160 protein-coding genes and 2 pseudogenes (1 of these 162 cut by a window edge) are annotated in these 230,686 nt (G+C 71.2%); 79 read left to right on the top strand and 83 right to left on the bottom strand.

What is annotated here, in order from left to right:
- Window positions 1-258 carry the 3' portion of a YceI family protein gene (locus ABZ848_RS26675; protein WP_360835858.1) on the top strand. It extends 255 nt beyond the left edge of the window, so 258 of the gene's 513 nt are visible here — the last part of the coding sequence; its start codon lies off the left edge, out of view; it ends in the stop codon at window positions 256-258.
- Window positions 259-265: 7 nt separating this feature from the next.
- On the opposite strand, the gene ABZ848_RS26670 is transcribed toward ABZ848_RS26675, so the two are convergent.
- Window positions 266-1,966 carry a hypothetical protein gene (locus ABZ848_RS26670; RefSeq protein WP_360835893.1) on the bottom strand — a complete coding sequence of 567 codons (1,701 nt, stop codon included), beginning with the start codon at window positions 1,964-1,966 and terminating at the stop codon, window positions 266-268.
- 256 nt (window positions 1,967-2,222) lie between these two features.
- On the opposite strand from ABZ848_RS26670, the gene ABZ848_RS26665 reads away from it, so the two are divergent.
- The 4 genes from ABZ848_RS26665 (at window position 2,223) to ABZ848_RS26650 (ending at window position 5,008) form a co-directional block, all read left to right on the top strand.
- A complete protein-coding gene (locus ABZ848_RS26665) occupies window positions 2,223-2,612 on the top strand; it encodes a cell division protein SepF (protein ID WP_360835857.1) in 390 nt (129 codons plus the stop codon).
- 194 nt (window positions 2,613-2,806) lie between these two features.
- On the top strand, window positions 2,807-3,991 hold the full coding sequence (locus ABZ848_RS26660) for an ATP-binding protein (protein ID WP_360835856.1): 1,185 nt from the start codon (window positions 2,807-2,809) through the stop codon (window positions 3,989-3,991).
- Window positions 3,988-4,326 carry a nucleotide pyrophosphohydrolase gene (locus ABZ848_RS26655; protein ID WP_360835855.1) on the top strand — a complete coding sequence of 113 codons (339 nt, stop codon included), beginning with the start codon at window positions 3,988-3,990 and terminating at the stop codon, window positions 4,324-4,326. Before ABZ848_RS26660 ends, ABZ848_RS26655 begins: the two co-directional genes overlap by 4 nt.
- Before the next feature lie 211 nt (window positions 4,327-4,537).
- Window positions 4,538-5,008, top strand: coding sequence for a DUF6099 family protein (locus ABZ848_RS26650; protein WP_360835854.1), 471 nt, complete (start codon window positions 4,538-4,540; stop codon window positions 5,006-5,008).
- Between the two features lie 136 nt (window positions 5,009-5,144).
- Here ABZ848_RS26650 and ABZ848_RS26645 read toward each other — a convergent pair whose 3' ends face one another.
- Window positions 5,145-5,306: a hypothetical protein gene (locus tag ABZ848_RS26645; RefSeq protein WP_360835853.1), complete on the bottom strand. Its 162-nt coding sequence runs from the start codon at window positions 5,304-5,306 to the stop codon at window positions 5,145-5,147.
- Between the two features lie 246 nt (window positions 5,307-5,552).
- Between ABZ848_RS26645 and ABZ848_RS26640 the strand changes: the two genes are divergently transcribed.
- The 3 genes from ABZ848_RS26640 to ABZ848_RS26630 all read left to right on the top strand — a co-directional run bounded on the left by ABZ848_RS26640 (window position 5,553) and on the right by ABZ848_RS26630 (window position 10,640).
- Window positions 5,553-6,476, top strand: a complete 924-nt coding sequence (locus tag ABZ848_RS26640; protein WP_360835852.1) for an LLM class F420-dependent oxidoreductase — start codon at window positions 5,553-5,555, stop codon at window positions 6,474-6,476.
- A gap of 145 nt (window positions 6,477-6,621) precedes the next feature.
- Window positions 6,622-8,100, top strand: coding sequence for a 3' terminal RNA ribose 2'-O-methyltransferase Hen1 (locus ABZ848_RS26635; RefSeq protein WP_360835851.1), 1,479 nt, complete (start codon window positions 6,622-6,624; stop codon window positions 8,098-8,100).
- The gene (locus tag ABZ848_RS26630) at window positions 8,097-10,640 is read left to right on the top strand and encodes a polynucleotide kinase-phosphatase (RefSeq protein ID WP_360835850.1); all 2,544 of its coding nucleotides are present in this window, start codon (window positions 8,097-8,099) and stop codon (window positions 10,638-10,640) included. The genes ABZ848_RS26635 and ABZ848_RS26630 overlap by 4 nt, the downstream gene beginning before the upstream one ends.
- A gap of 29 nt (window positions 10,641-10,669) precedes the next feature.
- Here ABZ848_RS26630 and ABZ848_RS26625 read toward each other — a convergent pair whose 3' ends face one another.
- Window positions 10,670-11,560 (bottom strand): hypothetical protein, encoded by an 891-nt coding sequence (locus ABZ848_RS26625; protein WP_360835849.1) that lies wholly within the window; start codon window positions 11,558-11,560, stop codon window positions 10,670-10,672.
- Window positions 11,557-12,594 carry an SPFH domain-containing protein gene (locus ABZ848_RS26620; RefSeq protein WP_360835848.1) on the bottom strand — a complete coding sequence of 346 codons (1,038 nt, stop codon included), beginning with the start codon at window positions 12,592-12,594 and terminating at the stop codon, window positions 11,557-11,559. The genes ABZ848_RS26625 and ABZ848_RS26620 overlap by 4 nt, the downstream gene beginning before the upstream one ends.
- Window positions 12,595-12,724: 130 nt before the next feature.
- Between ABZ848_RS26620 and ABZ848_RS26615 the strand changes: the two genes are divergently transcribed.
- Entirely contained in the window at window positions 12,725-13,948 is a 1,224-nt protein-coding gene (locus ABZ848_RS26615; protein ID WP_360835847.1) for an arginine deiminase, read from the top strand.
- 106 nt (window positions 13,949-14,054) lie between these two features.
- Window positions 14,055-15,062: an ornithine carbamoyltransferase gene (gene argF, locus ABZ848_RS26610; RefSeq protein WP_360835846.1), complete on the top strand. Its 1,008-nt coding sequence runs from the start codon at window positions 14,055-14,057 to the stop codon at window positions 15,060-15,062.
- Between the two features lie 11 nt (window positions 15,063-15,073).
- Here the strand turns inward: argF and ABZ848_RS26605 are convergent, their stop codons facing one another.
- Window positions 15,074-15,526 (bottom strand): ATP-binding protein, encoded by a 453-nt coding sequence (locus ABZ848_RS26605; protein WP_360835845.1) that lies wholly within the window; start codon window positions 15,524-15,526, stop codon window positions 15,074-15,076.
- A gap of 272 nt (window positions 15,527-15,798) precedes the next feature.
- On the opposite strand from ABZ848_RS26605, the gene ABZ848_RS26600 reads away from it, so the two are divergent.
- Window positions 15,799-16,626 (top strand): enoyl-CoA hydratase family protein, encoded by an 828-nt coding sequence (locus tag ABZ848_RS26600; RefSeq protein ID WP_360835844.1) that lies wholly within the window; start codon window positions 15,799-15,801, stop codon window positions 16,624-16,626.
- Window positions 16,627-16,633: 7 nt separating this feature from the next.
- Window positions 16,634-18,901 carry a bifunctional salicylyl-CoA 5-hydroxylase/oxidoreductase gene (locus ABZ848_RS26595; protein ID WP_360835843.1) on the top strand — a complete coding sequence of 756 codons (2,268 nt, stop codon included), beginning with the start codon at window positions 16,634-16,636 and terminating at the stop codon, window positions 18,899-18,901.
- Window positions 18,902-18,924: 23 nt separating this feature from the next.
- On the opposite strand, the gene ABZ848_RS26590 is transcribed toward ABZ848_RS26595, so the two are convergent.
- The 5 genes from ABZ848_RS26590 to ABZ848_RS26570 all read right to left on the bottom strand — a co-directional run bounded on the left by ABZ848_RS26590 (window position 18,925) and on the right by ABZ848_RS26570 (window position 24,131).
- Entirely contained in the window at window positions 18,925-20,139 is a 1,215-nt protein-coding gene (locus ABZ848_RS26590) for a GTP-binding protein (RefSeq protein ID WP_360835842.1), read from the bottom strand.
- A 2-nt stretch (window positions 20,140-20,141) separates the two neighbouring features.
- A complete protein-coding gene (gene cysD / locus ABZ848_RS26585; protein WP_360835841.1) occupies window positions 20,142-21,044 on the bottom strand; it encodes a sulfate adenylyltransferase subunit CysD in 903 nt (300 codons plus the stop codon).
- Window positions 21,041-21,592 carry an adenylyl-sulfate kinase gene (cysC, locus tag ABZ848_RS26580; RefSeq protein ID WP_360835840.1) on the bottom strand — a complete coding sequence of 184 codons (552 nt, stop codon included), beginning with the start codon at window positions 21,590-21,592 and terminating at the stop codon, window positions 21,041-21,043. The genes cysD and cysC overlap by 4 nt, the downstream gene beginning before the upstream one ends.
- A 94-nt stretch (window positions 21,593-21,686) precedes the next feature.
- The gene (locus ABZ848_RS26575; RefSeq protein ID WP_360835839.1) at window positions 21,687-22,523 is read right to left on the bottom strand and encodes a PaaX family transcriptional regulator C-terminal domain-containing protein; all 837 of its coding nucleotides are present in this window, start codon (window positions 22,521-22,523) and stop codon (window positions 21,687-21,689) included.
- 15 nt (window positions 22,524-22,538) lie between these two features.
- A complete protein-coding gene (locus tag ABZ848_RS26570) occupies window positions 22,539-24,131 on the bottom strand; it encodes an AMP-binding protein (protein WP_360835838.1) in 1,593 nt (530 codons plus the stop codon).
- A gap of 124 nt (window positions 24,132-24,255) precedes the next feature.
- On the opposite strand from ABZ848_RS26570, the gene ABZ848_RS26565 reads away from it, so the two are divergent.
- Both ABZ848_RS26565 and ABZ848_RS26560 read left to right on the top strand, forming a co-directional pair.
- Complete coding sequence (locus tag ABZ848_RS26565) at window positions 24,256-25,386, top strand: acyl-CoA dehydrogenase family protein (RefSeq protein WP_360835837.1); 1,131 nt, start codon at window positions 24,256-24,258, stop codon at window positions 25,384-25,386.
- Window positions 25,383-25,781: a RidA family protein gene (locus ABZ848_RS26560; RefSeq protein WP_360835836.1), complete on the top strand. Its 399-nt coding sequence runs from the start codon at window positions 25,383-25,385 to the stop codon at window positions 25,779-25,781. Before ABZ848_RS26565 ends, ABZ848_RS26560 begins: the two co-directional genes overlap by 4 nt.
- A 15-nt stretch (window positions 25,782-25,796) precedes the next feature.
- On the opposite strand, the gene ABZ848_RS26555 is transcribed toward ABZ848_RS26560, so the two are convergent.
- Window positions 25,797-25,991: a DUF5999 family protein gene (locus ABZ848_RS26555; protein WP_360835835.1), complete on the bottom strand. Its 195-nt coding sequence runs from the start codon at window positions 25,989-25,991 to the stop codon at window positions 25,797-25,799.
- Between the two features lie 229 nt (window positions 25,992-26,220).
- Here ABZ848_RS26555 and ABZ848_RS26550 point away from each other — a divergent pair, with 229 nt between their 5' ends.
- Both ABZ848_RS26550 and ABZ848_RS26545 read left to right on the top strand, forming a co-directional pair.
- On the top strand, window positions 26,221-26,649 hold the full coding sequence (locus tag ABZ848_RS26550) for a DUF6299 family protein (RefSeq protein ID WP_360835834.1): 429 nt from the start codon (window positions 26,221-26,223) through the stop codon (window positions 26,647-26,649).
- A 127-nt stretch (window positions 26,650-26,776) separates the two neighbouring features.
- On the top strand, window positions 26,777-27,664 hold the full coding sequence (locus ABZ848_RS26545) for a PaaX family transcriptional regulator C-terminal domain-containing protein (RefSeq protein ID WP_360835833.1): 888 nt from the start codon (window positions 26,777-26,779) through the stop codon (window positions 27,662-27,664).
- Here the strand turns inward: ABZ848_RS26545 and ABZ848_RS26540 are convergent.
- Genes ABZ848_RS26540 through boxC form a run of 4 tightly spaced genes read right to left on the bottom strand, consistent with a single transcriptional unit; the run spans window position 27,661 to window position 33,100 of the window.
- Entirely contained in the window at window positions 27,661-28,518 is an 858-nt protein-coding gene (locus ABZ848_RS26540) for an amidohydrolase family protein (protein WP_360835832.1), read from the bottom strand. The genes ABZ848_RS26545 and ABZ848_RS26540 overlap by 4 nt on opposite strands.
- On the bottom strand, window positions 28,515-30,038 hold the full coding sequence (locus tag ABZ848_RS26535) for a benzoate-CoA ligase family protein (protein ID WP_360835831.1): 1,524 nt from the start codon (window positions 30,036-30,038) through the stop codon (window positions 28,515-28,517). The genes ABZ848_RS26540 and ABZ848_RS26535 overlap by 4 nt, the downstream gene beginning before the upstream one ends.
- Before the next feature lie 10 nt (window positions 30,039-30,048).
- Window positions 30,049-31,470 carry a benzoyl-CoA 2,3-epoxidase subunit BoxB gene (gene boxB, locus ABZ848_RS26530; protein ID WP_360835830.1) on the bottom strand — a complete coding sequence of 474 codons (1,422 nt, stop codon included), beginning with the start codon at window positions 31,468-31,470 and terminating at the stop codon, window positions 30,049-30,051.
- Between the two features lie 4 nt (window positions 31,471-31,474).
- Window positions 31,475-33,100 (bottom strand): 2,3-epoxybenzoyl-CoA dihydrolase, encoded by a 1,626-nt coding sequence (boxC, locus tag ABZ848_RS26525; protein WP_360835829.1) that lies wholly within the window; start codon window positions 33,098-33,100, stop codon window positions 31,475-31,477.
- Between the two features lie 194 nt (window positions 33,101-33,294).
- Between boxC and ABZ848_RS26520 the strand changes: the two genes are divergently transcribed.
- Both ABZ848_RS26520 and ABZ848_RS26515 read left to right on the top strand, forming a co-directional pair.
- The gene (locus tag ABZ848_RS26520; RefSeq protein WP_360835828.1) at window positions 33,295-34,356 is read left to right on the top strand and encodes an NAD(+)/NADH kinase; all 1,062 of its coding nucleotides are present in this window, start codon (window positions 33,295-33,297) and stop codon (window positions 34,354-34,356) included.
- Window positions 34,357-34,433: 77 nt separating this feature from the next.
- Window positions 34,434-35,333 (top strand): alpha/beta hydrolase, encoded by a 900-nt coding sequence (locus tag ABZ848_RS26515; RefSeq protein ID WP_360835891.1) that lies wholly within the window; start codon window positions 34,434-34,436, stop codon window positions 35,331-35,333.
- Between the two features lie 70 nt (window positions 35,334-35,403).
- Here the strand turns inward: ABZ848_RS26515 and ABZ848_RS26510 are convergent, their stop codons facing one another.
- Window positions 35,404-36,675 carry a hypothetical protein gene (locus ABZ848_RS26510; protein ID WP_360835827.1) on the bottom strand — a complete coding sequence of 424 codons (1,272 nt, stop codon included), beginning with the start codon at window positions 36,673-36,675 and terminating at the stop codon, window positions 35,404-35,406.
- 229 nt (window positions 36,676-36,904) lie between these two features.
- Here ABZ848_RS26510 and ABZ848_RS26505 point away from each other — a divergent pair, with 229 nt between their 5' ends.
- Both ABZ848_RS26505 and ABZ848_RS26500 read left to right on the top strand, forming a co-directional pair.
- Window positions 36,905-40,249 (top strand): right-handed parallel beta-helix repeat-containing protein, encoded by a 3,345-nt coding sequence (locus ABZ848_RS26505; protein ID WP_360835826.1) that lies wholly within the window; start codon window positions 36,905-36,907, stop codon window positions 40,247-40,249.
- On the top strand, window positions 40,246-41,532 hold the full coding sequence (locus ABZ848_RS26500; protein ID WP_360835825.1) for a S8 family serine peptidase: 1,287 nt from the start codon (window positions 40,246-40,248) through the stop codon (window positions 41,530-41,532). Before ABZ848_RS26505 ends, ABZ848_RS26500 begins: the two co-directional genes overlap by 4 nt.
- Window positions 41,533-41,610: 78 nt before the next feature.
- Here ABZ848_RS26500 and eccCa read toward each other — a convergent pair whose 3' ends face one another.
- Entirely contained in the window at window positions 41,611-45,543 is a 3,933-nt protein-coding gene (gene eccCa, locus ABZ848_RS26495; protein WP_360835824.1) for a type VII secretion protein EccCa, read from the bottom strand.
- A gap of 318 nt (window positions 45,544-45,861) precedes the next feature.
- Here eccCa and eccD point away from each other — a divergent pair, with 318 nt between their 5' ends.
- The 10 genes from eccD to ABZ848_RS26445 all read left to right on the top strand — a co-directional run bounded on the left by eccD (window position 45,862) and on the right by ABZ848_RS26445 (window position 82,765).
- The gene (eccD, locus tag ABZ848_RS26490) at window positions 45,862-47,262 is read left to right on the top strand and encodes a type VII secretion integral membrane protein EccD (protein WP_360835823.1); all 1,401 of its coding nucleotides are present in this window, start codon (window positions 45,862-45,864) and stop codon (window positions 47,260-47,262) included.
- A gap of 53 nt (window positions 47,263-47,315) precedes the next feature.
- On the top strand, window positions 47,316-48,899 hold the full coding sequence (gene eccB / locus ABZ848_RS26485) for a type VII secretion protein EccB (RefSeq protein ID WP_360835822.1): 1,584 nt from the start codon (window positions 47,316-47,318) through the stop codon (window positions 48,897-48,899).
- Window positions 48,900-49,121: 222 nt separating this feature from the next.
- On the top strand, window positions 49,122-49,460 hold the full coding sequence (locus tag ABZ848_RS26480) for a hypothetical protein (RefSeq protein WP_360835821.1): 339 nt from the start codon (window positions 49,122-49,124) through the stop codon (window positions 49,458-49,460).
- Between the two features lie 46 nt (window positions 49,461-49,506).
- Window positions 49,507-49,830, top strand: a complete 324-nt coding sequence (locus tag ABZ848_RS26475) for a WXG100 family type VII secretion target (protein WP_360835820.1) — start codon at window positions 49,507-49,509, stop codon at window positions 49,828-49,830.
- Window positions 49,831-49,946: 116 nt separating this feature from the next.
- Entirely contained in the window at window positions 49,947-50,396 is a 450-nt protein-coding gene (locus ABZ848_RS26470) for a type VII secretion system-associated protein (RefSeq protein ID WP_360835819.1), read from the top strand.
- Window positions 50,397-50,488: 92 nt separating this feature from the next.
- A complete protein-coding gene (locus ABZ848_RS26465) occupies window positions 50,489-53,560 on the top strand; it encodes an AAWKG family protein (protein ID WP_360835818.1) in 3,072 nt (1,023 codons plus the stop codon).
- Window positions 53,557-54,006 carry a YbaB/EbfC family nucleoid-associated protein gene (locus tag ABZ848_RS26460; protein ID WP_360835817.1) on the top strand — a complete coding sequence of 150 codons (450 nt, stop codon included), beginning with the start codon at window positions 53,557-53,559 and terminating at the stop codon, window positions 54,004-54,006. Before ABZ848_RS26465 ends, ABZ848_RS26460 begins: the two co-directional genes overlap by 4 nt.
- Before the next feature lie 7 nt (window positions 54,007-54,013).
- Entirely contained in the window at window positions 54,014-54,379 is a 366-nt protein-coding gene (locus tag ABZ848_RS26455) for a hypothetical protein (RefSeq protein ID WP_360835816.1), read from the top strand.
- An 18-nt stretch (window positions 54,380-54,397) separates the two neighbouring features.
- Complete coding sequence (locus tag ABZ848_RS26450) at window positions 54,398-81,601, top strand: hypothetical protein (protein ID WP_360835815.1); 27,204 nt, start codon at window positions 54,398-54,400, stop codon at window positions 81,599-81,601.
- Window positions 81,602-81,640: 39 nt separating this feature from the next.
- A complete protein-coding gene (locus ABZ848_RS26445) occupies window positions 81,641-82,765 on the top strand; it encodes an RICIN domain-containing protein (RefSeq protein ID WP_360835814.1) in 1,125 nt (374 codons plus the stop codon).
- A gap of 40 nt (window positions 82,766-82,805) precedes the next feature.
- Here ABZ848_RS26445 and ABZ848_RS26440 read toward each other — a convergent pair whose 3' ends face one another.
- Together ABZ848_RS26440 and ABZ848_RS26435 are read right to left on the bottom strand one after the other, a co-directional pair.
- The gene (locus ABZ848_RS26440; protein WP_360835813.1) at window positions 82,806-84,335 is read right to left on the bottom strand and encodes a UDP-N-acetylglucosamine 1-carboxyvinyltransferase; all 1,530 of its coding nucleotides are present in this window, start codon (window positions 84,333-84,335) and stop codon (window positions 82,806-82,808) included.
- 64 nt (window positions 84,336-84,399) lie between these two features.
- Complete coding sequence (locus ABZ848_RS26435; protein WP_242764632.1) at window positions 84,400-84,597, bottom strand: DUF4236 domain-containing protein; 198 nt, start codon at window positions 84,595-84,597, stop codon at window positions 84,400-84,402.
- Between the two features lie 253 nt (window positions 84,598-84,850).
- On the opposite strand from ABZ848_RS26435, the gene acnA reads away from it, so the two are divergent.
- A complete protein-coding gene (gene acnA, locus ABZ848_RS26430) occupies window positions 84,851-87,568 on the top strand; it encodes an aconitate hydratase AcnA (protein WP_360835812.1) in 2,718 nt (905 codons plus the stop codon).
- Between the two features lie 67 nt (window positions 87,569-87,635).
- Here acnA and ABZ848_RS26425 read toward each other — a convergent pair whose 3' ends face one another.
- Together ABZ848_RS26425 and ABZ848_RS26420 are read right to left on the bottom strand one after the other, a co-directional pair.
- Entirely contained in the window at window positions 87,636-88,637 is a 1,002-nt protein-coding gene (locus ABZ848_RS26425; RefSeq protein ID WP_360835811.1) for a helix-turn-helix transcriptional regulator, read from the bottom strand.
- 58 nt (window positions 88,638-88,695) lie between these two features.
- Complete coding sequence (locus ABZ848_RS26420; RefSeq protein ID WP_360835810.1) at window positions 88,696-92,403, bottom strand: S8 family serine peptidase; 3,708 nt, start codon at window positions 92,401-92,403, stop codon at window positions 88,696-88,698.
- Between the two features lie 258 nt (window positions 92,404-92,661).
- Here ABZ848_RS26420 and ABZ848_RS26415 point away from each other — a divergent pair, with 258 nt between their 5' ends.
- Together ABZ848_RS26415 and ABZ848_RS26410 are read left to right on the top strand one after the other, a co-directional pair.
- Window positions 92,662-93,387 carry a response regulator transcription factor gene (locus ABZ848_RS26415; RefSeq protein ID WP_360835809.1) on the top strand — a complete coding sequence of 242 codons (726 nt, stop codon included), beginning with the start codon at window positions 92,662-92,664 and terminating at the stop codon, window positions 93,385-93,387.
- The gene (locus ABZ848_RS26410) at window positions 93,384-94,922 is read left to right on the top strand and encodes an ATP-binding protein (RefSeq protein WP_360835808.1); all 1,539 of its coding nucleotides are present in this window, start codon (window positions 93,384-93,386) and stop codon (window positions 94,920-94,922) included. Before ABZ848_RS26415 ends, ABZ848_RS26410 begins: the two co-directional genes overlap by 4 nt.
- A 52-nt stretch (window positions 94,923-94,974) precedes the next feature.
- On the opposite strand, the gene ABZ848_RS26405 is transcribed toward ABZ848_RS26410, so the two are convergent.
- Window positions 94,975-96,513, bottom strand: a complete 1,539-nt coding sequence (locus ABZ848_RS26405) for a serine hydrolase domain-containing protein (protein WP_360835807.1) — start codon at window positions 96,511-96,513, stop codon at window positions 94,975-94,977.
- Window positions 96,514-96,701: 188 nt separating this feature from the next.
- Here ABZ848_RS26405 and ABZ848_RS26400 point away from each other — a divergent pair, with 188 nt between their 5' ends.
- From ABZ848_RS26400 to ABZ848_RS26390, 3 genes are all read left to right on the top strand, one after another.
- Window positions 96,702-97,310: an HD domain-containing protein gene (locus tag ABZ848_RS26400; RefSeq protein WP_360835806.1), complete on the top strand. Its 609-nt coding sequence runs from the start codon at window positions 96,702-96,704 to the stop codon at window positions 97,308-97,310.
- Between the two features lie 196 nt (window positions 97,311-97,506).
- A complete protein-coding gene (locus tag ABZ848_RS26395) occupies window positions 97,507-98,580 on the top strand; it encodes a lytic polysaccharide monooxygenase (protein WP_360835805.1) in 1,074 nt (357 codons plus the stop codon).
- Between the two features lie 368 nt (window positions 98,581-98,948).
- A complete protein-coding gene (locus tag ABZ848_RS26390; RefSeq protein WP_360835804.1) occupies window positions 98,949-102,221 on the top strand; it encodes a GH92 family glycosyl hydrolase in 3,273 nt (1,090 codons plus the stop codon).
- Here the strand turns inward: ABZ848_RS26390 and ABZ848_RS26385 are convergent.
- On the bottom strand, window positions 102,202-103,206 hold the full coding sequence (locus tag ABZ848_RS26385; protein WP_360835803.1) for an acetylxylan esterase: 1,005 nt from the start codon (window positions 103,204-103,206) through the stop codon (window positions 102,202-102,204). The two genes, ABZ848_RS26390 and ABZ848_RS26385, sit on opposite strands and share 20 nt — an antisense overlap.
- 204 nt (window positions 103,207-103,410) lie before the next feature.
- Here ABZ848_RS26385 and ABZ848_RS26380 point away from each other — a divergent pair, with 204 nt between their 5' ends.
- The 6 genes from ABZ848_RS26380 to ABZ848_RS26355 all read left to right on the top strand — a co-directional run bounded on the left by ABZ848_RS26380 (window position 103,411) and on the right by ABZ848_RS26355 (window position 111,272).
- Window positions 103,411-104,388: an ABC transporter permease subunit gene (locus ABZ848_RS26380; protein WP_360835802.1), complete on the top strand. Its 978-nt coding sequence runs from the start codon at window positions 103,411-103,413 to the stop codon at window positions 104,386-104,388.
- Complete coding sequence (locus ABZ848_RS26375; RefSeq protein WP_360835801.1) at window positions 104,382-105,254, top strand: carbohydrate ABC transporter permease; 873 nt, start codon at window positions 104,382-104,384, stop codon at window positions 105,252-105,254. Before ABZ848_RS26380 ends, ABZ848_RS26375 begins: the two co-directional genes overlap by 7 nt.
- 46 nt (window positions 105,255-105,300) lie before the next feature.
- A complete protein-coding gene (locus ABZ848_RS26370; RefSeq protein ID WP_360835800.1) occupies window positions 105,301-106,956 on the top strand; it encodes an extracellular solute-binding protein in 1,656 nt (551 codons plus the stop codon).
- Window positions 106,953-108,452 (top strand): xylan 1,4-beta-xylosidase, encoded by a 1,500-nt coding sequence (locus ABZ848_RS26365; protein ID WP_360835799.1) that lies wholly within the window; start codon window positions 106,953-106,955, stop codon window positions 108,450-108,452. The genes ABZ848_RS26370 and ABZ848_RS26365 overlap by 4 nt, the downstream gene beginning before the upstream one ends.
- A 109-nt stretch (window positions 108,453-108,561) precedes the next feature.
- Window positions 108,562-109,248: a hypothetical protein gene (locus ABZ848_RS26360; protein WP_360835798.1), complete on the top strand. Its 687-nt coding sequence runs from the start codon at window positions 108,562-108,564 to the stop codon at window positions 109,246-109,248.
- The gene (locus ABZ848_RS26355) at window positions 109,245-111,272 is read left to right on the top strand and encodes a beta-galactosidase (RefSeq protein ID WP_360835797.1); all 2,028 of its coding nucleotides are present in this window, start codon (window positions 109,245-109,247) and stop codon (window positions 111,270-111,272) included. The genes ABZ848_RS26360 and ABZ848_RS26355 overlap by 4 nt, the downstream gene beginning before the upstream one ends.
- On the opposite strand, the gene ABZ848_RS26350 is transcribed toward ABZ848_RS26355, so the two are convergent.
- Window positions 111,266-113,221, bottom strand: a complete 1,956-nt coding sequence (locus tag ABZ848_RS26350) for an alpha-glucuronidase (RefSeq protein WP_360835796.1) — start codon at window positions 113,219-113,221, stop codon at window positions 111,266-111,268. The two genes, ABZ848_RS26355 and ABZ848_RS26350, sit on opposite strands and share 7 nt — an antisense overlap.
- Window positions 113,222-113,241: 20 nt before the next feature.
- Window positions 113,242-117,045, bottom strand: a complete 3,804-nt coding sequence (locus tag ABZ848_RS26345; protein WP_360835795.1) for a GH92 family glycosyl hydrolase — start codon at window positions 117,043-117,045, stop codon at window positions 113,242-113,244.
- Window positions 117,046-117,415: 370 nt separating this feature from the next.
- Between ABZ848_RS26345 and ngcE the strand changes: the two genes are divergently transcribed.
- The 9 genes from ngcE (at window position 117,416) to ABZ848_RS26300 (ending at window position 129,496) form a co-directional block, all read left to right on the top strand.
- Entirely contained in the window at window positions 117,416-118,861 is a 1,446-nt protein-coding gene (ngcE, locus tag ABZ848_RS26340; RefSeq protein WP_360835794.1) for an N-acetylglucosamine/diacetylchitobiose ABC transporter substrate-binding protein, read from the top strand.
- A 67-nt stretch (window positions 118,862-118,928) separates the two neighbouring features.
- Entirely contained in the window at window positions 118,929-119,864 is a 936-nt protein-coding gene (locus ABZ848_RS26335) for a sugar ABC transporter permease (protein ID WP_360835793.1), read from the top strand.
- A 15-nt stretch (window positions 119,865-119,879) separates the two neighbouring features.
- Entirely contained in the window at window positions 119,880-120,815 is a 936-nt protein-coding gene (locus ABZ848_RS26330; protein WP_360835792.1) for a carbohydrate ABC transporter permease, read from the top strand.
- Between the two features lie 196 nt (window positions 120,816-121,011).
- The gene (locus ABZ848_RS26325; RefSeq protein ID WP_360835791.1) at window positions 121,012-122,211 is read left to right on the top strand and encodes an ROK family transcriptional regulator; all 1,200 of its coding nucleotides are present in this window, start codon (window positions 121,012-121,014) and stop codon (window positions 122,209-122,211) included.
- Window positions 122,212-122,344: 133 nt separating this feature from the next.
- Complete coding sequence (locus tag ABZ848_RS26320) at window positions 122,345-123,445, top strand: substrate-binding domain-containing protein (RefSeq protein WP_360835889.1); 1,101 nt, start codon at window positions 122,345-122,347, stop codon at window positions 123,443-123,445.
- Between the two features lie 186 nt (window positions 123,446-123,631).
- Complete coding sequence (locus ABZ848_RS26315; protein ID WP_242764582.1) at window positions 123,632-124,432, top strand: ATP-binding cassette domain-containing protein; 801 nt, start codon at window positions 123,632-123,634, stop codon at window positions 124,430-124,432.
- On the top strand, window positions 124,429-125,724 hold the full coding sequence (locus ABZ848_RS26310) for a sugar ABC transporter permease (protein ID WP_360835790.1): 1,296 nt from the start codon (window positions 124,429-124,431) through the stop codon (window positions 125,722-125,724). The genes ABZ848_RS26315 and ABZ848_RS26310 overlap by 4 nt, the downstream gene beginning before the upstream one ends.
- A 190-nt stretch (window positions 125,725-125,914) precedes the next feature.
- The gene (gene dxs / locus ABZ848_RS26305; protein ID WP_360835789.1) at window positions 125,915-127,834 is read left to right on the top strand and encodes a 1-deoxy-D-xylulose-5-phosphate synthase; all 1,920 of its coding nucleotides are present in this window, start codon (window positions 125,915-125,917) and stop codon (window positions 127,832-127,834) included.
- 138 nt (window positions 127,835-127,972) lie between these two features.
- Window positions 127,973-129,496 (top strand): amino acid permease, encoded by a 1,524-nt coding sequence (locus ABZ848_RS26300; protein ID WP_360835788.1) that lies wholly within the window; start codon window positions 127,973-127,975, stop codon window positions 129,494-129,496.
- Window positions 129,497-129,536: 40 nt separating this feature from the next.
- On the opposite strand, the gene ABZ848_RS26295 is transcribed toward ABZ848_RS26300, so the two are convergent.
- On the bottom strand, window positions 129,537-129,911 hold the full coding sequence (locus ABZ848_RS26295; RefSeq protein ID WP_360835787.1) for an NTP pyrophosphohydrolase: 375 nt from the start codon (window positions 129,909-129,911) through the stop codon (window positions 129,537-129,539).
- A gap of 44 nt (window positions 129,912-129,955) precedes the next feature.
- Entirely contained in the window at window positions 129,956-130,846 is an 891-nt protein-coding gene (locus tag ABZ848_RS26290) for an NAD(P)-dependent oxidoreductase (RefSeq protein ID WP_360835786.1), read from the bottom strand.
- A 142-nt stretch (window positions 130,847-130,988) separates the two neighbouring features.
- Here ABZ848_RS26290 and ABZ848_RS26285 point away from each other — a divergent pair, with 142 nt between their 5' ends.
- Entirely contained in the window at window positions 130,989-132,005 is a 1,017-nt protein-coding gene (locus tag ABZ848_RS26285) for a hypothetical protein (protein ID WP_360835785.1), read from the top strand.
- 116 nt (window positions 132,006-132,121) lie between these two features.
- On the opposite strand, the gene ABZ848_RS26280 is transcribed toward ABZ848_RS26285, so the two are convergent.
- The 4 genes from ABZ848_RS26280 to ABZ848_RS26265 all read right to left on the bottom strand — a co-directional run bounded on the left by ABZ848_RS26280 (window position 132,122) and on the right by ABZ848_RS26265 (window position 139,140).
- A complete protein-coding gene (locus tag ABZ848_RS26280) occupies window positions 132,122-134,248 on the bottom strand; it encodes a 3-hydroxyacyl-CoA dehydrogenase NAD-binding domain-containing protein (protein ID WP_360835784.1) in 2,127 nt (708 codons plus the stop codon).
- A complete protein-coding gene (locus ABZ848_RS26275; protein ID WP_360835783.1) occupies window positions 134,245-135,465 on the bottom strand; it encodes an acetyl-CoA C-acyltransferase in 1,221 nt (406 codons plus the stop codon). Before ABZ848_RS26275 ends, ABZ848_RS26280 begins: the two co-directional genes overlap by 4 nt.
- 118 nt (window positions 135,466-135,583) lie before the next feature.
- A complete protein-coding gene (locus tag ABZ848_RS26270) occupies window positions 135,584-136,612 on the bottom strand; it encodes a LacI family DNA-binding transcriptional regulator (protein ID WP_360835782.1) in 1,029 nt (342 codons plus the stop codon).
- Window positions 136,609-139,140, bottom strand: a complete 2,532-nt coding sequence (locus ABZ848_RS26265) for a glycoside hydrolase family 2 protein (RefSeq protein WP_360835781.1) — start codon at window positions 139,138-139,140, stop codon at window positions 136,609-136,611. The genes ABZ848_RS26270 and ABZ848_RS26265 overlap by 4 nt, the downstream gene beginning before the upstream one ends.
- Window positions 139,141-139,318: 178 nt before the next feature.
- On the opposite strand from ABZ848_RS26265, the gene ABZ848_RS26260 reads away from it, so the two are divergent.
- The 3 genes from ABZ848_RS26260 to ABZ848_RS26250 are packed head-to-tail and all read left to right on the top strand — an operon-like array spanning window position 139,319 to window position 142,424.
- Window positions 139,319-140,644, top strand: coding sequence for an extracellular solute-binding protein (locus tag ABZ848_RS26260; protein WP_360835780.1), 1,326 nt, complete (start codon window positions 139,319-139,321; stop codon window positions 140,642-140,644).
- On the top strand, window positions 140,644-141,597 hold the full coding sequence (locus ABZ848_RS26255) for a sugar ABC transporter permease (RefSeq protein WP_360835779.1): 954 nt from the start codon (window positions 140,644-140,646) through the stop codon (window positions 141,595-141,597). Before ABZ848_RS26260 ends, ABZ848_RS26255 begins: the two co-directional genes overlap by 1 nt.
- Window positions 141,594-142,424, top strand: a complete 831-nt coding sequence (locus ABZ848_RS26250) for a carbohydrate ABC transporter permease (RefSeq protein ID WP_360835778.1) — start codon at window positions 141,594-141,596, stop codon at window positions 142,422-142,424. The genes ABZ848_RS26255 and ABZ848_RS26250 overlap by 4 nt, the downstream gene beginning before the upstream one ends.
- A gap of 84 nt (window positions 142,425-142,508) precedes the next feature.
- Here the strand turns inward: ABZ848_RS26250 and ABZ848_RS26245 are convergent, their stop codons facing one another.
- The 3 genes from ABZ848_RS26245 to ABZ848_RS26235 form a co-directional block, all read right to left on the bottom strand.
- Window positions 142,509-143,813: a ribonuclease D gene (locus tag ABZ848_RS26245; protein WP_360835777.1), complete on the bottom strand. Its 1,305-nt coding sequence runs from the start codon at window positions 143,811-143,813 to the stop codon at window positions 142,509-142,511.
- A gap of 235 nt (window positions 143,814-144,048) precedes the next feature.
- Complete coding sequence (locus ABZ848_RS26240) at window positions 144,049-144,711, bottom strand: response regulator transcription factor (RefSeq protein ID WP_242764552.1); 663 nt, start codon at window positions 144,709-144,711, stop codon at window positions 144,049-144,051.
- A gap of 206 nt (window positions 144,712-144,917) precedes the next feature.
- On the bottom strand, window positions 144,918-145,586 hold the full coding sequence (locus tag ABZ848_RS26235) for a DUF3000 domain-containing protein (RefSeq protein ID WP_360835776.1): 669 nt from the start codon (window positions 145,584-145,586) through the stop codon (window positions 144,918-144,920).
- Window positions 145,587-145,695: 109 nt separating this feature from the next.
- Between ABZ848_RS26235 and hemE the strand changes: the two genes are divergently transcribed.
- Window positions 145,696-146,754 (top strand): uroporphyrinogen decarboxylase, encoded by a 1,059-nt coding sequence (gene hemE, locus ABZ848_RS26230; protein WP_360835775.1) that lies wholly within the window; start codon window positions 145,696-145,698, stop codon window positions 146,752-146,754.
- Window position 146,755: 1 nt separating this feature from the next.
- Here hemE and ABZ848_RS26225 read toward each other — a convergent pair whose 3' ends face one another.
- Window positions 146,756-147,583, bottom strand: a complete 828-nt coding sequence (locus ABZ848_RS26225) for a rhomboid family intramembrane serine protease (protein ID WP_360835774.1) — start codon at window positions 147,581-147,583, stop codon at window positions 146,756-146,758.
- A gap of 127 nt (window positions 147,584-147,710) precedes the next feature.
- Between ABZ848_RS26225 and ABZ848_RS26220 the strand changes: the two genes are divergently transcribed.
- Window positions 147,711-148,040: a hypothetical protein gene (locus ABZ848_RS26220; protein WP_360835773.1), complete on the top strand. Its 330-nt coding sequence runs from the start codon at window positions 147,711-147,713 to the stop codon at window positions 148,038-148,040.
- Window positions 148,041-148,052: 12 nt separating this feature from the next.
- Here the strand turns inward: ABZ848_RS26220 and ABZ848_RS26215 are convergent, their stop codons facing one another.
- Entirely contained in the window at window positions 148,053-149,438 is a 1,386-nt protein-coding gene (locus ABZ848_RS26215; protein ID WP_360835772.1) for an FAD-dependent oxidoreductase, read from the bottom strand.
- Window positions 149,439-149,465: 27 nt separating this feature from the next.
- Window positions 149,466-150,380 carry a DUF4349 domain-containing protein gene (locus ABZ848_RS26210; protein WP_360835771.1) on the bottom strand — a complete coding sequence of 305 codons (915 nt, stop codon included), beginning with the start codon at window positions 150,378-150,380 and terminating at the stop codon, window positions 149,466-149,468.
- Between the two features lie 160 nt (window positions 150,381-150,540).
- Between ABZ848_RS26210 and hemG the strand changes: the two genes are divergently transcribed.
- Both hemG and hemQ read left to right on the top strand, forming a co-directional pair.
- Complete coding sequence (gene hemG / locus ABZ848_RS26205; RefSeq protein ID WP_360835770.1) at window positions 150,541-152,001, top strand: protoporphyrinogen oxidase; 1,461 nt, start codon at window positions 150,541-150,543, stop codon at window positions 151,999-152,001.
- A gap of 5 nt (window positions 152,002-152,006) precedes the next feature.
- The gene (gene hemQ, locus ABZ848_RS26200; RefSeq protein ID WP_360835769.1) at window positions 152,007-152,738 is read left to right on the top strand and encodes a hydrogen peroxide-dependent heme synthase; all 732 of its coding nucleotides are present in this window, start codon (window positions 152,007-152,009) and stop codon (window positions 152,736-152,738) included.
- On the opposite strand, the gene ABZ848_RS26195 is transcribed toward hemQ, so the two are convergent.
- The 9 genes from ABZ848_RS26195 to ABZ848_RS26155 all read right to left on the bottom strand — a co-directional run bounded on the left by ABZ848_RS26195 (window position 152,739) and on the right by ABZ848_RS26155 (window position 161,442).
- Window positions 152,739-154,349, bottom strand: coding sequence for an alpha/beta hydrolase (locus tag ABZ848_RS26195; protein ID WP_360835768.1), 1,611 nt, complete (start codon window positions 154,347-154,349; stop codon window positions 152,739-152,741). It lies immediately after the preceding gene.
- A 143-nt stretch (window positions 154,350-154,492) separates the two neighbouring features.
- Entirely contained in the window at window positions 154,493-155,251 is a 759-nt protein-coding gene (locus ABZ848_RS26190; RefSeq protein WP_360835767.1) for a TIGR04222 domain-containing membrane protein, read from the bottom strand.
- Between the two features lie 111 nt (window positions 155,252-155,362).
- Window positions 155,363-156,142 carry a DUF4142 domain-containing protein gene (locus tag ABZ848_RS26185; RefSeq protein WP_360835766.1) on the bottom strand — a complete coding sequence of 260 codons (780 nt, stop codon included), beginning with the start codon at window positions 156,140-156,142 and terminating at the stop codon, window positions 155,363-155,365.
- Between the two features lie 143 nt (window positions 156,143-156,285).
- Complete coding sequence (locus ABZ848_RS26180; RefSeq protein ID WP_360835765.1) at window positions 156,286-157,593, bottom strand: DUF692 domain-containing protein; 1,308 nt, start codon at window positions 157,591-157,593, stop codon at window positions 156,286-156,288.
- Between the two features lie 160 nt (window positions 157,594-157,753).
- Entirely contained in the window at window positions 157,754-158,548 is a 795-nt protein-coding gene (locus tag ABZ848_RS26175) for a DUF4142 domain-containing protein (protein WP_360835764.1), read from the bottom strand.
- Between the two features lie 115 nt (window positions 158,549-158,663).
- A complete protein-coding gene (locus tag ABZ848_RS26170; RefSeq protein ID WP_360835763.1) occupies window positions 158,664-159,272 on the bottom strand; it encodes a TIGR03086 family metal-binding protein in 609 nt (202 codons plus the stop codon).
- Between the two features lie 32 nt (window positions 159,273-159,304).
- Window positions 159,305-159,922, bottom strand: coding sequence for a TetR/AcrR family transcriptional regulator (locus ABZ848_RS26165; protein ID WP_360835762.1), 618 nt, complete (start codon window positions 159,920-159,922; stop codon window positions 159,305-159,307).
- Window positions 159,923-160,072: 150 nt separating this feature from the next.
- The gene (locus tag ABZ848_RS26160) at window positions 160,073-160,426 is read right to left on the bottom strand and encodes a nuclear transport factor 2 family protein (RefSeq protein ID WP_360835761.1); all 354 of its coding nucleotides are present in this window, start codon (window positions 160,424-160,426) and stop codon (window positions 160,073-160,075) included.
- Between the two features lie 20 nt (window positions 160,427-160,446).
- Window positions 160,447-161,442 carry a hypothetical protein gene (locus ABZ848_RS26155; protein ID WP_360835760.1) on the bottom strand — a complete coding sequence of 332 codons (996 nt, stop codon included), beginning with the start codon at window positions 161,440-161,442 and terminating at the stop codon, window positions 160,447-160,449.
- A gap of 266 nt (window positions 161,443-161,708) precedes the next feature.
- On the opposite strand from ABZ848_RS26155, the gene ABZ848_RS26150 reads away from it, so the two are divergent.
- On the top strand, window positions 161,709-162,770 hold the full coding sequence (locus tag ABZ848_RS26150; protein ID WP_360835759.1) for a helix-turn-helix transcriptional regulator: 1,062 nt from the start codon (window positions 161,709-161,711) through the stop codon (window positions 162,768-162,770).
- A gap of 39 nt (window positions 162,771-162,809) precedes the next feature.
- On the opposite strand, the gene ABZ848_RS26145 is transcribed toward ABZ848_RS26150, so the two are convergent.
- From ABZ848_RS26145 to zapE, 10 genes are all read right to left on the bottom strand, one after another.
- On the bottom strand, window positions 162,810-163,520 hold the full coding sequence (locus tag ABZ848_RS26145; protein WP_360835758.1) for a peptidyl-tRNA hydrolase: 711 nt from the start codon (window positions 163,518-163,520) through the stop codon (window positions 162,810-162,812).
- 52 nt (window positions 163,521-163,572) lie between these two features.
- Window positions 163,573-163,755 carry a hypothetical protein gene (locus ABZ848_RS26140; protein ID WP_360835757.1) on the bottom strand — a complete coding sequence of 61 codons (183 nt, stop codon included), beginning with the start codon at window positions 163,753-163,755 and terminating at the stop codon, window positions 163,573-163,575.
- 18 nt (window positions 163,756-163,773) lie between these two features.
- Window positions 163,774-164,616 (bottom strand): polysaccharide deacetylase family protein, encoded by an 843-nt coding sequence (locus tag ABZ848_RS26135; RefSeq protein WP_360835756.1) that lies wholly within the window; start codon window positions 164,614-164,616, stop codon window positions 163,774-163,776.
- 48 nt (window positions 164,617-164,664) lie between these two features.
- Window positions 164,665-165,522, bottom strand: a complete 858-nt coding sequence (locus ABZ848_RS26130) for a PPK2 family polyphosphate kinase (RefSeq protein WP_360835755.1) — start codon at window positions 165,520-165,522, stop codon at window positions 164,665-164,667.
- Between the two features lie 69 nt (window positions 165,523-165,591).
- Window positions 165,592-166,152, bottom strand: coding sequence for a YbhB/YbcL family Raf kinase inhibitor-like protein (locus ABZ848_RS26125; protein ID WP_360835754.1), 561 nt, complete (start codon window positions 166,150-166,152; stop codon window positions 165,592-165,594).
- Between the two features lie 15 nt (window positions 166,153-166,167).
- Window positions 166,168-166,950: a slipin family protein gene (locus ABZ848_RS26120; RefSeq protein WP_360835753.1), complete on the bottom strand. Its 783-nt coding sequence runs from the start codon at window positions 166,948-166,950 to the stop codon at window positions 166,168-166,170.
- A 113-nt stretch (window positions 166,951-167,063) separates the two neighbouring features.
- A complete protein-coding gene (locus ABZ848_RS26115; protein WP_360835752.1) occupies window positions 167,064-168,530 on the bottom strand; it encodes a SulP family inorganic anion transporter in 1,467 nt (488 codons plus the stop codon).
- A 5-nt stretch (window positions 168,531-168,535) separates the two neighbouring features.
- Entirely contained in the window at window positions 168,536-169,114 is a 579-nt protein-coding gene (locus ABZ848_RS26110) for a carbonic anhydrase (RefSeq protein ID WP_360835751.1), read from the bottom strand.
- Between the two features lie 88 nt (window positions 169,115-169,202).
- Window positions 169,203-169,595, bottom strand: a complete 393-nt coding sequence (locus ABZ848_RS26105; protein ID WP_360835750.1) for a hypothetical protein — start codon at window positions 169,593-169,595, stop codon at window positions 169,203-169,205.
- A gap of 178 nt (window positions 169,596-169,773) precedes the next feature.
- The gene (gene zapE, locus ABZ848_RS26100) at window positions 169,774-170,880 is read right to left on the bottom strand and encodes a cell division protein ZapE (RefSeq protein WP_360835749.1); all 1,107 of its coding nucleotides are present in this window, start codon (window positions 170,878-170,880) and stop codon (window positions 169,774-169,776) included.
- A gap of 37 nt (window positions 170,881-170,917) precedes the next feature.
- Here zapE and ABZ848_RS26095 point away from each other — a divergent pair, with 37 nt between their 5' ends.
- From ABZ848_RS26095 to msrB, 4 genes are all read left to right on the top strand, one after another.
- Window positions 170,918-171,766 carry a pyrimidine reductase family protein gene (locus ABZ848_RS26095; RefSeq protein ID WP_360835748.1) on the top strand — a complete coding sequence of 283 codons (849 nt, stop codon included), beginning with the start codon at window positions 170,918-170,920 and terminating at the stop codon, window positions 171,764-171,766.
- Window positions 171,767-171,899: 133 nt separating this feature from the next.
- Window positions 171,900-172,373 (top strand): indole-3-glycerol phosphate synthase, encoded by a 474-nt coding sequence (locus ABZ848_RS26090; RefSeq protein WP_360835747.1) that lies wholly within the window; start codon window positions 171,900-171,902, stop codon window positions 172,371-172,373.
- 159 nt (window positions 172,374-172,532) lie between these two features.
- On the top strand, window positions 172,533-173,921 hold the full coding sequence (gene murC / locus ABZ848_RS26085) for a UDP-N-acetylmuramate--L-alanine ligase (protein WP_360835745.1): 1,389 nt from the start codon (window positions 172,533-172,535) through the stop codon (window positions 173,919-173,921).
- Window positions 173,922-173,934: 13 nt separating this feature from the next.
- Entirely contained in the window at window positions 173,935-174,342 is a 408-nt protein-coding gene (gene msrB / locus ABZ848_RS26080) for a peptide-methionine (R)-S-oxide reductase MsrB (RefSeq protein ID WP_360835743.1), read from the top strand.
- Window positions 174,343-174,355: 13 nt separating this feature from the next.
- On the opposite strand, the gene ABZ848_RS26075 is transcribed toward msrB, so the two are convergent.
- Both ABZ848_RS26075 and ABZ848_RS26070 read right to left on the bottom strand, forming a co-directional pair.
- Window positions 174,356-175,030, bottom strand: a complete 675-nt coding sequence (locus tag ABZ848_RS26075) for a transglycosylase SLT domain-containing protein (RefSeq protein WP_360835741.1) — start codon at window positions 175,028-175,030, stop codon at window positions 174,356-174,358.
- A 205-nt stretch (window positions 175,031-175,235) separates the two neighbouring features.
- The gene (locus ABZ848_RS26070; protein ID WP_360835887.1) at window positions 175,236-175,724 is read right to left on the bottom strand and encodes a helix-turn-helix domain-containing protein; all 489 of its coding nucleotides are present in this window, start codon (window positions 175,722-175,724) and stop codon (window positions 175,236-175,238) included.
- 272 nt (window positions 175,725-175,996) lie between these two features.
- Here ABZ848_RS26070 and msrA point away from each other — a divergent pair, with 272 nt between their 5' ends.
- Together msrA and ABZ848_RS26060 are read left to right on the top strand one after the other, a co-directional pair.
- Window positions 175,997-176,512 (top strand): peptide-methionine (S)-S-oxide reductase MsrA, encoded by a 516-nt coding sequence (gene msrA / locus ABZ848_RS26065; RefSeq protein WP_360835739.1) that lies wholly within the window; start codon window positions 175,997-175,999, stop codon window positions 176,510-176,512.
- 279 nt (window positions 176,513-176,791) lie between these two features.
- Window positions 176,792-178,234, top strand: coding sequence for an aldehyde dehydrogenase (locus ABZ848_RS26060; RefSeq protein ID WP_360835737.1), 1,443 nt, complete (start codon window positions 176,792-176,794; stop codon window positions 178,232-178,234).
- Window positions 178,235-178,350: 116 nt separating this feature from the next.
- Here the strand turns inward: ABZ848_RS26060 and ABZ848_RS26055 are convergent, their stop codons facing one another.
- From ABZ848_RS26055 to ABZ848_RS26040, 4 genes are all read right to left on the bottom strand, one after another.
- Window positions 178,351-178,908: a CGNR zinc finger domain-containing protein gene (locus ABZ848_RS26055; RefSeq protein WP_360835735.1), complete on the bottom strand. Its 558-nt coding sequence runs from the start codon at window positions 178,906-178,908 to the stop codon at window positions 178,351-178,353.
- A gap of 263 nt (window positions 178,909-179,171) precedes the next feature.
- Entirely contained in the window at window positions 179,172-179,603 is a 432-nt protein-coding gene (locus ABZ848_RS26050) for a hypothetical protein (protein ID WP_360835733.1), read from the bottom strand.
- A gap of 103 nt (window positions 179,604-179,706) precedes the next feature.
- Entirely contained in the window at window positions 179,707-180,477 is a 771-nt protein-coding gene (locus ABZ848_RS26045; RefSeq protein ID WP_360835731.1) for a substrate-binding domain-containing protein, read from the bottom strand.
- A gap of 156 nt (window positions 180,478-180,633) precedes the next feature.
- Entirely contained in the window at window positions 180,634-181,752 is a 1,119-nt protein-coding gene (locus tag ABZ848_RS26040) for a lysylphosphatidylglycerol synthase transmembrane domain-containing protein (RefSeq protein ID WP_360835729.1), read from the bottom strand.
- 256 nt (window positions 181,753-182,008) lie between these two features.
- On the opposite strand from ABZ848_RS26040, the gene nagZ reads away from it, so the two are divergent.
- The gene (nagZ, locus tag ABZ848_RS26035) at window positions 182,009-183,496 is read left to right on the top strand and encodes a beta-N-acetylhexosaminidase (protein WP_360835885.1); all 1,488 of its coding nucleotides are present in this window, start codon (window positions 182,009-182,011) and stop codon (window positions 183,494-183,496) included.
- Between the two features lie 8 nt (window positions 183,497-183,504).
- Here nagZ and ABZ848_RS26030 read toward each other — a convergent pair.
- Window positions 183,505-184,796, bottom strand: a pseudogene (locus tag ABZ848_RS26030) (glycosyl hydrolase).
- A gap of 50 nt (window positions 184,797-184,846) precedes the next feature.
- On the opposite strand from ABZ848_RS26030, the gene ABZ848_RS26025 reads away from it, so the two are divergent.
- Complete coding sequence (locus tag ABZ848_RS26025) at window positions 184,847-186,058, top strand: BadF/BadG/BcrA/BcrD ATPase family protein (protein WP_360835884.1); 1,212 nt, start codon at window positions 184,847-184,849, stop codon at window positions 186,056-186,058.
- A 26-nt stretch (window positions 186,059-186,084) separates the two neighbouring features.
- The gene (locus tag ABZ848_RS26020) at window positions 186,085-188,358 is read left to right on the top strand and encodes a glycoside hydrolase family 3 N-terminal domain-containing protein (protein WP_360835727.1); all 2,274 of its coding nucleotides are present in this window, start codon (window positions 186,085-186,087) and stop codon (window positions 188,356-188,358) included.
- Here the strand turns inward: ABZ848_RS26020 and ABZ848_RS26015 are convergent.
- The 6 genes from ABZ848_RS26015 to ABZ848_RS25990 all read right to left on the bottom strand — a co-directional run bounded on the left by ABZ848_RS26015 (window position 188,348) and on the right by ABZ848_RS25990 (window position 197,713).
- The gene (locus tag ABZ848_RS26015) at window positions 188,348-189,226 is read right to left on the bottom strand and encodes a carbohydrate ABC transporter permease (protein WP_360835725.1); all 879 of its coding nucleotides are present in this window, start codon (window positions 189,224-189,226) and stop codon (window positions 188,348-188,350) included. The two genes, ABZ848_RS26020 and ABZ848_RS26015, sit on opposite strands and share 11 nt — an antisense overlap.
- The gene (locus ABZ848_RS26010) at window positions 189,223-190,245 is read right to left on the bottom strand and encodes a sugar ABC transporter permease (RefSeq protein ID WP_360835723.1); all 1,023 of its coding nucleotides are present in this window, start codon (window positions 190,243-190,245) and stop codon (window positions 189,223-189,225) included. Before ABZ848_RS26010 ends, ABZ848_RS26015 begins: the two co-directional genes overlap by 4 nt.
- Window positions 190,245-191,618, bottom strand: coding sequence for an extracellular solute-binding protein (locus ABZ848_RS26005; RefSeq protein WP_360835721.1), 1,374 nt, complete (start codon window positions 191,616-191,618; stop codon window positions 190,245-190,247). Before ABZ848_RS26005 ends, ABZ848_RS26010 begins: the two co-directional genes overlap by 1 nt.
- Window positions 191,619-191,790: 172 nt before the next feature.
- The gene (locus ABZ848_RS26000; RefSeq protein ID WP_360835719.1) at window positions 191,791-192,504 is read right to left on the bottom strand and encodes a peptidyl-prolyl cis-trans isomerase; all 714 of its coding nucleotides are present in this window, start codon (window positions 192,502-192,504) and stop codon (window positions 191,791-191,793) included.
- Window positions 192,501-196,718 carry an NEW3 domain-containing protein gene (locus ABZ848_RS25995; protein ID WP_360835717.1) on the bottom strand — a complete coding sequence of 1,406 codons (4,218 nt, stop codon included), beginning with the start codon at window positions 196,716-196,718 and terminating at the stop codon, window positions 192,501-192,503. Before ABZ848_RS25995 ends, ABZ848_RS26000 begins: the two co-directional genes overlap by 4 nt.
- A gap of 110 nt (window positions 196,719-196,828) precedes the next feature.
- Window positions 196,829-197,713 (bottom strand): MurR/RpiR family transcriptional regulator, encoded by an 885-nt coding sequence (locus ABZ848_RS25990; RefSeq protein WP_360835715.1) that lies wholly within the window; start codon window positions 197,711-197,713, stop codon window positions 196,829-196,831.
- 158 nt (window positions 197,714-197,871) lie between these two features.
- Here ABZ848_RS25990 and ABZ848_RS25985 point away from each other — a divergent pair, with 158 nt between their 5' ends.
- Window positions 197,872-198,636 carry an SIS domain-containing protein gene (locus tag ABZ848_RS25985; protein WP_360835713.1) on the top strand — a complete coding sequence of 255 codons (765 nt, stop codon included), beginning with the start codon at window positions 197,872-197,874 and terminating at the stop codon, window positions 198,634-198,636.
- Window positions 198,637-198,655: 19 nt separating this feature from the next.
- Here ABZ848_RS25985 and ABZ848_RS25980 read toward each other — a convergent pair.
- The 4 genes and pseudogenes from ABZ848_RS25980 to ABZ848_RS25965 all read right to left on the bottom strand — a co-directional run.
- Window positions 198,656-198,934 (bottom strand): annotated as a pseudogene (locus tag ABZ848_RS25980) (ATP-dependent endonuclease); the annotation flags it as partial.
- Window positions 198,935-199,010: 76 nt separating this feature from the next.
- Window positions 199,011-202,097: a beta-N-acetylglucosaminidase domain-containing protein gene (locus ABZ848_RS25975; protein WP_360835711.1), complete on the bottom strand. Its 3,087-nt coding sequence runs from the start codon at window positions 202,095-202,097 to the stop codon at window positions 199,011-199,013.
- A gap of 107 nt (window positions 202,098-202,204) precedes the next feature.
- Window positions 202,205-203,191 carry a LacI family DNA-binding transcriptional regulator gene (locus ABZ848_RS25970; RefSeq protein ID WP_360835709.1) on the bottom strand — a complete coding sequence of 329 codons (987 nt, stop codon included), beginning with the start codon at window positions 203,189-203,191 and terminating at the stop codon, window positions 202,205-202,207.
- Between the two features lie 250 nt (window positions 203,192-203,441).
- Window positions 203,442-205,799: a beta-galactosidase gene (locus ABZ848_RS25965; protein WP_360835707.1), complete on the bottom strand. Its 2,358-nt coding sequence runs from the start codon at window positions 205,797-205,799 to the stop codon at window positions 203,442-203,444.
- A 239-nt stretch (window positions 205,800-206,038) separates the two neighbouring features.
- On the opposite strand from ABZ848_RS25965, the gene ABZ848_RS25960 reads away from it, so the two are divergent.
- Window positions 206,039-208,879, top strand: a complete 2,841-nt coding sequence (locus ABZ848_RS25960) for a SpoIIE family protein phosphatase (RefSeq protein WP_360835705.1) — start codon at window positions 206,039-206,041, stop codon at window positions 208,877-208,879.
- Window positions 208,880-208,895: 16 nt separating this feature from the next.
- Here ABZ848_RS25960 and ABZ848_RS25955 read toward each other — a convergent pair whose 3' ends face one another.
- A complete protein-coding gene (locus ABZ848_RS25955; RefSeq protein WP_360835703.1) occupies window positions 208,896-210,341 on the bottom strand; it encodes a HAMP domain-containing sensor histidine kinase in 1,446 nt (481 codons plus the stop codon).
- Window positions 210,338-211,027, bottom strand: coding sequence for a response regulator transcription factor (locus tag ABZ848_RS25950; protein ID WP_360835701.1), 690 nt, complete (start codon window positions 211,025-211,027; stop codon window positions 210,338-210,340). The genes ABZ848_RS25955 and ABZ848_RS25950 overlap by 4 nt, the downstream gene beginning before the upstream one ends.
- Window positions 211,028-211,179: 152 nt before the next feature.
- Here ABZ848_RS25950 and ABZ848_RS25945 point away from each other — a divergent pair, with 152 nt between their 5' ends.
- Genes ABZ848_RS25945 through ABZ848_RS25930 form a run of 4 tightly spaced genes read left to right on the top strand, consistent with a single transcriptional unit; the run spans window position 211,180 to window position 217,160 of the window.
- The gene (locus ABZ848_RS25945; protein WP_360835699.1) at window positions 211,180-212,520 is read left to right on the top strand and encodes a ferredoxin reductase family protein; all 1,341 of its coding nucleotides are present in this window, start codon (window positions 211,180-211,182) and stop codon (window positions 212,518-212,520) included.
- Between the two features lie 19 nt (window positions 212,521-212,539).
- Window positions 212,540-213,247 (top strand): FMN-binding protein, encoded by a 708-nt coding sequence (locus ABZ848_RS25940; protein ID WP_360835697.1) that lies wholly within the window; start codon window positions 212,540-212,542, stop codon window positions 213,245-213,247.
- A gap of 10 nt (window positions 213,248-213,257) precedes the next feature.
- The gene (locus ABZ848_RS25935) at window positions 213,258-214,001 is read left to right on the top strand and encodes an FAD:protein FMN transferase (protein WP_360835695.1); all 744 of its coding nucleotides are present in this window, start codon (window positions 213,258-213,260) and stop codon (window positions 213,999-214,001) included.
- Between the two features lie 42 nt (window positions 214,002-214,043).
- Window positions 214,044-217,160, top strand: coding sequence for a BTAD domain-containing putative transcriptional regulator (locus ABZ848_RS25930; protein WP_360835693.1), 3,117 nt, complete (start codon window positions 214,044-214,046; stop codon window positions 217,158-217,160).
- Between the two features lie 136 nt (window positions 217,161-217,296).
- Here ABZ848_RS25930 and ABZ848_RS25925 read toward each other — a convergent pair whose 3' ends face one another.
- The 4 genes from ABZ848_RS25925 to ABZ848_RS25910 all read right to left on the bottom strand — a co-directional run bounded on the left by ABZ848_RS25925 (window position 217,297) and on the right by ABZ848_RS25910 (window position 222,154).
- On the bottom strand, window positions 217,297-218,121 hold the full coding sequence (locus ABZ848_RS25925; RefSeq protein WP_360835691.1) for an ABC transporter permease: 825 nt from the start codon (window positions 218,119-218,121) through the stop codon (window positions 217,297-217,299).
- Window positions 218,118-219,080: an ATP-binding cassette domain-containing protein gene (locus tag ABZ848_RS25920; protein WP_360835689.1), complete on the bottom strand. Its 963-nt coding sequence runs from the start codon at window positions 219,078-219,080 to the stop codon at window positions 218,118-218,120. Before ABZ848_RS25920 ends, ABZ848_RS25925 begins: the two co-directional genes overlap by 4 nt.
- 141 nt (window positions 219,081-219,221) lie before the next feature.
- Window positions 219,222-221,300, bottom strand: coding sequence for a glycosyltransferase family 39 protein (locus ABZ848_RS25915; protein ID WP_360835687.1), 2,079 nt, complete (start codon window positions 221,298-221,300; stop codon window positions 219,222-219,224).
- Window positions 221,297-222,154, bottom strand: coding sequence for a glycosyltransferase (locus tag ABZ848_RS25910; protein WP_360835685.1), 858 nt, complete (start codon window positions 222,152-222,154; stop codon window positions 221,297-221,299). Before ABZ848_RS25910 ends, ABZ848_RS25915 begins: the two co-directional genes overlap by 4 nt.
- 236 nt (window positions 222,155-222,390) lie before the next feature.
- On the opposite strand from ABZ848_RS25910, the gene ABZ848_RS25905 reads away from it, so the two are divergent.
- From ABZ848_RS25905 to ABZ848_RS25895, 3 genes are read left to right on the top strand one after another with little or no spacing between them, the layout of a single operon-like run.
- Window positions 222,391-223,521: an ABC transporter ATP-binding protein gene (locus ABZ848_RS25905; protein ID WP_360835683.1), complete on the top strand. Its 1,131-nt coding sequence runs from the start codon at window positions 222,391-222,393 to the stop codon at window positions 223,519-223,521.
- Entirely contained in the window at window positions 223,518-224,225 is a 708-nt protein-coding gene (locus ABZ848_RS25900) for an ABC transporter permease subunit (protein WP_360835680.1), read from the top strand. The genes ABZ848_RS25905 and ABZ848_RS25900 overlap by 4 nt, the downstream gene beginning before the upstream one ends.
- On the top strand, window positions 224,222-224,893 hold the full coding sequence (locus tag ABZ848_RS25895) for an ABC transporter permease (protein ID WP_360835678.1): 672 nt from the start codon (window positions 224,222-224,224) through the stop codon (window positions 224,891-224,893). The genes ABZ848_RS25900 and ABZ848_RS25895 overlap by 4 nt, the downstream gene beginning before the upstream one ends.
- A gap of 106 nt (window positions 224,894-224,999) precedes the next feature.
- Here the strand turns inward: ABZ848_RS25895 and ABZ848_RS25890 are convergent, their stop codons facing one another.
- Genes ABZ848_RS25890 through ABZ848_RS25875 form a run of 4 tightly spaced genes read right to left on the bottom strand, consistent with a single transcriptional unit; the run spans window position 225,000 to window position 229,236 of the window.
- On the bottom strand, window positions 225,000-225,602 hold the full coding sequence (locus ABZ848_RS25890; protein ID WP_360835676.1) for an ATP/GTP-binding protein: 603 nt from the start codon (window positions 225,600-225,602) through the stop codon (window positions 225,000-225,002).
- A complete protein-coding gene (locus ABZ848_RS25885) occupies window positions 225,589-226,005 on the bottom strand; it encodes a DUF742 domain-containing protein (RefSeq protein ID WP_360835674.1) in 417 nt (138 codons plus the stop codon). The genes ABZ848_RS25890 and ABZ848_RS25885 overlap by 14 nt, the downstream gene beginning before the upstream one ends.
- A 43-nt stretch (window positions 226,006-226,048) precedes the next feature.
- Window positions 226,049-226,528 carry a roadblock/LC7 domain-containing protein gene (locus ABZ848_RS25880; protein WP_242764400.1) on the bottom strand — a complete coding sequence of 160 codons (480 nt, stop codon included), beginning with the start codon at window positions 226,526-226,528 and terminating at the stop codon, window positions 226,049-226,051.
- Complete coding sequence (locus ABZ848_RS25875; RefSeq protein ID WP_360835672.1) at window positions 226,525-229,236, bottom strand: ATP-binding protein; 2,712 nt, start codon at window positions 229,234-229,236, stop codon at window positions 226,525-226,527. Before ABZ848_RS25875 ends, ABZ848_RS25880 begins: the two co-directional genes overlap by 4 nt.
- A gap of 369 nt (window positions 229,237-229,605) precedes the next feature.
- On the opposite strand from ABZ848_RS25875, the gene ABZ848_RS25870 reads away from it, so the two are divergent.
- Window positions 229,606-230,568, top strand: a complete 963-nt coding sequence (locus tag ABZ848_RS25870) for an ABC transporter substrate-binding protein (RefSeq protein ID WP_360835670.1) — start codon at window positions 229,606-229,608, stop codon at window positions 230,566-230,568.
- Window positions 230,569-230,686 lie beyond the last annotated feature (118 nt).

The raw sequence follows: 230,686 nt of genomic DNA, 5'->3' as shown, positions 1-230,686 counted from the left end.
GAGATCACCTTCGCCGTGCGCTCCGCCGAACTGCGCGGCGACACCGTGCAGGTGAGCGGTCAGCTGACCGTCCACGGCATCAGCCGCCCGCAGTCCCTCAGCGCCCGCCTGACCGGCGCGGACGCGGACGCGCTCACCCTGGACACCGAGTTCACCGTGGACCGCGCAGAGTTCGGCCTGGCCTGGAACCAGATGGGCATGATCCGCGGCCTCACCACGGTCGCCGCCACCCTCCGCTTCGTACGCTCGGCGGCCTGACGCGCCCTCAGCCGGCCGGCTCCGCCCGCACGCCGGTGTCCGGCGTGATGTGCACATAAGCGCTGGACAGCGTCTGCGGCGCCGCCGTGAAGGCCCGCAGCCGCAGCCGGGTGCTCGGCTTGGTCGGCAGGGCGATCCTCCCGTGGGCCGGCCTGATCTCGATCCGCACGGTGCTGTGCGCGGGGATCGTGGCCGGGCCCCGGACCAGCGACCAGTACTTGCTGGAGCCCTGGTTCGAGGTGAGCATGAAGTGCGGGGTCAGGGCCGTACCGTCGACGTTGGTGACCTCCAGGGTCAGCCGCGAGACGACGTACGCGGAGACCCGTCGTAGCGCCGTCACCCGCATCCTGAGCGGCGGCGAACCGGTCGCCGCCACCGCCGCGCTCACCAGCGCCGGCGTCACCAGCAGCGCCGACGCCACGACCAGTGCGGTACGGCGGTGCGGGCCGGCCAGCGGACGCGGGCGCGGCTGCCAGGCGCCGGCGAACTCCGCCGCGGGAGCGGTGATCGCGGCCGCCAGCCACAGCGGCGTCATCATCAGGTAGTAGCCGTCCTGGGACCGGGTCGCCAGATAGAAGGCGCACCACGGCAGGACGGTCGCCGCGGGACCCAGCCGCCGCACGAACAGCACCAGCAGCGCGAGCAGGCCCGCGGCCAGCAGCAGGCTCGCGTGCGAGTACCAGTCGAGCCGGTCGCTGCCGTTGGTGAAGTACAGCGAGATGTCGCCGAGGCCCTGCCCGTGCAGCGTCGCGCCCTGCGTCAGCGGCAGCGCGATGCCGGTGACCCAGGTGCCCGGCTCGCTCACGATGAAGTACGTGTTGATCAGCAGCCACACGGTCGCGGCGACGCCGACGATCCGCGCCACCACCAGCGCCGCCGCCCGCCCGCCGAGTTCGCCCCGGCGTACCGCGTAGATCCCGGCCAGCAGGAACGGCGCCAGGAACCACGGCAGTTGCTGCGCCGCGCAGGCCGCCCCCAGACACGCGGCGCGCGCCAGCCCGGCCACGCCGAGCCGGCCGCCCCGCCCGATCCGCGGCCAGCGCACCACCACCGGGATCAGCAGGGCCAGCGCGGTGATCGCGGGGTAGCCGAGGCGGCCGTACGTGGGCAGGAAGCCGAAGCCGAGGCAGACCATGGTCGCCGCCGAGCGCCACTGCACGGGCAGCATCCGCCACAGCAGCAGCGTGCCGACGACCAGCGCGCCCGTGCTCACCGCCGTCGCCGGGGCGCCGCCGTGGCCCAGCCACAGCAGCGGCGCGGTCAGCAGCGGGGCGAGCGGGGGATAGCCGTACGTGAGGTCGTAGCCGCCGGTGACCGTCGGGGTGAGGGCGACGCCCTTGGTGAACAGCCAGGGCCAGGGGTGTCCGTAGACGGCGTGGCCCGCGACCAGCTCCCGGGCGGCCTGGGTGGTCAGCAGCGCCTCGTCGGAGCCGCCGTGGTTCATGACCCAGGTGCACAGCGCGAGCGTCACGGCGGTGACCAGGACGACGAGGTCGAGCCGCGCGAGGGACCTGGCCCGGCGGACGACCAGCGCGAGCACGCCGGACACCAGGATCGAGGCGTAGCAGAGCGAGATCACGCCGGCCACGACGAGGCGGTGGCTGGCGGCCTGCGTCCACACCGAGCGGGTGCCGATGAAGAGGCTGATGTCGGCCAGCAGCGTGAGCACGCGGTGCCACTGAGCGGGGGGTTCCGGAGCGGCGGACACCGCCGACTGTGTCCGCCGGGCGGGTGTCACCAGCGGGGTTTCTGCCAAGTGCACGTCAGGGACGCTAATCGGGTCCGGTGAGGCGGGTGCCGACGGAGGTGAAGAGTCCGGTGTGAGCCCGGTAAGACCTGGAATGTGCGGCTCGAAGTGCTCCCCGTGGCGGTGGCTGACCGTGTCGCTGTTGGGCCGAACGGGTGACTTGGCGTAAGAATTGACCGGTGCAGGTATTGATGGCGAGTCAGGTCGGGGGGAGCCGGTGAACAGCTACGACGTCACCGATGAACAGTGGGAGGGGCTCGCCCAGGTCGTGCCGCTGCGGGGCCGGGACGCCTGGCCGTCCGCGGTGGACCATCGCGCACATCCCGACGCGGAGACGGAGACCCGGCGCCGCTTCGTCGTCCTGCGGGTCAATGTGTTCGCCGACGCCCGCGAGGTCGCCGAGACCCTGATGGCCGGCATACCCGTGCTGCTCGACCTCAGCGGCGCGGAGACCGAGGTCGCCAAGCGGGTCCTCGACTTCAGCACGGGCGTCGTCTTCGGCCTGGCGAGCGGCATGCACCGCGTCGACCGCAACGTCTTCCTGCTCACCCCGGCCGACACGGAGGTCACGGACGCCCTGGAGACCACGGGCGTCTCCGGCGGCTGACCCGCGCCCCCGTCCCCCGATCGTAGGAAGCGGAACCTGCCGGAACGGTTCACCTCCCCACCCGGGCTTACGGTCCGGACATGGTCGCGTCATTCAAGTCCCGGGAACCGGAGACGCACGGGTCGTCGGACCGGAGTCCGAGTGCCTCGTGCGAGCCGGGCGCCGATGTGCCGCCCGGGCCCACCATCACCCACATGCCGCCTCCGTCCGATCCCCGTGTGCCCTTCGCAAGGGCGGACGCGGAGTCCGTTCGCGACCGCACCCACCCCAGCCGCCCCCACATCACCGAGTTACGGCTCTCCGCCTTCGCCGGGCACCGGGGTGCCGGGTTCGCGCTCGGGCCCGTGACGCTGTTCGCCGGGCGCAGTGGGAGTGGGAAGACGACCGCCCTGCGGGCCTATGAGGCGCTGGCCCGGCTTGGTGGAGGGGCCGCCGTGGGGGAGGTGTTCCTCGATCCCGGTGCCTGTGTGCCTGATCGGGCCCGGCCCGACGGGCAGCGGCGTCGCGGGTTTCGGATCGGGTGTACGACCGACGGGCCCGAGGGACCGGTCCGGCTCGATGTCGCCGTGCAGGCCGAGCCCGAACTCCGTATCGTCGGCGAGCGGTTGACGTCGGGTGGGCTGGTGCTCCTCGAGACCGCGCTGCGCGACCCCTCCCGCCGAACCGTCCAGGCCGCCTGGCACACCGCGGGCTCCGCGGCCGTCACCCGCGCCCCGCTCCCCGACGACCGCCTCGGCACCGCCCTGCTCCCCCTGCGCGTGGCCGGCAAGACCGACGGACAGCGCCAGGTGCTCGCCGCCGCCGAACAGACCGTCGTCGCCCTGCGCTCCGTCTTCGCCTGCGACCCGCGCCCCGGCTGGATGCGCACCCCTGTGCCCACGGCCTCCGGCCGACTCCTCCCCGGCTGCGACAACCTCGCCGACGTCCTGTGGCGCACCCGCGCCGAATGCGGCCGCCGGCACGCCCAGTTGGTCGCCGCGGTCCGCGCCGGCTGCTTCGGCCCGGTGACCGACGTACGCGCCGAACCGCTCGGCGACGGCACCGTCCAGGGGCTGCTCGACCGGGGCGAGGGTCTGCGGACGGCCTTCGGGCGGCTGGGCGACGGCGAGTTGCGTTACGTCGCCCTCGCCCTGGTCCTGCTGACCGGCCCCGGCGTGCTGGACGTGGACGCGGCCGGCGAGGTCCCCGAGGCGATGCAGACGCTCACCGTCCTCGCCGACGCCTTCGACCGCTCGCTCGACCCGGACCAGCGCCGCGGGCTGCTGCGGCTGGCCGCGCGGATGGGCGCCCGCGGCCACATCCGCTTCGTCGGCGCGGTGAGCGACGCCTCCTGGGCCGCCGGGGCCGACGGGATCACAGTGGTACACCTGGACCCGTGACCGATCCCCAGCACCAGCCCCTCGACGTGCCGAAACTGCAGCGCAGGCTGGCCGACTTCGCCGCCGCCCGCAACTGGCAGCCGTACCACACCCCGAAGAACCTGGTCGCCGCGCTCAGCGTGGAGGCCTCCGAACTGGTCGAGATCTTCCAGTGGCTGACGCCCGAGGAGTCGGCCCGCGTGATGGACGACCCCGGCACGGCCCACCGCGTGACCGACGAAGTGGCCGACGTGCTCGCCTACTTGCTCCAGCTGTGCGAGGTGCTGGACATCGACCCGCTCGCCGCGCTGGACGCGAAGATCGACCGGAACGAGCGGCGGTTCCCCGCGCCGTAAGGAGCCGCGAGGAGCCCGCAAGGAGCCTGCGAGGAGTCCCACGATCCGTTTTCACTCTCCGGAGTTGAAATCCCGTCTGAAATCGATTCGTTGTCCACAGATTTCCGTCTTCCTCTGGCTTTTCGTCCCGCAGGCACTCACTCTGGGTAGTGGACAACGGAGCTTGTCGGGCGGACGCGTGGGCAGCGCGTCGGGAAGACGGGGGCAGCGCATGGACGCGGTGCGGCTCATCGTGACGAGCAGGCGTGCCCTCGCGGGTGGCGGCGGGGCGCGGGAGATCATGACGGAGGTGTGGCAGGCGCAGGCCCTGGCCCAGGCGATAGGCAGCCGCCTCGCGGTCGCCGGACCGCCCGAACTGCGGGGCGAGGCACTGGGGTTGACGGAGCTGGCGGGCCGCGGCTGCGGTGTCCTGGACACCCCGCGCCTCGCCCCGGAGGACCTGCGCGCGGCCCAGCTCACCGACCTGGGCGACGCCCGCCAGGCCCTCCTCGGCCTCGGCGGCCTGCTCGGCGAGGTCGGCATAGCCCTGGTGGGCCTCGCCTGCGCGGCGGACGACGAGGGCACGTACTGGCAGTGCATGGAGGCCATCGACGCGGCGGACGAGTCCAGAGACCGCGTCCGCGACATGCTCCGCAAACTGGCGGACCGGGAGGAGGTCCTGCCGGAACGGGAAGCGGGCTAGGCAGGTCGGGCCGCGGTCCGGCAGCCCTGAAGGGGAGCGGGCGGTATCGACATGCCGCTTCCGCCGCGCGAGCGCGACCAGCCACGACGGCGCCGCAGCCGAATGCCGGCCCGTCGCCGTCCCTGCAGCGGAGCGTTTACGCCTCGCTCTCCTCCGCCGTGCGGCCCGCCGACTGGAGGTCCGCGTCCAGGGCGGAGAGGTCCGCGTTCAGGGCCGCCATCAGCTCCTCCATCTGCTGCAGCAAACCCTTCGGCTGGCCGCCCCCGCCCTGCTGCGGCACGGTGGATTCTTCGGTCATGACGGCCTCCTCGGCCCCCGGCCCCGACGACTGTGAGGCCGCTCTGGGTGACGCCCCGGCGACGAAACGGCCGGTGACGGGCGCCGGGCGGTCCGGCTCCGCCCGAGCCAACGATCACCGGAGACCTCGGTCACTCAGGCGAAGCGCCCCCCACACCCGCGTTGACGCAATTTCACCCGACCGGGGACGGGAGTGCCCGGGGGGACCGGTGGGGTTGACCGGCACCGGGCCGTGCAGGATGGACGCATGGATCTTCGCATCTTCACCGAGCCCCAGCAGGGGGCCTCCTACGACACCTTGCTCGCCGTGGCGAAGGCCACCGAAGACCTCGGCTTCGACGCCTTCTTCCGCTCCGACCACTATCTCCGCATGGGCTCCGGCGACGGCCTCCCCGGCCCCACCGACGCCTGGATCACCCTCGCCGGCCTGGCCCGCGAGACCAAGCGCATCCGCCTCGGCACCCTCATGACCGCCGGCACCTTCCGCCTCCCCGGAGTCCTCGCCATCCAGGTCGCCCAGGTCGACGCCATGTCCGGCGGCCGGGTCGAACTCGGCCTCGGCGCGGGCTGGTTCGAGGAGGAGCACACCGCGTACGGCATCCCCTTCCCGAAGGAGAAGTTCGCCCGCCTGGAGGAGCAGCTGGCGATCGTCACCGGCCTGTGGGAGACCAAGACCGGCGACACCTTCGACTTCCACGGCACGTACTACGACCTCACCGACTCACCCGCGCTGCCCAAGCCGGCCCAGGCCAGGATCCCCGTCCTCATCGGCGGCCACGGCGCGACCCGCACCCCGCGGCTCGCCGCCCGCTACGCCGACGAGTTCAACATCCCCTTCGCCTCGATCGAGGACAGCGAGCGCCAGTTCGCCCGCGTCCGCGCCGCCGCCGAGGAGGCCGACCGCGGCGCCGACAGCCTCACCTACTCCAACGCCCTCGTCGTCTGCGTCGGCAAGGACGACCAGGAGGTCGCCCGCCGCGCCGCCGCGATCGGCCGCGAGCCCGCCGAGCTCAGGGCCAACGGCCTGGCCGGCACCCCGGCCGAGGTCGTCGACAAGATCGGCCGCTACGCCGGGATCGGCTCCCAGCGCCTCTACCTCCAGGTCCTGGACCTCGCCGACCTGGACCACCTGGAGCTGATCTCCACGCAGGTCCAGTCGCAGCTGTCGTAACCCGGCGGGCGGGGTGGTCGTCAGGGGCGGCGGGCGAAAATCCCCGAGTGATTTCGGGACGCCCGCTGTAGGTTGAACGGACGCGCCCAAACGGCGCTCCCTGCGAATCATCGCAGCTCAGCATGCGTTTCGAGGTTGGCCCACCGTGTTCCTGACGATCACCACCACCGGCACCCCCGAACGCCCCGCGACCGACCTCGGCTACCTGCTGCACAAGCACCCCGACAAGGCGCAGGCGTTCTCCACCTCCTACGGCAAGGCGCACGTCCTCTACCCCGAGGCGGACGACCGGCGCTGCACGGCGGCCCTGCTGCTGGAGGTGGACGCGGTGGCGCTGGTCCGGCGGGGCAAGGGCAAGGGCCGCGGCGGAGCGCCCGACGCGGCCCTCGCCCAGTACGTCAACGACCGCCCGTACGCGGCCTCCTCGCTGCTCGCCGTGGCGCTCAGCGGCGTGTTCTCCAGTGCGATGCGAGGCGTGTGCAACGCCCGCCCGGAGCGCGCCGCCGAGCCGCTGCCGCTGCGCATCGAGGTCCCCTCACTGCCCGCACGCGGCGGCCCCGACCTCGTACGACGGCTCTTCGAACCGCTCGGCTGGGCGGTCACCGTGGAGCCGGTGCCGCTGGACACCGAGTTCCCGGCGTGGGGCGACTCGCGCTATGTGCGGCTCGTCCTGGAGGCCGAGCGGCTCACCCTCGCCGAGGCCCTGCGCCATCTGTACGTCCTGCTCCCGGTCCTCGACGACGCCAAGCACTACTGGGTGGCCTCGGACGAGGTGGACAAGCTGCTGCGCGCCGGCGAGGGCTGGCTGCCCGGGCACCCCGAGCAGAAGCTGATCGCCGGCCGCTACCTCTCCCGCCGCTGGTCGCTGACCCGGCAGGCGATGGAGGCCCTGGAACTGGTGCGGCTCGCCGAGGCCGACGACAGCGAGGTCGAGGACATCGACAACGCCGTCGAGGCGGAGACCGAGACGGAGGAGAAGCCGACCCCGCTCGCCGTGCAGCGCCGGGACGCGATCCTCGCCGCGCTCCAGGCGTCCGGCGCCGCCCGCGTCCTCGATCTGGGCTGCGGACAGGGCCAGTTGGTGCAGGCACTGCTCAAGGACGTGCGCTACACCGAGATCGTCGGCGTCGACGTCTCGATGCGCGCCCTCACCATCGCCTCCCGGCGCCTGAAGCTGGACCGCATGGGCGAGCGCCAGGCCTCCCGCGTCAAGCTCTTCCAGAGCTCGCTCGCGTACACCGACAACCGCCTCAAGGGGTACGACGCGGCAGTGCTCAGCGAGGTCATCGAGCACCTCGACCTGCCCCGGCTGCCCGCCCTGGAGTACGCGGTGTTCGGCGCCGCCCGCCCGAGGACGGTCGTCGTGACGACCCCGAACGTCGAGTACAACGTCCGCTGGGAGTCCCTCCCGGCCGGCCATGTCCGGCACGGCGACCACCGCTTCGAGTGGACCCGCGAGGAGTTCCGGGACTGGGCCGGCAAGGTGGCCGAACGGCACGGCTACGACGTGGAGTTCGTGCCGGTGGGACCCGACGACCCGGAGGTGGGTCCGCCCACCCAGATGGCTATTTTTGAGATGAGCACAGCCGTGATCAGGACCGAGAAGGAGGCGAAGGCGGCATGACCGAGACACAGAAGCAGGAACGGGTCCTCCCCGTCACCGACCTCTCCCTCGTCGTCCTCGTCGGTGCCTCCGGCTCGGGCAAGTCCACCTTTGCCCGGCGCCATTTCAAGCCGACCGAGGTGATCTCCTCCGACTTCTGCCGCGGCCTGGTCTCGGACGACGAGAACGACCAGAGCGCGACCAAGGACGCCTTCGACGTCCTGCACTACATCGCGGGCAAGCGCCTGGCCGCGGGCCGCCGCACGGTCGTCGACGCGACCAGCGTGCAGCCGGAGGCCCGGCGCCAGCTGATCGACCTGGCCAAGCAGTACGACGTGCTGCCCATCGCCATCGTCCTGGACGTGCCGGAGGAGGTGTGCGCCGAGCGCAACGCGACTCGCGTCGACCGGGCCGACATGCCGCGCCGGGTCATCCAGCGCCACACCCGCGAACTCCGGCGCTCCCTGCGCCACTTGGAACGCGAGGGCTTCCGCAAGGTGCACGTGCTGCGCGGTGTCGAGGACGTGGAGAGCGCCACGGTCGTCACCGAGAGGCGCTTCAACGACCTGACCCACCTCACCGGCCCCTTCGACATCGTCGGCGACATCCACGGCTGCGCCTCCGAACTGGAGTCGCTGCTCGGCAAGTTGGGATACGTGGACGGTGTGCACGCCGAAGGCCGTACGGCCGTCTTCGTCGGCGACCTGGTCGACCGCGGCCCGGACAGCCCCGGCGTGCTGCGCCGCGTGATGTCGATGGTCAAGTCGGGCAACGCGCTGTGCGTGCCGGGCAACCACGAGAACAAGTACGGCCGTTACCTCAAGGGCCGCAAGGTCCAGCACACCCACGGGCTCGCCGAGACCATCGAGCAGATGGACGGCGAGAGCGAGGAGTTCGCCCAGGAGGTACGGGAGTTCATCGACGGGCTCGTCAGCCACTACGTCCTCGACGGCGGCCGGCTGGTGGTCTGCCACGCCGGGCTGCCCGAGAAGTACCACGGCCGCACGTCGGGCCGGGTCCGCTCGCACGCGCTGTACGGCGACACCACCGGCGAGACCGACGAGTTCGGGCTGCCGGTGCGCTACCCGTGGGCGGAGGACTACCGCGGCCGGGCGGCGGTCGTCTACGGCCACACCCCTGTCCCCGAAGCCACCTGGCTCAACAACACCATCTGCCTGGACACCGGTGCCGTCTTCGGCGGCAAGCTCACCGCGCTGCGCTGGCCGGAGCGGGAGCTGGTCGACGTACCGGCCGAACGGGTCTGGTACGAGCCGGCGAAGCCACTGCGGTCGGAGGCACCCGGCGGGCACGACGGCCGGCCGCTCGACCTGAACGACGTGCACGGGCGACGGGTCGTCGAGACTCGGCACCAGGGCCGGGTCTCGGTCCGCGAGGAGAACGCGGCCGCGGCCCTGGAGGTCATGAGCCGCTTCGCGATCGACCCGCGCCTGCTGCCGTACCTCCCGCCGACCATGGCCCCGACGGCGACCTCGCAGGTCGAGGGCTACTTGGAGCACCCGACCGAGGCCTTCGCCCAGTACGCGGCGGACGGCGTCGGGCGGGTCGTGTGCGAGGAGAAGCACATGGGCTCGCGGGCGGTGGCACTCGTGTGCCGGGACGCGGAGACGGCACGGAAGCGGTTCGGGGTGGACGGTCCTACGGGGTCGCTGTACACCCGTACTGGACGACCGTTCTTCGACGACGAGTCGGTCACCGAGGAGATCCTCGGACGCGTCCGCACAGCGGTCGACGAGGCCGGTCTCTGGGCCGAACTCGACACGGACTGGCTGCTGTTGGACGCCGAACTGATGCCGTGGTCGCTGAAGGCGTCCGGCCTGCTGCGCTCGCAGTACGCGGCCGTCGGCGCCGCGTCCGGCGCGGTGTTCCCGGGTGCGCTCGCCGCGCTGGAGGGCGCCGCGGCGCGGGGCGTCGAGGTGGCCGACCTGCTGACCCGCCAGCGTGAACGCGCCTCGAACGCGACCGCGTTCACGGAGGCGTACCGCCGCTACTGCTGGACCACGGACGGACTGGAGGGCGTACGACTCGCCCCCTTCCAGATCCTCGCGGTCCAGGGCCGCAGCCTCGCCGCGCTCCCGCACGACGAGCAACTCGCCCTGCTGGACCGGCTGGTGGAGCACGACGGCAGCGGCCTGCTGCAGACCACCCGACGGCTGTACGTCGACACCGGTGACCCGGAGTCGGTGCGGGCGGGCGTCGACTGGTGGCTGGAGATGACCGGCCGAGGCGGCGAGGGCATGGTCGTCAAGCCGCTCGGCGCGCTCGTGCGCAGCACCGAGGGGCGGCTCGTGCAGCCCGGTATCAAGTGCCGGGGCCGCGAGTACCTGCGGATCATCTACGGTCCCGAGTACACGCGCCCCGACAACCTCACCCGCCTGCGCAACCGCTTCCTCAACCACAAGCGGTCTCTCGCGGTCCGCGAGTACGCCCTCGGCCTGGAGGCCCTGGACCGCCTCGCGGAGGGCGAGCCGCTGTGGCGGGTGCACGAGGCGGTGTTCGGGGTGCTGGCGCTGGAGTCGGAGCCGGTGGACCCGCGGTTGTGAGCCAGGGCAAGGCGGCTGGCCGGCTTCCGCTAGCCGACCAGCCGCAGTGACCTCTCCGCCACTCCGACCCGGACCGACTGCCCCCAGGTCAGCTCCAGCGCATCGCCTTCCATCCCGTCCCCGAAGGCGATCAACCGCTCTGATTCCACGGTGAGTTGGAGGCCGGCGGAGGCGGAGAGCTGGCCGGACACCAGGGTCGTGCCGGTGGCCGGGGACGGCCATGCCTCGCGTACGAACCAGAGCAGGCGGTCATCGGTGGGGCGGGGGAGGGGCAGTGTGCCGCCCCGCTCGTGCCAGACCGACCTGATCCAGCCGGTCGCCCCGGTCCCCGTGCCCACCAGCACCCCGGACGATGCCTGGGCCTCGACGACACCCCCGTCGTCCTCGAGGCCCAGGCGGTATCTGGCCGTCTGGTGTCCGGCGGCGCCCAGGTAGATCTCGTTCAGCGCGAGGATGCGCTGGGTGTCGTCGGCGACCGCCTCGACCATGGTGAGTTCGTCGACCGACCGGCTCGTGGATGTGAGCAGTCCGGCCGCGTCCTGCGGGCGGTGCCGTACCAGCACGCCGGGGTTGCGGCCGGGGTCGGAGTCGATGCCCAACACCGGCTGCCCGGACAGGTACTTGGCCACGTTCGCCACCAGTCCGTCCTGGCCGACCACGACCACGACGTCCTCCGGCGCGAACAGGAAACGGTCCAAGTCGGCCCGCTCGACCCGGGTCTGACGCCAGGTCAGCGGGATCGCCGCCGTCACCTCCGCGAGCGCGCGGCGAGTACGCCGGTGCCGCTCGGCGACCTCCTCGATGTCCCGCCCCCGGGTGGAGAGGAAGAAGGCGGCCTGCCCGTGGGTGCCGTGGTGGGCCACCAACTCCTCGTACTCCGTGGTGCGGTGGACCAGGACGACGCGGGGCGCGAGGCTCACGCCGGTTCCCCGTTGCCCAGCCTCGCCAGCAGCCCGGTCAGCACGTCCGGCGAGATCGTCACGCTGTCGATGTTCGGCAGGTTCTCCGCGAGCCGGGTCCCGGTGAGGGCGTGCAGGGTCGCGACGTCGACCTCGCCGTGCACGCGCAGCCACGCCGCCTGGGCCGCTGCCCGTGCCTCGCCGACCTCACGCGCGCCCTCGGCCTCCGCCCGGGCCAGCCGTACCGACCGCGCGGCCTCGGCATCGGCGAGTCTGACCGTCCGGGCCGCCTCCGCCTCCGCCCGTACCGCGTCCGCCGCCGCGTGCTCCTCGGCCTCCCGGCGGGCGTTCGTACCCTTCTGCTCGACCAACTGCTCCTCTCGGCGGGCCAGTTCGATCTGGCTGGCCAGTTCGTTCTCGGCGATCGTGCGCTCCCGCTCGACCGCCACCGCCCGCCGCTCGTACGTCGCCCGGTCGGCCTCCTGCTGGATCTGCTCGCGCGCCGGAGTGCGCAACGCCCGCTCCACCTCGGGCTCCGGCCGCAGCGCGACCACCCGCACCGCGACCACCTCGATGCCGGTCGCCGGCAGCCGCGGCTCCGCCCCCAGCCCCGCCGCGACCCGCTCCCGCACCGCCGCCACCCCGTCCACCAGCGCCGCCGACAACGACGTACGGGCGAGGACGTCCAGCGCGTGCTGCTGAGCCGTCTCCGTGAGCAGTGTGCCGAGTTGTTCCAGGGGCGTACCGCGCCACACGCCCGTGTCCGGGTCCACGGAGAAGTCGAGGCGGGCCGCGGCCAGCGCCGGGTCGCTGATCCGGTACGTCACCGTCGCCTGCACCGCCACGTCCTGGAAGTCGGACGTACGGGCATGGAAGGTCATCGCCAACTCGCGATCGTCGACCGGCACTTCGGACAGCGCGGCGGTCAGCGCGCGGTACCAGAAGCTGAGCCCCGGCCCGTCGTGCAGCAGCTTGCCGCCTCTGTGGTGCCGGATGTGCGCGGTCGGTGCCCCGCGCAGATGGCGCCAGCCCAGGCGCCGGGTGATGTCGGCCATCGGACCCCCTCGTTCTCGTCTCCTCGACGATAACCGTCGTAGCCGATTATCGTCAAGAGGACGAGAACAGGAAATCGAAGAAACTGCCGATCGGCGGGTCAAGACGGCTCCCGGTGGTCAGGATGGAGGCATGGCATTCCATGTCGACTCCGAGGCCGGGCGGCTGCGCCGCGTCATCCTGCACCGGCCGGATCTGGAGCTCAAAAGGCTCACCCCCAGCAACAAGGACGCCCTGCTCTTCGACGATGTGCTGTGGGTGCGCCGGGCGCGCGCCGAGCACGACGGCTTCGCGGACGTCCTGCGCGACCGCGGCGTCGCCGTCCACCTCTTCGGCGACCTGCTCACCGAGGCCCTGGCGATCCCGGCGGCCCGCACCCTCGTACTGGACCGCGTCTTCGACGAGAAGGAGTACGGGGTCCTCGCCACCGACCACCTCAGGGCCGCGTTCGAGACGCTGCCCGCGCCGGAGCTGGCCGAGGCGCTCGTCGGCGGTATGACCAAGCGCGAGTTCCTGGACGCCCACCCGGAGCCCACCTCCGTGCGCTTCCACGTCATGGACCTCGACGAGTTCCTGCTCGGCCCGCTGCCGAACCACCTCTTCACCCGGGACACCTCGGCCTGGATCTACGACGGCGTCTCCATCAACGCCATGCGCTGGCCGGCCCGGCAGCGCGAGACGGTCCACTTCGAGGCGATCTACCGGCACCACCCCCTCTTCCGCGACGAGACCTTCCGCACCTGGTCCGAGGGGCAGGCCGACTACCCGTCCACCATCGAGGGCGGGGACGTCCTGGTCATCGGCAACGGCGCCGTCCTCATCGGCATGAGCGAGCGGACCACCCCGCAGGCCGTCGAGATGCTCGCGCACAAGCTCTTCGAGGCCGGCTCCGCGCAGACGATCGTGGCGCTCGACATGCCCAAGCGCCGCGCCTTCATGCACCTCGACACCGTGATGACGATGGTCGACGGCGACACCTTCACCCAGTACGCGGGCCTCGGCATGCTCCGCTCGTACACCATCGAACCGGGCGTCGGCGACAAGGAGCTCAAGGTCACCGACCATCCGCCGGAGCACATGCACCGCGCGATCGCCGCCGCCCTCGGCCTGAGCGAGATCCGCGTCCTGACCGCGACCCAGGACGTGCACGCCGCCGAGCGCGAGCAGTGGGACGACGGCTGCAACGTACTGGCCGTCGAGCCCGGCGTCGTCGTCGCCTACGAGCGCAACGCCACCACCAACGCCCATCTGCGCAAGCAGGGCATCGAGGTCATCGAGATCCCGGGCAGCGAGCTGGGGCGGGGGAGGGGCGGGCCGCGCTGTATGAGCTGTCCGGTCGAACGCGAGGCCGTGTAGAGCTGTACAGAGTCGAACGCGTCTGCATGGAAATGCGCCTGTATAGAAATGCGAAACATCGTATAGAGTTCCAGGGTAGACGTTCCCGCATTCCTGGAGTCCTCCCATGGCGACAGTCCCGACCGCCCTCGCCGGGCGCCACTTCCTCAAGGAGCTCGACTTCACGAGGGAGGAGTTCCTCGGCCTCGTCGAGCTGGCCGCCGAGCTGAAGGCCGCCAAGAAGACCGGGACCGAGACGCGGTACCTGACCGGCAAGAACATCGCGCTGGTCTTCGAGAAGACCTCGACGCGCACGCGCTGCGCGTTCGAGGTCGCCGCCGCGGACCAGGGCGCCTCGACGACGTATCTCGACCCGTCGGGCTCGCAGATCGGGCACAAGGAGTCCGTGAAGGACACCGCGCGTGTGCTGGGGCGGATGTACGACGGGATCGAGTACCGCGGGCACGGCCAGGGCGTCGTCGAGGAGCTGGCCGCGTTCGCCGGGGTCCCCGTCTACAACGGGCTGACCGACGAGTGGCACCCCACCCAGATGCTGGCCGACGTGCTCACCATGACCGAGCACAGCGACAAGGCACCGGCCGAGATGGCCTTCGCCTACCTCGGCGACGCCCGCTACAACATGGGCAACTCGTACCTGGTCACCGGCGCCCTGCTCGGCATGGACGTCCGGATCGTCGCGCCCCGGCTGCTGTGGCCGGACGAGACGATCGTGGAGCTGGCCCAGCAGCTCGCCGCCGCCTCCGGCGCCACCGTCACGCTCACCGAGGACGTGAAGGAGGGTGTCCGCGGAGCCGACTTCATCGCCACGGACGTATGGGTGTCGATGGGCGAGCCCAAGGAGGTCTGGGACGAGCGCATAGGGCTGCTCGGCCCGTACGCCGTGACCATGGACGTCCTGCGCGCCACCGGCAACCCAGACGTGAAGTTCCTGCACTGTCTGCCGGCCTTCCACGACCTCGGCACCGATGTCGGCCGGGAGATCCACGAGCGCCATGGGCTGAGCGAGCTGGAGGTCACGGACGAGGTGTTCGAGTCCGAGCACTCGGTGGTCTTCGACGAGGCCGAGAATCGTATGCACACCATCAAGGCCGTGCTGGTCGCGACCCTCGCCTGATCAGCCGCGGCTCACGCCGGATTCCACTGCGGCGGGACGACCGGCAGCCGGAACCACACCGCCTTGCCGGACTCGGTCGGGCGGTGCCCGCACGACGAGCTGAGCGCGCGGATCAGCAGCAGGCCGCGCCCGTGCTCCTGCCAGGGGTCGGGCGCCTGGCCGTCGGGGCGGGTGAGATTGCCGGGCGGGGCCGGGTCCGGGTCGTGCACCTCGACCTGGCAGCCGCCGGGCAGCAGCTCGACGACGAGCTCTATCGGCGACTCGCCGGCCGTGTGCTCCACGGCGTTGGCGACCAGCTCCGCCGTGAGCAGTTCCGCGGTGTCGCTGTCCGCCCCGTGCTCCAGATCCGCCAGCGCCGTGCGCACCAGCGCACGGGCCACGGGCACGGCCGCGGCGGAGTGCGGCAGCGCGATGCGCCAGGAGGCGGAGGAGGCGGGGCGTTCTTGCAAGGCGGGTCCGTTCATGAGCAGGCTGTCCTGCTTTCAACCTTATGAATGGTACGGCGCCGTCGGCAGAGGCGTCCGGCGGGCACCGCGCGGGACCTTCGGCCCCGTTGCCGAGCGGCTTACCCGTAGGAACGGCTTGCCTCGCGCGACAGCTCCCGTTGTTACCGCGTTATTGACGACCGGTGACAATGACCCTCGCCGACGGGCTTGTGTCGCCATCCTGACGACAGTCACGAACAGGTGATAACTTCGAAACGTGTCCGCGCCACCGTCCGAGGAGGCCGCACGTCATGAGTCCCTTCACCGGCTCCGCCGCCCGCACCGAGCGCTGGGAGCACCTACGCGTCGACCTCACCGAGGGCGTCGCGACCGTCACCCTCGCCCGCCCCGACAAACTCAACGCCCTCACCTTCGGCGCCTACGCCGACCTGCGCGATCTGCTCGCCGAGCTGTCCCGTGCGCGCTCCGTACGGGCCCTGGTCCTGGCCGGCGAGGGCCGCGGCTTCTGCTCCGGCGGCGACGTCGACGAGATCATCGGCGCGACCCTGTCCATGGACACGGCCCAACTCCTCGACTTCAACCGCATGACCGGCCAGACGGTCCGGGCGATACGGGAGTGCCCGTTCCCGGTGATCGCGGCGGTGCACGGAGTGGCGGCCGGCGCGGGAGCGGTCCTGGCCCTGGCAGCGGACTTCCGCGTGGCCGACCCCACGTCCCGCTTCGCCTTCCTCTTCACGAGGGTCGGCCTCTCAGGCGGCGACATGGGAGCGGCCTACCTCCTCCCGAGGGTTGTAGGCCTGGGCCACGCGACCCGCCTGCTGATGCTGGGCGAACCGGTCCGGGCCCCGGAGGCCGAGCGCATCGGCCTCATCAGCGAACTGACGGAAGAGGGCGGAGCGGACGAGGCGGCCTCGGCGCTGGCCCGCCGCCTGGCCGACGGCCCGGCCCTGGCGTACGCCCAGACGAAGGCTCTGCTGACGGCGGAGCTGGACATGCCGCTCGCCGCCTCGGTGGAACTGGACGCGTCGACGCAGGCACTGCTGATGAACGGCGAGGACTACGCGGAGTTCCACGCGGCGTTCACCGAGAAGAGGCCGCCGAAGTGGCAGGGGAGGTGAGGTCGCGATGCGCATCGCGATCATCGGCGGCGGCCCCGGCGGCCTCTACGCCGCCGCCCTCCTCAAACGCCTTGAACCGTCCCGCGAAATCACCGTCTGGGAACGCAACGCCCCCGACGACACCTTCGGCTTCGGAGTAGTCCTCTCCGACGAAACCCTCGGCGGCATAGAACACGCGGACCCCGCCGTATTCGAGGCCATGCAACAGCACTTCACCCGCTGGGACGACATAGACATCGTCCACCGAGGCACCCGCCAGACCTCCGGAGGCCACGGCTTCGCCGCCCTCGGCAGAAAACGCCTCCTGGAGATCCTCCACACCCGCTGCCGAGACCTCGGCGTAGACCTCCGCTTCCGCTCCGAGGCCCCCTACCCCGAGTGGCTCGCCGAGACATACGACCTGGTCATCGCCGCTGACGGAGTCCACAGCGCCACCCGCGAGGCCTACGCCCAAGCCTTCCGCCCCCACCTGACCACCCACCGCTGCCGCTACATCTGGCTCGCCGCCGACTTCGCCTTCGACGCCTTCCGCTTCGAGATCGCCGAGACCGAACACGGCGTGATGCAACTGCACGGCTACCCCTACGCCCCCGACGCCTCCACCGTGATCGTCGAGATGCACGAGGACGTCTGGCGCGCGGCCGGCTTCGAGGACGCCGACGAGACCGAGTCCGTGGAACGCTGCGCCAAGATCTTCGCGGAAGCGCTCGGCGGCCGCCCCCTGCACTCCAACAAGTCGGCCTGGACCACTTTCCGCACGGTCACCAACGAACGCTGGTCCCACGGCAACATCGTCCTGCTGGGCGACGCCGCCCACACCGCCCACTTCTCCATCGGCTCCGGCACCAAACTCGCCGTCGAGGACGCCCTCGCCCTCGCCGCCTGCATGCGGGAACAGCCCTCCCTCGACAAGGCGCTCGCCGCGTACGAGGAGGAGCGCAGGCCCGTCGTCGCCTCCACCCAGCGTGCCGCCCGCGCCAGCCTGGAGTGGTTCGAGAACCTCGGCCTCTACCTCGACCAGCCGCCCCGCCAGTTCGCCTTCGACCTCCTCACCCGCAGCCGCCGCGTCACCCACGACAACCTCCGCCTGCGCGACGCCCGCTTCACCGGCGCCGTGGAGCGCGAGTTCGGCTGCCCGCCCGGCACGCCCCCGATGTTCACGCCGTTCCGGCTGCGCGGCCTCACCCTGCGCAACCGGGTCGTCGTATCGCCGATGGACATGTACTCGGCGGTCGACGGCGTCCCCGGCGACTTCCACCTCGTCCACCTCGGCGCGCGCGCCCTCGGCGGCGCCGGACTCGTCATGACCGAGATGGTGTGCGTGAGCGAGGAGGGCCGGATCACCCCCGGCTGCACCGGCCTCTACACCGGCCGGCAGGCCGAGTCCTGGAAGCGGATCACCGACTTCGTGCATGCGCAGTCGCCCGGCACGGCGATCGGCGTGCAGCTCGGCCACTCGGGCCGCAAGGGCTCGACGAAGCTGATGTGGGAGGGCATGGACGAACCCCTCCCCGACGGCAACTGGCCCCTCGTGGCCGCCTCCGCACTGCCGTACAAGCCCGGCAGTCAGACCCCGCGCGAGCTGACCCGCGCCCAACTCACCGACATCCGCGAGCAGTTCACCTCCGCGGCCTGGCGGGCCGCCCGCGCCGGTTTCGACCTGCTCGAACTCCACTGCGCGCACGGCTACTTGCTCTCCGGCTTCCTCTCCCCGCTCACCAACCACCGCACCGACGCCTACGGCGGCTCCCCGGAGAAGCGGCTCCGCTTCCCGCTGGAGGTCTTCGACGCGATCCGGGGCGTCTGGCCGGAGGAACGGCCCATGACCGTCCGTATCTCCGCCACCGACTGGGCCGAGGGCGGCAATTCGGCCGAGGACGCCGTGGCGATCGCCCGCGCCTTCGCCGCGCACGGCGCCGACGCGATCGACGTGTCGACCGGGCAGGTCGTGGCCGAGGAGCAGCCGGAGTTCGGGCGGTCGTACCAGACGCCCTACGCGGACCGGATCCGGCACACCGTCGGCATCCCCGTGATCGCTGTCGGCGCGATCTCCTCCTGGGACGACGTCAACTCCCTGATCCTGGCCGGGCGTACGGACCTGTGCGCCCTCGCCCGCCCGCACCTCTACGACCCGCACTGGACCCTGCACGCGGCCGCCGAGCAGGGTTACGACGGCCCGGGCGCCGTCTGGCCCGACCCGTACCGCGCGGGCAGCCGCCGCCCCCGGACCGGACGCATGGACGCCCCCAAGCCCCGCCTGACGCTGGGGACTTGAGGGCGCCGGTGCCGCCGGCAGGGTTACGGCAGCTCGACCATCCCCGCGGTCAGCGTCGCGCCGTCCGCCGGGTCGATCAGGATGAACGCGCCGGTGCGGCGGGAGACCGCGTAGTCGTCCAGCGCGAGGGGCTCGGCGGTGCGCACCGTGACGCGGCCGAGGTCGTTCGCGGTCAACTCGGCCGCTCCGCCGAGGTCCTTGACGATCGCCTTCACGGTCCGGGCGGTGTGCCGCAGCAGCACCCGGTCGCCGACCCGCAGCGGGCGGTCGGCCAGATGGCACACGGCCGCCCGGACGTCCTGCGTGAGCATCGGGGAGCCCGTCCCCGCCGTGATCATGTCGCCGCGGGAGATGTCCCGCTGGTCGGCGAGGCGCACACTGATCGACTGCGGCGCGTGTGCCGTCTCCTGCGGGACACCGAGCACGTCGATGCCGGTGATCTCGCTGGTCTCGCCGGACGGGTGCACGACGACCCGGTCGCCGACCCGCAGCTCGCCGGAGACCAACTGCCCCGCGTAGTAACGGAGTTCGCCGTGCCGGATGACGTACTGCACGGGGAAGCGGGCCGGGGCGTCCGTGTCCGAGCCGCTGCCGACGGGCACGTTCTCCAGGAACTCCAGCAGCGCCGGACCGGCGTACCAGTCCATGTGCGCCGAGCGGTCCACGACGTTGTCGCCGACGAGCGCCGAGACCGGGATCGGGGTGAAGCCGGGCAGGTCCAACTCGGCGGCGAGGCCCGCGAAGTCCTCGACGATGTGCTCGAAGACCTGCTGCTCGTAGCCGACCAGGTCCATCTTGTTGACGGCGAGGACCACGTGCGGGACGCGCAGCAGCCCGGCCACGGCGGCGTGCCTGCGGGTCTGCTCGACGACCCCGTTGCGCGCGTCGACCAGGACGATCGCGAGCTCGGCGGTCGACGCGCCCGTGACCATGTTCCGCGTGTACTGCACGTGCCCGGGGGTGTCGGCGAGGATGAACCGGCGCTTGGGCGTGGCGAAGTAGCGGTAGGCGACGTCGATGGTGATGCCCTGCTCGCGCTCGGCGCGCAGGCCGTCGGTGAGGAGGGCCAGGTCGGGGGCTTCCTGGCCGCGGTTGCGGGAGGCGTGCTCGACGGCCTCCAGCTGGTCGGCGAGGACCGACTTGGAGTCGTGCAGCAGGCGGCCGACGAGGGTGGACTTGCCGTCGTCGACGGAGCCCGCGGTGGCGAACCGAAGCGTGTCGATGGTCGTGCCGGTCATGACTAGAAATACCCTTCGCGCTTGCGGTCTTCCATCGCGGCCTCGGACAGCTTGTCGTCGGCGCGGGTGGCGCCGCGCTCGGTGAGCCGGGAGGCGGCGATCTCGGCGATCACCTTCTCGATGGTGTCCGCATCGGAGTCGACGGCACCGGTGCAGGACATGTCGCCGACCGTGCGGTAACGCACCTGCCGCTTCTCGACGGTCTCGCCCGCCTTGGGCCCGCCCCACTCACCGGCGGTCAGCCACATGCCGCCGCGCCGGAAGACCTCGCGGTGATGGGCGTAGTAGATCTCGGGCAGCTCGATCCGCTCGCGGGCGATGTACTGCCAGACGTCCAGCTCGGTCCAGTTGGACAGCGGGAACACGCGGACGTGCTCGCCCGGCGCGTGCCGCCCGTTGTAGAGGTTCCACAGCTCGGGCCGCTGCCGGCGCGGGTCCCACTGCGAGAACTCGTCGCGCAGCGAGAACACCCGCTCCTTGGCGCGGGCCTTCTCCTCGTCGCGCCGTCCGCCGCCGAAGACCGCGTCGAAGCGCTCGCTCTGGATCTTCTCGGTCAGCGGGAGGGTCTGCAGCGGGTTACGGGTCCCGTCGGGACGTTCGCGCAGCACACCCCGGTCGATGTAGTCCTGTACGGAGGCCACATGGAGGCGCAGCCCATGTGTGGCGACCACACGGTCCCGGTAGTCGAGCACCTCGGGGAAGTTGTGCCCGGTGTCGACATGCAGCAGCGTGAAGGGGATCGCGGCCGGCGCGAACGCCTTCAGCGCCAGGTGCAGCATGACGATGGAGTCCTTGCCGCCGGAGAACAGGATCACCGGCCGCTCGAACTCGCCCGCCACCTCGCGGAAGATGTGGACGGCCTCGGACTCCAGCGCGTCCAGGTGGGAGAGGCTGAACCCGGTCACACCAGCCCCCGCTCCGCCAGCACCGCGTACACGGCGTCGGCCGACTGCTGCGGCGACTGCTCCTGCGTCGGCAGCACGAGATCCGGGTCGACCGGCGGCTCGTACGGGTCGTCGACCCCGGTCAGCCCGGTGAGCTGGCCCGCGGCCTGGCGGGCGTACAGCCCCTTCACGTCCCGCTCGCTGCACACCTCGACCGGGGTGGCGACATGCACCTCGATGTACGGCGTCGAGCTGGCGTCGTGCCGCTTGCGGACCGCCTCGCGGCTGTCGGCGTACGGTGCGATGACCGGGACGACGGACAGCACGCCGTTGCGCGCGAGGACCTCGGAGACCAGGCCGATGCGCTGCACGTTCGTGTTGCGGTCCTCGCGCGAGAAGCCGAGCCCCGCGGAGAGGAAACGGCGTATCTCGTCCCCGTCGAGGACCTCCACGCGATGCCCCTCGGCCTTGAGTCGATCGCCGAGCAGTCTGGCGATCGTCGTCTTGCCCGCGCTGGGCAGCCCGGTCAGCCAGACCGTGGCTCCCGGAGCCTTTGCCGCTGTGGTCATCCGCAACAGTCCTCTTTTTTCTTACCCGGCTTACGACCCGGTGCACGCTAGGTAAGAAATCTGAGAAGAGGGACTGAAGAGGCTGAGGGTTCCCTTAGGGACCTGTGAAGTGTGAGAGATCACATCCGGCGAAGAGCGCCCCGGCGTCCCTCAGGCGCTCGTGCAGCTTCCGGAAGACGGTCGCCGAGCGTACTCCCGGCCAGTCCTCGGGGAGCAGGCGGGCGGGCAGCCCGGGGTCGGTGTAGGGGAGGTGGCGCCAGGAGTCGAGGGCGAGGAGGTAGTCGCGGTACGCCTCCTCGGGCGGGGTGTCCTCCCGCTGCTCCCAGGCGTGCAGCACGGGCCCGTGCCGGTCCAGGAACGCCTCGTGCTCCTTGGCGATCGCTGCCAGGTCCCACCAGCGGGCGACCGACTCGACGGTCGCGGCGAAGCCGAGATGCTCACCGCGGAACAGGTCGACGTACGGGTCCAGGTGCAGGCGGCGCAGGGTGTGCCGGGTCTCCTCGTACAGCCGGGCCGGGGCGATCCACACGCCGGGCGCCGCCGTGCCGAAGCCGAGCCCGGCGAGGCGCGAGCGCAGCACATGACGTTTCTGCCGCTCCGACTCCGGCACCGAGAACACGGCGAGCACCCAGCCCTCGTTCTCGGGCGGTGCGCCGGCGTAGATGCGCCGGTCGCCGTCGACGAGCAACTGGCGGGCGTCCGGTGACAGTTCGTACCCGGCCGCGCCCTCGGCCGTGCGGGCCGGCAGCAGCAGACCGCGGCGTTTGAGGCGCGACACCGAGGAGCGTACGGAAGGGGCGTCCACGCCGACCGCGGCGAGGAGCCGGATCAGTTCCGCGACCGGTACCGGGCCCGGGACATAGCGGCCGTAGGCGCCGTAGAGCGTGACGATGAGAGACCGTGGTGCATGCTGGTCGGACACGTTGATCATCTTAGGTCGTCGACATCACTGCTGGTCACCATCGGTGCGTAGTTTGAATCGCTGAAGCTTTCCGGTCGCGGTGCGTGGCAGCGCGTCCATGAAGACGATCTCGCGCGGGCATTTGTAGGGCGCCAGTTCGGACTTGACGAAGGTCCGCAGTGCTTCGGCATCCCGTACGGCACCCTCCTTGAGCACCACATGGGCGACGACCACATGTCCGCGGGCCTCGTCGGGCCGTCCCACGACCGCTGCCTCGACCACGTCCGGGTGGCGCAGCAGCGCGTCCTCGACCTCCGGTCCCGCGATGTTGTACCCGGCCGAGATGATCATGTCGTCGGCCCGGGCGACGTAACGGAAGTAGCCGTCGGGCTCGCGGACGTAGGTGTCGCCCGTGATGTTCCAGCCACTACGGACGTAGTCGTGCTGGCGTGGATCGGCGAGATAGCGGCAGCCGACGGGCCCGCGCACGGCCAGCAGCCCCGGCTCCCCGTCCGCCACCGGCTCCCCGTCCGCGTCCTGCACGCGCGCGTGCCAGCCTGGTACGGGGACTCCGGTCGTCCCCGGCCGTATGTGCTCGTCGGCCGCCGAGATGAAGATGTGCAGCAGCTCGGTGGCGCCGATGCCGTTGATGATGCGCAGACCCGTGCGCTCCTGCCAGGCCTGCCAGGTGGCGGCGGGCAGGTTCTCGCCGGCGGAGACACAGCGGCGGAGCGAGGAGATGTCGTAGGCGTCCAGCTCGTCGAGCATCGCGCGGTAGGCGGTCGGCGCGGTGAAGACGACGGAGACGCGGTGCTCGGCGACGGCCGCCAGCAACTGCTTGGGATGGGCCTGTTCGAGCAGCAGCGCGCTCGCTCCGGCCCGCATCGGGAAGACCACGAGCCCGCCCAGCCCGAAGGTGAAGCCGAGGGGCGGGCTGCCCGCGAAGACATCGTCCACATGTGGTTGCAGCACATGCTTCGAGAAGGTGTCGGCTGTCGCGAGTACGTCCCGGTGAAAATGCATGCACCCCTTCGGGTGACCGGTGGTGCCCGAGGTGAACGCGATCAGCGCCACGTCGTCGGCCGCGGTGTCCACGGCGGGGTACGGGGTGTCGGGCGCCGGGCGGTGCAGGAGGTCGTCGGGGGCGTCGCCGCCGTAGGTCGCTATGCGCAGGCCGGGGATCTCGGCCTTGGCGAGGTCGTCGACGGAACGGATGTCGCAGAGGGCGTGCCGGACCAGTGCCATGTCACATATCACTGCCAGCTCGTGCGGCCGCTGCTGCGCCAGCACCGTCACCGCCACACCCCCCGCCTTCAGCACCGCCAGCCAGCAGGCCGCCAGCCACGGCGTCGTCGGCCCGCGCAGCAGGACCCGGTTCCCCGGGACCACGCCGAGATCCGCGGTGAGGATGTGCGCGAGCCGGTCCACCCGGGCCCGCAGCCCGCCGTACGTCCAGGACGGCCCCGTGGGCGTGTGGAACACCGGCCGGCCGGGGTCCTGGCCGGTCAGCAGCTCGGTGGCGCAGTTCAACCGATCGGGGTACTGGAGCTCCGGCAGCTCGAAGCGCAGCTCCGGCCAGTCCTCGGGCGGCGGGAGGTGGTCGCGCGCGAAGGTGTCGACGTGGGCCGAGACGTTCATGACGATGCGCCCCCTTGCCTTATGGGCGTGGTGGTGGGCTCACGGTTGGAGCGTATCGTGTTGGTGACGACAGTCAACGGTGCGCGATACCGTCGGGGGAGACGCGGCGGAGAGGGGACCGGCGATGCCCGCATTCTCGCTCGAACCGGAACAGATCGCCTGGTGTGGCGAGCTGCGCACGATGGCCGCGGAGCGGCTGCGCCCGCTCGCCGAGAAGGGCGAGGCGGGTCACGTCAACCGCCCGCTCGTCGCCGAGCTCGGCCAACTGGGCCTCTTGGAAAGGCTGTTCACCTCGGGCGCCCTCGACCTCTGTCTGATGCGGGAGTCCCTGGCCTACGCCTGCACGGAGGCGGAGACGGCCCTCGCGCTGCAGGGCCTCGGCGCACACCCGGTGCACGCGCACGGCACCCCGGCCCAGCGGGACCGCTGGCTGCCCCGGGTCACGGACGGCACGGCGGTGGCGGCCTTCGCACTGAGCGAGCCGGGCGCGGGCTCGGACGCGGCGGCGCTGGCCCTGGAAGCCCGTCCGGACGGCCCCGCCCGCTGGCGTCTCACCGGTGAGAAGTGCTGGATCTCCAACGCCCCCGAAGCCGACTTCTACACCGTCTTCGCCCGCACCACCCCCGGCGCCGGCGCCCGCGGAGTCACCGCCTTCCTGGTCCCCGCCGACCGCCCCGGCCTCACCGGCACACCCCTCGACATGCTCTCCCCGCACCCCATCGGCGCCCTCGGCTTCGACGCCGTACCCGTCACCGCGGACGACGTGCTCGGCGAGGTGGACCGGGGCTTCCGGGTGGCCATGGGGACGCTCAATCTCTTCCGGCCCAGCGTCGGCGCCTTCGCGGTCGGGATGGCGCAGGCGGCACTCGACGCGACCCTCGCGCACACGGCCGGGCGGGACGCGTTCGGCGGCAAGTTGAAGGACCTGCAGGCCGTCGCCCACCAGGTCGCCGAGCTCGCCCTGCGCACCGACGCGGCCCGCCTCATGGTCTACGCGGCGGCGACGGCGTACGACGAAGGTGCCTCGGACGTCCCCAAGCGCGCGGCGATGGCGAAGCTGCTCGCGACCGAGACGGCGCAGCAAGTCGTGGATGCCGCCGTGCAGTTGCACGGCGCGCGCGCCCTGCGCCGGGGCCATCTCCTCGAACACCTCTACCGCGAGGTGCGCGCCCCGCGTATCTACGAGGGGGCCAGCGAGGTCCAACGCGGCATCATCGCCAAGGAGTTGTACGCGAACCTGGAGGCCGCCCGATGAGCACCGAGCGCGTCAACCCGCCCGAACTCTCCCCGCCCACGGGCTTCTCCCACGCGGTCGTCGCCACCGGCACCCGCGTCGTCTTCCTGGCCGGCCAGACCGCTCTGGACACCGACGGAAAGGTGGTCGGCGACACCCTGGCCGAGCAGTTCGAGAAGGCTCTCGGCAATCTGCTGGCCGCGCTGACCGCTTGCGGGGGCACCCCCGCCGACCTCGCCCGGGTCACCGTCTATGCCACGGACTTCGCCGCCTATCGCACCCACGCGCCCGAACTCGGCCGCGTCTGGCGGCGGTTGGCGGGCCGTGACTATCCGGCGATGGCGGTCGTCGAAGTCGTACGACTGTGGGACGACCAGGCGTTGGTGGAACTCGACGGTTTCGCGGTGCTGCCCTAGAGCTCCGGTGGCGGGTCAGGCCGCGATCGTCAGGCGCTCGACCGGCAGCCGGTGCGGCGCGACGATCCGGCCGTCGGCCGTCAGCTCGCCGCTGTCGTCGAAGACGATCGCGCCGTCGCACAGCAGGCTCCACCCCTGCTCGGGGTGGGCCGCCACGATGTGCGGGACGTGGCTGTCGGAGGAAGGGCACGAGGGCTGGTGGGAACACATGGCGCACCTCCACGTAGGCCGGGATCCGTCCGTCCGGGTCCCGATAGGTAGACCATGCTCCCGGCGCGAACTCATCGGAACGGCCCGAGGGGAAGCGTGACAACACGCGGACAACACCCGGACGGTTCCACGACCGTCGGTGCGGACTCGCCACCGAAGGAGTGACGATCACGGCCCCGGGCCCGTGCGCCCGGTACCAGTGGAAGCCCCATTCCCAGGAGGTCTTCCCATGTCCATGCGTTCCCTGCGTCCCGTCCTCGCCGCCGCCGCGCTGCTCCTGGCCGCCGCCCCGGCCGCGCCCGCCGCCGCGGACCCGTACGAGACGGTGACCGTCGACCCGACCGGCACCATCGCCCCCGACGGCACGGTCACCCTCTCCGGCACCTACCGCTGCCTCGGCAGCGTGGGCCCGGTCTTCGTCAGTTCGTCGGTGAGCCAGAGCGAACCAACCGTCCGCCAGGGCATCGGCGGCACCCGTGCCGTGTGCGACGGCGCCGAGCACCGCTGGGAGAACACGGGCACGCCGTCGGCGAAGACCCTGGAGCCGGGCGCCGCGAACGTCGAGGCCACGATCATGGAGCTGCACCCGCAGGGCGGCCTGCCGCTGCCCCGCTTCCACGCCGCCGAGCGCCAGGACGTCACGCTGACCCAGGGCTGACCGCCCGGACCCGGCTCGCTTCCTTCGCACGTGGACCTGACACTCTACTGATATGTAGCGTTCCGGCAAGATATTGTGTCAGTAGGCCCATGGAGGCCAGGTTGCGCGGCGAGGGGAGCGAGCGGGCATGGCGAAGGACGCGTCCCCGCGGCCGGTGGTCAGCAGGCGCCGGGAGGTCGGGGACACCAGTGCGCGGTCCCTGCTGATGACCGTGCTCGGCGAGTACGTCCTGCCGCGCGGCCGCCCGGTGTGGACCTCGGCGCTGGTCGAGTCCCTCGCGCTGTTCGGCGTGGAGGAGAAGTCCGCGCGGCAGGCGCTCGCGCGCACCGCGGCGGAGGGCTGGCTCGCCTCGGAGCGGGTCGGGCGCCGGGTCCGCTGGGCACTCACCCCGCCGGGCCGGCGGCTGCTCACGGAAGGCGCGCAGCGCATCTACGACTTCGGCAGCGGCGAGCGCACCTGGGACGGTACCTGGCTGGTCGTCCTCGTCTCGGTCCCGGAGACCAAGCGCGACCTGCGCCACCGCGTGCGCACCCGGCTCAGCTGGGCCGGCTTCGGCTCCCCGGAACCCGGCGTCTGGATCACCCCCCACGCCGACCGCGAGACCGAGGCGCTCGCCGTCCTCAAGGAGCTCCAACTGGCCGACGGAGCGATGTCGTTCACCGCGAACTACGGCGCCCTCGGCAGCGAGGCGGCCATGGTGGCCCGCGCCTGGGACCTGAGCGAGGTGGAGGCGCGGTACGAGGCCTTCATCGACGAGTTCACGGGCCTGCACCCGGCCGACGGCGACGCCGCCCTGCACGCCCTGGCCCTGCTGGTCCACGAGTGGCGCCGCTTCCCCTTCCTCGACCCCCGCCTCCCGCCCAAGCTGCTCCCCACGGGCTGGAGCGGCGCGAAGGCGACGGCCCTCTTCCACGGCAAGCACGCGGAGTGGAGCGGGCCGGCGGAGCGACGCTGGGAGGAGCTGACCGCCCAGAAATTCCACGCCGGCCGTCTAGAGGCCCCCGCAGGCCCCTAGACGTCCAACCCGGGAAAAACCTTGCCCGCGTTCCCCGACAGCACGCCCCGAAGGGTCTCCTCCGGCAGCCCCAACTCCCGTATCGCCCGCACGTTTTTGTCCGTCCCCGGTACCCCCGGCCAGTCCGTGCCGAAGATCCAGCGGCCCGCCAGCCGGGTCAGGTCGAACCGGGCGTAGTACTCGGGCAGCTTGTGCGGCGGCAGTCCGGCCAGGTCCAGCCAGACGTTCGGCTTGGCCAGCGCCAGGAAGGCGGCGGTGTCGTACCACCAGCCCCGCCCGCCGTGCGCGAAGACGAACTGCACGTCCGGGAAGTCCTCCACGGCGTCCAGCATCAGCTGCGGATCCCCGAACCGCGCCCGCGCGCCAGGGAAGCTGGACGTCCCCGAGTGCACGATCACCGGGACCCCGCGCTCGGCGCACAGCCCGAACAGCGGATACAGCTCCTTGTCCGCCGGGTCGAAACCACCGTGCACGGGATGGAGTTTGACGGCCACCGCGCCCAGGTCCAGCTGGCGTTCGGCCTCCGCCGCGACCGGGTGGTGCAGGTGCGGGTTGACGTTGGCGACCAGCCGGAAGCGGACCGGGTTGTGTTCGACGATCGGCAGCAGGTCCTCGATCGGCTGGATGCCGGTGGCCCGCGGGCTGTACTCGCAGAACAGCAGCGCACGGTCCACGCCCTGCGCCTCGAACAGCGCGTCGAGGCGTTCGGGCACGGGGTCGCCGTGCTCGTCGTACGCGTCCCGCCACGGCTGCCCGCGGCCGAAGATCTGCGCCCACTCGAACCAGGCGGGCTTCAGCGTGGACAGCCGCGGTACGTGGACGTGCGCGTCCACCACGGTCTCGCCGTCGATCACGGCGCCTCCTCGGAGCGGACCATGTCCCTCAGCACGTTACGCCGGATCTTCCCCGTCGGCGTCCGCGGCAGCTCGCTCAGCCCGACGACCGCGCGCGGCCGCTTGAACGCGGCCAGCCCCTCCCGGCACCAGGCCACCAGCGCCTCCGCGTCGACCTCGCGCCCGGGCCTCGGCACCACGCACGCCACCGGCTTGTCGAGCCCGTCCGCGTCCCGCGCCCCGACCACCGCGACCTCCGCGACGTCCGGGTGCGCCAGCAGCCGCTCCTCGACCTCGGCCGGCGAGACCCAGATGCCACCTGCCTTGAGCAGGTCGTTGGTGCGGCCCATGCAGGTGTACGTGCCGTCCGCGTTACGGACGTACGTGTCACCCGTGCGCACCCACTCCCCGAGGAACACCCGCCGGCTCGTCTCCGCCCGGCACCAGTACCCGACGGCGGCCGACTCCCCGCGCACGTACAGCTCGCCGGGCACGCCCGCGCCCTCGACCAACTGCCCTGCCACATCCCGCAGTTGCACGGCGTACCCCGGAACAGGTTCGCCGGAGGAACCCGGATGCACCCGGCCCTGCCGGTTGGACATGAAGATGTGCAGCATCTCGGTCGACCCGATCCCGTCGAGCACCTCGACGCCGAACCGCTCAAGGACCCCCTGGTAGATCCGCGCGGGCAGCGCCTCACCGGCCGAGACACCGACCCGTACGCTCGCGAAGGCGTCGTCGGGGATGTCCAGGCCCGCGAGCAGCGCCCCGAGGAAGCCGGGCACGCCGAACAGCACGGTGGCCCGGTCGGTGGCCGCGCGCTTGGCGAACAGCGCGGGGGAGGGCCGCGCGGGCTCCAGCAGCGCCGTGCCGCCGACCGACAGCGGGAAGAACATCGAGTTCCCGAGCCCGTACGCGAAGAACAGCTTGGCGACGGACAGACAGCGGTCCTCCGCGCCGATGCCGAGCACCCCCTGCCCGTAGTTCTCGGCCACGAACCTGATGTCGGCGTGGCGGTGCATGGCCGCCTTCGGAGTGCCCGTGGTGCCGGAGGTGTACAGCCACAGGGCGGGGGAGTCCGGCCAGGTGGGATACGGCGCCGGGTCCGTGCCCGCGTCGAGCAGCCGCTGCCATTCGCCGCCCAGGAGCGGGTGTTCGACCTCCGGCGTCTCCTGGAGCGCGGCCCGCACCACCGGGGCGAACTCGGCCGACCCCAGCACCACTCTGCTACGGCAGTCCGCCACCAGCCTGCCCAGTTCCGCCCCGGTCAGCATGGTCGAGGCGGGCACGGCCACCGCGCCGATGCGGAAGGCGGCCAGGATGCCGGTGAACAGCTCGATGTCGTCGGCCATGCAGAACAGGACCCGCTCCTCGGGCCGTACACCCAGGGCGTGCAGTCCGGCGGCCACCCGGCGGACCTCGCCGGACAGCTCCTCGTAGGTCAGCGACCGGGTGGGTGTGACGACGGCCGTGCGCCCGCCGGCGCCCGCTCTGACCTGCCGGTCGACCAGCCAGTCCGCCGCGTTGAACAGCTCGGGCATCGGGGCCGCCTCACACCAGTCGGACGTACTCGTAGTCGAACGGCTTGCCGTTGATCCCGTTGACCGGCGGCGCGACCCAGCTCGCGATCTTCCCGCGCTCGTAGACCGGCTGCATCAACGACCGTACGAACGCCAGGTCTTCGGCCGTCGGCAGCCAGTGACGCCGGCTCGCCTCCCAGGTCTCCTCGTCGACGATCGTGCCGTCGGGGGTGACGCGGTGGCCGGCGGCGAGGCCGACCTGGCGGTTGAAGCCGGGGTGCGGCAGGCTCAGGCGGAAGTCGATGCCGTGCTCGTCGAGGATGCGGTTCCAGCGCCTGACGCCGGTCCGGCAGTCGGCGATGTACTCGTCGCGCAGGTCGAGGTTGAGGGCGAGCAGCGCGGGCACCTCTTCGGCCCCCCAGCCGCCGTCCGCGCCCGGCCTGTCCAACCGCACGCCGTCCTCGGTGAGTTGGTGGTCGTCCCCGCGCCGCTCCTCCTGCCAGCGGCCCTTGAGCCCGGCCGTGTAGTAGTTGGCCGCGTTGGTGGAGGTCTCGCTGCCGAACAGGTCCAGGGAGACCGTGTAGTGGAAGTTGATGTACTTCTGGATGATGTCGAGCGGGATGCCACCGCACGCGGCGATGTCCAAGGTGTCGTGCTCGCACACGAGTTGGGCGCTCCTGGTCACCACCCGGTCGACCCCGGTCGTACCGACCATCATGTGGTGCGCCTCCTCCTTCAGCATGAAGGTGCAGGTCCGCGACAGCGGATCGAAGGCGCTCTCCTTGAGCGAGCCGAGCTGGTACTTGCCGTCCCGGTCGGTGAAGTACGTGAACATGTAGAAGGCCAGCCAGTCGGCGGTCTCCTCGTTGAACGCGCCCAGGATGCGCGGTGAGTCGGGGCTGCCGGAGTTGCGGTACAGCAGCGCCTCGGCCTCGTCGCGGCCCTCCCGGCCGAAGTAGGCGTGCAGGAGGTACACCATCGCCCAGAGGTGCCTGCCCTCCTCGACGTTGACCTGGAAGAGGTTGCGCAGGTCGTACAGGCTCGGCGCGCTCAGCCCGAGCAGCCGCTGCTGCTCCACCGAGGCCGGCTCGGTGTCGCCCTGGATCACGATCAGCCGTTGCAGGTCGGCGCGGTACTCGCCGGGCACCTGCTGCCAGACCGGCTCGCCCTGGTGCTCGCCGAAGGCGATACGGCGGTCCGGGGTGGGCTCGGCGAGGAAGATGCCCCAGCGGTAGTCGGGCACGTTGACGTGGTCGAAGTGGGCCCAGCCGTCCCGGCCGACGGACACGGCGGTGCGCAGATAGACGCCGTGGTTCTCCAGCGAGGGGCCCATCTCCCCCCACCAGCCGAGGAACTTGGGCTGCCAGCCCTCCAGCGCGCGCTGGAGGCGGCGGTCGTCGGCGAGGCCGACGTTGTTGGGGATCCTGGCGTCGTAGTCGATGGCCGTGGGCATCGGGTCACACTCGCTTCCGGTCGTAGACGGCCCGCTGCCCGGTCCCGTAGCGGCGCAACGCGCCTTCCGGACCAGAGGCGTTGGGGCGTACGAAGATCCAGTTCTGCCAGGCGCTGAGCCGGCCGAAGATCTTGGTCTCCATGGTCTCCGGCCCGACGAAGCGGTGGTTGGCCTCCATCCCGGTCAGCGCGTCGGGGCTCAGCGCGGCCCGGTTCTCCAGGACGATTCGGATCTCGTCCTCCCAGTCGAGGTCGTCGGGCGCGTCCGTGACGAGCCCGAGTTCACGCGCCCGGGCGGCTCCCACGGGCTGCCCGGCCTCGCGGCGCAGCCAGTCGAGGTGGCCGTGGTCGCCGTAGAAACGGGACGAGAGTCGGGAGAGCCCGTTGCCCATGGGAAGGAGGCCGAAGTTGGCCTCGGACAGGAAGAGTTGGGCCCGCTCGTCACTGTCCGGGTCCTCGATCGGAGGCCCGTCCAGCATGTACTGCACATCGCAGGCGAGGGCCAACTCCAGCAGCAGCCCGGCGAAACAGCTCCCCGGCTCGATCAGCGCGACGAGACTCCGGCTGGTGACGTCGAGCCGTTTCAGGGTCCGCTTGTAGTAGTGCAGGACCTCGTTGGCGAGCCAGTCGTCGTCCTTCGCCTCCAACAGCTCCCGCTCATGGGCGAGTACGAGCACCGGGTCGCCCTCGGTGCGCAGCACCCAGGTGCCGAGCTCGGGCTCGTTCGTCCGCAACCTCAGTATCACGTCGTCGAGTTCACGGGTGAGCGCGAGCAGCCAGCCGTCCTCACCGTCGGGTCCTCGTACGGTGATGCGCACGAGCCCGAGCGGCCGGTCGAACTCGGCCCGCACATACCGGTAGGAGATTCCGTCCTCGGTGATCTCCCTTTCCAGCGGCGTGAGTTGGACGCCACGGACACCGGCCGGACGCGGATTGCGTGCCGCCGCCTCCCGCGCCCGCTGCTCGACGACCGTCCGGAAGTCCCGGCGCGGCACGACCTCGTCCACCAGCCGCCAGTCGACGGCCGTCTTGCCGCGTACCCCGTCACTGCGTGTCGCGAAGACGTCGGCCAGGTCCTTGCGCACCCGGCGCTTGTCCGTCAGCCGGGTCAGACCGCCGGTGCCGGGCAGCACGCCGAGCAGCGGCACCTCGGGCAGCGCCACCGACGAGGAGTTGTCGTCGATCAGCAGGATCCGGTCGCAGGCCAGCGCCAGCTCGTAACCGCCACCCGCGCAGGAGCCGTTGACCGCGGCGATGAAGGTGAGCCCGGAGTGTTCGGAGGCGTCCTCCATGCCGTTGCGGGTCTCGTTGGTGAACTTGCAGAAGTTCACCTTCCACTCGTGCGGGGAGGCCGCGAGCATCCGGATGTTGGCGCCCGCGCAGAACACCTTCTCCTTGGCGCTGGTCACCACCACGGCCCGCACCTCGGGGTGCTCGAAGCGCAGCCGCTGGACGGCGTCGTAGAGCTCGATGTCGACGCCGAGGTCGTACGAGTTGAGCTTCAGCTCGTACCCGGGCACCAGTCCGCCCTGCTCGTCGACGTCCAGCTCCAGCCGGGCGACCGGCCCGTCCGTGCGCAGCCGCCAGTGCCGGTACGACTCCGGGCTCCGGTCGAAGGAAACCTCCACCATGCCGAGCTCCTCCTCGCGCTGGTACCGATACTCGATGGTCTACAGGAAGCAGGAAGTGCGTCAAGGTTCTGTAGAACAAAACCGAAGCCGTGCCGTGTTTCGGGGTGGGGGTGCGGGGCGGGTGCGCCGATGATGGCCGTGTCGGCTTTCGGCCCGTCGCCACCAGCTGGTGACCGCGACCCTTTGGAGCAGCGATGACGGTGAACCGGCTCGGTCTGGTCGTGCACGGCGGGCGCGAGGAGGCGGTGGCGGCGGCCCGTACCGTCCGCGCCTGGTGCGCGGAGCACTCGGTGCGGTGCACGGACATCGACGTGTGGCACGACCACGGGCGCCGCAACTCCCAGGAGGAGGTGGAGGCCGCGGGCGACCCCGACCTCGTGGTGACGCTGGGCGGGGACGGCACCTTCCTGCGCGGTGCGCGGCTGGCCGCCGCCAACGACGCGCTCGTGCTCGGCATCGACCTGGGGCGGGTCGGTTTCCTCACCGAGGTGCCCGCGGCGGCCGTGCGCTCGGCGCTGGACGCGGTGCGCGAGGACCGGCTGAGCATCGACAGCCGCATGCTGCTTACCCTGCGCGCCTCGCGCCGCCTTGAGGTGCCCGAGGAGCTGGAGGCCTGGGCGAAGTACGGGCGCGGCCCGCTGCTGCCGCCGCCCCAGGTGCGCCCCGACTGCGAGGTGGACGCCGACTGGGGCATCCCCCTCAACGTCACGGCGCTCAACGACGTGGTCCTGGAGAAGCTGGCCCGGGACCGCCAGGTCTCGGTCGGTGTCTACGTCGCCGGCCGCCTCCTGGCGTCGTACTCCGCGGACGCGCTGCTGGTGGCCACGCCGACCGGCTCCACGGCCTACAGCTTCGCGGCCGGCGGGCCGGTGGTCTCACCGCGCGCGGAGGCCCTGGTCTTCACGCCGGTCGCCCCGCACATGACCTTCAACCGCTCGGTCGTCACGGCCCCTGACGAACCCATCGGACTGCGGGTCCTCGAACGCTCCGGGTCGGCCGCGGTCAGCATCGACGGCCAGCTGCGGGGCGTGCTCGACCCGGGGGACTGGATCGGCGTGTACGCCGCCCCGCGCCGGCTGCGCGCGGTCCGTCTCGGCCCGATGGACTTCTACGGCCGCCTGCGCGAGCGCATGAACCTCACCGACGCCCCGGCCGCGGTCGCCGACGGCTCCCCGGCCCCGCTCTGGTCGGTGACCACGCCACCGCCCGGCGACCTCGCCCACCTGACCCTGCTGACGGCACCCATTGCGCAATGAGGAGCGAGCCCCCATCATCAGGACTCCATCATCAGGAAACCTGTTACTTTAACTTTGTATCGATGGGTGAGCGAGCCATGCCATTCAGCCCCGAGACCAAGGCCAGAGCGATCCAGCTGCTGCTCGGCCGGGTGATCTCCCGCGTCCACAAGGACCTGCGGTTCACCGACGTCCCCAAGCGCACCGAAACCCTCCGGGTCGAGACCGGCGCGGGCCCGGTGACCTGCACCGTCTACCGCCCGCCGGCCCCCGCCGAGACGCCCGCACCGGTGTACGTCAACTTCCACGGCGGCGGCTTCGTGGTGGCCCGCCCGGAGCAGGACGACCACATCTGCCGCTACATAGCCGCCGAGGCCGACTGCGTGGTGATCAACGTCGACTACGCGGTCGCGCCCCAGCACCAGTACCCCGTGCCCGTCACCCAGGCCTACGACCTCACGGCCTGGGTCGCCGGCAACGGCGCCGACCACGACTGGGACGGCTCACGGCTCGCCGTCGGCGGACACAGCGCCGGAGCCAACCTGACCGCCGCGGTCTGCCGCCTGGCCCGGGAGAGCGGCGCCTTCTCACCCCGCCTCCAGATCATCGACTCGGCCCCGCTCGACCAGCTCGCCGACCCGGCCACGAAGCGCTCCCTCATCGCCAAGCCGCTCCTCACCCCTCAGCTGATGCGCACCTTCACCGCGGCCTACGTCCCCGACCCGGCCGACCGGACCCATCCCCTCGTATCGCCCGGTCTGGCCGACGACCTCGCCGGACTCCCGCCCGCCCTCGTCATCACCGCGGAGAACGACCGCCTGCGCGACGAGGGCGACGCCTATGCCAAGGCCCTGGAAGCCGCCGGAGTCCCCGTCACCCACCGCGTCTTCGAGGGCGTCGACCACTACTTCACCCACGCGGGCCCGGTACCGGCGGGCAAGGAGGCCATCGACCTGATGGCCACGACCCTGCGCACGGCGCTCGCCGCCGAGGGCTAGCGCAGGATCAGGGGGAGCCCCGGTGCGAGCAGGTCGAGGGCCTTCGCCCCGTCGACCGCCACCGGCACAGTCAGTGCACGGTGTTGGTGGCCCAGATCGCGGTCGACCCGGAGTAGATCACCATGTTGCCGTCGCCCTGGAGCCGGAGCGTGGCGCCGTTGTGGCCGGACGTCTGGCTGGCCCAGACGGGACGGTTGCCGGAGGTGTAGACGACGAGGTTGCCGTCCGCCTGGAACACCGCGTGGTAGTTCGAGCCGAACGTCATGGTCGCCCAACGCGGCTTGTCGTTCTCGTCGTACAGCACGAGGTTGCCGTCGGACTGCATGCGCAGCCGGGCCTTCTTCGCGTTGAGGGACTGGCCGGCGTTGAGCACCCGGGTGGCCGTGACAAGGATGTCGGACGGCAGGGTCGACTTGGACGTGGTGGTCGAACTCGTCCCGGACTTGCCCGTCGACGTGGTCTTCTTCGGCTTCGGCGACGCGGCCGGCTTCTTCGTCTTCGCCGTCGTCGGCTCGCTCACCGGCTGCGCCGCGGACGTCTTGGCCGGAGCGGTGCGGTGGGGGAGCGCCTTGGGCGTGGCGGACCGGGCGGGAGCGGAGGGGCTGGACGACGCGTAGGCCCCGGCGCCCTGGGTCGCGCCGCCGCCGAGGACGGTGCCCGCCTGGTCGGCGACGACGCGGTCGTGGTTCTCCGGCGTCCGGTCCCGGCTCATCAGCAGCCCCGGTACGGCGATCAGCAGCGCGCCGAGCACTGCCGCACCGGCCAGCAACGGGCGGCCGGGACGGCCGACGGCCGCGGTGTCACCCGGGGTGGGTCCGTCCCCCTCGGGCACACTCACGGCCAGCGCGGCGGCGGGGCCCTCGGCCCGGGCGGCAGCGCGCTCCGCGCCGGTGGGCTCCTCCGCCGTAGCGCCACTGGCCGGCGCCTCGGCCTGTGCCGCCGAGGCCGTGGACGGGCTCGACTCCGCCACGACGGCTGCCCCGGAGAGCTCCTCCGCGACGGACGCGGCCGAGAGGGCGCCGGGAGAACCGGATGAACCGGCCATCCCCGAGCGGGACCCGGGCGCCCCGCCCGCTGCGGGCTTCGGTGTCGTCTCCTCGGCCGTGGCCTTTGCTGCCGGGGCCGTCAGCCGGCTCGACTTCGCCGCGACGGACAGGCTCTTGGGGGAACCGGGCGCGCTCGTCCGGGTCTTGGCCGCCTCGCCCGACGCGCCGCCGCCCTCGCCCGACGCGCCGCCGCCCTCGGCCGACGCCGCCCCCGGCATCGCTTCCTCCGCCGGAGCGGCCGCCGCCGAGGTCTCTGCCGCAGTCTTCCTCGCGGTCGGTCCGGTTCGGTCTGTCATCCGCGCTGTCCGCCCCAATCGCCCAGCAGTCCGTCGTGCGTCCGAGTGGACAATCCTTTCACGGGCATACACGCGCGTGTACCAACGGCGGTTCCTTTCCCGGGAGTTAACAATCGGCACGGGCAAGCTCCGGAGCTGGTACGGCTGTTGTGCGACGGCACATAATTCGCCGTACGGCATGATGAGGGTGGCTGCAACCGACGGGTGCCGACACAAGGAGGTCAGCTGAGTGCGCCAGGTACTGACGGTCTGTCCGGAGGGCACCGGGGATGCCCGGACGATCGGAGATGCCCTGGCCAGGGCGCGTGGCGGCGCGGTGTTGAGCGTGCGCCCGGGGACGTACGAGGAGAACCTCGTCGTCACCACCCGGGTGACCATCGTCGCCGAACAGGCGCGCGGCACCGTCCGGTTGGCGCCCCGCAAGGGCATCGCGATCTCGCTGCGCGTGGACGCGGTGATGCTGACCGACCTGGTGGTGCAGGGGCACGACGAGGAACAGCCCGCCGTGGACGCCTCGCACGGGCAGGTCGCGATGCAGGGCTGCGATCTGTCGGGTGCCTCGTGGACGACGGTCCTGGCCCGCAACTCCGGTTCCCTGGCGATGCGTGAGTGCCGGATCTCGAACCGCACCGGCGCCGGTGTCGTGGTCACCTCGCCGACCGAGAGCTCGCTGGAGTCCTGCACCCTCGAACACTTCGGCACCAGCGGTGTGGTGATCGGCGAGCGCGGCCGGGCCACCCTGCGCGGCTGCACCGTACGCGACGCGCGCGGCAACGGCGTGCTCGCCAACGGCGACGCGCAGGGCTGCGTGGAGGACTGTGACCTCGCCTCGACGGACAAGCCCTCGCTGGCACTTGAGGAGCGCAGCACGATACGGGTGCTGCGCACGGTGATCCGCGACACCTCGATCGGTGTGCACGTGACCAGCGCCGCCCGCTGCGAGCTGGAGGAGGTGCGGGTCACCGGCTCCAGCGGCCCCGGCATCATCGTCTCGCACGGCAGCGACCCGGTGCTGATCCGCTGCCGCACCGCCCGCACCACGGGCAACGGCCTGCTGGTGACGGACCGTTCGCGCGGCACCTACGAGGACTGCTGGCTGACCGGCGCCCAGATGGCGGCGCTGCGGGTGGCCGGCGCCTCCTCGCCCACGCTGACCTCGCTGACCGTCCGGGACGGCGAGTCGGACGGCGTGCTCCTCGAAGAGGACTCGGCGGCCGAGCTGGAGCGCGTGGAGGTCGTCGACGTCAAGGGCACCGGTGTGGTGATCCGGGGCAACGCCAACCCGCTGGTGCGCCGGGCCCGGATCACCGGGGCGGGCGGCTCCGGTGTGTCGGTGCGCGACGGCGGGCGCGGCCGGGTGGAGGACTGCACGGTGGAGACGCCGGGCGGTGCGGGCGCGGACGTCACGGCCGGCGGCAACGTCTACCTCGCGGGATTCCGCGTCAACAACTCCGGCGGTGCCGGTCTGGAGATCGGCGGCGAGGGCACGGCGGCGATCCGCGACGGCGAGCTGGTCTCGGCCGGCGGCTGCGGTGTACTCGTGGACACCGGCGGCGAGTTGACGGCCAACCGGGTGCGGACCGCGGCCGCGTCCGAGCACGGCTTCCTGGTCCGCGACGGCGGCCGCGCCTCCCTGAACGGCTGCGAGGCCGCGGGCAACGACCGCGACGGCATCCGGGTCGAGTCCGAGGCGCCGGTGTCCGTGGTGGGCTGCACGGTCCGCGACAACAAGGGCGGCGGCCTCGTGCAGGCCAGGGCGGGCGGCCGGCTGGCGGTGGAGAACCTCACCAGCACCGGCAACGAGTCCCGCGACGCCTGGGGCTTCGGCGATGCCGAGGGCACCGACCCCGCGGGCACCGTGTCGGAGTCGGAGGGACCAGGACGCCCGGACGGACCGATGGCCGCGCTGGAGGGTCTGATCGGCCTCGACAACGTCAAGGAACAGGTCCGCACCCTCGTCAACCTCACGCAGCTGGCCCGGCGCCGCGCCCAACTCGGCATGTCCGCACCGCCGATGAGCCGCCATCTGGTCTTCGCCGGCCCGCCCGGCACCGGCAAGACCACCGTGGCCCGCCTCTACGGCACGATCCTCGCCGAACTGGGCGCCCTGCGCTCCGGACACCTCGTCGAGGTCTCCCGCGCCGACCTGGTCGCCCAGGTCATCGGCGGTACCGCCATCAAGACCACCGAGGCCTTCGAACGGGCCCTGGGCGGTGTCCTGTTCGTCGACGAGGCGTACACCCTCACCTCCGACTCCCGTGGTTCCGGCGCCGACTTCGGGCGCGAGGCCGTCGACACCCTGCTGAAGCTGATGGAGGACCACCGCGAGGACGTGGTCGTCGTCGCGGCGGGCTACTCCGACGAGATGCGCAGCTTCCTCGGCTCCAACCCCGGCCTGGCGTCCCGTTTCTCACGGACCGTCGAGTTCGAGAACTACTCCGTGCCGGAGCTGGTCGAGATCATGGAGAGCATGTGCGTACGCCACCAGTACGCGCTCGCCGACGAGACACGCCACGCGCTCGCGGTGCACTTCGAACGCATACCGAAGGACGCCGGGTTCGGCAACGGCCGCGCCGCCCGGCAGGTGTTCGAGGAGATGGTGGACCGGCAGGCCGTACGGCTGGCCGCGCTCACCGACGTTACCGAACAGGATCTCTCCCTGCTGCTGCCGCAGGACATCAGCGAGGAGGCGGCCCGCACCGCCGCCGACGGACCGAATGCCACCGACCCCGGCGACGACGCGCTGAGCAGGCTGGACGCGCTGGTCGGACTCCACGCTGTGAAGCGGGACGTCACCGACCTCGTCAACCTGGTGTCGACGGCCAGGCAGCGCGAGGCCGCCGGACTTCCGGTGCCCCGCCTCAGCCACCACCTCGTCTTCACCGGCCCGCCCGGCACCGGCAAGACCACCGTGGCCCGTCTCTACGGCGAACTCCTCGCCTCCCTCGGCGTGTTGCCGCGCGGCCAGCTGGTCGAGGTGTCCCGCGCCGACCTCGTCGGCAGATACGTGGGCCACACCGCGCAGTTGACCCGGGAGGTCTTCGAACGCGCCCTGGGCGGCGTCCTGTTCGTCGACGAGGCCTACACCCTCACCCCGCGCGAGGCGTCCGGCTCCGACTTCGGCCGGGAGGCGGTGGACACCCTGCTGAAGCTGATGGAGGACCACCGCGACAAGGCGGTCGTCATCGTCGCGGGCTACACCGAGGAGATGGAGACCTTCCTGGCCTCCAACCCGGGCCTGTCCTCCCGGTTCTCGCGCCGCGTCGAGTTCGCCGACTACTCCTCCGACGAACTCGTCACCATCGTCCGCGAACACGCCGTACAGCTCGGATACGAGTGCGCGGCCGGACTCGGGCCGGTGCTGCGGCAGCACTTCGACTCACTGCCCCGCGACCGGTCCTTCGGCAACGCGCGGACCGCCCGCCAGATCCTGGAGCGGATGATGACCCGGCAGGCGGGCCGGCTCAGCCGGCTGGCCGTGCCCAGCCTCGACGACCTGCGGCTGCTGCTCCCGGAGGACCTCGCCGACCCGGCGAGTGCCTCCTCCACCCCCAGCGGGGCGGCCCGGGCATGACGACGACCCGCGGCAAGGTCTCCGCCGCCGCTCTGGCCCTGCTGCTGACGGCTTCCGCGAGCGCGCTCGGCGCCGGGTCCGCGGCGGCGGCCGGCGGCACGGTCCGACTGCCCGTGCTGCCCTCGCGATTGGACGCCGACGCGGCCTGTACGGCGGGCTCCGGCCGGCGGGCCACCGACGTGCCCTGGGAGCAGGTCTCCCTCCAGCTCGGCCGGACCTGGGAGTTCGCCTCGGGCGCCGGAGTGACCGTCGGCGTGGTCGACACCGGGGTCTCGGACTCCGCGCCCGCGCTGAAGGGGCGGGTGACGGCGGTCGGTGACGCCGGGACGGACTGCGTGGGACACGGCACCTTCGTGGCCGGGCTGGTCGGCGCGGCCGTGGAAGACGGTGTGCGGTTCGCGGGCGTGGCGCAGCAGGCGCGCATCCTCGCGGTGCGCGGCAGCGACGAGCGAGGGGCGGTCACCGCCGAGCGGGTCGCGGACGGCATCCGGGCCGCCGTGGACGGCGGGGCGAAGGTGGTGACGGTGTCGGCGGCGCTCGGCGGCGACACCCCCGGGCTGCGGTCGGCGGTGGCGCTGGCCGCGAAGAAGGACGTCCTGGTGATCGCGGCCGCCGTACCGGACACCCCGGCGACGGCGGCCTCGGCGACGGACAGCCCGCCCGCCCGCGACTACTACCCCGCCGCCGACGACGGCGTGCTCTCGGTCCTCGACGTGGACGTCGACGGCAAGCGGCCGACCGGCGCGTACACCACCGGCAGCGCCGCCATCGCCGCACCCGGCGACGGCGTGGTCGGCATCGGCCCCGCGAAGAACGGCCACTACATCGGCTCCGGGGCATCCCTGGCCGCCGGGTTCGTGGCGGGCGCGGCGGCGCTGGTGCGCTCCGTCCACCCGGAACTGACGGCGGCGCAGACCGCGAGCCTGCTGCGCACCTCCGCGTACCCGGCCGACGTACCGCGCCTCGACCCGTACGCGGCGGTCACCTCGGTCGTCACCGGAGCCTCGGCACCGGCCGTCGCCGCCCCCGCCGCCCCGGTGCGGCTGCCGGCCGACAAGGCGGCCGGACCCCTCCGCCGCGCCCTGTGGCCCGCTTCGGCGGGCCTCGCCGTGATCATCGCGGTGGTGTGGCTCGGCCTGGTCCTGCCGCGGGGCCGCCGTCTGGGCTGGCGCCCGTCCAAGCCGGACGACGCGGGGGCGCCGGAAAGCCCGGAGACTCCGGCCGGCACGCCTGACACGGCTACGGCGGTCACTGCGGGGGCCGGGGGATCCACGGCGGGCTGAGCCGGGCCGTTGCTGCCGAGTGCTCGGGGGCGGAGCTCGTGCGGCCCCGCCCCCGATCGGCTCACCTCGGCCTGTTCGTCACTCCTCCGCGCCCGCCGCCAGCGCCGTCTGGATGAGGGACGGCTTGCGGCGGACGATGTGGAGGGCCCGGCCCGGGGGGAGGACGCGCGGCTTGACGTTGCCGAAGACGTAGCCTTCCGAGGGGGAGCAGGACATCAGGACGCCGGGGGTGTTGACCTCGTCGAGACGGCGCAGGAGCTGGTCGTTCAGGCCGCGGCCCGCACCGGTCGCGGAGCGGGCGACGACCACGTGCAGGCCCAACTCGTGCCCCAGCGCGAGGTGTTCGAAGAGCGGCGCGAAGGGGTGGTCCATGACCGTGCCGCCGCCGACCATGTCGTAGTCGTCGACGAGGACGAACAGCCGGGGGCCCGACCACCAGTCGGCCTGCCGCATCCGCGCCGGGGTGATCTCCTGGCCCGGCAGCCGGGTGCGCAGCGCCTTCGCGGAGCCGCCGACGAGTTGCTTGAGAGCCTCCAGGGCCACCGCGTGACCCAGGCGGTACTCCTCGGGGACGGCGTCGACGAGGCCGCGGCGGTAGTCCACGACCAGGATGCGGGCCTCGGCGGGGGAGTAGCGGGCGACGACCGCGTCCGCGACCAGCCGCAGCAGGTTGGTCTTGCCGCTCTCCGTGTCTCCCACGGCCACCAGGTGCGGGTTGCGCGAGAAGTCGTGCCAGACGGTGCCGAGGGTCTCCTCGTCCTGGCCGAGCGCCAGCTTGAGGCTGAGACCGTCGCCGCGCTCCGGCTCGGGCAGTTCGGCCGCGGGCAGCCGGTGCGGGAGCATCCGCACCTGCGGGGCACGCGGCCCGTGCCAGGCCGAGGCGATCCGGTCCACCAGGTCCGCGACGCCCTCGCTGAGCGTCTCGTGGTCGGTGGAACCGTCGCCGCGGGGCAGCGCCGACAGGAAGTGCAGCTTGGTCTCCACGGTGAGACCGCGGCCCGGGATCTGCGGCACCGCGCTCGCCTTGCGGATGTCCACCACGGAGTCCATCGTGTCGCCGAGCCGCAGTTCGAGCCGGGTCGCGGACTGGTCGCGGACCGGGGCGGTGAGTTCCAGCCAGCGGGCGGTCGCGACGATCAGGTGGATGCCGTAGTTGAGGCCACTGGTGGCGATCTGGTTGAACGTGGGGATGAACTGGTCGAAGTTCTGCCGGACCGCCGACCAGCCGTCGATCACCAGGAAGATGTCGCCGTGCGGTTCGTCGGGGAACTCCCCGGCGGCCCGGCGGCGCCGGTAGGTCGCCATCGAGTCGATGCCGTTGTCCAGGAAGAACTGCTCGCGCTGGGTGAGGACGGCGGTGACCTCGGCGACCGTACGGCTGATCCGCTCGGTGTCGAGGCGGGCCGCGACCCCGCCGACATGCGGCAGACCGGTGAGCTGGGAGAGCGTGCCGCCGCCGAAGTCCAGGCAGTAGAACTGCACTTCGCGCGGGGTGTGGGTGAGGGCGAGCGCCATGATGAGGCTGCGCAGCACCGTCGACTTGCCGCTCTGCGAACCACCCGCGACCGCGACATGGCCACCGGCCCCGGCGAGGTCCACCACCAGCGGGTCACGGCGCTGGTCGAACGGCTTGTCGACCAGACCGACCGGCACCCGCAGCCGTCCGGTGCCCGTCCAGCGGGACGCGGTCAGACCGCGGTCCGGGTCCTCGTCGAGACCGCCGAGCAGGACGTCCAGCGGGGACGCGGTGTCCAGTGGCGGCAGCCACACCCGGTGCGCGGGCGGCCCGGAGTCGCGCAGCCGGTCCAGCGCCACCGACAGCAGGCTCTCGGCGCTCTCCTCCGCCTCGGGCTCCGGCACGATCGCGGCCGGCGCCGGAGCGCGCGGCACGATGTACCCGGTCGACCAGGGCACCACCTGGGTGGCGACCCGGGCCTGCGCGACGGCACCGCCGCGCCTGCGGTAGGGGCCGGACACATAGGCGGCGCGGAACCGGGTGAGGGCCTCGACGCCGCTCTTCAGATAACCGCTGCCGGGCTGGGAGGGCAGTTCGTACGCGTCGGGGACACCGAGGACACCCCGGGACTCCATCGCGGAGAACGTGCGCAGACCGATCCGGTACGACAGATGCGACTCCAGCTGGTGCATACGGCCCTCGTCCAGGCGCTGCGAGGCCAGCAGCAGATGCACGCCGAGGGACCGGCCGAGGCGGCCGATCATCACGAACAGCTCCATGAACTCCCGGTGCGAGGCGAGGAGTTCACTGAACTCGTCGACGACGACGAACAGGCTGGGCAGCGGGGCGAGACCGGCGCCGCCGGCCCGCGCCCTCTCGTACTCCAGCGCCGAGGTGTAGTTGCCGGCGGACCGCAACAGCTCCTGGCGGCGGATGAGTTCGCCGTGCAGCGCGTCCTGCATGCGCTCCACCAGCGCGGCCTCGTCGGCGAGGTTGGTGATGACGGCGGAGGTGTGCGGGAGTTCGTCGAGTCCGAGGAAGGTCGCGCCGCCCTTGAAGTCGACCAGGACGAAGTTGAGGGTCTCCGAGGAGTTGGTGAGCGCGAGACCGAGGACCAGGGTGCGCAGCAGCTCGGACTTGCCGGAACCGGTGGCGCCGATCAGCATCCCGTGCGGGCCCATGCCGCCCTGCGCGGACTCCTTGATGTCCAGTTCCACGGGCCGCCCGTCCGCGCCGACCGCGACCGGCACCCGCAGCCGGGCGGAGCCGTTGTGCCGCCGCCACAGCGTGTCGGGGTCCAGCCGGTGCAGGTCGGCGATGCCGAGCAGGGCGGTCAACTCGGTGTCGCTGGAGAGTGGTTCGGCCGCGTCGGAGGACAGGCTCATCCGGTACGGCGCGATCAGCCGGGCCAGCGACTCGGCGGCCACCGGACCCACCCGGTCGGGGCGGCCCAGGACCGTGGTCTGCTCCTTGCGGCTGCGGTCGGTGCGCACCAGTGCGACGGCCTGAGGGGTCACGTCGAGGCGCAGTGTGGTGCGGCCGGGCCGCCAGGTGAGGGTGTCGGACAGGTCGAGGACGACCGCGTTGCGGAAGCCGGGGCCGTCGAAACGGTGGCCGGCCGGGATGCCCGCGCCGTCCACCACGACCACCACCAGCGGCTCGTCACGGCCGGGCACCGCGTCGGGGTCGAACGCGGGCCGCTCGGAGAACTCGCTGCCGAGCTGGTCCTCCAGATCGGTGAAGGCCGAGGCCACCATGCGCAGCGGACCGGCGCCGTCCGTCTCCTGCGGGTGCTGGTTGTGCGGCAGCCACTTCACCCACTCCCACTCCGCGCGCACCTCGTCGGCGGCGCAGACGGCGATCCACAGCTCCTCCGGCGGGTGGAACAGGGCGAGTTGGCACAGTGCGGCGCGGAGCATCCCGCGGGTCGCGTCGCGGTCACCCCGGACCAACACCCGTGACCAGGAACGCAGATACAGCGCGATGGGCTGGCCGGGGACGGTGCTGTAGGCGCGGATGAAGCGGCGCAGGGCGTGCGCGCACAGCGGTTCGAGGTCCTCGACCGGCTTGCTGGAGACCGGGGTGAGCCGCATCGCGAGCTGCTGGTCGCCGACGGCTATCCGGACCTCGCCGAAGTCGTCGTCCTTGACCCGGCGTTCCCACAGCCGCGTGGTGCGGACCATGCCGCGCAGCAGCCGCGGCTCGGGGTGGCGCCAGGCGAGCGCCAGCTGCTGCTCGACCACGGCTCGCTGCACGGTGCGCCTGCTCTGCGCCAGGTACCGGAGATAGTCCCGGCGCTCGCCGCGCAGCCGCTGCTTGCGGTCACCGGCCTTGCGCATGACCTGACCGACCATCATCGCGCAGACGGCCAGCACCATCACGCCGAGCGCGATGTACATGAAGACGCCGCTGGACTGTCCCCCCGACCGCAGGAACATCATCATCATCGAGACCGACATCATTCCCATCGGCAGATACGTCCACACCGCGGACGTGTCCGGGACGGTCTCCATGAGGGTCGGCGGCTCCTGGAGGACCAACTCGCCTGCCGGCATGTCGGGTCCGCGACGGCGGGCAGGGCGACGGAACAGGACCACGCTCAACGCTTGGGGCTCCTAACGGACTTCGCGAACCGCGGCGGTACGTGGGGGTGTGCGCCGTGAGGTGACTCGGCACGCGCGCGCGGCTGACGCTGTCAACACCGTTCGTGGGGACTCCCGTTGACGCGAGTCGTAGGGAGTGTCAGTAGTGTGCACCCCGTCAACTCCGTACGTCCATGTCACCCCCTGCTTCACAGGCACCCCTCGCTCCCCCCACCCAGCACGCCGCGCCGCGTGCCCCCGTTTCGATGTTCAGGAGACGTGAGCCCCGGTATGACCGACACTTCCGTGACCGGACTGTGCCATCTGACCGTGCGCGCCCCGGCCCGCACCATCGACCTCGCCGTGCCGTCCGATGTGCCGGTCGCCGATCTGCTGCCCACGGTGCTGCGGTACGCGGGGGAGGAGGCCGAGGAGAACGGTCTCGAACACGACGGCTGGATCCTCCAGCGCCTCGGCGGACGGCCGCTCGACGAGGAGGCGACGCTCGCCTCGCTCGGCCTGACCGACGGCGAGGCGCTCCATCTGCGCCCGCGCACCGAGGCGTTGCCCGAGGTACGGCTCGACGATCTGGTGGACGGGATCGCGGCGGTCACCCGGGACCGGCTGCACGGCTGGAGCCCCGAGGCGGCGCGGCGACTGCTGCGCGGCCTGATCGCGGTGGCGGTGCTCGCCGGACTGGTCCTGCTGGCGCTGCCCGGCGCCCCGACGTCACTGCGCGCGGCGACCGCCGTGGGAACCGGTCTGCTGTTGCTGGCCGGTGCGGCGTCGGCGAGCCGGGCGGTCGACGATCCGGTGACCGGCACGGCCCTCGGCCTGCTGGCATCGCCGGCGCTCGCGCTCGCGGGCTGGCTGGTGCCGGGCGGTGAGCTGAGCGGTCCGCAGGCCCACCAGGTGCTGGGGGCACGGCTGTTGGGGGCGGCGGCGGCCTGGGCGGGCGGCGCGGTACTGGCCCTCGCGGCCTCCGCGGCGCGTACACCGCTGTTCCTGGCGTCGGCGCTGGTGGCGTTCGCGACGGCCGTCGGCGGCGTGCTGATGACCGTGTTCGACGTACGGGTGGCGGCCGCGGCCGGCGTGGTCGCCGCGCTGACGGTCCTGCTCGGCGGCCTGGTGCCCGCCCTGTCGTTCAAGTTCGCCGGGATGCGGATGCCGGCCCTGCCCACCAACGCCGAGCAGTTGCAGGAGGGCATCGAGCCCTACCGGGGCAACGATGTCGCCGTACGCACCGAGTTGGCCGGCGAGTGGATGACGGCGCTCTACGGGGCGACCGGCGTCCTCGCGTCGGCCTGTCTGGTGGCACTGGCCCGCCGGCCGAGCCTCCCCGCGCTGCTGTGCGCGCTGGTGCTGTCCCTGCTGCTGCTCCTGCACGGCCGGGGTCTGGTGAACACCGCGCAGCGGCTGGTGCTGGTGCTGCCCGGCGCGTGGGGTCTGCTGCTGCTGGCGTTCGGCTGGGGGCTGAGGCTCTCCGGCACCGAGCGGACGCTGCTCGTCGCCGGGCTGCTGGCGGTCGCGGCGGCGCTCACGGTGGCGGTGTGGACCGTACCGGGACGCCGCATGGTGCCGTACTGGGGCCGGGCGGCGGAGCTGCTGCACTCCCTGCTGGCGATCGCCCTGCTCCCGCTGACGCTGTGGCTGCTGGGCGTCTTCGGCACCCTGCGCGGCATCACGGGCTGACCCGCTCGCGAGGGCCCGAACGACAACCAGAACCACCCAGCCGGGAGGAAAGCGTGCGGTCGAAGCGTGACCAGGTGCAAGCACACACGTTCATGATGGGCCGCCTGACCTCGGGCATGCTGCTGGCCGATCCGGACGCACCGGAGAGCCCGTTGGGCCGTACCACCCGGGGCGCGCTGGTCGGTGTGATCGTCGGTGTGCTGGTCTGCGCCGGAGCGCTGGTGTACGGGCTGATCAAGCCGGGCGGCAACGACGCCTGGCGCAGCGGCGACGCCCTGATCGTCAACAAGGACACCGGCGCCCGCTACCTGTACAGCGATGGCCGGCTGCGCCCGGTGCGCAACTACGCCTCGGCCGTGCTGATCGGCGGCTCCGACCTGAAGACCACGTCGGTCGGTGCGAAGTCCCTGGCGGGCACGCCGGTGGGCAAGCCGGTCGGGATCACCGGCGCTCCCGACTCCGTACCGGCGCCGGGCGAGCTGGAGACCTCGCCGTGGCAGGTGTGCTCCTCGGGCTCCGGCACACTGACCACCCTCGTGCCGGGCGCCCCGGTGGAGACGGACCCGGTCGGCGTGAGGTCGGCGCTGGTGGTGCGGGGCCCGGACAAGCGCACGTATCTGGTGTGGCAGGGCAGCCGGCTGGAACTGGACAAGGACTCGGGCGCGGCGGAGTCCCTCGGGTACGGGCCGGTGACGCCCCGCCCGGTGTCGGCGGCCTTCCTGGACGCCCTGGTGGCCGGTCCGAAGCTGGCCACCCCGAAGGTCGAGGGCCGCGGGACGGCGGGGCCGGAACTGGGCGGCCGGGCGACCCGGGTCGGGCAGGTGTTCCGGGTGGTGGCGGGCTCCGGGAACCAGGAGTACGTCCTCCAGAAGGACGGCCTGCACCCGGTGACCGCTACTCAGTCGGCCCTGCTCCTCGGCGACCCGGACACCCGCAAGGAGGCGTACGACGGGGGAGCGCCGTCGGTCGTCACGATCGACGTCTCCGACCTGCGGGCCCATCAGGCGCCGGGCACGGCGGCGACGGACCCGTCGGTGGCCGGGCTGCCGGACAGCCCGCCGAGCGCGACCGCTCCCGCGGCCGGGGAGTCGGTGTGCGCCCAGGTCGACCCGGCCGACGGGCAGGTGCGGGTGACCTCGGTACGGGTCGCGGACTCCGCGCTGTTCCCGGCGGCGCAACCCGACACCACGGGGCTGACCGCGGCGTGTGTCGCGGTGGACCGGGTGGTGATGCGGCCCGGGCACGGCACGCTGGTGCGGGCCCTGGGCGCGGCCGGGGGGACGGTCGGCGACACCACGTTCCTGGTGGGCGACGACGGGGTGAAGTACCGCATTCCGGATGCGGACGCGCTCGCCGCCCTCGGCTACGACGGGGCGACGCCGGTCCGGGTACCGTCCACGCTGCTGTCGATGCTGCCGACCGGGCCGGAGCTGAGCGCGCAGGCCGCGGCCTCGGACTCGGGCGCCGGCGCGGCACTGGCGCCGGGCGCGGCCGCGCAGTGCGGCACGGGCGGGTCGGGTCCCGGTGGGTCCGGTTCGGGGCCGGCCGCGATCGCCGGGCGGGCCCCGGCGGGCGGTTCGGCGGGCGTGCCGCAGTCGGACGTGAACTCCAACTCGCTGTCGGGGTCGGCCGAATGACGAATTCCCGCCAATCGGGATTGTGTTCACGTCAACCTGGAGCAGCTCCCGAACCGGGGAGACGCGGAGCCGCGTGTTCCGGTCAGATTGCCTAGCAGTAAAAGCCTTTGATCGGAACAGGCCGGCAACCTCAGATCTTCCTCAGTCCGTTGTCGGCGTAACTTCCGTCAATCTAGGCTCAGTTGTAATCGAATCGTAGATCGACTCACGAAAGGTGGGACGATGGCAGGAGACGGCCAGCAGTCAAGCGAAGGTTCGACCCGGAACGGCATCCAGGCCCTGGAGAGCGCCTTCAGCGGCATCATGAAGATCCGTCAGGACGTCGACAGCACCCGTTCCACCCTGGGCAGCGGCTACCAGGGCAGCGACGGCGGCCAGTACGGCCAGCTCCTCGCGCAGTGGGACGGCCAGTGCAACGTCATCCTCAAGAACCTCGAGGACGTCATCGACCGGCTGAACCAGAGCCTCGTGGAACACAACAAGACCCAGGGCTCCTCGAACGACTCCATCAACCAGGCGTACAACGCGGCGCAGTCGGCCTTCGACCAGCTCGTCGGCTGACCTCGCGGTCACGTCCGGTCCCCCCATCGCGCAAGAGAGGCAAGCTGTGGCAGACAACCTGTCCGACGGTGTCATCTACGTCAGCTACAACCACATGGCGAACGCCGCGGACGACATGGTGGCGCAGACCAAGGCGATCGCGCAGACGCTCTCCAGCCTTGAGCAGGAACTCAGCGAGCTGTCCAAGACCTGGTACGGAAACGACGCCGACACCTACCGCCAGAAGCAGGCGGCCTGGGACGGCGCCGTGCAGAACATGGAGTCGCTGCTCACCTCGCACTCGCAGCTCCTGAACGAGATCTCCAACAGCTACAAGTACAGCGAGAACTCCCTCAGTCAGATGTGGTCCGAGGTCACGATCGGCCGCTGAGCCGTTCGGCCCCACCGCACCGACCGGTCGTCCGAGGTCGGTGCGGTTCAGGCTCCGTCCCGTTCCGTCGCCGCGCCGTACGCCAGGACCGGCGCGTCCCGCCCGCGGAGGCACCCATGGCAGACCTGACCCATCTCGACTCGACCGCGCTCAAGAACTTCAAGAACAACGATGTCGCCGACTTCATCAGCGATCTGCTGGCCATCCGCAAGGACAACGCGGGCGTCCGGTCCCTGAAGAACCTGGTCGCGGAGACCGGCGAGGGCTCGGCCGCGGGCCTGTCCAAGATCCTGCGGATCGGGCTGATGAACGGCGGCGACAGCAAGGACCCGGTCGGCGGGTCCACGCTCGTGGAGGCGCTCAAGACCCAGGCGGGCGCGCTGGACAAGATCCTCACCGGTCAGAAGACCCTCTTCGACGACATCGACGACGCCCTGGAGGAGACCATCACCACCCTGCTCAAGACCCAGGGCGACAGTCTCGAGTCGATCGACGGCGAGAAGCTGCTGGACATCTTCGACACCGTCGACGGCGACATGAGCGGCACCGACTCGAACGACTCCTGAGGCCGGCCCGCGGCCCGCCGGCGCCGGCCGCGGGCCCCGCCCAGGTCCCCCCACCCAGTCCCCGCCCCTCCTCCGCAGCGGAGTGCCGCCCCATGGCCGACAGCACCAGCACTTCCGGGACCCCCAGTTACGACCCGGACGACTACTTCGCCCAGGCCGTCACCGACTTCACCGGTTACACGATCCCGCCCCGGTCCACCCTGTTCGACAAGCTCAGCAGCTCGAACAGCGACGACTTCTCCGACCTCAAGCTGTTCCGGATGGACATCCAGGGCATCTCCATGCGGTCGGTGACCGCGGCCGACTACTCGGCGATCGGCGGCTGGCAGGTCAACAAGGGCGAGGACTACGACCTGGCCTTCTACGACGCCGGCGGGGACGGCGCGCACGACAGCGTGAGCATGAAGAAGGCCCGGATCGTGATGATCGGCGTCACCGTCGACGAGAACGGCCGGGCCACGCTCTGGAGCGGCGGGGAGGTCACCGGCGGCGGCGCGTTCGAGGGCTCGTACTCCCATGTCCAGTGGGACTCGGGGCCGATGGCGCAGTACATCTCGGGCAGCAAGCTGGTCCTCGACCATCTGCTGTCGTCGCCGTACTCGACGCAGGGCTTCTCGTACAGCGGACTGTCGGTCATCGACGACAACGCCGTCGACCTGCTCTCCTTCGAGACCACCGGGCAGTCCTTCGACCGGGTGGTGCAGTTCTTCAAGGACCACTCGGACATCGTCAACCAGTGGATGACCTCGCTCGGTGAGGACCAGGCGTCCTGGAAGGGGAAGGCGGCCAGCCTCTTCTGGCATCTGCTGGACGAGCTGAAGACCAACTACGACGGCTACGTCTCCCAGTTGGGCGGCCGCGACTACACGGCGACCAACACCACCCTCGGCGGCACCGTCCCGAAGTCGAAGCTGAGCGATGCGCTGGCCGCGGCCCAGCTCGCGCTGAAGGACGCGGTCACCGCCCTCCAGACCGCGTGGACCGACTGGGCCTCGGACGGCCAGCACGACCCCCACTACCACGTGAAGAAGATCCTCGACGAGATCAGTCAGTGGGTCATCAACAACAACATCAACCACGTGCTGTCGTCGACGCAGTCCACCTACAGCGAGTACGGCGGCGGCACCTACACCTCCTACTCCACCGATGCCGGGTTCAAGCAGTCCGTCCCCGAGTACGGCGACCTCACCCAGCACACCACCTGGCAGAAGGTCGCCGACGCCGCCGTAAAGAGCTGGTCGGACCACGCGGACAGCAAGCTCAAGCAGCCGGCCATCGACGCGCTCAGCGCCGTGAAGAACGCCTGGGCGGACGTGCAGGACGCCTTCGACGACGAGGTCACGAACAAGAACACCGAGACGCTCGCCGAGGTCCTCCAGGAGGAGGAGAGCGACATCGCCGAGGAGGAGGCGAAGAACAACAACGACCAGCTCAACGAGAACCTTGACAACCTCAACAAGGATCTCAACGACATGGGCGACAACTTCAACAATCTCAACGACAACCTGAACGACAGCCTCAACAACATCGGCGACAACTTCAACAACCTCAACGACGACCTGAACGACAGTCTCAACAACCTCAATGACGGTCTCGGGGACAATCTCAACAACCTCGGCAACAACCTGAATTCGAACCTCGACAACCTCAACGAGGATCTCGGCAACAGCCTGAACAACGTGGGCAACGGGCTCGACGACCTCAGCAACCTCAACAGCGACAGCCTGTTGAACGGCGACAGCTCGTCCAACGACCCCAACAGCCTCGTCAACAGCGCGCTGAACTCCCTCGGCCCGTCGCTCCTGAACAACAACACGGACAAGAACGGCTCGACCACGCTGAACTCCCCGACTGGGGGCACCACCCAGCTCAACGGCGACGGCAGCCTCACCACGACGTTCCCGGACGGTTCCACCCAGACCATCGACCCGTCGACCGGCCTGGTCACCACCACCAACCCGGACGGCACCACCTCGGTCTCCCAGCTCAACCCGGGCAGCACCATCACCAACCCGGACGGCTCGACCACCACCCTGAACGACGACGGCACCCTCACCACGAAGTTCCCCGACGGCACGAGCCAGACCCTCGACCCGACCACGGGTCAGGTCAGCACCGTCAACCCGGACGGCACCGTGAGCACGTCCACGCTCAACCCGACCGCCGGCTCCTTCACCACCCCGGACGGCTCGACGGCCCAGCTCAACTCCGACGGCTCGCTGACCACCCACTTCCCGGACGGCTCCACCGAGACCCTCGACCCGGACACCGGTCAGGTCACGGTCACCGACCCCTCGGGCAACGTCACCACCACGCATCTCAACCCGGGCGACACGTTCACCAACCCGGACGGCTCGACCACCACGCTCAACGACAACGGCACGCTGACCACCCACTTCCCGGACGGCTCCACCCAGACCCTCAACCCGGACACCGGCCAGCTCACCACCACCGACCCCTCGGGCCACACGACCTCCACGGACATCGACGGCACCGGCCTGCCCTCGTCCTCGATCGACACCAGCGGGCTCAACGGCAACGGCATCGACACGAGCGGCATCGACACCAGTGGCCTCGACGGCAACGGCATCGACACCAGTGGCCTGAACACGACCGGGCTCGACAACGGTGGACTCGGCAGCGACGGCCTGAACACCTCCGGCGGCGCGGACTCCGGTCTCGACAGCGGCTACGACGACTACGACAGCACCCCCTACACCGGCGGCGCGCTGCGCTCCGACGCCCTCGACGGGACCGCCCTCGCCGCCTCCGCCGGCACCCAGAGCGCGTCAGGCGGTACCCCGCTCAACCCGATGGGGATGGGCGGCATGGGAGGCATGGGCGGTGGCATGGGCGGCGCCGGCGGCGGGCAGGGCGGCAACAGCGAGCGCACCCGTGCCGTACTCACCGACCCCGCGGGCGGCGCCACCCGGCGCGGCCGGACCAACCGGGCGACCTCCGTGGACGAGGACGAGGACGTCGTGTACACCCGGCCCACCACGTCCAGCGCCCCGTACCCGGTGGGCGGGCCCGGCAGCAACGGCGCCGGGCAGAACGGCCGCTCCACGGAGAGCGGCGACCGGGCCCGCGAGGCGTGGCTCACCGAGGACGAGGACGTCTGGGGCACGGACGAGGGCGGTTCGCCGGCGGTGATCGGCCGATGAACAGCGAGTCGATCGAGCAGCGGCTGGCCAAGGCGATGGCCGAACTGGAGGCCACCGAGGCCGCGGTGGCGCGAGCGGAGGGCGAACTCGCCCACGCGGAGAGCACGGTGCGCTCGGCGGACCGCGCGGTCGAGGCGACCGTGACGGCGCAGGGCGACCTGATCGCGCTGACCTTCCTGGACGACAAGTACCGCACGATGCCCGCCGGTCAGCTCGCCGCGAGCGTGCTGGAGGCGGTGCAGGAGGCACGGGCCCGGATGGCCCGGCACGTCATGGCGACCTTCGAGCCGTTCACCAGGGCCAATCCCGAGGCACCCGAGATCACCGGCTTCGACGTGGACTGGAACAAGATCTTCGGGCCCGGTGTGCTGGAGGGCCCCAAGGGCGGCCGGCGGCGCGGGGCCGGCCGGCTCCGCGACGAGATCAACGAAGACCCGGAGGACTGAGGACACGATGTCGGAGAACGCCTACTTCGCAAGCCCCCCGGCGCTCATCGCCGGCACCCGGCAGATCGAGCAGATCAGCCGGCTGGCCACGGAAATGATCAACGAGTTCATCACCGACGTGTCGGCCACCTCCGGCTGGCCGGGGCAGGACGACAGTTACGCCAAGCAGATGCTGCCGCAGGAGAAGCAGCAGCGGGAGGGCTCGGTGAAGACCGGCTCGTCCCTGTCCGAGGCGATCGTCGGCGTCGGCGACGGCACCCTCGCCAACCTGAAGAGCGTGCTGGGCACCCAGAGCGGCGTACTCGACGCCATCCACGACTCCAGCATCAACACGGGCGACACCAGCGGTGGTTCGCACGGCGGAAAGCACTGACGTACCGGACCATCCCTGATGACCATCCATGCGTCGCCCCAGCTGAACAACCTGTTGTTCGTGCTCATCGGCGAGAAGATGCTCCAGGCCGACGAGGACATGGCCTACGCCAACGGCAAGCCGTACGAGCGGCTCGGCCGGCGTATCCGTGATCTCTCGGACCTGATCGAGCAGACCGCCGGTGGGGTCGGGCGCGCGCTGCCGCCGCAGGTCGGGAACAACTATGTGCGGGCGATGCACATGTTTCTCGACAGCGGCGGTGTCAACTACCTGAAGGAGTTCGCCGACCAGCTCGACAGCATCGGACAGTCCCGCACCAAGTCCTCCATGGACATCATGGAGTCCAAGTGGCAGATCATCGCCGAGCTGATCCGGCTGCTGATCGAGCTGATGATCATCGCGGTGCTGTCCGCATTCACCGGCGGTTCCGCCTCCAGTCAGGCCGCGGTGGCGAAGGCCCGCAGCCGGGTCGCCATTCTCACGCTGCTCGAATGGCTGATGAAGAAGACGCATCTGATGCCGAGCCTCACCGAGGCGATCGAGGAGGCGTTCACCACCTTCGCGGTACGGCTGGCCATGATGCTGGGTGCGCCCAAGGGCCGCCGCCCCGACGGGTTCGACTGGTCGCAGATCATCCAGGACGGTGTCTTCGGCGCGTTCACCGGCCTGTTCCACGGTCTGCTCTCGGACCTCGGCAAGGGCCTGAAGAACAAGTTCAAGAACATCTTCGACTCGCACAACCCGTTCAAGGACATCAGCGGCAACGGCAACAAGTTCAACCACAAGTTCGACAACCCCGACCTGCACAACAAGCCCAACGCGAAGCCGACCCCGACGCCCAACCCGAAGACCACACCGACGCCGACGCCGACCCCGACTCCCACGCCCGAGCCGAAGAGCCTGGGCGACAAGGTGAAGCACGAGATCGGCGAGGACATCGAGCACTTCCTCACCGAGGGTGGTGCGGAGACACTCGGCGAGATCGCCACGGCGTCCATCTTCGGCTTCCCCATCGACCCCCTGAACACCTTCCTCGGCAGCGGGCTCAGCTCGATGAGCGAACGCCATCTCGGCCAGGGCGCGGGCGCGTTGGGCAACAAGTTCAACTTCACCACCCCGCCGCCGGTGAACACCCTGAGCACCACGGACAACCCGGACGACGACACGTCCTCGACGAACGACCCGTCCCACTCGTCGCCGACCGGCGACAACACGACCACCACGGGCCCCGGCCCCGTCAACACCGTCTCGAACAACGGCAGTTCCTCGACGAACTCCACCACCCCGCCGACCCGGTCCACCGGCGCCGACGACGTGCAGGTCGACGAGGGAGACCTCCAGAGCAACGTCCCGCACGGCACGACGACCGGGAGCGGCTCGTCGTCGAGCACGCCCACGAGGACACCGGACCGGACCGGCACGGACGACGACCTGCGACCCCAGCAGCCGGAGCAGACCTCGCAGGGCGACTCCGGCACCCCGACACCGGTCCGTACCGTCCAGCAGCAGCCGCGCAGCTCAGGTGACGGGGAGAGTACGGAGGAGTCCGGGCAGGAAAGCGGACAGCCGGACGGCATCCCGGACGGCACAAGCCCCGCGCCCGCATCGAGCATCCCGGTCACGGGCGCCCCTGACTCCACCGTCGTACCGCCGAGCGGGCCGAGTACCGTCAGTCCCGCGTCGGGTTCCGGCTCACCCTCGAACACCGGGCCGGCGCCGGTCCGTACGCAGCAGCAGAGCTCCGGTGGCGGGGAGAGCACGGAGGAGTCCGGGCAGGGGAGCGGGCAGCCGGACGGCATCCCGGACGGCTCAAGTCCCGTGCCCGTGTCGGGCATCCCGGTCACGGGCACCCCTGACACCACCGTCGTACCGCCGGGCACGGCCGGGTCCGGTGCCGGCTCGGCTTCGGCCGCTGGTGGCAACCCGCGCGCCACCGCGTCGGGGCATCCGCAGGGCGCGACATCCGACAGCCGTGGCACCGACGGCACGGACACCACGCAGATCACGGACATCACGCAGACCACGGACGTGGAGGGCGGCGGCTTCCGGCCCGAGTCCGGGGCGGACACCGGTTCCGACCGGGTATCGACGCCTGCCGACAGCGATCTGCCGGCCCCGGTCGCCACCACCGGCAACAGCGTGCCTCCTACGACGAGTTCGGCGCCGGGGCCTTACCCTGGCTCGCCCGCTCCGGAAACGGCGTCCGTGGTGCTCACGCCGTCCGTCACGCCGGAGTCCGGAGGTTTCGCGGAGACGCGGGCCGGGGTGACGGCTTCGGAGCGCAGTACCACCTGGGTGGATCCGGTGTCCCGGCCGCTCGGGGCGGACGGCAGGCCCACCCAGTACGTGGTGCGGGCCGGTTTCGCCGTACGGCGATTCACGCACGACGGTGTGCCGGTCACCGATCTCACCGTCACCTACCGGCTCACCGGCAGCCCGCACCTCGGGCCGCAGGCCGACGGCGTGCACCAGCGTCTGACGGACGGTGTGCGGCGGGTCTTCAACACCCCGGGCCACCGGCTGCGGGACGGGAGTCTGCTGCACGTCACCGTCGTGCCCGCCGCCCCCGGTGAGACACCGCACCTCGACGTCACCCTCACCGACCCGGCGGACGGCATCAGAGCCACCCACCACTCGTGGCCGGCCGACATCTCCGACTCCGACCTGGCCCACGAGATCGGCCACCAGCTCGGCCTGCGCGACGAGAGCGGCCTCGACCCCGCCGCCCCGCACCGCGGCGGCACGGCCGGCCTGATGGGTGACCCCACCCGGCCCGCGCCCCCGACGGAGCCGACCGATCCGTCGTACCAGCCGGGCGGGTTGAGGCCTCGTCACCTCGATCTCATCGGCGGCATCGTCGACACTCCGGCGGTCGTCGGCCGGGGGTCCGGCCCCGCGGGACCAGGGGCGGACCCGCCCGCCCCGCCGGTGACCGAGACGGAGACGGAGACCGTCCCCGCGGTGGTGCCGGTCGTCCCCGTCCTCACGGTGACCTCCCCGGAGGGCCACACCACTCCGCCGCCCGAGGCGGAGAGCGACGGCGGACGCCGCACCTCCTACCTCGGCGGCTACGGACGGCGGCACGACGGCCAGGTGGGTCTGGTGCACGTGGAGCCGTTCCCGCCGGACGTGGTCGACGGGGTGCACCGGCAGGTGCTCGCCGCCCTGGGCCGGCCCACCCCGCGCCCCGACGACCCGGCGCACGCGCAGCTGCGGGACGTGCTGTCCGCGGAGCAGATGGTGATGAACCTGCCGTATCTGCGCAGTCGCGGCGGTCACCGGATCACCCTGGACGTCGACGGCGTCCAGCGGCACGTGGACGTACGGCTGACGCTCGACGACGCGCGGCCGTCCGCACGTCAGGGCGACATCGACACGAGCGACCCCGACAAGCACGTGGAGCGGCGCGGGCAGGGCACCCGGGAGATCGTCTCCGCGCAGCCTTCCGGCACGTTCTCGACCATTCCGGTGCCGTGGACCGGCACGATACCGATCGCGGCGGGGGGCCCGGTCCGCGGCGTGGACCTCGGTCTGTCCGCGACCCTCACCCACAACCAGGCGGACGGCTCGACCACCGTCACCCAGGTCGTGCAGACCACCAGCGCCCAGCGCAGCAACGAGCCCTCCCGCGCCTACGACTTCACCGGCAACTGGGAGGTGCGCCTGGACGCGCCGGCCCCGGGCCAGGCCACCGCACCGGCCGCCGGCACGGACGTAGCGGATACGGCGATCGCCACCACGACCTCCGATCCCGCAGTCGACTGGCGGCCGGCTCAGCCGCACGGGCCCGTCACCATCTGGTTCCCGCAGCACCTCGTCGACGCCGACGCCGATCCCGGGCAGGAGCTGCCCACGCCCGCCCGTCTCGACGACCTCCCGGTCTACGGCGTCGACTCGGTACTGAACCCCCGGCGGCTCTACGAGGGTGCCGCCGACCACTTCAGCGCCGATCTGGACGCCACCTCGTCGGCGCAACTCGCCGACTTCCTCGCCGAACCGATCCTGCGGGGCACCCTGCCGATGCAGCGCGAGGGCGGCCTGTACTCACCGGTGCTCACCGACGCGCACGGGCGGGCGGTCGGCATCATGCGGCTGGACGCGCAGGTCACCCCGACCACCCCGGTGGCCAAGAGCATCGACAAGAAGATCAACCTGGAGAGCCATCTCGTCAACTCGGTGAAGAACGACCAGAACACCTCGTTCAACAGCGGGGTGACCTTCTCCGGCAGCGTCGGCCCGGCCTTCACCCACGACCAGCGGCCGGGGCACCCGGACGCCTCCCACACCGTCGGCGGCACCATCACCGGCAAGGGGACCGCGAGCCTCGCGGCGCAGAACGTGTTCGGCACCAGCTCCGCCGCGGGCACCATGCACGCGGTCCGCACCAACCGCAGCCACCTGCTGACCGAGGCGGACGTCACCTACACCCTCACCCTGACCCGGCCCGACGGCAGCACCGAGACCTACGCGCCCGGCACCTGGCGGCACGGGCTCGACCTGCGGATGCTCAGCGCCGAGGACGCGCGCGGCCATGTACCGGCCGAGGACGAGATCCGCGCCCTGCCGCACGAGCTGGCGACGCTGGAGTCGGTCGGGCAGTCCACCGCGCCGCTCGGCGTGGACGGCGCCGACCCGCTGTTCAGGGAGGCGGAGACCTGGCTGCGGGACCACGGCTTCCTGCCCCCGCCGGCCGACGCCCCGCGCCGGAGCCGACTGCCCGACGAGACGCTGGTGCAGGCCCAGTTGAACAACCTGCGGCGGCTGCACGAGCTGCGCTCCCAGCTCGGGCTGCGGGCCGCGACGGACTCCATGGTGGACGGCGGCCACTCGCTGTACCTGGAGATCCCCTCGGTGACCGGGCGGCGCCGGGTTCGGCTGGAACTCGGCGCGCAGCGGGACGCCGGCCTGCCGGTCCAGCACCTCAGGGTGCTGCCCGACATCCAGGTCATGGGCCTCGCGCAGGCGGCGGGCGGCGGCACCGGCCGGCTCGGCAACACCTACGGTCTGGGCGCCGGGTTCGGCGGCGGGTTCAGCGTGCCGACCCCGCACGGCGCGTGGACCCTGAACGCCACCGGCGACTACCAGTACGTCGGCCAGGCCGCGCTCGGCAACACCACCGCCACCACGCTCGGCCACGACCAGTTCTTCATAGGCACCGGGCAGAACACCGAGGAGTTCGGGGTACCGGCCCGCCTCACCCTCGACCTGTACGAGGGCTCTGGTCCGGAACCGCTGGTCCGGTTCGGCGAGCCGCAGCCCGAGCCGCGCGCCGAGGACGATCTGGAGGCCGGGCCGCCGGTCATCGGCCCGCGGGGTGTTCCGGGGACGGTCCGGCTGGCCGTACCGCACGAGCGGACCCTGGCCGACGAGGAGCCCGCGCCCGAGGGCGAGCCGTACACCGTGCGGCAGGTCGCGCCGCTGGACACCGAGCGGCTGGCCATGACGGACCCCGCCACCGGCGAGCCGCACCCGGACGTGGTCCGCGTTCCGGACGACGCCCTCATCGACGTGATGCGCGGATCGGCGGCGCTCCAGGACGCCTTCCGCCGGATCGTCACCGGCGCCGGGGCCGGTGACGACACCGGCACCCCCGTCGAGACCGCCGAGGACGCCTCCGCCACCGCCACCCCTGCCCCGCCCGGACGATTCTCCCGGCTGCTGGGCGGAGTAACCGGATTCCTGAGCAGTTCGCTGGTCGGCAGCCCGTCCGCCGACACCACCACGGTGAGCGCGGAGGCCCGGATCACGGCGCTCTCGCCCGGCTCGCTCGTCGGCCGGGGACACCAGATCCTCGGCGGCACCTACGTGGTGGAGGGACTGACCCTGCCCGGGCTCGGTGCCGACGGCCAGCTCGCGATCGAGATCCAGGCCGTCGCCCACACGCCCCGGCTGACGCACAGCGTGAACCAGTACCTGGAGACCGGCACCTCCGTCGCCGACTCGGCGCAACAGCTCAAGGGCCTCGGAAAGACGCACCAGTTCGGCCTGGCGGGCTCGGCGACCCAGAACAACCCGCCGACCCCCACCGCCGTGAGCGGGCAGCCGGCCGGCTCCCCGCCACCGACCCCGTCCCGTTTCAACCCCTCCGGGCGCTACCAGTACGACCGCAAGAGCGACAAGTCCGACACCCTCACCGCCATCACCGCGACCAACCGGGTGCCCACCCAGTCCGGCCTCCAGCACCGGATCACGGCCGACGTCACATACCTCGTCACCGTGCGGTCCGGCCACCGCAACGTGCTCGCCAACTCCTTCGGGTTCGGGCCCGCGGAGACCGTCACGCTCGCCGTGGACGTGCCGCGCGGACTCCAGTTCCTGATGACGGACAGTCAACTGCGGCGCGAGGGGCGGTGGATGGGCGCCGTGGCCGACCGCCCGGACGACCCGTCGACGACCGGTCTGGAGAGCCCGCCGCTGCCCAGCCGGTACGTGCGGGACGGCACCCTCGGCCTGGCCGCGGTCAACTCGGTCACCGAACTCGCCGGGCTCGGCAACGGCACCGGCACCGGCTCCGCCACCGGTTCGGCCCCGCCCCAGATCGAGCAGCGGGGTCGACTCCACGACGAGGTACGGCAGTTGGTGGACCGGTACGCCCCCGGCGTCACCACTCCCGGCCACGCCTCCTACCTGCCCGGAGTCGCCGCGCTGATCGCCGACAGCACCGGCGTCGCCGGGAAGCGGGCACTGATCGGGCGCGGCGGGGGACAGACCCGGTTCAGTTTCCGGCACCACCGGTTCGGCGGGGCGGCCCTGGTCGAGGTGACGTTCTCGGCCCGCCCCACGACCACCGCCGCGAGCCGGGGCGCGCGGCGGGGCACCGCGGTGCCGGGCGACAAGTCCGGTATCGAACAATGGGGTTCGCACACGGCGGAGGGCCGCTCGGACTCCTCCTCGACCGGCCGCCGGCACCGGCTCACCGTCAACCCGATGGCCCGCTTCAGCCGCCCCGACACCGACGACCGTACGGACCGCACCGGTCCCTCCCTCCAACTGGTCTCCTCCACCAGCAAGGTCGACAAGAAGGGGCGCACCGCCGAGGACCGGTTCTGGCTGCGCACCGACAGCGCCGCCGACTTCGACGGGCTCGAGTACGAACTGGTCGCCACGGTCCGCTCCACCCTGGTCGCCGACTGGCCGCCCAACGTGGTGGGCGCCCTGGTGCAGCGCGGGGTCATCGCCTGGGACGACGCCGACGCGCCCACCCGCTCCTGGCTGAGCCGCACCCTCTCCGGCGAACTCGGCGGCCAGGCACGGGTACCCGCCCTGGTGAGCCTGCGCTTCACCGGCAGCGAGACGGACACCCCCGGCGACGGGCTGCCCCAGCCGGCGCCGTCCGTCTCCGGGGTGGACCCCCGCACGCTGACCACCGGCCCGTCCGTACTGCGGGACACCGACCTGTTCCACCCGACGGGCAACGCCCCGGTGTACGGCTTCAACGCCTGGGACGAGCTCTACACGGCTCTCGACCAGGTGGCCCCGGCCACCGGCAGCGGCTGGCGCTCCCAGCCGGCCTCGCCCTCCGACGAGCACGCCTCGGTACGGCTCGGCGAACTCATCCAGGCCGGCACGATCTCGCTGGACACACCCCGTCAGGTCGGCGGCATGCTGCCGACGATGCCGGGCGCGTTCCCGTTGCAGGGCGCACCGGACCAACGGCCCACCCTGACGGTGTCGTTGTACCGGCCGAGGGCGGTCACCGACGGCGGCGACGTGGCCATGGACCGGCTACGGATCACCTCCGACAGCAGCAGCACGGTCTCCGGCGGCGACACCACCACCGGGCTGTCGCTGCCGTTCGTGCTGAGCGCCGACGACCCCGACCGCAACCTGCTCGGCGCGATCCCGCCGCTGCTGCAACGGCCGGTCGACGCGAGCAACTTCGGCAGCGGTGTCTCCGGCGGCCGCCGCGACTGGCTCAAGACGGGCAGCACCAGCATGCCCGCCGAGGGCCGCGGCACCCGCAGCTACGAGATCCAGGCCGACGTGCACATCGCGGTCTCCGGCCCCGAGGGCGTACGCCATGTCACCGGTACCGCCACGGTCCGCGTCGAGGAGCGCGACGCGCTCGGCCACGGCATCACCGAGCCCCGCCCGGTGCCCCGCGTCTACGACCTCCCGGCGCTGCTGGCCGAACAGACCGGCGCCGCACCGGCGGACTGGGCGACGACGCCGCTGCGCGAGATACCGGCCGCCCTGACCGCGGGCGTCGACCCCGAGGACGACGGATACCAGTTCTGGGTGGCCACCGGACCCGACCCGGACGGCTCCCGTCTGTCCCTCGCCCTTTACGGCGCCTCCCGGACGGCACGCGCACAGGGCCGCCCGGTGGAACTTGTCACGCGGGGCCCGGAGGGTCTGCGGGTGTGGTCGTTCGACCCGGACGGCACGCTCACCTCGCCCCCCGCGTCCGGCTCCACCAGCGGCGATCCGGCCCTGGAGCGGGCATGGGCGGACTTCGAGACCACCGCCGCCGAGTTCGACCGGGCCGAGGCCGACCACACCGAGGCGCTCGTCGACGAACACGGGCTGCGGGACCTGCGGCCCGACGCCCAGGACTCGGTGGACCGGGCGGCCGCCGCGCTCGCGGACGCGACGGCCGAGGCCCACCGCACCGACACGGCCGCCACCACCGCCGAGCAGGCGGCGGACCGGGCCGAGGCGGACGTCCGCGCCCTCACCGAGCGCGTCGACACCCTGGTGGGCGGGATCTCCGCGACCCGCCGCACCATCGGCCCGCTCACCGACGCGATCGCCGAGGGCGAGCGCCAGGAGATACGCCTCAGCGCCCGGACCAAGGAAGCCCGGCGCCACCTCACCGAACTCACCGACCAGGCAGCGGCAGCCGCCGCGCGGCCCTCCGGCTCCGGCGACATGACGAGCGCCCCGGCACCGGGGACGAGCGACACGGACGCCGCGACGACGGGCGGAACCGCGGCTCCCGCCCCCGCCGCCGCCGAGGACACCGCCCCCGCGGTCGACCCCGTTCTCGCTCGGCGGATCGAGGAGACCACCGCCGAGATCAGCAGGCTGGAGGCCGAACTCACCGAGGTGCGCGCGGACTTGGCGCGGGACCGTACGGCTCTCCAGGACACCCGAGGCGGCCTCGCCCGTGACGAGGCGGCCCTGGACGAGGCGCGGGCGCAGCTCCCTGGCGTACGGGACACGGCAGGCAACCGGCGTGCGGAAGCCGAAACGGCACGCGGGCACGCCGAGGACGCGGCCCTGACCCGCGACGACGCCCGCGAGACCCACGAGCGGGCGGAGCAGCGACTCGGCGACATCGACACCGCGCTCGGCAACGCCCTCGGCCGGCGTGACGACGCGGCGGCGCGCCGCGCGGCGGCGGAGACCGCGCTGCCCGGGGAGGTCGGCCCGGTGCTGGCCGCCGCCCCCTCGCCGCTGCCCACGTCACGCACCACACTCGCCGCCGTCACCCCGCGTTGGCCCGGCTCGGGCCGCCCCCGCACGGCGGGTCCCTCCACCGGCAACACACCGTCCCCCGACGACACTTCGACGAGCGACGACGACTCCACCACCGGGGACGAGGACTCGGACGGCGACGACCACTCGGACGCGGACACCGAACTGACGACCCCCGACCCGTTGTCGACCACCCCGGCGAAGGACGCCCCGCCGCCCGGCGACGAAGACACCGCGGGCGGCGACAAGGGCAGCACGTCCGGGAACCTCGGCGGGACCTCGGGCGAGGGCGACGGGAGCACCTCCGACGACGCCGGCGGCACCGTCCCGGCACATGGCCAGGACACCGCACCGGCGGACACGGACACCCACACCAAGGACGAGACCGAGGCCAAGCCCGACGACAAGGCGAAGAGCGAGACCGAGTCCGGCGCTGACGACAAGGCGACGGCCAAGCCCGACGACGAGGGCAAGGGCAAGGATGCTGCCCAGGACGACACCGCGAACACTCCGCCCCAGCCCGTGCACTTCCAGGTGCGGGCACCGCGCGGCAGCACCGTCCGGACCCGCGGCGACGGCCAGTGCCTGCTCTACACCTTCATCGGCACCGACCCGGAACGCGTCCGGGACCGGCTCCCCGGACTGTCGGCCGAGGACCCGGACCTCCACACCTGGCTGAGCGACCCGGGCCAGGTGCGCACCGCCCTGGCCCGGTTCGCCGGCCGGTCCCCCAACTCCCGGCCGACCGCGGCGGACGAGCGCCTGAAGGCCGCGGCGGAACGGCTGCGCACCCTCGCAGAGGACCGGCTGCTCACCGCGCGCAGCGGCCGCCCGCTGCCGCACGACGCGGTGGGCCAGGTACGGCAGACGCTCGCGCGGTGGTTCGAGCAGCAGACGGCGACCATGGACCGGCCCACGCTCCTGGCGACCCTCCAGGAGTACGGCATCACCGGCGTCACGGAGCCGGCCGAACTGGGCGACCTCGACACGCGTTACACCGAGGCGCTGTCCGAGGACGGCACGACCGGCCCGGACGACCCCGGCGTCCTGCACATGTTCGGGTACCTGCGCGACACCGGCCGGCTGCCCACGCTGGACCAGCTCTCCGACGCACAGCTGCGCAGGGTGCTCGGGCACGGATACACCGGGAGTGCCGCGCAGTTCACCGACGCGGAGCTGGCCCACGCGCTCGACGCCGTCCAGAACTGGTCGCGCTCGTGGGAGAGCAACCAGGGCGAGCTGTTCCTCCCGCTGCTCGCGGACACGCTGGACGTGGCCGTGGAGGTACTCCGGCCGAACGCGACGACCGGCCTCGGCACGGTGACCCGAGTCGGCTCACCCACCGCCGCCCGGGTCCTGGAGGTCCACTACACGGGCCTGAACCACTACAGCGCCACCGACGCCGGTCCCTTGACCGCTGCGGTGGCGATGACGCCGTCGTCGGCTCCTCGGGGTCCGGGGGACGTCGACAGCCGTCTGCCGTCGGGTCGTCGTCGTCCGGCGCCTGCGCGTAGCGGTGTTGATGAGCGTCCGGCGTCGCGGGTGGCCGATCCTGTGCCGAAGGATTCCTGGTATGGGTTGCGTCGCCATGCTCGTGCGGCGGTTCATGCCACGGAGCGTTTCGATCCGCACGCGGATCAGTCCGGTCCGCCGCGTCCGGGGACGCTCAGTGGTGCGACGACGCTGGTGCGCACCCACATCCGTCGTATCCAGGCGCCGGGCGACCGGTGGGTCCGCGACTACACGCTCAACCTCCCGGTCGCCACGACGGATCCGTCGCTCATCCGGCAGCTCGGCGACCGTATCTCCGGGTTGCTGGACACGCACCTCAACTCCGGTCTGGCGCTGCCCGGTTCAGGCGATCAGCTGCACATCACCGTGAACCTGATCGACGACCCCGCCCATCCCGAGGCGATCACCCTCACCAGCACTGCGGACCCGGCCCGCGCCGACCAGCTCCACCTGGACGCGCACCATTCCGACGCGGATCTGCTGCACGAGGTCCTGCACTACCTCGGTCTGCCGGACGAGCAGCGTGACAACGACTTCCTGCTGCGCAACCACCCGCACAGCACCACGGTCCGTACCACCGGCCTCATGGCCGACACCCACGCGCCCATCCACATCCCGAACCGCTACCTCCGCATCATCGAGAACGTCACCAACGCCGGCCCGCGCCTTCACGACCACACGGGCCAGGACACGACCACCCCCGCCCTCGACCCCGACACGACTCCCATCCCTGCCCAGTCCGCCCCCACCTGGCCCACCTCGAACGCACCGACCGCTCAACCCCAGCCACCGGCCCAACTCCCGTCGAGCTACGTGAACTCGTACGGCGCGCTCCCGGACGGCACGGTCGGCCTGGTGTACGCGGAGCCGTTCTCCGACGAGGTGATGGACGGGCTGCACGGCCAGGTCTACGAGGCGCTCGGTCTGGATCCCGACGACCCGCCCGAGTCGGTGCGCGAGCAGGTGCGGGACGCGCTGAGCCGCGAGAACCTCGCGCTCCACCTGCCGTATCTGCGTTCCAACGGCGGTCACCGCATCACCGTCCGGGTCGACGGACGGGATCACACCGTCGACGTACAGCTGACTCTTTCCGAGGCGCGGGCCTCGCTGCGGCAGGGGCGTTTCGACCGGCGTGACCCGGACAAGCACGTCGAGCGGCGCGGGTTCGGTACCCGGGAGAACTTCTCCAGCCAGCCGTCCGGCACTTACCGTACGTTCCAGGTGCCGTGGACCGGTTCCTGGCCGATCGCGGCGCCGACCGCGGTGCGGGCGGTGGACGGATCGCTGACCGTGGCCGTCACCCACAACCAGGCGAGCGACGCCACCACCGTCACCCAGGCCGTCCAGACCACCTCCGCCCAGCGCTCCAACGAGCCCTCGGATCCGGTGGAGTTCACGACCCGATGGCGGGTGCGCGTCGACGCCCCCGCCGTCACCCCGGCGGCTCCGGCGGCCACGGCGCCCGTGCCGGACGGGTGGGGCACGTCGCAGGCGCACGGTCCCACCACCATCTGGTTCCCGCGCCACCTCACGACCGCCGACCCGGCGCCGAACTCGCTGCCCGCACCGGCACGGCCGGCCGATCTCCCGCTCTACGGCGTCGACTCCGTGATCGACCCCAGGGCGCTGTACGAACACGTCCACCAGACGTTCCACGCCGACCTCGACACCGTCGCCGCCGGGCAGGTCTCGGACTTCCTCTCCGAGCAGGTGCTGCGGGGCACGCTGCCCATGCAGATCGACGGAGGTATCTACTCGCCCGTCCTCACCGACGCCTCCGGCAACGCGGTCGGCATGCTGCACCTGGTCACCGTGCCCACGGTCGGCACCCTGCAGCGGCAGAGCATCCCGGGCAAGATCAACCTCGAAAGCCACCTGGTCAACACCGCGAAGGTCGACCTCTCCTCGAAGTACACGAGCGGGATCGGGATCAGCGGCAGTGGTGCCGCCGCCCTCACCGGCGACCACGCGCAGGGACACCCGGACGCCGCCGGCACCGTCGGCGGCAGTCTCGGCCTGCGCGGGCAGACCCAGGCGACCGTCACCAACACGTACAGCGCGAGCAGTTCCGCCGGCACGATGCACGCCATCCGCACCAACCAGAGCCATCTGCTCACCCCCTCCGGCGTCACCTACCGGGTCACGCTGATCCGGCCGGACGGCACCGAGACACCGGCGCCGCCGCTGACCCTGGCACACGGCATGGACCTGCGGGTCCTGAGCCGGACGGACGCCGTCGGCCATCAGCCCTCCGCGGCCGAACTGCGGGAACTCCCGGACGCGTTGGAGCGACTGGACGCCATCGGGCTGAGCACGGCCCCGCTCGACGTCACCGGAACGGACGCCCTGTTCACGGAGGCCGAGGCGTGGCTGCGCCGCGAGGGCTTCCTGCCGCCCGCCGCCCCCGGGCCCACCGGCATCGTCCCGCGCCTGAGGCGGGCGGCGCAGAACATGGAGCCCGAGCACCAGATCCGGCTGCATGCCCAGCTCAACAACCTGCGGCGGCTGCGCGAGGCCCGCTCCCGCACCGGGCTGCGCGCCGCCACCGACGCCATGGTCGACGGCGGACACGCCCTGCACTTCGAGGTGCCGAACAGCACCGGCACCGGCGTCCGCCGGGTCCGGCTGCTCCTCACCGCCGTCCGCGACACCGCGACTCCCAGCAGCCACCTGCGGGTCCTGCCGGGCATCCAGGTCATGGGCCTGGCCCAGTCGGCGGGCAGCGACTCCGAGCAGCGCGGTGAGTCGTACGGCGGTGCGCTCGGACCGATGGGCAGTGTCAGCGGGCCGCTGGGCGCCTGGGGGTCCATCGGGTTCGGGGCCGACTACCAGTACGGCCACCAGGTCACCCACGGCGACACCGTGGGCGGCGCCACCGGGCACGACCAGTTCTTCATCGCCACCGGCCAGGACAGCCACGAGTTCGAGGTGCCGGTGCGGTTGGCCCTCGACCTGTACGCGGGGGAGGACGACCGGCCCACCGAGCGGTTCGGACAGAACGTCAACCAGGCGCTCGCTCCCGTCCCGGCCCCGATCGTCGCGCCAACGGCCCCCGGTGTGCCGCCCGTTGCCGCGCCGCCACCTGCTGTCGTGCTGCCGACGGTCACCGGTTCGCTGCGGCTGGCGGTGCCGGCCGGCCGTACCCACGCGCCGACGGCGCCCGCCGCGTCGCCCCCCGCACGTGCCGACGGGGCGCCGCGCCTGCCCGACGCGACCGACCGGGCCCGGCTCGACGCGACCGACGCCCACGGCGTCCCGCGCCCGGAGCTGGTGCGGGTACCCGACGACGCCCTGATCGACACCGTGCGTGGCGCCGCGGCCATCGAGTCGGCGTTCCGGCGGGCGGCCGCGCAGATCCGCCGCGACGCGCAGCCCGCGCCGCCCGCCACCGCCACCGCCACCGGCCCGATCCTCCCGGTCACCGCCCCCGGCGTGCCGCCCGCCCCACCGGCCACCGGCGCGGCCCCCGCGCGCGACGGTGTCTCGCCGCTCGCCGGGCACGGGCTGACGGACAGCAGGACGCGTGCCGCCGAGACCCGGCACGCGGCGATCACCCCGGGCAGCCTCGTCGCGAACGGCCACCAGATCTTCAAGAACTCCTATGTCGTGGAGGGCCTGAGCCTGCCGGGGACGATCGCGGACGGCCAGTACTCCCTGGAGATCCAGGCCGTCGCGCACCGCCCCCGGCTGCTGGACACCACCGCGCAGTACCTGGAGACGGGCGTCTCCGCCACCGACAGCGCCCAACAGCTCAAGTCCCTCGGAAAGTCACACCAGTTCGGCGGCAGCGGGGTGCTCACCCAGAACCCGCCCACGCGCCCCCCGGGCCCGGAGAACGCGGCCGGGCAGGGCGACACCGGTCCTGAGTCGGACGGCTCGATCTCCACCAGCCAGAGCAGCGGCAAGCCGTACAAGGGCCTGTTCAACCCGTCGGCACGGCTCGGCCAGGTGTCCCGCACCGACACCGCCGACACGCTCGCCGCGAGCACGGGCGTCAACCGAACCCCCACCGAGAGCGGCACCCTGCACCGGGTGGTCGCCGACGTCACCTATCTCGTCACGGTCCGCGCCGGCTCCCGTACCCTGCTGGGCGGTGTCCGCGAGAGCGGCACGATCGACCCCGTCACCTTCGCGGTCGACGTCCCGGACGGCCTCCAGTTCCTTCTGACACAAGGCCAACTCACCCGCGACGCACGGTGGATGGGCGCGGTGGCGGGGCTCGTCCCGACACCCGTCCCGGCCACGGCACCGCTGCCGGCCTCGTACGTCCGCACCCGGGAACTGGGCCTCGGCGGTGTTCTCTCGGTCATCGAGTACGACACCCCCGTCGCCGCTCCCGTGCCCGCCACCGGTGCGATCCCGCTGGTGCCGGTCAATCCGAGGGAGCGACGCGGCCAGGTCCGACGCGAACTGATGGATCTGGTGGAGAGAGAGGCACCCGGAGTGTTCACCCCGGGGCACTCCGGCTACCAGCCCGGTGTGCACAGCCGGATCGCGCAGCTCACCTCGACCGCCGGACTGCGCTCGCTGCCCGGACGCGGCCCGAACCTCACTCCGGGCCAGGCCCCCACCACCCGCTTCCACTTCCGCCACCACGGCTTCGGCGGCGAGCGGCTGGTCGAGGTCTCCCTCAAGGCGGTGCCCCGGCAGACCCAGAACCTGAACCATGTCCGGGGTACCTCGACCCCCGGCTCGGGCCTGGAACAGTGGCAGTCGCACACCGCCGCCGGCCGCACCACCACCCGGGCCTCGGTACGGCAGCGGCAGCTCCCGGTCACACTGACCACCCGCTATCTCCGCCCGAACCAGGGCCCCGACCCCACGAGGACGGACCGCGCGGCGCCCGTGTTCACCCCGCAGTCGGCCACCAGCAGGTCCGTCCGGCGGGCGACCACCGCCGACAACCGGTTCTGGCTGCGCACCGACAACGGTGCCGACTTCGACGGTCTCCGGTACGACTACGTCCTGTCCGTCCGCTCCGCGCTGGTCGCGGACTGGCCGCCCAATGTGGTCGGCGGCCTCGTCCAGGACGGCGTCATCGCCTGGGCCGAAGCGGGCGGCGACGTACGCCGGTGGATGAACGCGATGCTGGCCACGGACAATGCCCGCACCCGTACCGTCGAGGTGCGGCTGGCCCTGAGGTTCACCGGCACCGAGACCAGCGCCCCCGTGGCGGCGGCCACGGTGACGGCCCCGTCCGTCGTCTCCGGCGCCGACCCGCGCAACACCGTGCTGCCCGGTCCGCCGCCCGTCCCGTATCTCGCCGACGCGCAGATGTTCCACCCGGTGGGGCCGACTCCGGCGTTCGCCTTCGACGGGTGGGCGCATCTGGAGACGGCGCTGAACGAGGTGGCCCCGCGCGGCGGCCGCGGCTGGCACGCGCAGATCACCTCCGTCTCGGTGGAGGGGCAGGCGGTCCGGCTCGGCCAGCTCATCCAGGCCGGGCGGGTCACCCTCGACCGCCCCCGGCTGGCCGCCGACCTCACCCGCAGGATGCCCGGCACCGCACCCTTCGAGGGAGCACCGGGCCGGTCCCCGTCGATCGCGGTGACGCTCTACAACCCGCGCCGCTCCACCCACGCCGACGACGTCACCCTCGACCAGCTCCACAACACCACCGACACGGTGAGCACCGCCGCCGGCGCCGACCACTCCCTCGCGACCGGGTTCACGGAACTCCTCAGCGGCGACGACGAGAACCACCAGATCGGCGGGCTCGGTGTGCCGCTCGCCCAACGGCAGACCCAGCCCTCCGGTTTCGGCGGCACGACCACCGGCAGCCGCCGCGACTGGCTCAAGTCGGGCAGCACCTCGGCGCCCGCCGACGGGACGCGTGGCACCCGCAGTTACGCCATCGACACCGACGCCCACCTGCTCGTGGAAGGACCGGAGGGCACCCGCCACGTCACCGGCACCGTCACCCTCCGCGTCGAGGAACGCGACCTCCTCGGCCACGGGCTCATCACCCCGGCCGAGTCCCCGACGGACGTGCACGACCTGCCCGCGCTGGTCCCCGACTGGGCCACCGCAGCCCCGCACACCCTGCCCGAACGCCTCAACTCCGCGATCCCCGCGGGCAGTCACGGGGCCCAGTTCTGGGTGGCCCTCGGCGCCGACCCGCAGGGCATCCGCCTCGGCCAGGCCCTCTACGCCGCCTCCCGCGCGGCCGTACTCGGCAACCGGCCGCTGGAACTGATGACCCGCGACCCACAGGGCGTCCGCCGCTGGGAGTTCACCCCCGAGGGCGCCCTCGTCACCGCCGACCGCGACCTCACCACCGCGTGGACCGCCTTCCACACCCAGGCCGAACTCCTGCACTCCGCCACGGACACGCTCACCGACACCCCGCAGCGGCTGAACCGGCTCACCTTCTCCCTCCAGCACGCCAACAGGGCGCACACGGACGCCACGGCCGCCCACCAGCGGGCGAGGCACGCGGTCACGGTCGCGGGCACCGCCCACACCCGGGCGATCGCCACGTCCACCGCCTCCGCCCAGGCCGCACGCGCCGCCGAGGCCAAGGTCGCGCGGATGAAGCGGGACCTCGCGAACGCCCGACGGACCGTCACCACCCTGCCCGCGGAGATCGCACGGCACGAGCGGGACGAGACCCAGGGCCAACGCGACCTCCGCACGGCACTGGCCCGGCTGACCCGGGCCGAGGACACCGTGCGCGCCGAACGCGCCGCCGCCCAACAGGCCGCGCAGGGCGGGCAGTCGACCACCGCTCCGGCACCCGCACCGGCCCCGTCGACCCCCGGCACCCGGCGCTCCAACCGCCCCGCCGCCGATGTCGCGGACGATCCCCGGGTGCAGGCCATGGTCCCCGCGATCACCGCCGCCGAGGACGCGATCCAGCAGGCCACCGACCGACTCGCCACCGACCGGGCCAGGCTGAAGGAGGCGCAGCGCATCGTCAGGCTCGGACCGGACCGCGTCAGGGAGGAGGAAGAGAACCACGAGGAGGCCGTGGAGCAGGCGCGGCGGGACGCGCGGGCCGTGACCCGCCGGGCCGAGAACCTCCGGGTGGCCACGTTCCGCGAAACCCGCGCCGGCCGCCGCGCGACCCGGGCCGTGGCCAAGGTCACCCGCCGCAACGGGCAGCTCGCCACCACGGTCACCGCGCAACTGCAGGCCGCCGCAGACCAGTTGTCGGCCACGACCGCGCTGCCGGGCCTGTCCGCCGCCGTCCGGGACAGCGCCCCGCCCCCCGAACAGGCACTGCGAACCACCTTCGCCACCACCCCGCCCCGCTGGCCCGACCCCGACGGCCGAGCCACCCCGCTCCCGGCCGGCGGCCAGACCCACACCCCGGCCCCCGCCACCACCACGGCCCCGACCACGGCGACCACGGGGACGACCCCGACCACGTCCACGACGACCCCGAAGCAGCCACCGAAGAAGCAGCCACCGAAGAAGCAGCCGCCCAAGAAGACCGGGCCCGCCACGCCCGGCACGAGCAGCGGCAAGAACGACAAGGGCAAGAAGCCGGCCGGTACCAAGAGCACGGGCAAGAGCACGGCCGTGGACAAGGGCAAGGCACCGCTCGCCCCGCCGCCCGGCACGACCACGACAGCCACGGCCCCGCCCCCCGCCGTCCCGCCGTCCCCGTACGTCACCCCCACCGGAAGCGCCGTCCCGACCCCCGGCGACGGCTTCTGCCTCCTGTACGCCGTCATCGGCAGCGCCCCGGAACTGGTCCGCACCCGACTGGGGCAGGGCGCCCCGGCCCTGGACGCGGGCACCGACGGCTGGCTCCGGCAGCCTCACCTCGTACGCCGGACCCTCGCCACTCTGGCGCAGAACCCGGCCACCGCGGACCAGGGAACCGGTCATCTGCGGGCCGCGCGACGGGGGTTGCAGAACCTGGTGCTGACCCGGCTGGCGGCGGCACGCGACGGCAGCCGGCCGCTCCCGCCCCAGGTGCTCGGCCAGCTCCGCGGCGTCCTCGTCCGCAGGTTCGGGACGGTGGTGCAGGGCATGCCCAGTGCCGTGGTCGACAGCGAACTGGCCCGGTACGGCATCCAGGGCGTGACCCGTGCCGAGGACCTGGACCCCGTTGACCTCCAGACCCGCTACCTCCAGGCCGTCTCGGCGCCGGGCGCGCCGCCCGGGCCGGCCGGCAGCCCGCCGAGCAACCGGCGGATGTTCGCCTATCTGCGTGCGGTGAACGCGCTCCCGACACCCGCCACCATGACCCTGGACGAGCGCCGGGCGCTGCTGATCGCCGGCTACCACCAGAGCACGGCCGCACTCACCGCGCCCGAGGCGACCGAACTCGAACGCGTGGTGCGCAATTGGTCGAACGAGTGGGCGAACCGGATCGGCGACACCTTCCTGCCGCTGCTCGCCGACACCCTCGGCGTCCCGATCCACGTCTTCCAGCCGGTGGCCCCCGCGCTCGCCGGCACCACCGCGACCGGCGGACCCCGGGGCATCGTCCTGCCCTACGGCCCGACCACCAACACCCCCGCGCTGGAGGTCCACTACACGGGCCGAAACCACTACAGCGCGAGCGACGCCGGTCCTCTGAGTACTCCGGCGGTGATCACGCCGTCGTCGGCGCCCCGGGGTCCGGGGGAGTCCGGGAGTGTTCTGCCGTCGGGTCGTTACCGTCCCGCGCCCGCCCGCGGCGGTGTTGATGAGCGTCCGGCGTCGCGGGTGGCCGATCCCGTGCCGAAGGATGCCTGGTACGGATTGCGTGCTCATGCTCGTGCGGCGGTTCATGCCACGGAGCGTTTCGATCCGCACGCGGATCAGTCCGGTCCGCCGCGTCCGGGGACGCTCAGTGGTGCGACGACGCTGGTGCGCGCGCACATCCGGCGGATCCAGGCGCCGGGCGGCCGGTGGGTCCGCGACTACACGCTCAACCTCCCGGTCGCCACGACGGATCCGTCGCTCATCCGGCAGCTCGGCGACCGTATCTCCGGGTTGCTGGACACGCACCTCAACTCCGGTCTGGCGCTGCCCGGTTCGGGTGATCAGCTGCACATCACCGTGAACCTGATCGACGACCCCGCGCATCCCGAGGCGATCACCCTCACGAGCACGGCGGATCCGGCCCGCGCCGACCAGCTCCACCTGGATGCGCACCATTCCGATGCGGATCTGCTGCACGAGGTCCTGCACTACCTGGGTCTGCCGGACGAGCAGCGTGACAACGACTTCCTGTTGCGCAACCACCCGCACAGCACCACGGTCCGTACCAGCGGTCTCATGGCCGACACCCACGCGCCCATCCACATCCCGAACCGCTACCTCCGCATCATCGAGAGCGTCACCGATGCGGGCCCCCGACTTCACGACCACACGGGCCAGGACACGACCACCCCCGCCCTCGACCCCGACACCACTCCCGTCCCCGCCCAGTCCGCCCCCACCTGGCCCACCTCGAGCGCACCGGCTCAGGCGCCCTCCTCGACGTACGTCCTCGCGTACGGGGCCCAGCAGGACGGCAACGTGGGGCTGGTGTTCCTCGAACCGCTGGCGGCCGCGGTCGTCGACGGGCTGCACCGGCAGGTCATGACGGCGCTCGGGCTGCCGGACACGCACCCGGTGCGGGAGCAGCTGCGGACGGTGGCGAGCGCCGAGCAGCTGGTGATCAACCTGCCGTATCTGCGCGGCAGTCTGGGATACCGGATCACGCTGCGGGTGGACGGCCGGGACCGGACGGTCGACCTGCGGATGCGGCTCTCGCACCCGGTGGCGGCCGCCCGGTACGGGCAGGCCGAGGGCGCCGAGCGTGACGTGCGGGTGGAGCGGCGTGGCATCGGCAGCCAGGAGTCGGTGTCCTCGGAGGTGTCCGGCAACGTCCGTACCCTGCTGCTGCCGTGGACCGGGCTCTTTCCGGTGAGCAGGGCGATCCCGGTGCGTGGTGTCGACGTGGCGCTGACACTCGCGCTGACCCTCAACCAGCTCTCGTCGAGCGCGTCGGTGACGACAGCGGTGCAGTCCACGACGGCACAGCGCAGCAACGAGCCCTCGGAGCCGTACGACTTCACCGCCGAGTGGGACGTACGGATCGACACCCCGCCGCTGGCCCCGCCCGTCACCTGGGGGGCGTGGCAGGCGCACGGGCCGGTCACCTTCTGGTTCCCGCAGCATCTGGCGCGGGACGAGGAGGGGGAGTTGCCCGCGGCGGCGCACCTGGACGCCCTTCCGGTGTGGGGTGTCGACACGGTGGCGGACCCGGGCCTGCTGCTCGCGGAGGCGTTGCAGCACTACAGGGTGCGGCTGGCGGCGCTGGACGCGGACTCCCTGGCGGAGCTGGAGACGTTCCTCTCGGAGCCGATGCTGCGAGGCACTCTTCCGATGCAGCGGGACGGGGGCGTCTACTCGCCGGTGCTGCTCGACACCTCGGGGCGCGCGGTCGGCATGCTCCAGTTGCGGACCGACGTGGAGGTGGGGGCGCCGCTGCGGCGGACCGTCCCCGGGAAGATCAATCTGGAGAGCCATCTCATGCAGGTGGTGAAGATCGAGGCACAGTCCAGGTTCAGCAGTGGCGTCTCCCTGTCCGGGAGCGCCGGCCCGGCGCTCACCGGCGACCACAGCGAGGGGCATCCGGACGCTTCACGGCGGGTCGGCGGTGGAGTGCTGGGACGGGTCTCGGCCCAGGCGGGGACGAACAGCGCGCTGACGCAGAGCGGCAGTGCGGCACTGATGCACGCGGTGCGCACCAACCGCAGCCATCTGCTGGCCCCGGCCACGGTGCGGCACAGGCTGGTGCTGCATCTGCCGGGCGGCGGACAGGAGCCCTTCGCGCCCGAGGAACGCAGGCGCGGGATGCACCTGCGGCTGCTGACCGCCGAGGACGCCCGAGGACACGTCCCGACGCCGGCGGAACTGCGCCGGCTGCCCGCGGAGTTGGAGCATCTGCGGTCGATCGGTACCACGGCGACGCCGCTGCACGTGGACGGCGCCGAACCCCTCTTCCTGAACGCCGAGAACTGGCTGCGTCGCGAGGGCTTCCTGCCCGGCGACACCACCGTGCGCAGTCGGGTGCTGCCCGACGAGGCACTGGTGCAGGCCCAGTTGAACAATCTGCGCCGGTTCGAGCAGACCCGGTCGCAGATCGGGCAGCGGGCCGCGACGGACGCCATGGTGGACGGCGGCCATTCGCTCTTCCTGGAGATCCCGACGGTGGGCGGCGCCCGCCGGGTGCGCCTGGTGCTCAGCGCGGTGCGCGGCCCCGGCGCCAGCACGCACACCCGGGTGCTGCCCGATGTGCAGGGCATGGGTCTGGCGTCGCTGACGACGGCCGCGGGCGACCAGAACGGGTCGCAGTACGGGGCGTCGTACGGCGCCGGAGGCTCGTTCGGGGTGCCGGTACGGGGCGGCGCGTGGACTCTCGGCGGCACCGGCGACCTTGTGCGATCCCACCAGGTGCAGCACGACAACAACGTCCAACTGTCCGTCGGGCACGATCAGTTCTTCATCGGCAGCGGGGACGGACAGCGCAGCGAGGTGTTCGAGGTGCCGGCCGAGCTGGCGCTCGATCTGTACGAGGGTCCGGGGGACGAGCCGAGGGTGCGGTTCGCGCACGAGACGCCGGCGCAGCCCTACGTCCCGCACGGCGCCCCGTCGGCCGCACCGCAGCCTCCGCCACCGGACCGGGTGCCGGGGACGATCAGGCTGTCGGTGCCGACGCACCGTACGCTGCCCGCCGCCACACCCGTCCCGGCGGTGCCCCCGGCACACCCGGTGCGGGCCGCCACCGCCGCCCACCACGCCCTGCTGGACCTGACCGACGCGACCGGCACCCCGCTGCCGGATTCGGTGCCGCTGCCGGACGACGCGATGGTGGAGGTGTTCCGCGCGTCCGCCGTGCTGGACGAGGCGTTCCACGCGGTGCTCACCAACACGTACGAGGGACACCCGGCCCGCGGCCTGCTGGAGGGGGTCCTGGACAGGGTCGCGGACACGGTCGCGGATCACATCGCGGCTCCGGTGGCACGCGCCGGGCGGGCCGTCATCGGTTCGCTGGCCGGCGCCGCCGCGACCGACCCGACCACGGTGGCCGCCGAGCTGCTGTCCGCCGCCCGCAGCCCCGCGGCCCTGCTGGCCCGCGCCCACCAGGTGTTCAAGGGCGCCTATGTGGTCGAAGGACTCACGCTGCCCGGGCTCGCCGCCGACGAGGTGCTCTCCGTGGAGATCCGGGGCGCGCTGCGCTCACCGCGTGCGGCGGGGGACGTCTCGCAGTACTTCGAGACCGGGCTCGGCGCGGGCGACGGCGCCGGGCAGCAGCGCGGGGTGTCCCACGGCACGCAGTGGGCGGGCGGCTTCACCGCGGTCCGCAACAGTTCGTCGGCCCAGACCCCGGGCGCCGACCAGGCCGCGGGCAACGACGGCGACGCCGGCGGCATCGACGACGGCAGCACGCTGCACACCCGCGCGGACGACCCGGAACAGCAACAGGGCGGCGCCACGACGGGTACCGCGCCCCGGCAGCCGAGCCTCAACCCCGCGGCCCGCTACAGCCGTACCGCCCGGCGCGACCAGGGCCGGGCCCTCGCCTCCTCCACGGCGGTCAACCGCACCGCCACCGAGAGCGGCGCCCAGCACCGCATCGCGGCCGACGCGCTCCTGTTGGTGACGTTCCGCCGAGGCCGCCGCAACGCCGTCGGCAACGCGATCGGGCAGGGCGAGGGCCGTGCCGTGACGGTCGCCGTCGAACTGCCGGACGCCGTACGGTTCCTGGCCACCCCGGCACAGATCCGGCGCTACGCGGCCTGGTTCGGACCGGTGGCCGGCCTCACCGTGCCCGCGCCGCTGCCGGGGTCCGTGGCGCCGCCGCGCCGGTTCGCCGCCTCCGGCGAAGTGGGCCTCGGCAGTGTCCAGGCGATGGACCAGTTCACCGACGGCACCCGATCCGTGCGGCGCCGCGACGCACTGGGCCAGGAACTCCTCGCCCTCGTCGAGTACGAGGCACCCGGCACCACCCGCCCCGGGCACGCGTCGTACCTCCCCGGCGTGGCCACCCGGATCGCGGACCTCACCTCCACGGCGGGCCTGCGCACCCTGGCCGGCCGCGGCCCCGGCCGCGTGCAGCGCTTCAGCTTCCGGCACGTCGGCTACGGCGGCGCCCGCCTCGTCGAGGTCACCCTGACCACCCGGCCGGACGCCGACGAGCACACGCTGCGACTGCTGCGCGGACACCAGGCGGCGACCGGCTCCGGCATCGAGCAGTACCACGGCCACACCCCGTCCTCGGTGACCGACCGGACCGCCCGCGGCGTCCGGCACTCGGGCTTCGTCCAGCTCCAGGCCCGCATCCCGAGGCCGACCGGCGGCCCCCGCACCGACCGGGCGGGCGCGCTGCTCAGTGCCGACACGGTGCGCGGCAACTCGGCTCGGGTCACCCAGGCCGCCGAGGACCGCTACTGGCTGCGCACCGACAACGCCGCCGACTTCGAGAACGTCCCGTACCTGATCATCGCCACCGTGCTCTCCAGCCCGACCGCGGACTGGCTGGTGGACCTGCCGGGCAGCCTGTTCCAGCACGGCGTGCTGAGCCTGACCGACGCGGACGCCTCGCTCGTCGCCCGGATCAAGCACCTGTTCTTCGGCCGGCAGACGAGGACGGCCACCGTCCACGCCGCCGCCGCGCTGCGTTTCACCGGCAGCGAGACCGCCGAACCCGCCACCCCCGAACCGCGGGTGACGGTGGGCCGGGCGGAGGTGCGGCCGACGGTGACCGGACGCCGGTTCACACCGGGCGGCCCCGCACCGGTCTTCGGCTTCGACGCGGGCACCGAACTCGCCGCCGCGCTCACCGAGGTGGCCCCGGCCCTGACCCGCTCCTGGCGCTCGCTGGCCGCCTCCGACTCCGCGGACGCCACCGCCGTACGGATCGGCGAACTCGTCCAGGCCGGCGCGATCTCGCTGGACCACCCGCGCGGCCCCGCGGGTCTCACCACCAGGATGCCGGGCGCCTACCCGTTCCAGGGTCCGCCGGGCACCCCGCCCCGGCTCACCCTGGAGCTGTACCGGCCGCGCCGGGTGACCGACACCGGCGACGTGACGGTGGACCGGGTGCGGATCAGCACGGTCAGCGCGGGCTCCGCCTCGCACGCGGGCCTCACCGGGAGCCTCTCGGCACAGGGCGGCTTCAGCGCCGACGCCGCCAATCGGCACCTGGCCGGCTTCACGCTGCCGGTACTGGCCCGCCAGCCGCAGGACCCGGGATCGGGTGCCGGTGTCGCCGGCACCCGCCGCGAGTGGCTCAAACACGGCAACACCAGTGCCCCGGCGGGCTCGCGCGGCACCCGCAGCCACGAGATCCTCGCCGACGCGCTGCTCACCGTGCACGGCCCGAACGGCGTCCGCCACGTGTCCGGCACCGTGCGGATGCGCCCCCTGGAACGCGACCTCCTCGGCCTCGGCGTCACCGACGGCCGCACCGATCCCGGGGTGTACGACGGTGCCTCCCTGACCCGTGAGGCCGCCGACGGACAGGCACGGAGCGACCGGGCCTCCCTGACCGGTGAGGCCGCCGACGCGCAGGCACCGGGCGACCGGGCCCCCGAGGTGCTCCGCGACTGGCGCACCGTGCCGCTGCGGGACCTGCCGACCCTGCTGGCGCGCGGCATCGAGGCGTACCCGCGCGCAGCCGACGAGGACATGGTGCAGCTCTGGCTCGCCGTCGACGGCAGCCCGGCTCAGACGGCCCGCGCCATTTACGCGGCCTCGGGCACCGCTCTCCTTCTGGGCCGCCCCGTCGAACTCGCCCTCCGCGACGGCGAGGGCGTGCGGTTCCGGCGGTTCGGGGCGGACGGGGACCCGAAGGCGACGCCGGGCGACGCGGACCAGGACGGTGCGGCCCACGACGACTGGACGGCCGTACGGCGATGGACGCGCGCACTGGAGGAGGCCGGGCGGGCGGAGGACACGGCGCACACGCGCGAGGTCCAGCTCCAGGAACAACTGGCGGCCGCCCGGGATGTGCTGGACGACACCCTGCCGCCGGTGACCCTGGCCGAACGGGAGATGGCCGACGCGCACGCGGCGGTCGGCAGGGCGGACACCGCGCGTGCCGCCGCCGACCGGGCGGTCGAGGCCGCCGAGTTCACCGACGAGGAACGACGCCTCGCCGTGACGGAGTTGACCACGGCCCTCCGGAACCAGAACGAGCGCACGAGGACCGCGGACCTGGCCGCCGAGGAGTCCCGCCAAGCGGTCCGGGCCGCTGAGGCCGACCTGCGGGACGCGGAGGAGGCCGTACGGCAGGCCACCGATTCGGGCGCGCCGGGCGGGAGTTCAGGTCCCGGTACGAGCGGTGGCCCCTCGGCCGGGTCCCTCGCCCGGCGTGAGTCGGCCCGGAACCGGGCGCGTACGGCACTGCACCGGGCGCGGGTGGCGGCCGAGGCGGCCGAACGCGCCGCCGAGACCGCCCAGCATGCCGCCGACGACCTCACGCGACGGCTCGCCCTGGCCCGCGGTGCGGCCCGCGACGCCGCCGAAGCCCTGGCCCGCGCCCGGAACACGGCCTCGGCGGCGGCCGAGGCGGAGCGTGACGCCGAGGCGGCGCTCACCGCGGCCACCGCGCACCACGACCAGACGGTCGCCGCGCGGGACGCCGCCCAGGAGACGGTGGACGACCTCGGGCAGAGGATCGCCGACACCCTCGCCGAGCAGGCCAGGCAGGCGGCCGGACAGCGCAGAGCGCAGCAGGGTCTAAGCGACGAGGTCGCCCTGCTGGAGACCCGGCGGGCGGCGGCGGGCGACGGCACGGTGCCCCTGCCGACAGGTTCCCTGGCCGCCGCTCCCGCAGCGTGGCCCTATCGCACTCCCCGCCCGGCACCGGCCCGCGACACCGAACCGGCGCAGGAGTCCGACTCCGAGTCCGACCCCGTCCCCGCGTGGGCCCGGGAACCCGACCCCCACGCCGCACTGCTCACCTGGGCCCAGGCCGACGTCGCGGCGCACGGCGTGCCCGACGGCGCGGAACTCCCGGCCCCGGACTCGACGGTGTCGACCGAGGAGCTGACCCGGATCGGAGCCCTCGGCGAGGAGGCGCGCGCCGTGGCCATCCTCCTGAACGGCACGCTGACCGTCGAGCAGGCCGGACTGGACGACGCGGCCCGCCTCGCCCTGCTGCTGAGCCGCCCCACAGCCCCCTCCTACGTGGTCACTCTCGCCGCACTGGTCGTACGGGACGTCGAGCGGCCGGTCCAGGTGCTCGGCCCGGACGACCGGGTTCGACGGTTCGGCCCGGCCGACGGCGACCCGCTGACCCTCTACTTCGACGGCGACCGGTTCTCGGCCGACCCGCCGGCCCCGGACGACGACTGACAGTTCGTCCCCCGATCACTTCTTCGTGGAAGGAACAGAATGTCCGGCAAGAACAGCCCGCAGCACCAGGCAGCGACGGGCGAGACGGAGTCCGCCCCGGCTCCGGACACCACTGCGGGCGGCGCCCCCGAGGCCGCGGCGGCACCCCCGCCCACCAGCGGGGAGACGGCCGCCGCCGCGACGGCGGAAGCGGCTCCTGAAACCCCGTCACCGCCGAAAGCCGCGGCCGCGGCCACGAGCGCCGGTGCGGCCACGGCCCCGGAAGCGGAACCGGACGGCCACGCCGACACCGAGGCCGACGCCGGTGCCGAGGCCCTGGTCGGAGCCGGAGGCGGGGAGGACACCGCGGCGGCGTCCTCCGCCCCCGCCTTCGGGCGTCCCTCACGGGGCCTGCTGGCCGGAGCCGCGATCGCGGGCGCGCTGCTGGTCGGGGTGCCGTTCCTGGTGTCCGGCATGCTGGGCAGGTCGAGTTCGGACGCGAAGCCGTCGGACCGGGTGGCCGACGCCGGCACCGTACTGAACGGGGCGACGACGGACAGCGGCGCGGGCGCCTACGGTTCGGCCACACCGGACCCGACGTCCCCCTCGCCGACGACGTCGCCCGGCAAGGGCGGCGGCAGGAAGAACACGGTGAAGACCGGCGGCGGAGCCGCGGCGGCCGGCGCGGGCGCCGGAGTCGTCGCGGGCAGTTCCGCGGAGGCCCCCAAGAAGGCGTCGTCCGGCGGGAGTTCGCAGAAGAAGACCACCACGACCAAGGCCACCAAGACGGTGACCAGCGCGCCCGGCACCACGATCTACAGCCACGCGTCCAACAAGTGCATCGAGATGGTCGGACACAAGGGCGCCGACGGCTCGCCGCTGGAGATCTGGAGCTGCAACAGCAACAACTGGCAGAAGTGGGACTTCCGTTCGGACGGCACGATCCGCTCGATGGGCCTGTGCATGGACGTCGCCTGGGGCTCTTCGGCGAACGGCGCGGTGATCCAGCTCGCGGTCTGCAGCGGCAACCCGGCCCAGCAGTTCCGCCTCAACTCCAGCAACGACCTGGTCAATCCGCAGGCCAACAAGTGCGTGGACGTCAAGGACGAGAAGACGGGCAACGGCACTCGGCTCCAACTCTGGGACTGCAACGGCCAGGACAACCAGAAGTGGAGCACCCGCTGACCTCGGCGGCGCGGGTTGTCGTCGCCCGTCTCAAGGAGGCTCAGATGTCCCGGAAGATCTCGATCTGCGCCCCGATCGTGTTGAGGCGCTCGGCGAGGTCCTCGTAACCCCGGTTGATGACGTACACGTTGCGCAGGACCGACGTGCCCTCGGCCGCCATCATCGCCAGCAGGACGACGACGGCGGGGCGCAGGGCCGGCGGGCACATCATCTCCGCGGCGCGCCAGCGGGTCGGGCCCTCGACCAGGACGCGGTGCGGGTCCAGCAACTGCAGCCGGCCGCCGAGGCGGTTGAGGTCGGTGAGGTAGATCGCTCGGTTGTCGTAGACCCAGTCGTGGATCAGGGTCTTGCCCTGCGCGACCGCCGCGATCGCCGCGAAGAAGGGGACGTTGTCGATGTTCAGGCCCGGGAAGGGCATGGGGTGGATCTTGTCGATCGGGGCTTCGAGCTTGGAGGGGCGGACGGTCAGGTCCACGAGGCGGGTACGGCCGTTGTCCGCGAAGTACTCCGGTGTGCGGTCGTGGTCGAGGCCCATCTCCTCCAGGACCGCCAGCTCGATCTCCAGGAACTCGATCGGCACCCGGCGCACGGTCAGCTCCGACTCCGTGACGACCGCCGCGGCCAGCAGGCTCATCGCCTCGACCGGGTCCTCGGAGGGGGAGTAGTCCACGTCGGCGTCGATGTCCGGGACACCGTGCACGGTGAGGGTCGTGGTGCCGATGCCCTCGACCCGGACGCCGAGCGCCTCCAGGAAGAAGCACAGGTCCTGGACCATGTAGTTGGAGGACGCGTTGCGGATGACGGTGACGCCGTCGTGGCGGGCCGCGGCCAGCAGCGCGTTCTCGGTGACGGTGTCCCCGCGCTCGGTCAGCACGATCGGACGGTCGGGACGGACACCCCGGTCGACCCGGGCGTGGTACTGCCCCTCGGTCGCCGCGATGTCCAGCCCGAAGCGCCGCAGCGCGATCATGTGCGGCTCGATGGTCCTGGTGCCGAGGTCGCAGCCGCCGGCGTACGGCAGCTTGAAGCGGTCCATACGGTGCAGCAGCGGGCCCAGGAACATGATGATGGAGCGGGTGCGGACGGCCGCGTCGGCGTCGATGGCGCCCATGTCCAGCTCGGCCGGGGGCACGATCTCCAGGTCCACGCCCTCGTTCACCCACCGGGTGCGCACACCGATGGAGCCCAGCACCTCCAGGAGCCGGTAGACCTCCTCGATGCGCGCCACCCGGCGCAGCACGGTCCGCCCCTTGTTGAGCAGGGACGCGCACAGCAGTGCCACGCACGCGTTCTTGCTGGTCTTGACGTCGATGGCCCCGGACAGCCGACGGCCGCCCACGACACGCAGATGCATCGGTCCCGCATAGCCCAGAGAGACGATTTCGCTCTCCAGCGCTTCACCGATTCGAGCGATCATCTCAAGGCTGATGTTTTGGTTGCCGCGCTCGATGCGGTTGACAGCGCTCTGGCTGGTGCCGAGCGCCTCCGCGAGCTGCGCCTGTGTCCAGCCACGGTGTTGCCGGGCATCACGGATGAGCTTGCCGATGCGTACGAGGTAATCGTCTGCCATGGGGTTGAGGCTATCTCAGATATGAGATGGGGCATCTCAAGGGGGCCGTTCGGGTGACGGTCCGTCAACGCCGCCGTTCCGTACGGGTCCGACGCCACCCGAAAGGTCCGGGCAAATCCATCGATGTCGTACGACGTCCGGAACTGCTGTGGGTGTGTCGCGGCCCGTGTCGGCCGCCGGTGGTGATGGACCAGGAGTGCCGATTGATGTTCAGTCGCACTCCGGGAAGGATCCGGAAACTCTTGCGGAACGTGAGGGGCATCGAGCCTCCTTCCGAGAGGTACTGGTTTCCCGGTCGGATACCCCGTTCGTGGAAGACGTCACAAACGGAGGCCGGACATGACCAGTCCGCCCCCGTGTACTAGAGTTATCTCGACATCGAGATATCTGCCGAGGCGCACCGCGGTCGCCACTCTAGTTAGGGTTACCTAACTTAGCCTTACCTTAGCGGATCGGCCAAGTCGTCGTGGCGGCAGGATGCGGTGGGAACGCGCACATCAATGAAGGAGACTGTCGTGTCGGCGAACAGCTTCGACGCCCGCAGCACGCTGCAGGTGGGCGACGAGTCGTACGAGATCTTCCGGCTGGACAAGGTGGAAGGCTCGGCTCGCCTTCCGTACAGCCTCAAGGTTCTGCTGGAGAACCTGCTCCGTACCGAGGACGGCGCGAACATCACCGCCGACCACATCCGTGCCCTCGGCAACTGGGACTCCCAGGCCCAGCCGTCGCAGGAGATCCAGTTCACGCCCGCCCGCGTGATCATGCAGGACTTCACCGGCGTGCCCTGTGTCGTCGACCTCGCCACCATGCGTGAGGCCGTCAAGGCCCTCGGCGGCGACCCGGCCAAGGTCAACCCGCTCTCCCCGGCCGAGATGGTCATCGACCACTCCGTCATCGCCGACAAGTTCGGCACGAACGACGCGTTCAAGCAGAACGTCGACCTGGAGTACGGCCGCAACAAGGAGCGCTACCAGTTCCTGCGCTGGGGCCAGACCGCCTTCGACGACTTCAAGGTCGTCCCCCCGGGCACCGGCATCGTGCACCAGGTCAACATCGAGCACCTGGCCCGGACGGTCATGGTCCGAGGCGGCCAGGCCTACCCCGACACCCTCGTCGGCACCGACTCGCACACCACCATGGTCAACGGCCTCGGTGTCCTGGGCTGGGGCGTCGGCGGCATCGAGGCCGAGGCAGCGATGCTCGGCCAGCCGGTCTCGATGCTCATCCCGCGCGTCGTCGGCTTCAAGCTGACCGGTGAGCTCACCCCGGGCACCACCGCCACCGACCTCGTGCTCACCATCACCGAGATGCTCCGCAAGCACGGTGTGGTCGGCAAGTTCGTCGAGTTCTACGGCGAGGGCGTCGCCGCCACCTCCCTCGCGAACCGCGCCACCATCGGCAACATGTCGCCGGAGTTCGGTTCGACCGCCGCGATCTTCCCGATCGACGCCGAGACCATCAACTACCTGAAGCTGACCGGCCGCTCCGAGCAGCAGCTCGCGCTCGTCGAGGCGTACGCCAAGGAGCAGGGCCTCTGGCTGGACCCGGCCGCCGAGCCCGACTTCTCCGAGAAGCTGGAGCTCGACCTCTCCACGGTCGTCCCCTCCATCGCCGGCCCGAAGCGCCCGCAGGACCGTATCGTCCTCGCCAACGCCGCCGAGCAGTTCAAGCTGGACGTCCGCAACTACGTCGACGTCGTCGACGAGGCCGGCCAGGAGTCCTTCCCGGCCTCCGACGCCCCGGCCGTCGCCCCGAACGGCGCCCCGTCCAACCCGGTCACCGTGACCGCCCCCGACGGTTCGACGTACGAGATCGACCACGGTGCGGTGACGGTCGCGGCCATCACCTCCTGCACCAACACGTCCAACCCGTACGTCATGGTCGCCGCCGCGCTCGTCGCGAAGAAGGCCGTGGAGAAGGGCCTGACCCGCAAGCCGTGGGTCAAGACCACCCTCGCCCCGGGCTCCAAGGTCGTCACCGACTACTTCGACAAGGCGGGGCTCACCCCCTACCTCGACAAGGTCGGCTTCAACCTCGTCGGCTACGGCTGCACCACCTGCATCGGCAACTCCGGCCCGCTGCCGGAGGAGGTCTCCAAGGCCGTCAACGACCACGACCTCGCGGTCACCTCGGTCCTCTCCGGCAACCGGAACTTCGAGGGCCGGATCAACCCCGACGTCAAGATGAACTACCTGGCCTCCCCGCCGCTGGTCGTCGCGTACGCCCTCGCGGGCTCCATGAAGGTGGACATCACGCGCGACGCGCTGGGTGTGGACCAGGAGGGCAAGCCGGTCTTCCTGGCCGACATCTGGCCCTCCGAGGCCGAGGTCAACGACGTCGTGGCGAACGCCATCGGCGAGGACATGTTCAACAAGTCCTACCAGGACGTCTTCGCGGGCGACGCCCAGTGGCAGGCCCTGTCGATCCCGACCGGCGACACCTTCGAGTGGGACCCGGAGTCGACGTACGTCCGCAAGCCCCCGTACTTCGAGGGCATGACGATGGAGACCACCCCGGTCTCCGACATCACGGGCGCCCGCGTCCTCGCCAAGCTGGGCGACTCGGTGACCACCGACCACATCTCCCCGGCCGGCGCCATCAAGGCCGACACCCCGGCCGGCAAGTACCTCACGGAGCACGGTGTCGAGCGCCGCGACTTCAACAGCTACGGCTCCCGCCGCGGCAACCACGAGGTCATGATCCGCGGTACGTTCGCCAACATCCGCCTGCGCAACCAGATCGCGCCGGGCACCGAGGGCGGCTACACCCGCGACTTCACGCAGGACGGCGCGCCGGTGTCGTTCATCTACGACGCCTCGCAGAACTACCAGGCCGCGGGCATCCCGCTGGTCATCCTGGGCGGCAAGGAGTACGGCTCCGGCTCGTCCCGCGACTGGGCCGCCAAGGGCACCGCTCTCCTCGGCGTCAAGGCCGTCATCACCGAGTCGTACGAGCGCATCCACCGCTCTAACCTCATCGGCATGGGCGTCCTCCCGCTCCAGTTCCCGGCCGGCCAGAACGCCGACTCCCTCGGCCTGACCGGCGAGGAGACCTTCTCCATCACCGGCGTGACCGAGCTGAACGACGGCACCACCCCGAGCACGGTCAAGGTCACCACCGACACGGGCGTCGAGTTCGACGCGGTTGTCCGCATCGACACCCCCGGTGAGGCCGACTACTACCGCAACGGCGGCATCATGCAGTACGTGCTGCGCAGCCTGATCCGCAAGTAAGCGGCAGCGCACAGCAGTCGAGGGCCGCATCCCTGGTACGCCGGGGGTGCGGCCCCGTGCCGTCGCGCTACAGCCAGCCGCGCTGGGCGACCCGCAGCCCGAGCTGGAACCGGCTCGCCGCCCCGAGCCGTTCCTGGAGGTCGCTCACCCGCCGCCGCAGCGTGCGCAGACTCACCCCCAGATGGCGGGCCACCGCCTCGTCCTTCATCCCGGCCGCCAGCAGCCGCGTCAACGTCTGCTCGTCCTCGGTGAGTTCACCGTTCCCCTCGGGCCGGCCGAGCGGGGTCGCCTGCTGCCAGGCCAGCTCGAAGAGCTTCTGCAGGGCCTCGGTGACCGCCGAGTGCCAGACGACGACGGCGCAGTAGCCGCCCGCCTCGGACGAGGTCAGCGGGAGCATCGCCCGGCGGCCGTCGACCACCAGCAGCTTGAGGGGCACGGACGGCAACACCCGGGCCTGCTCGCCGAGTTCGACCATCTTCCAGGTGCGGGACAGGACGTCCGGATCCTCCAGGCCGCTCGCCGCGTAGATACCGCGGGAGACGATCCCGCGCCTGAGCAGATCGGCCTGGGAGTGCAACTGCGATGCGGGCGGGGCGAGATAGGGCGGGGTGTCGAACAGGCACACCTCGTGCTCGGCGCGGGCGTACATCTCCTCCAGCCGGGCCGCGATGGCGCCCTCCCCGGAGGCCACCTCGATCAGCCGGGACGGCTCCTCGCGCAGCAGCCCGGCCTCGTACGCGGTGGCCATCTCCTCGGCGGTGGCGGCGAGCAGCTCGGACTCCGTCTCGCGCCGCCGGATCAGCGCGCGGATCGCCACCCGCGGATCGACCGCCCGTAACCCGCCCATGGAGTCCGGCGGTTGGAGCAGTCCGAGGGTGAGCAACCGGTCACAGGCCTCGCGCAGCCGGGCCGGGGTCGCCCCGGTCAGCAGCGCCCAGCCGGCCGCGCCGGCGTCGGGCTGATGGAGAACGGACCGGTACACCAGCTCGTCGAAGGCGGAGACCCCCACCGCGGCCCAGGGGCTCGCAGCAGGGGTCTGTTGTGCAGGATCTTGTGCCGTGTTCACCATGGCTCGCCACGGTAGAGGTTCTTTGTTAAGAACCCTTACAACTCCTGCGGATCTTCGCTCACTTCAGGCCGAACGCCCGCAGTACGGTCTGGTCGATCCCGTCGTCGGCCCGGTCGGTGGCCCGCACGCGCAGCGACACGGTCCGCGCGCCCTTCGCCGGCTTGAACCGCGCCTCGCCGTGAGCGACCGGCACTTCCTTCCACGAGGTGCCCTCGTCGTAGGAGACCCAGGCCTTCAGACCGGCCGCCTTGACGCTCCCCGACTGATCCGCGACCGACAGCCCGACCTCCAACTCCCGTTTGCCGTCGGCCCGGTTGAGGAGATCGAGTCCCTTCGGGGCGATGCCGAGGCTGAGCAGCGGCAGTGGCGTCGCGGCGTTGGTGTGCGCCGAGCCGAAGGTCCACTCGGTGTGCGTGCTCGTCGAGTACGCGGCCGGGTCGGCGGTGCGCTGCGCGTCCAGGACGAAGCGGTACGACGCCTGGTCCGCCGGTACGGTGAAGGTGCCGTAGCCGCCGAGCGCGGAGGGGCCGACCAGTTGCCCGTCCCGGTACAGCGCGCCCTGCGCGGTGCTCCGGAGGCCGTCGACGGAGCCGTAGTGGCCCGGCATCGCGTCGTTCAACTCCGGTATCAGGAAGGTGAGTTTGTCGCCGGTGCGCTGGGAGAGCCCGTACGCCGCGCTGCTGCCGGGGCGGACGACCTGGCGCAGCCAGTCCTCGGAGGGCTGGACGCCGGCCTTGTCGTAGGTCCGCAGCGGGCTCCACTCGCCCTTGAGCGCCGCCGCGTCGGGATAGACGGTGTGCCAGGTGCGGGTGTCCGGGTCGGCGTAGTAGTACTCGGTGCGCTGGGTGCCGAGCGGAACGTCGTCGGGGACCTCGATGCTGAAGATCTGCCAGGGGCGGTACGTGTACAGGGAGTCCATGCCGTACGCGCCGGACGTGGCCCCGTAGTAACGGGCGGTCAGCTTCGCCGTGTCGGAGCCGTCCAGGCGGTACGTCTGGTCCGCCGAGATGGAACCGCTCTGCGCCGCGAGCAGGTTGTAGACGTAGGGACTGACCGCTGTGCCGCCCAGCTTCAGCGTGACCTTCTTGCCGGTCTTCAGCAGGGCGGCGAGCTCGGCGCCCTGCTCGCCGGTGGCGATCATCACCGGAACCGTGGTCGCGTGGTCCACGGCCTCGATCCAGAAACCGGGGGTCTTGCGGTACACGATGAGGTACCCCGCGCCGGCCTTGGTCGCGTTGTCCAGGGCCTCCTGCGCCCGGTCCGTCGCTCCGACCCCGACCACCGCGACCTTGCCCCGGACGTCGAGCCCCGCGAAGTCGGCAGCGGTACCGCCGCCCGCGTCCACCGCCTGCACGGTGTGCTCACCACTGATCTTCAGCGGGAGGCCGTCGTAGGTCTGCGAGTAGTACAAGGACGACAGCGAGATCTTCTGCGGGCTCGTGACGCTTGCCGTCAGCTCCTTCGCGTACAGGCGGAACTTGGCGGAGAACTCCAGGGTCCCCTGGGTCACCTTCTGGGTCGGCGCCACATAGATGTGGTCGGTCCAGAAACCCTGACTGTACGTCAGCCCCCAGGTGCTGCCCGGCCCTTCGCGATGCCAGCTCGTGGTGAAGCCCTGGAACTCGGAGTCCTCCTTCGTCTTCGGCTTGATCTCCACGGCCTTGCGGGCGTCGAGCACGACCTCGGTGTCCCCGTCGACCTTGATCTCGGGGTTGCCGACCACCGAGGTGCCGACGGCCAGCCCGCCCGCGTCGAGGTCCGGGATCCAGGACGCGAGGGAGTAGGTGCCGGCGGGCACCTGGAAGGTCCAGCCGGAGCCCAGATAGCCGTACGTGTTGGGGTAGGCGCCGCCCAGTTCCTGGAGGCTGAAGAGCGAGGCCCCGGTGGACGGCCCGCCCTCCCGGTTCACCAGCGACACCTTCAGGTCGTACATCTTCGGCGTCTTCTCGAAGCCGACGCCCGTGGTGGTCTGGACGCCGTCGGCGGTCGCGGTGACGTAACCCGTGTAGCTGCCGGAGGCCAGTGCCGCCGGGTCCACACTGACCGGAAGCGTGGCGGTGCCCTGCGCGGGCACGGTCACGGTACCGGCGCCGAGTGTGAGGTCCGCGAGGCTCGACGAGACCTTCAACTCCACCGCCTTGTCGGTGGTGTTGGTGTACGTGATGTCCTTGGTGACGACACCGTTGTCACCGTCCTCGTACTTGCCGAAGCTCAGCGTCGGGGTCGCGAACACGCCCTGCTCCACCGCCCGTACGGCGTCGACCCTGCCGTCGCCCTGCTGGAAGGGCGTGGCGGCGGTCATCGTCTTCGCCGTGCTCGCCAGGTCCGCCTTGATCTGCGCGCCCGTCCAGTCCGGGTGCGCCTCGGCGACCAGCGCTGCCGCGCCCGCGACATGCGGGGTCGCCATCGACGTACCGCTCGCCGTCGTGTAGTGGTCGTCGACCGGGGTGCCCATGGTGGTGCCGGCCGCGCGGGCCGCCGTGATGTTCACGCCCGGCGCGGTGATCTCCGGCTTGACCCCGTAGTCGCCCAGGCGTGGGCCGCGGCTGGAGAACGAGGCCAGGTTGTCGGACTTGTCGACCGCGCCGACGGTCAGGGCCGAGTCCGCGATGCCCGGCGTGCCGATGGTCTCGTTGAACGGGCCCGAGTTGCCCGCCGCGATCACGAAGAGGGTGCCCGTGTCGGCGGACAGCTCGTCGACGGTCTCGCTCAGCGCGTCCGAGGGACCCGTGGCCGTACCGCCCAGGGACATGGAGACGATCTTCGCGCCCGAGTTCGCCGCCCACTCCATGCCGGAGATGATCCAGGACTCCTGGCCCTGACCGGTGTTGTCGAGGACCTTGCCGACCAGCAGCTGCGCGCCCGGCGCCACGCCCTTGTACTTGCCGTCCGAGGCCGCGCCCGAACCGACGATCGTGTCGGCCACATGGGTGCCGTGGCCGTGGCCGTCCTGCACGGTCTGGTCCGGCACGAAACTCTGCGAGTCCGCGATCTTCCCGGCGAGGTCCGGATGGTTCAGGTCCACGCCCGTGTCCAGGACCGCGACCTTGACGCCGGTGCCGTCGTAGCCCGCCTGCCACACCTCGGGGGCGCCGATCTGCGGCACGCTCTGGTCGAGCGACACCTTCACCTTGGCGTCGAGCCAGACCTTCTCGATACCGTCGCCCAGCTGCTTCGCGGCCTTCGTGGTGGGTGCGGTGCCCACGGGCGGCGCGATGTCCGCCCAGAAGGCGGTCGACTTCCTCGCGGTCAGCGCGGCGCCGTCGATCCCCGGCAACGCGAGCGTCCGGCGCGCGCCTTCGGGGGTCTCGCTGCCCTTCTCGTACGTCGCGATCACCGGGGTGCTGCCGGTCTTCGCGTCCGCGTAGCCCTGCTTCACCAGCTCACTGACGTTGAACAGGGCCGGGTCGAGGCGGCCCGCCTGGAGCAGCGGGATCGCGTCCGAGGGGATGACGCTGACCTCGCCGTTCTGCTCGCTGGACAGGAACGTGACGGCCTCGCGGCCGTCCCCGCGCCGGACGTCGACGGCGTTCTTGCCGTCCGCCCCGGTGGTGAGTGCGACGGTGTCGCCGGTGATGAGGGTGACGGTCTGCGTGTGCGTCGGGCCGGCCGCCGCGGTCGCGGCGCCCGTCGCGCCGACACTCTGTGCGCTCGTGGCGCCCTGCCCGCCGGCCGCGGACGCGGGACCGGCCGCAGCGGGCACGACCGCGCCCGCGAGCAGCCCGGCCGCCCCTGCCACGGCACAGAGGACATGGAGTCTTCGCATGAGTGGAGTTCCTCCCCTGAACGCTGAGGACGCTTCCGGCCCCTGTGAGCGGAAGCCTGTGATCAGGGTGAGTGCCGCGCGGAAAGCGGCTCAAGGGATTCCTGTGGCCGGGGCGTGCCAATGCCCCCTTCGGCCAGGGCGGTTGGCGGACCCCACACCCCGTCGGCAGGATGCCGACGGACAGCAGATGCCAGGTCACACGGCTGCGGCTCAGGTGGAACACAGGGTTCCCCCAGGCAACCGGGACAGTATCGAGACATGTCTGGCACCTCCGTGTCCCGCGGCGACCGAGTCCGCGTGCTCATCGTCGACGACGAGCCCGCGCTCACCGAGCTGCTCTCCGTCGCCGTCACCGAGGCGGGCTGGCGGCCCTACCCGGCCGCCGACGGCCACAGCGCGCTGCGCATCGCCCGCGGCTGCGCCCCGCACGCGGTCGTGCTCGACGGCATGCTGCCCGACCTGGACGGCATCCAGGTACTGCGCCGGCTGCGGTACGAGAACCCGAAGCTGCCGGTCCTCATGCTCACCGCCCGCGACGCCCTGGAACACCGCATCGACGGCCTCGACAACGGCGCCGACGACTACGTCACCAAGCCCTTCTCCCTGGAGGAGGTCGTGCTGCGGCTGCGCGCACTGCTGCGCCGGGCCGGCACCGAGAAGAGGCGGGCCGAGGAGTCCGTACACGTCCTCGGCGACCTCGTACTGACCGAGGAGACCCGCGAGGTGCACCGCGCCGGTACGCCGGTCCAGCTCACCGCCAAGGAGTTCGACCTGCTCAGCCTGCTCCTGCACCACCCGCGCCAGGTGCTGAGCAAGGCCCAGATCCTCGACCACGTCTGGTCCAGCTCCTTCGACGGCGGCGGCAACCTCGTCGAGGTCTACATCTCCAGCCTGCGCCGCAAGATCGACCGCGGCCGGGCGCCGATGATCCACACCGTGCGCGGCATGGGCTACGCCATCAGACCGACGGGGGACGGCAGATGAGCCCCCGGATGGGCGGACGCTCCCTGCGCACCCGCCTGTTGCTCTTCGTCGGCGTCACGCTCGCCGTCGTCTGCGCGACGATGGCCGGTGTCACCGGAGTGGTCCAACGCGCCTATCTGATGGGCGACCTGGACGGCAGGGTCGCCAACGCGAGCCAGCGCAGCCTGGGCGGAGCCGGCCTCCACCCCGACGACACGGCCAACCTGTCCTTCCTCATGGAGACCGGCCAGCCGGTCGGCCTGCTCGCCGCCCGCCTCGGCGAGGACGGCTCGGTCGTCTCCGCGGCGGTGGTCAGCGAGGACGCCCCGCCGCAGAACCTGACCACCGCCCAGCGCGCCCCCCTCAAGGGCATCGCGACCGACGGGTCCAAGCACACGGTCACCGTCCCCGACCTCGGCACCTACCGCGTCACCGCCCTCGACTCCAACGGCATCCGCGTCCTGACCGGCCTCCCGATGGACGACGTCCAGCGCATGATCAGCGGCCTGGCCATGGTGGAGGCGGGCGTGGCGCTGGCCGGCCTGACGATCGCGGGTGTCGTCTGCGCCGTGGTGATACGACGGCAGCTGCGCCCCCTCGGCCGGGTCGCCGCCACCGCGGTCGAGGTCTCCCGGGCCCCGCTGGACCGCGGCGAGGTCACCGGCCTCACCCGCGTCCCCGCGCGGGACACCGACCCCGGCAGCGAGGCCGGGCAGGTGGGCGCCGCGCTGAACCGGATGATCGACCACGTGGAGTCCGCGCTCGCGGAACGCCAGCGCAGCGAGGAGCAGGTGCGCCACAGCGAGGAACGCATGCGCCGCTTCCTGGCGGACGCGAGCCACGAACTGCGCACCCCGCTCGCCTCGATCGCGGGCTACGCGGAACTCATGAACCGCGGCACCGACCGCATCGAACCGGTCCTGGCCTGGCGCCGCGTCTCGGCTGAGTCGGCCCGTATGACGGGCCTGGTGGAGGACCTGCTCCTGCTGGCCCGCCTGGACGAGGGCCGCCCGCTGGACTCCGGCGAGGTCGACCTCGCGGCGGTGGTCGCCGAGGCGGTCTGGGACGCCCGGGCGGCGGGCGGCGGCCACGAATGGCACCTGGCCCTGCACCTGGACGACACCCCTGCCCTGGTCACCGGCGACGAGTCCCGCCTCCACCAGGTGGTGGCCAACCTGCTGGCCAACGCACGCATGCACACGCCTGCCGGCACGAAGGTGGTGGCCGAGGTGGAGACGACGGGGGAGCGCTGCGTGGTCCGGGTCCGGGACGACGGGCCGGGCATCCCGGGGGAGTTGCTGCCGAAGGTCTTCGAACGCTTCACCCGCGCGGACGCCTCCCGGGCCCGGACGGCCGGCAGCGAGGGCGGCTCGGGGCTGGGGCTGGCGATCGTGGCGGCGATCGTCGGGGCACACGGCGGCCGGATCGACGTACAGAGCGAACCGGGGCGCACGGAGTTCACCGTCGAACTGCCTGCGGCGCAGGACACCCCGGTGCTGCCGCCCGTGAGCCCGATGGTGGAGACGTCGGCGTCACCCAGGGCCGCCATTCTCTGAGCGGCGAAGCGGGGTCCGCCCGTGAATCATCGTGATCGGACCCCGCGTCGGCTCAGCCGAGGGCGCGCAGGATGCGGCCGTTGACCGGTTCCACGGGAACGCTCCGATTGGCCAGGGCCACGTGGACCCGCCGGTCGCGGACACGCAGGACCAGCGAGGCCGAGGCGCCGGGGAGATGCCCCTCGTGCCCCGCGATGTCTCCGGTCCGGTCCAGCAGCCAGCCGAGGCCCGCATGGCTGCCGCCGGGAAGGTCCGCCTGCGGGGTGAGCGCCTGCCGGGCCAGCTCGTCGGGGAGGAGGGCGTGCCAGCCGAGTCCGAAACGGGCCAGGTCGGACGCCGTCGTCCACAGACCGCTCGCGGCGGGCACGGTGCTCACCCGTTCCGGCCAGGAACGGAGGCTGCCGTCGTCCCCCGAGGCGACGTACCCGGTGACCACGGCCTCCGCGCCGAAAGCGGAGGGCCGCTCGGTGGGGACGAACGAGTCGTCCATGCCCAACGGACGCAGCACGAGGTCGGCGACCGCCTGCGGACAGGGCGACCCGGTCAGGTTCTCGACGAGCAGTCCGAGAGCGACGTACCCCCAGTCACTGTGGACGTGACGCCCGCGCTGCCCGGCGCAGGGGATGACGGGCCCGAACAGGTCGCGGGGGTCCGGTACGGAGTCGGCCTCGCGGTCGGTCGGCGGCCGGTCCGGCATGACCACACCACCGGTGTGGCTGAGCAACTCCCGGACGGTGACGGCGGAATCGGCGAGTCGGACGGTGCTCAGATGCCGGTTGGCGGGGTCGTCGAGGCCGACCCGGCCGTCGGCGACCAGACGCAGCACCGCGGTCGCCGTCACCAGCGTGGTGACGGAGCCGGCCGGGAAACGGTGCCGGTTCGTCAGCGGTACGAGCGGTTCGAGGGCGGCCCAGCCGCGCGCGAGGGCCCAGACTCCGTCCCGGGCGTCGGCTCCCGCCAAGGCCAGCCCGGGCAGCCCGAGTTCGGCGAAGGCGCGGGCGGCCAGCTCCGAGGCGACCGCGGGCACCCGGCCCTCGGTTCGGTTGGCCGGTGCGGTCAGCCGCGGATCCTCGACCTTCGCCGTGGGGTATACGCGCAGCCCCACCAGCCGGTGCGGCGGGACGGGTTCGACGACCGCCTGCAGCTGGGCGACCGCGCCCAGATCCTCGGATTCGAGCCGGGCCAGGGCATGGGTGGCCGTGTCCTCGACGAGAACGGGGCCGCGGTGCAGACGCGGCGCGAGGGACCTGAGCCTCGGCAGCAGCTCATCCGGCGGCATCGCTTCGAGGAGCTGCTCGTGGAAGTGCTCACGCAGCTCGCTCTCGGAGGGCGCGTGCCAGGTGGGTGCGCCGGCGTCCGCGAACCGTGCGGCGATCCAGCGCAACTGCCGGCTCGCGTGCCGCTGCGGGGGGTTGGTGCTCTCGACGACGCGCTTGAGCGCCGCCCAGCTGGGGTGCCCGTGCTCGCGGGCGATCGCCAGCTGTGCCTCGTCCAGGGAGCCGAACTCGCCTGTGCGCAGGCGGCGTTTGGCCTCGATCTTCAGATACCGGAGGCTGGGGTGGTCGGGCAGGGAACGGGAGTGATCGGACACCGTAGTCCTTCCTCACGCCCGCGGGTCCGCGACGTCGGGCAGGAAAGACCGTTGGCCGATCGCATCGCCGTACACCGATGAGCTTGCAGCCCTGCCCGCGGACCCGGAGGCGGCCGGAACCACCGCGTTCAGGGTACTCCTTGGATGGGTGCGGGAGGGGTGCCCCTCAACCGCCCTACCCTGACCCCGTGACGACCCCCGACCCCCTCCACCGCGCCCTCCACGACCCCTGCGCCCCGCCCCTCCGCCCCCTCCCCACCCAAGTCGCCCGCCTCCTCCGTGACTTGGAGGCTCCACCCCGCCTGGCGGCCCACCTCCGCCTGGTCCACGACGTGGCGCAGCAGCTGCTGGACTGGATGACACACGAGCACCCGTCACTCCAACTCGACCACGACGCCGTACTGTTCGGCGCCGCCACGCACGACATCGGCAAGACGGCCCACCCCGCCGAACTCTCCGGCCCCGGCTCAGCCCATGAACCCGCCGGCCGCGACCTGCTGCTGGCCCGGGGCATCGCCCCCGAGCTGGCCCGCTTCGCCGCGACCCACGCGGAGTGGACCCACCCGGACAACGGCCTCGAAGACCTCCTCGTCTCCGTCGCCGACAAGATCTGGAAGGGCAAACGGGTCCAGGAACTGGAGGACCTGGTGGTCGCACGGCTCGCGACGGCGACCGGAAGGACGGCCTGGGAGGAGTTCCTGACCTTCGACGACCTGCTCACGACCATCGCCGACGACGCGGAGAAGAGGCTGGCCTTTCAGGCGACGTATCCGGTGGACCGGGGAGTTTACAAGTGACCCTCATGCCGCTACCTTCCGCAGAAGGCAGGGTGGGAGCGCTCCCATAAGGAGCGGCGGACCGGAACCCGCCGCCCCCTCACGGCACTCCCGCCCCGCCCACATCCGCACCCCGAACCTGAATCCACAACCGCACACACAAGCACCCGCACCTTCACCCGCATCCGCACGGCCGTACCGAAGGAATCCATCTGTCATGGTCCTGACACGCACGCGCCGACCGGCGCGCCGATTAACCACCAGAACCCTCTTCCTCGTCCTGGTCTCGCTCCTCGCCACCATCCCCGCCTTCGCCCTCGTCGTCACGGCGGGCGCCAAGGCGGAAGCCCACGGCACCCCGATGAAGCCCGGCAGCCGCACCTTCCTCTGCTGGCAGGACGGGCTCACCGACACCGGCGAGATCAAACCCGTCAACCCCGCCTGCAAGGCGGCCCAACAGGTCAGCGGCACAACGCCGTTCTACAACTGGTTCTCCGTACTGCGCTCCGACGGCGCCGGCCGCACCCGCGGCTTCGTCCCCGACGGCGAACTCTGCAGCGGCGGCAACCCCAACTTCACCGGCTTCAACCTCCCCCGCAACGACTGGCCGTTGACCCACCTCACCTCGGGTGCGACCGTCGACTTCTCCTACAACGCCTGGGCCGCGCACCCGGGTTGGTTCTACGTCTACATCACCAAGGACGGCTTCGACCCGACCAAGACCCTCACCTGGGACGACATGGAGGACACTCCGTTCCTCACGGTCGACCACCCGCCGCTCAACGGCACCCCGGGCACGGTCGAGGCCAACTACTCCTGGACCGGCAAGCTCCCGGCCGACAAGTCGGGGCGCCACATCATCTACATGGTCTGGCAGCGCTCGGACAGCGCCGAGACCTTCTACTCCTGCTCCGACGTCGTGTTCGACGGCGGCAACGGTGAAGTGACGGGCATCCACGACCCGGGCAACCCCACCGACCCCGTCCCGGGCACCTGCTCCGCCACCCGTAAGACCACGGGCAGTTGGACCGGCGGCTACCAGTCCGAGGTGACCGTCACCAACACCGGCGACGTCCCCATGCTCGGCTGGATGGTCGACTGGACCCTGCCCACCGGCCAGAAGGTCAACAGCCTCTGGAACGGCAACCCCACCTACAACGGCCAGGACGTCATGGTCCACAACGCCGACTGGAACGGCTCACTGAGCCCCGGCCAGAGCACGACGTTCGGATACGTCGTCTCGGGCGACGGCGGTGACACGGCAACGACCCTGCCCTGCCAGGTCGGCTGACCGCCGCTCAGGGCGGACCCGGTGGTGGTGTGCAGTCCACCGGGTCCGCGAGCCGGGCAGGCCGGGGGAGTACCTGTCCGGATGGTGCGGGCTTGTGGCGACGCTGTGGTGCGACAACGTTGTCGAATTGGTCTACACATGACTCTACCGCCTCAACGGACAACGATGTCAATCCAGTTGGCCTGCACGATCCGTTTCGGCCACGCAATGCCCAGCGGTATCGGCCCGTGCCGACCCGTCCGGGTGGCCGCCCCGCGCGCCCCCACCCCCGTACGCACCCTTCCGTGGTACCGCTGACACACGCTACTGTCCCTGCGGCTTGTGCGACCTGTGGTGCGCGACCCGTCCGAAGGAGGAGGGGCCGCGTCATGCGTTTCCGTCCTACATCCCTGCTGCTTGCCGCCGCTCTCGCGGTCGGCGGCGCCACCCCCGCCCTCGCGGCGACGACCGCACCTCCCGAGCTGGTCAAGGACCCGACGTCGTACGTCGACCCGCTCATCGGCACCAAGAACGGCGGCAATGTCTTCCCGGGCGCCGTGACCCCCTTCGGCATGCTCTCCTGGAGCCCGGAGAACACCAGAGGCGACGCCACCCGCACCGCCGCGCCCGGCGGTTATCTGTACGACGCCACCCGCATCCGCGGCTTCAGCCTCACCCACATGTCCGGCACCGGTTGCGCGGGCGGCAGTGGCGACATCCCGTTCTTCCCGTACGCCGGTGAGGTCACCTCCTCGCCCGCGAGCGACACCAAGGACGCCGTCTACGCCTCCGACTTCAGCCACGCCGACGAGACCGCCGAGCCCGGCCACTACAAGGTCGGCCTCGCGTCCGGGGTGACCGCGGATCTCACCGCGACGCCCCGTACCGGTTCCGCCCGCTTCACCTACCCGGCCGACAAGCCCGCCTCCCTCCTCATCCGCACCGCCAACTCCGAGGTGGGCTCGGCCGATTCGACCGTCGCCATCGATCCGGCGACGCGGACCGTCTCGGGGTCTGTCACGTCCGGCGACTTCTGCGGATACCTGGACCCCGAGGGCCAACGCCCCTACTACACCGTCTACTTCACCGCCCGTTTCGACCGCGCCTTCAAGTCCATCGGCACCTGGCAGGACGACAAGCTGAGCCCCGGGTCGAAGGAAGCCTCCGGCGGCACGGGTGGCTTCTCCAGCGGCGGGCGGCCCGTCGCAGGCAAGGGCGCCGGCGGCTACGTCGAGTTCGCGCCCGGCGACGGCCCGGTCAACGTCAAGGTCGGTATCTCGTACGTCAGTCAGGCCGGCGCCGCCGCCAACCTCGCGGCCGAGAACCCGTCGTCCCGCTCCTTCGACGCCGTGCGAGAGGCCGCCGGGCGGGCCTGGCGCGACCGGCTCGGCGCCATCCGTGTCGGCGGCGGCACCGACGCCGAGCGCACCACCTTCTACACCGCGCTGTACCACTCCCTCCTGCACCCGAACGTCATCAGCGACGTCGACCGCAGATACCGCGGCAGCGACGGCAAGGTCCACTCGGTCGCGCGCGGCCACCAGGCCCAGTACGGGACCTTCTCCGGCTGGGACGTCTACCGGGACCAGGTGCAGCTGCTGACCCTGCTCAACCCGCGCACCGGGTCCGACATCGCCCAGTCCCTGTACGAACTCGCCCAGCAGAACGGCGGGATCTGGGACCGCTGGCTGCACGGTGCGAGCGGCACCCACGTCATGAACGGCGACCCGTCGCCGACCGCCCTGGCCGGCATCCGCGCCTTCGGCGGCACGGACTTCGATCTGCACGGCGCACTGGACTCGCTCGTCAAGGCGGCCAACGTGCCCACGGCCCAGGACCTGTCCTCCGCCGGCAAGCCGGTGCTCTCCGTCGGTCAACGGCCTTCCCTCGACAAGTACTTGAAGCTCCACTACATGCCGTCCGTCTCCAACGCCTGGGGCGGCGCGGCCGAGACCCTGGAGATGTCCGGCGCCGACTTCTCCCTCTCCCAACTCGCCACCGCGGCAGGGGAGAAGGACACCGCGGCGACCTTCGCCAAGCGCGCCCAGTGGTGGCAGAACAACTTCAACATCGCCGCCGACCCCACCGGCGGCTACATCGCCAACCGCAAGGCCGACGGCAGCTGGGTCACCGGCTTCACCCCGGCCACGGGCAACGGATTCGTCGAGGGTACGGCCGCCCAGTACACCTGGATGGTCCAGCACAACCCGGCCGGACTCTTCGCCGCGATGGGCGGCACGGACAAGGCACTCACCCGCCTCGACTCCTTCTTCCACGACGCCGACGGGAGCTGGGCCTTCACCGGCAGCGGCGGTGACAAGTCCGAGCTGGACAACGAGCCCTCGATCAACGTGCCCTACCTGTACGACTACGCGGGCGCCCCCTACAAGGCGCAGGAGACCGTCCGGGCCGCCATGAAGCAGCTCTGGTCGACCGAGCCCGGTGGCATCCCCGGCAACGACGACCTCGGCGCGATGTCCTCCTGGTACGTCTTCTCCTCCCTCGGCATGTACCCGCAGGTCCCCTCCCGCGCCGAACTCGCCCTCGCCTCACCGCTGTTCCCGCGCATCGAGATCGACCGCCCGAACGGCAACGACATCTCCATCCACGCGACCGGTGCCGCCGCCGACGCCCCGTACATCACCTCCCTGAAGGTCAACGGCCGTACCAGCGCCCGCCCTTGGCTGCCGGCATCCCTCGTGCGGGACGGCGGCCGCCTCGACTACACGCTCTCCGCTACGCCCGACAAGACCTGGGGCAGCGACCCCGCCGACGCCCCGCCCTCCTTCCGCCAGGGCGAGCAGCCGTACCAGATCGGTGTCGGGCCGACCACGGCGACCATCGAGCCCGGCGCGAGCACGAAGGTGGGCATCCGCGCGCTGTCGATGAGCGGCGGAGCCGGGCCCGAGGTCCGCTTCAAGGTCGAGACGCCGGACGGCGTCACCCCAACTCCCGCCGAAGGGACGGTGGTTGACGGCTCGCAGGAGATCACACTCAGCGCGGCCAAGGACGTCAAGCAGGGGTTCTACGACGCGAAGGTCACGGTGACCTCCGGTGACACCTCCTACGAGCAGCCCGTCGCCCTGACCGTCGCCGCCCCCGGCACCCTCCTCGCCGCCTACAACAACACCGGCGTCTCGGACGACCAGGGCGAGCACGACGAGGCCGACTACGACGGCGGCGGCTGGAGCTACTCCCGTCAGGCCCTCGCCGCCGCCGGTCTCACCCCGGGCGGCCAGGGCACGGTCGACGGGCTGAGCTTCAGCTGGCCCGACTCGCCGAGCGGCCGCCCCGACAACGTCTCGGCCGACGGGCAGACCGTCCAACTCGTTTCTCCCGCAGGCAAGTTGTCCTTCATCGGCAGCGCCGTCAACGGCAACCAGCAGACCAACGCCACCGTCACCTACACCGACGGCAGCACCGACACGATCGACCTCTCCTTCACCGACTGGACCGTCGGCGGAGGCGGCGGCACCGTCCAGTACGGCAACGAGGTCGTCGCCAAGACCGCGTACCGGAACGTCGCCGGGGCGGACAAGGACCCGGTGGCCACGTACGTCTTCGCTACCAAGCCCTTCGCCGCACCGGACGGCAAGGTGATCGCGAGTCTGAAGCTGCCGCGGAACACGGACCTGCACGTGTTCACCCTCGCGACGGGCTGAGCTCCAACACCTCGGCCAGCCAGTCCAGTTGGCGGCGCACGTGCACCGCGTCGCCGCCCTCGTGGCCGTTGAAGGGGTAGGCGTGGATCTCCTTGCGGGGGTCCACGCCGCTCAGTTCCGCATAGCGGTTGCAGGCCGCGTACGCCCCGCTCGGCGGGCACACGGTGTCCCGCAGGCCCACCCCGAAGTGGACCGGGGCGGCGGCGCGCCGGGCGAAGGAGATGCCCTCCATGTACGACAGCGTGCGGTAGACGGCCGCCTCCTCGCCCCGGTGCACCGCGAGGTACGCGCTGATCTCGCCGTACGGGCTCGCATCCGTGAGGTCCAGGGCGCGCCGGATACCGCACAGGAAGGGCGCGGTGACCGCGGCCGCCGCCAGGTCCGGCACCAACCCCGCGACGGCCAGGGCGAGTCCGCCGCCCTGGCTGTTGCCGACGGCGGCGACGCGCTCCCCGTCCACGCCGGGCAGTGCGCGCACCGCCGTCACCGCGCGCACCGCGTCCGTGATCAAGCGCCGGAAGTGGTAGTCGCGGGGCGCCGGCAGGCCCCGTGCCGCGGGGCCCGGGCCGCCCGGCGCCGAGGCGTGCGGGTCGGGGGTCGCGCCGCCGTTGCCGTACTGGTCGCCCTGGCCGCGGTTGTCCATCAGCAGATGCGCGTACCCGGCGTTCACCCAGGTCAGCCGCTCGTGCGGAAGTCCGCGTCCGCGGCCGTAACCGGCGTACTCGACGACCGCGGGGAGCCGCTCGCGCACCCCGGCGGGCCTGCTGTACCAGGCGCGCACCGGATCTCCGGCGAAGCCGCGGAAGGTCACGTCCCAGGTGTCGGTCAGCCGTAGTCCGGTCCGCACCGGGGTCATCGCCGCCAACTCCTCAGCCTGCGCAGCCTCCTTGAGCGTGTCGCGCCAGAACTCGTCGAAGTCCGGGGGCTCCTGGACATCGGGCCGGTACTGCTCCAGCTCCCTGATCGGCAGGTCGAAGGCGGGCACAGGACACCTCGCATGAGTCGGTCGAAGCAGTGAAACTTGCGGAGTGGAGCGGGACTTGGTCCCCCGGTTCTACCCCACTCGCGCCTCAGGTATCTCCTGCGCGACCCATTGACAGCGCTTTCTCGCTGCCTCTAAGTTGCCGCGAAGTTACCGGTAAGCGCTCGAAAGTTTCGGCCACTTCTCCGCCCCCAGGGAGGACCGAGCATGAGCACCACCACCAGGTCGGCCCCTCCGCCCGGCACCCAGGACCCACCGCCGCCCCTCGCCCGTCCGGCCCCGCGCAGCGGCTGGCGGCGGACGCTGCGCAGGGACTGGCAGCTGTACTCGCTGGCCGTGCTGCCGCTGCTGTTCTTCCTGGTCTTCCGCTATCTGCCGATGATCGGCAATGTGATCGCCTTCCGCCGCTTCGAGCCGGGCGGCTCGATGTTCGGCGAGGAGTGGGTGGGCCTGCGCTATGTGCGCATGTTCCTCACCGACCCCACCTTCTGGCAGGTGTTCCGCAACACCCTCTGGCTCGGCGGGCTCACCCTCGTCTTCTGCTTCCCGATCCCGATCGTGCTCGCCCTGCTGCTCAACGAGGTGCGCCGGCGTTCGCTCAAGCGGTTCGTGCAGTCGGTGTCGTACCTTCCGCACTTCCTGTCGATCGTGATCGTCGCCGGCCTCACCCTGCAGATGCTCGCCACCGACGGCCCGGTCAACCACGCCCTCGGCTGGTTCGGGCACGACCCGATCCGCTTCATCCAGGAACCCGAGTGGTTCCGCACGATCTACGTCGGCTCCGAGATCTGGCAGACCGCGGGCTGGGGCACGATCCTCTACCTCGCCGCGCTCACCACGATCGACGAGGACCTGTACGAGGCCGCGCGCATCGACGGCGCGGGCCGCTGGCAGCAGATCTGGCACGTCACCCTGCCCGGCATCCGGCCCACCATGATCACGCTGCTGATCCTCAACGTCGGCACCTTCATGGCCGTCGGCTTCGAGAAGGTCCTGCTGCTCTACAACCCGCTGACCTATCCGACGGCTGACGTCATCTCAACTTACGTGTACCGGGCGGGAGTCGAGTCCAGCAGCTTCAGTTACGCCGCCGCCATCGGGCTGTTCGAGGCGGTCATCGGGCTGGTCCTGATCACCTCGGCCAACCAGCTCTCGCGCCGCACGGTGGGGACGAGCCTGTGGTGAGGCCGAGCCGCTCCTACCGGGTCTTCCAGGGCGTCAACGGGGTCGTCCTCACCCTCGTGGTGCTGGTGACGCTGTACCCGTTCGTCAACATCGTGGCGCGCTCCTTCAGCGGGGAGCGACAGGTGCGGGCCGGTGAAGTGACGCTGTGGCCCAAGGGGTTCAGCCTCACCACGTACGACATCGTCTTCCACGACTCGATGTTCTGGCGGAACTACGGCAACACCGTCTTCTACACCGTCGTATCGACCGCCGTGGCCATGGTTCTGACGACCTGTTACGCCTACGTCCTGTCGAAGAAGCACCTCAGGGGGCGCACCACGCTCATCGGCGTCGCCGTCTTCACCATGTTCTTCACCGGCGGACTGATCCCCAACTACGTCCTCGTCACCAGCCTCGGCCTGAAGAACACCGTGTGGGCGATCGCCCTCCCGAACGCCATCAGCGTCTTCAACCTGCTGGTGATGAAAGCCTTCTTCGAGAGCCTGCCGACCGAGCTGGAGGAGGCCGCGCAGATCGACGGCCTGAGCACGTACGGCATCCTGCTCAGGATCGTGCTGCCGCTGTCCAAGGCGGTCGTCGCGACGATGGTGCTCTTCTACTCGGTGTCCTTCTGGAACTCCTGGTTCAGCGCCTTCCTGTACATGGACAGCAGCGATCTGATGCCGGTCACGGTCTATCTGCGCAACCTCATCGCGGGCGCCACCGGCGGCGGAAACGCGGGCGCCACCACCGAGCAGCTCAGCCAGGTCGGGGCGACCATCCAGTCCGTCGCCATCGTCCTCACCGCCCTGCCGATCCTCTGCGTGTACCCGTTCGTCCAGCGCTACTTCGTCTCGGGCGTGATGCTCGGCGCGGTCAAGGGCTGATCCCAGCAACTCACCAGCAACTCACCTACGGAACAAGGGAGTTCCCGTGAAGAACGCAGGAGAGCTGTCACGGCGTCAGATCCTGGCCGCCGCCGGCTTCATCGGTCTCGCCACCCTCACCGGCTGCGGCAGCGGCGACGACGGAGGGGACGGCAAGGACCTCTCCAAGAAGCAGAACGGCGCGATGAAGGAGTACCGCGCCGGACAGCAGTTCAAGGCGACCAAGGCGCTGTCCTTCTCGATGCTCCACAACGACAACCCGGTCTACCCCCTGAAGACCGGCTGGCTGTTCTGGAAGGAGGTCACCAAGCGCACCGGCGTGACCATCAAGCCCGTCGACGTGCCCCTCGCCGACTACGAGAAGAAGCGCAGCGTCCTCATCGGCGCGGGCGACGCCCCCTTCCTGATCCCCAAGACGTACCACCCCTCCGAGGTCGCCTTCGTCTCCTCCGGCGCGATCCTCCCGGTCAGCGAGTACGTGCACCTGATGCCCAACTTCCAGGACAAGGTGAAGAGATGGAAGCTCGAACCCGAGCTCGACTCCATCCGCCAGTCCGACGGCAAGTACTACCTCCTGCCCGGCCTGCACGAGAAGCCCAGGTCCGGCTACTCGCTGTCCTTCCGCACCGACGTCCTCGACAAGCACGGGCTGAGCCTGCCGACCACCTGGGACGAGGTTCACGACGTCCTCACGGCCCTCAAGCAGGAGTACCCGGGCAAGTACCCCTGGACCGACCGCTGGAGCACCAACACCCCCTTCCCGTGCGGGGCGTTGTTCCAGTACCTCGGCCAGGCGTACGGCGTGAAGGCCGGCTGGGCCTACGACAACCTCAGCTTCGACACCCAGGCGAAGAAGTTCGTCTTCACCGCCACCCAGGACGCCTACCGGCAGATGATCGAGTACCTGCGCGGGCTCGTCGCCGAGAAACTCCTCGACCCCGAGAGCTTCACCCAGCAGGACGACCAGGCCGTGCAGAAGCTGCTCGCGGAGAAGTCGTACGTCATCAGCGCCAACCCGCAGGAGCTGGTGCAGAACTACCGCTACAACCTGAACAAGCAGGTCAAGGGCGCGACCATCGAGATGGTCCCGGTGCCGCTCGGCCCGGCGGGCCCGGTGCTGCTGAGTGGCATCCGGCTGGAGAACGGCGTCATGGTCTCCAGCAAGGCCCTCAAGAGTTCCGACTTCGTCGCGATGATGCAGTTCGTGGACTGGCTCTGGTACTCGGACGACGGTCAGAAGTTCTGCAAGTGGGGTGTGGAGGGCGTCACTTACACCGAGTCCGGCGGCAAGTACACGCTGAAGCCCGGGATCTCCCTCATGGGCTCCGACCCCGACGCCCCGAAGGACCTGCAGAAGGACTACGGCTTCTTCAACGGCGTCTTCACCTACGGCGGCAGCTGGGAGCTGGTCTCCTCCAACTTCAGCCCGGACGAGAAGAAGTTCCAGGACGCCATGTCCCAGCGCAAGGAACTGCCCGTCGACCCGGCCCACCCCCTCCAGTCCTCCGAACAGGAACAGGCGACCCTCTGGGACACCCCACTGAAGGACGCCGCCATCCAGAACACCCTCCAGTTCGTCCTCGGCAAGCGCCCTATGTCCGAATGGGACCAGCACGTCGCCGAGTTGAAGGCGAAGAACATGCAGCAACTCGTCGACCTGCACAACAAGGCGTACGAGCGCTTCAAGAAGGAGAACGGGTGAGTGCCGAGGGGGCGGGGAGCCGCTTCCCCGACGCCTGGCGCCACTGCGTCGGCACCGGCCGTGTCGAACTCGCCCTGCGCCGCGACTACCAGGACTCCCTCGCCCTGCTGCAACGCGAGATCGGGTTCCGCTACATCCGGGGGCACGGACTGCTCTGCGACGGCATGGGCGTGTACCGGCCGTACGAGTGGCGGGGCGAGCGCAGAGTCCGGCACTCCTTCACCTACGTAGACCAGGTCATCGACGCCTACCTGGAGCTCGGCATCCGGCCCTTCCTCGAACTCGGCTTCATGCCAGGCGAGTTGGCGTCGGGCGACCAGACCGTGTTCTGGTGGCGCGGCAACGTCACACCGCCCCGCTCGCACAAGGAGTGGGCCGAGCTGGTGCGGGCCACCGTCTCCCACCTGGTCGACCGCTACGGCCACGACGAGGTGCGCACCTGGCCGATCGAGGTGTGGAACGAGCCCAACCTCCGCGACTTCTGGCAGGGCGCGGACGAGCCGGCGTACCACCGGCTGTACGAGGTGACCGCGCACGCCGTGAAGGAGGTCGACGCGGAGCTGCAGGTCGGCGGGCCGGCGATCTCGCCCGGTGCGGACGAGTGGCTGGACCGTTTCGCCGAGTTCGCGGACCGGCGTGACGTGCCGGTCGACTTCGTGTCCAAGCACGCGTACAGCTCGGGACCGGCCCAGCACGTCCCGTTCGGGGTCCGCCAGACGCTGGCGCCGGCGACGGATCTGCTGACCCAGTTCGCGTCGCCGCGAGAGCGGTTGAAGGGCACGCGGTTGGCCGAACTCCCTGTGCATATAACGGAGTTCAACTCCTCGTACCGGCCCGACAATCCCATCCATGACACGGCCTTCCATGCGGCCTACCTGGCGCCGGTGCTGGCCGCGGGCGGTGACCACGCCGACTCCTTCTCCTACTGGACCTTCAGCGACATGTTCGAGGAGGCGGGCGTGCCGACGTCGCTCTTCCACGGCGGCTTCGGGTTGCTCACGCATCGGCAGGTGAAGAAGCCGACGTATCACCTGTACGCGTTTCTGGCGCGGATGGGGGAGGAGCGGCTGGCGCGCGGCGACGATCATCTGGTGACGCGGCATCCGGATGGGCGGGTGACTGTGCTGGCCTGGGCGCCGGTCGACGCGAGCGGTGCGACGCCGGGGCCGGAAGGGCATGTGGTGCGGGTGTCCGTGCCGGTGCGGGCGGGGGAGGCCTTCGTTCGGCGGTCGACCGTGGACGAGGAGCACGGGAACGCACGTACGGCTTGGCGGCGGATGGGTAGCCCGCGGTCCCCGCGTCCGGGCCAGCTCGACGTACTGCATGAGGCGGCGGAGCCGGGGCGTCGGCATGAGCGGGTGCCCGTGGAGGGTGGGCGGGTCGTGCTGGATCTGACGCTGGCGAGGCATGAGGTGACGCTCGTCGAGGTCAGCGCGGTGGTGGAGGAGGCGCCGGAGTGGGCTGACGAGCGGCGGCTGTTGGGGGTGGTGCTGTGATGGATCGTTTGTCGAGTGCGGCGTCGTCGTGGCTGGTCGCGCCCCGCGGCGGAGCCGCATATCGACACAGCCCCGCGCCCCTTGGCGGCGTTGCTGGAACGGAGTTGCAATGAGCTCGCCCATGTCCTCGGCCCACTTCGGTGTCGGCCCCCTCTCCCGCGCCGCCGCCCTCGTCCATACCCTCCTCACCGTCGAAGCTCTCCTGCTGGCCGCCGCTTCCCCAGGGCTCGCGGCCCTCTTCCTCCTGGGCCCCGACCCCTCCAACCTCCCCCTCGCCGCCCTATGTCTGCTCCCCCTCGGCCCCGCCCTCTCCGCCGCGCTCTACGCCCTCCACCACCGCACCGCCGACCTCACCGACCTCCACCCGGCCCGCACCTACGCCCGAGGCTGGCGGCTCAACGCGCTCCCCGTCCTGAAGCTCTGGGCGCCCCTGCTCGGCTGGCTCACCCTCATCGGCTTCACACTCACCCACTTCTCCGCGACCGGTCTGCCCGGCTGGTGGGCGTTGCTGCTCGCGGTCATCGGGCTCGCCTCGCTCCTCTGGGGCGCCCACGCGCTCGTGCTCACGTCGCTCTTCACCTTCCGAGCCCGCGACACCGCCCGCCTCGCCGCGTACTTCCTCTTCCGGCACGGCCGGGCCACTCTCGCCGCGGCCTCGCTGCTCGTGCTGGCCGCCGGGCTCACCGCCCTGCGCACCGAGGCCCTGCCCGCCCTGCTAGCCGCCCCGCTGCTGCTGTCCCTGCTGCACGGCAGCCGGCCGGTGATCGCCGAGACCCAGGAGGACTTCACCGTATGACCCCGCGGACCCCCAAGATCCCGTACGGCGGCGACTACAACCCCGAGCAGTGGCCGGAGGAGGTCTGGGACGAGGATCACCGGCTGTTCACACGGGCCGGCATCGACACCCTCACCGTCGGCGTCTTCGCCTGGTCCCTTACCCAACCCGCCGAGGACACCTACGACTTCACCGTCCTCGACCGCATTCTCGACCGGGCCGCGGCCGAGGACAGGCGGGTCTGTCTGGCCACCGGCACGGCCGCCCTCCCGCCCTGGTTGGCCAAGACGTACCCAGAGGTCAACCGCACCGACTTCGAGGGCCGCCGGCACCGCTACGGCCAGCGCCACAACTTCTGCCCCAGCTCACCCGCGTACCGCCGCCTCTCCACCGCGATGGCCGAGCGCGTCGCCGAACGGTACGCCGAGCACCCGGCGTTGCTCGCCTGGCACATCAACAACGAGTACGGCGGCGCCTGTTACTGCGAGCTGTGCGCCGAGGCATTCCGGGACTGGCTGCGGCAGAAGTACGTCACCCTCGACGCCCTCAACGACGCCTGGTGGACAACGTTCTGGTCGCACCGCTACACCGACTGGGACCAGATCGAGCCCCCGAACGTCCTCACAGAACACTGGCGCGGCCCCGACCACACCGCCTTCCAGGGCCTCACCCTCGACTACTTCCGCTTCACCACCGACGCCCTGCTCGGCTGCTTCCTCGCCGAGAAGGAGGCGATCCGTCGATACGACGCGGACACGCCCGTCACCACCAACTTCATGGGCATGTTTCGCCCCCTCGACTACCACCGCTGGGCGCCCCACCTCGACTTCGCCTCCTGGGACAGCTACCCACCCCTCGACGCCCCGCCCACCTGGGCCGCCCTGGCCCACGACCTGATGAGGGGGCTGAAGGACGGCGCCCCTTTCTGGCTGATGGAACAGACCCCGTCGACCACGGCCTGCCGTGATGTCAACCCCCTGCGCAGGCCGGGGGAGTTGAGACTGGCCACGTTCCAGGCCATCGCCCACGGTGCCGACGCCGCCCTGTACTTCCAGATGCGTGCCTCGCGCGGTGCCTGCGAGAAGTACCACGGCGCGGTCATCGGGCACGCGGGCCGCGACGACACCCGCGTCTTCCGTGAAGTCGCCGACCTGGGAGGCGAGTTGGCCGCCCTCGGCGACGCGACCCTCGGCGCCCGCACCCCGGCCCGTACCGCCCTGCTCTTCGACTGGGACAGCTGGTGGGCCCTGGAGATCTCCGACGGCCCCTCCCGGCTGGTCAAGTACCAGGACGTCGTCCACGCCTACTACCGCGCCGCCCGCGAGGCCGGCGCCGACGTGGACGTGATCCCGCAGACCGCCGACCTCACCCCTTACGACGTCGTACTCGCCCCCGTCCTGCACATGGTCAAGGGCGACCTCGCCACCCGCCTCGAAGCCGTCGCGGCCCGCGGCGGCACCGTCCTGACCACCTTCCTCTCCGGCCGCGTCGACGAACACGACCGCGCCTTCCTCACCGACGTCCCCGGCCCGCTTGCCCCGCTCATGGGCGTCCGCGTCGACGAATGGGACGCGCGCGCACCGGAGTTCACCCAGACCGTCCCCGAACTCCCGGCCGAGGCGCACCTCGTCTTCGAGATCCTGCTCCCGCGCGGCGCCGAGCCGGTCGCCACGTACGGCAAGGACTTCTACGCCGGCACCCCCGCCGTGACCCGCCACGGCTTCGGCGAGAACGGGGGCGAGGCCTGGTACGTCGCCACAGCCCTCGGCCAGCCCGGCATCGACGAAATCACCCGCCGGATCCTCGCCCGCCACGGCCTGCTCGGCCCGTACGCCGACCACCCCACCGTCGAGACCGCGACCCGCGTCGCCCCAGACGGCACCCGCCTCCTCTTCCTCCTCAACCACGCCCAGGAACCAGCCCACTTGACGGCCCACACCACCGCCACGGACCTCCTGACCGGCAAAGGGACCGAGCCAGGCGCCCCCTTCACCCTCGACCCACTCGGAGTGGCCGTCCTGCGGCTTCAGGAACACCGTCAGTAGATGACCCGCCCCCGCTCGTCCGGCACCCCGGACTTCCGCAGGAAGTAACTGTTGATCTGATCGCGCCACTCACGGGCGCTCCGGAGCTGCTCCCCGAACAGCTCCGTCACCCGCGCGTGGCGCGCCGGCGTCAGCAGCCCCGCCAGCGACTCCCACACTCGCGCGGCCTCTTCCACCTCCTCGACACCCTCGAAGTGCGTGTCGTAGATGTGCTGGATCACGGTCTTCCCGCTCTTCAGCACCTGCCCGTACGGCACATGGTGGAAGAACAGCAGCAACTCGTCCGGGCAGGTCTCCACCGACTCGTACACCTCGGCCCACGGCTTCGCGTACTGCCCCGCGTATCCCGTCCCGCTCGCCACACTCCGGTCGACCCCGATGCCGTCCCGGTCGGCGAAGTGGTACGTCCCCCACGGGCTGTACTCGTACCCGTCCACGCTCGGCCCGTAGTGGTGCCCCGGCTGCACCATGAACCCGACCCCGAGTGGCGCGGTGTACTTCTCGTACGTCCGCCACGAGCCGTCAAGCACCGCGTGCAGCCCCGCCGCCGGCCCCGCCCCGAAGGTCAGGCCGATCCACTCGTCGAGGATCCCGACCGGATCGGCGTCCGGCTGCCAGGCGAGCCGGCCGAAGGTGTAGAGGTTGGCCTGGGCCAGCGGATGCCCCGTCCAGAAGGGGTCGTCGCCGACGTTGGACACGGCCACCAGCTCCTCGAAGCCCGGGCCCTCCTGACCCTCGACGAACCGGATGGCCTCGCTCCACATCGGCCCCAGCCAGCAGACATGCCGTTGCTGTCCGGTGTACTCCTGCGTGGCCTGGAGCTCCACCGCGAGAGTGGTATGTGACATAGCACTGATCAACGGCGACACCGGCTCCCGCACCTGGAAGTCCATCGGCCCGTGCTTCACCTGAAGCACCGCGTTCCCCGCGAACTCCCCGTCCAACGGCACGAAATGGTCGTACGCCGCCCGCGCCCGGTCCGTCGTCCGGTCCCGCCAGTCCTGCCGGTGGTCGTAGACGAAGGCCCGCCAGTGCACCGTGCCCCCGTACGGCTCCAGGGCCGCGGCCAGCATGTTCGCGCCGTCCGCATGCGTGCGCCCGTACGCGAACGGCCCCGGCTGCCCCTCCGAGTCGGCCTTGACCACGAACCCGCCGAAGTCCGGTATCGCCTCGTACGCCCGCGCGACCGCCCCGGCCCACCACTCCCGCACCCGCCCGTCCAGCGGATCGGCCGTCTCCAGTCCACCCAGCACGATTGGCGCGGCGAAGGTGACCGACAGATGCGTGCGGATCCCGTACGGCCTCAACGCCCGCGCGATGTCCGCCACTTCACCGATCCGGTCGGTGAGCAGCCGTGCCTCGGTCTCGTGGACGTTGACGTTGTTGACGGCCACGGCGTTGATCCCGCAGACCGCGAGCAGCCTGCCGTACGCCCGCACCCGCTCGAACTCCCCGCGAGCCCGTCCGTCGGCCCAGAACAGCGAACCGCCGGCGTACCCGCGCTCCACCTGCCCCATGACCGGGTGCACGGCCACGTTGTCCCAGTGGTCCAGCATGCGCACGCCCAACACCGGTGAGTGACGCGTCCGTTGGGTGTCCCCGCCGAACGCGTCCTCACCGAGCCGTACGACGTGGAAGAAGCCGTACAGCAGCCCCCGCTGCCCGGTCGCCGTCACCGTCGTACACCCGTCGGCGCGTTCGTACGCGAAGGCCTCCGACGAGTCGTCGCCGGTCAGCTCCAGCACCAGGTCGTACGGCCCGGGGGCCGCGTCGCGAACGACGCGGCCCCCGAACCTTGCGCAGGCCTCGGCCACTTCGCCGTGCACCGTCTCCACCAGTGGGCCCGATCCGCGGATCAGGGTCCGCCGGCTGCCGAGCGGCCGGAAGGCCGTGGGCGGCAGCCAGGCCGGGTCGACGCCCTCGGGCAGGACGGGCACGGGATGTGGCATGTGACCCCCAACTCGGCTGCTCAGGCGAGCAGTTCGACCTCCGACACCACCGCCTCACCGGTGAGGACGAGACGGTACTTCCCGTACGTACCCGGAGACCCCACGGTGAACGCCCGTGTCTGTCTGTCCCATGTGAAGGACTCGCCGGACCGCTGGTCCAGCGTCTTCCACGTGGTCCCGTCGTCCGAGCCCTGGAGCGTCCAGCCGGTCGGCGCCTTCGTGTGGTCCGTCGACGAAGTCACCGTGTACTGGAGGCCCTTGACCGGACCGGAGACCGGCAGGTCAACCGAGGTGACGGTCGCGTCCGTCGCCGAGGTGTTGTCGAACAGCGGCCCGTCGCCCTTCAGCACGTCCGCACGGGGCGTCGGCACCTTGTCGTCCTGGGTGATGGAGACCGGCGCCGCGTTCTTGCCGGAGCCCCACGCGGACGGCTTCGAGCCCATGTCGAAGTCGAGCACTCCGCCCTTCTCCAGGAGCGAGTGGGGCAGCGAAGTCGACGTCCAGGTACGGCCGTTGACCTTCAGGCCCTGCACGTAGACGTTCTTCGTGCTGTTCTTCGGCGCCTTGACGACCAGGTCCTGGCCGTTCTCCAGATGGACCGTCGCCTTCTTGAACAGGGGGGAGCCGATGGCGTACTCGCCGCTGCCCATCACCAGCGGGTAGAAGCCGAGCGCGGAGAAGAGGTACCAGGCCGACTGCTCGCCGTTGTCCTCGTCGCCGTGGTAGCCCTGCCCGATCTCGCTGCCGGTGTAGAGGCGGGAGAGCACCTCGCGGACGTTCTTCTGCGCCTTCCAGGGCTCGCCGGCCGCGTCGTACATGTAGTTGACGTGGTGGGCGACCTGGTTGGAGTGCCCGTACATGCCCAACCGGACGTCGCGGGCCTCGGTCATCTCGTGGATGACACCGCCGTACGAGCCGACGAAGTCGGGAGACGCGGTCTCCGGCGTGGCGAAGTACTCGTCGAGCTTGTCGCCGAGCGCCTTGCGGCCGCCGTAGAGGTTGGCGAGGCCGCGGCTGTCCTGCGGGGCGGTGAAGGCGTAGCCCCAGCCGTTGGTCTCCGTGTAGTCGTAACCCCACACGCGCGGGTCGTACTTGGCGGAGTCCACGCGCCAGTCGCCCTTGTCGTCCCTGCCCTGGAAGAACCCGGCCTTGGAGTCGAAGAGGTCGACGTAGTCCTGGGCGCGGTTGAGGAAGTACTCGGACTCCTCCTTGTAGCGCTTCTCGCCGGTCTTCTTGTAGAGCGCCTGGCCCATCCTGGCGATGCCGTAGTCGTTGACGTAGCCCTCCATCGCCCAGGAGAAGCCTTCGCCGGTGGACGTGGTGGTGTAGCCGAGGAACGGTGAGGTCGCCATGCCCTTGCGGCCCACGCCGGACTGCGGCGGCACGACGGTCGCGTTCTTCACGGCCGCGTCGTACGCCGCCTTCGCGTCGAACTTCACGCCCTTGACGTACGCGTCCGCGAACGCCACGTCCGAGGAGGTGCCGGTCATCAGGTCCGCGTAACCGGGGGAGGACCAGCGCGAGGTCCAGCCGCCGTCCTTGTACTGCTGCACGAACCCGTCGACCATCTCGCCCGCCTGAGAGGGCGTCAGGAAGGAGTACGCCGGCCAGGTGGTCCGATACGTGTCCCAGAAGCCGTTGTTGACGTACACCTTGCCGTCGACGATCTTCGCGCCGGTGTGGGTCGGGGTGTCCGGACCCGGCATCGGCGAGAACGGGGAGGCGTACTGGTACTTCGAACCGACCTTCTCGAAGCCGGAGTTGGGGTACAGGTACAGCCGGTACATGCTGGAGTACAGCGTGGTCAGCTGGTCCGGCGTCGCGCCCTCGACCTCGACCTTGCCGAGCAGTCTGTCCCAGGTGCGCTGGGCCTGCTTCTTGACCGTGTCGAAGGACGTGCCGTCCGGGATCTCCTGGCGGAGGTTGTCCTTGGCCTGGTCGACGCTGATGAGCGAGGTGGCCAGGCGCAGCGTGACGGTGTGGTCGGAGCCGGCGTCGAAGCGCAGATAGCCCTTGACCCCGCTGGAGGATCCGTCGGTCACCTTCTTGTCGAAGACGCCGTAGACGAAGAGCCGGGTGGCGCCCGTCGACAGCCCGGACTTCACGTCCGAGTAGCCGGTGACGATCCCGTTCTCCTTGTCGAGGGTGAGCCCGGCCTGCTCCGTCACGTTGTCGAACACGACACTCGCGTCGTCGCCGGGGTAGGTGAACCGGAGCGAGGCCGCGTGGTCGGTGGGCGCCATCTCGGCCTTGAGGCCGTTCTCGAACGTCACGCCGTAGTAGTACGGCCGCGCGGTCTCGTTCTCGTGCCGGAAGGCCAGCTCACGCGCCTCCCGCCCGGTGTCCGGCGCCCCCGCCGCGGCCGACGGCATCACCTGGAAGGTCTGCCGGTCGCCCATCCACGGGCTCGGCTCGTGGCTGGCGCTGAACGCCTGGATCGTCGGCAGGTTGTCGTCGTTGTTCGCGCGCGAGTAGTCGTACAGCCAGCTCAGCGAGCCGGCGTTGGTCACCGGCGTCCAGAAGTTGAAGCCGTGCGGTACGGCGGTCGCGGGGAAGTTGTTGCCGCGTGAGAAGGAGCCGCTGGAGTTGGTGCCGCGGGTCGTCAGCGCGTAGTCCGACAGATGGGCCTTCGGCTGTTCCGGCGCCACGCCCTTGATCGCGATGTCGTCCAGCCAGCCCCGGAACTTCGCCGGCCCCTTCGGGGAGTCGTACGCCACCAGGATCCGGTCGACGGTCTTGCCGGCCGCGACCGACCCGATCCGCGAGAGGACGTTGTTCCACTGGTTGACGTAGAGGATCTTCGCGGCCCCCTGCTCCTGCGGCGAAAGACCGAATCCGTGCTGGTCACTCGCGCCCAGGTCGCTGAGGTGGGTGCCGTCCGTGAAGGCCAGGTCCACCGACACGTTCGTGGCGTCGTAGTCACGGTCGCCGTCCGCCATCTGCGGATAGATCCGGTACGACAGCTGGGTGTCACGGCCGACGGCCACGTTCACGTCGAAGACCTTGTTGTACGAGTACGCCCGCCCGTCGGCGGTGTGCCGGCCGGCGTAACGCAGGGCACGCTTTCCGGTGAACCCGGCCGCCGCCTTGGCCGTGGGTGAGCCGCTCGGGCCGTGGTCGACCAGCGAGAGCATGTCCTGCGGGACCGGGCCGCCGCTGCCGCCCGTGGAGAACTGCACGTCGGCGATCTGCAGGATGTCCGAGGCGCCGTTGTTCTTCGTCACGTCCAGGCGGAAGTGCTGGTACTCGGCCGGTGCGGCGAGGTCGTACGACTTCGTCTGGAACCGTTCGGAGAAGGTCTCCCCGGAGCGGGTGTCGACGGTCTTCCAGTCCTTGCCGTCGGTGGAGCCCTGCAGGGTCCAGTCCTTGGGGTCGCGCTCCTCGAAGTCGTTCGCGGACGTGATCGCGTACGTCACGATCTTCATCGGCTTGTCGAGGTCGAACTCGACCCAGCCGGTGGGCTCGAAGGTCAGCCACTTGGTGCCCGACTCACCGTCGACGAGGTTCTCCTTGACCTCGCCGCCGCCCGTGTTCTCGCTGCTCGCCCTCAGGTCGGTGATGTGGTCGTTCACATTGCCCGGGATGCCGCTGCTGTAGCCGCCGTCGACGCCGGAGGCCCGCTTGCCGCCGTCGGCTCCCGTGTCGACCGTGTTCAGCCAGTCCGGCGCCGGATCACCCGACTCGAACGAGGACGAGAACTGCTCGTCGGCCCTGGCCGCGGCCGCCGGCAGGGCGACCGCCGCACCCTGCGTCCCCACCGCCATGACAAAGGCGGCCGTGAGCACGACCGCCGGACCCCATCTGTGCCGAGCTCTGTGTCGCATTGACCCGGACCCTCCCTGCAGCTCAATCGGACAACGTTGTCAACTTCGAGGTGCAGTGACCAGTAGTGGGTCAAGTGGTCAGTGATGTCAAGGGTGTTGAGTGTGGCATTCGGGGCCTATGTCGCGGATTTTTCCGGCAAGCGGTACACAGGGCGCTCATATTTCCGCGAGGTCTCAACTCGGAAAAGACCAACGACCAACCTTGCATTCGATCTTGCTCCGTTGGCGGGAAGTGGACTATACCTGTCGGCGATTCACACGATCTGTACGGCATGATTCGCACTTCCTGCACGACCCTGCTTGACCTGACCGCGGTGCCCGGGAGGATCCGGTTCACCGCCTGAGTCCTGGAGAAGGCGAGGACTTGAGCATGGGATCCACTTCCGCCGAGAACGACGGCACCGCCGGTGTCGGCCGCCGCGATCTGATCAAGCGTTCGGCCGCCCTCGGCCTGATCGCCGTACCCACGATGAGTTTCCTGTCGGCGTGTGCCAGCGGCGGCGGAGACGACAACTCCGGCGACAACAACCAGGGGAAGACCTCCAAGTCGAACCCCTTCGGTGTGGAGAAGGGCGGCAAGCTCGACGTCGTCGTCTTCAAGGGCGGATACGGCGACGACTACGCCAAGGCGTGGGAGGCCAGCTTCCAGAAGAAGTGGAACATCACTTCCACCCACACCGGCACCCAGGAGATCACCGGCAAGCTCCAGCCCCGCTTCAACGCGGGCAACCCGCCGGACATCGTCGACGACTCCGGCGCCCAGCAGATCAAGATCGACGTCCTGTACAAGAACGGCCAGCTGCTGGACCTGTCCTCGGTCCTGGACGCCCCGGCGATCGACGACCCGAGCAAGAAGGTCCGCGACCTCATCATCCCGGGCACGCTCGACGCGGGCATGCAGGAGGGCAAGACCGTAGCCCTCAACTACATCTACACGGTGTGGGGCCTGTGGTACTCCGGCAAGCTCTTCAAGGAGAAGGGCTGGGAGGAGCCCAAGACCTGGGCCGACTTCATCAAGGTCTGTCAGGCCGCGAAGAAGGAGGGCATCGGCGGTCTCGCCCACCAGGGCAAGTACCCGTACTACATCAACGTCGCCATCATGGACCTGATCGCCAAGACCGGTGGTCTGGACGCCATGAAGGCGATCGACAACCTCGACCCCAAGGCGTTCGTCGGCTCCGACGCGGCGCAGGCGGGCGTCGAGGCGATCTACGAGGTGGTGGAGAAGGGCCTGCTCATGCCGGGCACCAACGGCCTCACCCACACCGAGTCGCAGACCCGCTGGAACCAGTACAAGGCCGCCTTCATCACCTGCGGTTCCTGGCTGGAGAACGAGCAGCTCAAGCAGACGCCGTCCGACTTCGACATGAAGTTCATGCCGATGCCCCTGCTGCCGGACAGCAAGCTGCCCTTCGAGGCGATCCGGGCCGGCTCCGGCGAGCCCTTCATCATCCCGGCGAAGGCCAAGAACCTGCCCGCGGCCAAGGAGTTCATGCGCAGCATGCTCTCCAAGGAGTGGTCGACGCTGTTCGCCAAGGAGGCCAACTCCCTCACCATCCTCAAGGACGGCGTCGACCCCAGCGTCAAGCTGCGGCCCGGCACCCAGTCCACGGTCGAGGCGTCCAAGGCGGCCGGTGACAACACCTTCCGGTACCTCTACCTGGAGTGGTACAGCGAGATGGACACCGCCATCCAGGCGGCCTCCAACGAGCTGATGTCCAAGCGCATCCAGCCGAAGGAGTGGCTCAAGCGGTGCCAGGCCGCGGTCGACAAGCAGGCCAAGGACCCGGCCTCCAAGAAGAACCACCGGGACTGACCGCAACGCCGATTCCCGGGCCGGAGCGCTCCGGCCCGGGGGAGGACCCCAGGGGCAGGAAACGCCAATGCGCAAAGGGCAGTACAGGTTCGTCGCGGGATTTCTCTTCGTTCCCGTGGCGCTCTATCTGATCTTCGTGATCTGGCCGTACATCCAGACGTTCGGCTATTCGCTGACCGACTGGAAGGGACAGTCGCAGACCTTCAAGTTCGTCGGCCTGGACAACTACAAGGCGCTGTTCCAGGACGACGTCTTCATGGAGGCCATCTGGCACAACATCCTGTTCCTGATCTTCATCCCGGTGATCACCATCCTGCTCGCGCTGTTCTTCGCGTTCATGGTGAACGCGGGCGGGCGCAGCAAAGCCGGCGGAGTGCAGGGCGTCGCCGGATCGAAGTTCTACAAAATCATCTACTTCTTTCCGCAGGTGCTGTCCCTGGCGATTGTGGCGGTGCTGTTCAACGCGGTGTACCGCAGTGACGGCGGCGGTCTGCTGAACGGTTTCCTGATCAAACTGCACCTGGTCGACGCCAACAATCCCGTGGAATGGCTGAACGAGCCGAACATGGTGCTGTGGGCGCTGATGGCCGCCGTGGTCTGGCACGGCGTCGGCTTCTACCTGGTGCTGTTCTCGGCCGCGATGCAGTCCATCCCGAGGGACATCTACGAGGCCGCCCTCATCGACGGCGCCGGCCGCAACCAGTCCTTCTTCCGCATCACCCTGCCGCTGCTGTGGGACACCGTGCAGACCGCCTGGGTGTATCTCGGCATCGTCGCGATGGACATGTTCGTCCTGGTCTCCTCGATGACCGCGAGCATGGGCGCGTACGGCGGCGGCCCCGACCACCACAGCGACGTCATGTCGACGGTGATGATGCGCAACTTCCAGTACTTCGGCAAGAGCGGATACGCCTGCGCCATGGGCGTCGTCATGCTGCTGCTCACCCTGGTCCTGTCCGTGGTCATGCTGCGTGTCACCCGCCGCGACCGTGTCGAGTTCTGAGCGGGAGATACGACGATGAGCGCACCCCTCAAGGAGACCGCCGCCCAGGGCGGCACCATTCCGCCCCAGCCGAGCGTCACCAAGGCGCCGCCCCGCCCCGGCGACCGGCGCGGCGAGGGCGTCGTACTGAACGTCTTCTCGCACGGCTTCCTCGCCCTGTGGGCCCTGCTGATCGTGCTGCCGCTGCTGTGGCTGGTGATCAGCTCCTTCAAGACCGACGCCCAGATCGGCGGCTCCGCCTTCGGCTGGCCCGAGAACTGGACCTTCGACGTCTTCCACCGAGCCTGGAACAAGGGCATCGGCGACTACTTCCTGAACACCGTGATCGTCCTGGTGTTCTCGGTGCCGCTGACGATGCTGTTCGGCTCGATGGCCGCCTACGTGCTGGCCCGGTACCAGTTCTGGGGCAACCGGCTGCTGTACTACTTCTTCGTCGCCGGCGCGATGTTCCCGGTGTTCCTCGCCCTCGTCCCGCTGTTCTTCATGGTCAAGCGGCTGGACATGCTGAACACCTACCAGGGCCTGATCCTGGTCTACATCGCCTACTCGATGCCGTTCACGGTGTTCTTCATGCACGCCTTCTTCCGGACCCTGCCCACGGCGGTCTTCGAGGCGGCGGTCCTGGACGGCGCCTCGCACACCCGGACCTTCTTCCAGGTGATGCTGCCGATGGCGAAGCCGGGCCTGATCAGCGTCGGGATCTTCAACACGCTCGGTCAGTGGAACCAGTTCATCCTGCCCACGGTCCTGATGCAGCCGCAGAGCGGCGGCGATCCCGAGCGGTACGTCCTCACCCAGGGCCTCATCCAGCTGCAACAGCAGCAGGGCTACGCCTCCGACCTGCCGGTCCTCTTCGCCGGCGTGACCATCGCGATGATCCCGATGCTGGTGGTCTACCTGTCCTTCCAGCGCCAGGTGCAGGCGGGCCTGACCTCGGCGACCCTCAAGTAGCCGGGAGCCCGCCTTCGCGCGGCGCCCATGAGCGCGCCGTCCCCGGACCCGGGGGCGGCGCGCTCATATGTGCGTCCATCCACCCGGATACGGTTCAACCTCTTGACGGGAGGCAACCCGAACGGCTCAGCTTAGAGTTCACTAGTTGGACATAGACGGGGCCTCACCGATGCGGTCCCGTGCGCAGGAGGTCGTCGTGGAGACTCCGGGGTCGCAGTCGTCACTGCACCGAGCCAACCTGGAGCGGGTCGTACGGGCCGTCCGGCTGGCCGGGTCCCTCACGCAGGCGGAGATCGCGAGGACCACGGGGCTGTCCGCGGCGACGGTCTCCAACATCGTCCGCGAGCTCAAGGACGGCGGAACGGTTGAGGTCACGCCCACTTCGGCGGGCGGCCGCAGGGCCCGCAGCGTCTCGCTCAGCGGCGACGCGGGCATCGTCATCGGCGTCGACTTCGGGCACACCCACCTGCGCGTCGCGGTCGGCAACCTCGCCCACCAGGTGCTGGCCGAGGAGTCCGAGCCGCTGGACGTGGACGCCTCCTCGACGCAGGGCTTCGACCGGGCCGAGGAGCTGGTCAATCGCCTGATCAGCGCAACGGGCGTCGACCGGTCGAAGATCGCCGGAGTGGGCCTGGGCGTACCGGGTCCGATCGACGTGGAGTCCGGCACCCTGGGCTCGACCGCGATCCTGCCCGGCTGGACCGGCACCAGGCCCGCCGAGGAGCTGCGGGGGCGGCTCGGCGTGCCGGTGCACGTGGACAACGACGCCAACCTCGGCGCCCTCGGTGAGCTGGTGTGGGGCAGCGGCAGAGGCGTCCGTGATCTTGCTTACATCAAGGTGGCCAGCGGTGTCGGCGCCGGCCTGGTGATCGACGGGAAGATCTACCGCGGCCCAGGTGGCACAGCGGGAGAAATCGGTCATATTACTCTTGATGAATCCGGCCCCGTCTGCCGCTGTGGAAACCGGGGCTGCCTGGAGACCTTCGCGGCGGCGCGCTATGTGCTTCCGCTCCTCCAGTCCAGCCACGGCACCGACCTGACGATGGAAGGCGTCGTGCGGCTGGCCAGGGACGGAGACCCGGGCTGTCGTCGGGTGATCGCCGACGTCGGCCGACACATCGGCAGTGGAGTGGCCAATCTCTGCAATCTGCTGAACCCGAGCCGGGTGGTCCTGGGCGGTGATCTCGCCGAGGCCGGTGAGCTGGTGCTCGGGCCGATCAGGGAGTCCGTCGGCCGCTACGCCATCCCCAGCGCGGCGCGTCAACTCTCCGTTCTCCCGGGGGCACTTGGGGGCCGTGCGGAGGTGCTCGGAGCGCTCGCTCTCGCGTTGAGCGAGATGGGCGATTCGACCCTTTTGGACGGCACGCTGGCTACCGCCACCCCTGCCTTCACTTAGAGAACGGATGGCACCGTTGCCATCTCGTTAAGGATTTACTTCTTGACGTCGCACGTGTGGCCGAGTTGACTTCCAGCCACCTCGGCCGCAACGTCGCGGCCTCGTCAGGGAGGTTTCTGAAGTGAACACGCGTATGCGTCGTGCCGCGTTCGCCGTTGCCGCTGGTGCGATGGCTGTTTCCCTCGCCGCCTGTGGCTCCGCGAAGGAGTCCGGCGACAAGGCCGAGTCCTCCGGCTCCGCCGCGAAGGGCGACAACATCAAGGTCGGTCTGCTCCTGCCGGAGAACAAGACCGCGCGCTACGAGAAGTTCGACCGTCCGCTGATCGAGAAGAAGATCAAGGAACTGACGAACAACAAGGCGACGATCCAGTACAACAACGCTCGCCAGGACGCCAGCCTCCAGGCCCAGCAGGTCGACACGATGATCACCAACAAGGTGGACGTGCTCATCCTGGACGCCGTGGACGCCAAGGCCATCCAGAACTCGGTCCAGAAGGCCAAGGACGCCGGCATCAAGGTCGTCGCCTACGACCGCCTCGCCGAGGGCCCGATCAGCGCCTACACCTCCTTCGACAACGAGGAGGTCGGCAAGACGCAGGGTGAGGCCCTGCTGACAGCCCTGGGCTCGAAGGCCACCAAGTCCTCCAAGATCGTCATGATCAACGGCTCGGTCACCGACCCGAACGCCGCCCAGTTCAAGAAGGGCGCGCACTCCGTCCTCGACGGCAAGGTCACCATCGCCAAGGAGTACGACACCAAGGAGTGGTCGCCGGACAACGCCAACTCCGAGATGGAGGCCGCGATCTCCGCGGTCGGCGCCAAGAACATCGCGGGCGTCTACTCCGCCAACGACGGCATGGCCGGCGGTATCATCACCGCCCTCAAGGCGGCCGGCATCTCCGTCCCGGTCACCGGCCAGGACGCCGAGCTCGCCGGTGTGCAGCGCATCGTCGCCGGCACGCAGTACATGAGCGTCTACAAGCCGTACGCCCCGGAGGCCGACGCGGCCGCCGAGATGGCCGTGGCGCTCGCCAAGGGCACGAGCCTGGACTCCATCGCCAAGGACAAGGTCTCCAGCGGCTCCGCCACCGACGTCCCGTCCGTCCTGGTCCCGGTCCAGTCCCTGACCAAGGACAACATCAACGACACCGTCATCAAGGACGGCGTCTACACCGCTGCCGACATCTGCACCTCCGCCTACAAGGCGGCCTGCGACAAGCTCGGCATCAAGTAAGCAGCGACGCGTCCCTTCCCAGGTAGGGGAATTCGCCTTTGAATTCCCCTACGGGACGCCCGCTCCGAAGGCTCCTCCGGCGCCCCGCGCATCAAACAGCCCCGCAAGCTAGCTGCGGGGCGCCGGACGGAAACACCCCCCGATTCTTTTCTGCACTACCTTCCGCCGGGTCAGGCGGCGAAGGAGATGGTTCACGTGTCCGCTACGCCCGTGCTGGCGTTGCGCGGGGTCTCCAAGCGGTTCGGTGCCGTTCAGGCGCTCACCGACGTAGAGCTTGAGGTCCACGCCGGTGAAGTGGTCGCCCTGGTGGGCGACAACGGCGCCGGAAAGTCCACGCTGGTGAAGACGATCGCCGGCGTGCACCCCATCGATGAGGGCGTCATCGAATGGGACGGCAAGGCCGTCCAGATCAACCGGCCGCACGACGCCCAGGCCCTGGGCATCGCGACCGTCTACCAGGACCTCGCGCTGTGCGACAACATCGACGTCGTCGGCAACCTGTTCCTCGGCCGCGAACTGCGGAAGTGGGGCGTCCTCGACGAGGTCGAGATGGAGCGCCGCTCCCAGGAACTCCTGCGGACGCTGTCCATCCGCATCCCCAGCGTGCGCATCCCGATCGCCTCGCTCTCCGGCGGTCAGCGCCAGACCGTGGCCATCGCCCGCTCCATGCTCGGCGAGCCCAAGCTGGTCATCCTCGACGAGCCCACCGCCGCCCTCGGCGTCGAGCAGACCGCCCAGGTCCTCGACCTGGTCGAGCGGCTGCGCGAGCGCGGCCACGCGGTCATCCTCATCAGCCACAACATGGCCGACGTGAAGGCCGTGGCCGACAAGGTCGCGGTGCTGCGCCTGGGCCAGAACAACGGCGTCTTCGAGGTCAAGACGACCTCGCAGGAGGAGATCATCTCCGCCATCACCGGCGCCACCGACAACGCGGTCACCCGCCGTGCGGCCCGCACGACCAGCACGAACGGGGAGGTTTCCAAGTGAGCATCGACAAGACCTCCGCGACACCGCAGGACGAGCACGCCGTCGAGAACCCCGAGGCCGCCGCCGCCGCGGTGACCGCGGTCGACCCGCGCCTCCTCGTCCGCGAGCAGGGCCTCACGGGCTACATCGGCGAGTTCAAGCGCAAGATGAAGACCGGTGAACTGGGCTCCCTCCCGGTCATCATCGGCCTGATCGCCATCTGCGTGATCTTCCAGTCGCTGAACTCCAACTTCCTGTCCGCGCAGAACCTGAGCGACATCACCGTCACGATGGTCGGCACGGGCATGATCTCCGTCGGCATCGTCTTCGTGCTGCTGCTCGGCGAGATCGACCTGTCGGTCGGCTCCGTCAGCGGCGCGGCAAGTGCCCTGGCGGCCGTTCTCGCGGTCAACCAGGGCTGGCCCGAGTGGGCGGCCGTACTCGTCGCGATCGCCGCCGGTGCGGCCATCGGCGCGGCCCACGGCTTCTTCTTCGCGGTGCTCGGCGCCCCCGCCTTCGCCGTGACCCTGGCCGGTCTGCTCTTCTGGCTCGGCTTCATGCTCAAGGTGCTCGGCGAGAACGGCACGATCAACCTCGACAGCGACGGTCTGATCGGCAAGCTCACCACGTACTTCTTCGCGGACGTGGCCGTCGCCTACGGCCTCGCGGTCCTCGTCGTCGCGGTGTTCTTCATCAGCTCGTTCCTCGGCAACCGGCGCCGTGAGGCCGCGGGCGTCCCGTCCCGGCCGCTGAGCGACACCATCCTGCGTACGGTGCTGCTCGCCGTGGTCTCCTTCGCGGCGGCCGCGATGTACAACCAGTACAAGGGCCTGCCGCTGGCCACGGTGATCTTCCTCGTGTTCCTGATCGGCACGGACTTCCTGCTCCGCCGTACCTCCTACGGCCGCAAGATCTTCGCGCTCGGCGGCAGCGTCGAGGCCTCGCGCCGTGCGGGCATCAACGTCACCGCGGTCCGGATCTCGGTCTTCGCGATCTCCGGCGGCTTCGCGGCGATCGGCGGTCTGTTCCTGGCCTCGAAGATCGCCTCCGCCAACCAGAGCGCCGGTACCGGCGACCTGCTGATGAACGCGATCGCCGCGGCCGTCATCGGCGGTACCTCGCTGTTCGGTGGCCGCGGCCGCACCTGGAACGCCCTGCTGGGTGTCCTGGTGATCGTGTCCATCCAGTACGGCCTCCAGCTGGAGTCCATCGCCGAGCCGGTGAAGTACATGATCACCGCGGCGGTGCTGCTGACCACGGTGGTCATCGACTCCATCACCCGCAAGACGCAGAAGACGGCCGGACGCGCGTAACGGCCCGCGAAACCCTGTGCCCGGCACCAACGGCGGTGCCGGGCACAGTCATGTCATAGGCAGGGTCGATCATGGGTACAGCCGATCGCGTGACGTATCCCCCACCGCCCGGGCGCCGCGCGCAAAGGCGGAACATTAGACTCGACAAGCCCGGCAACAGCTCGATCAGCTCTACTGCAAGGAGGCACGGGTGCCGCTGCTGACCCGCATCAGGGGACCGCGCGATCTTGACCGGCTCAGCCCGGAGCAGCTGGACCAGCTGGCTCAGGAGATCCGGACCTTCCTCGTCGACGCGGTCTCCAAGACCGGCGGCCACCTCGGCCCGAACCTCGGTGTGGTCGAGCTGACCATCGCCCTGCACCGTGTCTTCGACTCCCCGAAGGACCGGGTCCTGTGGGACACCGGCCACCAGTCCTACGTGCACAAGCTGCTCACCGGCCGCCAGGACTTCTCCAAGCTGAAGCAGAAGGGCGGCCTGTCCGGCTACCCCTCGCAGGCCGAGTCCGAGCACGACGTCATCGAGAACAGCCACGCCTCCACGGTCCTCGGCTGGGCCGACGGCCTCGCGAAGGCCAACCAGATCCTCGAACGCGACGACCACGTGGTCGCCGTGATCGGTGACGGCGCCCTGACCGGCGGTATGGCCTGGGAGGCGCTGAACAACATCGCCGACGCCAAGGACCGCCCCCTCGTCATCGTCGTCAACGACAACGAGCGCTCGTACGCGCCGACCATCGGCGGCCTCGCGAACCACCTGGCGACCCTGCGCACCACCGACGGCTACGAGCGCTTCCTGGCCCGCGGCAAGGACCTCCTGGAGCGCACCCCGGTCGTCGGCAAGCCCCTCTACGAGACCCTCCACGGCGCCAAGAAGGGCCTCAAGGACTTCATCGCCCCGCAGGGCATGTTCGAGGACCTCGGCCTCAAGTACGTCGGCCCGATCGACGGCCACGACATCGAGGCCCTGGAGTCGGCGCTCGCCCGCGCCAAGCGCTTCGGCGGCCCGGTCATCGTGCACTGCCTCACCGAGAAGGGCCGCGGCTACCAGCCCGCCCTCCAGGACGAGGCCGACCGCTTCCACGGCATCGGTCCCATCCACCCCGACACCGGCCTGCCCATCAAGGCCTCCGGCGCCGACTGGACCTCCGTCTTCGGCGACGAGATGGTCCAGCTCGGCAAGGAGCGCGAGGACATCGTCGCCATCACGGCCGCGATGCTCCAGCCGGTCGGCCTGAAGAAGTTCGCCGACGCCTTCCCCGAGCGGATCTACGACGTCGGCATCGCCGAGCAGCACGGCGCCGTCTCCGCGGCCGGCCTCGCCACCGGCGGACTGCACCCCGTCTTCGCCGTCTACGCCACCTTCCTCAACCGCGCCTTCGACCAGGTCCTGATGGACGTGGCCCTGCACAAGTGCGGTGTCACCTTCGTCCTCGACCGGGCCGGCGTCACCGGCACCGACGGCGCCTCCCACAACGGCATGTGGGACATGTCGATCCTCCAGGTCGTCCCCGGCCTCAGACTCGCCGCCCCGCGCGACGCCGACCAGGTCCGCGCCCAGCTCCGCGAGGCCGTCCAGGTCAAGGACGCGCCGACCGTCGTCCGCTTCTCCAAGGGCGCCGTCGGCCCCGCCGTACCCGCCGTGGGCCGCGTCGGCGGCATGGACGTACTGCGCGAGCCCGGCACCGACACCCCGGACGTGCTCCTCGTCTCCGTCGGCGCCCTCGCCCCCATGTGCCTGGAGATCGCCGACCTCCTCGACAAGCAGGGCATCTCCACCACCGTCGTCGACCCGCGCTGGGTCAAGCCGGTCGACGAGGCCATGGCCCCCCTTGCGGAGCGGCACCGGGTGGTCGTCACCGTCGAGGACAACTCCCGCGTCGGCGGCGTCGGTTCGGCGATCGCCCAGGCCCTGCGCGACGCGGGCGTGGACGTACCGCTGCGCGACTTCGGCATCCCGCCGCGCTTCCTCGACCACGCCTCCCGCGCCGAGGTGATGGCGGAGATCGGGCTCACCGCCCCCGACATCGCCCGCCAGGTCACCGGCCTCGTCTCCAAGCTGGACGGCCGGTTCGACCGCGCCGCGGCCGAGGTCGAGCCCGCCCGGGACTGACACCGCCGAAAGGACCCCTTGAACCACCCGCCGTGGTGGTGAAAGGGGTCCTTTCGCGTGAATCCGCTCGCGCCGGGGCATACGCACTACGCCCCCTCTCGATCATGTCGAGGACGACACAGCGTGGGAGGTACGCCCGTGAGCAGCACACTCTTCAGGACGAAGAAGGTCGAGCAGTCCATCCTCGATACCGAGGAGCCGGAACACGCGCTCAAGAAATCCCTGTCCGCGCTCGATCTGACCGTCTTCGGCGTCGGCGTCATCATCGGCACCGGCATCTTCGTCCTCACCGGCACGGTGGCGAAGAACAACGCCGGACCCTCCGTCGCCCTCGCCTTCGTCGTGGCCGGCGTCGTCTGCGCGCTCGCCGCGCTCTGCTACGCCGAGTTCGCCTCCACCGTCCCGGTGGCCGGCTCGGCGTACACCTTCTCGTACGCCTCCCTGGGCGAACTGCCCGCCTGGATCATCGGCTGGGACCTGGTCCTGGAGTTCGCGCTCGGCACGGCGGTGGTCGCCGTCGGCTGGTCCGGCTACATCGCCTCGCTGCTGGACAACGCGGGCTGGCATCTGCCCGAGGCGCTCAGCGGGCGTGAGGGTGCGAGCGGGTTCGGCTTCGACATCCTCGCCGCCGCGCTCGTCCTCGTCCTCACCGGCATCCTCGTACTCGGCATGAAGCTCTCCGCGCGGATCACCTCGCTCGTCGTCGCCATCAAGGTGACCGTCGTCCTCATCGTGATCATCGCGGGCGCCTTCTTCATCAAGGCCGACAACTACAAGCCGTTCATCCCGAAGGCGCAGACGGTCGAGGCGGGCGGGAGCCTCAAGGCCCCGCTGATCCAGCTGATGTTCGGCTGGGCGCCGTCCAACTTCGGTGTGCTGGGCATCTTCACCGCCGCGTCCGTCGTCTTCTTCGCCTTCATCGGCTTCGACGTCGTGGCCACCGCCGCCGAGGAGACCAAGAACCCGCAGCGCGACATGCCCCGCGGCATCCTCGGCTCGCTCCTCATCTGCACCACGCTCTACGTCGCCGTGTCGATCGTCGTGACCGGCATGCAGAAGTACACCCAGCTCTCCGTGGACGCACCGCTCGCCGACGCGTTCAAGGCCATCGGACACCCCTGGTACGCGGGCGTGATCAGCTTCGGTGCCGCCGTCGGACTGACCACGGTCTGCATGATCCTGCTCCTCGGCCAGACCCGGGTCTTCTTCGCGATGAGCCGAGACGGCCTCCTCCCGCGCTTCTTCTCGCACGTCCACCCGCGCTTCAAGACCCCGCACCGCCCGACCATCCTGCTCGGCGTCATCATCGCGATCGTCGCGGGCTTCACCAGCCTCAGCGAACTCGCGGAACTCGTGAACATCGGCACGCTGTTCGCGTTCATCGTGGTCGCGCTCGGCGTGATCATCCTCCGCAACACCCGCCCCGACCTGCACCGCTCCTTCCGTACCCCGCTGGTGCCGTTCCTGCCGATCGTCTCGGTGCTGGCCTCCCTCTGGCTGATGCTCAACCTCCCCGCCGAGACCTGGCTGCGCTTCGGCATCTGGATGGTCATCGGCTTCGTCGTCTACTTCCTCTACGGCCGCACCCACAGCCGCCTCGCCCGCGGCGAAGAGACCCGCGTGGGCGAGGTCCTCAAGCCCCCGGGCCGCGACGAGCAGTAGCCGACTGCCTTGATACGACGGCCCCGTACTGTACGTGCGCCTAGGCGGGCCGGACCGAGCGCGGCCCGGTGACCTCCGCGCCCAACTCCGTGACCCTGCGCCGGAGTTCACGGTCCGCGGTCACCACGAGCACGGACCGGCCCGCCGCGCCCGCCACCAGCTCGACCATGTGGTCGTCCCCGCTGCCCGCCGCCGACTCCACCCGCACGCCGGGCACCGCTTCCACCCCGCGCGCCGCCCCCTCGACCACGAGCACGATCTCCACGGGCCCGGCATGCCCCGGCAGCCCGTCCGCCGCGAGCCGGTCACGAAGCCGCTCCGCGGCCCCCCGCCGATCCCGCCACCACCCGTCGGGCACCGACCCGACAACATTGGCACCGTCGACGATCACGAGCAGGGGGTCGCTCTCATTCATGCGGAAAGGTTCGCACAGCCGGCGACCCGCCTCCGCCGCCTCCCTCAGCCCGCCGGCTTCTCCTCGAAGCTCGCGAAGTACGCGGCGGCCATGTCCTCGGCCCCGTGTCCCTGTGCCGCCGCCCGTTCCAGGCGCTCCGCGCTCGCCTCCGCCACGTCCAGCCGTACGCCGTTCTCGCGCCCGGCCTCGACGATCAGGCGGGCGTCCTTCGCGGCCGTGGTCACCGCGAAGGACGCGGGGGAGAGGCGGCCGTCGAGGATCAGGCCCGCCTTGGCCTTGAGGTAGCCCATGTCGAGCGGGCCGCCGGCGATGAGGTCGAAGAAGTTCTGCGGGTCGACGTCGAGGGCCTTGGACAGGGCCAGGACCTCCCCGGTCGCGGCGGTCGCGGCGAGCACCCAGCTGTTGGCCACGAGCTTCAGCCGCGTCGCAGTCGCCGCGGCCCCGTCCTCGCCGGTCCACAGCGTCCGCGCGCCGACCGCGTCGAACACCGGCTCCACCGTCGCCCGCCCCTCGGCCGGCCCGGCGGCCAGCACCGTCAACTGCCCGGCCTCCGCGGGCTGCCGGGTACCGAGCACGGGGGCGTCGTAGAAGAGCAGCCCGTGCTCCTCGGCGAACGCGGCCAGTTCCGGGACCGCCTCGATGCCGGCGGTCGTGGACTGCACCCACGCGACCCCGGGACGCAGCGCGGAGGCGGCCTCGCGCATGACCTCCAGGGCGGCGGGACCGTCGTACAGGATGGTCAGGACGACGTCGGCGCCCCGGACGGCCTCGGCGGGGGTGTCGGTGACGTGGGCGCCGTCGGCGGTGAGCGGTTCGGCCTTGGCGCGGGTGCGGTTCCAAGCGCGGACGGTGTGTCCGGCGCGGGCGAGGTTACGGGCCATGGCGGCGCCCATGATGCCCGTGCCGAGGACGCTCACGGTGAGCTTGTCGGTCATGAGGTCGGCTTCCTTGTCGCTTCCGATGCGGTGGTTGCTGACCACCAGCCTGCCCCCTGCACACCCGCCCGCGCCCACCGGACCGCCCGATCACCCCGGCCCCCGCCCGCCGCGACCGATCCGCCCCGCTTAGAGTGAACTGGTGAACGGCGACTGGCTTCTCCGCGGGCGTGACGGCCGGCTCAGTGTCTACCTGCTGTCGGACGACGCCGTCCTGTGCCGTGCCGAACGGGCGCCCGGCGGCCCCTGGGCGGCCCCCCGCAGGACCGGCGGCGAACAGAAACTGCACGCCTCCGTCGCGATCGGACAGGGCGCCGACGGGTACGGCCATCTGATCGCCTGGCGCCCCACCGTCTCCGGCGAGTCCGGCCTCGTCCACTCGGTCCACTTCCGTTCCCACCTCGCCGCCCTCGACTGGGCCCCGATCGGCCACCCCGACAAGAAGGGCGAGCTCACCGGCCCGCCCGCCCTCGCGGTCGACGCCGAGGGCCGCGTCCATGTCTTCGTACGCAACAAGGCCGGCGGAGTGAGCATGGTCGCGCAGAAGGAGAAGGGCGGCTGGACCCCCTGGCGCGACCTCAAGGGGCGTGAGGTGGAAGGGGAGTTGGCGGCGGTGACCGGGGAGTCGGGGCGCGTGGAGCTGTACGCGGCCGTGCCCGGCGGGATCCTGTACTGGCGCCAGGAGGAGCCGGGCGCACAGCCCGTCCTGCAGGAGGCGATGGAGGCCCCGGTGCGGCCGGACACGCTGTACGCCCTCGCGACCTCGCCGGACGCCACCACGCTCTTCTACACCGACGACTCGGGCGACCTGTGCGCCTGGCGCCCCGGCGCCAAGCCCGTCACCCTGCTGCCCTCGGCCGGCCCCGGCCCGGTCAGCGCCGTCCGCTGCGAACTCGACGGCCACGACTGCACGTTGCTCGCCCAGCGCTCGGCGAGCGGCCGGGTCGCGTTCGCCGCGTACCCCACCGAACAGGAGTCCGCGGGCGCCTGGTGGACCGAGTCGGGCCCCGGGCTCCCGGCCGACGCCGTGGTGTCGCTGGCGGTGGACGAGGAGGACCGGGTGGTGGCCGCGACCCTGTCGCCGTCAACCGGGCAACTCCTCGTCACCCGGCGCAAGGACGAGCCGGTCCTGGCACTGGAGGCCTGGCGCGAGGTGTGACACCCCGCGCCCCTGCCGCCGGTACCGAAGGAAGGAGGGCCTCCGCCCGAAAGCGGAGGCCCTCTTCAAGCTCGTACGAGAAGCACTCGTACGGGAAACGCTCGTACGGGAAACACTTACGCCGGAACCGACGCCAGCCCCGGAGCCAGGAACTTCTTGCCGTTCACGCGCTCGGAGACACCCTCGCGGTCCAGGTACGGCGTGATGCCGCCCAGGTGGAAGGGCCAGCCGGCGCCCGTGATCAGGCAGAGGTCGATGTCCTGGGCCTCGGCGACGACGCCCTCGTCGAGCATGAGCCCGATCTCCTGGGCGACGGCGTCGAGGACGCGGTCGCGGACCTGCTCCTCGGTGAGGACGGAGTCGCCCTGCTTCAGCAGCGCGGCGACCTCCGGGTCCAGCTCCGGCTTCCCGCTGTCGTACACGTAGAAGCCGCGCTTGCCCGCCTTGACGACGGCCGCGAGGTTCGGGGAGACCGTGAAGCGGTCCGGGAAGGCCCGGTTGAGGGTCTCCGAGACGTGCAGGCCGATCGCGGGACCGACCAGCTCCAGGAGCACCAGCGGGGACATCGGCAGACCGAGCGGCTCGACGGCCTTCTCGGCGACCTCGACCGGCGTGCCCTCGTCGATGACGTTCTGGATCTCGCCCATGAAGCGGGTGAGGATGCGGTTGACGACGAACGCCGGGGCGTCCTTCACCAGCACCGCCGTCTTCTTCAGCTTCTTGGCGACGGCGAAGGCCGTGGCCAGCGAGGCGTCGTCGGTCTGCTCGCCGCGCACGATCTCAAGGAGCGGGAGGATCGCGACCGGGTTGAAGAAGTGGAAGCCCACGACCCGCTCGGGGTTCTTGAGCTTCGACGCCATCTCGGAGACGGACAGCGAGGAGGTGTTGGTGGCGAGGATCGCGTGCGCCGGGGCGACCGCCTCGACCTCCGCGAACACCTGCTGCTTGACGCCGATCTCCTCGAAGACGGCCTCGATGATGAAGTCGGCGTCGGAGAAGCCCTCCGCCTTGTCCAGCACACCGGTGACCAGGGCCTTGAGGCGGTTCGCCTTGTCCTGGTTGATACGGCCCTTGCCGAGCAGCTTCTCGATCTCGGCGTGGACGTAGCCCACACCCTTGTCGACGCGCTCCTGGTCGATGTCGGTCAGCACGACCGGCACCTCCAGGCGGCGCAGGAAGAGCAGCGCGAGCTGGGAGGCCATCAGACCGGCGCCGACGACACCGACCTTGGTGACCGGGCGGGCCAGGTTCTTGTCCGGGGCGCCCGCGGGACGCTTGCCGCGCTTCTGCACCAGGTTGAACGCGTAGATGCCGGCGCGCAGTTCGCCACCCATGATCAGGTCGGCGAGCGCCTTGTCCTCGGCGTCGTACCCCTGCTGGAGGTCGCCGTTCTTGGCGGCGGCGATGATGTCCAGGGCGCGGTAGGCGGCGGGAGCCGCACCGTGCACCTTGCTGTCGGCGATGAACCGGCCGCGCGCGACGGCCTGGTCCCAGGCCTCACCGCGGTCGATGACCGGACGCTCGACCTCGATGTCGCCCTTGAGGACGTTCGCGGTCCAGATCAGCGACTGCTCCAGGAAGTCCGCGCCCTCGAAGATCGCGTCCGCGATCCCCAGGTCGAAGACCTGCTGGCCCTTGAGCTGCTTGTTCTGGTTGAGGCTGTTCTCGATGATCACCGAGACGGCCTTGTCGGCACCGATCAGGTTCGGCAGGATCGTGCAGCCGCCCCAGCCGGGGACCAGACCGAGGAAGACCTCGGGGAGGGAGAAGGCCGGGAGGGCCTTCGAGACGGTCCGGTACTTGCAGTGCAGACCGACCTCGACGCCACCGCCCATCGCGGCACCGTTGTAGTACGCGAAGGTCGGGACCGCGAGGCCCGACAGGCGCTTGAAGACCTCGTGGCCGCCCTTGCCGATGGCCAGCGCGTCCTTGTGCTCCTTGAGCAGCTCGACGCCCTTGAGGTCGGCGCCGACCGCGAAGATGAACGGCTTGCCGGTGATGCCGACACCGACGATCTCGCCGGCCGCGGCCTCCTTCTCGACCTGGTCGACGGCGGTGTTGAGGTTCGCCAGCGAGGCCGGGCCGAAGGTGGTCGGCTTGGTGTGGTCGAAGCCGTTGTCCAGCGTGATCAGCGCGAAGCGCCCGGCGCCGAACGGCAGGTCGAGGTGGCGTACGTGCGCGGACGTCACGATCTCGTCGGGGAACAGCTCGGCCGCGCCCTTCAGGAGTTCGGTGGTGCTCACTTGTCGCCTCCGTCGAAGTGCGGGTTCTCCCAGATGACCGTCGCGCCCATGCCGAAGCCGACGCACATGGTGGTCAGGCCGTAGCGGACGTTCGGCTGCTCCTCGAACTGGCGGGCCAGCTGCGTCATCAGACGCACGCCGGAGGAGGCCAGCGGGTGACCGAAGGCGATGGCGCCGCCGTACTGGTTGACGCGCTCGTCGTCGTCCGCGATGCCGTAGTGGTCGAGGAAGGCCAGCACCTGGACGGCGAAGGCCTCGTTGATCTCGAAGAGGCCGATGTCCTCGATGGACAGCCCGGCCTGGGCGAGGGCCTTCTCGGTGGCCGGGATCGGGCCGTAGCCCATGACCTCCGGCTCGACGCCCGCGAAGGAGTACGCGACGAGGCGCATCTTCACCGGGAGGTTGTTCTCGCGGGCGAAGTCCTCGGAGGCGATCAGCGAGGCGGTGGCGCCGTCGTTCAGACCGGCCGCGTTACCGGCGGTGACCCGGCCGTGGACGCGGAACGGGGTCTTGAGGCCGGAGAGGTTCTCCAGGGTGGTCCCCGGGCGCATCGGCTCATCGGCCGTGACCAGACCCCAGCCCGTCTCACCGGCCTCGGGGTTGGTGCGGCGGACCGAGATCGGCACCAGGTCGGCCTGGATCTTGCCGTTGGCGTACGCCTTCGCGGCCTTCTCCTGCGAGCGTACGGCGTACTCGTCGGCGCGCAGCTTGGTGATCTGCGGGTAGCGGTCGTGCAGGTTCTCCGCGGTCATGCCCATGAACAGGGCGGACTCGTCGACCAGCTTCTCGCTCACGAACCGCGGGTTCGGGTCCACGCCCTCACCCATGGGGTGACGGCCCATGTGCTCGACACCGCCGGCGATGGCGATGTCGTACGCGCCGAAGGCCACCGAACCGGCGACCGTGGTGACGGCGGTCAGGGCGCCGGCGCACATGCGGTCGATGGAGTAGCCGGGGACGGACTGCGGCAGGCCGGCCAGGATTCCGGCGGTGCGGCCGATGGTCAGACCCTGGTCACCGATCTGCGTGGTCGCGGCGATGGCGACCTCGTCGATCTTCTTGGGGTCGAGACCGGGGTTGCGGCGCAGCAGCTCCCGGATCGCCTTCACGACGAGGTCGTCGGCCCGGGTCTCGTGGTAGATGCCCTTCGGGCCCGCCTTGCCGAACGGGGTGCGGACGCCGTCGACGAAGACGACGTCCCTGACGGTACGAGGCACGATGGCTCTCCTCCAGATGCGGGATCTGCACTGCTGCGGCCGCGCTGAGCGCGCGCTCAGCCCCATGCTACTTACGGGTAACGTAACTGCACACCCCTGACGGCGGGAGCGGCGAAGGTCACATCCGCGGAGGGGCCGTCGAGCCGCGCGGAGTGAGAACCGGAGTGGGTACGGGATGCGATCCCGGCCCGTCTCCCGTGATCACCCCGAACAGTGTCCGGGCCGCGTCCGCCCCGAATCCGTGCACGTCATGGCTCATCGCGGAGAGCGTCGGATGCGTCAGCCGGCACAGCTGGGAGTCGTCCCAGGCGAGCAGCGAGACGTCCCCGGGCACGCTCAGCCCCATCTCCGCGGCCACCGAAAGACCGGCCACCGCCATGATGTCGTTGTCGTAGACGATCGCCGTCGGCCGGTCCGCGGGCGCCGCGCTGAGCAGCGACCGGGTGGCCCGCGCCCCCGCCTCGCCGGAGTAGTCGGTGGTCACCTGCCACGCCCCGGCCAGCTCCAGGGCCCGCGCCGCCTCGTCGAAGGCGGCGGTGCGCATCGCCGTGTGCCCGAGCGCGGCGGCGCCTCCCACGCGCGCGATCCGCCGGTGCCCGAGCGCCGCGAGATACCGCACGGCCTCCGTCACGGCGGTCGCGTCGTCCGTCCACACGGAGGTGAGCGAGCCGGTCAGCGAGGGATGTCCGACGGCCACGACCGGCATCCCCAGCCGCTCGACTGCGCTCACACGGGGGTCGTCGGCCCGGAAGTCGACCAGGATCGATCCCCCGGTCTGTCGCCCCCGCCACCATGTCTCCTGCAGCCCGACCTCCTCCTCCACGTTCCGTACGAGCCGCAGCAGCAGCGAGCAGTTCCGCTCGATCAGCACGCTCTCCACGCCCGAGACGAACTCCATGTAGAAGGGCTCCAGGCCCAGCAGCCGGGCCGGCCGGCAGATCGCCAGCCCCACCACGTCCACCCGCGACCCGGCCAGCGTCCGCGCGGTGAGGTTCGGCGCCCAGCCCAGCTCCCGCGCCGCCTCGAAGATCCGGTCCCGGGTCGCCTCCGAGAGCCCCGGCTTGTGGTTGAAGGCGAGCGACACGGCACCCTTGGACACACCGGCACGCGCGGCGACGTCCTTGATGGTGACGCGGGAGGTGGTCATCGGCCGGTCTCCAGGCAGTACAGGGCGGCTCGGGCGGTGTCGGGATCGGGAGTCTTCCACCCACTGACCCCGATGGTCACCCGCTCCCCGGGCAACAGCGTCACCAGCCCCCGGTCGGCCCGTGCGTCAGGGTCGAGCCGGTCCGCCTGCAGCAGCAGATCCCGTACGAGGGTGTGGGCCGTCACCGTCACGGCACCCGGAGCCACGGAGACGTCGAACTCGGGCCGGGGGTACGGGATTTCACGGTCGGGGGAGGGGAAGTACAGGGCCCGCAGACCACTCGGCGTCGAGCTCGCGCCCGCGCCCGCTTCCCGCTCGGCGCCTGCCTTCCGCTCGGCGCCTGCCTTCCGCTCCGCGCCTGCTTCCCCCTCCGCGGCCGCATTCCGCTCCGCGCCTGCTTCCCCCTCCGCGGCCGCATTCCGCTCCGCGCCCGCTTCCCCCTCCGCGTCAGCCACCAGGAACTCCTTCGGCCCCACCGGCACCAGCTCCGGCGGCACCCCCACCTCGGCAACGGCCCGCCGTTCCGCCCGGAAGTCCACCTCGGCCTCGCCGATCACCCCGCCGTCCACCGACATCCGCCGCAGCCGCACCCTCCCCGCCCAGGCCTCCGCCGCCTGGTTGACGACCGCCAACACCAGCCCCCGACCCCGCACTTGAGCCGTCAGCAGCCGGTCCGCGTACAGCCGCCGCAGCTCGTGGTACAGCGGCTTCTCCCGCCCGTCCCCGTCGACCGCCGCCCAACTCGTCACGGGCCAGCAGTCGTTGAGCTGCCACACGACCGTCCCCGCACACACCGGCCAGTTGGCCCGCCAGTGCTCGATCCCGGCGGCGACCGCACGCGCCTGGTTCACCTGCGTCAGATAGTGCCAGCGGTCGAAGTCCCCCTCGGGAAAGGCGAAATGCCGCTCAAGACCCCGCCGCAGCTTCCCGTTCCCGTCGTCGGCCTTCTGATGGTGCAGCACGCCGGGAGAGTCCGCGGCGAGCTCCTCACCCGGCAGCGCCCGCCGCAGCGTGGCGTACGCGGGCGGCGCCTGCCACCCGAACTCGGCCACGAACCGCGGGACTTGATCCCGGTACTCCCCGTAGCCGGTCCGGTTCCACACCTCCCACGAGTGATGCGTCCCGTGCGCCGGATCGTTCGGGTGCCGCTCCCACGACCCGGACCACGGACTGCCCGCCGTGTACACCCGCGTCGGATCCAACTCGGCCACCACCCGCGGCAGTACGCCCAGGTAGTACCCCTCGCCCCAGGAGTCCCCGGCGAGCCGCTCCTCCCAGCCCCAGTCCCGGAACCCCCACAGGTTCTCGTTGTTGCCGTTCCACAGCACCAGCGAGGGGTGCGGCATCAGCCGTACGACGTTCTCCCGCGCCTCGGCCTCCACCTCCCCGCGCAGCGGCTGCTCCTCCGGGTACGCGGCGCAGGCGAAGGGGAAGTCCTGCCAGACCAGCAGCCCCAGTTCGTCGCAGGCATCGTAGAAGTCCTCGCTCTCGTAGATACCGCCGCCCCACACCCGCACCAGATCCACGTTCGCGTCGGCCGCCTGCCCGAGCCGCTCCCGGTAGCGCTCGCGGGTGACGCGCGAGGGGAACACGTCGTCCGGGATCCAGTTGACCCCGCGCGCGAAGAGCCGCTCGCCATTGACGACCAGCGTGAACCCGGTGCCGTGCGCATCCGGCGAGGTGTCCAGCTCGACGGTCCGGAACCCGACCCGCCGCCGCCACACGTCCAGCGCCTCGCCACCGCCCAGCAACGTCAACTCGACGTCGTACAAGGGCTGTTCGCCGTACCCCCGCGGCCACCACAACCGCACGTCCGGCACCCGAAGCCGAACGACCCCCTCGGTCCCGTCGATGTCGGCCCGTGCCCGCACCCCGCCCACCGTGGCCTCGACGGCCAGCGGCGCCTCCACGCGGGACCGCTCCACCTCGAAGCGCAACTCGACCACGCCCAGGCCGTCTTCGACGGTCACCAGCGGCCGCACCCGGGTGATCCGGGCCGTCGACCAGTGCTCAAGTCGCACCGGCCGCCAGATTCCGGCCGTCACCAGCGTCGGCCCCCAGTCCCAGCCGAAGGAGCAGGCCATCTTGCGGATGTACTGGTACGGCTCGGCGTAGGCGGCCGGCCGCTCGCCGACCCGCCCGCGCACGGCCTCCGCCTCGGCGTACGCGGACACGAACCGCACCGAGAGCCGCCCCGACATCCCGGTCACGTCGAAGCGGTAGGACCGGTGCATGTTCCTTGTCCGGCCCAGGAGTTGACCGTCGACCATGACCTCGGCGGCGGTGTCGAGCCCGTCGAGGACGAGGTCGGTCTGCTCGTGCCCGGACCCGGTCCGCAGCTCGGTCTCGTACGTCCACTCGCGCCGCCCCACCCACGCGACCTCGGCTTCGTCGCGCCCGAGGAAAGGGTCCGGGATCACCCCCGCCGCCAGCAGATCGGTGTGCACACAGCCCGGCACCGCGGCCGGAAGTCCCTCCCCTTCGTGCCGCAGGACCCATCCCTCGGTGAGCGGTGTCGCCTCCAGCATGCACACTCCCTGAACCGTTCGGACTAAACCGTTTGAGACCAGTGCTCGGAAAACTTTCGGCAGCCTTGGCGGAATAGGGACTTTACCGGTTAAGAAAACGTTGTCAGAGTTCCGAACCAGCCAACCCGCTCGTGCTCGTCCGTCCCATGAACGTGAACCATGAACGGAGCTGATGCACATGTCCCGCCGTACATCCCGCCGTACAGTCCTCGCCGTCGCCGCCGGAGCCGCTCTCGTCCTCACGGCCTGTACCGGTACAGGAGGCACGTCGAAGGGCGCGGAGGCGAAGGCCCCTGACGATCCGTCAAAGGTGTCCGGAACCATCAAGGTCCTGACCCAGCGCACCGACCTCGTGCAGGACGGCACGATGAAGAAGTACGCCGCCGCGTTCAACAAGACGTACCCGAAGGTCAAGGTCGAGTTCGAGGCCCTCACGAACTACGAGGCCGAGGTCAAGATCCGGATGAACACGGAGAACTACGGGGACGTCCTGCTGATCCCGGGTGTCGTGAAGAAGAGCGACTACCCTCGCTTCTTCGCGTCCCTCGGCACCCAGGCCGAGCGCAGCAAGAAGTACCGCTTCACCGACTTCACCACGGTCGACGGCAAGGTCTACGGCCAGAGCCCGATCGGCGTGAGCCCCGGCTTCGTCTACAACAAGAAGGTCTGGCGGGAGGCCGGCGTCACCAAGTGGCCCACCACACCGGCCGAGTTCCTCACCGACCTGAAGGCGATCAAGTCCAGGACGGACGCGACCCCGTACTACACCAACTTCGCCGCCCAATGGCCCCTGACGTCCTGGACCTTCGTCAACGGCTCGCCCAGCTGCGACACCCAGGCCACGACCAAACTGGCCGAGGGCGATCCCTGGACCAAGGGCAGCGACCTGCGCATCGGGGACACCCTGCTGTACGACATCGTCCACGAGGGCCTGGCCGAGAAGGACCCGACCACCACCAACTGGGAGCTATCGAAACCCCAGTTGGCGAAGGGGAGGATCGCCACGCAGTGGCTCGGCACCTGGGCGATCGTCCAGTTCCAGGACGCGGCGAAGAAGGCCGGGTTGAGCGCCGACGACATCGGCTTCATGCCCTTCCCGGCTCAGGTGGACGGCAAGTTCTGCGCGGTCATCGGCCCGGACTACAACCAGGCCGTCAACGTCCACTCCAAGCACAAGGAGGCGGCCCGCGCCTGGATCGACTGGTTCACCGACAAGTCCGGCTACGACAAGGACAACCTGGCGATCTCCCCGCTCAAGAACGCCGCTCTGCCCGACGTACTGAAGCCGTACGAGGACGAGGGCGTGAAGTTCATCGAGCTCGACGACACCGAGGGCGCCCGGGTGAAGGCCATCGACGACCAGTCCGAGGTCGGCATCAACAAGCCCGACTACCGCCAGGACCTGGTCGACCTCGCGCGCGGCGCCCGCAAGGGCAGCCTGGACGACTTCCTCGCCGGCCTCGGCAAGAAGTGGACCGAGGCGCAGAAGACCGTGGGGTCCTGATGACGGACACCACCCACAAGTCGGTCGTACGGAAGGCCACTTCGGGCCCGTCGCCCATCCCGCTCCCGGCCCCCGCCCCACGCGGCACCCGCGTGTGGCGGGGCCTCACGCCCTGGCTCTTCCTCCTCGCCCCGCTCGCCTTCCTGATCACCTTCACGTACGCGCCGATCGCCAACATGCTGGCGTACAGCTTCACCGACTGGGACGGCGTCAGCCCCGAGCTGCACTACACGGGCGTCGGCAACTACACCGAACTCTTCACCCGCCCCGACCTGTTCGAGGTCTTCTGGGTCAGCGGCTACTACCTGGCCGCGTCCGTCGTCCAGATCGTCGCGGCCCTCTACTTCGCGACGGTCCTCAGCTTCGACGTCCGCTTCCGGAACTTCTTCAAGGGCCTGCTCTTCTTCCCGTACTTGATCAACGGTGTCGCGATCGGCTTCGTCTTCCTGTACTTCTTCCAGGACGGCGGCACCCTCGACTCGGTCCTCGCCCTCTTCGGCTACCACTCCGACCACGCCTGGCTGGGCACCCCGGTCTCCGCGAACACCTCCCTCGCGGGCGTCTCGGTCTGGCGCTACCTGGGCCTGAACTTCGTCCTGTTCCTGGGCGCGATCCAGTCCATCCCGGGGGAGTTGTACGAGGCCGCCGAACTGGACGGCGCGAACCGCTGGCACCAGTTCCGGCACATCATCGCGCCGGGCATCAAACCGGTCCTGACCCTGACAGTGATCCTCTCGATCTCCGGATCCCTCTCGGCCTTCGACATCCCGTACATCATGACTGGCGGGGCGACCGGCACCGAGACCTTCGTGATCCAGACGGTGAAGCTGGCCTTCCAGTTCAACAAGACGGGCCTGGCCTCCGCGGCCGCCGTCGTACTCCTGCTGATCATCCTCCTGGTGACGTGGATCCAGCGCCGACTGGTCCCCGACGAGAAGGTGGACCTCGTATGACCCGCCGAGCAGTGGCCCGCGCCTTGGTCTACCTGTCCCTGATCACGGCGAGCGTGGTGGTCGTCCTCCCGCTCCTCGTCGTCTTCCTGACCTCCCTCAAAACAGAGCAGGAGACCTCGAACGACACGGGGGCGCTCACGCTCCCGCACGACCCGCTGAACTTCCACAACTACGTCACCGCGTTCCAGGACGGCCGCATGCTCTCGGCCTTCGGCAACACGGCCTTCATCCTGGTGGTCTCGGTCGCCGGCACGGTCCTGATCGGCTCGATGACGGCGTACGCGATCGACCGCTTCACGTTCCGGTTCAAGAGGCTGGTGGTGGCCCTGTTCCTGATCGCGGCGCTGGTCCCCGGGGTGACGACCCAGGTGGCGACGTTCCAGATCGTCACCAGCTTCGGCATGTTCGACACCCGCTGGGCCCCGATCGCCCTCTACATGGGCACGGACATCGTCTCGATCTACATCTTCCTGCAGTTCGTCCGGTCCATCCCGACCTCACTGGACGAGGCGGCCCGCATAGACGGCGCCAACGCCTTCACGATCTACCGAAAGATCATCTTCCCGCTGCTCAAGCCGGCCATCGCAACGGTGGTCATCGTGAAGGGCATCGCCGTCTACAACGACTTCTACATCCCGTTCCTCTACATGCCGAACCAGGATCTTGGCGTGATCTCGACGTCCCTGTTCCGCTTCAAGGGCCCGTTCGGAGCCCACTGGGAAACGATCTCGGCAGGAGCGATCCTGGTCATCCTGCCCACACTGATCGTCTTCCTGTGCCTGCAGCGTTACATCTACAACGGTTTCACCAGAGGCGCGACCAGGTGAAGCGCGCCCCTAAGGGGCGCGGGGAACTGCGCGAGCAACCACAACGAACCCGCAGCCGTCGTACACCGGAAACCCCCACGGCGGCTAGGCGGACAGCGCAGCCACCAACACAGGAGTCACCTGCTCGACTTGCCAAGGCCGCGCCCCATACCCGGCCAGCGCACCCCCCACCGACTCGGCGTCCACAACCCTCGGCGGCTCCCAGCAGACCCGCCGCACGGTGTCCGGTGTGATCAGGTTCTCCTGGGGCATGTTCAGCCGCTCGGCCAGCGCCGAGACCCCGGCCCGCGCCGCGGACAACCGGGCCGCGGCCGCCGGATCCTTGTCGGCCCAGGCCCGCGGCGGCGGAGGCCCGGTCACCGGCTGCCCCGGCGCCGGCAACTGCGCGTCCGTCAGCGCCTTGGCCCGGTCGACGGCGGCCTGCCACTGCTCCAGCTGCCGCCGCCCCATCCGATGCCCGAACCCGTTCAGGGCCGCGAGGGCGTGGACATTGGCCGGCACGGCGAGCGCCGCCTCGACGATCGCCGCGTCACTGAGCACCTTCCCCGGCGACACGTCCCGCCGCTGCGCGATGCGGTCCCGCGTCTGCCACAGCTCCCGCACCACGGCCAGCTGCCGGCGCCGCCGCACCTTGTGCATCCCGGACGTCCGCCGCCAGGGATCCTTGCGCGGCTCGGCCGGCGGCGCGGCCGCGATCGCGTCGAACTCCTGGCGCGCCCACTCCAGCTTCCCCTGCCGGTCCAGCTCCTTCTCCAGCGCGTCCCGCAGGTCGACCAGCAGTTCCACGTCCAGCGCCGCGTACCGCAGCCACGGCTCGGGCAGCGGCCGGGTCGACCAGTCGACGGCGGAGTGTCCCTTTTCGAGTACGTAGCCCAGGACGCCCTCGACCATCGCGCCGAGCCCGACCCGCGGGAACCCGGCGAGCCGTCCCGCGAGCTCCGTGTCGAACAGCCGCGTCGGCATCATGCCTATCTCGCGCAGACAGGGCAGGTCCTGGGTGGCCGCGTGCAGCACCCACTCGACGCCGGACAGCGCCTCGCCGAGCCCGGACAGATCCGGACAGGCCACGGGGTCGATCAGCGCGGTCCCCGCACCCTCACGGCGCAGCTGGACGAGATAGGCGCGCTGGCCGTAGCGGTAACCGGACGCCCGTTCGGCGTCGACGGCGACGGGCCCGGAACCGGCCGCGAACGCGGCGACCACTTCGGCGAGCGATTCCGCGTCGGCGATCACGGGCGGAATGCCCTCACGCGGTTCGAGCAAAGGGATGGGTTCCGCGGCCGCATCCGGATCCGGCGCCCCCGTAACAGAAGTTCCGCCGTCTTCCGGAGGGGCGCCTCCGGTGGTTCGCAGTGGGCTGTCTGCTGCGGTCTCTTGGGCGTCGGTCACCTGTCAAGGGTATCCGTGTATGGACAGCGCCCGCCGACGTAACGTTCCGTCGACGGGCGCCTGAGGGTCGTAAACCAGTCAGGTCGGTGAAACATCCGGTTCACGACAGGTGGGGTACGGACATGGGGTCGGCGGGCGCTCCGGTTCACGTCCGTGAATTGTGCGGGATTGAACCACCGGGGCCGGTGAGCTGCTGGTATCGGTGGATGTGCCGGTGTCAGTGGATCTGCCGGTGTCAGTGGATGATGCCGGTCCGCAGGGCCACCGCGACCATCCCGGCGCGGTCGCCCGTGCCGAGCTTGCGGGCGATACGGGCGAGGTGGCTCTTGACGGTCAGCGCGGACAGGCCCATCGAGACGCCGATCGCCTTGTTCGACTGGCCCTCCGCGACCAGCCGAAGGACCTCGACCTCACGGCCGGACAGTTCGCGGTAGCCGCCCGGGTGGCTCGGGGCACCCGGGGGGCGGCGGTGCATACGGGCGCCGGCCGCGCCGATGGGGGCGGCACCGGGCCGGGTGGGGAGCCCGACGTTGGTGCGGGTGCCGGTGACGACGTAGCCCTTGACGCCGCCCGCGAGGGCGTTGCGCACGGCGCCGATGTCGTCGGCGGCGGACAGGGCCAGGCCGTTGGGCCAGCCCGCGGCGCGGGTCTCCGACAGGATGGTGAGGCCGGAGCCGTCGGGCAGGTGGACGTCGGCGACGCAGATGTCGCGCGGGTTGCCGATACGGGGACGGGCCTCGGCGATGGACGACGCCTCGATGACGTCGCGCACCCCGAGGGCCCACAGGTGGCGGGTGACGGTGGAGCGGACTCGGGGGTCGGCCACGACCACCATGGCGGTCGGCTTGTTGGGACGGTAGGCGACCAGGCTTGCGGGCTGCTCGAGGAGAACGGACACCAGGCCTCCTGGGGTGCGGGACGGCTTTGAAGGTCACAGTCGTCTTCGGCACCAAACCCGGAGCCCTTTAGTGAAAGATCACGATTTAGTGAGTGGAAATCTGTGCAATTCGGACACGTGGTCGATCGTTCGGTGAACGAATCGGTTCGTTCGAGGGCCGGTTCCTGATTGAAAGTGGCCGTATCGACAAAACGATGACAAAAACGTCAGCGGGACTGGGGATCGCGACGCTGCGGCAGCGTCACCACGGACGCGTCGCCCGGCCCGGCCGGCGGCAGCCCCGCGACCTGGGCCAGCAGATCGCACCAGGAGGCCAGGTGGGCCGCCGTGTCCGGCACCCCGCCGAGCCCCTCCCGGGGCGTCCAGGAAGCCCGGATCTCGATCTGCGAGGCCGCCGGGCGCTCCGCGAGCCCACCGAAATAGTGCGAGCTGGCCCGCGTGACGGTCCCGCTCGGTTCGCCGTACGACAGTCCGCGCGCGGACAACGCGCCGGTCAGCCAGGACCAGCACACCTCCGGCAGCAGCGGGTCCGCCGCCATCTCCGGCTCCAGCTCGGCCCGCACCAGCGTCACCAGCCGGAACGCTCCCCGCCAGGCCTCGTGCCCGTCGGGGTCGTGCAGCAGCACCAGCCGGCCGTCGGCCAGGTCCTGGTCGCCGTCGACGACGGTGGCCTCCAGCGCGTAGGCGAACGGCGCGAGCCGCTGGGGCGCCCGCGTCGACTCGACCTCGATCTGAGGCCTCAGCCGGCTGCCGCGCAGCGCCTGCACCGCGGCCAGGAAGGCCGGCGGAGCCGTACCGCTCCCATCCCGGTCCCCCTCCTTGGTGTCGTCCATTCCGTCAGCGCCGTCCGACAGTCGTCCTTGAGCCGCAGCCATGCGGGGAAGATTAAGGGGAACCGGGCCTTCGTGCAGGGCAAGACACCCTGCTGTGCGCGAACCCCCACGCGCGGCGGGGCGATCTCCACCGCCGTGCGAGACTTGCCCCGTGAGCGCCAACGACACCCCGCAGCAGTCCGTGACCTACGACTCCGCCTTCCTCAAGGCCTGCCGACGCGAGCCCGTGCCGCACACCCCTGTCTGGTTCATGCGGCAGGCCGGGCGCTCGCTGCCGGAGTACCGCAAGGTGCGCGAGGGCGTCCCGATGCTGGAGTCCTGCACGCGGCCCGAACTGGCCGCCGAGATCACCCTCCAGCCGGTCCGCCGGCACGGCGTCGACGCGGCGGTCTTCTTCAGCGACATCGTCGTCCCGCTCAAGGCCATCGGCATCGACCTCGACATCAAGCCCGGCGTCGGCCCGGTCGTCGAGAAGCCGATCCGCACCCGCGCCGACCTGGCCCGACTGCGCGACCTCACCCCCGAGGACGTCTCCTACGTCACCGAGGCGATCGGCCTGCTCACCCGCGAACTCGGCGCCACCCCCCTCATCGGCTTCGCCGGCGCGCCTTTCACCCTCGCGAGCTACCTCGTCGAGGGCGGTCCGTCGCGCACGTACGAGAACGCCAAGGCGATGATGTACGGCGACCCGGAGCTCTGGGCCGACCTGCTCGACCGGCTCGCGGACATCACGATCGCCTTCCTGAAGGTGCAGATCGAGGCCGGCGCCTCCGCGATCCAGGTCTTCGACTCCTGGGTCGGCTCCCTCGCCCCCGCCGACTACCGCCGCTCGGTGATGCCGGCCTCCGCGAAGGTCCTCGACGCCGTCGCCGGTTACGGCGTCCCGCGCATCCACTTCGGCGTCGGCACCGGCGAGCTGCTGAAGCTCATGGGCGAGGCCGGCGCGGACGTCGTCGGCGTCGACTGGCGCGTCCCGCTGGACGAGGCCGCCCGCCGCGTCGGCCCCGGCAAGGCGCTGCAGGGCAACCTCGACCCGACGATCCTGTTCACCACCCCGGAGGCCGTCGAGGCCAAGACCGACGAGGTGCTGGAAGCCGCCGCGGGCCTGGAGGGCCATGTCTTCAACCTCGGCCACGGCGTCATGCCGTCCACCGACCCGGACGCGCTGACCCGCCTCGTGGAGTACGTCCACACGCGCACTGCCCGCTGACTCACCAGGTGTGCCGGGGCCGGGCCCGCCTGCCGAACAGCAGGCCGCGCGGTTCCGGCGGCGGGGGAGTGCCCGGCTTGAGCGGCCAGGCGAGGAGCATGCCGGCCAGGAAGCCCACCACATGGGCGGCGTACGCCACCGTCCCGGCGTCGGAGACGCCCTCGCCGGACGAGTACACCGCCTGCAGCACGAACCAGAAGCCCAGCACCAGCCAGGCCGGCAGCCTGAGCGGCAGGAAGATCAGGAACGGGACGAGCACCCAGACCCTGGCCTTCGGATACAGGACCAGATAGGCGCCCAGTACGCCCGCGATGGCTCCCGAGGCGCCGATCAGCGGGTCGGTCGAGTCGGCGTTGAGGAGCGCGAAGCCGTATCCCGCCGCGTAGCCGCAGACGACGTAGAAGAGCAGGTACCGCACATGCCCCATGCGGTCCTCGACGTTGTTGCCGAAGATCAGCAGGAACAGCATGTTGCCCAGCAGGTGCAGCCAGCTGCCGTGCAGGAACATCGCGGTGAAGACCGACACCACGGGCGACTTGTCGTAGCCCGGCGGGGCCACCACGCAGCCCAGGGCGCCGCCCGCGCTCCTGCCGACGTCGCCCGTGGGGACCGTCCGCGGCAGCTGATGGTGGATCAACTCCCGCGGCACCGCCGCGTAGTGGTCCAGGAACGCCTGCAGATGACACAGCTGCGCCAGGTCGCTGCCGCCGGCCACCGAGCCCGCTATGCCGGGCGTGGCCAGGAACACGTACACGTTCGCGGCGATCAGCGCGTACGTCACCCAGGGGGTGCGGCGCACCGGGTTCACGTCATGGACGGGGATGACCACAAGGGATTAGTGCCCGCGATGAGCGGGGCGAACCTGAGTGAACGCGGGCACGCGCGCGTGCGTATGACTCGGCAACCGCCCGCGGCGCGGGGAAGGCGGGTCGCGGGGACGACGTGAGGAACAGGCGATGAACGACCGAGTTACTCCTCCGCTGCCGGTCCAGGCCCTGCCGAACGGCGAGGCCGAGCTGGCCCTTGTGATCCAACTGCCCTGGGAGGACGTGGCCAGGCTGGGCCAGGAGGCCGGCCGGCTGGCCTCGCAGATGCAGCGCCCGGTGTCCCTCGACGAGGCGGTGAGCAACCGTCTCAGGACCACGCGGCCCGCAGCCGCGCACGCCAAGCCCGCCGGGGAGCAGCCGGTGGCCGTGACGACCACGGCCTCCGTGTCCTCGCTGCCGCCGCGGCCGCCGGCCGAGCAGGCCCGGCAGGCCATCGAGCGGATCAACGGCTCGGCGTAGCCGCCGGCGCCCTCAGGAGGCGCGTACCTTCGCGGTGGCCTTGCGGGCGGCCACCAGGACGGGGTCCCAGACCGGGCTGAACGGTGGGGCGTAGCCCAGGTCCAGGGCCGTCATCTGCTCCACCGTCATCCCGGCCGTCAGGGCCACCGCGGCGATGTCGACCCGCTTGCCCGCGCCCTCCCGGCCCACGATCTGCACGCCGAGCAGCCGCCCCGTGCGGCGCTCGGCGAGCATCTTCACCGTCATGGGGGCGGCGTTCGGGTAGTAGCCCGCCCGGCTGGTCGACTCGATGGTGACCGTGACGAACCGCAGCCCGGCCCTGCGCGCGTCCTTCTCGCGCAGGCCGGTGCGGGCGATCTCCAGGTCGCAGACCTTGGAGACGGCGGTGCCGACCACCCCGGGGAAGGTCGCGTAGTCGCCTCCGACATTGGCGCCGATGACCTGTCCGTGCTTGTTGGCGTGCGTGCCCAGCGCGATGTGCCGCTCCTGCCCGGAGACCAGGTCGAGGACCTCCACGCAGTCCCCGCCGGCCCAGATGTTCTCGTACCCGCGCACCCGCATGGCGAGGTCCGTGAGCAGCCCGCCGTGAGCCCCCAGGGGCAGCCCGGCGGCCTTGGCCAGCGCCGTCTCGGGACGCACGCCGATGCCCAGCACCACCACGTCCGCCGGGTACTCGGCGTCCTCCGTGGCCACCGCCCGCACCCGGCCGTCCTCGCCGGTGAGGATCTTCGTGACCCCGGCGTCGTTGACCATGGCGATGCCCATGCCCTCCATGGCCTGGTGCACCAGGCGGCCCATGTCCGGGTCGAGCGTCGACATCGGCTCGCTGCCGCGGTTGACGACCGTCACCTCGTAGCCCCGGTTGATCAGCGCCTCGGCCATCTCCACACCGATGTACCCGGCCCCGACGACCACCGCGCGACGCCCACGCGTGCGTGCCAGCGAGTCCAGCAGCGCCTGCCCGTCGTCGAGCGTCTGCACCCCGTGCACCCCGGGGGCGTCCGCGCCCGGCATGTCCGGACGGATCGGCCGGGCACCGGTCGCGATCACGAGTTTGTCGTACGACGTCCAGGACTCCTCCCCGGAATCGACGTCACGCGCGCGTACCCGACCGTTCGCCACGTCGATCTCGGTGACCTCCGTACGCATCCGCAGGTCGATGTCCCGCGCGCGGTGCTCCTCGGGCGTACGGGCGATCAGCTGGTCCCGCTCCTCGACGTCGCCGCCCACCCAGTACGGGATGCCGCACGCCGAGTACGAGGTGAAGTGGCCGCGCTCGAAGGCCACGATCTCCAGCTCGTCCGGGCCCTTCAGGCGGCGTGCCTGCGACGCCGCGGACATTCCCGCGGCGTCGCCGCCGATCACGACCAGTCGTTCCCTCGCAGCGCTCATGCTCATGCGAACACGCTACGGGGGCAGGGCATTTCAGTCCTGCCCGCGGCTCTCCTCGGGGGCGCTGGTCCGCACCCGGGGCCGGACCAGCCGCAGCCACGCCAGTACGAGCACGACGGCCACCGCGGCGAACGGCAGCACCGCGCCGAAGGCCACCGCCAGCCAGCGCAGCATCGTCACGAAGGCGTTCCAGCCGCCGGACAGCGCGTCCAGGAAGCCGGGGTCGTCGTCCTTCGCGGCGGCCTTCTTCACCGGCGTCCCGGACAGGGACAGCGTGATGGTGGCCAGGCTGGTGCGGTCCTTCAGGGACGCCTGCTGGGCGAGCAGCGCCTCCAGGTCGGCCTCCCGGCTGCTCAACTCGCCCTCCAGCTCCACGACGTCGCTCAGCTTGGTCGCCCGGTCCATCAGCTCGCGGACCCGGGCCACACTGGCCCGCTGCGACCGGATGCGGCTGTCCACGTCGACGACCTGGTCGGTGACGTCCTCGGCCTTCGCGGTGCGGTTCAGGAGCTTGCCCGCGCCCTGGAGGTCGGCGAGGACCTCGTCGTACTTCTCGACCGGCACACGCAGCACCACGCGCGTGTGCTCGCGGCCCTCGTCGTCGCGGCTGGTGGTCTCGTTCCCGACGTAGCCGCCCGCGTTCTCGGTGGTGGTGCGGGCCTCGTCGAGGGCCTTCGGCACGTCCTTGACCTGCACGGTCAGCGAGGCGGTGCGGATGATGTGGCTCACCGCGAGGCTCGGCGGCCGGGTCGCCTCGGCGCCGCTCGCTTCCTTGGCACCGCCGGGGGCGGCCCCCTTGGCGTCGCTCTGGGCGGCGGCGCCGTCCGCGGCCTTGCCGCCGGCGCTGCTGTCGTTCGCGCCGCCGCTGCATCCGGTCAGCGCGAGCGCGGTGGCCAGCAGCAGCCCGGTCAGGGCGTGGACAGGTCGTACGGAACGTCGTGCGCGCATGTGGGCGTACCCCCCGAGGGTCTTGACGACTGACGCTCCTTCGACGCCGGGAGGGGCACGGACGTTGGGGTGGGGCCGGTCCCGATGCGGTCACGGTCGGGACTCGTGAAGGACACCGGAGCGGGGACGGGCTGTCAGTGGGGTCTGAGAGGCTGAGGGCATGCGCGAAGTGGAGAGTCGTACGGGTGCGGGGTCGGCCGTCGTCATCGGGGCCGGCATCGCGGGGCTGGCCGCCGCTCACCGGCTGCTGGCGCGGGGCGCGCGGGTGACCGTGCTGGAGGCGTCGGACCGCGTCGGCGGCAAGCTGCTGCCGGGCGAGATCGCGGGCGCGCGCGTGGACCTCGGCGCCGAGTCGATGCTGGCCCGCAGACCGGAAGCGGTCGCCCTCGCGCGCGAGGTGGGCCTCACCGACCGCCTCCAGCCGCCGGCCACGGCGACGGCCTCCATCTGGACCCGCGGCGCCCTGCGCCCCATGCCCAAGGGTCACGTCATGGGCGTCCCCGGCACCGCCGCCGCCCTCTCCGGCGTCCTCTCGGACGAGGGCCTCGCCCGCATCGAGCGCGACGCCGACCTGCCCCGCACGGAGGTCGGCGACGACGTGGCCGTCGGGGAGTACGTGGCCGAGCGCCTCGGCCGCGAGGTCGTCGACCGCCTGGTGGAGCCCCTGCTGGGCGGCGTCTACGCGGGCGACGCCTACCGCATCTCGATGCGCTCGGCTGTCCCGCAGCTGTACCAGGCGGCGAAGACGCACGACTCCCTGACGCAGGCCGTCCGCGAGATCCAGGCGAAGGCGGCCGCGGCCCAGCAGACGGGCCCGGTGTTCATGGGCATCGAGGGCGGCGTCGGCACCCTGCCGCTCGCGGTCGCCGACGCGGTGCGGGCGGCGGGCGGCGAGATCGTCACGGGCGCGCCGGTGACGGAGCTGCGCCGCGAGGCCGGGTCCGGCTGGCGGGTGACCACCGCCGACCGTGTGCTGCACACCGACGCCGTCGTCCTCGCCGTCCCCGCCCCCGTCGCCGCCGCCCTCCTGCGCGCCGAGGCCCCCGCCGCCGCCACTGAGCTCGCCGGCGTCGAGTACGCCTCCATGGCCCTGATCACCCTCGCCTACCGCCGCGCCGGCATCGCGCTCCCCGAGGGCAGCGGCTTCCTGGTACCGCCGGTCGACGGGCGCACCATCAAGGCGTCGACGTTCGCCTCCCAGAAGTGGGGCTGGATCGCCGACGAGAACCCCGACCTGGTCGTCCTGCGCACCTCGGTCGGCCGGTACGGCGAGACGGAGATCCTCGGCCGCGACGACGCCGACCTGGTCGACGTCTCCCGCCACGACCTTCACCAGGCCACCGGCCTCGACGCCACGCCGGTCGCCACCCGCGTCACCCGCTGGACCGACGGTCTGCCCCAGTACCCCGTCGGCCACCACGCGCGCGTGGCCCGCATCCGCGAACACGTCGCCAAGCTCCCCGGCCTCGCCGTGTGCGGCGCGCAGTACGACGGCGTCGGCATCCCGGCCTGCATCGCGAGCGCGTACGCGGCGGTCGACCAGCTCGACGGCGACCTGGGCGCTGTGCAGGAGCTCACCGCCAACCCGGTGCAGAGCCTGCACGGCGGAGCGGGAGAATGAGGGACATGAGTGACGACGCCCCCACCACCGAGGCCGCCCGGATCCCGAACAAGGGCAAGCTGGCCAAGGACCTGAACGAGGTCATCCGCTACACCCTGTGGTCCGTCTTCAAGCTGAAGGACGTACTGCCCGAGGACCGCGCGGGCTACGCCGACGAGGTCCAGGACCTCTTCGACCAGCTCGCCGCCAAGGACGTGACGATCCGCGGCACGTACGACGTGTCCGGCCTGCGCGCCGACGCCGACCTCATGATCTGGTGGCACGCGGAGACCAGCGACCAGCTGCAGGAGGCGTACAACCTCTTCCGCCGCACGAAGCTGGGCCGCGCTCTGGAGCCGGTCTGGTCGAACATGGCGCTGCACCGCCCGGCCGAGTTCAACCGTTCGCACATCCCAGCGTTCCTCGCCGACGAGACGCCCCGCAACTACGTGAGCGTGTACCCCTTCGTGCGGTCCTACGACTGGTATCTGCTGCCCGACGAGGACCGCCGACGCATGCTCGCCGACCACGGCAAGATGGCGCGCGGCTACCCGGACGTCCGCGCCAACACGGTCGCGTCCTTCTCGCTCGGCGACTACGAGTGGATCCTCGCCTTCGAGGCCGACGAGCTGTACCGCATCGTCGACCTCATGCGCCACCTCCGCGCCTCGGAGGCCCGCATGCACGTCCGCGAGGAGGTCCCGTTCTACACGGGCCGCCGCAAGGACATCGCAGAGCTTGTGGCGGGCCTTGCCTGATCAATGAGCGGGTCGTGGAGTCGCTTTCCGTGAGGGGCTCGTCGGCCGGGGTTCCTGGTGCGGTGCGCACGCCGCGCGCCGCACCGGCATCCGGCCCTCCAGCAGATACGCGTCCAGGTAGCCGTTGACGCACCGGTTCGGCCCGCCCGCGATCCCGTGGGTCCCCGCGTCCCGCTCCGTCACCAGCACCGACCCCGACAACCGCCGGTGCAGCTCCAGCGCCCCCTCATAGGGCGCGGCCGCATCCCGTTCGGCGGCAAGGATCAGCGTCGCCGGCAGCTCACCGGGCCCCGTCCGCACATCCACCGGCTCCTGATGCCGCACCGGCCAGTACGCGCACGGCAGATTCATCCACACGTTGTCCCAGGTCTCGAACGGCGCCACCCGCGCGAGCCGCGTGTTGTCCCGGTCCCAGACCCGGAAGTCCGTCGGCCAGTCGGCGTCGTTGCACTCGACCGCCGTGTACACCGCGTTGGAGTTCTCCGCCTCGGCCGCCGCCCCCGCCACCGGCGCCGCCTGCGCGATCAGCTGCTTCGGATCGCCCTTCAGGTACTCCGACAGCGCCTGCGCCCGGTGCGGCCAGTAGTCGTCGTAGTACCCGGCCGTCAGAAACGCCCCCTGCAACTGCGCGGGACCCACCTTCCCCCCGGCCGGTTCCGCCGCCAGCTGCGCGCTCGCCCGGTCGTAGCTGCGCTGCACCGCACCGGCGGTCCGCCCCAGCCCGTACACGTCGTCGTGCCTGGCGATCCACTCCCGGAAGTCCGTCCAGCGCCCCTCGAACGCGGCCGACTGGTCGAGGTTGTTGCGGTACCAGACGCGCTCCGGATCCGGGTTCACCGCCGAGTCGAACACCATCCGCCGCACGTGGGACGGGAACAGCGTCGCGTACAGCGCCCCGAAGTAGGTGCCGTACGAGGCCCCCATGAACGTCAGCCGGTCCTCGCCCAGCGCCGCCCGCAGCACGTCCAGGTCGCGCGCGTTGTTGAGCGAGTTGTAGTGCCGCAGCGCACCGCCCGCCCGCTTCGCGCACCCGCGCGCGTACGCCTTCGCCTGCGCGATGCGCTCCTTCTTGTACGACTCCGAGGGGTACGTCGGCGACTGCGAGGGCGCCTTGAAGAAGTGCCTGGGGTCCTGGCAGGACAGCGGCGCCGAGCGGCCGACGCCGCGCGGGGAGTAGCCGACCAGGTCGTACGCCGACCCGATGCGCTTCCACTCCGGCAGCAGCCCGACCAGCGGGAAGTACAGGCCGTCGCCGCCCGGCCCGCCCGGGTTGAAGACCAGCGCGCCCTGCCGGGGCACCCGGCGCTTGCTGTTGTGCGGGTCGGTGTGCGTGGCCAGGACCCGGCTCACCGTCAGCTTGATCTGCCTGCCGTTCGGATCCGCGTAGTCGAGCGGCACGGACACCGTGCCGCACTTCAGACTGCCCGGCATGTCCTGCGCCTCGGCGCAGTTGCCGAAGTCGATTCCGGCGGCCCGGGCCCGCGCGGCGGCCACCGCCGTACCCCGCACCGCGGCCGTGTCCGGTACGACGGACGCGCCGCCGGCCGGCGCCGCGGCGAGAGTGGTCAGGAGCAAGGATCCTGCGGCCGAGTAGAGGGCGGCTGCTCTCATCGCGTATCCCTTCGGAGCACAGCGGCGACAAAAGGGATGTTTCGTTCGGCTGTCGGTGAAGGCAAGCACCGCCCCGGTGGTGTCGGCGCCAATGACCCCTGTGCGCCCCCGGCGTGCGGTTCACGCCGACCGGAAACCGACCCCTACGACTGGTCGCGGTGGGTGAGGGCGGCGCGCAGATCCGGTTCGCCGATCGCCCGTATGCCCCGTACGGCGACGGTCGTGAGGTACGTACGGTCGTCGCCGCCCGCCGCGTGCCGCGCGAGGGTGCCCAGGAGCCGCTGTCCGGCCGGGGAGGCCCACCGGGAGTAGGGGTGGACCTCGATACGGGCTATGGCGAGACAGCTCAGCGTCAGGGCCAGCGGCAGCGCGAACCACAGGGCCATCAGACCGCGCGGCATGGTCGACTGGGCCGGCAGCAGCAGCGCGGCCGCGCCCAGCGCCACCACGGCCAGCGCGGCGAACTGCACCTGGCGGATGCCCGAGGCGATGCCGCCCCGCCCGTCGGGCACGGCCAGACCGGCGCTGACCAGCCGGTCGCCGAGGCTGCCCACGGCGTCGGCGGAGGCCGCGGCGGCCCGGACCGGGGCGATGCGGTTCTGCCCCTCCGGCCCGATGGCCCCGATGACGGACCGCTCGATGTCGTCCCGGGCCCGCGGATCGACCACGGTCGCCCAGCCGGTGTGGGCGAGCAGCAGCCGGCGTTGCCGGGCCATGGAGACCATGGTCAGATCGGCCACCCGGCCGGGCCCGCCGGACAGGAAAGCCGCCTCGTAGAGCGTCAGATCGTGACCCTGGGTGTCCGCGTCGACGGCGGCCGCGCGTACGGCGGCCAGACACAGCCGCGTACACGCCGTGCCGGCGACGGCCCAGGCCAGCAGCAGGAGCAGAACCCAGAACATGCCGCGTTTCTATGCCAAAGGCCTGCGGAACCGCCATGCCCTGTTCACAATCCGGACGGAGCGTTGCGGGTACGTGACGTTCCGCTTGTCCGGAAGCGGTCCGTGGTGACGCTACGGCTGTGGCGGCGGCGGGCTGGAGGCGGCCGGCGGGAGCGTGTAGGTGTCGGTCACCGACGGTGTGACCGGGACGGCCGGGGTCGGGTCGGCCGTAGGGCCGGGCGGGGCCGGGGAGTTGGTGAGCGGGGGAGTGCTCGCCGAGGCCATGTCCCGCGCCAGCGCGTCCCAGTCGACGTACCCCGTCGCCTCCAGGACCTTGATGTGGTCCAGGACGGTCGTGTTGGCGTCGTCGGCGAGGGAGCGCACGAGGCTGTTGCGGGTGGTCGCGCGGACCTGGGCGACGACGGAGAACACCTTGCCGTGCGCGAGGCGCAGGATGTTGGCGAACTGGCGGTCGTAGTCCACGCCCTGGGCCGCGTTCAGGGTGGCGAGCCACTGGCGCTGCTGGGCGTTGGGCTCGTTGGGCAGTTCGAGGTTGAGCTTGGCCGCGACGTCCCGGACCCGCTGGTCGAGGAAGGTGTGCCCCTCGACGAGGTGTTGCCCCGCCGTCCGTACGGCCTCGGTGGTGCCCTTCTGCTCGGCCTCCTGGCCCGCGGGCAGCTCCCACAGGCCGGCCAGCCGGACCTTGGTGATGAACTCGCGGTCCAGGCCGGACAGCGGTCCGTAGTTCGTCGCCACGGTCTGGGCGTTGAGCACGTCCACACCGGTGCCCGACCGGTCGGCGTACGACCAGATCGGGAAGATCAGCGCCAACAGGGTCGCTGTGAGGCCCGTGATGATGATCCCGGTGCCACTGATGATGCCTCGGCCCCTGAGGGGCGGTCGGGGTCGCATGGTGCCTCCTGCTCACGGCACCGCACGCTTGTCTGATGTGAGTGCGGGATTGGCATGTTACCGGGAGGTGTGAGGCAACTGTCGGGCAGGGATGGACGGGATGTGTTACTCCCGGCACATTTCCGTGCGGTGGGCACCGACCCTCAACGGTGCAGCAGCACCTTCCGCGCCGCCCGCACCACACGCCCCGTCGGCCCCTGCGACCTCGGTGCCGGCCCGGACCGCTCCAGCCACCACTCCCGTACGGCCTGCCGCACGGGCCCGTCCGCCGGCCGCCCGGAGACCAGCAGATGCTCGGCGAAGGACAGCGCGTCCCGCCGGTAGCCGCCGGTCATCGGGTGCCCGTGGGCGTACGCGATGAATGCGGCCCGGTAGCCCTCGCCGAGAATCTCCGGCAGCTCGGGCGCGACCTTCGCCACGACGTCGGCCCGCTTCCCGGCGAGCGCCCGCGCCTGCACCCCGAGCCGCACCCGGTCGAACCCCTCGGGGACCGGGGTGCCGGCGACGAGCGCGGACAGCAGGGCGGCCTGGGTGAGGGCGAGCCGCTCACGGGCCGGTTCGGTGGGCGACTCGACAGTCCGCGGCGCTTTCGAGGAGGGCCCCCGCGTGACGATCCCAGCCGCCTCCCGTCCCCGCTCCACAGCCCCTCGTATCGCCGCCAACTCTCCTTCCAGCACGGCCGGTTCCGGGAAGTTCTCGTCCCGCTCCAGCAGCACCCCGGGCGGTGACACCCGGGACGCGAGGTCGGTCAGGATGTCCAGGACCTGGGGCGGGACCGGGTGGGCGTGGCTGTCGTGCCAGACGCCGTCCCGTGCGAAGCCGCCCGCGACATGGACGTACGCGATGGCCTCCAGGGGAAGCTCGGCGAGCGCCTTGGCCGGGTCCTCGCCGCGGTTGACGTGGTTGGTGTGCAGGTTGGCCACGTCGATCAGGAGCCGTACGCCGGTCCGCTCGACCAGCTCGTACAGGAACTGCCCCTCCGACATCTCCTCGCCCGGCCAGGAGATCAGCGCGGCGATGTTCTCCACGGCGAGCGGCACCGGCAGCGCGTCCTGCGCGATGCGTACGTTCTCGCACAGGACGTCGAGGGCGTCCCGGGTGCGCGGCACGGGCAGCAGGTGCCCGGCCTCCAGGAGCGGGGACGCGGTCAGCGCGCCGCCCGCCCGGACGAACGCGATGTGCTCGGTGACCAGCGGCGAACCCAGGGCCTCCGCCCGCTCGGCCAGCGCGGCGAGCCGCCCCGCGTCGGGCCGGTCCGCGCCGCCGAGGCCGAGCGAGACGCCGTGCGGGATCACGGTGACCCCGCGGGCCCGCAGCCGCTGGAGCGACTCGGGAAGGTGGCCGGGGCAGATGTTCTCGGCCACGGCCTCGACCCAGTCGATGCCCGGCATGCGCTCCACGGCGTCGGCGATCTCCGGCCGCCACCCGATGCCCGTACCCAGTCGCTCCATGGCCCGTCCCCTCCTCGGCTTCCTCCGCAACCGCCCGTCCCGTCCGTCTCTCCGGACGTGACGGGGGTATGGCCCCGGCGGCCGCACCCGAACCCCGCCGCTTACACCTTCAGAGGAACATTTGAGGTTCGGATCCGGCCCCGGGGGGACTCCGGCGGCCCTATTGCAGGACGCCCGCCGAGTCCACCGGATCCGGCCTGCCCGTGTTGACCGTGCCCGGCGCGCCGGGGGAGGGCCGGGAGGTGGTCTTCACGTCACCGCTGGCCTCCGCGGCCGGCGCCGAGGGCGCGACCTGGCCGGGGACCGGTGCCGCCGGGCCGGTGGGGCTGGCGGTCGTACCGGCGACGGCGTCGTTGGCGATGGCGTCGAAGTCGACCCGGCCGGTCTTCTCCAGGATGGTGATGTGGTCGAGCACGGTCTGGTTGGCGTCCGAGGCCAGCTGCCGTACGAGGGTGTTGCGGGTGGTGTTCCGGACCGTGCCGATGGCCGGGAAGATCTTGCCGTGCGCGGCCCGCAGCAGGTTCACGAACTTGTACTCGTACTCCGCGCCGCTCGCCGCGCTCATCTCCTGCAGCCAGCCCTGCTGCTGCTCGTTCGGCTGGTTGGGCAGCTCGACGCCGAGCTGGGCGGCGACGATCCGGACCCGTTTGTCGAGGTCGGTGTGGCCGACGATCAGATGGTCGCCGGCCTCCTTGATCGCGTCGCTGGGCGCCCGCTGGATCGCCTGCTGGCCGGCCGGCAGCTCCCACAGCCCCGCCAGCCGGACCCGCACGATCAGATCGCGGTCGGCCGCGGTCAGCGGACCCCATTGGGTGTTCACGGTCCCCGCGGCCACGTTCGCCTGCCCGGTGCCCGACCGGTCGGCGTACGACCACACCGGGAACGCGAGCGCGCCGATGGTGGCGACGATGGCCGCGATGAGGAAAGTCGTACCGTTGACACGCCTGTTGCTCAATGCTGCCTCCTGGGACGGTGCTTGGCCGGCGCCGGCGACAGGAGGTACGAGTGAGGGTTCGGCGTTGTTCAAACAAACGGTAAAGAACTAAACGGCTGGCAAAGTCGTACGGCCGTCACGTCCTCGTCGGCCACTGCTCCGGCGCCCGCCCGAGCAGCCGCAGCGTCTCCTCCAGCGGCCCCGCTCCCGCGGGCCCCTCGACCACGGGAGCGAACGGGAACTCCGGCCCCCGCAGGGCCGGTTCGGTGGGTACGAGCCGGGCGACGGCGAGCGCGGCGTCCAACGCCTCCTCCGGCAGCTCCACTTCGACCCCGAGCGCGGCGGCGACGTCCCAGGCGTGCACCACGTAGTCGACGAAGTGGAAGCCGATCGCGATCCGCCCCGGGAAGCTCTCGCCCAGCTCCGGCAGCGCGAACTCCCGCTCCCCGACGCCAGGTTCACCGAACGCGCCGAGTACGGCCGCCGCTGCCGCCCGGTGCACCCGGGCCGGCTCACTCATGTCCGCGGGCTCGCGCCAGTGCGCCATGTCCTGCCCGGCCCCGCGCGCGGCGGCCGCGAACCCGTGGTGCTGCGCGGCCATGTGCGCCACGAGCCGCCGCAGGCTCCACCCCGCGCACGGAGTGTCCCGCTCCCAGTCCCCACCCCGCGCCAGATCCACCACCCGAACCGCCTCACGCACGGCGACCCGGTCCAGTTCGACGATGTCCGCTTCGGTGACAGTCATGCGCTCACCCTAAAACTATGCGAACGGTCGTGCTACTTGTTTACGGAGGCCGCCTGAAGCCGCGCCGCGATCCCCGCCCGTGCCCGCTCGTAGGCCGTCTCCTCGTCGTGCAGGACCGACAACATGTTGGCCGCCTCCATCAACGCCACCAGCTCGAAGGCGAGTTGCGGCACATCGGTCCCGGCCCGCAGCTCGCCGGCGTCGCGCGCCCCGGCGATCGTGTGCTCCACGTGAGCCGTCCAATCGCGCTGGGCGCGTACCACCGCGTCGTGCACCGGCCCCGACCTGGCGTCGAACTCCGCGATGACCTCGTAGAAGAAGCAGCCGCCCGGGAAGACCCGGCCGCGTGAGTACTCCAGCCATGCCTCGCACAGCCGCAACACCCGTCCGGCGCCCGGCGGTTCCTCCTGCGCCGGCCGCACCACCCGCTCGGCGAAGACCCGACCGGCCTCGCGCACGGTGGCGAGCTGCAGCTCCTCCTTGGACCCGAAGAGCGCGAACACGCCACTCTTGCTGAGCCCCAACTCCGCCGCCAACCGCCCGACGGACAGGGCCTCCAGCCCCTCCACGGAGGCGATCTCGACGGTACGGTTCAGCACCGACTGCCGGGTGCGATTACCTCGTTCGACCCTGCCGTCGAGCCGTGTCACGTTGTCTTCCTTTCACCTGCCCCGCGTTGTCCCACCGTAAGGGGAAGGCGACGGGCAGGTGTTCAGCGGTCGGTCACGGGCCTGGAAGAACCAGACCAGCAGGCCCGCGGCCATCAAGGGATGCCTTGCCTTGTGCGACAACGGGGATCGTCAGACCGCCGGACGGTAGAAGAAGGTCTTTCGCCTGGTGATCAGTCCGTTGCTGATCCAGTACCAGTCCGCGAAGCCCTCGGAGAGAGCCCGCCCGGAACGGGAGACGCCCTCGAACTGCCCCCAGCAGCACGCTTCGTTCCCCCCGCCCAGACAACCCCGGATGTCATGTCTGCCGTGAGCGACGACGCGTTCCCTGCAGTAGAAGGAGACGAGCGAGGATATCCCACGGATCGGTGTGTAGCCGGGCCGCTCGTAGCAGATGGATTCCGCGCAGAGCTCGGGCAACGACCCCCATTTCTCCGCGTCGATGACCGCGAAGAGCCGCAGGACCAGGTTCTCGTGGGCGTTCACGGCGATGCCACCTTCGTTTGTCAGGCAGCCGGGCGCTGGTCGCCGCGGGAGCGGAGGTCGTCGAGCGTCAGGGAACGCTGTCCGCGCTGCAGTTCCTTGAACCAGTCGAGGAAGTGCCGTACGACATCACCCCTCGAATCCTTGACGATGGCGATGCCTGTGAGCTGAAAGTTCGCGGACTCCGGCAGGCCGTTGACCGGGATGTGCTCGTTGACCTGCCAGATGATGGAGCCGCCGGTGCCCCCGTCCGTGTTCCTCCGCTTCACCACCACGAACGAGATCGGGTACTTGGCGGTCACAGCGTCCAGGGACACCCCTTGCCCGGGAGCGTCGGACTGGAGGCCGATGATCCTCCGGTAGTGCTCCAGGTAGCTCGGCTCGATGGAATCGGACAGGAAGACGGACGACCTGTCCAGGACATCGAGAGACGGGAGTTGGACGAGGCGGTGATAGGCGGCACCACGCCTGAGCCGGTTTTCTATGCGGCGGAGGTATTCCTCCTGCAACCGCTCGATCGCGGGATCGGAGCGCTGGTGGAACACCTCGACGAAGGAGTTCACGGCCAGGATCTCGTCACCTTCCCTGGCGGTGTCGATCACCTCGCCGGCTTTCGTGTACAGCATCTCGGCCTGCTTGAGATGCTTCGCCTCGGGGCCATGGCGAGCGGGGTAGTACTTGATGGACGCGCCCGTCTGGTCCCGGAACTCGTCGAACGACTCGTCCATGCGCTCGTGCAGGGCCCGCACCGCACGGCGGGTGAGCCGACCCTCGTGCGCCGTGTCGCCCGATGTGGTCATCGTGGCGAACACGAGAAAGGCGAGCAGCGCCAGCACGCCCACGAGAAGTCCGGTCTGCGAAGCGCTGATGCCGTCGCCGAGCCATTCCTGGAAGACGTTCAGCACGGCGGCGAACGGAATGGCCGCCAGGAACGCGGCCAGCACTCGGGTCACTCGATGCCGTACGCCGTTCCGCTCCCGTTCCCCCTCGGGAGCGGAACTCCCCCTCGGCGTCGTCATGATGTGCACCATCCCCTCTCCCAGTCGTCGTGTCGTCGTGGCGTGCCTCCGGGCAACTCCCCCCTGAGTTCATTACGTTAGGGAGGTATTTGCGGCAATCACATCCCAGATGTCTGGGATCCTCGTAACCTGCTGTCGTGAGCTCCCTGCCAAGCCCCGGCCGGCGCTCCGGTCGTGGCCGCCCAAGCCGGTCCCCGAACCACAACTCAGTTGCCGATGAGCTGAGTCAGCGCCTGCGCGGTGCAGGGTCTGCCGGGGCACTCGAGGTGTTGAAGGCGGCCGGCACGGCCCTCACCGAGACCGTCCCCGCCGACATCTGGTGCGCCGTCATGCTGGACCCGGCGACCTTTCTGGACACGGGAGGCCAGCATGAGTACGGCTTCCCAGCCCGAGTCATGCCCCGTCTGTTCGAGATCGAGCACACGGAGCAGACCGGGATCGACAACATCCGGGCCATGGCCCGCCGTTCCGGATCTGCAAGCCTGCTGAGCCGGTCCTCCGGCGGCCGCCTCGAGGACAGCGTCTACTATCGCGACATCCTGCGGCCCGAGGGGCTCGCCGACGAACTGCGGGTTCTGCTGCGGGACGGATCCCGGACCTGGGGGTTGCTCGTACTCTGCCGCGCCGAGGGGGCACGGCCCTTCAGCGCCGCGGACGTCGAGTCCGCCGCGGCGATCAGCTCACCGGCCGCGGTGGCCCTGCGCCGGTCGCTGCTGCTGGCGGGCATCGATCGCGGCGACGTCCCGGACGCGCCCGGCCTGGTCGCTCTGGACGACGATCTCCGCATGCGGTTCTGCACGTCCACCGCGGACCACTGGCTGGGTCTGATCCAGGAGACCCATCCGGTTCCGGGACGCGCGTATCCGCTGTGCCTGGAGGCCATCGGCAGCAAGGCACGCGCCTGCGCCCCGGGTGTCCAGGTGAGTTCCCGCGCCATGAGCCGTTCCGGTCACTGGATCACGCTCAACGCCTGGCGCGAGGAAGCGGCCGCGGACGACGAGGCCCGTATCTATGTCTCCCTGAGCCTGAGCAGGCCCGGTGAGCTGGCCGCCATCGTGCTGGACGCCTACGGCCTGTCGCCCCGCGAGCGCGATGTCGCCCAGCAGGTCCTCCTGGGCCGGTCGACCACGGAGGTCGCCGCGTCGCTCCACATCACCGAGTACACGGTGCAGGACCACTTGCGGAAGGTTTTCGACAAGGCCGGCGTGCGCAGCCGCCGCGAACTCACCGCCGAACTCTTCATGCGCTACTACCTGCCCTACCTCGACAGCCCCCCGCTCACGACGGACGGCCGTATGCGCGGCGAGAGGCAGGACAGTCCGGGTTGAGCGGGCCGCTGTCAGCGGGCACTGTGCCGCCGAGTGGAGTCACCGCAGCGCCGGATGATCGGCCACGACCGTGCACGAACCCGGTGCGATCTCCGTGAACCCCGCGTCCCGTACCAACGGCAGCCCGCTCGTGGTCAGTTCGGGCCAGCGTTCCGGATCGGCGTTCCGTACGGCGAGTGGGAAACCGGCGTCGCGCCAGGACACGCGGTCCTCGTCCGACAGTTCCCACCAGGCCAGTTGGGCGCCGTGCCCGGCCTGTGCCATCGCCTTGCCGGCCGACATGTCGAGTTCGGGGTTGAGCCACAGCACGGGTACTCCCGGGGCCGCCTCCACCGGCGGCTCCGGGTCGTCGAGGTCGGTCCCGGACACCTGCAGCCTCGCCAGGTCCTTCGGCCAGCCGTCGAGCGGAACGGGCGGGAACACCCGTACCTCGGCCGCCTTCCCGGTCACGGTGATCCCGGGCAGCCCCTCGGCCCGCCGCCACTCGGCGCCCCGGGCCCGCCGCACGACCTTCCGGATCCGCGCGTCCTGCCAGTCCCGCATGACCTGAGCCCACTCCCCGTCCCCGACGGAGCGTTCGTCGCTGAGCATGACGAGCACCGCTCGCGCGGCGGTCTCGAGAGCGTCCGTGCGGGCGGGCGGGTCGGCCTTCTCGATGCGGACGACGAGCGGCAGCACGAACTGGGGCGCTTCGTCGCGGGCGGTCGGCTCGGACCTGAAGGGACTGTCACTGGTCGGCGTAGGGCTCACACCGGCCAACCTTAAAGGGGGCGGGGCTGCACCATTTCCGCGGCTCCGCCGCTCACCCCGAGCACGCGCTGCGCTGCGCCTCCTGCCACTCGCAGACCGGACAGAGCGTGATCCCCTTGTACGACTCCGGGTACTCGGTCGGCTCCCGGCACAGCACGCACTCGGCGTACGGCGGCCCGTCCGCCTTCGGCGGCGTGGTGGCGTCGCCGATCGTGCAGTAGCTTTCGTCGCTCATGTCTCCAGCCTACGGCGGTCAGCGCCGGGCCCGGGCGTCGCCGATCAGCTCGGACACCTTCACGAACCGGTACCCCTGCTTCCGCAGCTCCGGCACGATCGTCCGCACCGCCCGCTCGGTCGCCGGGGCCGCGCTGCGGGTGCAGTGCATGACCACGACCGACCCCGGCCGCACCCCGTCCAGCACCTGCCGGGCCACCGCGTCGGCGTCCGTCGCGAAGGCGTCCCCGCTCACCACGTCCCACTGCACGGCGGTGACACCGGTCGGGGTGAGGGCCTTGAGCGCGGCGCGGTCGTAACAGCCGCCGGGGAAACGGAAGTACGGCATCGCGTCCGGCACCCCCGCCTTCCGGAAGGCGGTGTACGCCCGCTCGACGTCCGCCCGCATCCGGTCGGCGGCGACGGTCGGCAGGCCGTAGCAGTCGCCGGTGAAGGCGTAGTGGCTGTAGGAGTGGTTGGCGACCTCGAAGAGGCGGTCGCGGCCGATGGACCGGGCCTGCGCCGGGTACTCCTCGGCCCACCGCCCGGTCATGAACACGGTCGCCGGCACCTTCAGCGCCCGCAGCTCCGCGACGAGCTCCGGATTGTCGAACCGCTCACCGGCCGCCGCCCGGGCCCCCTGATCCGCGGTCATGTCGGCATCGAAGGTCAACGCGACCACCTTGCCGAGCGTACGGGGCCCGTTCCGGAAGACGGGGGTGAGCCCGGCCGGTCCCGGCGCGAGGGTCGGCGGCCGGGACGGGGCGGCGGAGGTCGCGGAGGGAGCCGGGCGAGCGGCGTGGGGCGCGGTGGGGGCGCCGCAGGCGGTGAGCGCGGCGCCGAGGGCACAGGCGGCCGCTGCTTGTCGTACTCGAATGATCACCGCATGAACATAAGTGGACGAATCGGATGAATCGCGGACCGGCGCGCTTCAGCGCTGGTCCAGCAGCCGTTTGCGGGACTCCTCCACGTCGAAGTCCGGCTTCGGGTACCGCGGGTCGAGGGACTCCAGGTGTTCCAGGAGGAGGCGGCCCACCGCCCAGTTGCGGTACCACTTGCGGTCGGCCGGGATCAGGTGCCAGGGGGCGTGCGGGGTGGAGCAGCGGGCCAGGGCGATCTCGTAGGCCTCCTGGTACGCGGGCCACAGCGCGCGGTCGTCGATGTCGCCGGGGCTGAACTTCCACCACTTGTCGGGGCGGTCGAGGCGTTCCAGGAGACGGCGGCGCTGCTCCTCGTACGAGATGTGCAGGAAGCACTTGACGACGGTCACCCGGTCGTCGACGAGGCGCTGTTCGAAGCGGTTGATGTCGGTGTAGCGCTGCTCGATCTCCTCGGGCGGGGCCAGTGCGCGCACGCGGCCGGCGAGGACGTCCTCGTAGTGGGAGCGGTCGAAGATGCCCAGTTCGCCGGGGTGAGGGAGTTCGCGCTCGACGCGCCAGAGGAAGTGGTGCTCCCGTTCCTCCGGCGTGGGTGCCTTGAACGCCTTGATACGGCAGCCGGACGGGTTGAGCAGGCCGATGACGTGCTTGACCGTGCCGCCCTTGCCGCTGGTGTCCATGCCCTGGAGGATCAGCAGGATCCGGCGGCGGTCGCCTTTGGTGCTCGACGCCCACAGGCGTTCCTGCAGGTCGGCGAGGTGCCCGCCCATGTCGGAGACGGCGGCCAGGCCCGCCTTCTTGTCCTTCGGGCCGCCCGGCGTCGACCTCGGGTCGTGGGCGGCCAGGTCGACGTCCTCGCCGGCCGGCAGCCTCAGCAGTTTCCGGAGACGGGTCCTGTCCTGCTCTGCCACGGGCCACTCCTTCGCACGCGCTGTGCCTCGATCCTGCGCCGCCGGGGCGGCGGTTGCCAGTCGTGCGGATCAGCGGCCGTAACGGCCCGTCAGGGTGCCCGAGGCCAGGGTGTGGTCGGTCAGCGCCCGGTTGACGTCGTCGGCCGAGGCGGTCGAGGGGAGGTCGAGGGTGCGGTCGGCGGCGTAGACGGAGAAGACGTAGTGGTGGGGGTCGCTGCCCTTGGGCGGGCAGGGGCCGCCGTAACCCGTCTTCTTGAAGCCGTTACGGCCCTCCGTCGCGCCCTTGGGCGGTTGTCCCGCCGGCCATCGCGTCTGGTGCGGGTCGGCGTTCCAGAGCAGCCAGTGGGTGAAGGTGCCGTGCGGGGCGTCGGGGTCCTGGACGAGGACGGCCAGGGTGGTTGTCGTGGCGGGGACGCCGGTGACGGTCAGGGGCGGGGAGATGTCCTCGCCGTCGCAGGTGTAGCGGCGCGGGATCGTGCCGCCCTCGGTGAAGGCGGAGCTCGACACCGTGAGGCGCTGTGCGGCGGAGGGGGACGGGACGGACGTACCACCACCGTCGTCGTCTCCGCATCCCGAGGCGAAGGCGAGAGCGGCGGCCGCTGCGGCCAGGGGCAGGAACCTGCGGTCCATGGGGGAACGCTAGCGCTACGGGCGGTGGTCCTGGGGGTGCTCCTGCGCCTTTTCCAGGAAGCGCAGCAGCTCCACGGGGAAGGGGAGGACCAGTGTCGAGTTCTTCTCGGCGGCCACCGCGACCACCGTCTGGAGCAGGCGCAGTTGGAGGGCGGCCGGCTGCTCGGACATCTCCTTCGCCGCCTCGGCGAGCTTCTTCGAGGCCTGCAGTTCGGCGTCGGCGTTGATGATGCGGGCGCGGCGCTCGCGGTCGGCCTCCGCCTGGCGGGCCATGGAGCGCTTCATCGTGTCCGGCAGCGACACGTCCTTGATCTCCACCCGGTCGATCTGCACACCCCAGCCGATGGCGGGGCTGTCGATCATCAGCTCCAGGCCCTGGTTCAGCTTCTCGCGGTTGGAGAGCAGGTCGTCGAGGTCGCTCTTGCCGATGATCGAGCGCAGGGACGTCTGCGCCATCTGGGAGACGGCGAACTTGTAGTCCTCGACGTTGATGAGCGCCGCCGCCGCGTCGACCACCTTGAAGTAGACGACGGCGTCCACGCGCACGGTCACGTTGTCCCGGGTGATGCCCTCCTGGGCCGGGACCGGCAGCGTGACGATCTGCATGTTCACCTTGCTCAGCCGGTCCATGAACGGAACGACCATCGTGAACCCGGGTTCCCGTACCTCCCCGGCGACCCGGCCGAGCCGGAACACCACCCCGCGCTCGTACTGCTTCACCACCCGCGCCGCCGCGGCGGCGTAGACGACACAGGCGGATCCGACCGCCGCGGCCGCCGTCAACAGCTCAGCGAGCATCACGACCTCCTCGGGGAGAGGCCCGTTATGTCTGCTCCTGCAACGATATGCCCGTCGGCCGGTCCCGGGCCACGACGTGGGACCCGGGACCGGCCGACAGGGCGTCCGGCTGTCTACGCGGCGGTCACCCGCACCGGCTCGGTGCCGACCGCGCTGTGCCGTTCCGCCCAGTTCTCCAGGGCGGTGCGGCAGGCGTGGTCGAGGTGGTGCAGGCCGGAGAGGTCCAGCTCCACCGGGCGGTCCTGGGGCAGCGCCTCCAGGCTGTCGAGGATCTTCGGCAGCCGCAGGAAGGTCGCGTTGCCCGACAGGTACGCCTGGACGGGGCCCGCGCCCTTGTCGATGACCTCCAGTTTGATGTGCGAGGCCTCCCACGCGGTCTTCGCGACCGCGAGGGCCAGACCGATGAGCACGCCCTCGAACATGCTGACCGCGACGATCGACACGGCCGTGACGACCAGGATCAGCGCCTCGCCGCGGTGCTCGCGCCACAGCGACACGATCCCGCGTACGGGGATCAGCTTGGCGCCGGAGTAGACGAGGATGCCCGCGAGGGCCGGGATCGGGATGTAGGCGAGGACGCCGGGCAGCAGGGCCGCGAAGAGCAGCAGCCAGACGCCGTGCATGACCCGGGACGCCTTCGTCCGCGCGCCTGCCTGGACGTTCGCCGCGCTGCGTACGATCACCGCGGTCATCGGCAGCGCGCCCAGCACGCCACACAGTGCGTTGCCCGCGCCCTGCGCGACCAGTTCCCTGTCGTACTCGGTGCGCGGACCGTCGTGCAGCCGGTCCACGGCCGCCGCGCTGAACAGTGACTCGGCGGACGCGATCAGCGTGAACGCGACGATGGTGCCGAGCAGGCCGACGCTCGCGAGCTCCGCGAAGGCGCTCAGCGGGGGCGGCTGGATGGAGCCCAGCAGGCCCTTGACCTCGACGGTGGCGACGGGCAGGGAGAACAGCAGCGCGGCGAGCGTCGTCAGGGCCACGGCCGCGAGCGGTCCGGGGACCGTGCGCAGCTGCTTCGGCATCCGCTTCCACAGCACGAGTACGGCGATGGTGCCCGCGCCGAGCCCCAGCGAGGCCAGCGCGTCCGTGTTCCCGAACGCGTCGAGGAGCGCGCCGGGCAGCTGGGCTATCTTGTCCGGCCCCGAGGCCGGGGCTTTCGCGTCGGCCATCGAGTAGAGCTGTCCGGCGATCAGCACGAGGCCGATGCCGGCCAGCATGCCCTCGACCACCGAGACCGAGATGGCCCGGAACCAGCGCCCCAGCTTCAGGACGCCCATGAGGATCTGGAGCACACCGGTGGCGAGCACGATCACGCCGAGGGCCGGCAGCCCGAACTCCCTTACCGCTTCGAAGACCAGCACGGTCAGACCGGCCGCGGGCCCGGAGACCTGCAGGCTGCTGCCGCGCATCAGTCCGGTGACGATGCCGCCCACGATCCCGGTGACCAGGCCCAGTTCGGCCGGGACACCGGAGGCGACGGCCACGCCCACGCACAGCGGGAGCGCGACCAGGAAGACGACCAGGGAGGCGGCGAAGTCCTGCCGCAGGTGAGGGTTCCTCGACATCACGGTCTTCATCGCGATCACAGGCCCTCGAACGCGTCGGTCTCGGCGCGGTGGGCGTGCACCCTGCCGGTGTGCACCTCGTAGTACCAGGCGTGCAGGGTGAGTTGACCGTCCGTCAGCTTCTTGTCGATGAAGGGGTACGACCGCAGGCGCAGCACCTGGGCCAGGACGTGGCTCTGCACGCCCTCGGCCACGGTGGGGTCCTCGACCGTCCCGGCCGGGCGCGGCGTGGCGTTCGCCAGCCAGTCGCGCACGGCGGGTACGGCGGTCAGGTCGTCGCCGCGCACCAGGGCGCCGACGGCGCCGCAGTGCGAGTGTCCGCAGACCACGATGTCGCGGATGCCGAGGACCTCCACGGCGTACTCGATGGTGGCCGCCTCGCTGGTGGGGTGCTGCGAGGCGTACGGCGGGACGATGTTGCCCGCGGTGCGCAGCTCGAAGAGCTCGCCCGGGCGGGCGCCGGTGATCAGGGCCGGTACGACCCTGGAGTCGGAGCAGGTGATGAACAGCACCTGCGGGGACTGGCCTTCGGCGAGTTTGGCGAACTCCTCAGGGCGCTGTCCGAACGTACGGGCGTTGTCGATGAGGGGCTGCATGATGTGGTGACTCCTCCTGGCGCGCCGTGGGGGCGCGTCGGTGTGGGCAGGACAGGGTGGGGGAACTGCTCTGTTCTGCTTGGCTCTCTCAGCAGCGGAAGACCTGAAGTGCCGCCGGAGAGTGCGCTGTCGAGGGTCTCGACAGATGAAGGGTGCGGGGCGCGACCGGTTCGTGGACGGACGCCGGGTCCAGCGCCAGCAGTTGGCGCTCGGGTTCGTCGAAGGTGAAGCCGGCGGTCACATGACGGTCGCGGGTGCGCAGGGGACCGGTCGGGTCCCCGGAGTGGCCGCAGTCGCGGTGTGTGGCGGACTCGTCACGCAGGGCCTTGCCGGATGGTTTGGTTCCGGGCAGGTCCTTGGCCACGGCGTGACGGGACGTGTGCGCGGCTGCGAAGGACGCGGTCGGCGCGAAGAACTGGAGGGCGAGCAGGACGGCGGCCAGGAGGGAAACGGCGGTCCGGGTCGTCGTACCTCGGAACATGCGCCCCCCTTCATGCCGTCCGTGCTTCTCGTACCGACCAAGGGATGGTCAATCGATGGTCAAGAAACACGTTAACCCTGCAAAGTTGTTTGCAGGGTTAACTTAGCGTTTCGGCTTGAAGAGAGCCTGAAATGCGCTGGTGGGTTGGCTTGATCCGGTCGGCGGTCCAGCCGGTGGTCTAGTCGGTGCCGAGGAGCTTCTCGCCGTCCCGGGCGAGCGCGGTGAGCCGGGATATCGCGCGGAAGTACTTCTTGCGGTAGCCGCCGTTCAGCATCTCCTCGCTGAAGAGCTGGTCGAAGGCCAACCCCGAGGCCAGGACCGGGACTTCACGGTCGTAGAGCCGGTCCGCGAGGACGACGAGACGCAGGGCCGTCGACTGGTCGGGCACGGGCTGCACGTCGGTGAGGCAGACCGCCTTCAGGTCGTCCGTCAGGGCGCCGTAGCGGCTGGGGTGCACCTTGGAGAGGTGGTCGAGGAGCTGCGGGAAGGCGTCGAGCGAGGCGCCCTCGGTGGCGTACGCCGCCTTCGTCACCTGCTCGTCCGAGAAGGGCGCCGGCGCCTTGGGCAGGCCGCGGTGGCGGTAGTCCTCGCCGTCGATGCGCAGGGGGCGGAAGTGGGCGGACAGGCCCTGGATCTCGCGCAGGAAGTCGGCGGCCGCGAAACGGCCCTCGCCGAGCTTGCCGGGCAGCGTGTTGGAGGTGGCGGCGAGGGCGACGCCCGCGTCGACCAGCCGGCCGAGCAGCGTCGACACGAGGACGGTGTCGCCCGGGTCGTCGAGCTCGAACTCGTCGATGCAGAGCAGGCGGTGACCGGAGAGGGTCTGCACGGTCTGCTGGAAGCCGAGGGCGCCGACGAGGTTGGTCAGCTCGACGAAGGTGCCGAAGGCCTTGAGCGCGGGTTCGGCCGGGGTGGCGTGCCAGAGGGAGGCGAGCAGGTGGGTCTTGCCGACGCCGTAACCGCCGTCGAGGTAGACACCGCGCGGGCCGGCCGGGGTCTTCGGCGCCTTGGCCTTGCCGAACCCGAAGAACCCGCGCTTCCCGCCCCCGGTGGCGTGCGCCCCGCGGAGGCCGCCCGCGAAGCCCTCCAGGACCCGTACGGCCTCGGTCTGGCTGGGCTGGTTCGGGTCCGGGATGTACGTGCTGAAGCGCACCGAGTCGAAGCGCGGCGGCGGCACCATCTCGGCGACCAGCCGGTCCGCGGGGACGTGCGGGGCACGGGCGCAGAGGGACAGCGGGGCCGCGTCGGCTATCGGACCGAGGCTGGGGGCGGAAGGCGAGGACGACACGGTTACCCATGCTAAGCGTCGTGGAACACTGCACGACATGCGACGCCTGTTCCCTGTGACCGACCAGACAGTGCCGCCCCCCTCCGGGGAGGGGGGCGGTGACGCGGGGCCCGGAGCCGAGGGCGGGGCTCCCGGGGGCGGTGGGAGTGCCGACCGCGAGTGGAGTCTTGCCGAGCTCGCCGCCGCCTATGCCTATCCCGAGCCGACCGCGGGCGGGCAGCCGGTGCCCTGGCTGCGCGGGAACATGGTGTCCACGCTGGACGGGGCCGCGCAGCACGACGGGAAGTCGCAGCCCATCTCCAACGCGGCCGACATGCGGATCTTCGGCACCCTGCGGGCCCTCGCGGATGTCGTGATCGTCGGTGCGGAAACGGTACGCCAGGAGGGTTACCGGCCAGCACGCGCGCGTGCGGAGTTCCAGGCCGCGCGGGTGGCGGCCGGACAGGCCCAGGCGCCGGCGATCGCGGTGGTCACGGCGAGCCTGGACCTGGACTTCGCGCTTCCGCTCTTCACCTCGCCGGTCGTGCCGACGCTGGTCCTCACCGGCGCCGCGGCGGCCCCCGACCGGCTCGCCGCCGCCGAGAAGTCGGGCGCCCGCGTGGTGATCGCCGGGGACGGGATGGGCGTGGACCCCGTGCGTGCCGTGCAGGCCCTCGGCGAGCTGGGGCACACCCGGCTGCTGACCGAGGGCGGGCCCCGGCTGCTCGGCCAGATGGTCGCCGCCGGGGTGCTCGACGAGCTCTGTCTGACCATGGCCCCGATGCTCACCGCGGGCGACGCGCAGCGCATCGCGGGCGGGCCGTCGGTTCCGGTTCCGCAACGGTTCGCACTGGTGTCCCTGCTGGAGGAGGAGGGCTTCCTCTTCGGCCGCTACCAGCGCACTTGAAATTCGTTCAGCGGTCCCGCCGGTCCCCAACTCGGCGGAATCTACCGTTCCGCTTAGCTTCCGGCGGGCACACTGAATCTCGCAGTCCCCGTGACATGACGGGGCAGGATGGTTTCCGCAGAAGGGGCGCCCGGTGTTCACAAGCGTATTGATGATCGAGAAGGCCCTGACGTCCGCAGACGTGGAGTTCGTCACCACCCTGCACGGTGACGAGGGGGTGTCCTTCCATGTACTCCTCCAGCCCCGCGGCGACCAGGCGGACCGCCTGCTGCGGGCCATCGACGACGTGGCGCTCGGCGAACTGGACGAGGCGGCCCGGGAGCGGGAGGTTCCCGAGGGGGCGGCGGCGAAGGACTTCGGGGAGCGGGCGCTGGAGGTGTCGTTGCAGGCGCTGCGGGCGTCGGGCAACGAGGCGGACGGGAGACTGATCGAGGATCATCCGCTGGACGCGCTGAAGGCGCTGGTGGAGGAGATCGGCGCGGATGAGGTGATCGTGCTGACGGATCCTCATTATGTGGAGGAGTTCTTCCATCGGGACTGGGCCTCGCGGGCTCGGCACAAGGTGGGGGTGCCGGTGCTGAAGTTGTTCTCGCACAGCAAGGCGTAGGGCTGCGCCTGATCGCCGTGGGGGAGTGGTGCGTTTGCGGGTGCGGGTGCGTTGTGGCTGGTCGCGCAGTTCCCCGCGCCCCTGGGTGGGCGTGGTTCTCGGAGGCAATAGGCTGAGGTGCTGAACACTCGCCGTTGCACCACGTACAGGGAGATATGCATGGCACCCGGCCTTCCCCCCGCCATGGACCGACCGCACTTCATCGGCATCGGTGGGGCCGGGATGTCCGGGATCGCGAAGATTCTTGCCCAGCGTGGTGCGAAGGTCGCCGGCAGTGATGCCAAGGAGTCCGAGACCGCGGCGGCGCTGCGTGCGCTGGGCGCCACCGTGCACATCGGGCACGCGGCGGAGCACCTCGCCGGCGACGCGAGCTGTGTCGTCGTGTCGTCGGCGATCCGCAAGGACAACCCGGAGCTGGCGCGCGCCGCCGAGCTGGGTGTTCCGGTGGTGCACCGGTCGGACGCGCTGGCCGCGCTGATGGACGGCCTGCGGCCGATCGCCGTCGCCGGCACGCACGGCAAGACGACGACGACCTCGATGCTTGCCGTCTCCTTGTCCGAGCTCGGGCTGAAGCCCTCGTACGCCATCGGCGGCGATCTGGACGTGCCCGGCTCCAACGCGCTGCACGGTGCGGGCGAGATCTTCGTCGCCGAGGCGGACGAGTCGGACCGCAGCTTCCACAAGTACGCGCCCGAGGTCGCGATCGTCCTCAACGTCGAGCTCGACCACCACGCCAACTACGCGTCCATGGACGAGATCTACGAGTCCTTCGAGACGTTCGCCGGGAAGATCGTGCCCGGTGGCACGCTGGTGATCTCCGCCGACCACGAGGGCGCGCGTGAGCTGACGCGGCGGCTGGCAGGTTCGGTGCGGACGGTGACGTACGGCGAATCGGCGGACGCCGACGTGCGCGTCCTGTCCGTCGTCCCGCAGGGACTGAAGAGCGAGGTCACCGTCCTGCTGGACGGCACCGAGCTCACCTTCACGGTCTCCGTGCCCGGCCGTCACTACGCGCACAACGCGGTCGCCGCCCTCGCCGCGGGCGTCGCGCTGGGCGTCCCGGCCGCCGAGCTGGCACCGGCGCTGGCCGCGTACACCGGGGTGAAGCGGCGCCTGCAGCTGAAGGGCGAGGCGGCCGGCGTCCAGGTCATCGACTCCTACGCCCATCACCCGACCGAGATGACGGCCGACCTGGAGGCGATGCGCGCCGCGGCGGGCGATTCGCGGATCCTGGTCGTCTTCCAGCCGCACCTGTTCTCCCGTACGCAGGAGCTCGGCAAGGAGATGGGCCAGGCCCTGGCGCTGGCGGACGCGTCGGTCGTCCTCGACATCTACCCGGCCCGCGAGGACCCGATCCCGGGCGTCACGAGCGAGCTGATCATCGAGGCGGCGCGGGCCGCGGGCGCGGACGTGACGGCGGTCCACGACAAGGCGGAGGTCCCGGACGTGGTGGCGGGAATGGCGAAGGCCGGTGATCTCGTTCTCACCATGGGCGCGGGCGACGTCACGGACCTCGGCCCGCGCATCCTGGACCGTCTCGCGAAGTAAGGGGCTGAGCTTCATGTCGTACGACGTCGAGAAGCCGGACGAGCAGTGGCGTGCGGAGTTGACGCCGGCCGAGTACGCGGTGCTGCGGCAGGCCGCGACGGAGCCCGCCTTCACGGGCGAGTACACCGACACCAAGACCAAGGGCGTCTACTCCTGTCGCGCCTGCGGTGCCGAACTCTTCACCTCCACCACGAAGTTCGAGTCCCACTGCGGCTGGCCGTCCTTCTACGACCCCAAGGACACCGACGCGGTGGAACTGATCGAGGACCGCTCGCACGGCATGATGCGGACCGAGGTGCGGTGCGCGCGATGCGGGTCGCATCTGGGGCATGTCTTCGAGGGCGAGGGCTATCCGACGCCGACTGATCAGCGGTACTGCATCAACAGCATCTCGCTGCGGCTGACGGAGGACGAGGGCTGATCCCGGGCGGCACTCAGTACGCGTGGTGCGTCTGCCAGAAGGACCAGGCTCCGCAGGGGCTGCCGTACGCGCTGTTCATGTAGTTGAGGCCCCACTTGATCTGGGTGGCCGGGTTGGTCTGCCAGTCGGCGCCTACCGAGGACATCTTGTAGCCGGGGAGTGCCTGGACGAGGCCGTAGGCGCCGGAGGAGGGGTTGACGGCCAGGTAGTTCCAGCCGGACTCGCGTTCCACGATGTTGCTGAAGCACTGGAACTGGCCGGACGGCACGATCGACGCGGCCAGCGCCTTGACCTGCGCGGTGGTGTAGGACGGCTGGAGCGAGACGGGAGCGGAGCCCGAGGAGGTCTGCGAGGACTTGGCCTCCGCCTCCTGCTTCGCCTTCTCCGCCGCTTCCTTCTTCTGCGTCGCGGTCTTCGCGGCAGCCTTGCGAGCCGCCTCCTCCGCGTCCTTCCGTGCGCTCGCGTCCGCCTGAACGGCCTGCGCGTCGGCCTGTTGCGTCAGGGACGTGGTCTGCACCCGGGCCTGCTGCCCTGCGGGGATGTCCGCGAGGAGCGTGGTGCCGGCCGCCGTCGCCTCGGCGTCATGGGGCTGCGCCGTGCTGCTGGAGGCCACGCCGACGACGCTGCCGACGGCGGTCACCGCGGTGGCGGAGGCCGCCGCCAAACCCCGCACGGATATCGGGCTCACGCGCTTTCCTTCCGGTTCGTCCGAAGGGCCGTGCAGTGAGTGGTGCAGGCAACTCGCCTGCCGGCCCCGGCAGTTGGAACACTCTGCCGTGCCGCGACGGGCGGCGCAATCGTGGAGCAGGTGTGGATGATCACACGTTCGACCTTCGGCCTTGTGTGAACCATGTGGAGGGAATTCCCCTCCGGCGGCGACCGGTTCGCCCGGGTCAGGATGCTCCGACGCCGTTGAGCAGGGTGTCGACGACCACGTCCGCGGCCTGGCCGGGGCTCAGTTCGGGGAGTTGCCGGGAGACGAGGTGCATGAGCTGGGGCAGCAGGGCGCTCACCCAGCCCGCCGGGAGGCCGCGGCGCAGCAGGCCCTCGTCGGTGGCGCGGTCGAGGAAGACGTCGACCTCGCGGACGGACGCGTCGCGGCGGGCGCGGACGTCCGCGTCGGCGAGCATGCGGGCGAGGTCGACGGGCCAGGTGCGGTTGACGGCGATGATGTTCTCGACGTACCGGTGCAGGGCCACGGCGACGGGTGCCTCGCGCAGTCGTGCGTCGTCGATGGCGTGCTCGATGGCCGTGAGCCGGGACTCGTAGATGGCGGCGAGGAGTTCCTCGCGGGAGGCGAAGCGGCGGTAGACGGTACGCCGGTCCACGCCCGCCTCTGCGGCGATGCTCGCGATGGTGGCGGCGGGGTCGGCGGCGAGCATGCGCGCGCCGGTGGTCAGAACGGCTTCCAGATTGCGCGCTGCGTCGGCTCTCACCAGACCCAGTTTAGGGGCCGGGTGTGAAGGCTGAGGCACCTAGCGCCTCTGGGGAACGGAGGTCTCCCGCGTAAGTGGGACATCGGTGTGGCGGCTGGAGGTGGCCGTGTGCTACGTCACCTGTCAAGGTGGTGACGACTGGTAGACTCGGTTTCGCGGCCGACGTGCGAGGCTGGAGCCTGTGCGGACACGCGGACATGGACGGAAAGGGAGGTGCCATGAGTGACGCCGAGGAGAAGGCGCTGCTGGCGGGTGGCTGCTTCTGGGGCATGCAGGAGCTGATCCGGGCGCTGCCCGGGGTGGTGCGCACCCGGGTGGGCTACAGCGGCGACGACAGCAAGCCCAACGCCACCTATCGCGACCACGGGAACCACGCGGAGGCGATCGAGATCGTCTTCGACCCCGCGGTCACCGACTACCGGACGATCCTGGAGTACTTCTTCCAGATCCACGACCCGAGCACCCGCAACCGGCAGGGCAACGACATCGGGGCCAGCTACCGCTCGGCCATCTTCTATCTCGACGACAAGCAGCGCAGTATCGCCGAGGACACCATCGCCGACGTCGACGCGTCCGGGCTGTGGCCGGGACCCGTGGTGACTGAGGTGGTACCGGCCGGGCCGTTCTGGGAGGCCGAGCCGGAGCACCAGGACTACCTCCAGCGCTACCCGGACGGCTACACCTGCCACTTCCCGCGTCCGGGCTGGCGCCTGCCCAGGCGCAGCGAGGCCTGAGAAACCGACACGGAGACGGCCGGGAAGGCGATGCCCTTCCCGGCCGTCTCCGTGTGCGCTCCGGCCGACGGCTGGAGGCGGTCGGAGTCGATCACGGCCTGGGCGAAGGCGGCGGGCGACGGCTGTGCCGCGAGAGGAAACGCGTGCTCCGGGCCGTGGGCGGGGCCGGCGTCGGCGTGGCCGATGTCCAGGACACCCGCCTTGACCTACCTGTCAAACCGGTGACGTTTGCGAGTAAGTGCTACATTGGAGTGACAGTTAAGCGGGAAAGGGGCGCACATGATTACCTACGAGCGGCTTTTCATCGGGGGGTCCTGGGTCGAGCCGAGCAGTCCCGGGCTGCTCGACATCGCCTCGCCGCATGATCGCTCGGTGGTCGGTCGCGCCGCGCAGGCGCAGCCGGCGGACGTCGACCGTGCGGTCGCCGCGGCGCGGGCGTCCTTCGAAGCGGGCGAGTGGCGGCTCACTCCGCCCGCCGAACGGATCGCCGTACTCAGGGAGTTCAACGCGCTGCGCGAGCAAAGCGCCGAGAAGATCGCGGAGTTGATCTCGCTGGAGAACGGCTCGGCCGGCTGGTTCACCCGCGCCGGACAGCCCGGTCTGACCCGACAGGCGAACGCCTACCTCAAGGCGGCGGAGGAGTTCGGCTGGGAGGAGACGCTCACGCCCTCCGACCCCGCGTCCCCGGTGCGCAGTGTGGTGCGCCGGGAGGCGATCGGTGTCGTGGCCGCCGTGATCCCGTGGAACTCGCCCTACTCCGCGGCCACCGCGAAGATCATCCCCGCGCTGCTCGCGGGCAACTCCGTGGTCCTGAAGGTGTCCCCGGAGAACTCCCTCAGCATGGGCTTCCTGGCCGAGCTCCTTGAGCAACTGGGCCTGCCCGAGGGGGTGATCAGCGTCCTGCCGGCGGACCGGGAGACCAGCGAGTACCTGGTCTCGCACCGGGACGTCGACAAGATCGCCTTCACCGGTTCGACGCGGGCCGGCCGGCGCATCGCCTCGATCGCCGGCGAGCAACTCAAGCGGGTCAGCCTGGAGTTGGGCGGCAAGTCCGCCGCGATCATCCTGCCCGACGCGGACATCGAGAAGGCCGTGGCGGGGCTGAAGTTCGGCTCGCTGCTCAACAACGGTGAGTCCTGCATCGCCCAGACCCGGATCCTGGCCCCGCGCAGCCGGTACGAGGAAGTCGTCGCCGCGCTGAAGGGGCTGGTGGAGTCACTGAAGGTCGGCGACCCGAACGAACCCGACACCTTCATCGGCCCGATGATCCGCCCCGATCAGCAGGAGCGGGTACGGGACTACATCCGGCTCGGCATCAAGGAGGGCGCCCGGCTGGTCACCGGCGGCCCGGAGACCCCGGAGGGGCTGGAGAAGGGCAACTACGTCACCCCCACCGTCTTCGCCGACGTCGACAACTCCATGCGGATCGCGCAGGAGGAGATCTTCGGCCCGGTCCTGGTCGTCATCGCCTACCACGACGAGGACGACGCGGTCCGCATCGCCAACGACTCCGAGTACGGCCTCTCCGGCGGGGTCTGGTCCTCGGACGAGGGGCATGCCCTGGCAGTCGCCCGGCGCGTCCGCACCGGCACGGTCACCGTCAACGGCGCTTCCATCGCCTTCGACGGCCCGTTCGGCGGCTTCAAGGCGAGCGGGATCGGGCGCGAGTACGGGGCGGTCGGGCTCGGCACGTACACCGAGTACAAGACGATCACTGTGTGACCGGGCGGTGGTCACGCCTTGCCGCATCGCCTCCTTGACTGGTGACGAGAATGCCTCCAGGAGGTCACCGAGCGCGCGCCGGGCCGCTGACGCCGAGCCGCCATCGCGAGGTGTGGCTAGTGGGCGGCCGGTGCCGTCTTCTTGCGGGCCCGGTACGCCGCCGCCTTGATCTTGTTGCCGCAGGACTCCATGCCGCACCACTGGCGCCGCATGCCCCGGGAGCGGTCGATGTAGACCCGGGTGCACTCGGGGTTGCCGCACTCCTTCAGCAGGGGCACGTCCGGGCCGCTGAGCAGCTCCACCGCCTGGCGGGCGACGGTCGCCAGCGCCTGCTCGGGCGTTGCCTCGGTGTGCCGGCCCGTCAGGGTCAGCTGGGGCGTCACGGGCGTCTTGCGCGCCGCGGCGTTCAGCACGGCGAGCGCCTCCCGGTCGGGCTCCTCACCGAGCCGGCGATCGGTGACGAGCCGGTACAGCGCCTCGCGCAGGGTCGTCGCCTCGCGTACGTCGTCCTCCTTGCCCGGCGTGATCGTGTCCACCAGGCCGGACTCCAGGTACCAGGCATTCAGCCGCTCCGGTGTCACGAACATCTCGAACCGGGTCGAGCGCCGGGCTCGGAGGGTGGCCGCGAAGTCGAGGGCCGGGTGCCCGCAGACGAATACATGGTCAAGATTCACATCACCATCCTGACAGGTGACTCCGCTCGGGTGCAAGAACCGTCACCGGTCAAGCCGGCGATTCCGGTACTCCCTTACTGCCCCCCCTTTGGGGATATGGGGTGACGGTCACGCTCATGTCGACGACCCGCCCCGATGCGAACTCACCGTCATGGCGGCCGACGTGGCCGTCGTGCGCAAGATCTGGGACGGGTCGCGCATCACCTCGGGCAAGAAGCTCGGGGCGTTTCGGGCAGTGGCCAGGGCGAGGGGCGTTCCCTCGGTCAGGCGCGGGCCCGCAGCGGCTCGGCGAAGGACTTGCGCAGGGATGACGGGGCCGCGAGGGGGAGCAGGGCGGCGAGCATTCTGCCCTTGATCGTGGTCGGCTCGCGGGTCAACTCGACGTCCACGCGGGTGCCTTCGCCCTCCGGCGTCATCCGGAAGACCCAGCCGCCGCCCGCGCCGAAGAGCTTGGAGTCCAGTGTCCGCACGGTGACGGTGTCGCCGCCCGGCTCCCAGTCGTAGCGCGCACGCTCCCACGCGGCGGCCGTCCCCTCGGTGACCTCGGCCCAGGTGTCGCCGAGCCCGTGCACCTCGAAGTGCCCGGTGTCGATCGAGGGCCAGGCCTCGGGCCGTGCGGGGCTGAAGTCGGTCAGCACCTCCAATACCTCGGACGGGCTGAGGGTGGAGTCGAGATGGAACCGCACGACTGTCATGGCTTTCCTCACCAAGAAGTAACCGCTCTGACTGGTGACGATGATGTTCCTCGGTCGATCGTCACCTGTCAAGGCGGTTACTTTTGAGTGCTCGGCTACCAGCTCACCAGCTCCTTGCCGCCTCCCGTAGCCGGTCGCGGACGCGGATCACCGAGGGGTTGGTGTCTGCTCCCGGGCGTTGCACCAGGAAGAGGGTGTTCAGCGGGGGTTCCTCCGGGGCGTGCAGGAGGGTCAGGCGGCCGGAGTCCAGGTGTTCCTGGCACAGGGAGCCGGGGAGGACGCTGTAGCCGGCGCCCGCGTTGACGGCCGAGAGGACCGCGCAGAGGTTCGGGACCGTGACCGCGGCGGGGGGCGTGAGCTGCTTGCCGAGGGCCGTGCGCCAGTAGCGCCGGGCGATCGGGAGGTCTTCGGCGTACGTGACCAGGGGGACGTCGCGCAGTGCCGCGCACAGCTGGTCCGCCTCGGTGTTCGGCTCGACCTGCCGGGTCCAGAGCGGCGCCGCGACCAGGACGTACTCCTCGTCCGCCGGCGGCACCGAGGTGAGCGCCCGGCCCCAGGGGCGGCGGGTGGCGATGACCAGGTCGTGCCGGCCGGAGCGCAGCTCCTCCAGGAGGGGGTCGGTCAGGCCCTGGGCGACCCGTAGCTGGACGCCTTCGGCGACGAGCGGGGCGAGGGCCGGCAGGACCCTGACGCACAGGAGCTCGGACGGGCCGGCCCGGTGGACCGGGGTGGTGTGGCCCGAGAGGGGGCCGGTGCCGCCTTCGAGCGCGGCGAGGGCGTCGAGCGGGGCCGCCGCGGTGAGCGAGCCCGAGCGGTAGACGGCCAGGAAGGTGCGCAACAGGTTCAGGTCGGCGTGCGCCGGCAGCTGCCTCACGTCCGGCTCGGTCGGGCCCGCGGAGCGGCTCGACGTGCTGCACGCCTGGCTGGTCGACGACCTGCCCGGCCCCGATGCCCAACGGCCATCAGGCCTGGCTGGACGGGCTGATCCGCGCCGCGCGCCGGACCGGTCGATCCGCGCCGCCCGTCGCCCTCACAGCACCTTTCGCTGAACCAGCGTCGACAGCACCAGCGCTCCCGGCAGCAGCGGCAGCCACAACGTCAGGACGCGGTAGCCGACGATGGCCGTCGTCGCGAGCTCCATGGGGGCGCCGAGGGCGACCAGCGTGAAGACCGTCGCCGCGTCCACCGGGCCTATGCCGCCCGGCGCGGGCACCGCGCCCACCGCCGTGCTCGCCGCCAGGAACGCGAACGTCACCTGTGCCCAGCTCAGCGTGAGACCCAGCGCCGCGCCGACGCAGTAGATCACCGTCGCCTGCAGCACGGGTGCCGCCGCCGCGCCGCCCCACAGGGCGAGGACGCGGGACGGGCGGGTGTGCAGCAGTCGTACGTCGGTCAGGGCGGCGCGGGCGCCGGCCACGACGGGGCGGCGCAGCGGAGGTACGGCCGTCACCAGCACCAGGGTCGTGGCGAGACCGGCCGACGCGCCGCCCGCGACGAGGATCAGCGTCCGGGTGTCCGGGACGAGTTCGTCGAGGTGCAGAAGCTCCGGCGAGACCACCAGGAAGGTGAGGAGCACCAGGGTCTTCGCGATCGGCCGTACGAGGGAGTACAGGGCCAGCGAGGCGGTGGCCCGGGCCAGCGGGATGCCGCGGCCCTGCAGGAAGCGCAGCGTGACGGCGTGGGCGCCGAGGCTCGCCGGCAGGACGTGGTTGGCCGCGCCGGCGGCGAACTGCGAGGCGATCAGCAGGCCCGTCGGCAGCCGCTCGGGCAGCGCGCCCTGCCGTACGCATGCCGCGGAGAGCCAGGTCAGACAGGTGAAGAAGAGCGCGGCCAGCATCCATCCGGGGTCGGCCGAGCCGAGCCGCGCGGTGCCGTCGTACACCGTCCGCCAGTCGACGGCGGCCCAGATCCCGAGCAGGAGGACGGGCAGCAGCACCAGGGTGCGGCGGAGCACGAGACGGGCGGTGGGGTGCAGGCGAAAGGCGAGCCGGAAGGGGAGCTGGGGGCGGCCGGGGGAGACGGCCGGGGCGGCGGCCACGGCGGGGACGGCCGGTACGGGGAGGGCCGGTACGGGGAGGGCCGGTACGGGGAGGGCGGGGATTGCCGAGGTGAGCGGGCCGGGGGCGTCGTCTACGGGGAGGAGGGACACGGCGCACGTCGTCCTTTCACGGCACGTCCGGGCGGTGCTGCGGTGCGGTGCGCGGGCGTGGCGGATACGGGGCGAGGCTGGAGGGGACGGCGGAACCGTTCCCGTCCGGTGTGACGCGTTGGTGTCCGGAAACCGAAGCGGCGCAGGCGGCTGGACGACGTCAATACCCAATCTGCCCATCGGGCCCGTGAATCAATCATCCATTCCAGGGTTGACTTCCGGCTGAGCAAACCAGCACCATCCGATAGTGACCTCCGTGCACCCGCCCGTCGGACCGGCCCCGGCCCCGTCCTCCGTCTCCTCCGACCTGGACGAGGCGGTCCACCGCTGTCTGGTCGCCGGTTTCGAGGGCACCACGACCTTCCCCGACACCCTCAAGCGGCTCATCGACCGCGGCCTGGGCGGGGTCATCCTGTTCACCCGGAACGTGCGCGACGCCGAGCAGGTCCGCGAGCTGACCGACGCGCTGCGCGCGATCCGGCCCGACCTGCTGGTCGCCATCGACAACGAGGGCGGCGGCATCGGCCACCTGGTCGCCGCCGGCGCCCCCGAGGTCCCCGGCTCCTACGCCCTCGGCGTCGCCGACGACCCGAACCTGACCGCCCGCTGCGCCGACGCGCTCGCCGGCCACCTCGCGACGCTCGGCATCACCACCTCGTACGCCCCCGTCGCCGACCTCCAGCACCGCCCGGACAACCCGATCGTCCGCACCCGCTCCTTCGGCGCCGAGCCCGGGCTCGCCGCCCGCCATCTGCGCGCCTGGATCGAGGCGACCGAGGCCCGTGGCATCGCCTCCTGCGCCAAGCACTTCCCCGGCCACGGCGGCACGGAGACCGACAGCCACCACGACCTGGCGGTCGACCCGCGGCCGTACGACCAGCTCAGTGTCGATCTCGAACCGTTCCGCGCGGCCGTCGCCGCCGGAGTGCCGATGCTGATGAGCGCGCACGTCGTCTACCCGGCGCTCGACGCCAACCGCCCCGCCACCCTCAGCCGCCGCATCCTCGGCGACCTGCTCCGCCTCGACCTCGGCTTCGACGGTGTGCTGGTCAGCGACGCCCTGGAGATGAAGGCGATCGCCGCGAGCTACGGCGAGGCGGCCGGCGCGCGCATCGCGCTCGCCGCCGGAGCGGACCAGGTCATCGTCGCCGTACCGGACCTGGAGGTCACCCTCGCCTGCCGCGACGCCGTCCTCGACGCCCTGGACTCCGGCCGGCTGGCGCGGGAGCGGGTGTGGGAGGCGGCGGGGCGGGTACGGCGGCTCGCCGAGCGGTACGCGACCCCGGCCGCCGGACCGGTCGCCGCCTGGGACGCCGGGGTCGGACTGGAGGCGGCCCGCCGGGCGGTACGCGGCCGGTCCCTGCCGCGCCCGGTGCGCGGCGCCCAGGTCGTCGACCTCTTCCCGCCCCCGCACCCCGCCCTCAACTGGGGCGGCGAGGACCTGCTGACCGAGCTGCGCTCCGTCGACCCCACCGCGGCCGGTACGGCGGTGAGCGGCGAACCGGCCGACCCCGCCGCCCTCGTCGACGGCATCCTGCGCATAGCCGCCAACTCGCCGCTGGTCGTGGCCACTTGCGACGCCGGACTGCACCCCTGGCAGGCCACTCTGCGCGACGCCCTGCTGGCCCGGCGCCCGGACGCGGTACGCGTGGACACCGGGCTGCCGGAGGACGGCGACCTGTGCTCGTTCGGCCGCGGCCGGGTCAACCTGCGGGCCGTGGCCGAGGCGCTCACCGGCGCCTGATCGTCACATCAAGGAAGTCGTACGGTCGTCTCGATGCCCCGGGCTGCCAAGTACCCGGCGTCGTCCGCGCGTTCGGCCAGCACGACCGCCGGGCGTTCGCCCTGCTTGCGCAGCCGCATCCACTCCTCGAAGTAGGCGCCGCCCGGGCCGGAGAGGGAGCGGGTGGCCGGGGTGCAGTCCAACACCAGGGCGGTGGAGCGGGGTTGGGGGGCCGGGGGCTTCGCGCGGAGTTCGGCGACCGTCTCCGCGAGGGCCTCGGCGATCGGCTTGGGGCGGCCCGCCGAGTCGAACAGGCCCAGGGTGTACTCCAGTTCCGGGTAGTCGGCCAGGGTGCGGTCCACGTCGTGGGAGCACCACCAGGTCACGCCCCAAAGGCCCTCGCAGTCGGCCGAGTTGAGGACGGTGGCGCGGGCGAAGCGCGGGGCGTCGGCCGCCGGGATGTGCGGCTCGGGAGCGCCGGTCTCCTGCACCCACACGGGCCGGGCGGGGTCGTCGGCGTACGCCTTGGCGAGTTCCGTGCCGTACTCGGCGAGGTGCAGGACCTCGGGGGAGGCGGGGCCGTAGCGGCCGGCGCAGTTCGCGGAGAACACCCACGGGTGGACCGTCGTGACGTCGCCCTTGCGGGCCGAGGCCTCGGGGGTGAACGGGTGGTCGTCGCCGTACCAGGCGGCGTCGTAGGCGGAGTGGGTGGCCAGCCGGCCGGGCCGCAGCCCCTCCCGGGCCGCCGCCAGCAGCGTGTCGAGGTAGTGGTCCACCTCCGTCGCCGTCACCGGGTTGTGCTCGACGAGGTTGTTGAGTTCGTTGCCGAGCTGGAGGCCGAGGAGGTTCGGGCGGTCGGCGAGGGCGTGGGCGAGCGTGCGCAGGAGGTGGGCCTGGGCCTCGATGGTCTCCGGGTCGGTGAAGACGTTGCGGTGGTGCCAGCTGCGGGTCCACTCCGGGTAGAAGTCGAAGCTCGACAGATGGCCCTGGACGCCGTCCACCATCACGTCGAGACCGGCCTCGGCGGCGAGGTCGACGAGGTGGGCCAGCTGGGCCACGGCTGCGGCGCGGACGAAGGTGCGGTTCGGCTGGAGCAGCGGCCAGAGGTGGAAGACGCGGATGTGGTCCAGGCCGAGGCCGGCTATCTGGGCGAGGTCCTCGCGGGCGTGGTCGGCGTCGAAGTCGTGCCAGGAGTGGAACCAGCCGCGGCGGGGCGTGTAGTTGACGCCGAAGCGGAGCGTGGGAATGGGATCCTCCTCGGGCCGGGGCGGGGCCAATGCTCGGAACAGGGCTTGTCCTCGCTGAATGTATCAACCACCATGGTCGGTAATGAATAGCGATTTGAACCAAGCTTTCGGTGAGGGTCAGGGACTGCCGGGGGCCGAGGGCCGGAGCGCGCTGGTCGTCGGGATCGATGCCGGTGGGACTCGGACTCGGGCCGTGCTCGCGGCTGCCGCGGACGGGCGTGTGGTGGGGGAGGGGGCCGGGGGGCCGGGCAACGCGCTCACGGTTCCGCCGGACCGGCTCATCGCGAACCTTGCGGAGGCGGTCGGGCGGGCGGTGCCGGAGGGTGTGCGGGGGAGGGTCGTCGCGGTGGCCGGGGGGTTCGCGGGGGCCAACGGCGCGTCCGAGGACGAGCCCGGGCGGCTCAATGCCCTGACCGCGCTGAGGGCCGCGCTCCAGCAGCTCGGCATCCGCACCGACGCGCTGGGGGTCAGCAGCGACATCGAGGCGGCCTTCGCCTCAGCACCGGGCACCCCGGCCGACGGGCTCGCCCTGGTCGCCGGTACGGGGGCGGTGGCGATGCGGATCGCCGACCGGCGCGCGACGACCACGGTCGACGGCGACGGCTGGCTCCTCGGCGACGACGGCAGCGGCTTCTGGATCGGCCGCGAGGCGGTACGGGCCGCGCTGCGGATGGCCGACGGGAGGGGAGCACCGACGGTCCTGACGGAGACGGTGGGGCGGGCCCTGGGCTTGCCGGAGGAGGTCCTGCCGGGCGCGGACCCGCGGCACGACGAGTCGCACGCCGGTTCCGGGGCGGGCGAAACGTCGGACCGCGGGCCGGCCGGCTCCCGGGCGAGTGACGTGTCGGACGGGGTGTCCGCCGCTTCCGAGGCAGGCGACCCGTCGGACCGCGGCCCCGCCGCCTCCCGGGTGAGTGGCCCGGCGTATGGCGTGCCTGCCGCATCCGGGGTGAGTGACTCGTCGGCCGACGGCCCCGTCGCCTCCGGCTGGTCCCGGGAGCGGCGGGAGGATTACCGGCGGCATCTGCTTCCCGTCGTCATGGCGGAAGTGCCGATTCGGCTTGCTCGGTTTGCTCCGCTTGTGGCCGAGGCTGCCCGGGAGAAGGATGCCGTTGCCGAGGGGATCCTGGAGCGGGCCGCTGATCATCTCGCTTCCGCTGTAAGGGCGTTGGAGCCGCGGCCCGGTGAGCGGGTCGTTGCGACCGGTGGGCTCCTCGGTCCCGACGGGCCCCTGACCGTCCCCCTCACCGCCCGCCTTCAGCCCCTCGGCCTCACCCTCGACTGGGTGGCCGACGGCTGCCGCGGCGCGGTCTCCCTGGCCCGTCTCCTCGTCTGACCGCCACCCACGAAAGGACCGGCCGCATGCCGACCCCGGACCCCGCGGCCGCCCGCGCCGAAGTCGCCGATGTCGCTCCCCAGGATCTGCCGCTCTACCGCGATCCCGGAGCCCCTCTCGCCGGCCGCGTCGCCGACCTCCTCTCCCGGATGACCCTCCGGGAGAAGGTCGGCCAGCTCAACCAGCGCATGTACGGCTGGGACGCCTACCGCCGCACCCCCGACGGCGGTTACGAGCTCACCGACGCCCTCCGCGAGGAGACCGACCGCTTCGAAGGGCTCGGCGCCCTCTACGGGCTCATGCGCGCCGACGCCTGGTCCGGGGTCGACCACGGCAACGGGCCCGGCGCCCACGACAGCGCCGCCCTCGCCGAGTCGGTCCAGCGGCATGTCGTCGAGCGCAGCCGGCTCGGCATCCCCGCCCTGTTCGTCGAAGAGGTCCCGCACGGCCACATGGCCCTCGACGGCACCGTCCTCCCCGTCAACCTCGCCGTCGGCGCCACCTGGGACCCCGCCCTGTACGAGCGTGCCGCCGCCCACGCCGCCGCCGAACTCCGCGCCCGCGGCGGCCATGTCGCCCTCGTCTCCGCTCTCGACATCGCCCGCGACCCCCGCTGGGGCCGTACCGAGGAGTGCTTCGGCGAGGACCCGCACCTCGCGGCCAGGCTCACCGCCGCCCTCGTCAACGGCATGCAGGGCACCCCCGCCGAGTACTTCGCCCCCGACAAGGCCCCCGTCGTCCTCAAGCACTTCGCCGGCCAGGGCGCCACCGTCGGCGGCCGCAACTCCGCCGAGTCCGAGCTGGGGTGGAGGGAACTGCACGAGATCCACCTCCCCGCCGCCCGCGCCGGGATACGCGCCGGCGCCGCCGCCGTCATGGCCGCCTACAACGAGGTCGACGGCATGCCCTGCTCCGGCAACAGAGCCCTCCTCACCCAACTCCTGAGGAAGGAGTGGGGATTTGAAGGACTCGTCATGGCCGACGGGCTGGCCGTCGACCGGCTCGCCCGCATCACCGGCGACAAGCTCTCCGCCGGCGCCCTCGCCCTCAACTCCGGTGTGGACCTGAGCCTTTGGGACGAGGGCTTCACGCACCTGGAGGGGGCCGTCGAGAGAGGGCTGGTCGAGGAGTCCGTCCTCGACGCCGCCGTCGGGCGGGTGCTTCACCTCAAGTTCAGGCTCGGACTCTTCGAACAGCCTTACCGAACGGGTGAGTTGCCTTCGTACGAGCATGGGCGCGCCCTCAGCGCCGACCTCGCCAGTGCCGCCGTCACCCTCCTCCGCAACCGCGGGCCCGTCCTCCCCGTCCCGCCCACCGTCTCCCGTATCGCCGTGCTCGGCCCCCAAGCCGCCACCACCGCCCACCAGTCGGGCGACTACACGGCCCCGCAGCGCCCCGGCACCGGCAGCACCGTCCTCGAAGGGCTGCGGCGGCTCGCCCCGGCCGGTACCGACATCCGGTACGCCCGCGGCTGCGCCCTCACCGGCGACGACCTCTCCGGCGTCCCGGAGGCCGTCGCCGCGGCCGCCGCCTCCGACCTGGCCGTGCTGGTGCTGGGCGGCAGCAGCGCACGTACACCGGAGACGGAATTCGCCGCCAACGGGGCCGCTACCGGCGCCGTTTCGCACATGACCTGCGGTGAGGGCGTCGACCTCGCCGGGCTCGGGCTCGGGCGGGCGCAGCACGCGCTGATGGACGCCGTCGTCGCCACCGGCACACCGACCGTGGTCGTGCTGATCCAGGGGCGCCCGCATGTCGTGCCCGACTCGGCGGACGCGCTCCTCACCGCCTGGTACCCGGGACCCTGGGGCGGTGACGCCGTCGCCGAGGTACTGCTCGGGCTCGCCGAGCCGCGCGGGCGGCTGTCGGTCTCGGTTCCGCGGTCCGTCGGCCAACTCCCCGTCCACTACAACCACAAGGACACCGAGTACGGCGGTTACGTCGACGAGAGCGCCGAGCCGCTCTTCGGGTTCGGGGAGGGGCTGGCGTACACGAGTTTCGAGTACGGGAATCCGAGTACGGACGGGCACTCCGTCACCGTCGACGTCACCAACACCGGGGCCCGGCACGGGCGTTCGGTCGTGCAGGTCTATCTGCGGCGGCTCGTCACGGACGTATGGCCGCGCACCCTCGAACTGTGTGCGTTCGAGGGTGTCGACCTGGCGCCCGGCGAGACCCGTACCGTCACCCTGCGGCTCGACGCGGACCTCGACGGGACCCGCAGCGCGGAGGTCAGGGTCGCCGGATCCGCGCGGGCCGCGCTCACCGCCGTACCCCTGCCGCTGCCCGTCAGAGCTTGACGGCTCCCGACGAGACGCCCTTGTAGAACCAGCGCTGGGTGATCACGAACAGCACCAGCACCGGGATGATCGAGATGACCGAGCCGGCCATGACCACCCGCTGGTCGTAGCCGAACGACGAGCTCTGGAGGCGGGACAGGCCCAGGGTGAGGGTCATGTGGCTCTCCGAGCGCAGCACGATCAGGGGCCAGAGGAAGTCGTCCCAGGCGCTGATGAAGGTGTTGATGACCACCACCATGATCGCGCCCCACGCGGAGGGGAGGTAGAGGTGGCGGAAGCGCTGCCACTCGTTCGCGCCGTCCAGCATCGCCGAGTCCTCGATCTCGCGGGGGACCGCGAGGAACGCGCCGCGCATCAGCAGGACGTTGATCGCGCCCACGAAGCCCGGCAGCCAGACGCCCGCCAGGCTGTCGACCAGGCCGAGGTCGCGGATGCTCAGGAACAGCGAGACCATGATCGACTCGAAGGGGAACATCATGGACGCGACCAGGACCACCCAGACCGCCTTGCGGCCCTTCCAGCCGGGCTTGGAGAGCATGTAGCCGGCCGTGGTGGAGAAGACCAGCTGGCTGGTGATGGACAGGATCACCACGATCATGCTGTTGCGGATGTACGTGGCCACCGGGACCTGGTCGAAGACCTGGCGGTAGGCGCGCAGGGTCGGGTCGTGCGGCAGGAGGGTCGCGTTCGCGCCGAAGACGTCCTCGCTCGTGCTCTTCAGCGAGGCAAGGAGCTGCCAGAGCAGCGGGCCCACCGTGATGCCGAGGACGAGGAGCAACAGCAGGTAGCGGACGACGAGTTCGCGCGGGCGGCCGTAGTCCCGCCAGCGCGGCATCAGGCGCCGGGGCTTCTCGACGGCGGTCGTCATGCCTCGTCCTCCTTCGTCAGGCGCTGCGCGAGCAGGGTGAGGCCCAGGGTCAGTGCGAACAGGGCGACGCTGACCGCCGAGCCGTAACCGGCGTTGCCGGTGATCGGGTCCAGGCCCACGTCCCGGATGTAGAACGGCAGGGTGCGGTCGGCGCCGCCGGGGCCGCCGGTGGAGCTGCCCAGCATGTAGATCTCGGTGAAGACGCGCAGGGAGCCGATGCCGGTGAGCGTGCCGACGAGCATCATGGCCTGCCGTACGCCCGGCATCGTGATGTGCCAGAAGCGGCGGATCGCGCCCGCGCCGTCCATGGAGGCGGCCTCGTGCAGCTCCTTGGGCACGTTCCCGAGCGCGGCCAGGTAGAAGACCATGTACCAGCCGAGGCCCTTCCACAGGGTCAGGCCCATCGCGCAGAACAGGATCAGCCAGGAGTCGGACAGGAACGGGATGGCCGACTTGATCAAGTGGGCTTTCCGCAGCCAGGTGTTGACCAGTCCGTCGTCCGCGAGCAGCCACTGCCAGCTCAGGCCCACCACCACGCTGGAGGCGAGGACGGGGGTGTAGAAGGCCGAGCGGAAGAAGCCGATGCCGGGGAGGTTCTTCTCGACCAGGACGGCCAGCATCAGCGGCAGCAGGACCATCAGCGGTACGACGACGATCGCGTACAGGATGCTGTTGCGGGTCGCCAGCCAGAAGTCCGAGTCGTCCAGCATGCGGGTGTAGTTGTCCAGCCCGACGAAGCTCGCGGCGCCGCCGAGCGGCTTGGCGTTCGTGAAGGACAGCAGCACGGTGTTGAAGAAGGGGAACACGCCGAAGACCACCGCGCACACGATCGCGGGGGCGGTCCACAGCCACGGCAGCCACCAACGGCGGTACAGCGCCGCGCCGTTGGCGCCGGGCGCGGGGCCGGGCAGCACGGCCCGGGCGATTCGGCGTGCGCGGGACGGGGCCGGGCCCGGTGCGGTGGACGTACGCCCCGCACCGGGCACGGACACGGGCTCGGCGGTCTGAGTCGCCACCATCAACCCGCCTGCTTCAGCAGCTCGTCGGCCTTCTCCTGGGCGTCCTTCACGGCCTGCTCGGCGCTCTTCTTGCCCTGCATCGCCAGCTGCACCTGCGCCACGATCGCGTTCTGCACCGCGGGGGAGAGGTTGGTCTGGTTGGTGGACGCCGTCTTCAGCTGGTCGGCGACGAGCTTGCGGGACTGGGAGAAGGGGTCGCTGCCGGTGACGTCCTGGAAGAACGGGTCGTTCAGCGACTCGGTGGTCGTCGGGAAGATCACCACGTCCGGGTCCTTGCACCAGGCCGTCTGGTTCTCGGCGTTGGTGAGGAACTCCGCGAAGGAGAGCGCCACCGGCGCGTGCTTGCTGGTCGCGGCGACCGAGATGTACTGCGGAGCGCCGGCGGAGGCCTTGCCGAGCGCGTCGTAGGGCTGCTGGGCGACGCCCGTCTTCGCGTAGACGGAGGGGCTGTTCTGCTTCACGAACCGCACGAAGCTCGGGTTCGTCGAGCCGTACGCCACCTTGCCCTGGCTGTAGAGCGTGGACGGGTCGTTGCTGGAGGACAGCGAGTCCTTCGGCATCGCGCCCTCCTTGTACAGCTTCGCCATCCAGGCGACCCACTGCACGGTCCTCGGATCATCGGCGAAGACCGCCGACTTGCCGTCGGAGGAGAGCATCTTGATGTTCATCTGGTCCCAGTCGGACGGGATCCGCCAGATCGGGTTGGCCATCGTGGCGTAGTACTTGCCCTTGGCCGCCTTGGCGACCTTCTCGTAGTCGGCGAAGAGGCCGAAGAGGCTCGTCGGCGACTTCGTCGTGTCGACGCCGGCCTTCGCGAGCAGGTCCTTGTTGTACGTGATCAGGACACCGCCCGTGTACCAGGGCAGCACCGTGTGGATCGACGTGCCCTTGGCGTCCTTGAAGGTGCCGGACTTCCAGAACGACGGCACGAAGGGCTTCGACGCGTCCGGGTCCTTGGTGCCGAGGTCCAGCAGGTAGCCGGCCTTGGTGAGCGCGGTCGCCGTCGGGGCGTTCAGGTTGATGACGTCCGGCAACGTACAGGCCTGGGCGTCGGCCACCGTCCGCGAGGTGAAGGTGTTGTCGCCCGGGTCGTCGATCCACTTGACCTTGGTGCCGGGGTGGGCCTTCTCGAAGTCCTTGATGACGCCGTTGAAGAAGTCGCCGAAGTCCTTCTTCAGGTTCGTCGTCTGGAAGGTGATCTGGCCCTTGACGTCACCCGTCAGCTTCCCGGAGCCGACGTTGCCCTTGTCGACCTTGCAGCCACCGGCCGTGGCGTCACCGCCGTCGGATCCACCCGACAGGCCGCAGCCCGCGGCCGTCAGGGTCAGGGCGATGATCCCCGCCACGGATGCGGTCAGTCTTCCAGCGCGCATGTCCACCCTCCTGGGACCAGCCGAAGGGCTGGTTCAATCAACCAACTTCGACTCCGATTGATGAAAAGGTGGACCAGAATTCATCGGAGGTCAATGGGTTGCCGTGTTGCGTTTCGGTTCCGGCGGTGATCAAGGCGGGTTCCCTCGCGGGATGGGCTCGCCGATTCAGGGGTCAGTGCCGGTGTTCGTGGTCCGGGTGGCCCGGGTCGCCGGGGTGCTCGTGGCCGGCGGCGTACTCGACGTCGGCTCTGGCGCGGTCGAACCAGGCGAAGAACGCGCGGCGGCCGGCGGCTCGTTGGAGTTCGCGTGCGATTCCCTCGCGGGCCTGGTCGTACGGGACGAAGTCCGTGGGGGCCGGGCGGGCGAAGGGGTCGATGCCGCGGCGTAGGGCGGCCGGGGTGAGGAAGCGGTCCCGGTTGCGGTCGTAGTAGTCGCGTACGGCCTCTTCCGGGACGGTCTGTTGGGCTTCCAGGGCGGCGAGGAGCGTGCGGGCCGCGGGGGAGTGGGCCAGGGCTGCGGCGACGATGCTGCCGAGGTCCGCGACGTCTGATTCGGCGATGGTGAGGAGGTGGGTGGGGGACACCTCCGGTGGGGGTGGGAGGTTGCGGTCCGCGCAGGCGCGTCTTGCCAGTTCGTCGGCTACGACGACTTGTGTGGCCCAGCGGCGGCGTTGTCTTTCGGCGCGGGATTTGGACGCCGAATGATGTGCCTCGGCTGGTTGTTTGGCGGGTGCGGCTGGGTGGGGGCTTGTCGCGCCCCGCGGCGGAGCCGCATATTGATACAGCCCCGCGCCCCTGGGCGGCGCTGTCGGGACGTTCCTCAGAAAGGCTTCGACGCGTTCCTTGGGGATGGGGTTGCCTTGTACTACGGCCGCCGGGTCCGTCATGGGGTCACCTCCAGTTCTATGGCCCTTGTGTAGGCGACCTGGCCGTTCCAGGCCGTTTTTGCCATGAGCCAGTACGAGCCTGGGGGGACGGCGTTGGCGTCCACCTCGATGTAGCAGTCCAGGGTGGTGTCCGCGGGCACCGTGAAGCCCTGGCAGCCTGGGGAGACGCCCGCCCATGTGCCCCAGGAGGAGACCGCCCACAGCGTGCCGTTGATGGGGCCGCGGGTGGTGTTGGTCAGGGTTACCGGGATCCGGGCTCGTTCGCCTCGGTGGACGGTTGTCTGGCCAACTCCCAGATCTGTCGCGAGAGTTGGGCCCGGCCGTTCGCCCGGGACGTTCAGGGCCACTGCGTCCTCGAAGGTCTGGCCCTCGTACGACAGCCGCGCCGACAGCCAGTGGCGGCCGGGGGTTGGCGCGGGCGGTGGGGTCACCGTGATTTCGGCCAGGGTGAAGCCGTTCGGGGGGAGGGTGTACGGGAGTTCCGCGGGGGTGGGTGTCCAGCCGGGTGGGGCGTCGATCGTCACCGTGCCGGAGACCGGGGCGTCGGTCAGTTCCGAGGAGACTCTGATCGTCGCGGTGAGCGGGCCGCCGGAGGCCGTCAGTGCCGTCGGCGAGATGTAGACGGCGACCGGCATGTTGCCTCGCGGTGCCGGGCCCGAGTTGTGCAGCCAGTAGCGGGTGTGGATCGGCTGGGCGGGCTCGTGGGCCGCGATTCCCCGGTTGTAGTCGGGTCTCCTGGACTCCGGTGGGGTGGCCAGGAGCGTTGCCACCTCGAAGCCCGTCAGGCCCACCTCCAGCGCGCCCTGGGCGTCCGGTGACAGTGCCTCGCCGGGGGTTTCCAGGACGTCCGCCCGGGCGCCGCGCAGCCATTCCTTCGGGCCGCGCACCCGCGCTCGTACCGGACGACCGTTCACCTCGTGCACGCGTACGACGACCCCGCGGCCGGGGTCGGCCGGCGCCACGCTTCCGCGGGCGAGCGGGGAGCCGGTCGGCTTGAGGGCGTCCAGGAGGACCTCGCCCGCCGGTTCGAGGGTGAGCAGGGGCAACTCGCGGGGGAGGGAGGGGTCTTGGGTGGTGCTTCGGATGCGTGCTGTCAGGGGGTGGTTGAACTCGTGGCCCATGCGGGGGAGTTGTTGGGTTCGCCAGTCGCCCTCGCCTGCCACCACCGCGTACTCGAAGGTGTGGGACCAGCGTTGCAGCTGGAACCCCGAGCCGTCGGGGGTCGTGCGGCGAGGGGGGTCGACCCAGATGCCGGACGGCCAGCCGGTGCAGGAGCGCATCAGGGACATGTAGAGGTCGCCGGAGGAGGTGACCACGCAGCCCGGGGTGCCCCGGTTGAGGACGGCGAAGCCGCGGCCGTCCCATGCGTCGCCCGGCGGGAGGGCCTCGCCGCCGCCCGCCGCCGTGGCCCGTACGACCGCGTCGTCCAGGTCGGCGATCAGCGCGTCCACCGCCTTCGCGTCGCCCTCGGCGTCGGCGCCCGCGACCACCAGCAGCGGCAGCCGCTCCAGGTCGCGCAGATCGGCCCCGGGCACCCACTCCTCGCGCAGCCCCGCCCGCGGCGCCACCCACACGGCCGCCACGCCCTGTTCGGCCAGCTGGCGACGGAGTTCGCGCCCGGCGGCCGGGTCCATGCCCAGGGCCTCGGCGACGACGGAGTTACGGTCGGGGCCGCCCACGGCGATGCGGATGTCGGGGAGGTTGGAGTCCACCTCGAGGTCGCCGTAGCGCGGGCCGCCGGCGATGGTCGAGGTGGCCGTGACGCCCGTGCGGACCAGGGCCGCCGCGAGCGGGGTGCCGAGTTCGCCCGCCTCCTCCCAGGAGGGGTACACCAGCTCGGCGACACCGATGGACCGCTGTCCGATCAACTTCCCTGTGTCGTCCCGCAGTTCGACCCGTGCCGTCGAGCCGAGGCCGAACCACGTGTTGGCCGGGTTGTCCAGCGTCCACGGGAACTGCTCGCTGTCCACGTCCACGAACCCGAACCCGCGCCCGATCACCGCGTCCGCCACCTCGTGCACCGGCAGCCCGCCCTGCACGTCGGAGGGCCAGCGGACCCGGATCAGGCGGTCCGCGCCGTCGTAGCCGTCGATCGTGGTCGTCGCGTCGACTCGGGGGACGCCGGTCCAGAGGGTGAGGCGTTGCGTGTAGCGGAAGAGGCCGAGGTCGGCGCGGACGGTGACGCGGGAGCCGGCCGGAGAGGTCTCGACATCGATGTCCGCGCGCACGTCACGGCTGCGGGCGGCCGTGGTGCCGGTCGGGGTGAGGTGCCAGGGGCCCTCGCCGAAGCGGGGATGCCTCGGGTACTCCTCCTGTACGACCAGCTCGTTGCCGATGTCGCCGGGGCGCAGCAGCTCCCGGCCGCCCTCGATGAGCGCGCGCAGGCTGCTGACGCCGCCGCCGCGCGCCGGGTCGACCGTCACCTCGTAGAACTCGTTGCGGATGGTCAGGCCCTCGCCGGGTGCCCACTCGGGCACGGAACCCTCGGTGAGGGGGAGGGCCTTGAAGCCCATGCCGGGCAACTCCGGTACGACGATGTGGAGTTGACCGTCCTCGCGCACGGCGGGGAGTCCGGCGGGTGCGAGGCCCGGGTCGTCGACGGTCAGGACGTCCCCGCGCTGCCAGGTCGCGGAGTTGAAGACGACCAGGTCGGGGCCGTCGCCCGGTGTCACGTGGTCGGCGAGGGCCTGCGTGGCGTCGGCGTGGACGGTCCGGGCGAGGTCGTGGAGTTCGCGCCAGCCGGTCAGCAGGTCGATGTAGACCTGGTCCGACTCGGAGCCGGTGATGGCGTCGTGGTGGGCGCCGTAGATCAGTTGCCGCCATGCCTTGTCGAGGGCCGCGTCCGGGTAGGGGTGGCCGGTGACCAGGGAGGCGAGCGTCGCCCAGGCCTCGGCGTCGGCGAGGAGCGTCTCGCCGTACCGCTGGGCCTGCTTGGTGTCGATGTAGGAGACGTCCTTGCCGGTGTAGACCGGGTTCATGTCCCGTGTCTGCGGGGAGGCCTTGCGGCCCTCGGACTCCAACTGGCCGCGTACGGCGGCGAAGAAGTCCCTCGGGACGGCGCTGATGAAGCGCGGCCAGACGTAACGGGCGTTCCAGTCCCGGTGGATGTCCATCACCCAGCGGCACGGGGGCGCGTAGTCGCCGCCGACCGGGAGGAGGACGTTGCGGGTGAGCGCGACCTTCTTCAGGCCCTGGAAGAGCTTGAAGGCGGCCGCCTCCGCCTCGGGCAGCGTCGACGCGTTGTCGATCCGCCAGCCGGCACCGTAGTGGTTGACCATGTAGGCGGTGAGGAGACCGCGCCCGGAGGGGGCGATCCAGCTGAACTCGGCCGGGAACTGCATGCGTTGGGGATCGCGCGGCTCCTCGCCGAAGACGGAGAGGGTCGGCCCCCACTGGTGGAACGGGCCGCGCGCCCACGAACTGGACGTGACCCCCGCGTCCGCCATCAGCCCCGGGAACTGCGGATCGTGCCCGAACGCGTCCAACTGCCAGGCTGTTTCCGGGGATCCTCCCATGATCCCGCGCTGGAACCCGTCGCCGTACAGCGCGTTGCGTACGGTCGCCTCGGCGCCGGTGAGGTTGGTGTTGGGCTCGTTGTAGGTGCCGCCCATGATCTCGATGCGGCCGGTGCGCATCAGCTCGCGCAGGAAGGCGCGCTCCTCGGGGAAGGCGTCCCAGTACGGCTTGAGGTAGTCGACCTCGGCCAGTACGAAGGTGTACGCCGGGTCCCGCCGGGCCAGGTCGCAGTGGGCGCGCACCAGGCTCATCCCGGACTGGCCGCGCGAGTCGAAGGTGCGGGCCGGCAGACCGGTGGTGGCAGGGTCGTCGGCGACGTCCCAGGTCTCGGTGTAGGCGCCCTGGGTGTTCCACCACACGGGGTCGTAGTGGAAGTGGCTGACCATGAACATGGTCCAGCCGGGCTCGGCGGCCGTGAAGTCGAGGGTGTGCCGGGTGACCTGGTCGCCGTTCACGGCGGTGAGGGTGACCTCGCGGCGGTCGCCGGGGGCGAGGCCGTCCACGGTCACGGGTATCTCGGCGCGTACGGTGCCGTCGTCGCCGGTGGTGGCGACCGTGTCGCCGGTGACGCCCGAGCCCTCGACGGTCAGCAGGACCGTACGCCCCGGGAGGTGCTCGATCCCGGCGGCCACCACCTGGAGCGGACGCTCGGCGGTTCCGACGAAGAGCTCGGTCGACTCGGCAGAGATGACGCGCATGGGTCTCCTACGAGGATGCTCGGCGGAGGCCCATCCTGGCATCGCTCGGATGGTTCAATCAACCATCTTCACGTTTCCTCGGTGGTTCATCCATGCAAACCCGGCCGTGATCACCGCGCCCGGCGGGCCTTCACGGCGTGCTGCGGGGTGATGTGGTCGGTCAGCGCGAGGGAGGCGCTGGCGCGCTGGTAGGCGACCTGGCCGACCCGGACGTACAGACAGTCCACGATCATCAGGACGGAGTGGCGGCCGCCGATGCTGCCGGTGCGGAAGCTGGTCTCCGAGGTGGCGGAGATCAGCCGGATGTCGGCGGCCTTGGCCAGCGGCGAGCGCGGATCCGTGGTGATGGCGATGGTGGTGGCGCCCCGCTCCTTGGCCATCTCGAAGGGTTCGAGGGTCTCGCGGGTGGCGCCGGAGTGCGAGATGCCGATCGCCACGTCGGCCGGGGTGAGCAGCGCCGCGGAGGTGGCCGCGCCGTGCACCTCCGTCCAGCCGCGGACCTGGCAGCCGATCCGGAACAGCCGGGTCTCGGTCTCCTGCGCGACCGCGCCGCTGCCGCCGACGCCGTACACGTCGATCCGGCGGGCTTTGGCCAGCGCCTGCGCCGCGCGCTCCAGGGCGTCCAGGTCGATGCGGTCGATGGTCTGCTGGATCGCCCGCAGGTCCGCGCTGCCGACGACCTGTACGACCCGCTCCAGGCTGTCGTCCGGCGAGATGTCCGGGCCGATCTCGGCGCTGCCCCAGTCGGAGACCTCGCCGCGGCCGCGCTCCTGGGCCAGTTCGATCAGCAGATGCTGGTAGGAGTCGAGGCCGATGGCCCGGCAGAAGCGGGTCACCGTCGCCTGCGAGGTGCCGGTGCGGCGGCCCAGCTCGGCGGCCGAGCAGTGGGTGACGGCGGCCGGATCCTCCAGGATCAGCTCGCCTACCTTCCGCAGCGAGCCGGCCAGCCGGGGCAGCTCGGTTCGGATCAGTGTGGTGACGTCCGTCGAGGGCATGAAGAGAAGGTATCAGCCACCGTTCAGGGCGAGGATTGAATACCAGGACCACAAACAAGAGCGATGTTCGCTCATTGCTCGGCGCATCGAGCGTGTGATTTATTGATTCACCTGTGGAGTCAGATGGGGTGGTTCAATCCACCAGTGGGGAGTGTCGCGTGTCCGTCTCGTCTGTGAGCGCCGAGGGCTTCGCGCGCGAGGGCCTGGCCGTCCTTCAGGACATCACCGAGTCCGCGCGGGACGCGGTGGCGCGGGCCGCCGGGCTGATCGCGGACTGCGTCCGCGCCGACGGCGTGATCCAGGCCTTCGGCACGGGTCACTCCCAGGCCATCGTCCTCGAACTCGCCGGCCGCGCGGGCGGCTTGGTCCCGACCAACCGGCTCAGCATCGCCGACCTCGTCCTGTACGGCGGTGACGACCCGAGCGTCCTCGACGATCCACTGCTGGAGCGCCAGGCGGGGGTGGCCGAGCGCATCTACGACCTCGCCGGGCCCCGCCCCCAGGACCTCTTCGTGATCATCTCCAACTCCGGGGTGAACAACGTCATCGTGGAGACGGCGCTGCGCGCGAAGGAGCGCGGGCACCGGGTGCTGGCGATCACCTCGGTCACCCACACACGGGCCGTGCCGGCCGGGCACGAGAGCGGGAAGAAGCTCGCGGACATCGCCGACGTCGTCCTCGACAACCGCGCTCCCCGCGGGGACGCGCTGCTCGAACTGCCGGGCGGCGGTGCCGTGTGCGCGGTGTCCACGCTGACCGGGGTGATGCTGGTGCAGATGGTGGTCGCCGAGGCGTCGAGGCTGCTGCTCGACGCGGGTGAGCGTCCGCCGGTGTACGTCTCCGCGAACGTGCCGGGTGGGTTCGAGGGGAATCTGGAGCTGGAGAAGCGGTACGCCGGGCGGATTCGGCGGACCGCCAGTTAGGCGCATGTGGGGTGCCTCGTCAGAGGGCGGCCGGCAGGTCGTCGAGCGGGGACGGGACGCGGTCGGGGTCCAGGGCCTCGACGAGGACACGGCCGTAACGGATCTTGCGGCCCTTCTTCGTGCCGAGGAAGCGTCTGAACTGCTGCTGCGGGGGGCGGGTCTGTTGCGCGGGCCGGCGGAGGAAGGTCCGCAGGGCGCGTTGGTCGCCCTCCTCCCGGACGAGCGCCTCCACGCGTGGCACGCCCAGCGCGCGGATGAGCTCGTCCTCCAGGTCGGCCGTGTACACGAAGATGCCGTGCGTTTTCGGCTTGCGGTTTGTGGGGGCTGGTCGCGCCCACGCGGCGGAGCCGCATATTGATACAGCCCCGCGCCCCTTAGGGCGTCAGGGTTACCGCCAGTGGATAGGCGCCGGTCGTGAAGGGCCCTTCTGGCTCGCCTGACTTGACATCGATCGGTACCAGGGCGTTTTCGTCTGCCGTTGTTACGTACGCCGTCGTGCCGTTCCAGTTCAGGGAGATGTCGAAGGCCGACTTGCCGACCGTGACCTGCTTGCCCGGGGCTCCTGACACCGTGTCGATCGGGGTGACCGTGTTGCCGTTGCTCGGGCTTGCCCAGAGGGTGCGGCCGTCGGGGGAGATTGCGAGGCCGTAGGCCTGGCCTGTGACCAAGTAGGTCGGTTCTGGGGTGTTGGTTGTCGTGTTGATCGGGGTGATCGTCGAGCCGCCGGAGTTGGAGACGTAGACCGTGCTGCCGTCGGGGGCCGCGATCACGTTGAAGGGGTTCGGGCCGACCTGGATCGGTGTGCCCGCGGATGCCGATGCGAGGTCTACCGGCGAGACCGTGTTGTCGTGGATGTTGGCCACGTAGAGCGTGCTGCCGTCCGGGGTGATCGCCATGTTCTCCGGGCCGGAGCCGACCGTGACCGGGGTTCCGGGCTTCAGTGTGCCCGTGTCGACCGGCTGGACCGTGCCGTCCGTGTAGTTGGCGACCCAGAGCGTGTGGCCGTCGGGGGTGAGGGCCAGGCCGGCCGGGACCCGGCCCACCGCGACCGTGGCCGTGACCTTGCCTGTCGGCACGTCGATCACGCTGATTGTGTCGGAGCCCTGGTTGGCGGTGTAGGCCGTACGGCCGTCGGGGCTCGCGATCACCTCGCCGGGGTTGTTGCCCACGGCGATGTCCGTGCTCTTCCCCGAGTTCAGGTTGATCGAACTGACCGACGCACCGCTGAAGTTGGCGGTCAGGGCGTGGGGCGTGTCCGTGTCGTCGGTGGTCAGGACCGGGATCGCGCGGGTGAGGATGCCGGTGCCGGAGACGACGAGGGAGTGGACGCCTGCGGTGGCGTTGGCGGTGATCGTGACAGTCGCGGAGGCGCTGCCACCGGCCGGGATCGTGGCTGTGCCCTCCGTCGGGGTGGCCGTGACGCCTTCGGGGGCGGTCAGTTTCCAGGTGACCGTGCGGGCGGTGGTGGAGCGGTGGTCGGAGAGGTCGAGGGTGACTTGTTCCGTCGCGCCGGGCTTCAGGGTGAGGGACGTCGGCGTGAAGGACGCGTCGACGCCCGGGTCGGGGGCCGTGTCCAGCAGGGTCTTGTAGAGGAACTGGTCCATCACGCCGGGGGAGACCTGTTGCGGGATCGCGTCCAGATCCTTGCGTTCGGACTGGAGACGGTTCCAGTACGTCGTGACCGCGTCGGTGTCGCCCGCCTTGCTCGCCAGCAGGAGGTCTACGGCGGTGCGGCCGGCCGTGCCGTAGCGGCCGAGCTTGTCCAGCCAGGCCGAAGTCTCCTTCAGGAAGCCCGGGTTGGCGAGGTGGGCGCGCAACTGCTCGGGCGTTGCCGCCATGTCGGTGAAGTACGCGGACAGCGCGGCGGATGCGCGGTCGAGGCCGCTGTCCTCGTCGTAGGCCTTGCGGAAGGCCGCGATGAGCTTGGTGAGGGTGGGGGACTCGGTCGCGTCGAGCTGGGAGGAGTAGTTGTTCTCGGCGAAGACGCGGAGCCACTTCGCGGCGCTCGGTCCGGCGAGGTCGCGGACCGAGGCGAGGAAGGCCGCGTGGGGGTCGTAGGCGGCCGGGTTCCAGAGGTAGGCGGCCGAGGTGAACAGGGCCAGCCGGCTCGCCTCGCCCTGGATCATCGGGTTCGCCGTCACACCGGTCGCGGCGGACGCGACTCCCGGCTCACGGCCCGTGTAGGGGCCGAGGAGGAGGCGGCTGGTGACGTAGTCGTTCACCGGGTAGTTGTCCCAGACCAGGATCGGGTGGCCGTACACCGTCCGCGCCTGCTTCACCTGCTCGGTGGTGATGGTCGGCGCGATCACTCCGACGCCGGTCCACTCCACGACCACCGCCGGGTCCAACTGCTCGCGCAGGGCCGTCTTGTACGGGGAGTCCGCGAGGTCGGAGTACTCGGTGGGGACCATCTCCAGGGGCTGGAGGCCGGTGTGGTCGGCCGAGAAGGCCTTCCACACCTCGTTGAGGAGATACGCCTGTGCCGCACCGGCCGCGCCACCGCCCGTGCCGAACTTGGCTTCGTCGGCCGCGCAGTTCCACTTCGTGTAGCTGATGTCGTCCAGCGGGATCGCGAACGACCGCACCCCGATGTCGTACAGCGAGGCGAACTTGCGGGTGAGGGCCGCGATGTCGGACGCGGAGGAGTAGCAGACGGACAGTCCGGGGGAGAGGGCGTAGGTGAAGCGGACGTGGTTGGCGTCGGCCCGGTCCACCAGCTCCTTGAGCTGGGCCAGTTGGGCGGCCGGGTACTCGTCGCGCCACTGGGCGCGCAGGTAGGGGTCGTCCTTGGGGGAGTAGACGTAGACGTTCTGCTTCGTACGGCCGTAGAAGTCGAGCTGGTCGAGGCGTTCGGCGTGGGTCCACGGGGTGCCGTAGAAGCCCTCGACGACTCCGCGCAGCGCGGCGGTGGGCCAGTCGCGCACGGTGAGCTGGGGCAACCTGCCCTGTTTCGTGACCAGTTGGCGCAGGGTCTGGGCTGCGTAGAAGGTACCGGTCGGGTCCGCGCCGGAGAGGGCGAGCAGGGGGTGGCCGTCGGCGCGTCCGGAGGCGAGGGCGTAGCCGCCGGAGGGGAGACCGGCCGGGGACTTGGCGCCGAGCCGCTTCAACGCCCTTGCGGTGGCCGGGTTTTCGGTCGGGCCGCCGACGTAGACCGTGAGCGCGGATCTCGGTGCTGTTTCCCCGGCGTCGACGGTGGTGATGTGGGTGGCGCCGGCGTCACGGAGGACGGATTCGACGAGGCGGCGGGCGGAGGGGTCGGTCTTCGGGCCGACGACCTCAACCACCCTTTCGGGAATGGTGAGTTGGCCGGGTCTCGTGCTGATGTGCTGGGGAGTCGGCCATACCTGGGGCCGAGTGGCCACAGTGGCGGCCGTCGCCGAGGTCACGGCGGGGACGGTGAGGCCGGCGGTCAGCAGCAGGGCGGCGGCCGCGAGGCGCCATGGACGTCTGGCTGGGGACATGGATTCTCCTGAGCCAAGGGTGCCAGGGATTGCCAAGGGTGAATGCATCCACCGGGTGATGCTAGAGATGCTGAATGCATCATTCAATGGGGCGTGGCGTCAGGGTGTCAGGGCGTGGGCCCGCTGCTGCGCCGTACCACCAGCTCCACCGGCACCAGCGGCTCGACCGGCGTCGGCTCGTCGTGGCCCTCGACGAGGTTGAGCAGGAGCCGCAGTGAGCGGGCGCCGATGTCGGCGAAGTCGGTCCGCACGGTGGTCAGCGGCGGCAGCAGATGGGCCGCCTCGGGGATGTCGTCGTAGCCGACGACGCTGACCTCGTCCGGCACGGGCCGGCCCGCCTCGTGGAAGGCGTGCAGCACGCCGAGCGCCATCTGGTCGTTGGAGGCGAACACCGCCGTGACGTCAGGGCGGCGGGCCAGAGCGCGGCCGAGTTCGTAGCCGGAACCGGCGCTCCAGTCGCCGAAGAGGGGCTCCGGGATCTCGGCGCCGGCCGCCGCCAGGGTCTCCCGCCAGCTCGCCAGCCGCTGGTCGGCGGAGGTCCAGCCGGCCGGCCCCGCGATGTGATGCACGGTGCGGTGACCGAGGCCGAGCAGATGCTCGGTGGCGAGGCGGGCGCCGGTCCACGAGTCGGCGGTGACGACGGACGGGCCGCCCTCGACGTCGTTCTCCAGCACCACGAGCGGAGTGTCTAGCCGCGCTTCGGCCAGTGCCTGCCCCACCCACCGCTGCGGCGCGATCGCGATCACCCCGTCGGCCCCCTCGGCGGACAGCCGGTCCACGGCCCGTACGACCGTGTCCTGCTCGGCCGTGTCCAGAGCGATGGAACTGACCAGGTAACCGGCGTCCTGGGCAGCCGTGTTGATCGCGGTGAGCACGGAGGCGGGCCCGTAGCGGGCGGCGTCGAAGGAGATGACTCCGAGCATCCGGGTCCGGCCGCTGGCCAGTGAACGCGCACTGCGGCTGGGCCGATACCCCAGCGATCGCATGGCCACGGTGACCGCTTCGCGGGTTTCGGGCCGTACGGAGGGATGCTCATTGAGCACCCGCGAAACGGTCTGCTTCGACACCCCGGCCAGCCGAGCGACGTCCTCCATGACGGGCCGTGCTCCCGCGAAGTTCCGACGCCGACGCGACTTCGGGGCGGGGCTGGGGGTCATGGCGACGGTTCCTAGGCTGGCGATTCATGCTGACGGCAGGGGCCACAGCATAGGCCCGATGACTTTCAGCCGGGGTCGGGCAGCGCCCCTAAGGGGCGCGGGGCTGTGTTTGATTTGCGGCTACCGCCGCGTGGGCGCGACCAGCCACAACACACCCGCACCCGCCCACCACCTACCGCGCCCCCCCTCATCGGACCACCCAACTCCGCGCCACAACCCACTCAGCGCTCACCACAGCCGCCACCCCCGCGGCCTCACGCGCCCCCTCCGGCACATACACCGCCGCATCCACCCCCAGCGGCAACACACACAACCGCAGCGTCCCCGCCCCCAGTCGCCCCACCCCGATGTCCCACACCCGCCCCGAATAGAACTGATCCGCGACCAGCACATCCCCCACATACGCCCGAGCCACGTCCCCCGACCACCGCACCCGCAGAATCGCCCCGTCCGGCAGCCCCTCCGGCACCTCCACCCGGTACTCCGCCGCCACCGTGTCGAAGTACTTGTCGGCCGGCACGCTCGCCCGCCCCGACACCCCCGTCACAGCCACCGGCGCCGCACCAGCCGCCCGCGTCATCGTCACGGACGGGGCGGGGACTTCACGGAGAGCCTCGCCCCCGTCGACCACGTACCGAGCGAACACCCCGTCCACCCCCTCCCGCACCGCCCCCGTCAACTCCCGCCCCAGACCCGGGAACACAGCGAACGACGGCCGCCCGGCACGACTGTGCACCCGTGCCTTCCCCCGATCGAACACAACCCCGTCCCCGCACAGCACCAGCCGCTCGGCCCCCCAGGCCTCACCCCGATACAGCGTGCGCGCACTCCCCGCATCCAGCACCAGCAGCCCAACCCGCCCGCCACCCACTGTCTCCACCTCGACCAGCGCATCGGTACCGACCCGCAACCCCCGGACCAGCACCCGCCCGTCGACCTCCGACACCTCCCCGGACGGCACGGAGACAGACGCCAACGTGCCCGCGTCCAGGGCCAGTTCCACAGGCACGCCCTCCGTCGCGGCCAGCACCAGCACGCGACGGCCGTCCGCGTCCACCGTGCACACGGGCTGCGCGGTCGCCCACTCCAGCCTCAACCCCGCCACATCGAGCCGCAGCGGCCAGCAGAAGTACGCACCGGAAGGGACGGTGACAGGAGAGCTCGGCAGGCTCAACACCCCACCCCCACCCGGCAGTTCGACCGTGAACGACGTCCCCGGATGGTCCGGCAGCGGCTCGTGCGGCTGGTGGTTGTTGACGAACAGGAACCCCGAGGCACCGTCGGAGCGCACGGCCCAGCGCAGGGTGTCCCGGTCGTGCTGCCCGTCCGGCCGGTGCGAGGGCAGCACGGACTCCATGGGCGCGATGAGATGCCCGTACTCCGCCAACAGCAGGTGCTGCAAACGGAGTTCGTGGTACGAGGGCCGGTACTGGCCGTGCTCGCCGAGCGGCGCCTGGAAGTCGTACGTCAGGACGGGCAGGTCGTTCGGATAGCCCGTGGCGTGCGACTCCTGGAAGGTCGACAGCTCGCCGCGCGGATTCGTGCCGCCGTGGAACATGTAGAAGCCCTGCCACACCGAGCCGCAGCCGATCTTCGTCAGCCCGAGCGCCCCGATGTCGGCGGCCTCCACCCGCGGCCGCCGGTGGTACGCGACCGCCATGCCGCCGCCCAACTCGCAGGTGGCCCAGGGGAATCGGTCCGCGAAGGCGTCCGGCTCGCCGCCCCGCACGGTGGTGGGGCGCAGATCCGCGCCGATGCCCTCGTCGTCGCGCTGGTGGGTGAAGAAGAAGTGCTTGCGGCAGGTGTCGGGCCAGCCGCCGTCCGCCTCGGTCCAGAACGTCTCGGTGTAGCCGCCGTAGAGCGGAAGCAGTTCGTCGGGAGGCAACCGGACTCCGCCCCAGGCGGTCGACGTCCACAGCGGGGCGCTGAGCCCGGCCTCCTGCGCCATGCGCTTCAGGGTGAGGAGGTGGCCGGGCTGGTCGTAGAGCTCGTTCTCGATCTGGATGGCGACGATCGGGCCGCCGTGGGCGCGGTCGAGGCCGCGCAGTTGCCCGGCGATGGCCGCGAACCACGGACGTACGGCCTCCAGATAGGCCGGGTCGTCGGTGCGGGGCACGCAGTCGCGGGCCAGGAGCCAGTCGGGGAGGCCGCCGCCCCGTACCTCCGCGTGGCACCACGGGCCGATACGGGGGATGAAGTCCAGGCCGTGGCGGGCGCAGAGCTCGGCGAAGCGGCGCAGGTCGAGGTCGCCGTCGAAGCGGATACGGCCCTCGGTCTCCTCGTGGTGGATCCAGACGATGTAGCTCGCGACCGCCGTCACTCCGGCCGCCTCCATCTTGAGCAGCTCCTCCTCCCAGGCGTCGGCCGGGTGGCGGGAGTAGTGGAACTCGCCCGAGACCGGGAACCAGGGGCGGCCGCCACGGGTGAGCCAGCGGCTGGTCACCTCGATCGGGTCGGAGACGCCGGGGGCGTCCGTGAAGGGGAGGTGGCCGGTGAGCGGTGGTGCGGAGGGGGCGGGGACACGCAGGTGGTGCGGTCGAGGCATCGGGCTACTCCGGGCGGCCGAGGAATGGAGCTGAATGTTACCGGTAACATAGATCGTCGCGGCGATCTCTGGGAAGGGCCCGGGGGCTGGGTGTCGAACGGGGATCGAGCAGGCCGACGGCCCACAAGTGTTCGATGTTGTGGTGTGGGTCACGTCGGGTCTAGGGTGAAAAAGCTTGGAGCTCCGCCGGTGACGAGTCGAGTGGCGGCGTGCGACCGGGCCGGCTCCGGGTGAGGGAAGTGATCGTGTTGTCCGTCGCCTGGGACGACATCGGCGGACTCGTCGATGCGCATGAGCGTTTTCTGGCCGGTTCGCGGGTCGAGTCGGACGTCCGGGGCTCGGTCCTGGAGTCCTGGAAGCGGTGCCGCACGGCCGGGCTGCGGCCGAATCAGCTGCTCGTCCCCTACGCCCCCGACCTGACGCTGGACGACGGCTTCCTGAGCGCCGCCGATCCGGTACTGCGGGAGCTGGCCGCGTCGCTGTCCGAGGTGGGCATGGCGATCGCGCTGTGCGACGCGCGGGGGCGGATGATCCAGCGGCTCGGCGCGGACACGCGGCTCCTCGACCGGCTCGACGCGGTGAGCTTCGCGCCCGGGTTCGACGCGTCCGAGGTGGTCGTCGGCACGAACGGCGTGGGCACCGCGCTCGCCGAACGCGGGCCCGTCTACGTCGTCGGGCGGGAGCACTTCGCCGACTGCCTTCAGCCGTTCGCCTGTGCGGGCGCGCCGGTGCGGCATCCGCTCAGCGGCCGTATCGAGGCCGTGCTCGACCTGACCTGTCTGCGCGACGACGGCGACCCCGCCATGGTGCGCCTCGTCCGCGAGGCCGCCCACCGCATCGAGGCCCGGCTCCTCGAACAGGCCACGGAACGGGAGCGGGCCCTGCTCGCCGCGTACCGGCGGGCAGGACGCGAGCCGGCCGACCGGCACCGGACCGACGGGCGCGACGGCGGCGAACTCGGCCGCATCGACCTGGCCGTACTGCGCGAGCGCGCCGAGGAGTTGATCGCCTCCCCGACCCAGACACTCGACGAGGTCGCGCTGACGGGCGGCCGGGTGGCGACCCTGTTGCGGCGGCAGGTCATGGGCGCGGCAGGGGAGTTGGGGGTCGCCGTCGAGGCGCGCATCCTGGGCGGGCCGCGGGTGCGGGGACTCGGGGCGGCGGAACCGGCCGCCGGCGCCGGGCTGTTGGGCGGGACCAAGGCCACGGCGGCCCCCGCACCGCCGTTCCGGGTGCGCCCTGTCGCCGCCTCCGTGCCCGTCGTCGTACGAGCCGTCGTACCACCGCCGGCGCCGAGCGCGGCCCCGCCCGGGCCCGGGCACCCCGAAACCGTCGGTGATGTCCTCGGCGGCGACGAGAGCCGGCTGCTGCTCGTCGGGGAGCCCGGCGTCGGGCGGCTCGCCGTACTGGCCCGGCGGCGGCTGGAGTTGCTGCACGAGGCCGGGGTGCGGATCGGAACCACGCTCGATGTGGCGCACACCGCCGAGGAGCTGACCGAGGTGAGCGTCGGCCGGTTCGCGGACTTCGTGGCCGTGGACCTGCCGGACGCGGTGCTGCGCGGGGAGGAGCCCGGGCCGCTCGGGGCGGACACCCCGCTGCGCCGGGTCGCTTTGGGCGCCGTACACGAGGAGTCGCATCTGTGGGGGGTCGGGGACACCGTGCAGTACGTGGCGACCACGCCCCAGGCGCGCAGCCTGGAGAGCCGGCGGTCCGTGCTCGAGCCGGTGCTGGCCGAGGCCGGCGGGTGGCGGGCGCAGGATCCGGCGCGGCTGGAGCGAACCCTGGACGCCGGTGTCCACTCGCTGATCACCGTGCCGCTGCGGGCCCGCGGTGCCACGCTCGGCGTGGTCAGCTTCTACCGCTCGGAGCGGCCCGCGCCCTTCGAGGACGACGACCTCTCCCTGGCCCAGGAGCTGGTGAGCCGCGCGGCGATCTGCATCGACAACGCCCGCCGCTACACCCGCGAGCACAACACCGCCCTCGCCCTGCAGCGCAGCCTGCTGCCCAAGGGGCGGCCCGAGCAGAACGCCGTAGAGGCCGCCTACCGCTATCTGCCCGCGCAGGCCGGCGTCGGCGGCGACTGGTTCGACGTGATCCCGCTGTCCGGCGCGCGGGTCGCCCTCGTCGTCGGGGACGTCGTCGGACACGGGCTGCACGCCGCCGCGACCATGGGCCGGCTGCGCACCGCCGTGCACAACTTCTGCTCCCTGGACCTGCCCCCGGACGACCTCCTCACCCACCTCGACGACCTGGTCGGACGGCTCGACCGGGGCGAGGGCTGGGAGGTGGACAGCGACCAGGCCGACTCCGGCATCGTCGGCGCGACCTGCCTGTACGCCGTCTACGATCCGGTGTCCCGGCGCTGCACCCTCACCCGCGCCGGGCACCCCCTGCCCGCGGTCGTCCACCCCGACGGCACCGTCGAGTTCGTCGACCTGCCCTCCGGACCACCGCTCGGCCTCGGCGGCATGCCCTTCGAGACGATCGAGCTGGAGCTCGCCGAGGGCAGCCAACTGGTGCTCTACACCGACGGGTTGGTGGAGGACCGGGTGCGGGACATCGACGCCGGACTCGACCAGCTGCGTACCGTACTCGCCGTCTCCGGCCGGGCCCCGGAGGACACCTGCGAGGCGGTCCTCGACGCGCTGCTGCCCGCCCGGCCTGCCGACGACGTGGCGCTGCTCGTCGCCCGCACCCATGTCCTCGGCCCCGAACAGGTCGCCCAGTGGGACCTGCCCAGCGACCCGGCGGTCGTCTCCCGCGCCCGCACCCTGGTCACCGAACAGCTCGCCGCCTGGCACCTGGACGACCTCGCCTTCACCACCGAACTGGTCGCCAGCGAACTCGTCACCAACGCCATCCGCCACGCCACCGGCCCCGTCCAGCTCCGCCTGCTCCGCGACCGCGCCCTGATCTGCGAGGTCTCCGACGGCTCCGCCACGTCCCCGCGCCTGCGCCGCGCCCGCACCGAGGACGAGGGCGGCCGGGGCCTGTTCCTGGTGGCGCAGCTGACCGAGCGCTGGGGGACCAGGTACACCCCGGAGGGCAAGGTGATCTGGACGGAGCAGCCGCTGCCGTGAGCGAGCGGAACGTGGCTCAGGCCGGGGCGTGCAGCGGCAGCGTCACCGTGAACACCGTCGAACCCGGCCCGCCGCTCAGCTCGATCGTCCCCCCGTGCGCGCGGATCAAGGAGTTCGCCACCGCCAGGCCCAGCCCGCTGCCGCCCCGGTCGCGGCTGCGGGCCTTGTCGACGCGGTAGAAGCGGTCGAAGACCCGCTCGCGGTCAGCGGGTGGGATGCCGGGGCCGGCGTCCTCCACGCGGACCACCGCCGCGGGCCCTTCCTCGGCGACCGTCAGGGACACCCGCGTGCCGGCCGGAGTGTGCACGGCCGCGTTGGTCAGCAGGTTGTCCATGACCTGGCGTATGCGGTGCGGGTCCACGCGCAGCTTGAGGGAGGCCGGGCCGGACGTGACCGTGAGCGGGCGGTCCGGGTGGCTCGCGCGGAAGGCCGCGGCCGCCTCCCCGGCCAGCTCCACCAGGTCCGCGTCCTGGAGGCGCAGCGGCGCGTCCACCTCCGCCGCGTCCAGGCGGGCGAGCAGCAGCAGGTCGTCGAGGAGCACGCCCATGCGGGCGGCCTCGGCGCGCAGGCGGGCCAGGTGCTTGTCGCGTTCCTCGGGGGCGTTGGCAGCCGCGTACTGGAAGAGGTCCGCGTAACCCCGTACCGACATCAAAGGGGTACGGAGCTCGTGCGAGGCGTCCGCGACGAAGCGCCGCAGCCGCTGCTCGGCCTCCGCGCGGACCGCGAGCGAGCTGTCGATGTGCTCCAGCATCGTGTTGAAGGCGGTGCGCAGCTCCTCGACCTCCGGGCCGCCGCCCCGCTCGTCGGCGCGCAGCGGCAGCCGGGCCGCCGACTCGGTGAGGTCGTGCGAGGCGATGCCGTGCGCGGTGTGTGTCATGTCGCTCAGGGGGTTCAGGCCCCGGCGCAGCATCCGCCGCCCGAACACCACCAGCGCGAGCAGGGCCAGACCGAAGGCCACGACCTGGACCGTGATCAGGCGTCGTACCGTGTCGTCGATGTCGTCCGTGGGAGCGCCGCTGACCAGCACCACCCCGGGCTCCACCTCGCAGGCCCGCAGCCGGTACTCGCCCTCGCCGCTGATGTGCGCGGTGCGCAGCATCTCCTTCTCCGCGGCCGCCTGCGCCGTGGCCAGGGAGGTGAGCGGCGCGATGTCCGACGGCAGGTCGCCGGCGTCCTCCGGCTTGCGCAGCACCGCCTTGCCGCCCGACACGTCGTACACCGCGTAGTACCAGCGGTAGTACTTCTTGCCCTGGAGCGTGCCGTTCTCCGCGATCGACTTGGACTGGGCGACCTGCGCGAGCCCCAGCTGGTCGTCGAGCTGCGCCGACAGATAGTCGCGCATGTACGTCGTCAGGGCCGTGCCGACCACGGCGAACACCACCAGGGCCAGCGCGCCCAGGCCGAGCGCCAGCCGGGTGCCCAGCCGCATACCGCGGTACGCCCGCCGCAGCCGCCCGATCACTCCGCCGCCTGCCGGATGACGTAACCGAAGCCCCGTACCGTCTGGATCAGCGGCTCACCCGTGTCGTCCAGCTTGCGGCGCAGGCGGCTGACGACCAGCTCCACGACGTTCGAGCGGCCCCCGAAGCCGTACTCCCACACGTGGTCGAGGATCTGCGCCTTGGTCATCACGGTCGGCGACTTGCGCATCAGGAAGCGCAGCACCTCGTACTCGGTGGGGGTGAGGGTCAGCAGCTTGTCGCCGCGCCGCACCTCGCGGGTGTCCTCGTCCATCGTCAGGTCCGCGACCCGGAGCACGGACCGCTGGAAACCCGGGCCCGCGCTGCGCCGCAGCACCGTCCGCAGCCGCGCCATCAGCTCCTCCACCGCGAACGGCTTGACCAGGTAGTCGTCGCCGCCCCGGGTCAGCCCCGCCACCCGGTCGGCCACCCCGTCCCGCGCGGTCAGGAACACCACCGGCACCATCTTCCCCGAGCGCCGCAGCCGGTCGAGCACGCCGAAGCCGTCCACGTCCGGGAGCATCAGGTCGAGCACCACGATGTCCGGGTGGAACTCGCCGGCCAGCCGGAGCGCCTCCTCGCCGGAGTTCGCGGTGACCGCGTCCCAGCCCTCATAGCGGGCGACGGTCGCGACGAGATCGGCAATCGGCGGGTCGTCGTCCACGACGAGGAGGCGTACTTTTTCCACCCGCCCATAGTGCTTCACGCCGCCGCCCCGGCCAGGTGGGCGGGCGCACAGCAAGCACATCGATAATGAGTTGTAAGTAGTCCGACAGGTTCTCGACAGCTCCCACCGGCGAAGCTCGGTTACCCAGGACCCGATCAAGGAGCTGCCGTCCCGTGACGACCGTCCAATCACCCCCTGCGCCCCCCACGGCGATACGCCCCAGGGTGGTGGCCCGCACGGGCCTGTACGCCGTGCTCGCCGCGAACGCGGCCGTGGTCGCCTACTTCTTCGCCCAGCCGGGCTTCGCCGCCTCGAACGCCCTGATCGTCATCGGCCGCCTCCTCGGCCTGTACGGCGCCCTCGTCATGGCCTTCCAGCTGGTGCTGGTGGCCCGGCTGCCCTGGCTGGACCGCCGCATCGGCATGGACCGGCTGACCTCCTGGCACCGCTGGACCGGCTTCGCCCTGCTGTGGACCCTGCTCGGCCACGCCGTCTTCATCACCTTCGGGTACGCCGACGGCGCCGGCGTCGGCCCGATCAGCGAGCTCGTCGACCTCGCCGAGACGACGGAAGGCGTCCTGCGCGCGATCGTCGCGTTCGGCATCATCCTCGTGGTCGGCGCAGTCTCCGCCCGCTACGCCCGCCGCCGCCTCGCCTACGAGACCTGGCACTTCATCCACCTGTACACGTACGTGGCGGTCGTCCTCGCCTTCACGCACCAGGTCGCGGTCGGTACGACCTTCACGTCCTCGTCCGCCGCCAAGACGTACTGGTACGGCGTGTGGGCCGTCGCCCTCGGCGCGGTCGTCCTGGGCCGCCTGGTCCTGCCCCTCTGGCGCAACACCCGCCACCAGTTCCGCGTCTCCGCCGTCGTCCCCGAGTCCGACAACGTCGTCTCGATCCACATCACCGGCAAGGACCTCGACAAGCTGCCCGCGCAGGCCGGCCAGTTCTTCCTGTGGCGCTTCCTGACCGCCGACCGCTGGTGGCAGGCCAACCCCTTCTCCCTCTCCGCCGCCCCCGACGGCCGCGGCCTGCGCCTGACGGCCAAGGCGGCGGGCGAGGGCAGCGCCGCCCTGCGCCATGTGAAGGTCGGCACGCGCGTCTTCGCCGAGGGCCCCTACGGAGCCTTCACCACCCTGCACCGAACGAAGCCCGAGTCCCTGCTCATCGCGGGCGGCGTCGGCGTCACCCCGATCCGCGCCCTCCTGGAGGACATCGAGGGCCACGCGGTCGTCATCTACCGCGTCGCCGGCGAACGCGACGCCGTCCTCTACGACGAGCTGCGCGAGCTGGCCGCGGCCAAGGGCGCCGAACTGCACCTGGTCACCGGCCCGCCGGTCCCCGACAAGCTGGCCCCGAGCGAACTGATCCGGCTGGTGCCGGACATCGCCGACCGGGACGTCTTCCTGTGCGGACCGCCCCCGATGATGAGCGCGGTGCTGCGCACCCTGGCCGACCTGGGCGTGCCCAAGCAGCAGACCCACTTCGAGCGCTTCAGCCTGGCCGGCTGAGAGGAACGGGAAAGACATCGTGAAGCGAGCCATACCCGTCGTCGTCCTCAGCATCGCGGGCCTGGTCCCGGTCTGGCGCTACGAACCGTCCGTCGGCGGTACGACGTCCACCGCGGAGTCGGCCTCGACGCCGTCCGCGTCCGCCTCCGCGGGCGGCACCACCTCGGGGACCGTCGTCAAGGGCACGACGGTCCAGACGGAGAAGGGCCCGGTGCAGGTCCAGGTGACCTTCTCCGGCGAGAAGATCACCGCGGTCAAGATGCTCCAGCAGCCGAACCACCCCCAGACCACGGCCGCCGTGCCGAAGCTGGTGGCGGAGACGCTCTCGGCCCAGAGCGCGGACATCGACACGGTGTCCGGAGCGACGATCACCAGCGAGGCCTACAAGAAGTCCCTCCAAGCGGCCATCGACGACAACGCCGAGTCGGCCTCGACCTCGTCGGCATCGCCATCGGCGTCCGCCGCGGCTTCGCAGACCGTCTCCGGCTCGACGGTGAACACCGACAAGGGCCCGGTGCAGGTGCAGGTCACCTTCTCGGGTGACAAGATGACCGCAGTGAAGATGCTCCAGCAGCCGAACCACCCCCAGACCACGGCCGCCGTGCCGGTGCTGATCTCGGAGACGCTGAAGGCGCAGAGCGCGGACATCGACACGGTGTCCGGGGCGACCATCACCAGCGACGGCTACAAGGAGTCCCTCCAGGCCGCGATCGACGCGAAGGGCTGAGGTACCGCACATGCTGCACCGCGTCGAACACGTCATGGGCTTCCCGGTCTCGCTGCGGGTCGACGACGAGGGCGTGCCCGAGTCGGCCGCGGACGCGGTCTTCGACTGGCTGCGCGAGGTCGACGCCCGCTTCAGCCCGTTCAAGCCCGACAGCGAGGTGTCCCGTTTCGGGCGGGGCGAGCTGGAGCGGCGGGAGCTGAGCCGCGATCTCGTCGAGGTCCTCGACCTGTGCGAGCACTACCGGGTCGCGACGGGCGGCGCGTTCGACGCACGGCTGCCGGGGCGCGGGCTCGACCCGTGCGCGGTGGTGAAGGGCTGGTCGGTACAGCGCGCGGCGGACCTGCTGCGCGCGTCCGGCGCCCGCCGTTTCATCCTGAACGCCGGGGGCGACGTGGCCGCCTCCGGCGGTCCCTGGCGAGTGGGGGTACGACACCCCGAACACGCCGACAAACTGTGCACGGTGCTGGCCCTGACGGACGGCGCGGTCGCGACGTCCGCCCGCTACGAGCGCGGCGACCACATCATCGACGGGCGTACGGGACTGCCGGCGACGGGTCTGCTGAGCCTGACGGTCGTGGCCCCGACCCTGACCGAGGCGGACTCGGTGGCCACGGCGGCCTTCGCGATGGGCGCCGAGGGCATCGAGTGGGCCGCCGCGCTGCCGGGGTGCGAGGTGTTCGCGGTGGATGGCGAGGGGCGGGTGCTGCGGACGGAGGGCTTCCCCACGGCGGGCGAGCGCTCGGCGGTCGCCTGATCCGTCCGCCTGACCTGTCCATCATCTGATTACCCTGACCCGGTGACCATCGAGCTGACGCTGCTGTCGACCGTCGCGTACCGGGGGCAGGAGATCACCGCACCCCGGTTGCGGGGGCTGCTCGCGCTGCTGGGCGGGGAGCTGCGGGCCGGGTGCGGTGTGGGGCGGCTGGTCGACGGGCTGTGGGCGGACGAGCGGCCCGAGAATCCCGGCAAGGCACTGCAGATCCTCGTGTCGCGGGCCCGTAAGCAGCTCGGCGCCGAGGTCATCGTCAGCACCCCCGCCGGTTACCGGCTCGGCCTCCGCGAGGACCAGGTCGACGCCTCGGCAGTGCTGCTGTTCGCCGCCGCGGCGGCCGACAAGGCGCGGGCCGGCGATCACGCGGGTGCGCTCGCCGAGGCGGAGGAGGGGCTCGCGCTGTGGGAGGGCGCCACGGTCGGTGAAGAAGCCGTACTCGGCGATCCCCTGGGCGAGTTGCGCGCCGAACGCGCCGGCACGCACCGGACGTTGACCCGCCTCCGTGCGCTCGCCCTCGCCCGCACCGGCCGCCGCGACCAAGCCGTCGGTCCCCTGGGCGACTTGGCCGCGTCCCAGCCCCACGACGAGGAAATCCTCCTGGAGTTGATGCGCTGTCAGACCGCCGCAGCCGCCCTCACCACATACGAGACCCACCGCCGTCGACTGCGCGACGAACTCGGCACCGATCCCGCGCCCGCCCTCCAGGAACTGCACCAGGAACTCCTGCGCGGCGAGGCCCCCGTCGTCCGGCGCGGGGTGCCGCACGAGCCCAACCCGCTGCTCGGCCGGGACGCCGACGTGGCCGCCGTGACCCGGCTGCTGCACAGCGCCCGCGTCACCTCGGTCGTCGGCCCGGGCGGCCTCGGCAAGACCCGCCTCGCGAGCGCCGTCGCCCGGGACGCCGAGCAGCGCGTCGTGCACCTGGTGCCGCTGGCCGGCGTCCGCGCCGACGCCGACGTCGCCGCCGAGGTCGCCTCCGCGCTGGGCGTCGGCGAGAGCCTGCGGCCCGGGGGTGCGGGGGATGCGATCAGCGGGATTCTGGGTGTCCTGGGCGGCGGGTCCGCCCTCCTGGTCCTCGACAACTGCGAGCAGGTCGTCCAGGGGGTCGCCGACCTCGTACGGACCCTGGTGTCCCGCACCCGGGACCTCCGCGTCCTCACCACCAGCCGTGCCCCGCTCGGCCTGACCTCCGAGACCGTCTACCCGCTCCCCGAACTCGACCCCGCCACCACCGTCGAGCTGTTCGAGCAGCGCGCCCGCGCCGCCCGCCCCGGCGTCGACCTGCCCGCCGACGCCGTGGCCGCCCTGTGCCGCCGCCTCGACGGCCTGCCGCTGGCCGTCGAACTCGCCGCCGCCCGGGTACGGGTGATGTCCGTCGCCGAGATCGCCCGCCGACTGGAGGACCGGTTCGCGCTCCTGCGGGGCGGCCCCAGGGACGCCCCGCAGCGCCACCGCACCCTGCACGCCGTCGTCGACTGGTCCTGGAACCTCCTCGACGAGGAGGCGCGCTCCGCGCTGCGCGCCCTGTCCGTCTTCCCGGACGGCTTCACCGCCGACGCCGCCGAGCAACTCATCGGCGCCTTCGAGGTGTTGGAGATCCTGGAGGAACTCGTCGGCCAGTCGCTGCTGAAGGCCGCGGACACCTCGTACGGCGTCCGCTTCCGCATGCTGGAGACGGTACGAGAGTTCGCCGCCGACCACCGGGAGCGGGCCGGGGAGGAGGCGGCCGTCACGGAGCGGTTCCTGGGCTGGGCAAGGCAGTTCGGGGTCGTCCACCATGACGCTCCCTTCGGCACCGACCCCCTCGCGTCCTGGCAGCTGATCCGCGCCGAGCAGGACAACCTCGTCCAGGCGCTGCGGCTCGCGCTCGCCCGGGACGACCTCGACACCGTCGCCGCGGTCACCGGCGTACTCGGCGCCCTGTGGACCACCGAGACCAACTACCCCCGCATGATCGCCCTCACCGAGGACACCGCCCGGCCCCTGTCCCACTACCGGCCCGCATCCGAGTACGTCGAACCGGCCCGCACCGCCGCCGCCCTGCTGACCGCGAGCCTCTTCCTGGGCGTCGGCCCGGGCGCCGTCCGCCCCCTGGCCGCCCTGCGCCGGCTGCCGCCCGCCGAACCGGACACGCTGGTGCGGGCCCTGGCGGCGGTGCTGGGTGCCGTGCCGGAGGTGCTCGCGGACCACGGCGCGCTGGCCCGCCTCTGCGACAGCGGGCAGCCGCTGCTCGCGGGCATCGCCAACTGCGTGGCCACCTACGTATGGGAGAGCGAGGACCGGCCCGACCTTGCCCTCGCCGCCGCCCGCCGGATGGTCGACGCGCTCGCCGGCGCGGACATCCCGGTGCTGCGGATCTGGCCCGCCTCCCGCCTCGCCGAACTGTGCTTGCAGACCGAGCGCGGCGGCGAGGCCCTGCCGCACATGCTGGGCGCGCTGGACGCCCTGGAGAGTCTCGGCGAGTGGAACGACACGATCGGTATGAGGTGGGGGCTCATGCTCGCCCACCTGCAGACCGGTGAACTCGACGCTGCCGAGCACTGGTTGGAGGAGGCCCTGCGCAACCAGCCGGAGGGCGCCGACCCGGATGCCTTCACCCCCGACCTGGGCGCCCGCGCCGAGATGGCCCTCGCGCGCGGCGACGTCGAGACGGGGCTGGGCCTGTGGCGCCGGGCGCTGGAGCGACTGGAGCACCGCCCCGCGCCCGTGGGGGACCAACTCCTCATGGACGGCTGGGTGTTGGAGCTCCAGTCGGTCGCCCTGACCGCACACGCCCGGCACGGCCGTACGGACCTGGTGGCGCCCCTGGCCGCGGCGCTGCCCGGCCGCCTCACCGCCCTGCTGGACCGGCCGACGGCCCCGCACCACGCCACCGTCGACTTCCCGGTCTGCGGCGCGCTCCTCCTCGCCCTCGGCGCGGTCGCCCTGGCCGACGGCGACGGGGCTCGCGGTGCCCGCCTGACCGGCCTCGCCGAACGCTTCCGCGCCCTGCGCAACTTCCAGCCCACGATGTCCTCGGCCCGCGCCCGCGAGGCGGCCGCGAACGCCGACAAGGTGGCCTACGAGGACGCGGTGTCCACGTACGCCGCCCTGGACGGGGAGGGGCTGCGGGCCGCGGCCCGCACCGCGGTCACAGCCTGACCGGCAGACTCAGCAGGTGGAAGCCGTCGCCGGGCGAGTGCCCGAGGCCGGCCAGGACCGCGTGGGGTTCTCGACGAGTTCGGGGGTGGGGTGCACGGCGTCTGCCATAGCAACTGCCCTTCTGGTGACGGGGTGTTCAGTGGGTGTCGCGGTCGAATAGGCGCAGGGACCAGACGAAGCCGAGGATCACGATCGCCAGGCTCCAGGCCACGGCGAGCCAGCCGTTGTGGCCGATGCCGGTGCCGGTCAGCAGGCCGCGGACGGTCTCGATGACCGCGGTGAAGGGCTGGTACTCGGCGAACCAGCGGATCCAGGACGGCATCGAGTCGACCGGCACGAAGGTGCTGCTGACGAAGGGCAGCAGGAAGGAGATCGGCAGCGGGGCGTTGCTCGCGCCCTCGGGTGTCTTGCTGATCAGTCCCAGGGCGACCGCGAGCCAGGTCAGTCCGAGGACGAAGAGGAGGAGCAGCCCGCAGGCCGCCAGCCACTCCAGGGGGTTCGCGTTCGGCCGGAAGCCGATGGCGAGGGCGACAGCGGTGACCAGGACCAGGTTGATCACGGTCTGGATGACGCTGCCGACCACGTGGCCGACCAGGATCGATGCCCGGGAGACCGCCATCGTGCGGAAGCGGGCGACGATGCCCTCGGTCATGTCCGTGCACACGGCGACCGCGGTCGGGATGGATCCGGCGCCGGCGGTCATCAGCAGGATGCCGGGCACGAGGTAGGACAGGTATGCGGTGCGGTCGCCGCCCTGGCCGATTCCGGCGCCGAGCGCGGAGCCGAAGACGTACACGAACAGGAGCAGCAGGAAGACGGGGATCAGTGCGACCTGGAGGGTCATGGAGGGGTAGCGGCGGGCGTGCAGGAGGTTGCGGCGGAGCATGGTGCGGGAGTCGCGCAGGTGGAGGTTCGGGACGGCGTTCCTGGTCACCGGGTTCGGGACGGTGGTCGTGGTCATCGGGTCTGCACCTTCTCGTGCTCGGGGCGGCCGGTGACCGCGAAGAAGACGTCGTCGAGGTCGGGGGTGTGGACGGTGAGCGAGTCGACGCCCACCGAGGCGTTGTCGAGGGCGTCCAGCAGGGCGCGCAGGGTGTGGACGCTGCCGTCGCCCGGGACCTGGAGGGTGAGCGCCTCGTCGTCCCGCTGTCCGATGCCCAACACATGCGCTGCGCGGGCGAGTTCGGCCGGATCGAGGAAGCGGAGCCGGACATGCCCGCCGGGGACCAGGCGCTTGAGTTCGTCCGGGGTGCCCTCGGCGACGATCCGGCCGCCGTTCAACACCGCGATACGGTCGGCGAGTTGGTCGGCCTCCTCCAGATACTGAGTGGTGAGGAAGACCGTCACCCCGTCGGCGACCAGCTCGCGGACGATCTGCCACACGGCGTGCCGGGAGCGTGGGTCGAGACCGGTCGTCGGCTCGTCCAGGAAGATCACCTCGGGGGAGCCGATCAGCGTCATCGCGATGTCGAGGCGCCGCCGCATGCCGCCGGAGTAGGCGGAGGCGGGCTTCTTCGCGGCGTCCACCAGGTCGAAGCGTTCGAGGAGCCCGGCGATGACACGGCGGCCCTCGGCGCGGTCCAGGTGGTGCAGGTCCGCCATCAGGGCCATGTTCTCCTCGCCGGTGATCAGGTTGTCGACGGCGGAGAACTGGCCGGTGACGCCGATCGCGGCCCGCACGGACTGGGGGTCGGCGGCCAGGTCGTGCCCGGTGACGCGGGCGGTGCCGGCGTCGGCGCGGATCAGGGTGGAGAGGATCTGGACGGTGGTGGTCTTGCCGGCGCCGTTCGGGCCGAGGAGGGAGAAGACCGTGCCTCGGGGGACGCGCAGGTCGATGCCGTCGAGGACGAGCTTGTCGCCGTATGCCTTGCGGAGGCCGGTCGCCTCGATGGCCGGTGTCGTCGGGTGCGTCGGGTTCATGCCGCAGAGCGTGCCGGGGGCCGGATTCAGGGCGGCTTCACGGCGGTTTCGGTGGCGGGGGTGCGGTGGAACCGAAGAAGGGCGGGCCGCCGGCAGGGGAGTCCGGCGGCCCGCCCGCTTGGGGTGGGGGATAGGGAGGGGTCAGCTCACGTCGGAGGCGTCCAGGCGGTAGAGGCCGCTGTAGGCGCTCACGGCCGTGCCGTGCTTCTTGACCCAGGTCGAGATCTCCGAGTTGGTGGACTGGCCGCCGTTGCTGCTGACCACGATGTAGTGGAGCTTGCCCGACTTCACCAGGCTCTTCAGCTTGGCCAGGGTCATCGCGTTGTCGCTGCCGGACCAGCCACCCATGGAGATGACCGGCTGGCCGGACTCCAGGATGATCGAGGACGCGGTCTGGTCGGTGGCCACCGCCACGAGCCAGGTGGCGCCGTCCTGGTGCTTCTTGAGGTACGTGATCATCGCGGAGCTGACGTCACCGCCCATGCCGCCGCCCGTGCCTCCGGCGGTCTGACCGGTCTGCGACTCGCTGCTGCTTTCGGTGCCGGTGCTGCTCGTACCGGTCGGCGGCTGCCCCGTGGACTGCCCCGAACTGCCGGACCCGCTGGGCGCGTTGCCGGTCGGCGCGCTGCCGCTCTTGCTGCCGCTCGGGCCGCCGCCCATGCCGCCGCCACCGCCCATGCCGCCACCGGTGCTGGGACCGGCCGTCGGGTTCGTGCCGTTGGTGCTCGCGGTCGTCGCCGCCGAGACCGAGTAGGCCGCCGGACCGGCGAGCAGCGCCACGATCGCCGCCAGTGCCGCGAAGCCGACCAGCTTCTGCCGCTTCATGAACCGCCCGGCCAGCAGACCGAGGACGGCCGCCGCACCCGCGACCCCGACCACGATCTCCGCGACCGTGTAGAGCGTTCCCGAACCGGAGACCCGCTGGAGCAGGACGACCGCCCAGACCGCGCTGACCGCGATCGCACCCGGCAGCACCCAGCCCCACTTCGCGACCGAGCCCTCCTTGAAGGCGCGGTACAGCATGACCCCGCCGGCACCGGCCAGCGCCGCGATGCCCGGGGCCATGGCGGTGACGTAGTACGGGTGGAAGGTGCCCTCGGCGAGGGAGAAGGTCAGGTAGTGCAGGACGAACCAGCCGCCCCAGAGCATCAGGGCCGCGCGCTTGGCGTCCGTGCGGGGCGCCCGGCCGCGCAGCGCCAGGCCGCCGATCAGGGCGATGGCCGCGAAGGGGATCAGCCAGGAGATCTGGCCGCCCATGATGTCGTTGAACATCCGGTAGAAGCCCGAACTCCCGCCGAAGCTCGCCCCGTTGCCCTGCGAGCCGACCGAGGAGCTCGCCCCGAAGATCCGGCCGAAGCCGTTGTAGCCGATGACCAGGTCCCACACGGTGTTGTCGGTCGAGCCGCCGATGTAGGGGCGCGAGGAGGCGGGGATCAGGTCGACGACCACCATCCACCAGGCGCTGGAGGCGATCAACGCCACCGTGCCGACGGCCAGGTTGCGGATGCGGCGGCCCAGGGAGGCGTTCGCGGCCCACAGGTACACCAGGAAGAACGCGGGCAGGACGACGTACGCCTGCATCATCTTGGTGTTGAACGCGAAGCCGATCGCGACGCCGGACCACACCAGCGGCATCAGTCGTCCGGTGCGCACGGCCTTCAGCAGCGCGGCGGCGCCGAGCAGCATCAGGAAGACCAGGATCGGGTCCGGGTTGGTGTCGCGGTTGATGGCGACGGTGATCGGCGTGAGGGTCAGGGTCAGGGCGGCGATCGTGCCCGCGACGACTCCGAAGTCCCGCTTGACGAGCCGGTACAGCAGGGCCACCGAGCCCGTGCCCACGGCCACCATCGGCAGCATCAACTGCCAGGTGCCGTAACCGAACACGCGGGCCGACAGGCCCATCACCCACAGGGCGAACGGCGGTTTGTCGACGGTGATGAAGCTGCCGGAGTCCAGGGCGCCGAAGAAGAACGCCTTCCAGCTCTTGGTGCCGGAGTAGACGGCCGCGTTGTAGAAGGTGTTGCCGGTGATGGAGGAGAGGTTCCAGGCGTACAGGGCCGTGGCCAGGACGAGGATCGCCCACAGTGCGGGGCGGGCCCAGCGCGGGTCCTCGGGGGCGCCGGCGAACAGCCTTCTCATCCGGGTCGCGGGCGGCGGAGTGGCGGCCCGGTGCCTGCCCTCCTGGGCGGGCGGTGCGGGCGGCGGGGCGAGGGTCGTCATGACGCGTACTCCAGGTGGTGAGAGTCGTTCGCCCCAACGGGCAGGATTCCAGGGGTGGTTCGGGCGGCCGGCACCTGCGGTGTGCTGGTCCGCCTGGGTACGGCGATGCGGGTACGGCCGGTCACGGTGGCGTGGAGCATCCGGCGCATGCCCTTGAGGTCGTCGAGGGCGGTGCGGACGATGTCGACGCGGCTGTCGGGGTCGTCGGTCCAGTCGACCGGCACCTCGTGGATGCGCAGCCCGTTGCGCTGGGCGAGGACCAGGAGTTCGGTGTCGAAGAACCAGGCGGTGTCCTCGATGTGCGGGGCGAGCGCCCGGAAGACGTCCGTGCGGACGGCCTTGAAGCCGCACTGCGCGTCCGAGAAGCGGGCGCCGAGGCCGGCCTTGAGGAGCAGGTTGTAGGAGCGGGAGATGAACTCCCGCTTGGCGCCGCGCGCCACGTCCGACTGGCGGTGCAGGCGGCTGCCGATGGCGAGGTCGCTGTGCCCGGACAGCAGCGGCGCGACCAGCGGCAGGAAGCCCTCCAGACCGGTGGAGAGGTCGACGTCCATGTAGGCGACGACGTCCGCGGTGGACTCGGACCACACCTGCCTGAGGGCGCGGCCCCGGCCCTTGGCCGCGAGGTGCACGGCGTGCACATGGGGGAGCCGGAGGGTCAGGTCCGTCGCCTCCGCCCAGGTGCCGTCCGTGCTCGCGTTGTCGGCGATCGTGATCCGGAACGGGAACGGGAAGGACTCTTCGAGGTATGCGTGGAGACGGCCGACGCTGTCGGCGAGGACGCGCGCCTCGTTGTGGACCGGCACCACGACCTCGACCGACCTGCGCCGGACGCCTCCCGCGTTCGTTTCGCTCATGAGGACGACCATCGGGTCCGTCGCTGTGGGATCCCTGAGCGGCTTCTGAGGGGCCGGTGAGAATCAGCGGACTCACAGGTCCGCCACAGGGGACTGAGGACGGATCCCCAGGCCGGGGGCCCGGAAGGGCGGTTCGCCCGGGCGCCTGAATCCAGCCATGCACTGGAGGAAGTGGTGAAACAAAAGAGGTCTAGACTCAGCCACCAACGGTCCAGACCCGAAGGGTATTCGGCGCTTTGATACGGATAGATTCAGTCACCAAGCGGTACCCCGACGGCACGGTGGCGGTCGACAACCTCTCCCTGGAGATACCCGACCGGTCGATCACCGTCTTCGTCGGCCCCTCGGGCTGCGGCAAGACGACGACCCTGCGGATGATCAACCGGATGATCGAGCCGAGCGAGGGCACGATCACCATCGACGGCAAGGACATCACGCAGCAGCCGGTCAACACCCTGCGCCGGTCCATGGGTTACGTCATCCAGAACGCCGGTCTGTTCCAGCACCGCACGATCATCGACAACATCGCCACCGTGCCCCGGCTGCTCGGCTGGGACAAGTCGAAGGCCCGCGCGCGGGCCCGGGAGCTGATGGAGCGGGTCGGCCTCGACGGCTCGCTCGCCAAGCGGTACCCGTACCAGCTCTCCGGCGGCCAGCAGCAGCGCGTCGGCGTGGCCCGGGCGCTCGCCGCGGACCCGCCGGTACTGCTGATGGACGAGCCCTTCTCCGCCGTCGACCCGGTCGTACGCAAGGGGCTGCAGGACGAACTCCTGCGCATCCAGGACGAGTTGGGCAAGACCATCGTCTTCGTCACGCACGACATCGACGAGGCCGTGAAGATCGGCACGATGGTCGCCGTGATGCGCACCGGCGGCCACCTCGCCCAGTTCGCGCCGCCCGCCGAGCTGCTGTCCGACCCGGCCGACGCCTTCGTGGAGGACTTCCTCGGCGCCGACCGTGGCATCCGCCGGCTGTCCTTCTTCTCCTCGGCCGGCCTCGCCCTGCTCACCACCCCGATCGTGGCCGTCGACGCCACCGCCGAGCAGATCGCCGCCCGCACCTCCAAGGACGTCCCCTACCTCCTCGTAACCGATGTGAACGGCAAGCCCCTCGGCTGGAGCGAGCCCGCGCGGCTGACCGCCGGGGCCGTGGACCCGGCCCAACTGCTGCCTTACGGACGGCCGTTCGAGCACGGCAAGGAGTCGCTGCGCGCCGCGCTCGACGGTGCCGTGCTCTCGCCGACCGGCTGGGCCGTCGCGGTCGGGGCCGACGGCCGGGTGACCGGCGTGGTCTCGCAGCAGACCATCGGCGAGGCCATCCGCGCCGCGCACGCCGAGGGCCACAGCGGCGAGAAGGTCGCCGGATGAACGGCCTCTTCGACATACCGAGCGACCTGCAGAACACGTACTGGGGTCTGGTCGGCCTGCATCTGCGCCTCGCCCTGATCCCGGTCGTGGGCGGACTCCTGGTGGCCCTGCCGATCGCCCAACTGTGCGTACTGCTGCGCTGGTTGTACCCACCGGTCCTCTGGGTGACGACGATCCTGTACGCCATCCCCTCCCTGGCCTTCTTCGTCGTCCTCATCGACTACACCGGCCAGAGCGAACTGACCGTGATGATCCCGCTCGGCGTCTACAGCCTGGTGGTGTTCGTCCCGGCCATCGTCGACGGCGTCCGCTCGGTCCCCCAGGAGACCCTCGACGCCGCCACCGCGATGGGCCTCGGGCCCGTACGCCGCTACTTCCAGGTCCAGTTGCCCATCGCCGCACCCGCGATCATCGCCGGCCTCCGGGTCGCCACGGTCTCCAGCATCTCCCTGGTGAGCGTCGGCATGCTGATCGGCAACCAGGGCGGCCTCGGCAACCTCCTCAACGACGGGATGATCTACCACCAGCCCCGCCTGGTCTGGCTCTCCGTCATCGGCACCGCGGTCCTGGCCATCCTCGCCGACGCCCTCCTCGTCCTGGTCCGCGTCCTGGTGACCCCCTGGATGCCGCGCGGCACCCGCAAGCCCCGTCCCGTCGACGAACCCGAACCGATGCAGATCGCCCTGGAGGACGCCGCCCGATGAACGTCCTCCACTTCATCAACGCCTTCTTCAGCGACAACGCCCACTGGCACGGCTACGACGGCATCCCCACCCGCCTGCGCGAGCACATCCAGTACTCCCTGACCGCCCTGGCGATCGCCGCCGCCATCGGCCTCCCGGCCGGCCTGATCACCGGCCACACCGGCCGCGGCGGCAACAGCGTGGCCTTCGTCGCCACGGCGGGCCGCGCCCTCCCCAGCTTCGGCCTCCTGGTCCTGATGTTCGTCCTGCTGGGCCTGGGCCTGACCCCCGTGATGATCCCCCTGGTGGTCCTCGCCGTCCCCCCGATCCTGGTCACCACATACGAGGCGGTACGCTCCGTCGACCCGTCCCCGGTCGACGCGGCCCGCGGCATGGGCATGGCCGAGTCAAGGGTCCTCTTCCAGGTAGAACTCCCGGTGGCCCTCCCCCTGATCCTCAGCGGCCTACGCTCAGCAGCCATCCAGATCGTCTCGACGGCAACGATCGCGGCATACGTCTCACTGGGCGGCCTCGGCCGCTACATCGTGGACGGCCTCTACCAGCGCAACTACGAGAAGGTGGTGGGCGGCGCGACCCTGGTCGCCGTCCTGGCCCTACTCACACTGGGCTTCTTCGGCCTGGTGGCCCGCTTGACCGTGTCACCCGGGGTACGCAGAAGCGCCCCTTGAGGGGCGCGGGGCTGCATTCGATTTGCGGCTACCGCCGCGCGGGCGCGACAAGCCCCCACCGGCCCGCAGTCAAAAACGGACCGATGGGGGCTTGTTTCTTACGGCGTCACCCTTGGCTACGAGCCAGCGCAAGCTCCAGCACAACCAGCAGAGCGTCCCGCACAGATCCCCGCTCCCGCGCATCGAACACCAGCACCGGCACCCGCTCGGCGACATCCAGCGCCCACCGAACCTCCTCCAGCGTGTGCTCGACCTTCCCGTCGAACGCGTTGACGGCCACGGCAAACGGAATCTGCCGATGCTCGAAGTAGTCCACGGCGGCATAACAGTCGTCGAGCCGCCGCGTGTCGACGATCACGAGACCACCCACCGCGCCCTCGACGATGTCGTCCCACATGAACCCGAACCGCTCCTGCCCGGGCGTCCCGAACAGATACAGCTTCAGCGTCGGGTCGATGGTGATGCACCCGAAGTCCATCGCCACCGTGGTCGTGGTCTTGCGCGGAGTATGGCTGAGGTCGTCCACACCGGCCGCGACCTCGGTGATCGCGGCCTCCGTGGTCAGCGGCTCGATCTCGGAGATGGAGCCGACGGCGGTGGTCTTGCCCACGCCGAAGCCGCCCGCGATCACCATTTTGACCGGCAGCGGCGGTCGCACGGCGGCCACCGGAGCGGCCGCGAAGGTGGCGGCCGGTTCAGTCGGAGTCACGGAGTACCCCTCGGGAGTCGGGTATGGCACGCAGGGCGTCGATGACCCTGCGCAGGACGGTGGCGTCGTGCGTGACGCCGGAGTCGGGGACGTGCACCACGAGGTGCCCGGCGGCGCGCAGGTCCTCGGCGAGGACCCGTACGACGTTGAGATGAAGCCGCAGCCGGGCCGCGAGCTCCGCGATGGACTGCGGCTGCCGGCAGGCGGCGACGATGTCGTGCTGCTCGAAGGAGAGCTTGTCGAGCACGGCGAGACCCTCGGCGGTGGCCACCACCTGGGTCTCGACGGGCACCGGCCGGCCGGCCGCGGTGGGCGCCACCCGGCCGGCGGTGACCAGGAACGGCCGTACGGCGGGGGCGGGGCCGACCGGGTCCGGGCCCGGAGGTGGGTTGCCGTCCGCCATGAGGTTGTCCGTCTCTCGGTTTCTCGGTCTCTCTGTCTCTTGGTCAGAGCGCGGTCGGGGAGCCGACGCTGTTCTTCAGCGCGAGCACGAGCTGCGGGCTGAGCGCGGTGCCGGCCCGGTTGGCGAACAGCGTCATCTCGTAGGCGATGTTGCCCAGCTTGGCCTCCTTGTCGGTGACCACGCCGAGCACGGCGCCGCTGCCGATCGCGGAGACCAGGACATGGCCGCCCTCCAGGTCGATGATGACCTTGTTGAGGCCGCCCAGACCGTAGTTGCCGGACGCGCCGGCGGCCAGGCTGGTGATGCCGGAGACGATCGCGGCCAGCCGTTCGGAGTCGGCGTGCTCGCGCAGCTCGGACACGGCGATGAGCAGTCCGTCGGAGGACACCGCGATGGCGTCGACGACGCCTGCGGTCTCGGTCGCGAAACGGTTCAGCAGCCAGGTGAAGTCGGCTGCCGCGGCCTGCAGTTCGGCCGGCGTGGTGGCTCCCGAGGGGGGAGTGTCACCTGTCGACGTACTCACTGCTCGGCTCCTTCCGGGAGGTGGTTCTGGTCGTGCGGGTCGGGGGTGGGGCGGTCGCCGGACCGGCCGGCGTCGTCGTCGGCCGTGGCGCGGCTGTCGCGGTTGGCCCGGGCGACGGCCGCCTCGAACTCGTCGAGCGTGTCCCGGACGGCGGCCGCGTCGGCGGGCCGTGCGACCTGCCGGGACGCCTGCTGGGCGGCGTCGACGGTGGTGCGCAGGGTGGCCCCGCGGACCCGGCGGCGCAGCGGGCGTGCGGAGCCGTCGCCGGGGGGCACGGCTCCGGTCGGGGACGAGCCGGACGGCACTGGCCCACCCGCCCTGACCTCGAAAGACGATACCGGCTCAGCAAGCCCGCCGACCCGCCCGGGGGTTGAATCATCGGACCGGGCGTGGGCCACACCGGCTTCTTCGGTACGGGCCTGGGGGATGAAGGGGGCCGAGTCGACACCGGACGCGGTGTCCGGCGCGGCCTCCGCGTCCGTCTCCCGGCGTGGCACGCGGCGCGGCAGCGGGCTCGGTCGGCCGTCGGTGGTGGTGTCGTGCGGCAAGCCGGTGTTCTCCTCGACGGCGGACGAGGGCCGGGGGCCGGACGCGTCGGCCGGTGCGTCGTCACCGCGGTCGGCCCACGAGGGCACGGTCGGTCCGCCGGAAGTCCGGGCCGCAGCCGCCGTACCACTGGTGGCCTGCGCGCCCACGGAACCGCCGGAGGCAACCCCCACCGGGCTCATCGCCAGCAGCAGCGCGGACGGCACCGTCACCTCCGCCGTCACGCCACCGCCCGGTGTGCGGGACAGGGCGACGGTGACGTCCCAGCGGCGGGCCAGCGTGCCGACCACGAACAGACCGAGCACCTTCGTCGGTACGACGTCCAGGCGCTCGCGGCGGATGAGGCGCGCGTTCTCCTCGGCCAGCCGCTCGGCGCCCATGCCGAGGCCGTGGTCGGCGATCACGATCGTCGCCCCGCCCGGGGACTCCTCGGGCGAGGAGTCCTTGACGTACACCTCGACGGGGCTGCCCACCGGCGAGAACGACACGGCGTTCTCGAGGAGTTCGGCCACCATCAGGGTCAGGTCGCCGATGATGTCGGGCTCGACCATGACCTCGGTGCGCGCGTGCAGCTGCACCCGCTGGAAGCCCTCGATCTGGCCGAGCGCGGCCCGTACGACGTTGGTGAGCGCGGTGGGCCCGGAGTGGAGGACCGTCTCGCGGATCCCGGCGAGCAGCATCAGGCTGTCGGCGTTGCGGCGCAGACGGACGGCGATGTGGTCGATGGAGTAGAGGCGCTCCAGGATCGCCGGGTCGGTCTCGCCGCGCTCCACCGCGTCGATCAGCGCGAGCTGACGCGTCGTCAGGTTGCTGACGCGGCGGCCGACGTTGCCGAACATCTCGGCCACGTTGCGCCGGCTGAGCACCTGCCGCTCCAGCAGCGCGATCGCGGTGGTCTGCACGCGGTTGAACACCTCGGCCAGCGCTCCGATCTCGTCGTTCGCGGTGACCGGCATCTCCCGCAGCTTCGGCGGGCTGTCGTCCTCGGCGTCGTCGTCGGCCACCCGGGCCAGCTCGCGCCCGGCCACGTCGGCGACCTCCTGGGCCGCGCCGGTGAGGGCCATGACGGGCCGGACCACCGAGCGGCGCACGATGATCGAGAAGGCGATCCAGAGCGCGAAGCCGAGCAGACCGATGTTCAGCAGCAGCCCGGCCCGCCAGGTGGCGTCGCTGGAGGAGGCGTCGGCGCGGTCGGCGATCTGGTCGATGAGCGAGGAGGTGATCCGCAGCCGGCTCTCCGCCTGCTGCGGATAGGCCGGGTAGTCGCCCAGCGCGTCCTTGAAGGCCGCCTTGATCTCGGCCGGCGTCTCGGCCTGCAGGGTGCCGGGCGCGACCTGGAGTTCGGCGTACGCCTCGGAGATCTCCCGCATGGCGGCGGTGTGTTCGACGCCGGTGAGCTCGTCCGCCTGGTCCTCGCTGGCGAACCGGCCGAAGCGCTGGGCCTGGTTCTCGTAGAGCTCGTACGCCCCGACGGCGGTCGTGAACTCGATCAGCGCGTTGGTGTCACCGGTCGTCGCGGAGAACACGCCGGTCTCGAAGGAGCCGTGCGCGGCGTCGGCGCGCAGCAGCGAGTCGAGGAGGTTGCCGGTGAAGGTGGCCGCGAGCTCGGCGTTGCGGTCCAGGCCCAGACCGTCGATGAGGGTTCTGGCAGCGTTGTCGTACGCGGGGTCGATGTTGCTCGCGGGCAGATAGCTCTGCTCGACGGTCCCGCGGAGGCTGGTGAGGCCCTCGACCTCCTTCAGCGCCTGCGCCTCGCTGTCCGGCAGCTCGTCGCCGAAGGTGTCGCGCACCCGCGCGATCTGCGCGTCCACGCCCTGCTGCGCCCTGCGGTAGGCGGCGAGCGTGGACTCGGTGCCCTGGCCGCCCGCCTCGTAGCGCACGGAGAGCAGGATCGCCAGCTGGTGCTCGCTCTCCACCTTGTTGACCAGCGAGGCCACCTGCTCGCTGTCGCGCACGAGGTCCGCGGCGGAGGCCGCGTCGCGTGCCTGGCTCACCTGGTCGGCGATGAGATAGGAGAGCAGGACGGCCACAACGGTCAGCGGCACGCCGACCAGGAGGTTGAGCTTGCGCCTGAACGTCCACCGGTCGGCGAGCCCGCGTATGCCGCGCCGTGGCGACGGCGGGGCGGGCCGGGCGGTCGCGTCCACCTCTTTCGTGGACACCGGGCCTCCTTCACAGGGGATCTCATCGCGCGGGACGATGTGACGCCACGCATGACCGAATCTGATCGATGAAGATATCGTGGAAAATGGTGCGCGATGGCACCGAAGCGGCCCCCGCCCACCGCTGTTACCGACGCCAACTGCGGTGAGACTACCGCCTCATGGAACGATCATGGGCGTCGCCCTACGTCAAGAATCCGTTACAAAGCGCGGCCGGATCACCCGCGGCCCGTTCACACTGCATTCACAACTGATCACGCATTGAGGCCAATTGGTGACCCGGCTGCTCTTGACTGAGTAAGAACAGGCTGGATTGGATCAGTTCCAGAGCTTCCTTCTCATCAATCCCCCGAGTCCGGAACGGGAATCGTGAACTCCAACGCCCCACGCAGCAGGTCCATCAAGAGCTACTCCGCGACGGCCGTCGCGCTCGCCGCGACCACGGCCCTGCTGGCGGGATGTGGTTCCTCCAACGACGACAGCTCCTCCGACCCGCTGCAGGGCGGCGGGAAGTCCGACAGCAAGACCGTCGTCGTCGGCTCCAACAACTTCGCCGAGAGCATCCTGATCGCCGACATCTACGGCGAGGCACTCAAGGCCAAGGGAGTCAAGGTCACCTACAAGCCGAACATCGGCAGCCGCGAGACCACGTACGGCCTGCTGAAGAACGGCTCCATCACGGTGCTGCCCGAGTACAACGGCGCACTGCTCGCCTACCTCGACCCGAAGGCCACGCCGAAGACGGTCGAGGCCACCACGGCCGCGATCGAGGCCAAGCTGGACTCGAAGCTGACGCTCCTCGACCCGGCCTCCGCGCAGGACAAGGACTCGGTGACGGTCAACAAGGCCACCGCCGACAAGTACAACCTGACCTCCGAGTCCAGCATCGCGGACCTCAAGAGCATCGCGAAGGACCTGACCATCGGGGCCTCGCCGGAGTTCCAGACCCGGCAGCAGGGCCTGGTCGGCCTGAAGTCGGTCTACGGTCTGACGTTCAAGGGCTTCAAGGCGCTGGACGCGGGCGGCCCGCTGACCCAGGCGGCGCTGACGAAGAACACGGTGCAGGCCGCGGACCTCTTCACCACGGACCCGACCATCACCAAGGAGAAGCACGTCGTCCTCCAGGACCCGAAGAACCTCTTCGGCTTCGAGAACGTGCAGCCCCTCGTCTACAAGAGCGGCCTGTCCTCGGAGGGCGTCGCCGCCCTGAACGCGGTCTCCGCCAAGCTCGACACCAAGGCCCTGCTGGACCTGGACTCCCAGGTCCAGCTCGACAACAAGGACCCGCTGGACGTCGCCAAGGCCTGGCTGAAGTCGGTCGGCCTGGGCTGACCCGGGCCCCACGGACACACCGGCGCGGGGGGGGCGCGGCGCTCGAGGGGGCCCCCCCCCCCCCCCCGGGCCCCTCGACCCCCACAATGGGCACCGCGACGTGGACGGCGCTGGGGTA

Source organism: Streptomyces sp. NPDC047081, assembly GCF_040643775.1.
GTDB lineage: Bacteria > Actinomycetota > Actinomycetes > Streptomycetales > Streptomycetaceae > Streptomyces.
The sequence above is the reverse complement of the archived record's forward strand: the minus strand, read 5'-3'. Positions and strand labels throughout refer to the sequence as shown.

Bases quoted from the DNA above. Each gene is read 5' to 3' on its own strand.
- ABZ848_RS26415 (WP_360835809.1), top strand. From the start codon at position 92,662: ATGTCTGGCACCTCCGTGTCCCGCGGCGACCGAGTCCGCGTGCTCATC.
- ABZ848_RS26140 (WP_360835757.1), bottom strand. From the start codon at position 163,755: ATGAGCGACGAAAGCTACTGCACGATCGGCGACGCCACCACGCCGCCG.
- ABZ848_RS26250 (WP_360835778.1), top strand. From the start codon at position 141,594: ATGACCCGCCGAGCAGTGGCCCGCGCCTTGGTCTACCTGTCCCTGATC.
- ABZ848_RS26445 (WP_360835814.1), top strand. From the start codon at position 81,641: ATGTCCGGCAAGAACAGCCCGCAGCACCAGGCAGCGACGGGCGAGACG.
- ABZ848_RS26095 (WP_360835748.1), top strand. From the start codon at position 170,918: ATGCGACGCCTGTTCCCTGTGACCGACCAGACAGTGCCGCCCCCCTCC.
- ABZ848_RS26185 (WP_360835766.1), bottom strand. From the start codon at position 156,142: ATGCGACCCCGACCGCCCCTCAGGGGCCGAGGCATCATCAGTGGCACC.
- ABZ848_RS26615 (WP_360835847.1), top strand. From the start codon at position 12,725: ATGGCATTCCATGTCGACTCCGAGGCCGGGCGGCTGCGCCGCGTCATC.
- cysC (WP_360835840.1), bottom strand. From the start codon at position 21,592: ATGACCACAGCGGCAAAGGCTCCGGGAGCCACGGTCTGGCTGACCGGG.
- ABZ848_RS25990 (WP_360835715.1), bottom strand. From the start codon at position 197,713: ATGCCCTCGACGGACGTCACCACACTGATCCGAACCGAGCTGCCCCGG.
- ABZ848_RS26435 (WP_242764632.1), bottom strand. From the start codon at position 84,597: ATGCCCCTCACGTTCCGCAAGAGTTTCCGGATCCTTCCCGGAGTGCGA.
- ABZ848_RS26545 (WP_360835833.1), top strand. From the start codon at position 26,777: ATGGCGAAGGACGCGTCCCCGCGGCCGGTGGTCAGCAGGCGCCGGGAG.
- ABZ848_RS26115 (WP_360835752.1), bottom strand. From the start codon at position 168,530: ATGAAGACCGTGATGTCGAGGAACCCTCACCTGCGGCAGGACTTCGCC.
- ABZ848_RS26565 (WP_360835837.1), top strand. From the start codon at position 24,256: ATGCCCGCATTCTCGCTCGAACCGGAACAGATCGCCTGGTGTGGCGAG.
- ABZ848_RS25885 (WP_360835674.1), bottom strand. From the start codon at position 226,005: ATGGCGGACGGCAACCCACCTCCGGGCCCGGACCCGGTCGGCCCCGCC.
- ABZ848_RS26210 (WP_360835771.1), bottom strand. From the start codon at position 150,380: ATGCGCGCACGACGTTCCGTACGACCTGTCCACGCCCTGACCGGGCTG.
- ABZ848_RS26460 (WP_360835817.1), top strand. From the start codon at position 53,557: ATGAACAGCGAGTCGATCGAGCAGCGGCTGGCCAAGGCGATGGCCGAA.
- murC (WP_360835745.1), top strand. From the start codon at position 172,533: ATGGCACCCGGCCTTCCCCCCGCCATGGACCGACCGCACTTCATCGGC.
- ABZ848_RS26125 (WP_360835754.1), bottom strand. From the start codon at position 166,152: ATGGACCGCAGGTTCCTGCCCCTGGCCGCAGCGGCCGCCGCTCTCGCC.
- ABZ848_RS26420 (WP_360835810.1), bottom strand. From the start codon at position 92,403: ATGCGAAGACTCCATGTCCTCTGTGCCGTGGCAGGGGCGGCCGGGCTG.
- ABZ848_RS26380 (WP_360835802.1), top strand. From the start codon at position 103,411: ATGAGCACCACCACCAGGTCGGCCCCTCCGCCCGGCACCCAGGACCCA.
- ABZ848_RS26265 (WP_360835781.1), bottom strand. From the start codon at position 139,140: ATGCTGGAGGCGACACCGCTCACCGAGGGATGGGTCCTGCGGCACGAA.
- ABZ848_RS25970 (WP_360835709.1), bottom strand. From the start codon at position 203,191: ATGGAGGACGTCGCTCGGCTGGCCGGGGTGTCGAAGCAGACCGTTTCG.
- boxC (WP_360835829.1), bottom strand. From the start codon at position 33,100: ATGGTGGAGGTTTCCTTCGACCGGAGCCCGGAGTCGTACCGGCACTGG.
- msrA (WP_360835739.1), top strand. From the start codon at position 175,997: ATGAGTGACGCCGAGGAGAAGGCGCTGCTGGCGGGTGGCTGCTTCTGG.
- ABZ848_RS26410 (WP_360835808.1), top strand. From the start codon at position 93,384: ATGAGCCCCCGGATGGGCGGACGCTCCCTGCGCACCCGCCTGTTGCTC.
- ABZ848_RS26015 (WP_360835725.1), bottom strand. From the start codon at position 189,226: ATGACGACCGCCGTCGAGAAGCCCCGGCGCCTGATGCCGCGCTGGCGG.
- ABZ848_RS25975 (WP_360835711.1), bottom strand. From the start codon at position 202,097: ATGTCCCCAGCCAGACGTCCATGGCGCCTCGCGGCCGCCGCCCTGCTG.
- ABZ848_RS25915 (WP_360835687.1), bottom strand. From the start codon at position 221,300: ATGACGACCCTCGCCCCGCCGCCCGCACCGCCCGCCCAGGAGGGCAGG.
- ABZ848_RS26060 (WP_360835737.1), top strand. From the start codon at position 176,792: ATGATTACCTACGAGCGGCTTTTCATCGGGGGGTCCTGGGTCGAGCCG.
- ABZ848_RS26455 (WP_360835816.1), top strand. From the start codon at position 54,014: ATGTCGGAGAACGCCTACTTCGCAAGCCCCCCGGCGCTCATCGCCGGC.
- ABZ848_RS26180 (WP_360835765.1), bottom strand. From the start codon at position 157,593: ATGGAGCGACTGGGTACGGGCATCGGGTGGCGGCCGGAGATCGCCGAC.
- ABZ848_RS26355 (WP_360835797.1), top strand. From the start codon at position 109,245: ATGACCCCGCGGACCCCCAAGATCCCGTACGGCGGCGACTACAACCCC.
- ABZ848_RS26360 (WP_360835798.1), top strand. From the start codon at position 108,562: ATGAGCTCGCCCATGTCCTCGGCCCACTTCGGTGTCGGCCCCCTCTCC.
- ABZ848_RS25995 (WP_360835717.1), bottom strand. From the start codon at position 196,718: ATGCGCGTCATCTCTGCCGAGTCGACCGAGCTCTTCGTCGGAACCGCC.
- ABZ848_RS26480 (WP_360835821.1), top strand. From the start codon at position 49,122: ATGGCAGGAGACGGCCAGCAGTCAAGCGAAGGTTCGACCCGGAACGGC.
- boxB (WP_360835830.1), bottom strand. From the start codon at position 31,470: ATGCCCACGGCCATCGACTACGACGCCAGGATCCCCAACAACGTCGGC.
- ABZ848_RS26000 (WP_360835719.1), bottom strand. From the start codon at position 192,504: ATGACGGACCCGGCGGCCGTAGTACAAGGCAACCCCATCCCCAAGGAA.
- ABZ848_RS26290 (WP_360835786.1), bottom strand. From the start codon at position 130,846: ATGACCGACAAGCTCACCGTGAGCGTCCTCGGCACGGGCATCATGGGC.
- ABZ848_RS26425 (WP_360835811.1), bottom strand. From the start codon at position 88,637: ATGGTGAACACGGCACAAGATCCTGCACAACAGACCCCTGCTGCGAGC.
- ABZ848_RS26220 (WP_360835773.1), top strand. From the start codon at position 147,711: ATGAACGACCGAGTTACTCCTCCGCTGCCGGTCCAGGCCCTGCCGAAC.
- ABZ848_RS26010 (WP_360835723.1), bottom strand. From the start codon at position 190,245: ATGGTGGCGACTCAGACCGCCGAGCCCGTGTCCGTGCCCGGTGCGGGG.
- ABZ848_RS26105 (WP_360835750.1), bottom strand. From the start codon at position 169,595: ATGTTCCGAGGTACGACGACCCGGACCGCCGTTTCCCTCCTGGCCGCC.
- ABZ848_RS26345 (WP_360835795.1), bottom strand. From the start codon at position 117,045: ATGCGACACAGAGCTCGGCACAGATGGGGTCCGGCGGTCGTGCTCACG.
- ABZ848_RS25920 (WP_360835689.1), bottom strand. From the start codon at position 219,080: ATGAACCCGACGCACCCGACGACACCGGCCATCGAGGCGACCGGCCTC.
- ABZ848_RS25895 (WP_360835678.1), top strand. From the start codon at position 224,222: ATGAACGTCCTCCACTTCATCAACGCCTTCTTCAGCGACAACGCCCAC.
- ABZ848_RS26020 (WP_360835727.1), top strand. From the start codon at position 186,085: ATGCCGACCCCGGACCCCGCGGCCGCCCGCGCCGAAGTCGCCGATGTC.
- ABZ848_RS26260 (WP_360835780.1), top strand. From the start codon at position 139,319: ATGTCCCGCCGTACATCCCGCCGTACAGTCCTCGCCGTCGCCGCCGGA.
- ABZ848_RS26650 (WP_360835854.1), top strand. From the start codon at position 4,538: ATGGACGCGGTGCGGCTCATCGTGACGAGCAGGCGTGCCCTCGCGGGT.
- ABZ848_RS26660 (WP_360835856.1), top strand. From the start codon at position 2,807: ATGCCGCCTCCGTCCGATCCCCGTGTGCCCTTCGCAAGGGCGGACGCG.
- ABZ848_RS26050 (WP_360835733.1), bottom strand. From the start codon at position 179,603: ATGACAGTCGTGCGGTTCCATCTCGACTCCACCCTCAGCCCGTCCGAG.
- msrB (WP_360835743.1), top strand. From the start codon at position 173,935: ATGTCGTACGACGTCGAGAAGCCGGACGAGCAGTGGCGTGCGGAGTTG.
- ABZ848_RS26110 (WP_360835751.1), bottom strand. From the start codon at position 169,114: ATGCAGCCCCTCATCGACAACGCCCGTACGTTCGGACAGCGCCCTGAG.
- hemG (WP_360835770.1), top strand. From the start codon at position 150,541: ATGCGCGAAGTGGAGAGTCGTACGGGTGCGGGGTCGGCCGTCGTCATC.
- ABZ848_RS26535 (WP_360835831.1), bottom strand. From the start codon at position 30,038: ATGCCCGAGCTGTTCAACGCGGCGGACTGGCTGGTCGACCGGCAGGTC.
- ABZ848_RS25965 (WP_360835707.1), bottom strand. From the start codon at position 205,799: ATGCCTCGACCGCACCACCTGCGTGTCCCCGCCCCCTCCGCACCACCG.
- ABZ848_RS26070 (WP_360835887.1), bottom strand. From the start codon at position 175,724: ATGCTCGCCGCCGACCCCGCCGCCACCATCGCGAGCATCGCCGCAGAG.
- ABZ848_RS26440 (WP_360835813.1), bottom strand. From the start codon at position 84,335: ATGGCAGACGATTACCTCGTACGCATCGGCAAGCTCATCCGTGATGCC.
- ABZ848_RS26390 (WP_360835804.1), top strand. From the start codon at position 98,949: ATGCGTTTCCGTCCTACATCCCTGCTGCTTGCCGCCGCTCTCGCGGTC.
- ABZ848_RS26195 (WP_360835768.1), bottom strand. From the start codon at position 154,349: ATGAGAGCAGCCGCCCTCTACTCGGCCGCAGGATCCTTGCTCCTGACC.
- ABZ848_RS26575 (WP_360835839.1), bottom strand. From the start codon at position 22,523: ATGATCAACGTGTCCGACCAGCATGCACCACGGTCTCTCATCGTCACG.
- ABZ848_RS26560 (WP_360835836.1), top strand. From the start codon at position 25,383: ATGAGCACCGAGCGCGTCAACCCGCCCGAACTCTCCCCGCCCACGGGC.
- ABZ848_RS26510 (WP_360835827.1), bottom strand. From the start codon at position 36,675: ATGACAGACCGAACCGGACCGACCGCGAGGAAGACTGCGGCAGAGACC.
- ABZ848_RS26600 (WP_360835844.1), top strand. From the start codon at position 15,799: ATGAGTCCCTTCACCGGCTCCGCCGCCCGCACCGAGCGCTGGGAGCAC.
- ABZ848_RS26640 (WP_360835852.1), top strand. From the start codon at position 5,553: ATGGATCTTCGCATCTTCACCGAGCCCCAGCAGGGGGCCTCCTACGAC.
- ABZ848_RS26255 (WP_360835779.1), top strand. From the start codon at position 140,644: ATGACGGACACCACCCACAAGTCGGTCGTACGGAAGGCCACTTCGGGC.
- ABZ848_RS26465 (WP_360835818.1), top strand. From the start codon at position 50,489: ATGGCCGACAGCACCAGCACTTCCGGGACCCCCAGTTACGACCCGGAC.
- ABZ848_RS26620 (WP_360835848.1), bottom strand. From the start codon at position 12,594: ATGGCCGACATCACCCGGCGCCTGGGCTGGCGCCATCTGCGCGGGGCA.
- ABZ848_RS26315 (WP_242764582.1), top strand. From the start codon at position 123,632: ATGGTTCACGTGTCCGCTACGCCCGTGCTGGCGTTGCGCGGGGTCTCC.
- ABZ848_RS26235 (WP_360835776.1), bottom strand. From the start codon at position 145,586: ATGGCTGCGGCTCAAGGACGACTGTCGGACGGCGCTGACGGAATGGAC.
- ABZ848_RS26570 (WP_360835838.1), bottom strand. From the start codon at position 24,131: ATGAACGTCTCGGCCCACGTCGACACCTTCGCGCGCGACCACCTCCCG.
- ABZ848_RS26215 (WP_360835772.1), bottom strand. From the start codon at position 149,438: ATGAGCATGAGCGCTGCGAGGGAACGACTGGTCGTGATCGGCGGCGAC.
- ABZ848_RS26520 (WP_360835828.1), top strand. From the start codon at position 33,295: ATGACGGTGAACCGGCTCGGTCTGGTCGTGCACGGCGGGCGCGAGGAG.
- ABZ848_RS26335 (WP_360835793.1), top strand. From the start codon at position 118,929: ATGCGCAAAGGGCAGTACAGGTTCGTCGCGGGATTTCTCTTCGTTCCC.
- ABZ848_RS26295 (WP_360835787.1), bottom strand. From the start codon at position 129,911: ATGAATGAGAGCGACCCCCTGCTCGTGATCGTCGACGGTGCCAATGTT.
- ABZ848_RS26550 (WP_360835834.1), top strand. From the start codon at position 26,221: ATGTCCATGCGTTCCCTGCGTCCCGTCCTCGCCGCCGCCGCGCTGCTC.
- ngcE (WP_360835794.1), top strand. From the start codon at position 117,416: ATGGGATCCACTTCCGCCGAGAACGACGGCACCGCCGGTGTCGGCCGC.
- ABZ848_RS26450 (WP_360835815.1), top strand. From the start codon at position 54,398: ATGACCATCCATGCGTCGCCCCAGCTGAACAACCTGTTGTTCGTGCTC.
- ABZ848_RS26005 (WP_360835721.1), bottom strand. From the start codon at position 191,618: ATGCGCGCTGGAAGACTGACCGCATCCGTGGCGGGGATCATCGCCCTG.
- ABZ848_RS26350 (WP_360835796.1), bottom strand. From the start codon at position 113,221: ATGCCACATCCCGTGCCCGTCCTGCCCGAGGGCGTCGACCCGGCCTGG.
- ABZ848_RS26595 (WP_360835843.1), top strand. From the start codon at position 16,634: ATGCGCATCGCGATCATCGGCGGCGGCCCCGGCGGCCTCTACGCCGCC.
- ABZ848_RS26630 (WP_360835850.1), top strand. From the start codon at position 8,097: ATGACCGAGACACAGAAGCAGGAACGGGTCCTCCCCGTCACCGACCTC.
- ABZ848_RS26320 (WP_360835889.1), top strand. From the start codon at position 122,345: ATGCGTCGTGCCGCGTTCGCCGTTGCCGCTGGTGCGATGGCTGTTTCC.
- ABZ848_RS26395 (WP_360835805.1), top strand. From the start codon at position 97,507: ATGGTCCTGACACGCACGCGCCGACCGGCGCGCCGATTAACCACCAGA.
- ABZ848_RS25925 (WP_360835691.1), bottom strand. From the start codon at position 218,121: ATGACCACGACCACCGTCCCGAACCCGGTGACCAGGAACGCCGTCCCG.
- argF (WP_360835846.1), top strand. From the start codon at position 14,055: ATGGCGACAGTCCCGACCGCCCTCGCCGGGCGCCACTTCCTCAAGGAG.
- ABZ848_RS26645 (WP_360835853.1), bottom strand. From the start codon at position 5,306: ATGACCGAAGAATCCACCGTGCCGCAGCAGGGCGGGGGCGGCCAGCCG.
- ABZ848_RS26605 (WP_360835845.1), bottom strand. From the start codon at position 15,526: ATGAACGGACCCGCCTTGCAAGAACGCCCCGCCTCCTCCGCCTCCTGG.
- ABZ848_RS26170 (WP_360835763.1), bottom strand. From the start codon at position 159,272: ATGACTGTCACCGAAGCGGACATCGTCGAACTGGACCGGGTCGCCGTG.
- ABZ848_RS25910 (WP_360835685.1), bottom strand. From the start codon at position 222,154: ATGAGCGAAACGAACGCGGGAGGCGTCCGGCGCAGGTCGGTCGAGGTC.
- hemQ (WP_360835769.1), top strand. From the start codon at position 152,007: ATGAGTGACGACGCCCCCACCACCGAGGCCGCCCGGATCCCGAACAAG.
- eccD (WP_360835823.1), top strand. From the start codon at position 45,862: ATGACCGACACTTCCGTGACCGGACTGTGCCATCTGACCGTGCGCGCC.
- ABZ848_RS26270 (WP_360835782.1), bottom strand. From the start codon at position 136,612: ATGACCACCTCCCGCGTCACCATCAAGGACGTCGCCGCGCGTGCCGGT.
- eccCa (WP_360835824.1), bottom strand. From the start codon at position 45,543: ATGCCGGCAGGCGAGTTGGTCCTCCAGGAGCCGCCGACCCTCATGGAG.
- ABZ848_RS26330 (WP_360835792.1), top strand. From the start codon at position 119,880: ATGAGCGCACCCCTCAAGGAGACCGCCGCCCAGGGCGGCACCATTCCG.
- ABZ848_RS26120 (WP_360835753.1), bottom strand. From the start codon at position 166,950: ATGCTCGCTGAGCTGTTGACGGCGGCCGCGGCGGTCGGATCCGCCTGT.
- ABZ848_RS25900 (WP_360835680.1), top strand. From the start codon at position 223,518: ATGAACGGCCTCTTCGACATACCGAGCGACCTGCAGAACACGTACTGG.
- ABZ848_RS26155 (WP_360835760.1), bottom strand. From the start codon at position 161,442: ATGACGACGCCGAGGGGGAGTTCCGCTCCCGAGGGGGAACGGGAGCGG.
- ABZ848_RS25935 (WP_360835695.1), top strand. From the start codon at position 213,258: ATGCTGCACCGCGTCGAACACGTCATGGGCTTCCCGGTCTCGCTGCGG.
- ABZ848_RS26515 (WP_360835891.1), top strand. From the start codon at position 34,434: ATGCCATTCAGCCCCGAGACCAAGGCCAGAGCGATCCAGCTGCTGCTC.
- ABZ848_RS26190 (WP_360835767.1), bottom strand. From the start codon at position 155,251: ATGTTCTGGGTTCTGCTCCTGCTGCTGGCCTGGGCCGTCGCCGGCACG.
- ABZ848_RS26555 (WP_360835835.1), bottom strand. From the start codon at position 25,991: ATGTGTTCCCACCAGCCCTCGTGCCCTTCCTCCGACAGCCACGTCCCG.
- ABZ848_RS26500 (WP_360835825.1), top strand. From the start codon at position 40,246: ATGACGACGACCCGCGGCAAGGTCTCCGCCGCCGCTCTGGCCCTGCTG.
- ABZ848_RS26590 (WP_360835842.1), bottom strand. From the start codon at position 20,139: ATGACCGGCACGACCATCGACACGCTTCGGTTCGCCACCGCGGGCTCC.
- ABZ848_RS26470 (WP_360835819.1), top strand. From the start codon at position 49,947: ATGGCAGACCTGACCCATCTCGACTCGACCGCGCTCAAGAACTTCAAG.